This window comes from Mesorhizobium sp. M0768 (genome assembly GCF_040320195.1).
In the GTDB taxonomy this organism is placed as follows: domain Bacteria; phylum Pseudomonadota; class Alphaproteobacteria; order Rhizobiales; family Rhizobiaceae; genus Mesorhizobium.
Window position 1 is genome coordinate 113,871 of the sequence record NZ_JAMYPD010000002.1, and the last position, 230,686, is coordinate 344,556.

Below are 230,686 nucleotides of genomic sequence, written 5' to 3' on the forward strand. Positions count from 1 at the left end.
CTGACGGCAACACGCGAAAAATGCCTGCTCGGCCGCGGCCGGCATTTCGGGCCCGGCATGTATTCGGCGCTCGCCGGTTTCATCGAGCCGGGCGAGACGATCGAGGCGGCGGTGCGCCGCGAAACGCTGGAGGAAGCCGGCATCAGGCTCGGCCGCGTCGTCTACCACGCCAGCCAGCCCTGGCCGTTTCCCTATTCGCTGATGATCGGCTGCTTCGGCGAACCGCTCAACGACGATATCCAGCCCGACCTCAACGAGCTGGAAGATTGCCGCTGGTTCTTTCGCGACGAGGTGCTCTCGATGGTGGCCCGCGAGCATCCGGGCGGCCTGGTGACACCGCCGAAGGGGGCGATCGCCTATAACCTCATCCGCGCCTGGGCTGACAGCGCGTGACACGAAGACATCGCAGGAGCAAAAAATGATCCGTCACACCGTCGTGTTCACGCTGAAACACCCGCCGCATTCGCTCGAGGAAAAACGGTTCCTCGCCGACGCCAAGAGGATTCTCACGGCGATAAAGGGCGTCACGCATTTCGAGCAGTTGCGGCAGGTCAGTCCCAAGAACGACTACCGCTTCGGCTTCTCGATGGCGTTTGCCGATCAGCGGGCCTATTCCGGCTATAACGACCATCCCGACCACGTCGCCTTCGTCCGCGACCGCTGGATCCCCGAGGTCGAGGCGTTTATGGAGATCGACTACGTGCCGCTCGGCTGGGGCTGAGACTGGAAAGCGGCGCTCTAAAAAATTAATACCCGGCGTCGCGATCCACTACATTTTCCAGCGCTTCGCCGCGCTCGAAAGCATCCATCTGACGCAGCATGATCGGCGCCAGGTGGACCGGATCGGAGGTTGCCGCCGCGTGCGGCGTCACGAACACTTTGGGGTGGCTCCATAGCGGGCTGGTCTTCGGCAGCGGCTCGACCTCGAAAACGTCGAGGCTGGCTTCCTTCAGCGTGCCGTCGTCCAGCGCGCGCAAAATGTCGGCGTCCTTCTGCAGCCTGCCGCGCCCGGCATTGATCAGCACTGAGCCGCCGAGCCCGTTGCGCTTGCGCAGCTCCTTCAGCACGCTGTGGTTGATGATGCCGTGCGTCTGCGGCGTCAGCGGCAGCAGCACCACCAGGATATCGGTGGCGTTGAGGAACGGGATCAGGCCGGCCTCGCCCGCGTAAGTCGAGACACCTTGCATCGGCCGGTCGCTGCGCGACCAGCCATTGACGGGAAAGCCGAGCGACAACAGCACCGATGCCGCCGCGCGGCCAAGCGTGCCGAGCCCCATAATGCCGACCGAGATGTCGCTGGCCGGCCGCTGCTGCGGTTCATGCCAGATCTTCTTCTGCTGCTGGGCGCGGTAGAGCATGCCCTGGCGATGGTGGTCGAGCACCCGCCAGACGACGTATTCGGTCATGTACTGGGTCAGGTTGTCGGCCACCACCTTGACGACCGGTACGTCGGGCAAGGTGGGATCGGCGAAGATGTGGTCGACGCCGGCGCCGATCGAGAAGATGGCGCGCAGATTGGGCAGCGAAGACAACAGGTTCGGCCGCTGTTTCCACACCACCGCATAGGTGATCGAGGGATCGCCGGCGCCGTTCGGCTCGAGCACCACCTCGCGCTCCGCCGACAGCAGTTCGCGCCAGCGCAGCGGATGAATACCGGTGAGGGCAAGCAGGATGCGGCCTTTTTCCATTGCGGATTGTTTTTCCCTTTTTACCAACAGCGTTCGCGTCCCGACGCGCAAGGCGCGGCTGCGTTTTGATTTTGTGCATGATCTCTGGCGAAAATCTACTCGCTGACGATGCCGACCGGCGCCGTTTCGATCTTGAAGGCGGCCGAGATCAACGCCTTTGTATAGTCGGTCCGCGGTTTGCCAAAAATCTGTTCGGAAGGACCGGCCTCGACGATCCTGCCATTGCGCATGACGATGACTTCGTTGGCGAGCGCGCGGATGACCCTCAGATCGTGGCTGATGAAGAGGTAGGCGAGGTCGTGCTTGGCCTGCAGGCTGCGCAAGAGGTCGACGACCTGCGCCTGCACGCTCATGTCGAGCGCCGAGGTCGGCTCGTCCAGCATGACGAAACGCGGGTTGAGCACCATGGCGCGCGCGATGGCGACGCGCTGGCGCTGGCCGCCGGAGAATTCGTGCGGATAGCGGTTGCGCGTCGCCGGATCGAGGCCGACTTCCTTCAGCACGTCGACGACACGCTCGTCGCGCGCATCAGGCGACAGCTTCGGCTCATGGATCTTCAACCCTTCCTCGATGATCTCGGCGACCGACATGCGTGGACTGAGCGAACCGAACGGATCCTGGAAGACGATCTGCAACTCGCGCCGCAACGGCCGCATTTCGTTGAAGGACAGCTGATCGATGCCGCGTCCGTTGAACTGGATGTTCCCGGTCGACGAGATCATCCTGGCCAGCGCCAGGCCGAGCGTCGTCTTGCCTGAGCCGGATTCGCCGACGACGCCAAGCGTCTGACCGGCCCGTACGGTGACGTCGATGCCGTCGACCGCCTTCACATTGTCGACGGTGCGCCGGAAGAAGCCCTTCTTGATCGGGAACCAGACCTTGACGTCCTTGCCGACCATCACCGGCTTGGCGGCCTGGTTGGCCGCCGGCGGCTTGCCTTTCGGCTCGGCGGCAAGCAGATGCCGCGTGTAGGCGTGCTGCGGATTGGCGAATATCTCGTTGGTCGGGCCGGTCTCGACGATCTTGCCCTTGGTCATCACGCAGACCCGGTCGGCGATCTTCCTGACGATGCCGAGATCGTGGGTGATGAACAGCATCGACATGTTCTTGCGGCTTTTCAGGCCGGCCAGCAATTCGAGGATCTGCGCCTGGACGGTGACGTCGAGCGCCGTCGTCGGCTCGTCGGCGATCAAAAGTTCAGGCTCGTTGGCCAGCGACATGGCGATCATGACGCGCTGGCGCTGGCCGCCGGAAAGCTGGTGCGGATAGGCGTCAAGCCGCTTCTCCGGCTCGCGGATGCCGACCTCGTGCAGAAGTTCCAGCGTGCGCGCCTTGGCTTTGCGATCGCCCAGGCCCTGATGCAGCTTCAATACCTCGACGATCTGCTGCTCGATCGTATGCAGCGGGTTGAGCGAGGTCATCGGCTCCTGGAAGATCATGGTGATCTTGTTGCCGCGCACGCGGCGCAGGTCTCTCTCGTCGGCGGCAAGCAGGTCGGCGCCGAGGAACAGTATCCTTCCCGACGGGTGGCTGGCGGTCGGATAGGGCAGCAGCTTCAGCACCGACAGCGCGGTGACCGACTTGCCGGAGCCGGATTCGCCGACCAGCGCCACCGTCTCGCCCTTGGCAAGGTCGAAGGAAATATGGTCGACTGCGATCGACTGGTCGCCGGCTTGCGTGAAGGCGACGCTGAGATCCTGGACCGAAAGCAGCGGGGTGTCGCTCATCTGAACGTCTTGCGCGGATCGAAGGCGTCGCGCGTGGCCTCGCCGACGAAGACCAGCAGCGACAGCATCAGCGAGATGACGACGAAGCCGGAAATGCCGAGCCAGGGCGCGTTGAGGTTGCGCTGTGCCTGCTTCAACAGTTCACCGAGCGAGGCGGAGCCGGGCGGCAGGCCGAAGCCGAGATAGTCGAGCGAGGTCAGCGTCGAGATCGAGCCGCTGAGCAGGAACGGCAGGAAGGTCAGCGTCGCCACCATGGCGTTGGGCAGCAGATGCCGGAACATGATGGTGACGTTGGACACGCCGAGCGCGCGCGCCGCATTGACATATTCGAAGTTACGGGCGCGCAGGAACTCGGCCCGCACCACGCCGACCAGTGCCACCCAGGAGAACAGCAGCATCAATCCGAGCAGGATGAAGAAGCCGGGCGGCAGGATGGCGGCAACGATCAGGAGCAGATACAGCACCGGGATCGCCGACCAGATCTCGATGAAGCGCTGGAACAGAAGATCGGTCCAGCCGCCGAAATAGCCCTGCAGAGCGCCGGCCGCCACGCCGATCAGCGCCGAGCCGGCAGTCAGGATCAGGCCAAACAGCACCGAGATCCTGAAGCCGTAGATGACGCGCGCCAGCACGTCGCGGGCCTGGTCGTCGGTGCCCAGCCAGTTCCAGTTGCCGACGTTGCAATTGGGGTCTGCCTCGCCTTTCGGATACTGGTTGCAGCGCGTCTTCTTGTCGTAGAGCCAGGACGGCTTGGTCGGTGCTGCTTCGGGAATAGCGTTGTTGACGGTCTGGTAGGAGTAGCGCACCGGCGGCCAGACCATCCAGCCATTGGCGTTGATCTCGTCCTGGATGACCGGGTCGCGGTAGTCGGTGACCGCATAGAAGCCACCGAACTTCTCCTCGGGATAGGCGACCAGGACCGGAAACAGGATCTCGCCCTTGTAGGAGGCGATGATCGGCTTGTCGTTGGCGATCAGTTCGGAAACCAGCGACAGCACGAACAGGAACAGGAAAATCCACAACGACCAGTAGCCGCGCCGGTTGGACTTGAAGTTCTGCAGGCGCCGCTGGTTGAGCGGCGACAGAAAGGGCCGCGCGATCCGAGCCGGCGCCGTTTCGGCCATGGTCCGCGCCATCAGACGTCTCTCCGCTCGAAATCGATGCGCGGATCGACCCAGGTATAGATCAGATCGGACAGCAGCCCGACGAACAGGCCAAGCAGCGAGAAGATGTAGAGATTGGCGAAGACCACCGGATAGTCGCGCTGCACCACCGAGTTGAAACCAAGCAGGCCGAGGCCGTCGAGCGAAAAGATGTTCTCGATCAGCAGTGACCCGGTGAAGAATGCCGAGATGAAGGCACCGGGAAAACCGGCGATGACGATCAGCATGGCGTTGCGGAAGACGTGGCCATAAAGCACCTGCCGCTCCGACAGGCCCTTGGCGCGGGCGGTGACCACATATTGCTTGCGGATTTCCTCGAGGAAGGAATTCTTGGTCAAAAGCGTCGTCGTGGCGAAGGCCGACAGCACCAGCGCCGTCAGCGGCAGGGTCATATGCCAGAAATAGTCGACGATCCGCTGCGGCCAGGACAGCTGGTCCCAATTGTCGGAGGTGATGCCGCGCAGCGGAAACCAGTCCCAGAACGAGCCGCCGGCAAACAGAACCATCAGCAAGATGCCGAACAGGAAGCCCGGAATCGCGTAGCCGACGATGACGACGCCGCTGGTCCAGACGTCGAAAGTGGAGCCGTCCTTGACCGCCTTGCGGATGCCGAGCGGGATCGAGATCAGGTAGGACAAAAGCGTGATCCACAGCCCGATCGAGATCGACACCGGCATCTTTTCCAGGATCAGGTCGAGCACCGATATGTCGCGGAAATAGCTGTCGCCGAAATCGAAGCGGAGATAGTTCCACAGCATCATGCCGAAGCGCTCGAGCGGCGGCTTGTCGAAGCCGAACTGCTTCTCCAGCTTCTTGATGAATTCCGGATCGAGCCCTTGCGCGCCGCGGTATTTCGAGCCGACGTCGCCGGCGACATCGACATTGGCGCCGCCCGCATCGCCCCCACCGCCGCCAAGGCGATCGCTGCCGCCCTGGTTGGTCAGCCTGGCGATGACCTGCTCGACCGGCCCGCCTGGAGCAAACTGGATGACGGCAAATGACACCGCCATGATACCGAACAGGGTCGGGATCATCAAAAGGATGCGGCGCAATATGTAGGCGCCCATCAGGCTTTACCCTCCTTGAGGACGACCATTGTGTCTGAAGGTGCCCCTAAGGCAATCGCCCCAGGCCAATTGCCGAAGACGGTGCCGCCCTTCATTGTCCTGCCGGACATTTCTCCCCGTATAGTGACGGGGAGAAAGGGGCTGGCCGTAGTCTCGGCGCTTCTATTGCGACGCTTATGATCGGCGAAACCATCGATGAAAGCGCCCCTCTCCCCGTCGCTATACGGGGAGAGGATGCCGGCAGGCAGGTGAGGGGCGGCGCCAGCGCTCGCAAGAAATTCAGGCTTTGCCAATCTTTGCCGCCTTGTCTTTATCGAACCACCACAGCGTCTCGACCGGAAAGTCGTAATCCGGCTTTTGAGCGGGAAAGCCGAACATGTCCCAGAAGGCTGCCCGGTGATTCGCCAGATGATATGTTGGAATCCAGTCTAGCCGCGCGCGCAAGACCCGATCGAGCGCGTTGAGCGCGGTGACGAGTTCGATCCGGCTCTGCGCCTTGCCGGCTGCCTCGATCAGCGCGTCGATGGCTTTGCTTTCCGTACCCGGATAGTTGCGCATCCCCGGCGTTTTCGCCATCCGGGAAGCATAGAGGATCTCCAAACCATCGGCGGTTGGCGTCGCTCCGATCGACCATGCGAGCATGTTGAAGTCGAAGTCGAAATTGCTCTGCCGCGCTTCAAACTGCGCCGAATCGACCTGCCGGACCGAAGCGTCGATGCCGATCGCCTTCATATTCTCGGACCACGGAAGGAAGATGCGAACGAGGCCATCGTCCTCGGCCAGCATTTCCACCCGCAGCCGGTCGCCCTTGTCATTGACGACGAAATTGCCCGTTCGCTTCCAGCCGGCTTCGGCAAGCAGTCTCGAAGCCTCGCGCAGCAGCTTGCGGTCGTGGCCCGAACCGTCGGAGACGGGTTGCATCACCGGATCGCCGAAGGTCTCCGGCGGCAACTCGGCTCGAAACGGCTCCAGCAGTTTCAATTCCTGGGGTGAGGGCAGGCCCTTGGCCTTGTAGTCCGACCGCTCGAAGTTCGATTGCGAACGCTCGTAGGAGTCGAAAAACAGAACCCGCCTGGTCCATTCGAAGTCGAAGCAATAGGCGATTGCCTGTCTCACGCGAATGTCGCGGAACTGCGGACGGCGCTGATTGAGTGCGACAGCCTGCATGGATGGCGTTTTCTCGCCGGGAAATTCGCGTTTGACGACCCTGCCATCCTTCAGCGCTGGAAAGTCGTAGCCGGTCGCCCATACCCGCGCAGTGAACTCCTCGCGAAAATGCGTATCCCCTTTCTTGAACGCTTCAAACGCTGCCTGGCGATCAAGGTAGAAATCGATACGGATGCGGTCGAAATTATTAAGCCCGCGGTTCACGGCCAGATCGCGGCCCCAATAATCGGCGACGCGTTCATATTCGATGGTCTGCCCGGCCACCACCCGCCCCATTCGGTACGGCCCGGAACCGAGCGGTGGGGTCATCGTCGAGGCGTCGAAATCATTGGCCGTGTAGAAGGCTTTGGACACGATCGGCATTACGACGATCGCGAGGATATTCTGCGCCGACTGTTGGCCGTTGAAGGTAAGGCTGACTGTAAGCGGATCGATTGCGACCGCATCCGTCATGTGCCGCAGCGCTTGGGAAAGGTTCGGATGTCCCCGATCTTTGTAGAGGTTCAAGGCGAAGGCAACGTCCTCGGCGGTCAGCGGCGAGCCGTCATGGAAACGCGCTTGTGGCCGCAGGCTGAAGCGGAAGCCGTTGCGGTCCTGCGACAAGGTAACGGATTCGGCAAGCTGGCCGTAGACCGCATCCGGCTCATCGACTGCCCTTGCCATCAGCGAATCGAAACAGAGTTCGGTGCGCGGCGGCGAATCCCCTTTCAACACCAGCGAGTTCAGCGTGTTGAAAGTCAGGAAGCTCTGATTGAGGGTGGAGTTCGGCGGGGCGAAATTCATCCGGCCGCCCTTGGGAGCGTCCGGATTGACATAGTCGAAATGCGCGAAATCCGGAGGATATTTGAGATCGCCGAAGGCCGACAGGCCGTGCAGTTTCACGCCGGTCGGGATCGTGGCGAAAGCCCGGCCGGGCAGCAGCGCCGCGGCCGCGGCGGCACCGCCCAGGGCGAGGAAGTCGCGACGGGGCAGCACCGCCATCAATTGCCACTCTTGTATTTGGCCGCCAGCGCCTTTTCCTTGACCGGATCGATCCACCAGGAATTCTGGTCGACGCCGCTATAGGCGGGCTGCTTCTCCGGCATACCGAACTTGTTCCAGTAGGCGAGCCAGACCACGGCACGGTAATATTGCGGCACGACATAGTAGTTCCACAGCAGCACCCGGTCGAGCGCATGGGTGGCGGCAACCAGATCGTCGCGGTCGGTGGCAAAGATGATGCGGTCGACCAGCGCATCGACGACCGGATTCTTGATGCCGGCGTAATTGCGCGATCCCGGCGAATCGGCGGCCTTGGAACTCCAGAAATCGCGCTGTTCATTGCCAGGAGAGTCCGACTGCCCGAGTATCGAAGTGACCACGTCAAAGTCGAAGTGAGTGACTCGGTTGATATACTGGGTTTGGTCGATCAGGCGCAGCGTTGCGTCGACGCCGATCTTGCGCAGATTGGCGATGTAGGGGCTGGCGATGACCTGGTCGGTGTCGTTCCAGCCGAGGATTTCGAACTTGAATGGCTCGCCGGTCTTGGCGTTGACCATCTTGCCGCCCTTGATGATCCAGCCTGCCTTGGCGAACAGATCGACCGCGGTTTTCAGGTATTTGCGCTCAGCCTGCGGGTTGTCGTAGACCGGCAGCTTGAATTCCTGGGTAAAGACTTCAGGCGGCAGCTTGTCACGGTACTGCTCGAGGATTTCGAGTTCCTTGCCTTGCGGCAGGCCGCTCGACGCCAGTTCGGTGCCCTGGAAATAGCTGCTGGTGCGGGTGTTGGAACCGAAGAACAGGGTCCGGTTCATCGTCTCGAAATCGAACGGATACATCAGCGCGGCGCGCACCAGGCGATCCCTAAACAGCGGGCGCCTGGTGTTGAGCATGAAGGCCTGCATCGGTTCGGGCGACGCGGTCTTGAATTCCTTCTTGATGACGTCGCCGGCCTTGACCGCCGGGAAGTCATAGGCCGTGTTCCAGCGCCTCGAACTGTTCTCCGGCTTGATGTCGTCCAGCCCGCCCTTGGTGAAGGCCTGCCAGGCGGCATTGTCGTCGAGAAAATAGGTGAAACGCTGCCTGTCGAAATTCTCACGGCCAATTTTCACCGGCAGCTTGGCCGCCCAGTAGTCCGGCACGCGCTGCCAGATGATTTCGGACCCCGGCTTGAAGCTGGCGATCTTGTAGGCGGCCGAGCCGAGCGGCGGCTCCTGCGTCGGCTTTGTGACGTCGCGCTTCCTGCCGTTGGCGTCGGTACCTTCCCACCAGTGCTTCGGCAGCACGACGAGACCGCCGAGAATCTGAGGTAACTCCCGATTGCCCTTCTGGTTGAAATGGAACTCCACCTCGCGATCGGAGATCGCAACCGCGTCGGTGACGTTCTCGAAATAACGGCTGTACATCGGGCTGTTGGCCTTCAGCACCTGGAACGACCAGATCACATCGTCGGTCGTTATCGGCTGGCCGTCATGCCATTTCGCCCGCGGATCGAGCCTGTAGGTCGCCGAGGAATAGTCGGCCGGGTATTTGTAGGCATCGGCGATCAGCGGATGGTTGACGCTGCCCTCGTCGGTCGCCTGCTCCATCAGCGTGTCGTAGAGCAGGCCGCCGCCGAACTGCGCGAAGCCGGCGGCCGGCGAACCCTGCACGACATAGGGGTTGAAGCTGTCGAACGTGCCGAGCACCACTGAGTTCACTGTGCCGCCCTTCGGCGCATCCGGAGTGACGTAGTCGTAGTGCTGGAAATTGTCGCCATATTTGGATTCGCCGATCAGCGACGAGGTCGTGCGCCATTCGTCCGCAAAGGCCGCCTGCAGGCCGCCGGCAAAGGCAGCCAGCATCAGCACCGATTTCAGAAGCGTCCGCGCTCGGCCAACCGTCATGCGTTCTCCTCTTCGCGATATAGCGCCGTCACCATAGCGTCTGGGCCCAATCTAGATCATTTGGCGGCGCTGAAAACCGCAACCGAGCGGCTTTGTCGTCGCATATGCATTTTTCCTAACGAAAAAGCCGGGCTGAACCCGGCTTTTTCAAGGATAATGTCATTACAGTTTTGTTATTTTGCGGGTGCCGCCGGGGCGGCTGGCGCCGCGCCTTCTGCCGGCTTGGCAGGGGCTGCACCTTCGGCCGGCTTGGCGGGGGCGTTTTCGGCCGAGGCGCCGGGCGCCGGCAGCGGCTTCGGATTGTCCGACAGCGTGCGCAGATAGGCGATGACGTTGGCGCGGTCCTCATCCTTCGGCAGGCCGGCGAAGCCCATCGCGGTGCCCTTCACGAACTTCTTCGGCGAGGTGATGAAGTGGTTGAGATTGTCGTAGGTCCACTTCTCGCTGCCGCCCTTGGAGAACTCCTTCATGCCGGCCGAATAGGCAAAGCCCTCATGCTCGGCGACCGGACGGTCGACGATGTCCCAGAGATCGGGCCCAACCTTGTTGGGGCCACCCTTTTCGCCGGAGTGGCAAGCCTGGCATTTCTTGAAGATGGCGGCGCCCGCTTCGGCGTTGGCAGTGGTCAGCAGCTCGGCGATCGGCTTCACGGCCGCGGCGGGAGCGGCCGGGCCGCCTTCGGCGGGCTCGGTCGCCTCGATGGCGAAGCCGGGCTTTTCCGGCGCCGGCGAGGCAAACAGCGCGTCGGATACGATGCCAACGGAAAAGACGATGAACACCGTGCCGAGAAAGCCGGCGAGCAGCTTGTTGACTTCGTTGGAATCCATACGCCCCAGGCTCCCTTTTCCGGCGGACCGATCCGTCCACTCCGTCCGTCGGTATCGTGAACCACCCTGCGAGGCGGTCAAATCGCGCGGAAACTAGGTCTTTTGCTCCGGCGTTGCAACACCTATAAGGGCGCTGCCAGTGAGACCTTTTGCCACTTTTGTCCCCCTCTTTTTCGAGCCCCTGCCCGCCTCATGTCCACGCTCATCCTGATCCCGGCCCGCATGGCCTCGACGCGCCTGCCGGGCAAGCCGCTGGCCGACATTGCCGGCACTCCGATGATCGTCCACGTCGCCCGCCGTGCTGCCGAGGCCGGGCTCGGCCGGGTCGTCGTCGCCACCGACACGCAAGGCGTTGCGGAGGCGGTGCGCGCGCATGGTTTCGAGGCGGTGATGACGCGGGCGGACCACGAAACCGGTTCCGACCGCATCTTCGAAGCGCTGACCATTCTCGACCCTGGCAACAGCGTCGAGACCATCGTCAATGTGCAGGGCGATCTGCCGACCATCGACCCCCTTGTTATCGGCGCCGCGCTGAAGCCTTTCGAGAACGCAGCGGTGGATATCGCCACGCTCTGCGTCGAGATCGTACGCGACGAGGAAAAGACCAATCCGAACGTCGTCAAGCTGGTCGGCTCGCCACTCTCGACGACGCGACTCAGGGCGCTCTATTTCACCCGCGCCACCGCCCCTTGGGGCGAAGGCCCGCTCTACCATCATATCGGCCTCTATGCCTATCGGCGCGCCGCACTCGAGCGCTTCGTTGCGCTGAGGCCGTCGCCGCTGGAGCGCCGCGAGCGGCTGGAGCAGTTGCGGGCGCTGGAGGCCGGCATGCGCATCGATGCGGAGATCGTGCAGTCGGTGCCGCTTGGCGTCGATACGCCGGACGATCTCGAACGCGCCAGGGCGCACCTTTCCAGCTAAGAAATTCTTCCCCCAATTCCCGAGACCCCGCGCATGCCTGAAAAGACCAACAAAATATCCTTCCAGGGCGAGCCGGGCGCCAATTCCGACACCGCCTGCCGCAACATGTTCCCGTCAATGGAGCCGTTGCCGTGCCCGACCTTCGAGGACGCCTTCAACGCCGTCGAGACCGGCAAGGCCGATCTGGCGATGATCCCGATCGAGAACACCATTGCCGGCCGAGTCGCCGACATCCATCACCTCTTGCCGGAATCGAAGCTGCACATCATCGGCGAATACTTTCTGCCGATCCACTTCCAGCTGATGGTGCTGCCCGGCGTCAGGCGCGACGAGATCAGGACCGTGCACAGCCACATCCACGCGCTCGGCCAATGCCGCAAATACATCCGCAAGAACGGCTGGAAGGCGACGGTGGCCGGCGACACCGCGGGCGCCGCCAAGATGGTCGCCGCGATGAAGGACCGCACCATGGCGGCGCTGGCGCCGGCGCTGGCCTCAACGCTCTACGGGCTCGACATCATCGAGGAGAATGTCGAGGACACCGACAGCAACGTCACCCGCTTCGTCGTGCTGACCAAGAACAAGCAATGGGCTGAACGTCCCTCGGCCGACGCCAGGATGATGACGACCTTCATCTTCCGCGTCCGCAATGTGCCGGCGGCGCTCTACAAGGCGATGGGCGGCTTCGCCACCAACGGCATCAACATGACCAAGCTGGAAAGCTACCAGCTCGGCGCGTTTACGGCGACGCTGTTCTACGCCGACATAGAGGGCCATCCCGACGATCCGCTGGTGAAGCTGGCACTTGACGAGTTGCGCTTTTTCTCGCGCGAAATGCGCATCCTCGGCGTCTATCCCGCCAGCGCCTCGCGCGAGCAGTGGAAGGTGGCGGATTAAGATCCGGTCAGGTCAGGCCGAGCTTGTTCCGTTTGGCCGGCTTGCCGCATTCGCGCCGGCTGATCGACCGGTTCATGGCGTCGATCTTGCCGCTTGCCTGGTCGGCGTCGCGTTTGGCTTTTGAGCGCATATCCGGCGTGAACGGGCCAAAGCCCGTCGCCGGGTTGGAGAACGACGGCTTGGCGTCCACCGGCAGATGATATTGCTGCGCCAGGCCGTTTCGTTGCGCCAGCAATTGATCGCAAGGCACCTTGTCATATAGCAGCGAGGACTGGACGTTTTCGTCCTGCCGTTCGGACATCGAATTGCCGACGCAGCCGGCCATCGCCAGGCAAGATGCCAAGACCGTCATGTTCCAGCGCATGAACGTGCTCCTTGTCTTTCGCAGCTGCGGCTTCTCATGCGCAGCGGCAGAAGTCTTAGCCAGATTTTACGCTGCCGGAAAGCAAGCTTGCCACTACGGCCAGCCCTTCGACCGGTTCGCGGCGATCCTGCCGGATGATCGTTGCCTGCAGCGACAGGATCGAAAAGCCGTCGGCATCCAGAACCCGCTCTACATAGCCTTGCGAATGCGCGTAGCGGCGCGACGGCTGCAGGGCGAAGCCGGCGCTGTCAGACGATTCTCCGCCCGGGAGCGTCTCGACGGAGAACGCAAACAGACCGCCGCCGGCAAGCATTCCGGCAATCTTGTTCACCACCTTTTCGAGTGCGCCGACATAGATGAACACATCGGCCGCCGTCACCAGATCGGCTTTCGGGCCAGAATAGCAAAAATCCTGCAGGTCCGTCTTGACGAGCAGATCGTAGACGCCTTTGGCGCGCGCCTGCCTCAGCATGCCGGCCGAGATGTCGTAACCCTCCAGCCGGTCGGCGATCGGCCGCAGCTTTTGGCCCATGAGGCCGGTGCCGCAGCCGAGATCGAGCGCCAGCGAAAACTGGCCCGGCCGTGCTGCCCGGATGGCGCGGTCGAGGCATTCGGGCAGACGGTAGCCGAGCCTGTCGACCAGTTCACCCTCGAAACTCCCGGCATAGTGGTCGTACAGCGTCTCGACGAAGGCGCTGGGCGGCGCCTGGGCCGCCGCCACCCTGCCGATCAATTGCAGCTTGAGCACCGCGCCGAGCCTGTCCGCCGGGTCCAGCCGCAGCGCCGTCGTCCAGGCCTGCGCGGCACGATCGCGCGCGCCCGCCGCTTCCTGCATCTCGCCGAGGCGGAACCAGCCGGCTGGCCATTGCGGCGCCAGTTCGAGCGCGCCGAGCAGCAATTCCGCCGCTGCCGCATGATCGCCGGATGCATAAAGCATTTCGGCATAGTCGGCGCGGCGGTCGGCGGTCAAATCGCCGGACGAGGTCTGGAGCGGTTTCATGCGATCGGGTTCCGCCGGGTGTTTGCAGCCGGCTTGCGCTCTATGCTGGAGTCAGCAGTGACTTACAACAGGCTTCCCGCGCCGGAATTAGCGCCTATCTTGGGGCCATGCACGCCAGCGACCTGCTTCATCCCCGGCCGGAAGGGCTGTATTGCCCGCCCGGCGATTTCTTCATCGACCCGGTGCGGCCGGTCAACCGGGCGCTGATCACACATGGCCATTCCGACCATGCCCGCTCCGGCCACCGCTCGGTGATGGCGACGCAGCAGACGCTCGACATCATGGGGCTGCGCTACGGCGACAGTTTTGCCGGAACGACGCAAGCCGCCGTGCTCGGCGAGACGATTGCGCTCGACGGCGTCACCGTCAGCTTTCACCCGGCCGGCCATGTGCTGGGCTCGGCCCAGATCAAGGTCGCGCACCAGGGCACGTGCATCGTCGCGTCCGGCGACTATAAACGCCAGAAGGACGCGACCTGCGAGCCGTTCGAGCCGCTCAAATGCGATGTCTTCATCACCGAGGCGACGTTCGGCCTGCCGGTGTTTCGGCATCCGCCCGATTCCGAAGAGATCGCCCGGCTGCTGAAATCGACCGAACAGTTTCCCGAGAGAACGCATCTGGTCGGCGCTTATGCGCTGGGCAAGGCGCAGCGCGTCATGCGGCTGCTGCGCGATGCCGGCTACGAAAAGCCGATCTACATCCACGGCGCGCTGGCCAAGCTCAGCGAATATTACCAGAGCCAGGGCATCGATCTCGGCACATTGGAACCGGCGACCGTCGAGACCGGCCAAAAAAGCGACTTTGCCGGCGCCATCGTCGTCGGCCCGCCATCCGCCTTCGCCGATCGCTGGGCGCGGCGTTTTCCCGATCCGATGTCGTGCTTCGCCTCAGGCTGGATGCGCATCCGCCAGCGCGCCAAGCAGGGCGGCGTCGAGCTGCCGCTGATCATCTCCGATCACTCCGACTGGGACGAGCTGACGGCGACGATCAAGGAGACCGGCGCCGAAGAAATCTGGGTAACGCATGGCCGCGAGGAGGCTCTGGTGCGCTGGTGCGAACTCGAAGGCATTGCCGCCAGACCGCTGCATCTCGTCGGCTACGAGGACGAGGGCGATTGATGGTGTTTTTGGATCCAGCAATCGCCGGTACGGCGCTCTGCGGCAAGCCTTTCTCATTGGCGTCGCCCCTTCCATGAACCGCTTCGCCGAGCTTCTCGACCGGCTGGTGCTGACGCCGTCGCGCAACGGCAAGCTGACGCTGTTGACCGACTATTTCCGCAGCGTCGAGGATCCGGACCGCGGGCTGGCGCTGGCGGCCATTACCGGCGATCTGTCCATCGCCGCGGTCAAGCCGGCGATGCTGCGCACACTGGTGATCGAGCGCATGGATCCGGTGCTGTTCGGCTATTCCTACGACTATGTCGGCGACCTGGCCGAGACCGTGTCGCTGGTCTGGCCGCAAGCGCCGGTCGACGTTGCGAACCACGAGCCGACGCTGGCCGAGGTGGTGGCCAAGCTGCAGGCGGCGAGCCGTTCCGACGGGCCGCAGGTGCTGGCCCGGCTGCTCGACAGCGCCAGCACGTCGGCGCGCTTCGCCATCATAAAGCTGGTCACCGGCGGCCTGCGCATCGGCGTCTCGGCGCGGCTGGCCAAGCAGGCACTGGCCGATTTCGGCAAGGTCGATATCGCCGAGATCGAGGAACTCTGGCACGGGCTGACGCCGCCCTATATCGGGCTGTTCGCCTGGCTGGAGGGTAAAGCGGAAAAGCCCAGGAAAACGGCGCTGGCGCTGTTCAGGCCGGTGATGCTGTCGAATGCCGTCGGCGACGGCGACCTCGAAAGGCTCGACCCGGCCGACTACGCGGCCGAATGGAAATGGGACGGCATCCGCGTCCAGGCGGCTTGCGAAGGCGGCATTCGCCGGCTCTATTCGCGCACCGGTGACGACGTCTCCGGCGCCTTTCCGGATCTTGCCGAGGCGATGGATTTTTCAGGCGCCCTCGACGGCGAGCTTCTGGTCGGAGACCCCAGGCAGGCGACGGGCACGTTCTCGGACCTGCAGCAACGGCTGAACCGCAAGAGCGTGTCGCCCAAGATCCAGCAGCAATACCCCGCCTTCATGCGGTGCTACGATGCGCTGCAGATTGGTGACGAGGATTTGCGCGGACTTCCCTTCCGCGAACGGCGCGGCCGGCTCGAGGCCTTCGTCAGGACGCTCGATCCGAGCCGCTTCGATCTGTCGCCGCTGGTCGAATTCACCAACTGGCAGGCACTCGAGGAATTGCGCCGCAAGCCGCTGCATCCGGTCATCGAAGGCGTCATGCTGAAGCGCTGGGATTCGCCGTATGTGGCCGGTCGGCCGAAGGGCCCGTGGTTCAAATGGAAGCGCGATCCGCACACGGTCGACGCCGTGCTGATGTACGCCCAGCGCGGCCACGGCAAACGCTCGAGCTTCTATTCCGACTACACATTCGGCGTCTGGTCCGGGCCGGAAGGATCGGAGGAGCTAGTCCCGGTGGGAAAAGCCTATTTCGGCTTCACCGACGAGGAACTGAGGCAGATCGACAAATATGTCCGCGACAATACGATCGAGCGCTTTGGCCCGGTCCGCTCGGTGCGTGCCGACCGCAGGAACGGGCTGGTGCTTGAGGTAGCATTCGAAGGGCTCAACCGCTCGACGCGGCACAAATCCGGCGTCGCCATGCGCTTTCCGCGCATTTCGCGGCTGCGCTGGGACAAGCCGGCGGCCGAAGCCGACCGCATCGAGACGCTGCAGGCGCTGCTCGATAGTTAATGCATGTCGCGCAAAAAAGAGTGCAGCGGTTTTGCGGTAACGACATGCATCAAAACAAGAACCTGAAGCGCGTCGCATGAGGCCGGAACGCGACGTGCTTTAGGGAACGACAGAAACGCGGATCTCGTAGATGTCGACCGACTTGCCCTGCTTGTCGAAGTCGGAATTAATGGCGATGGTGCCGGCAGCGCCCGGACGCTTGTTGGGAAAGCGCACGTCGAACAGATATTCATTGCGCTCGCGACCGACGGCATAGCGCTTGCGGCCGCAGTCGCCGAGTTCGCCGAAATTGCAATCGACGGAAATCTGCGTCTCCTGGCCCTCCTCGGAGCGCGCGATGATGTCGAATGTGGCATGCTTGCCGGCCAGTTTTTCCAGCACGCCTTGTCCGACGTCGAAGCTGATGGCCGAGCCGGATGCCCCCGAGCGGATGCGCAGGAAGGAACCGCTTTCGTCCTGGATGACGTCGGCCTTGGTGTCCGACGGTGCATTGACCTGCGTCGGGTCACCCGGCGAAAAGACGTTGATCCAGTCGTGCGCCTGGTCCGCCTCGCCCTGCTTCGGCGGCGAAGCGGTGTCGTCCGGCGTGAAATCATCGCCGTCGACCGTTGGCGGCGCTTCCGGCGGCGCCGTGTCGAGCTCGGTCGCCGATTTGAAGACGCCGGTCTGGTTGGCGAAATAAAGGCCGATGCCGGCGGCTGCGAGCAGCGTCACACCGAAGAAGATCGCGGTCAAGGGCAGGCGCCGCCGCCTCGCCCGCCGGTCGTCGCGGTCGGGCGTCACTTCCGCGTCGTCGGTTTCGGCGTCGGCTTCGGTCGGAACCGAGGCCCCCATGTCGATCACCGGCGCCTCGGCAACAGGCGCATCGGGCATGATGTCGGGAACGACCGGCAGGACGCGCGACCGCGGCGCATCGGATTCGGGCGGCTGCGCCGGACCGTCAACGACGACATCGGGCGACGGCGCGGCTTCAGCTTCGGCCGGGGGCTCCACCTCCGGTGCTGCCTCCAAACTGTCGGTCGGCGCGGCGACGTCGGCAACCGCCGGCAGGAATTCCGATTCGATTTCGGTGATCTTCGCCTGGACCGCCTTGCGCCGCTTGATGGCGACTTCCACGGTGACGTTTGGATTGGCCTGCAGGGCACGGTCGAGTGCCGCGAAAGCCGATCGATAGACCCGCTCGCGAAACGCCCGGTCGTCGGCATTGCCTTTCTCGAAGGCATTGCGGATCGCTTTTTCGATCGCGTCCAAGCGAATTCCCTCTGCAATTTCACTCACATTGCCATGATCGTTAGCCGCAGGCGACCAATCAATCAACAAGCGAGCGGCCGCATTCTGCCTTGCCGAGGGGCACAAAGCTCATTTCGGCGGTTTTCGGTAAAGGAATCAACATTTTTCGCTGATTTTCCCGCCACCGCCAACGTGGCGGACGGGACGGCCTGCCGATACGGCATCACGCGGCCAATGGTAGATCCGCGCGGCGGCTGCCCTTGCGCCCGGCCGGAGGCGGCACGAATTGCCTCGTCCTGAAATCGCGACTGCCATCTTGAATTCGCGGCCGGTTGCGTCTATCACGCAGCCCATCTTGGAAGCTCGGCTTCCCGGGCCGCTTTAGCTCAGTTGGTAGAGCACATCATTCGTAATGATGGGGTCAGGTGTTCGAGTCACCTAAGCGGCACCAAACGGCCTATCCCGCGCGCCTGCTTCAACCAGCGCTCAGCCGAGTGGAAAAGCTGACGCCGCCGAGACGAGGGCGAGCATTGCCAGCACGATCCCCGCCGCCCGACAGATGACGCGATGATGCCGCACCGCGGCAGCGCGCACGAGCGGACGCGAAAGCGCGACGGCCAGGAATCCGTACCAGCCTATGTCGATGATGGCGACGATGGCCGCGACCATCAGCATCTCGTTCGAGGTCCGGATCGGCAGCATCAGCCCCATGAAGGCGACGGCGAAGAAAGTGGCGGTTTCAGGCGAGAGAATGCTGATGAGAAACCCTCCGGCAAACAATCCGGCCTGCCGAGGCGCTTCGCCGATGGCCGGCGGCGCCGTTCTGGCGATGCGCAGGGCCATCCAGCCAAGGACGGCCGCACCGGCGATCTTGACCGCCGGCACCGACAGCGACCCGGAAAGATGAACGGCGCCAAACGCCACCAGGACCGCCAGCACGGCGGTACCGGCGCCGATCCCGGCCACCAGCGGGATCGTCCTGCCAAAGCCGTGCAAGGAGGCAAGGCTGCCGGTCGCGAGGCCAATAGGGCCTGGCGTGATCATGATCACCGTATATGCCGCCAGGAATTGCAGCATCGCCGTCGACAGAATAAGCGAACTTGACATGCCAGTCTCCCGTTTGCTGCGCCGATTACAGATTAGAGAAGAATCACCGTCGCGCTCCCACTCCCTGTTTCTCACCATGCGACGCGAAAATGCTTAGATGTTTTCAGATTTACTTTCCAAATAGAAGAATATCCCCGCGTGCCCAAAGCAGGTAACAGACGAGAAGCGTCGCAGGGATTGCGATAGCCTGGATCTGATCGGTGCGAGCGTCAGCAATGACGCGGGCGACTTCGGTCGCGGTGACGATAATTGCCGGAAAGCGGCTGAGCAGTACCGAAAGGCGGAAGAGCTCCGGCATTTTGAGGCCGAAGAGCACCGCGCCATGCGCGCCGAGCCTGAAGGCACTGCCGAACTTGCCCACGGCATGGAGCAACCCCGATGTCACGACCAGGATTGGATTGCCGACGAGCAGCAGACTTGACCCGAGCACCAATGACCCGGTGCCGGACAGAAAATCTGCGCGCTGTATTACCGACGGGTCGAGATGTCCGTTGCTGAGGGCGCGATGATACTCCTCGCCGCTGCGCAAGAAGATGGCGCTCGCCACCAGCAGCGCCAGTGAGTTCCAGCCGCCGGCGAGGTCGTGGCCGAACATTAGAGGCGCGGCGAAAGTGCTGCTCGCCTCGGTTAGCGCCAACCGAATCTGCATGAACATGGCCATGCCGAGGCCCAGCACATTACCGGCAATATAACAGCCTCCGGGTCCTGAAAGCCGCACCGCGACCGCTTGTGCCAATCGTTGTCCTGGCCAGCGCCGCTGGGCATCCGCTTTTTCGCTTGCCGACATCTTCCCTGCTCCTGGTACGATCCGCCCCAGCGACGGACGCCGGCGGCGGCCCCCGTTCCGCCGCCGTTGCCCGCCTTCTCCCCCGGATCGTGAAGGCGTCGTGGTGTTGGGAGGTCCATCCACGCTGCGAGCAGAAGCCTACGCGGAGCGGCGGGCGTGCAAATCGGTACCGCCACCCATTTTTAGGCGGTCGATTTCCCAGTTTTCGCGGAAATTTTGCTGTGGGAACTACCCAGAGCCTGTTCCATCTCGACAGAATCGGCTGGGATCATGATCCAGTCTGGTGCGGTTCCAGCGGATGGGTGCCCGTCAACAGCCACGGCTCGCCTCGCAGGCGCAGGAGGATGTCCATGCGGTTTGCGGCATTGAGCTTGCCGAGCAGCGAGGAGACGTGATGCTCGATCGTGCGGGGCGAGCGCGACAGATGTCGCGCGACCTCCTTGTTGCTGATGCCCTGGGCGATCAGGGCGAGCACCTTCTGCTCGTGCCGTGTCAGGCCGAGTGGATGGCGGCGAGCTGCCGCATAGGGTCCGCGCTGCACCTTCGGCAGCAGGCCTGACAGGCCCTGACGCTGCGCAAGCTTGCGCGCGAGCGCCCCGGCCGCGGGCGCGTCGATCTGGTCGAGCATCGCCACGGCGCGAGCGAGCGCCGCCCCCGCATCCGCCCCACGAACCTGCATGAGGGAAAGCGCTGCCTCATAGGGCAGCGACAAACGCGTCCACTCCGCCGCGGCGGTCTGCGGATCGCCGAGAAGCTCGGCGGACCAGGGCGAGGGAATCGGCGCCGATTGCGCCGGCAGCGACCCGGGCATTCCGCATCGACGCCACCAGACCGACAATTCGCCAAGGTCCCGGGGGCGGAAATTGTCGAGGTTCATAGCCGCCAGCTCGGTAAGCTGCGCGTGGCTGGCGCCGACATCCTCGGCAAGCCAGGCCGCCTCCGCCAGCGCCAGGCGAACCGGGACGATACGCTGCGGCTCGCCGGTCGTCTGGCCCTCCACAAGCGCGCGCTGCAAAAGGTCGACGCCGTCGGTCTCGCCCAGCCTTACGCGGACCGTGCCAAGCACGGTGAGCGCCGGCAAGTGCATCACCATCGGCAGGCGTTCCACATTCATGACGCCCTGAGCGATGGTTGCGGCCTCGCGAAACCGGCCCTGTTCCATGCAAAGCTGCGCCTGCCGGCCGAGCAGGTATTGCGCCGCCGAATCGAGGTCGTGCCTGGTGCAGAATGCGATGCCTTCGGCCAGCAGCCGCTCCGCCAGCTCGAAGTCCTTGGCCACCACCGCGCATTCCGCAAAGTTCGTATAGGCCCGCGCCGCATGGTCGTGGAGCCCGTGCTCGAGCGCCAGGGCAAGGCTTTCCTCCAGCCGCTCAACGCCGCCGGGGCGGTTGGCAAACATGAGCGCGGTTCCGACATTGTTGAGGGCGTGAACACGCGTCTCGACCTCGCCCAGCCGATCAGCCAGACTGATCGCGCGCTCGCCCCATTCGATCGCCTCATCGAAACGATAGTGCAGCATGTGGAGCTGCGAGCGCGTGCTGTAGGCCATTGCCACCTCGGGACCGGGCGGCAGGCTTTCCACCTCACGCACGGCCTGGTCCGCATATTCCTCCGCCTGCGGGCCTTCGCCGCGCCGCCAGTGCAGCCGCGACAGCCAGCGTAGATTAAGGCCTACCTTGTCGATCCGGCCCAGCTGCCGCCAGATAGCGATGGCGCGATGCCGGGCCTCGATGATGGCGTCATAGACAAGCAGCGCCAACCCGGCCTCGTATGCCCAGTCCTCATGGAGCTGCGCGGCCAGCTCCGGCGGGGCCTGGTCGACATATCTGAGTGCGGTCGCCAGATGCGAGGCCGCCTCCCGATGCGCCCCCAGGCGCGCGGCTTGGCTGGCGGCGAGCGGCGCAAGTTCGAGCACGCGTTCGCCATTGTCGGCGCCGCCGGCGTGGTGCACGCGGCGCGAAAGCAGAGCGCTTGCCTGCGAGGCCGGAACTTCCGAGAGTGCCGCTTCGACCTTCGCATGGAGCGAGCGTTGCACAGAGGGGGAGAGCCGGTCGAGCGTCGCTTCCCTGGCAAGCTCGTGACGAAATGTCAGCGCGCCCTGGTCGTCCCGCCGCAGCAATCCGCGCACGACACATCGATCGACGAGCACTTCGGCCTCGGCCCCGAGAAGGGCCCGGATCAGCCACGGCTCAACGCTGCCCGGCATGATGCTCATGACCTCCAGGACGTCGCGCTCTCCCGGCGTCAGGCGCGACAGGCGCGACCACACCGCGTCGCGTATGGAATCGGGCACACGCGCCGATTCGGTCTCGCTGCTGGACAGGAGCTCGGTAACGAAGAAGGGATTGCCCTCGGTAATGCGATAAAGCCCATCGGCGGAGCGGCCGGCCTGTTCGGCCAGCATTGTCACCGCCTGGGGAGACAGCGGTCTAAGCGTCACGCGGCGTACCGAGGCGGCGGGAAGATCGCCGAGCACGTGGGTCAGCGGGTGATCGGCGTTCAAATCCTCTCTGCGCATGCTCAGCACCAGCATGGTGCGGAGCAGGGAGACGCGGCGCCCGAGATATCTTACGAGGTCGAGCGTCGCATTGTCCGCCCAATGCATGTCCTCGAAGATGAGCACGGTCGTGCCCTTGGCGCGCTGCAGCGCATTCAGCAATGCCGGGAAAGCCGCTCCGGCGCAGCGGTCTCCTCAAGCAGCGCCGCCACGCGCGGGTCGAGCAAGTGCGCCATGTCCTGGAGAGGGCCCAATGGGCGCGGCGTGAAGAGCGCCTCGCACCAGCCCCACAGCACCCGGCAGTCCCGGTCCGCGTTTTCCGCGAATTCGCGCAGCAGAGAGGTCTTGCCCAGGCCCGCCTCGCCGTGCACCAGCACGGTCCCGCCATGTCCGGCAGCAGCTCTCTCGGCCGCGGCCAACAAAGCTCCAAGTGGGTCCTCTCGCTCAAGCAGCATCAAGCCCGCGCCTCCAGAATATTGAAGGTACAACAGCAGGCAATGAGTGCAACACAGTCGTTTCACATGGCCGGGGATGTTTGGCAAATAGCCGCTCGGAACCGGGCGTCATTTGTCCTGGAGCAGATATGTTTGCTGCTGCCGTAGGCACGAAGGCCACAGAACAGGCAGACCGCCACGGCTGCAAGCCGTCGGCAGGCCTGGCGAAGCGGACAGGATAGCCTTCACTTCCTTGGTGACAGTGGCGAAAGAAACGCGTTCCATAGATCCAGCCCCAAGCCCATCTCATCGTCGGCTGTTCCGGCCTGACGTTCAACAGGGGGAGAAAATCATGGAAGAGGAAGACGACATCCTGAGCGACCTGAGCTATGTCGCCGAAAATTTCGACGATGTGGGAAAGGAAACGATCATTCTGGTGCTGGAAGCCGCGATCGCCGAGATCATCGGCCTCAGAATCACCGTGCAGACTGCCGCGTCGAAGGCGAAATGGGCGCCAGACTGAGTTGCAGCCGGGGTTGAACGAGCGCCTCAGCTCACCGGATTGTCGCCCAGCGACGCCACAGTCTTCAGCGCGCCGTCGAGCATGTCGCCCTTTTCGTCCTTCAGCGCCGCTTCGCGCAGGCGCCGGATCCAGTCTGCGGCGTCCGGGCGGCCCTTGAGCTGGTCGAGCGCCGACAGCACCCGGTCGAATTTCGACTGGGCGCGGGCGTGGGTGTCGCTGTAACCCTTGATCAGCCGGCGGCAGTTGAGGATCTCCGTACCAAGCGCGTAGTCCTGGCCGACTTGGCCCAGCGCCAGCGCATACCAGCGCTCGAGATGCGCGGTCTCGGCCTTGTGGCGCAGCAGGCGGCGGCGCCAGCGGCGCAGGCCGGCGATGAACCACAAAGCGGCAAAGCCGGCGAAACTGTCGGTGCGGATGCGGCGGCCGCGATTGATGCGGCGGTCGAGAAAGGCGGCGAGCTTCGGCCGGTCCTCGATGTAGCTGCCGAGCCCGGCCGGCAGCGTGCCGCAGAATTCCTCGATGCGCGGATGGAAATATTCGGTCACCTGCAGGACCGAGCCGTCCCTGACGCCGACCTCGCGGCGTACGCGTCGGTCGCGGCTAGAGCGCGTCTTCAGGTCGGCGACGCGGATCATGTCGTCGTAGCACATGGCGTTGGCCAGATGCTTGGCGGCGGCGATCGACAGCGCGTAGGCGTGTTCGACATCGTCCAGAGCGACGGCCTTGTCGAGCCTATCGAGATACTCGCCGCCATAAGCAACGTCCTGATAGTCAACCACTTTTTTCAGGCCGCGAAGCGCCATGTCGCGGACCGGAGCCGGCAAAGCATCGACCCGGGCGGCCAGCGATTGCCAGCCTTTTAACAGGCTTTCCGGACCGCTGACTTTTGTCGTCGCGGCTAAGCCGGTTTCGGCGGCCGCCGGCCCTGCAGTCTTGTCGCCCGAAGGCGCACTCGCGATGCCGCGCGCCCGATCGTAGGCGGCGCCGAAGGCGGCTAGGCTGGCCTTGACACCACGGCCGCCGGCACTGACCGCCTGCTCATAGCTTTCGCGACTGAACGGCAAGGCGTCGGAGCCGGCCAGCGCGCCGAGCAGGCTGGCCGAGATCATCGAGCCATTGTCGGCGGCGATCTTCTCCATGTCGAAGGCAATGAAGCGCTTGGCCGCGGCTTCCGCCGTGGCATGCACCTTGGAGGACGAGGCGCGGCCGTCGCCGGGCTCGATCTTCTCCGAGACCGCGGCGATGCGGTGCGACGAGGCGATCAGCGTGGTGCGCTCGGGCGTGACGAAGCCGCGGATGATGGCGCGGCCGGCCTCCATCAGTTCGGCGGCAATCAGGATGTCGACGTCGCCCTGCGACGGCGACAGCGCGAAGACCGGCAGGCGGCCGGTGTCGCGGCACATTTCGACATAATAGATGGTGGCGCCGGTGCGCTGGGCAACGCCGGCAACGGAGGTCGATTGCGCGACGTAGCCGTTGCGCTCGGCGACGTCGGTGATCCAGTCGGCCAGCACGCCACCGCCCTGGCCGCCGACCGCCAGCACGGCAAGCTTGATGACGCGCTCGTCTTCGGGGGCGCCGGCTTTCGAGCGCGATGAGGGCACGGCGTCAAGCATCGGCGAATGTCAGGCGCCGGTTTTCACGGCGCCGCTGCAAGAGACCGATCATGGCGCGACGCGCGGCTTCAAGGAAACGGTCCCAGCGGCTCGGATTGTGGACGACATCGGCGCGGTAGAAGGACGGGCAGAGTACCGCCGCATCGGCGACCTCGCCGCAATTGCCGCAACCGACGCAGCTTTGGTCGATATGCGCCACCGGATCGTCGCGCAACGGATCGTCGAGCGACTTCACCGAAAGCGACGGACAGCCGGACAGCCGCATGCAGGCATGGTCGCCGGTGCAGATATCTTCGTCGACACCGAATTTCGGCTTGACTATGCGCGTCCCGCCCTTGATCGCCTTGTCGACCAGCGGCTTTTCGCGGCGCTGCCGGTTGAGCATGCATTCGGACGATGCGACAATGACTTTCGGGCCCTTCTCGTCCGTCGTCAGCGCCTCGCGCAGCGTGTCTTGCATTCTGGTTACGTCGTAGGTGCGGTCGATGTGGCGCAGCCATTTGACGCCCATGCCCTTCACCGCCTCGGTGATCGGGTGCTTGGTCGACTTGGTCTTGTTGCCGGCGCGGGACGACAGGATGTCCTGCCCTCCGGTCGCGGCCGAATAGAAATTGTCGACGATGACGATGACGCCGTCATTCTTGTTGAACACGGCATTGCCGACCGAGGAGGTCAGGCCGTTGTGCCAGAAGCCGCCGTCGCCGACGAAGGAGATCGAGCGGCGCTTGGCATCGGGCGAATTGAACGCCGAAGCCGAGGCCGGCCCCAGCCCGTAGCCCATGGTAGTGGCACCTAGCTCGAAAGGCGGCATGATCGAGAACAGATGGCAGCCAATGTCGGAGGCGATGTGGTGCTTGCCCAGCTCCTGCTCGACCAGCTTGGTGGCGGCGAAGATCGGCCGCTCCGGGCAGCCGACGCAGAAGCCGGGCGGCCGGCCCGGGACGACGTTGATCAGGTCGGCGGTGTCGAGCCCGTCGCCGATCTTGTTCGGCGCGCGGACCTCGCTTGGCAGCAGATGCGGGATGGTGGCACGCAGGAACGATCCGATGCCGTCGAGCATCACCTGGCCGGTATATTCGCCGGCCGTAGGCAGATGTTCCTTGCCGACGAGCCTGGTGCCGCGGCCGGCCTTGTGCAGCATCGCGGCAAAGGCCTGTTCGATGTAGTTGGGCTGGCCTTCCTCGACGACGAGAACGGCGTCCTTGCCTTCGCAGAAGGACAGGAACTCGTCATCGACCAGCGGGTATACGGCGTTCAGCACATAGAGCGGCACGTCGGTGTCGCCATAAGTGTCGGCGAGGCCGAGCCGCTGCAGCGCCCGGATGACCGAATTGTACATGCCGCCCTGCATGACGATGCCGACCGAGCCATGCTCCGGGCCGAAAAACTCGTTGATCTTGTTGGCGCGGATGAAATCCACCGCCGCCGGCCAGCGTTTCTGCACCTTTTCCTTCTCGTGCAGGAAGGACGCGGGCGGCAGCACGATGCGGCCGGTGTCGCGGCGCGGCGCCTCGAGCGCATCGGCCACAGTCATTGCCGGGCGCTTATTGTCCTTGGCGATGAAATGGCCGTGGACATGGCAGCAGCGAATACGGACCTGCAGCATGACCGGCGTGTTGGAAACCTCGGACAGCTCGAAGCCGTCCTCCACCGCCTTGACGATCGACGGCAGGTTCGGTCGCGGGTCGAGCAGCCAGACCTGGCTCTTCATGGCAAAGGCGTGGCTGCGCTCCTGCATGATCGAGGAGCCTTCGCCGTAATCCTCGCCGACGATGATCAATGCACCGCCGGTGACGCCGCCGGAAGCGAGATTGGCGAGCGCGTCGGAGGCGACATTGGTGCCGACCGTCGACTTGAAGGTCGCCGCGCCGCGGATAGGATAATGCACGGATGCCGCAAGCATAGCGGTGGCGGTCGCCTCCGAGGCGCTCGCCTCGAAATGCACGCCGAGCTCGCCCAGGATATCCTGCGCGTCGGCCAGCACGTCCATCAAATGGCTGATCGGCGCGCCCTGATAGCCGCCGACATAGCCTACGCCGCATTGCAGCAGCGCCTTGGTGATGGCGAGAATACCTTCGCCGGAAAACTCCTCGCCGGCGCCGAGCCTGAGCTTTTCGACTTCCTTGGCAAAAGACCGTTCGGCCATTTTGGGCTCCTTCCGTTACCGCCCCGATGGCGGCGCGTAAGATCAGATGTCGTGCTTGCGAATGTTCTTCAGCATCTTCTGCAATGTCGCGATCAGCGCCGCGTATTCGGCATCGTCGACATCGTCGAACATTGCCTCGAAAGCGTTGTGCATGGCCGGCCAGGCGCGCGCGAACTCGGCGCGGCCATCGTCGGTCAGGAACACATGGCGGATACGGCTGTCGGTGACCCCCTGCTCGCGCCGCACAAACCCTTGCCCCTCCAGCGTGTCGAGCGTGCGGCTCAAGGTCGACTGCTCGATGACGGTATAGACCGAGAGATCGTTGACGGTGACGCCATCGGTGACCGACAACACAGCCAGCGTGCGCACCTGCGGAATGGTCAGACCCTGCTTGCGGAAATTGTCACGCAAGGTGGCGTTGTAGCGGCCCATGATACGGTTCATCAGATAGGGCGCGAATTGCTGCAGGCCGATCTGGCCCAAAGTCGAGATGCGCTGGCGCTTTTCAACCTTCTGTTCCATCACAGCCTCCCCGCCAGGAGAAAGCCGGAGCCGCCGCCCAAGCCAGCACCCGGATGGGTCGAGGCACCGATGTGGTAGAGACCCCTGACCCCGGTGGCGTGATTGCGGCTCGTCTTGAACGGCCGCCACAGAAACGACTGGTCGATAGCCGAGTAACCGCCATAGGGGTCGCCGCCGACCAGATTGATGTTCATCGCTTCCAGGTCGGCCGGCGAACAGGCGCGGCGTGCGATGACGCTGTCCTTGAACCCATCGATATGGCTGGCAAGGATCGCTTCGGCACGGTCGGCATAGGCTTCGCGCAGCGCCTCGGTCCAGCGACCGTCTGCCGGTGTTTGCAGTTTGCCGGCGGCATCGCCCTTGATATGCCGTGGCGCCTCGGGCAGTTGCAGCCACAGGACCGCCTTGCCGTCCGGGCAGCGCGATGGGTCGAGCGCGTGCGGCTGGCCGATGCACATGGTCGGCACCTCCGGCAGCATGCCGCGCACGGCTTCGTTGCAGGCCTTCGAGACGCCGTCGAGCCCCGGCGTCAGATGCAGCAGCGCGACCTTGTCCAGGCCCTCGCCGCGCCATGCCGGCGGCTTGTCCAAGGCATAGTGGATCTGGAAATTGCCCTTGCCGTAGCGGTATTTTTGCGCTGCCTCGACGTCTGCTTTCGGCGCCGCGTCGCCGAGCAGCCGCTCGTAGAGCTGGGTCGGCGTGACCGAGCAGATGACGCTCTTGTTCACGTTGATCGTTTCGCCCGAAGCCAGCCGCACGCCGGCGGCGCGGCCTCCGCTTTGGACAATAGCCGCGACGTCGGCGCCGGTGCGGATTTCGCCGCCACGTTCCCTGATCAGGGCCTCGAAGGCGGCCAGCAGATTCCTGGCACCGCCCTTGACGATCGGCGCGCCGGCCGCCTCAAGCGCGAAGGCGATGACCTTGGCGATCTGGCCGGAGAACGCGTCCTCAGGCCCGAGGCCGGCATGCAGCACCCAGGGCGCCCACAGCGCGCGCATCGTTTCCGACTGGTAGGTGCTTTCCAGCCAACCGCGCGCCGGCACCAGCGCGCTGCCGAGAAAGGCGGCAAGGCCACGCGGGCCGCGCCGCCAGGCTTCACCCGCCAGCAGCCTGGCCGTCGGGTAGGACCACAGGCTGCCACCGAGCAGTCCGAACAGCAGACCGGCGTTGCGCTCGATCTCGCCGACATCGTTTGCGTGCCGGTCGCCGTCGCCCGCGGCAAGCGCATTGATCGCCGCTACATTGGCGATACGATCGGTGCGCAGGACGGCATGGCTGCCGTCCGGGCGCAGCACACCGGTCGGCGTGGAGCTGTTGCAAAACTCCAGGCCGTGCCGCGCCAGATCCTTGCCCAGCGCCGCATAGGCCGGCGAGGTGATGAACAGGACAAAGGTCGTCGCCATCACGTCGTGGATGAAGCCGGGCGCGGTGATTTCTTCGGTGCGCATGCAGCCGCCGATGCGGTCGTTGCGCTCGAGCACCAGCACCTTCGCCCCCTTGCCGCCAAGCATCGCCGAGCAGACCAGCGCGTTGATGCCGCTGCCGACGACGATGTGATCGGGAGCGCTCATCGATGCGTGCTCCTAGCAGAGATTGGCGCTCTACGGCGCCGTAGAGCCGCAGCTTTGCAAGGCTGCCGCTCCCACTCCGTCACCACAGTGCCACTTCCGCACATGATCTTCTCCCGAAGACCGCAGCTACGAAGACCGCAGCTACCCTATTGCCTTGGCACCAACGCCAACGCGCGGATCGGGCTGCCGGTGCCGTGCTCGATCTTGAGCGGCGCCGCGATCAGGATCGCGCCTTTCGGCGGCAGCCGGTCGAGGTTGCAAAGGCTGGCGAGACCGTAGCGGTTAGCCTTGTGCATCAGGCTATGCGCCGGGAACGGCGGCTCCATTCCCCCTGCTTTTCCAGCATCCGTGCCGATCGTCTCGCTGCCCCAGCCCTTGATGTCCTTGCTAATCAGATACTGGATGGCTTCGGCGGTCGGGCCAGGCGTGTGCGGTCCGGTCTCATTGGCGTTGAGGAACTCGGCTTCCGAGCCGTTGCGCTTATACCAGTCGGTGCGCATCACCACCCACTCGCCGGGGTTGATAGCGCCATGTTCGGCTTCCCATGCCTTGATGTGATCGACGGTGAGCAGGAAATCGTGATCGGCTGCCGCTTGCCTGGAACAGTCGATGACGTTGACGGGTCCGACGAAGTTCTGCGCCGGAATGGTGTCGGTGGCGCCGTCCGGATAATCCTTGCCGGTGATCCAGTGGTTGGGCGCGTCGAAATGCGTGCCCGAATGCTCCCCGAGCTTGAGCCAGTTCCACGCCCACCACGGACCGTTCTTGTCATAGGCGGAGATGGCGTGGATCTCGATCTTCGGCGTGTCGACCGCCAGTTCCGGCGGCAGCTTGATCAGCGGTGTGTCGGGCCCGAGCGGCGCCGTCAGGTCGACCACCTGAATGGCGCCTGAAAGCAGCTGGCCGGCGACTTCGCCTAAAAGTTGTTGTGTGTCCATGCTCTCTGTTCCCTCTTTCTCGATGGTGCTGAAGGCTCTCGCGGCCCTTAATATCCTACTAGACGAAAACATATGCATCTGCAATTATCTTTAAGCATAAAGGAAATGGGACGGGGCGTGAGCGAGTTCGACGCCATATTTGTCGGGGCAGGCCACAACAGTCTGGCATGCGCCGCGCATCTGGCGCTCAAAGGCTGGAAAACCGCAGTTTTCGAGCGTAATGCAACGATCGGCGGCGCCGTTCAGACGCGCGAATTGACGCTTCCGGGCTTCCGGCACGATTTCGGCGCGATGAATCTCAGCCTGTTCGCCGGCTCGGCCTTTCACAAGAAATATGCAAATGAATTGAAAACCCACGGGCTGGAATTCGTGCCGGTGGCCGACTGTTTTGCCAGCGCCTTCCCCGACGGTCGCTGGTTCGGCGTCAGCAGCGACCTGGAAGTGACCGCCTCGCGCATGGCCGCTTTTTCCGACGCCGACGCACAGACATGGCGCCGTCTGGTTGCGGCATTCCCGGCGGAGGCCGAGCATCTGTTCCGGCTGCTGGGCTCGCCGATGAGCGGCCGTGCGCTCGCCGGCACCGCCTGGAACCTCTGGCGCAAGAAGGGTTTTGCCGGCGCGCTCGATACAGGTCGGTTGCTGCTTTCGTCACCCCGCGCCTGGCTCGAGGATACTTTCGAGTCACCGCATGTCAGGGCGACGCTGGCCACCTGGGGCATGCATCTCGATTTCGCGCCTGACATCGCCGGCGGCGCGGTGTTCCCTTACCTCGAATCCATGGCCAACCAGTGCTTCGGCATGGTGCTCGGCAGAGGCGGCGCCGACACGATTATCCGCGCTTTGTCGGGCATGCTCACGGCCGCCGGCGGCAAGATCGTCACTGGGGCTGATGTCGCCGAGATCACGGTTTCGGCCGGCAAAGCGACCGGCGTGCGGCTCACTTCCGGCGAGACCCACACCGCCACCAAGGCCGTCATCGCCGGTGTCGCGCCCAAGGCGCTGACCGGGAAACTGTTGCCTAACGGATCCGGCGACACCGGCTTCGACACGGCCGTGAAAAAATTCCGCCACGCGCCGGGGACGTTGATGATCCATCTGGCGCTCGACGACCTGCCGGACTGGCGCGCCGGTGCCGAGCTTCGGCAGTTCGCCTATGTGCATCTGTCGCCGTCGCTCGATGCCATGTCCTGGACCTATCAGCAGGCGATGTCAGGGGTGCTGCCGGACGAACCGGTGCTGGTCGTCGGCCAGCCGACGGCCGTCGATCCCTCGCGCGCGCCGGACGGCAAGCACGTACTTTGGGTGCAGGTGCGCATGCTGCCAGCCGAGATTGCAGGCGATGCGGCGGGCACGATCGCGGTGGCTCACTGGGACGAGGCTAGGGAGCACTACGCCGAGCGCGTCCTCGACATTATCGAGCGCTATGCGCCCGGCCTTCGTCGGAAGATCCTCGGCCGCGCCGTGTTCTCGCCCATCGACCTCGAACGCGAGAACCCGAACCTTGTCGGCGGCGACCAGATCTGCGGCAGCCATCATCTGGCGCAGAATTTCCTGTTCCGGCCGGCGCGCGGTTACGCTGGCTGGAACACGCCGGTCGGCAATCTGCACCTGACCGGGGCGGCAACATGGCCCGGCGCCGGCACCGGGGCGGCGTCGGGCTTCATGCTCGCGCAACAACTTGGCGGGAGGTAGGCTCCATTTTTCATCTAGGGTGAAGGAGGACAAGGCGCGGTTGCCCAAGGAGCCTGAACCCACCGATTGACAACGACACCGCGCATAAAAGCAACAGGGGAACGACCATGACAATCAACAGACGAGAATTGCTCGGATATGGCGCGGCCGCACTTGGCGCCACGGCGCTCGGCCTGCCGCAAATCGCCAGGGCTGCCGGCGAACTGACCATCGCCTACAATGTCAATTTGCCGTCCTGGGACCCGACCACCGGGCCTTCAGCGGTCAACCCGACCATCCAGGGTCTGTACCAGTCGGTGTTCGACCAGTTCATCCCGCAGAAGCCGGATCTTTCTTTCGCGCCCGGCCTGCTCACCGAATGGGGCTGGAACGAGGGTCGCAGCAAGATCATGATGACGGTGCGCGAGGGCGTCACCTGGCATGACGGCTCGCCATTCACGGCCGAAGACGTGGTCTGGTCGCTGCAGCGGGCGGGCGATGAAAAAACCGGCAACCCGATCCAGTTCGTCTGGAAGAACGTCAACAACTTCAAGATCGACGGCAACAAGATCACCGGCGACGTCGTGCAATTCGACCCGGTGTATTTCAAGTGGATGTCGTTCCTGACCGGCTACATCATGCCGAAGGCCTATTACGAAAAGGTCGGCGCCGAGGGTTTTGAGAAAGCCCCGATCGGCACCGGGCCCTACATGGTCGACAAATTCGAGCGCAACGCCTTCCTGCGGCTCAAGGCCAACCCGAACTACTGGGGCGGCAAGCCGGCCTTCGAGAACGTAACCATCAAGTTCGTCACCGATGCGGCGAGCCGCGTCGCCGAGATCGAGTCCGGTTCCTCGCAGGTGACGCTGGAAATCCCCTATGAGGAATATGACCGCCTGATCGCCAAGGATGGACTTGCCGGCTCATGCAAGAACGTTTCCGACATCGGCATGATCTTCTTCAACGACATCGACGTGATGCTGGACAACAACGTGCGCCAGGCAGCGGTGATGGCCGTCGACAAAAAGCTTTTGGTCGACCGGCTGCTGCGCGGTTACGGCCAGCCCATCGATACGCTGGAGACGCCGGAATACGCGGCCTACGATGCGTCGATCAAGATGGAGCACAATCCGGACAAGGCCAAGGAACTGCTGGCCGCCTCCGGCTATTCGCCGGAAAAGCCGGTCAAGTTCACGATACAGACGACCAAGGGCTTCAAGCCCAAGGACTACGAGATGATCCAGGCGATCGTCGGCATGTGGCGCAAGGTCGGCATCGAGGCGACCATCGAGGTCTACGAGATCGCCAAGCACTACGAGCTGCGCGCCGCCGACAAGCTGGCGCCGGCGGCCTTCTACAATTGGGGCAACGCCATCGGCGACCCGACCACCTCGACCGGTTTTGCCATGTATGGCCCGAGCCCGCATTCGGTGTGGGACAGTCAGGATCTGATCGACATGATCAACCCGCTGTGGGGCGAGAAGGACGAGGCCAAGCGCATTGCCGGCTGGAAGGCCGTCGACAAATACATCGCCGAACAGGCGTATGTGCTGCCGCTGATCCAGTATGCGCAGCCGATCGTGCATGCCAAGGGCGTCAATGTCGTGCAGCATGTGTCGGGCGCACTTCTGCCGGCGCTGATGAGCCCGGCCTGAGACAGTCTTCGGCTTGTCGCGCGCCGTCCGGAATGACGGCGCGCATTTTCCGCCACGGGCGACCATGCTGCTGCAAAGATTCCTGATCCGTCTTCTGACGATGGCGATCACGCTGTTCGGCGTGGCCGTCGTCGTCTTCGTCGTCATCCGTGTCGCGCCAGGCGATCCGATCGCGATGATGCTGCCGCCCGGTGCAACCGATGCCGACATCGCGCGTCTGCGCGCGCTTTACGGGCTGGACAAGACCATCGTCCAGCAATTTTTCATCTGGCTGGCAGGTGTCGTCAGGGGCGATTTCGGCACTTCGATTTCGCTCCGGCAGGATGTTCTGGGCCTGGTCTTCAACCGCCTGCCGGCGACGCTGGAACTCGCGATCGTCGCGCTTGTGATGGCGCTGGCGATCGGCGGCACGACGGCGATCCTCGGCGCGCGCGAACGCGGCACCGCGGTCGAAGCCGGCATCGACATTGCCAGCGGTGCGGCACTCTCGATTCCCGATTTCCTGTGGGGCCTGGTGCTGATCCTTCTGTTTGGCGTGCTGGTGCCCATCTTCGACATTTCTGGCCGGGTGTCGCCGCAGCTCGACCTGCCCTTCGCCACGCAATTCTATCTGTTCGAAAGCATCGTCCGGCTGCGCTTCGACCTGACCAGGGACCTGCTGGCACACATGCTGATGCCGGCGATTGCGCTGGCGCTGCCGCTGGCCGCGATCATCTCGCAGCTGCTGAAACAGTCGCTGAAGGAAGTGCTCGACCTCGACTACGTCGTGCTGGCGCGGGTAAAGGGCTTTTCGGAAACGCAGGTCATCCTGCGCGAGGCGCTGAAGAACGCGGCCCTGCCGACGCTGACGCTGGTCGGCGTGCAGTTCACCTTTCTCATCGGCGGCACGGTCATCGTCGAACGACTGTTTTCCTATGAAGGTCTCGGCAACATGGCGATCGATGCCGTCATCAACCGCGACCTGCCGCTGATCCAGGGCATCGTGCTGGTCTTCGCGCTGCTGTTCGTGCTGATCAACCTTGCCGTCGACATGATGTACGCCCTGCTCAATCCGAGGCTGCGCCATGGATGAGGCCCGCATTTCGAGACATGGCTCGCGGGCACGCCTGTGGCTGGCCGGCGGCTGGCTGCTGATTGCGCTGCTGGCCGCGATTTTTGCGCCGTTGGTCGCACCGCAGGACCCGCTGGCGCAGGATTTGATGCTGGAGCGGCTGCCGCCTTTCTGGATTGATGGCGCCGAGCCCGGCTACTGGCTCGGCACCGACAGCCTCGGCCGCGATCTTCTGTCACGGCTGATCTTCGGTGCCCGTATCGCCTTCATCGTCGCCTTCGCGGCAGCCTTTGCCGCCTGCCTGGTCGGCTCGACGCTCGGCCTGATCGCCGGCTATTTCGGCGGCTGGGCCGACCGCATCATCTCACGTATCGTCGATGTCTGGATGGCGTTTCCGCCGGTGCTGTTTGCCATCCTTCTGGTCGCCGTGCTCGGCACCGGCTTGAGCTCGGTTATCATTGCCATTGCCGTCATCGACTGGACGCGCTTCTGCCGGGTGATCCGCGCCGAGACGATGGGCCAGTCGCGCATGGACTATGTCGAGAACGCCCGCATCGCAGGCTACGGCCGCATCGGCATCATGCTGCGCGAAGTGCTGCCCAATGTGGTGCCGTCGATCGTCGCGCTGCTGTCGCTGGAGATGGGCATTGCCGTCATCGTCGAGGCGATCCTGTCCTTCGTCAATCTGTCGATCTCGACCGACGACCCGACCTGGGGCGGCATCATCGCCGAGGGTCGCCTGTCGATCCATCAGGCCTGGTGGGTGCTGGTGTTCCCGCTGGTCACCCTGATCCTGACGGTGCTGTCGTTCAGCCAGTTTGGCGAGGGCCTCAGGGCACGTTTCGATCCGGTGCTGCGATGAACGCGCAGGCGAAACCCTGCCTCGACATACGCAGCCTTAGCGCGGTGCTGCCTAATGGCTTGCGCGTGCTGCGCTCGGTGTCGCTCGCCGTCGAGCCCGGCGAGGTGCGCGCGCTGGTCGGCGAGAGCGGCGCCGGCAAGACGATGATCGGCAAGGCGGTGCTTGGCGTCCTGCCTTCGAGCGTGCGCATCGTCGAAGGCGATATGCTGCTCGAGGGCGAGGACCTCGGCAAGCTTCAGCCAAAGGCAAGGCGCACGCTGATCGGCGCGCGCACGGCGTTGATCCCGCAGGATCCGCTTACCGCGCTCAACCCGTCACGCCGCATCGGCCCGCAGATGACCGACCGGCTGGTGCGCATCCTCGGCTGGAGCGGCGAGAAGGCCGATGCACGCATCCGCCGATTGCTGGACGAGGTGCAGATCCGCGACCCCGAGCGTGTCCTCAAATGCTATCCGCACGAGCTGTCCGGCGGCATGCGCCAGCGCGTGCTGATCGCCGCGGCGTTTGCGGCCGAACCAAGGCTGATCGTCGCCGACGAGCCGACCACGGCGCTCGACGTGACGGTGCAGAAGCAGATCCTGCGGCTGATCGCGCAGCTGCAGCGCGAGCACGGCACGGCGATCCTGTTCGTTACCCATGATCTCGGCGTCGTCGCCAAGATCAGCCAGAAGGTCTCGGTGCTCTATGCCGGCAAGGTGGTGGAGGAGGCCGAAACGGCCGCTCTCTTCGCTGCCCCGCAGCACCCCTACACGCGAGCGCTGATGGCCGCGACTCCGCGCTACACCGATCCCTTCGCTTCGCTGAAACCCGTGGACGAGGCGGTACTGGCCGGGCTAGCCGCGGAGATCGCCGCCGCCGATCAGGCCTGGAGGCGCCCGCATGGCTGAGCCGCTGTTTTCCGTGCGTGGGCTGAAGGTCGCGCTGCCCGACATGACGCGCAAGCCGCTGATCGGCCGCGCGCCCTTGGCCGAGATCCTGAAAGGGCTGGATTTCGACCTGCCAAAGGGATCGGTGACCGGCATCGTCGGCGAATCCGGCTCCGGCAAATCGACGCTTGGCCGCGCCTTAGTGCGGCTTCTGGAGCCGAGCGCCGGCAAGGTCATCTTCGACGGCCGCGACATCACACACCTGCCTGAGGCCGAGCTCCGGCCGCTGCGCCGCAATCTGCAGATGATCTTCCAGGATCCGATGTCGTCGCTCAACCCGCGCCGCACCATCTTCAGCATCATCGCAGCACCGCTCAAGCAGAACGGGCTTGGCGACAATCTCAGGGATCGTGCCGCGGAGGCGTTGCAGCGCGTCGGCCTGCCGCAAGGCTTCGCCAGCCGCTATCGTCATGAATTGTCGGGCGGCCAGCGCCAGCGCGTCGGCATTGCCCGCGCGCTGGCGCTGTCGCCGAAATTCGTGCTGGCCGACGAAATCGTCTCAGGCCTCGACGTGTCGACGCAGGCACAGATCCTGACGCTGCTGGAAAAACTCGCCGCCGAAATGGGCCTGACCGTTGCCTTCATCAGCCATGACCTGTCGGTGATCCGGCGGCTCTGCCGGCAAGTGATCGTCATGCGCGAAGGCGCGATCGTCGAAGCCAGTGCGACGGATACTTTGTTCGAGCAGCCGCAGCAGGCTTACACGCGCGACCTCCTCGCCGCCATTCCGCTGCCTGAGATCGATGACGCCTGGCTGCTTCCCGCCCCAAAGGCGCTGGCATGAACACATTCCTATTCGCACGCTAAAGAGCGGGCCTCAGGCGTGCACCCGGCAAAATGTCCCGCGATGGAGGATGACTGACATGAAGAATGCAATCCGCTACGCAGTGCTCACCGCCACCGTGCTGGGAGGCATCGGCACGGCTTACGCCAGTTCCATTCCCGGCATGCGTGGCCACGACCACACCGGCGTCACCGTCCCCGACATGGAGCAGGCGGTCGATTTCTTCACCGAGGTGGTTGGCTGCAAGAAGGCGATGTCGTTCGGCCCGTTCGCCGACGACAAGGGCACATTCATGCAAGATCTGCTGGGCGTCGATCCCAAGGCGGTGATTGAGGAGATCATCCTGGTCCGCTGCGGACACGGGTCGAACATCGAGCTGTTCAAATACACCGCGCCGGACCAGAAGGACCTGACGCCTCGCAACAGCGACATAGGCGGCTTCCATATCGCCTTCTATGTCGACGACATCGCCGCCGCAAAAGCCTATCTTGACGGCAAGGGCGTCAAGACGCGGATGGGGCCGCTGCCGGTTACCGAAGGCCCGGCCGCCGGCCAGACCATCCTCTACTTCCAGGCGCCCTGGGGCTTGCAGTTGGAAGCGATCAGCTATCCCAATGGCATGGCTTATGAAAAAGATGCGGAGACGGTGCTGTGGAGCCCGAAGAACCCGGAAAAATAGCCCGGGGCGTCCCTGGCCTGCGCAAGCCGACTGCCGGCAAGCTGGGTTTCTGGGGCGGATTGTTTCAATCCTGAAACTTCAAGCTTGAATTAATCCGTCTCAGGCGTAAACTCGACAAACAGAAGCGAAGAGGAGATCGCACGATGAAAGTTGCGGTTCTCGGCGGCGGACCAGCCGGGCTCTACTTTGCAATCTCGCTGAAGCTCAGGGATGCCGCGCATGAGGTCACGGTGTTCGAGCGCAACCGTGCCGATGACACGTTTGGCTGGGGCGTCGTGCTGTCGGCCGAAACGCTGGAGAACCTGACCAAAAACGACCCGGTCAGCGCCGTCTGGATCCGCAAGCATTTCGCCTATTGGGACGATATCGCCGTCATCCATGACGGCGTGCGCACGGTCTCGACCGGTCACGGCTTTTGCGGCATTGGCCGCAAGCGGCTGCTCACATTGCTGCAGCGGCGCGCGCGCGAACTCGGCGTCAAGCTGGTCTTCGAAACCGACATCGCCGATCCCAAGCCATATATGGAGACGCACGACCTGGTTGTCGCCGCCGACGGGTTGAACTCGAAAGCGCGGAGCACCTTCGTCGACGTGTTCAAGCCCGATATCGACATTCGTAGATGCAAGTTCGTCTGGCTCGGCACCCACCAGAAATTCGACGACGCCTTCACCTTCATCTTCGAAAAGACCGAGCATGGCTGGGTGTGGGCGCATGCCTACCAGTTCGACAGCGATACCGCGACCTTCATCGTCGAATGCAGCGAGCAGACCTGGCAGCGCTTCGGCTTCGGCGCGATGTCGCAGCAGGAATCGATTGCCGTCTGCGAGCGCATCTTTGCCCGTCATCTCGGCGGCCACGCGCTGATGACCAACGCCAATCATATCCGCGGCTCGGCGTGGATCAATTTCCCGCGCGTCTTGTGCGAACGCTGGTCCTACAAGAACCTGGCGCTGATGGGCGACGCGGCGGCGAGCGCGCATTTCTCGATCGGTTCCGGCACCAAGCTGGCGCTGGAAAGCGCGGTGGCGCTGGCCGACTATGTCGAGTCCGAGCCAGACCTCGAGGCCGCCTTTAGCAAATATGAGGACGCCCGCCGCACCGAAGTGCTGAAGCTGCAGTCGGCGGCGCGCAATTCGCTCGAATGGTTCGAGGAGGTCGAGCGCTATCTCGGCCTCGATCCGGTGCAGTTCAACTATTCGCTGCTGACGCGTTCGCAACGCATCAGTCACGAAAATTTGCGGCTGCGCGATGCCGAATGGCTGGCCGGCGCCGAGGAGTGGTTCCAGCGCCGGGCCGGCGCCGGGGGCAACAATCTGCGTCGCGCGCCGATGTTCGCGCCGTTCCGGCTGCGCGGCATGGCGCTGCAGAACCGCGTCGTCGTCTCGCCGATGGCGCAGTACAAGGCGGTCGACGGCTGTCCGACCGATTGGCATTTCGCCCATTACGCCGAACGGGCCAAGGGCGGCGCCGGTCTCCTCTACATCGAGATGACGTGCGTCAGCGCGGAGGGCCGCATCACGCCTGGCTGCCCCGGTTTCTATGCGCCCGAGCATGAGGTCGCCTGGAAGCGGCTGGTCGAGTTCGTCCATGCCGAAACCGAGGCCAAGATCTGCGCCCAGATCGGCCATTCCGGTGCAAAGGGGTCGACCAGGCTCGGCTGGCAGGGAACCGACGTGCCGCTGCCCTCAGGCAATTGGCCCGTCATGGCAGCGTCTTCCGTGCCGTGGTCGCGGGAAAACCAGGTGCCGAAGGCAATGGACCGCGCCGACATGGATATGGTGCGCGGCCAGTTTGTCGCTTCGGCCGAGATGGCGGCGCGCTGCGGCTTCGACATGCTCGAAATCCACGCCGCGCACGGCTATCTCCTGTCCTCCTTCATCACGCCCTTGACCAACCGGCGCACCGACTCCTATGGCGGCTCGCTGGAAAACCGCATGCGCTACCCCTTGGAAATCTTTCATGCGGTGCGCGCCGCGTGGCCGGCCGAGAAGCCGATCTCGATGCGCATCTCCGCCAATGACTGGCTGGGCATCGAAGGCGTGACGCCGGCCGATGCCGTAGAGATCGCGCGGCTGCTGCATGAGGCCGGCGTAGACATCTGCGACGTATCGGCCGGCCAGACGTCGGCCGTGGCAAGACCGGTCTATGGCCGCATGTTCCAGACGCCGTTTTCCGATCGCATCCGCAACGAGGTCGGCATGGCGACGATGGCGGTCGGCAATATCTATGAGCCGGACCACGTCAACTCGATCCTGATGGCGGGCCGCGCCGATCTCGTGGCACTGGCTAGGCCGCATCTTGCCGATCCGTATTGGACGCTGCACGCGGCCGTCACGCTTGGCGATCGCGGCGTCAAATGGCCGGATCCCTATCTGCCCGGCCGCGACCAGCTCTACCGGGTGGCCGAACGCGAAGCGGCAGCGGGCTTGAAAATATGAGTGCCGCGGCGACGATTTCGGGGCGTCATGCGCTGGTCACCGGCGGCGGCTCTGGCGTCGGCCGCGCGATCGCGCTGGCGCTGGCCGGCGCGGGCGTTGACGTGACCATCTGCGGCCGGCGCGTGGAGCCGCTTGCCGAGGTCGCCGCGGAGAACAAGTCCATCTTCGCCATTGCCGCCGACGTCACCGACGAGACGTCGATGGCGTCGCTCTACGAGGCCGCGGAAGCGGCACGCGGAGCGTTCGACATCGTCGTTGCCAATGCCGGCATGTCCGGCAGTGCCCCGGCGCAGCGGACCTCGCTGGCAGACTGGCAGCGCACGCTCGACGTCAACTTGACCGGTGCGTTCCTGACGGTGAAGCCGGCGTTGGCCGGCATGGCAGTGCGCAAGACTGGCCGTATCATCTTCGTCGCTTCCACCGCCGGACTGAAAGGCTATCCCTATGTCGCAGCTTACGTTGCCGCCAAGCATGGCGTCGTCGGCCTGATGCGGGCACTCGCCGTCGAGACCGCCAAGTCCGGCATAACAGTGAATGCCGTGTGCCCAGGGTTTGTCGAAACCGAGATGCTGGAGAGCACCGTCCAACGCATTGTCCAAACGACCGGCCGCTCGTCCGAGCAGGCACGGACGAGCCTAGCCGCGACCAACCCGCAAGGCCGCTTCATCCAGCCGGAAGAAATTGCGGCCGCGGTACTTTATCTGTGTGGCGACGCCGCCCGGTCGATTACCGGACAGACGATTTCGATCTCCGGAGGTGAGACATGGTAGCCGGTCCCCTGCCCGCCCCGTCCGGACCCGGCAAGGACCGCCTGCGGCTGTGGATACGCCTGCTGCGCGCCTCGCGCACCATCGAGGCCGAGCTGCGCGAACGACTGCGGCAAGAGTTCAACACAACGCTGCCACGCTTCGACGTGATGGCCGCGCTCTACCGCGCGCCGGAGGGCATGCTGATGAGCGATCTTTCGCGCTTCCTGCTGGTGTCCAACGGCAATGTCACCGGCATCATCGACCGGCTGGTCTCGGAAGGGTTGGTGATGCGGGCCCGACGCAATGGCGACCGCCGCACCTCGATGGTGCGGCTGACAGAAGAGGGATCGAAGATTTTCGCCGTGATCGCCGCCGCGCATGAGAAATGGGTCGGCGAGTTGCTGGGCAATGTGAGCGAGGATGAGGCGCGCCGGCTGACCGGCATGCTGACCTCCTTCCGCAGCAATTGGGAGGGACGGGAATGACGAAGCTGGCCGGCCGCAAGCCGAAGCATTTCCTCTGGCAGGTCGAAGGCAAGATCGCAAAGATCCGGCTCGATCGACCGGAGCGCAAGAACCCGCTGACCTTCGACAGCTATGCCGAATTGCGCGACATATTTCGCGACCTTGTCTACGCCGATGATGTCGATGCTGTGGTGGTCCTGCCCAATGGCGGCAATTTCTGCTCGGGCGGCGATGTCCACGAAATCATCGGCCCACTGGTCAAGATGGACATGAAGGCGCTGCTCGCCTTCACCCGCATGACGGGCGATTTCGTCAAGGCGATGCTGAATTGCGGCAAGCCGATTATTGCGGCGGTCGATGGCGTGGCGGTCGGCGCCGGCGCGATTATCGCCATGGCCTCCGATATCCGCATCGCCACGCCCCAGGCCAAGACAGCATTCCTGTTCACCCGCGTAGGCCTTGCCGGCTGCGACATGGGCGCCTGCGCGATCCTGCCGCGCATCATTGGCCAGGGCCGCGCCGCCGAGCTGCTCTATACCGGCCGCACGATGAGTGCCGAGGAAGGCGAGCGCTGGGGCTTCTACAACCGGCTGGTCGATACCGCAACGCTTGAGGCCGACGCGCTCGACATGGCCGCGCGCATCGTTTCCGGCCCGACCTTCGCCCATGGCATGACCAAGACGCAGCTGAACCAGGAATGGTCGATGGGTCTCGACCAGGCGATCGAAGCGGAAGCGCAGGCGCAGGCGATCTGCATGCAGACCCGCGATTTCGAGCGGGCGTACACGGCTTTCGTGGCTAAGGAGAAGCCGGTGTTCGAGGGAAATTGAGATGATCGCTTCCACGCTGGCGGGACAGCACCCCCCTCTGGCCTGCCGGCCATCTCCCCCTCAAGAGGGGAGATTGGATATCAGGCCCGCTTTCGCCAATCTCCAACATCGCAGGGAGAGCCGTGGCAGCGAAGCCGCCAATCGCCCCCCTAGAGGGGGAGATGTCCAGCAGGACAGAGGGGGGCGCCGTGGAGCGCCAGGGCCGGAGAATTGTGGAGGCAGCAATGCCTGACCGTTCCTTCCTCTCCTGGCCGTTCTTCGAGGATCGCCACCGCGATCTGGCGGAGCGGCTGGAGGCATGGTGCGCCAAGAACCTGCCGGTCGCGCATGACGATGTCGACGCGGCCTGCCGCGAGCTGGTGGCCAAGCTCGGCCGGGACGGCTGGCTGAAGCCGACGGCGCTCGACACCGAAAACCCCTCGCCGCTCGACGTGCGCACGCTCTGCCTCACGCGCGAGACGCTGGCCCGGCATGATGGGCTGGCCGATTTCGCCTTCGCCATGCAAGGGCTCGGCACTGGCGCGCTCAGCCTGTTCGGCTCGCCCGACCAGCAGCACTGGCTGGCGAAGACACGGGCCGGCAAGGCGATTTCGGCTTTCGCGCTGTCGGAGCCGCGCTCGGGCTCGGACGTTGCCAATATGGAAATGACCGCCGCGCGTGACGGCGACAGCTATCTCCTATCCGGCGAAAAGACCTGGATCTCCAACGGCGGTATCGCTGACTTTTATGTTGTCTTTGCCCGTACCGGCGAGGCGCCCGGCGCCAAGGGGCTTTCCGCCTTTGTCGTGCCTTCCGAAACCGAGAGGCTGATCGTTGCCGAGCGGCTGGAGGTGATTGCGCCGCACCCGCTCGCCCGGCTGTCCTTCGACAATGCACGCATTCCAGCCTCGGCGCTGATCGGCAGACCCGGGGACGGTTTTCGCATCGCCATGTCCGTGCTCGACGTGTTCCGTTCGACCGTCGGCGCAGCGGCGCTCGGCTTTGCCCGGCGCGCGCTGGACGAAAGCATCACAAGAGTGGCCGAGCGCAGGCTGTTCGGTGCGCCGATGGCCGAGCTGCAGATGGTGCAGGGCCACATCGCCGACATGGCGCTGGATGTCGATGCCGCCGCGTTGCTGGTCTATCGTGCCGCCTGGACCAAGGACATGGGCGCGGCTCGGGTTACCCGCGAAGCCGCCATGGCCAAGCTGTTCGCTACCGACAAAGCGCAGGAGGTGATCGACAGGGCTGTGCAGCTGCATGGCGGCGACGGCGTCCGCAAGGGCCATATCGTCGAAAGCCTGTATCGCGAGATCCGGGCGCTGCGCATCTACGAGGGAGCGTCCGATGTGCAGAAGGTGGTGATTGCACGGCAAGTGATGGGAGCGGCCTGAGACGGGAGTTTGCGTGAAATTATTGTCTTCGAGTTTTGAGCGACCGGATTTGAGCATTGGGAGGTTTTGACATGCACACCATCCTGCAGCCGGAAGGCTGGGCGAAACCCGTCGGCTACGCCAATGGCGTCGCCGCGCGTGGGCAGCTTGTCTTCGTCGGCGGGCAGGTCGGCTGGAACGGACAGGGCCGCTTCGAGACCGATGATCTTGTCGGCCAGGTGCGGCAGACGCTGGCCAATATTGTTGCTGTGCTCGCCGAGGCCGACGCCAAGCCGCAACATATCACCTCGATGACCTGGTACTTTACCGACAAGGCGGAATATTTGGCCAATCTCAAGGGGATCGGCGAGGTCTATCGCGAGGTGATCGGCCGGCATTTTCCGGCGATGGCCGCCATGCAGGTGATGGCGCTGGTCGAGGATCGCGCCAAGGTTGAGATCCAGGCCACAGCGGTTATTCCGGAGTGACGGCAACACGCGGCAATTTTTTAAGCTTAAAACTTTCGCCTTGAAAAGCGCGGTACTTTGGATAGCATTCGATGTCTTGCGACTGCCGTGCCGGGAGGGCTTTCCGGCAGTCCCGTCACTTGACGCATCAAAACCGTGCGGGGCCAAACCCGTCCGATCACAACCAGAGGGAACGAAAATGAACTTCACCCGTCGCAACCTGCTGCTTCTTGCTGCTGCCATCGGCATCGCCGGCGGCCCGGCCTACGCCGAAGGCACGCTGAATGTCGGCGCCTATCCGACCAATCCGCCTTTTGAATACAAGAACGAGAGCGGCACGTTCGAGGGTTTCGAAGTCGACATCATCAATGAGGCGGCAAAGCGTATCGGCATGACCACTGATATCGCCGATCTCGGTTTCCAGGCGCTGTTCGCCGCCACCACCTCGAAGCGCATCGACGTCGCCATCTCGTCGATCACCATCACGCCGGAGCGGCTGAAGTCTCAGTCGTTCACGCAGCCCTACTATGATTCCGACATGGGCATCGCCGCGAAGGCCGACAGCCCGATCAAGGCCGAGGCCGACCTCAAGGGCAAGATCGTCGGCGTGCTGTCCGGCTCGACCGGCGAAGCCTGGGTCAAGGCCCACCAGGAAGCGGACGGGTTCAGTGACGTCAAGGGCTACGACACGCAGCAGAACTTGCTGCTCGATCTCAGCTCCGGCCGCGTCGATGCGGCGGTCAGCGATATTCCGGGCCTGGAATATTCTTTCACCAGGATGAAGGATCTCGCCGTAAAAGAGCGCATCAAGACCGGCGAGCAGTACGGTCTGATGATGACCAAGGACCACCCGCTGCTCGGCAAGCTGAACGACGCGCTGACCGCGATGAAGAAGGACGGCACGCTGGCCGCGATCCACAAGAAGTGGTTCGGCAGCGACGCACCTGCCGATTCCTCGACCGTCAAGGAAACTCCTATGCCGAAGGCCTGAGCGGCAGTTCACGCTTAAATGTCGTGCCGGCTTTCGATGCCGGCACGATTTCGGATTTCGGGCTCGGGCTCGAGCGTCGCGGGACGCCAAACGTTTCGGAAATGCTGCGATGTCGCTGCTGGACACCTTCTTCAACGCCGACGTCATGGTCTCCAGCCTGCCGGCGCTGTTGCGCGGCTTCCTGAACACCCTGCTGCTCGGAATCATGAGCATCGGCATCGGTATTCCCGTCGGCCTCGCGATCAGCCTGGTGCGGCTCTATGCGCCAAAGCCGCTTCGGCTGCTGGCTGTCGGCTACATTGACATTTTCCGGGCGATGCCGGTGCTGGTCGTGCTGATCCTGATCTACTATGCGCTGCCGTTCCTCGGCATTCGCCTGTCATCGTGGACGTCCGCGGTGATGGCCTTCGCCATCATCATGGCGGCCTATTCGGCCGAGGTGTTCCGCTCCGGTATAGAGAGCATTCCGCGCGGCCAGTTCGAGGCGGCGCAGGCGCTCGGCCTGCCGTTCTTGCTGACCTTGCGCAAGGTAGTGCTGCCGCAGGCGATCCGCATCGTCATTCCGCCAATGACCAGCAATTGCGTTTCGATGTTCAAGGATACTTCGCTCGCTTCCACCGTGGCGCTGCCCGAACTGCTGAAAGAAGCGACCAACGCGCAATCGCTCTATGCCAATCCTTCACCGCTGATCGGCGCGGCGCTGGTCTACCTCATCTTTCTCTGGCCGATGGTCCGTTTCGTCAGCCTCCTTGAACGCCGCTTTCAAACCGAAAAGACCCGCTAATCTGTCAGCGCACTTCGCAGGAGACGACCTTGAACCAGCATCAGATTTCGAAAACCGGCGATGCCGCAGCTTTCCCAGTCGAGACGATCCGCGCCATGTTTCCCGCCTTGCAGCAAGCCGGGGACTTCGTCTTCATGGACAATGCAGCCGGCGCGCAGATCCCGCAAAGCGTGCTCGATGCGGTCACCAACCATTTGGTCGCGCATAATGTGCAGCGCGGCGGCCGCTATGGCCGCAGCGTCACCGTCGACCAAGCCGTCGCCGGCGCTCGCGAAAGCGTGGCCTTGCTGATCAACGCCACCAACCCGGCGGAGATCTGTTTCGGCATGAACGCCACTTCGTTCATCCGCCTGGTCAGCCTCGGCATCGGCCAGATGCTTTCCGAGCGCCCAAACGGGGAGCGTGACGAGATCGTCATCACCGACATGGATCACGACGCCAATATCGCGACGTGGCTGGCGCTGGCGCCCGCCGGGGCCAAGTTCAAATGGTGGCGGATGCGCGACGACGGCAATCTGCATGTCGACGATTTGCGCCCGCTGGTCTCAGAGCGCACCCGGCTCGTCGCCTGCACGGTCACGGCCCATTCGATCGGCTCGATTGTCGACGTTGCCTCCGTGGCTGCGATTGCGCATGCGGCAGGCGCCGAAGTGTTCCTCGACTGCGTGCATTACGGGCCGCACGGGCTGATCGATGTGCAGGCCTGGGATTGCGACTATCTCGTCTGCTCCGGCTACAAGAATTTCTCGCCGCATATGGGCTTCCTGTGGGGCCGCTTCGAAACACTGAAGCGCCTGCCGACCTTCCGCGAGGATTTCATCCCCGACGAGCCGCCCCACAAAATCGAAGCCGGCACGTTCATCTACGAGAACGTCTCCGGCATGGATGCCGCGGTGCGCTACCTCGAATCGGTCGGCCGCAATTTCTTGTCCGAGAATAACCGGTCGCGCCGCGACAACATCGTCGCCGGCATGAATGCCATCCGCGACTACGAACAGGTGCTGGCGCGCGAAATGCTGGCGGTGCTCAAAGATTGCGGCGCGACGATCTACGGCGTGGCCGACGAGGCACGCCTCAGCGAGCGCGTGCCGACCTTCTGCTTCAATGTCGGCACGCTATCGCCGCAGAGGATCGTCGAGGAAATGGCCGAGATGCAGATCGGCATTCGCGACGGCCACATGTATGCGCCGCGTCTGATGAAGCGGCTCAACCTCGGCATGGACAGCGGCGCCGTGCGCGCCTCGCTGGTGCATTACAATACGATCGAGGAAGTCCGGCGCTTCGGCGAGGCGCTGCGCACCATCATCGCCCGGCTGTCCTGATCGGAGTGGGCGGCGGCGCCGGCGCGATCCTCGTGAAGCGCAAAGGCGGTCGCACCCGGGTTCTCCAAGCCGGGGCGCAATTGCATGCTTGGGATCAAGTAATCGCCGCCATTCTGCTGCCGATAACGAATGGGCCGGATTGTCTCGAGCGTTCGCATCCTTTCGCGCAGTCGCTCCGCGACAGGCTCGAAATCCGCCTCCCCGAAACGGTCCACCCTGTAAACCACGAACGGCGGAAGCACGTCGTAGCCCGGATAGTATAGAATCCCGTGATTGATCGGGAACAGCAGGTCGTCGATCGGGCCGTTGACGCCGCGGGCGGAGTAATGCTCTTCCCAGCCGCCTGCGGTCACGATCAGCATTGCGCGTTTGCCGGCGAGCGTTCCCTCACCAAAGCGGTCACCCCACCGCTTGTCGCTGTGCTCGCCAACGCCATAGGCGAAGCCGTAGGCGTACACGCGATCGACCCAGCCCTTGAGGATCGCCGGCATGGCGTACCACCACAGCGGGAACTGGAGGATCAGGGTGTCGGCCCATAGCAGTTTGTCGATCTCGGCTTTGACGTCATCGGTCAGAGTGTTGGTCGCAAAAGCCTTTTTGGAGGCGCCGGCCGGCAGGAAGCGTGCTTCGGGCGGCCACGACGGAAAGTCGGCACGGTCCACCTCGGCTTTCCAGCCGTCGGCATAGAGGTCCGACACCCGCACCTCGTGGCCTTGGGCCTCGAGTTCCCTGATGGCGACGTCACGCAGCGCGCCGTTGAGCGAACGCGGTTCAGGATGAGCAAAAACAAGCAGGACTTTCATGGGTCTACTCCGAAGAAGGACGATAGACACCAAAGGTAGCGAGCCGCGGGATGATCCACTATATGTAGGAAATGTATAAGATAATGCCGAATAATGGATAGATCGGACGTCACTCTCGAGCGCATGCGCACCTTCGTTCGCGTCGCCGAGCGCGGCAGCCTCTCGGCGGTGGCGCGCGAGCTCGGAGTTGGGCAGTCGACGGTCACACGGCATTTGCGAGAACTCGAGGAGGCCGTCGGAGTGCCCTTGCTCAGCAGGACCACCCGGCGTGTGACGATGACCGATGAAGGCAGCCGTTACTATGGCGACAGCGTCCAGGTCCTGCGCCTCGTTGAGCAGGCCGGCGATGAGGCGCGGGGCACGCGCGGCGCGTCGGCCGGCACGATCCGGATATCCTGCACGGCGGCGCTCGGGGTCTTGCACGTCAGCCGGCTGATCTTCGCCTTTCAGGATCGCTATCGCGATATCGGCATCGATCTTAGCCTCACCGACGAGCGCATCGACCTTGTGCGGGAGGGCGTCGACATCGCGCTTCGCCTGGGTCCGCTCACCGACAGCTCAATGAAACTGCGGGCGCTCGGGCAATCCCGGCGTCTGCTGGTGGCGGCGCCGGCCTATCTGGCGGCGCGGGGCAGACCGGCTGTCCCGCAGGATCTGCCTGGCCATGAAGGCATCCGGATGTCGAACATCGCGGGAAGCGACACACTCGCCCTGCAGGGGCCGGTCGGCAAACGCTTTGCGGTGCCCTTTGGCGGTCGATTTCGCGTCGACCATGGGCTTGCCGCGCGCGAAGCCATTGTCGCCGGACGCGGTATCGCACCCGCCCACCATTGGCTTGTCGACGATCTCCTGGCGGCCGGCCGCCTGGAAGTGGTCCTGCCGGGCTATTTTCCGCCTCCCGTCCCGCTGAGCATGCTGATCGTTCCGGAGCGTGCGGGCATTGCCCGGGTGCGGCTGCTGGTCGACTTTCTCGCCGAGCAGATCTCCGACATTCCGGGGATCGAGAAGCGGTAGCCGGCCGGCAAACCTCGCCGGATCAGGCGGCCTTCTTCTTCGCCAAACGTGCCTTGATGCTGGCAACGTCGGCACGTGGCGTCGCCGCGAACAGCGTCCTGGTGTAGCTGTGTTTGGGGTCGGCGAAGACCTCGTCGCGCGAGCCGTATTCGACCGCTTCGCCGAAATACATTACCATCACGTCGTCGGCGATGTACCGCACCACCGACAGGTCGTGGCTGATGAAAACATAGGTTAGCTGAAACTCGTCCTGCAGGTCGGCGAGCAGGTTCAGCACCTGCGCCTGCACCGAAAGATCAAGTGCCGAGACCGGCTCGTCCAGCACCAGAAGGCTGGGGTTGAGCATCAGCGCGCGGGCGATGGCGATCCGCTGGCGCTGGCCGCCCGAAAACATATGCGGGTAGCGATTAAAGTGCTCGGGGCCGAGACCGACCTTCTTTAGCATCTTCATGGCAAGATCGCGCCGCTCGTCGGCCGTGCTGTCGGTGTTGATGAGCAGCGGCTCGGCAAGCACGTCGCCGATCTTCTGGCGTGGATTGAGCGAACCATAAGGGTTTTGGAAGACGATCTGGACCTTGCGGCGCATTTCCTTCGACAGGCCGTTCCTGCCGATGTCTACCTTCTTGCCGTCGATGAAAAGCTCGCCGGAGGTCGCCGGGTCGATCAGGGTGATGATGCGGGCGAGTGTTGACTTGCCGCAGCCGCTCTCGCCGACGATGGCCAGCGTCTTGCCCTTGTCGACGCTGAACGAAACACCCTTGACCGCATGAACCGTACGGGAGGGGCGGAAAAGCCCGCCACCGACATGATAGTCGCGCACGATGTTCTTGCCTTCGACTACCGTCACGCTCATGAGGCGGTTCCTCCTGCGGACCGGGCTGCGACTACAGATGGGGCCGGCTCAAACAGCATGTCGGAAACAGTAGGCAATCGGTCGCCGACGGCGTTTTCCGGCAGCGCCGACAGGAGCGCGCGCGTGTAGTTGCTCTTGGGGGACTCGAACAGCGACAGCACGTCGGCCTCTTCCATCTTGCGGCCCTTGTACTGGACGATGACACGGTCGGCGGTCTCGGCAACCACCCCCATATTGTGGGTGATCATGATCAGGCCCATGCCATATTTGGCCTGCAGGCCGACCAGCAGATCGAGGATCTGCTTCTGGATGGTGACGTCGAGCGCCGTGGTTGGCTCGTCGGCGATCAAAAGCTTGGGATTGCAGGCGATGGCGATGGCGATCATGACGCGCTGACACTGACCACCCGACATTTGGTGCGGGAAGGAGCCCAGCCGTTCCTCGGGGTCGGCGATGCCGACCAACTTCATCAATTCGATGGCACGCGCCCGGCGCTGGGCGCGGTCCATGCCCATATGGAAGCGCAGCACCTCCTCGATCTGGAAGCCGACGGTGAAGCACGGGTTGAGGCTGGCGACCGGCTCCTGGAAGATCATCGAAATGTCCTTGCCGACGATCTTGCGCCGCTCGGATGGGCCGAGCTTGAGCAGGTCGATGCCGTCGAAGGCCATGCGGTCGGCCCTCACCGTCGCGGTGTTGGGCAAAAGCCCCATCACCGCCAGCATCGCCACCGACTTGCCCGAACCGGATTCGCCGACGATCGCCAGCACCTCGCGCGGTTCGACCGACAGGTCGATGCCTTGTACCGCCATGAATGGTCCAGCGGCGGTGTCGAAGGAAACGGTCAGGTTCTTGATCTCGAGAAGAGGCATTGGATTATGACCTCTTCAGCTTGGGATCGAAGGCATCGCGCAAGCCATCGCCGATCAGATTGATGGCCAGCACAGTGATCAGGATAGCAAGGCCGGGGAAGGTCACCACCCAAGGCGCGCGCAGGATGAACTCGCGCGCCGAGGCGAGCATCGTGCCCCATTCCGGCGTCGGCGGCTGCGCACCGACACCGAGGAAGCCGAGCGCCGCAGCCTCGAGAATAGCATTGGAGAAGGACAACGTCGCCTGCACGATCAGCGGTGCCAGGCAGTTCGGCAGGATCGTCCTCACCATCAAGCGAAGATGACCGGCACCAGCCACCTTGGCGGAGATGACATATTCGCGGTTCTTTTCGGCCATCACGGCGGCGCGGGTGAGGCGCGCGAAATGCGGCTGCAGCACCAGCGCGATCGCCAGCATGGCATTGAACAGGCCGGGGCCAAGGATCGCCACCAGCACGAGCGCCAGAAGCAGCGACGGGAAGGCCAGGATGATATCCATGATGCGCATGATCAGCGTGTCGACCCAGCCGCGGAAATAGCCGGCGAGCACGCCAAGCACGATGCCGCTGGTGAGCGAGAAGACAACGACCACAAGACCGATGAACAGCGAGAAACGCGCCCCGAAGATCAACCGTGAAAGCATGTCGCGGCCGACCGCGTCGGTGCCGAGCAGGAACATCGATTTGCCGCCTTCCTGCCAGGCAGGGGGTGCCAGCAGCGCATCGCGAAACTGCTCGTCGGGCGAATGTGGGGCGACGAACGGCGCAAAGATCGCCACCAGCACCAGCGCCGAAAACACGACAAGGCCGATGACCGCGCCGGTGTTCATCGAGAAGTAGTGCCAGAACTCGGCGAAAGCCCGTTGCCTGCCGCCTGTCGGGATGGAGGCGGCGGTAGCTTCGGCGGCGGATTCGTCGGTCATCTCACTGCACCCGGATGCGCGGATTGATGACGGCGTAGAGCACGTCGACGATCAGGTTCACCGCCATGACGATCAGCGCGATGATCAGCAATCCGCTCTGGACGACGACATAGTCGCGCTTGCCGATGGCATCGATCATCCATTTGCCGATGCCCGGCCAGGAAAAAATGGTCTCGGTCAGAATGGCGCCCGCCATCAAGGTGCCGACCTGCAGTCCAATGGTGGTGACTACCGGGATCAGCGCGTTGCGAAAAGCGTGCAGACCGATGACGCGGCGAGGCGCCAGGCCCTTGGCGCGCGCGGTGCGGACATAGTCCTCGCCCAGCACCTCGAGCATCGCCGAGCGCGTCTGGCGCGCTATGACGGCAAGCGGGATCGTCGCCAGCACGATCGACGGCAGGATCAAATGGCTGACGGCAGATTTGAAAGCGCCGCTCCTGCCGGAGATCAGGCTGTCGATGAGCATGAACCCGGTCGTCGGCCTGAAGAAATACTGCAGGCCGATGCGGCCGGAAACCGGCGTCCAGCCGAGATAGCCGGAGAAGAAGATAATGAGCAGCAACCCCCACCAGAAGATCGGCATCGAATAGCCGGTCAGCGCGACACCCATCGTCGCCTGGTCGAACCACGAGCCGCGCTTGACCGCGGCGAAGATACCGGCAGGAATGCCGAGCAGGACGGCGATGATCAACGCCACTGTCGCCAGTTCCAGCGTGGCTGGAAACAGCGCCTGGAATTCACCGAGCACTGGCCGCTTGGTGGCAATAGATATGCCGAAATCGCCGGTCAGGACCCTGCCGATATATTCCAGGTATTGGATGACATAGGGCCGGTTGTAGCCAAACTGCTCGATGAGCTGGGCGTAGCGCTCGGGGCTGACGCCGCGCTCGCCCGCCAGGGCCAGGATAGGATCGCCGGGCAGAAGCCGGACGAAAGCAAACGCCGCCAGCGATATGCCCAACACGGTCGGGATGATCAAAGCGAGCTTGTGGAGGAGATAACGGAGCATCTTGCTTCATAGAACGGCGGCGCGGGAAGTCCAGCGCCGCCGTTCAATTTCTCAGGACTTATTCGGTGACGTCGACGCCGTCAAACCGATGAATGCCGAGCGGGTCCATAACGAAGCCCGACACCTTCTTGTTCATCGGCATGAAGACCTTGGAGTGGGCGATGGTCAGCCACGGAGCCTCACGCTTGAACACCACCTGAGCTTCCTCGTAGATCTTGGTGCGCTCGGCGACGTCCGTCGTCGCCTTGCCTTTTTTCAGCAGGGCTTCGAATTCCTGGTTGCACCAGATCGCATAATTGGACTGGCCGATGGCATCGCAACCGAGCAGGAAAAAGAAGTTGTCCGGATCGCCATTGTCACCGGTCCAGCCCAGTTGGAAGGCGCCGTCGCGATCCTTAGCCTTGCCGCGCTGGCGATACTCGGTCCATTCGTAACTGACGATCTCCGCCTTGACGCCGACGGCGGCATAGTCGGCCTGGATCAACTCGGCGACGCGCTGGGCGTTCGGGTTGTAGGGGCGGCTGACCGGCATAGCCCAGATCTTCATCGACAGATCCTTGACGCCTGCATCGGCCAGCATCTTCTTGGCCGCCTCCGGATCATAGGGATCGTCCTTGATGTCCTTGTTATAGGACCACATGGTCGGCGGGATCGGGTTGATGGCCGGCGCGCCGGCGCCCTGATAGACCGCGTCGATGATCGCCTTCTTGTTTACCGCCATGTTGAGGGCCTTGCGGACCTCGACCTTGTCGAAGGGCGGCTGCGTCGTGTTGTAAGCCATGTAGCCGATGTTCAGGCCTTCCTGCTCGTCGACCTTGAGGTTCGCGTCAGCCTGCAGTCCGGCAATGTCGGCCGGCGCCGGGTATGACATGATATCGCACTCGCCCGCCTTCAGCTTCTGCGCGCGTACGGCCGGATCGGGCGTGATGGCGAAGATCAGATCGTCGATCTTCTGTCGCCCGCCATAGTAGCCGTCCCATGCTGCATAGCGCACGACCGCATCGACCTGATAGTCGACGAACTGGAACGGACCAGTGCCGACCGGCTTCTGGGTGAACTGCTGCCTGGTGCCGGCCTTGTCGAGTTGGTCGGCATATTCCTTGGAGACGATCGAGGCGAAATCCATGCCGAGGTCCGGCAGGAACGCGACTTCAGGCTTGTTCAGCACGAATTTCACCGTCAGGTCGTCGACCTTGACGATTTCCTTCAGGAGATCGGGAAAGCCCATGCCGGTGAAATATTCCCAGCCGGTGCCTTCCAGATAGCTGTACCACGGGCTTTCTTTCTTCCACTGGCGTTCGAAGGAAAAGATCACGTCGTCGGCGTTGAGGTCGCGCGTCGGCGTGAAATAATCGGTCGTCTGGAATTTCACACCCGGGCGAAGCTTGAAGGTGTATTCGAGACCGTCGTCGGAAACCGTCCAGCTCTCGGCCAGGCCGGGCGAGATGGTGGTCTTGCCATGCTCGAACTCGACCAGGCGCGAATAGATGGTGCGCGATGAGGCGTCGAAGTCGTTGCCGCCGCTCCATGGCGACGGGTCGAAGCCGGCCGGCGAAGCCTCCGAGCAATAGACCAGTTGTTTTGCATTGGCCATGCCGCCGAGGACGCTTGCAGCCAGCAACGCGGCTGCAAAAGTCAGTTTCTTTTTCATTGAGCACTCCCTGATGTTCTTCCAAGCCCCTCTATCAGGCTCGCGAAGGCCGCATATAAGCACCGTTTTTCTAGCTTTGGAACTGCTTGTTTGCCTAACCCACGGGAAGCAGAAAAAAATTCCGGCACGCGGCAAATTGTGGAAAAAACGAGCCGAATCCGCAGATCACGACATTATTAGCGACTTCAATTTTTTGTTGATCGGCGATGCCGCCAATTGTGGGAATCGAGCCGTTCGGTTCAAGAGATGCGCATCCGAAAACCGGTCGCGGCCGAGAGGTTTGACGGCAAGTCTTACCGCACTCCAGGTGGCGAGGCTTGCACGGCCGTCGCTTGTGGCAATACATAGATAGGTGGGCAGCGTGCCGGAATTTCCCACGTTCCGGACATTGCGGCAAGCGTGGGATATCGTTGTGATCAGGGCGGTGGTGGCGCGCAAGCATGCCGAAACAATAAGAACGATTGAGGGAGCGACAGGTGGCAAAACCGGCAAAGACAACCAACGCGGCGAAAGCAAAGGCCGAGGCAACATCGAAAGCAGTCAAGTCAAAAGCGGCCGGCGCCAAGCCGACGGCTACCGCAAAGGCAAGCGCGAAGCCGGCGGCGAAGACCACGGCTGGAGCGGCTGCTAAACCGGCAACCGGCAAGACGGCGCCTGCTGCAAAGTCTGCCGCCAAGCCGGCGGCGAAGGCAGTGCCGACAGCGCCACGACTGCCGGCAGGTCCGGCCAAGAGATTACCAAAGGCGATCACGTCGCTGGCCGCCGGCCTGCCGGAAAAACCGTGGCTCCAGAGTTACCCAAAAATCGTGCCGGCCGAGATTGGCGACCTGCCCTCCAGCTCGATCGGCGACTTTCTCGTCGCCGTGTGCAAGGAGTTTGCGAATCGGCCGGCCTTCGTCTGCATGGGCAAATCGATCACCTATGCCGACCTCGAGCGACAGTCGGCCGCCTTCGGCGCCTATCTGCAATCAACGGGGCTGCAGAAGGGCGCGCGCGTCGCCCTGATGATGCCGAATGTGCTGCAATATCCGGTGGCGATTATGGCAGTGCTTCGCGCCGGCTATGTCGTGGTCAACATCAATCCGCTCTACACGCCGCGCGAGCTGGAGCACCAGCTCAAGGATTCCGGCGCTCAAGCCATTGTCATCCTCGAAAATTTTGCCTGCACCCTGCAGGCGGTGATCGCCAGGACCGCAGTCAAGCATGTCGTGGTCGCCTCGATGGGCGACATGCTCGGCGGGCTCAAGGGAACGATCGTCAACTTCGTTGTACGCCGCGTCAAGAAGATGGTGCCGGCATGGTCGCTACCCGGCCATGTCAAGTTCAACGCCGCGCTGAAGGCCGGCACCGGCAAGGCCTTCAGGCCCGCAAAGGTCGCGGCCGACGACATCGCTTTCCTGCAATACACAGGCGGCACGACCGGCATCTCCAAGGGCGCGATGCTTTTGCACAGCAACATTTTGGCGAACGTCGCGCAGAATGCGCTGTGGGCCGAAGACGCTTTTACCGTCAAGCCGAAGCCGGCGCATCTGAACTTCCTCTGCGCGCTGCCGCTCTATCACATATTTGCGCTGACGGCGAACGTGCTGGTAGGCATGCAGCAAGGCGCGCAGAATGTCCTCATCCCCAATCCGCGCGACATTCCCGGCTTCGTCAAGGAGCTGCAGAAATACCCGATCCACATCTTTCCGGGCCTCAACACGCTGTTCAATGCGCTGCTCAATAATGAGGATTTTCGCAAGCTCGATTTCAAGCCGCTGATCCTGACGCTGGGTGGCGGCATGCCGGTGCAGAGGGCCATCGCCGAACGCTGGAAGGCGCTGACTGGCTGCCCGATCAGCGAGGCCTATGGGCTCACCGAAACCTCGCCGGGAGCAACGATCAACAAATTCAGCGACGGCGTTTACACCGGCACGATCGGCCTGCCGCTGCCCTCGACCGAGATCGCGATCCGCGACGACGACGGCAACAATTTGCCGCTCGGCGAAGTCGGCGAAATCTGCATCCGCGGACCGCAGGTGATGGCCGGCTACTGGAACCGGCCGGACGAGACCGCCAAGGTGATGACCGAGGACGGCTTCTTCAAATCGGGCGACATGGGCTTCATGGACGACCTTGGCTACACCAAGATCGTCGACCGCAAGAAGGACATGATCCTGGTTTCCGGCTTCAACGTCTATCCGAACGAACTCGAGGAAGTGGTGGCGCAGCATCCAGGCGTACTCGAAGTTGCCGCGATCGGCGTGCCGGACGAGCATTCGGGTGAAGTGCCGAAGCTGTTCGTCGTCAAGAAGGACCCGGCACTGACCGCCGACATGCTGACGGCTTATTGCCGCGAGAACCTGACCGGCTACAAGCGTCCCAGGTATATTGAGTTCCGCACCGAGCTGCCGAAGACACCGGTCGGCAAGATCCTGCGACGGGCGTTGCGGGGCTAGGCGCAGCTTGAGCGATTGCATCGCCGGCGCCAACGCCGTGAGCATAGGTTCGCGCCCGGACCCGGCACAGTTCATCCGGGCGAACATGCGGATCGCCCCCGTGCCCGCGCTTCCCGAAATTCGGCTTTACACCGCCCATCCGGGAAGCGGGCTCAGGCGGCTTCTCGAATGGAACCAACATGCGACCGAAGAAGACGGACCTGAACCGGAGCCACCGTACTGGGCCTATGTCTGGGCCGGCGGCGCGGTGCTCGCCCGCTACATATTCGACCGGCCGGAGACCGTGGCCGGCCGTTGCGTGCTCGACCTCGGCGCCGGTTCGGGTCTCGTCGGCATTGCAGCGGCAAAAGCCGGGGCAAGCGCGGTCGTGGCGGCCGAGATCGATCGCAACGGTGTGGTTGCGCTCGGCCTCAACGCGACTGCGAACGGCGTCGCTATCATGATCATTGGCGAAGACATCACCAGCGGTCCGCCGCCACCGGTGGATGTCGTGGTGGTCGGCGACCTGTTCTACGCCCATGATCTCGCCGGCCGGGTCGTCCCCTTCCTCGACCGCTGCCTTGCAGCCGGCATCGCCGTGCTGATCGGCGATCCGGGCCGCGCCTATCTGCCCCGCTCGCGGCTTCGCCTGCTGGCCGAATACGAGGTGCCGGATGTCGGCGAAGGCAGGAATGCGGCGATGAAACCGAGCGGCGTGTTCTCGTTCGGACCAGTTAGCTGCGAGTCTAGACTGTCTCGCTGACCCGCGCCGAAAGAAAATCAGGCAGGTCGGCCACCGAATCCAGAATGACGTCGGCTGTCTGGGACAGCGATTCACGTGTGCCGGTGCCGGACAGCACGCCGACCGCCAGACCGCAGCCGCCCGCCCGCGCCATTTCAAGATCGTGACGGTTGTCGCCGACCATGGCGATTGCCGAGGGCCTGAGCCCCGTCAGATCAGAGAAGGCAAGGATCGTATCCGGCGCCGGTTTTGGATTGGCCACCGCGTCGTAACCATAGGCGGCGTCGAAAAGCTGCGCGACGCCCAGCGTGACCAGGGTCTTTTCCGCGCCGCTGGTCGAGTCGTTGGTGGCGACACCAAGCCGGTAGGATTTTCTGTGAAGCAGGCCAAGCGTCTCGACCACGCCCGGCAGCGCCACCGCCATTGCCGATCCTTGCGCCGAGGTGATGGCGTTGAAGCGGGCGACGGCAAGCATCTGGTCCTCGTCGGACAGCCGTGGAAACCACAGCTCGACGACGTCCATGTTGGTACCGGAGGCAAAAATCGAATCCGGCTTGAAGCGCTTGGTGGCGAAATCGAAACCCGCCGCCGCAAGCAGCCTGTCTGCTTTCCAGCGATCGCCTTCGGCCGCATCCATCGCCATGAAGTCGGCGATGCCCAGCCATGTCGCGTTGAAATCCACGAGCGTGCCGTCCTTGTCGAACAATATTCCCTTGATGTCCGCCAAGCTTTTCACTCCGGGCCGCGCAAGCGGTGGATGTATTCCACCAGTCCGGCAGTCGAGGCATCCCGCTTTGCGGCGTTCTCCTTGCCTTCAACGACGGGCAGCAGCCCGGTCGCCAGTTCCTTGCCGAGCTCGACGCCCCACTGGTCGAAGGAGTTGATGTTGAACAGCGTGCCTTCGACGAAGACGCGGTGTTCGTAAAGCGCAATCAGCCGTCCGAACGTGTGGGGGTCGAGTTTCCTGTAGAGGATCGTCACTGAGGGGCGGTCGCCGGAGAAGACGCGGTGCGGAGCAATCCTGTCGACATCGGCCGGCTTCATGCCTTTCGCCAGCATCTGCGCGCGCGCTTCGTCCAGTGTGCGGCCCTTCATGAAGGCTTCCGACTGCGCCAGGCAATTGGCAAGCAGAAGGTCGTGGTGATGCTTCAGTTCCGGCTCGTGGCCGACGGCAGCGGCGAGGAATTCGACCGGAATGAAATCGGTGCCCTGATGCAGAAGTTGGAAGAAGGCATGCTGGCCATTGGTGCCGGGCTCGCCCCAGACCAGCGGGCCGGTCGGCGTCGTTACAGCGCCGCCGTCCAGGGTGACGCTCTTGCCGTTCGATTCCATGTCGAGCTGCTGCAGATAGGCCGGCAGCCTGGACAGACGCTGATCGTAGGGGATGACGGCGCGAGCGGGGTATTTGCAGATCACGCGGTGCCACCAGCCAATCAGCCCCATCAGCGCCGGCAGGTTCTTCGCCAGCGGGGCGGTGCGGAAATGCTCGTCCATCTCATGGGCGCCGTCGAGAAAGGCGCGAAAATCCTTCGGGCCGATGGCGATCATCACCGGCAGACCGATCGCACCCCAGACGGAATAGCGCCCGCCGACCCAGTCCCAGAAGCCGAAGACGCGATCGGGCGCGATGCCGAATTTGGCGACCAGGTCGAGCGCCGTCGAGACGGCGGCGAAATGCTTGCCGACCGCTTCCTTGCCGAGCGCCTTCTCGACCCATCTGCGCGCGGTTTCGGCATTGGTCATCGTCTCGACCGTGGTGAAGGTCTTGGAGGCGATGATGAACAGGGTGGTTTCGGCGGAAAGACCCTTCAGCGTGTCGTGGATATGGGCACCGTCGATATTGGATACGTAATGCGCGCGCGGCCCGTCATGATAGGGCGCCAGCGCCAGCGTCGCCATGGCCGGGCCGAGATCGGAGCCGCCGATGCCGATGTTGACGATGTCGGTGATCTTCTTGCCGGTCGCGCCGGCCGCCTTGCCGGAACGCACCGCGTCGGCGAACGCACCCATCGCGTCGAGTACGGCAAGGACTTCCGCCTTCACGTCCTGGCCGTCGAGCACGATGCCCTTGCCGGTCAGGTTGCGCAGCGCCGTGTGCAGCACGGCGCGGCCTTCAGTGACGTTGATCTTCTTGCCGGCAAACATCGCGTCGCGCCGGCCTTCGAGGTCAGCGGCCTCAGCCAGTTTCTCCAGCAACTCCATAGTCCGCGCATCGACCGCGCATTTCGACCAGTCGAGCAGCAGGTCGCCGTCACTGGCGGAGAATTTCTCGAAGCGCTGCGGATCGGCAGCGAAAGCTTCGCGCATCGAGCCCGATTTGGCCGCACGGTGATCGCGCAATGCGTCGAGCTGCTTTTGAAAGGACGATTGATCCACTGCTTCGCTCCGGTCTCTTGAGATGCATCTTATCAGGCCGGATGTTTCCGGCGCGTGTCGTCGCGGCAAACTATCGGGTCGAATTCCATCTGTTTCAATGCGCAGCGATGCCGCAGCGCAGCGTGGGCCGGCTCAAAGGATCACTGGCATAAATCCCAGCGATCAGAAAAATTGATTGGCGCAACACCTTGTGCCACCGGTACATTCGACTGGTCCAGCCACGTGAAAAAAGCTGGCCATCGAGGAACATCTCCCATGCCACAGCGAAACGACACGGCCATATGGTCCGGCCTGTTCCGGATTTCGGCGGAATCCGGTCAGACCCTGCAGGCGCAGATCCGCCAGGCGATCGTCGCCGCCATCCTCGACCGGCAGATCGCGGCTTCCATGCCGCTTCCGTCCTGCCGGATTCTTGCCGAAAAACTCGGCGTGGCGCGCGGCACCGTGGTGCTGGCCTTCCAGCAGCTGGTCGACCAGGGCTTCCTGGTGGCGCGCGAGCGCCGCGGCCATTTCGTCAATCCCGAAGTGCTGGCGACGCCGGCCAAGCCGCACCAGAAGGCGCCCGACCAGGCCAGCGAGATCGACTGGAAGGCGCGTCGGCAGATCGCGGCGAGCGACATGCCGCCGCCGGCCAAGCACGACAACTGGATCAAGTCGTCATACCCCTTCGTCTATGGCCAATTCGACCCGGCGCTGTTCCCGACCGCCGAATGGCGCGAGTGCAACCGCATGGCGTTGGCGGTGCTCGAAATCCGCAACTGGGCATCCGACATGGTCGACCGCGACGATCCGCTCCTGATCGAGCAGATCCAGGCACGGCTGCTGCCGCGACGCGGCATCTTCGCCAATCCGGACGAGATCATCGTGACGTTGGGCGCGCAGAACGCGCTTTACATGCTGGCGACGCTGTTGATGACCAAGGGCTCCAAGGTGGCGATGGAGGACCCGGGCTATCCCGATGCACGTTCGATCTTCCGGCTGGCCGGCGCCGAGATCCAGCCGGTTCCGGTCGACCACTCCGGCATCGTAACCTCGGCCATTCCCAATGATTCCGGCTTCGTCTTCGTCACGCCCAGCCACCATTGCCCGACCATGGTGCCGCTGTCGGCGGAGCGGCGGCAGGAGCTTTTGGCGCGCGCCAACCGGCACAACCAGATCATCATCGAGGACGGATATGACAGCCAGCTCCTGGACGAGGCGCCGCAGCAGGCGCTGAAGAGCCTCGATCGCTCCGGCCGCGTCGTCTATGTCGGCTCGATGTCGAAGACGCTGGCTCCCGGCCTCAGGCTTGGCTACATCGTCGCCTCGGCCGGGCTGATCTCCGAGCTTCGGGCGCTACGCCGCTTCATGCTGCGCCATCCGCCGGCGAACAACCAGCGCGCCGTGGCGCTCTTTCTGTCGCTCGGCCATCACGAGGCGCTGGTGCGGCGGCTGTCGAGCGCCTTCGACGAGAGGCGCAAGCGTCTGGTCCATGCGATTTCCGCCTTCCTACCGGAGTGGCGCTCGACCGATTCGGCCGGCGGCACGTCGCTCTGGCTCGAGGGGCCGCGCGGCACCGATTCGCGCGGGCTGGCGGAGGCCGCGGCCTCGCGCAGCGTCATCATCGAGCCTGGCGACCGCTTCTTCGACCGCACCGAAAAGCCATCGCGTTTCATGCGCTTGGGCATTTCCTCGATCGCGTTGCAGCACATCGAACCCGGCATCCGCGAACTGGCGACGGCAGCTGGACGCAGGCCGGCAGCGGCCTGATCTCCCTTCCCCGACCGGAGCCTGGCGCATGTGGTGCGGCTCCGGTTCTTTAGCTCCTTGGCATATTCGACGGGACCGGCTGGCACATAGGCTGTGCCAATGCCGGCGGCATAGTCGCTGTGTAGAGGGACGAAGCAGGCCGATGGTGGACCAACCGCCGCGCGTTCCTGCCGATGAAGGTGGAGTGCTTCCATGCCAGTGGCTGTCGAACAGCAGGACACGCCGGCGAACCGTCGTCCACAGCGCTCCGGTCTTCGCGAAACAGGACATGCCATGCGATCAGCTCCTCTGATGGAGGACACCGGACCACGACACCAGGCCATCGAGGGCGGCAGCTACGGGCCGCTGCGCCGGGATGACTGCGAGCGCATCCACGAGGGCGTGCTGACGCTCCTGGAGACGGTGGGTTTCGCCAATGCCATCCCTTCCTGCATAAAGGTGCTGACCAAGGCGGGGGCGGTCCATGGCGACGACGACCGTGTGCGCTTTCCACGCGCGCTAGTGCTCGACTCCATCCAGCGGGCGGCACGACATTTCACACTTCATGGCCAGGACGCCAGGCACGACATGGTGGTCCAGGGCAAGCGCGTGCACTACGGCACGGCAGGTATCGCCGTGCACCTGGTGGATCTGGAGAAGCGCGAGTACCGCGAATCCAAGCTGCAGGACATTTATGATGCTGCCCGCATCGTCGATGGGCTGGACAACATCCATTTCTTCCAGCGGCCGATGGTGGCGCGCGACATCGCCGATCCGCTCGAGATGGATTTCAACACGCTCTATGCCTGTGTGATGGGGACATCGAAGCACGTCGGAACATCCTTCACCGTGCGTGAGAACGTGAAGCCGGCGCTTGAGATGCTGTACGCCATCGCCGGCGGCGAGGAGAATTTCCGCGCCCGGCCATTCGTTTCTAACTCTAACTCATTCGTCGTGCCGCCGATGAAGTTCGCCGAGGATGCCTGCGGCGTGCTCGAGGCTTGCGTTGAAGGCGGCATCCCGATCCTGCTGCTCTCGACCGGCCAGTCCGGCACCACAGCACCCGCGGCGATGGCCGGCGCCGTCGTGCAAGCGGTGGCCGAAGTACTGGCCGGCCTGGTCTATGTCAATGCGCTCAAGCTGGGCCATCCGGCGATCTTCGGCGCCTGGCCGTTCATGTCGGACCTGCGTACCGGCGCCATGGCCGGCGGGTCGGCCGAGCAGTCGGTGGCAACGGCGGCCTGCGCCCAGATGGCGCAATTCTACGATCTGCCCGGCGGCTCGGCCGCTGGCATGACGGATTCGAAACTGCCCGACATTCAATCCGGCTACGAAAAGGGCATCACCAATGTGATGGCCGGCCTCTCCGGCCTCAACCTCGTCTACGAGGCGGCCGGCATGCATGCCTCGCTGCTCGGCTTCTGCCTGGAGAGCCTGGTCATCGACAACGACATGCTCGGTCATTGCCTGGGCTGCGCACGTGGCATCGACGTGACTGACGAGGCCCTGTCGATCGACAGCATCACCGAGGTCTGCCTCAAAGGCCCAGGCCACTATCTCGACAGCGAACAAACGCTCAAGCTGATGCAGACCGATCATCTCTATCCCGCCTTCGCCGATCGTTCCTCACCGAAGGAATGGAACGAAAAAGGCCGACCTGATATATTGCTGCGTGCGATCACCGAGAAGAAACGCATTCTTGCCGAACGATTTCCGCGCCACGTGCCAAAACAGGTCGACGACAGATTGCGTGCCCGCTTCGGCAGCCTGATCCACCTGCCGCGTACGCATATGGGCGGCTGACCGGAGACGCGTTCGTGCAGCCATACAGCCACCACCCAGAGCCAATTCCGGACGAAAACCGCTTCACAGCTTTCCTGGAATTGCCCCAGGACCAACCATCGGGCAGAACGACAAATGAGTGCGCATCCTATCCTGCAAGCCCACACCGACGGCGACGCGATCGATCGGCTGGTGGCGTCTCACCGGCCCGGCCACGGCCTGGTGCGTGCCTTCTATCATGACCCGGCGATCTTCGAGCGTGACATGGAACGTGTCTTTCGCCGCCACTGGCATTGCCTGGCCCATGCCAGCGTTATCCCGAACCCCGGCGATTTCGAGCTGTTCAAATTGGGCGACGAGGCGGTCATCCTGACGCGCGGCATGGATGGCACCGTGCATGCTATGCTCAATGTCTGCCGCCACCGCGGCGCCGAGGTCTGCACCAAGGAGAAGGGCAACGCGAAGATGTTCGTGTGTCCCTACCACGCCTGGACCTATTCCAATGACGGGTCGTTGCGCGCTGCCCGCCTGATGCCGAAGGATTTCGACCGCACGGCGCACGGGCTGAAGAAGCTTCATGTCCGCGTTGCCTCCGGGCTGGTTTTCATTTCCTTCGCGGAGACGCCGCTCGATTTCGATCCAATCGAACAGTCGCTGCGCACAAGCTGCGGCCAGTATGGCTGGGGCGACGCCAAGGTGGCGTATCGCCAGTCCTATCCGCTCGACGCCAACTGGAAGCTCGCCGTCGAGAACTATGTCGAATGCTACCATTGCGGGCCGGCGCATCCGGAATATTCGCAGACGCATGCGCTGGAAAAGCCGGCCGAGATGATCGAGCAGCTCAACGCGGCGATGGAGCAGCGCACCTGCGCGCTCGGCATCGAGATCGGCAGCGCCAACCGCTGGCAGAACTCGGCGGCCGGTCAGGAAGCAATCCATACCTTCCGCTATGCGCTCTATGATGGCGTTTCGAGCGGCAGCCAGGATGGCTCGCCGGTGGCCCCGCTGATGGGCCGATTCACCGACTATGACGGTGGCGTCACCTCCATCCATCTCGGCGGCACGACCTTTCTCGTCTGCTATCCCGATCACGGCATGATCTACCGCTTCATCCCGAAAACGGCGGGCACCTGCGAGATGGAGCTGATCTGGCTGGTGCGCGGCGACGCGGTCGAGGGCCAGGACTACGATCTGGAGAAGCTGACCTGGCTGTGGAAGGTCACCACCCAAGAGGACAAGAAGATCATCGAGCACACAGCGCGTGGCGTGCGCTCGCACTATTTCGTGCCGGGGCCGATCGCGCCGATGGAATACAACGAACTGCGCTACATCGGCTGGTATCTTGAGGAGATCAGCCGGGCTTGATCGACTCGGCTGCCGCGGGGGGATCCGGCAGATCTTGCCTGTCGCGTCATTCCGCGCTGAGCCCGTATCGGTCGACGACTTCGGCGTTGATCAGCTTGGCATGCAGCGTCATCAGCACGATCTGTGCGTCGAAGCTGTCGCCGGCCTCAAGTGCCGCCTCGATGCGGCGCTCGGCTTCCAGCGTCCGTTGATGGCCATTGGCTTGCTCGAAGGTTTCGGGACCCGCGATGCAATAGCTGCACAATTGTGCCACCGACGCATAGATGCCCGGCGGCGGCTCGTCGGGCCAGTGATCCTTCATCAGATTGACGATCGTGAGTTTTACCCCCTCCGGCACAAGGGCGGGATGCAGATCGGCGCCGCGCAATGCATCGTCGAGCTGCCTCAAGTCGCCCGAGCGACCGAACATTCCAAGGAAGCCGAGGGAAGAACGCCGTTGCGCCATAATGGTCCAACCGTTCCCAACCAGTTAGGTGGTTCACAAGCGGAATACAAAAGCAGCGGCATCCAAAGCGTCGCGTTTAAGTAGATTCAGGCGATGCGCTTCAAGTCCTTGCAGGCATCAGCTACTTACCGCCAGCAACAAGACACCGGCCAGCGCCGATCCGGCAAGCGTCGGCAGCATACCGATCTTCAGCTTCAGAATGGCGATCATCGAGGCACAGGAAAGCAGCGCCGCGCGCCAGTCTATCGATGAAAGCACCGGCACGTCCATTCCAAGCCCGACATTGCGCACTTCGCCGAAGATGACGTGCAAGCCGAACCATAGAGCGAGATTCATGATGACGCCGACGACGGCGGCGGTGATCGCACCGAGCGCCGCCGACAGCGCCTTGTTGCCGCGCAGCGCTTCGATGTAAGGCGCGCCAAGGAATATCCATAGGAAACATGGGGTAAACGTCGCCCACAGCGTGAACAGCCCGCCAAACAGTCCGGCAACCAGCGGCGCCAGCAAGCCCGGCTGGCGGAACGCGGCAACGAAGCCGACGAACTGCAAGACCAGGATGAGCGGACCCGGCGTGGTTTCGGCAAGTCCAAGGCCGTCGACCATTTCACCGGGTGCCAGCCAGCCGAAGTACTCGACCGCTGCCTGCGCGACATAGGCAAGGGCTGCGTAGGCGCCGCCGAAGGTGACGACCGCCATGACACTGAAGAAGCCACCGATTTGCGTCCAGACGCTGGCAGGGCCGGTGAAAGCCCAGACCAGCAGAACAGGCCCCAGCCAGATCGGCAGCCAGATCGCCAAAGTGCGCGGCGCGTGCCATCGTGTCGGCCTGACGTGGGTCAGTTCACCGCGCTCGAACATCAGATCGACCACGCCCTTTATGTCGGGAACATCGCCCTTGCCATGCGAGGCGCCGGAAAAAACTGCCGGCGCACTACGGTTGCCGATCCAGCCTGCCAGCCCGGCAAGCAGCACGATCAGCGGAAACGGCACGTTCAACGCGTAGATGGCGATGAAGGCGGCGAGTGCGATCGACACCATGACCGGGTTTTTCAGCGCGCGTCTGCCGATCCGGATCACCGCCTCGATGACAATGGCGAGCACGGTCGCCTTGACCCCGAAAAACAGCGCTGCGACGAGTGGTACATCGCCATAGAGCGCATAGAGGCTGCTCAGGACGAGCATGACAAGCGCGCCCGGCACGACGAAGAGGAGGCCAGCAACAAGGCCGCCGACCGTTTTGTGCAGCAACCAGCCGATATAGATGGCGAGTTGCTGGGCCTCAGGGCCAGGCAGCAGCATGCAGTAGTTCAACGCATGCAGAAAGCGCTGTTCGCCGATCCAGCGCCGTTCCTCGACCAGTTCCTTGTGCATGAGCGCGATCTGCCCGGCCGGGCCGCCAAAGCTGAGCACGCCGATTTTCGCCCAGACCTTCACGGCCTGCCGGAAGCTCGGCACAGCGGGTTCCTGGATCTCCGCCGGCTTTTTCGAAAGGACGGCGCTCACGATGGTTTGCCTGCGCCGAGACTGACTGCGCCGGCGACCGGCCAGTTATGCGTCTCCTCGGTGGCATCGCGGCACCAGCGGAAAAACGCATCGTAAAGGAGCATGCCGGCCTCGAGCTGCTCCAGATCGTCGCGAAACATCCGTGACAGGCCAAGCGAGGCGGCCAGGAACCCGGCCGCCTGTGGAACAAGATCGAGGCTCGCAGTATCGGCAGCGCGTATGATCGTGGCCAGGCGATCGAGCGCTTCGGATTTGAGCCCGAACTCCTCGATCATGGTGTCGAAGGTGCAGCGTTCGCCGCGGTGGCTCCAGAACACGTTCTCGATGTCGAAAGGCACGGCCTGGAAGCGATCGGCGACGGCCGCCACTTCGGCCGGCTCGACGAAGAGAAAGACCGCGTGAGGATCGATGAAGCGCCGGATCAGCCAGGGGCAGGCGATGCGGTCGACCTTCGGGCGCGTACGCGTCACCCAAACGGTGCGACCCTTGGCATCGGTGGGCGGTATCTTGTCGGCGTGAACGAGAAGGCCCTTGGCATCGCGCCACGCTTCAAACCCGCCATCGAGCGATTCGGCGGCAACGCCCTCCTGCCGTAGCCATGCGGCCACGCCTTGCGAGAGCTTTTTTCCCTGCTGGCAGACAACTGTCACTTGCCTGCCGGCGAAGTCAGCAGCCCAGTTCGAGACACTCCTGAAATCACGACGATCCGACCCCGGCAGCAGGCGCGGATCGGCGTTGTAGTCATCGTCGATGCGGACGTCGATGATTGCGGGTGCACCCGGCAGCCCAATCAGACGGGACAGTTGCGGTACGGTGATGGTTGTTGTCGACGGCATGGCGTCCACCTCCTGGAAAGAGAAGCTTGGACGCGAACATTGGGCTGACGCCTCACGGGGTCGTCGCGATTAACCCCTTGCGATGATCGTGGATTTGTCGCGCTCGCTTGTCAAGCATTGCCGTTCTCGCGGGAGCAATCGCTGTTGACAAATGACCGCGTCCAACCCTGTGCCGGGCATTTCTGCCCATTAGCGGCAGGCTATCGCAGGTGGAAAGCCGAGGCTTTCGCTCTGCGATGTGACCCCACCCCTACCCCTCCTGGCGCTGACCTCGGCAAATTGCCTGCACCGGCGGCTGGCTCATGCGACGGACCCTGGTCAGTGATTGTCCCTCGGCACCCCGCTTGTATGAGCCACATCCTGGTATTTCACCGCCGGCTTCAGCACCATGCCTTCGGAAAACTGGTCGACCATGCCGCGCTGGATCTCCTGCCACGGCGTCTGGTGCTTGGGATAGTGATAGCCGCCATTGTTCTGCAGCTCGGTGCGCCGCCGCGTGATCTCGTCGTCGCTGACGAGGATATCGGCGGTGCCCTTGCGCAGATCGACGCGGACGCGGTCACCGGTCTTCAGCAGCGCCAGCCCGCCGCCGATGGCGGCTTCCGGCGAGGCGTTGAGGATCGAGGGCGAACCCGACGTGCCCGACTGGCGGCCGTCGCCGATACAGGCCAGCGCGTGGATGCCCTTTTTGATCAGATAGGCCGGCGGCTGCATGTTGACGACTTCGGCGCCGCCCGGATAGCCGATCGGGCCGGCGCCGCGCATGAACAGGATGGTGTGCTCGTCGATGCCTTGTGCCGGATCGTCGATGCGGGCGTGGTAATCCTCGGGCCCGTCGAACACCATGGCGTTGCCCTCGAAGGCTTCGGGGTCCTTCGGGTTCGACAGATAGCGCTCGCGGAACTCGGGCGAGATGCCGCTAGTCTTCATGATCGCCGAATCGAACAGATTGCCCTTGAGATTGATGAAGCCGGCATTGGCTTTCAGCGGCTCGGCAACCGTGCGGATGACGTCGAGGTTCTCGTTGACGGCGCCCCTGCAATTGTCACCGATGGTCTTGCCATTAGCTGTCATGGCTTCCGGATAGGGCAGCAGGCCGCCCTTCATCAGTTCGGCGACCACGGCCGGCACGCCGCCGGCATGGTGATAGTCCTCGCCGAGATATTCGCCCGTCGGCTGCAGATTGACGATGAGCGGTATGTTGAGGCCGACCTTCTGCCAATCGTCATTGTCGAGCGGCACGCCGAGATGACGGGCGATGGCGTTGAGGTGGATCGGCGCGTTGGTCGAGCCGCCGATCGCCGAGTTGACGACGATGGCGTTCTCGAAGGCCTTACGGGTCATGATGTCGGACGGCTTCAGATCCTCATGCACCATGTCGACGATGCGCTTTCCGGTCTCGTAGGCGATCTGGCCGCGCTCGCGATAGGGGGCGGGGATAGCGGCCGAGCCCGGCAATTGCATGCCGAGCGCCTCGGCCAGCGAATTCATCGTGGTGGCGGTACCCATCGTGTTGCAATAGCCGGTCGACGGCGCCGAGGAGGCAACGATATCCATGAACTCGTCATAGCCAATCTCGCCGGCCGACAGGCGCTGGCGCGATTCCCAGACGATGGTGCCGGAGCCGGTGCGCTTGCCCTTGTGCCAGCCGTTGAGCATCGGGCCGACCGAAAGCGCGATAGCCGGAATGTTGACGGTGGCCGCGGCCATCAGCATGGCCGGCGTCGTCTTGTCGCAGCCGATGGTGAGCACTACGCCGTCGAGCGGATAGCCGTAGAGCACCTCTACCAGGCTGAGATAGGCAAGGTTGCGGTCAAGTGCAGCAGTCGGCCGCTTGCCGGTCTCCTGGATCGGGTGGCAAGGGAACTCGAAAGGGATGCCACCCATCGAGACGATGCCTTCGCGCACGCGCTTGGCCAGTTCGATGTGATGGCGGTTGCAGGGCGACAGGTCCGAGCCGGTCTGGGCGATGCCGATCAGCGGCTTGCCGGACATCAGTTCGGCCCGCGTCAGCCCGTAATTCAGGTAGCGCTCCAGATAGAGTGCCGTCATGCCCGGATTGTCGGGATTGTCGAACCACTCCTGCGAGCGAAATTTCTTCTTGTGGGTGGGGGCGCCTGCCATCGTGGTCTCCGTATTTGTATGACAAATCGATATGACAACGCGCGGGAGCAGGCAAGGGGCACGCGCCATCCGAATCCGCTCTTTGGTACGAAAGACATACATCTGCCTCCGCGCCAGACGGGATCGTGGTTTGTCAGCCCGCTATCCCGGAGAGTTGGAGCGCGTCGCCGCGGACCCTACCTGACCCTTCCGGCCACCCTCCCCCTCAAGGGGCCCACTTGGGGAGGGACATCCGCATCACTCGAACACGATGCTCGGCACTGCAGCCTCGGCCGCGCCGCGCTCTTCATTGACGCGGTCCCAGACCTTGGCGGCGATGTCGCGATAGATTTTCGCCTCAGCGCCATCCGGCTTGGAGACCACCACCGGCGTGCCGGCATCGGAGCTTTCGCGGATGCCCATCTCGAGCGGCACTTCGCCAAGGAAGGTGACGCCGAGACGCTCGGCCTCGCGGCGGGCGCCGCCATGGCCGAAGATGTCGTAGCGTTTTCCCGTATCGGGGGCGAGAAAATAGCTCATGTTTTCGACGATACCCAATAGCGGCACGTCGACCTTTCTGAACATGTTGAGGCCTTTGCGCGCATCGATCAGGGCCAGGTCCTGTGGCGTCGAGACGATGACGGCGCCGGCCAGCGGCACCTGTTGGGCCATGGTCAGCTGGGCGTCACCGGTGCCGGGCGGCATGTCGACGACGAGCACATCAAGCGGTCCCCATTCGACCTCGCGCAGCATCTGCGTCAATGCCGACATCACCATCGGCCCGCGCCAGATCATCGGCGTCTCCTCATCGACGAGGAAGCCCATCGACATGACCTTGAGGCCATAATTCTGCATCGGCTTCAGGATCTTGCCGTCGACGGTCTGCGGCCTGCCACGAATGTTGAGCAGACGCGGCATGGAAGGGCCATAAATGTCGGCATCGAGCACCCCGACCCGCAGCCCGTTGGCGGCAAGCCCAAGGGCGATATTGACGGCGGTGGTCGACTTGCCGACGCCGCCCTTGCCGGAAGCGACGGCGATGATCGCTTCGATGCCGGGTACGCCGCGCTTGCCCTGGCTGTGCGAGGCGGGCGCCTGCGGCGTGGGACGCGCAGGTGCGGCCGGCGGAGCGGGCCTCTGAGCCGGTCTTTGCGGAACCGGCGCCTCCATGCCGCCGCCCTTCTTTTCCGCCGTCAGCGCGACCACGGCGCCGGCAACACCGGGGATCGCCTTGACGACACGTTCGGCCGCCGCACGCAGCGGTTCCATCTCCTGGGCACGGGCAGCGGGAACGGTTATCGAAAAGAACACCTTGGCATCGGCAATGAAAATCTCGGAAACCAGGCCGAGGTCGACGATATTGCCGGTGAAATCCGGCCCATTGACCGTCTTCAGGCGCTCGATAACGATTTCCTTGGTCACGTTTTCATTGGCGGCGGGCATGAGTTTTTCCTCTACTTTTCCGCTCCAGATAATGCAGTTCCGGAACAGAACCAAGCGATGGACCACCAATTGCAGCGGCGTATCGGGGAGGCAGCGAGCATATGACGGCATTTCCAGTGGGAGCAGCCGTCGCCAAATCGTCAGCGCAGCCTATTTCATGAGCATGGAATGACAGCCAGGGAAGGAGACGAATCATGCTCGCAAACAGCAACGCGACGGCCAATCTCGCCGTGAAGGACCTGGCCAAGGCCAGGGCATTCTACGAAGGGGTCCTTGGCCTGAAAGAGGTGCACAATGAAGGTGGCGAACTGATCGTCTATAAAAGCGGCGACACCAGCATCAACGTCTACCGTTCGAACTTCGCTGGGACCAACAAGGCGACGGCTGTGACATGGACGGTCGGCGACGAACTCGGCAAGATCGTTGAGGCATTGAAATCGAAGGGCGTGACCTTCGAGCATTACGACATGCCCGGGCTGACGCTTGAGGGTGACATCCATGTCGGTCACGACATGAAGGTCGCATGGTTCAGGGATCCGGACGGCAACATCCTGAATCTTGTGGACCGGTAGTCGCCGCGCCAGAGGCGGCTCCAGGCGCCATGATGCTCACATCACCTTGCCAGACCGACCGCGAAGTAGGTGAGAGCCGCGATCGCCGCGGTTGCCGGCAAGGTGACGATCCATGCGACCACGATGTTGCCGGCAATGCCCCAGCGAACGGCGGAGACGCGGCGGGCGGCGCCGACGCCGATGATAGCGCCGGTGATCGTGTGCGTGGTCGATACCGGAATACCGAGCCAGGTGGCGGCGAACAGGGTGATCGCTCCGCCGGTCTCGGCGCAGAAACCCTGCATCGGGTTCAGCCGGGTGATCTTCGAGCCCATGGTGTGGACGATGCGCCAGCCGCCGAGCAACGTGCCCAGCGCCAGCGCCGACTGACAGGTGATGACGACCCACAGCGGCACGTAAAAATTCGCGCCGAGCATGCCTTGCGAATAGAGCAGCACGGCGATGATGCCCATGGTCTTCTGCGCGTCGTTGCCGCCATGGCCGAGCGAATAGAGCGAGGCGGAAAAGAACTGCATAACGCGGAAGGTGCTGTCGACGGCGAACGGCGTCTGCCGCACGAACAGCCACGAGACCGCGAGGATCAAGACAAGCGCCAGCAGAAAGCCTGCCGCCGGCGATAGCACGATGGCCGCCGTCGTCTTGCCCAACCCGGCCCAGACGATGGCACCGGTGCCTGCCTTGGCAACCCCGGCGCCGACCAAACCGCCGATCAGAGCGTGCGAGCTGCTGGACGGGATTCCGACGAGCCAGGTGACGACATTCCAGACGATGGCGCCGACAAGTGCTGCGAAGATCACTGCCGGCGTGACGATGCTGGCGTCGATGATGCCGGTTCCGAGCGTCTCCGCTACGTGGAGACCGAAGAACATGAAGGCGATGAAATTGAAGAAGGCCGCCCAGAACACCGCATAGTGCGGCCGCAGCACCCGGGTGGAGACGATGGTGGCGATGGAGTTGGCGGCATCGTGCAGGCCGTTGAGGAAATCGAAGAACAGCGCGACGACGACAAGGCCGACCAGCACGGGAAAGGCTATTGCGGCTTCTGACACTATACGTTCTCGATGACGATGCCGCTGATTTCGTTGGCGACGTCCTCGAAGCGATCGACCACCTTTTCCAGCTGGCCGTAAATCTCGCTGCCGATCAGATAGGCCATCGGATCGCTGCGGCCGTGCCGCTTGAACAGGTCCTTCAGGCCCTGCTCGTGCAGGTCGTCGGCCCGGCCTTCGGCGCGCATGACCTCCTCGGCGATGGCGTTGAGGCGCACCGTATGCGCCCCGACCTTGCCGAGCAGCGGGATCGCCTCGGCCACCAACTTGGCGGCCTCGACGATGACACCTCCCATTTCCTGCATCAGCGGGTCGAATTCCTTCTTCTCGAACAGCCTTACCGTCTTGACGGTTTTGTGCATCATATCGATGGCATCATCCATCGACTGGATCAGGTCCTTGATGTCGCCGCGGTCGAAGGGCGTGATGAAGGAGCGGCGCACGGCCAGCAGCACTTCCGCGGTGATCTGATCGGCTTCGTTCTCGAGATCGATGATCGTCTGGCACCAGCGCTCGATGTCGTTGCCCTGCAAAAGCTGCTGCAGTGCCTCGGCGCCACCGACCACGGTGCGGGAATGCCGCTCGAACAGGTCGAAGAAGCGATCTTCGCGCGGCAGCAGCTTGCGGAACCAGCCCAGCATGTTCGGTACTCCCGTCGTGTCCAGTCCACGACCCCGTCTCATCCACATAGCGCCGCATTCCATCGCGGGAAACAGTAAGCCGGCTGAAAGATGTGGATGCGGACGATTTACACAGGCGGCTTGCGGCCGAAGGCGATTTCCCCGACCTTGCGCGCTAAGATCGGACACAGCGTCCATGACAGGCTCCGACGGCATGATCGACAAGCTGGAATTCTTCATAGCACTTGCCAGGGAAGAACATTTCGGCCGGGCGGCGGAGGTGTGCGGCGTCACCCAACCGACGCTTTCGGCCGGCATCAAGCAGCTGGAGGGTCAGCTCGGCGTGATGCTGGTGCTGCGCGGCTCGCGCTTCCAGGGGCTGACGCCGGAAGGCAAGCAGGTGTTGGTGTGGGCGCGCCGCATCGTCGGCGATAGCAGGACCATGCGCGAGGAGATGCGGGCGGCGCGCCACGGCCTGTCGGGGCGCATCCGCATCGCCGCGATCCCGACGGCGCTGGCCATGGTGGCGCGACTGACGACGCCGTTTCGGGCAAAGCATCCCGGCGTCACCTTCTCGGTGCTGTCGCGCACCTCGATCGAGGTGCTATCGCTGCTCGGCAATTTCGACATCGACGCCGGCGTCACCTATCTCGACAACGAGCCGCTCGGACGCGTCACCAGCGTGCCGCTCTACGACGAGCGCTACCAGCTGATCACCGCCGTCGGGAACCCCTATTTCGACCGCGACAAAGTGACATGGGCGGAACTCAGCCAGCTGCCGCTCTGCCTGCTGACGCCCGACATGCAGAACCGCCGCATCATCGACCAGCATCTGGCCGAAGCCGGCGTGCAGGTGCGGCCGACATTGGAATCCAACTCGATGATCGTGCTGTTTTCGCATATCCGCACCGGCAAATGGTCGTCGATCATGCCGCTTAACCTTGCGGAAACCTTCGGTTTTTCCGAGCCGATCCGGGCGATCCCGATCGTCGAGCCGGATGCCAGCCACACGGTCGGGCTGGTGGCGGCGCGGCGCGAACCGCACACGCCGCTGGTCTCGGCGCTGTTGGACGAGGCAATGGCGCTGGCGGACGATTTCCACGGCCGCCGCTAGGCTAGACAATGCTGGTGACCGCGAACGATAGAAGATTTCTATCGAGCAACGGATCGGCTTTATTGATTTAGCGGGTTTCCTCTGATTTCCTAAGCACTTAGCGGAAGACCGCCACGACCAGGGAGGGCGCTGCATGACGATGCAGCCTGCAAGTACCGAGATCGCATCGCGCACCGCAGCGATCATCCACGAGCTGAAAGGCCTCGAAGGCCCGCTGCTGCCGATCCTGCACGGCATCCAGGAAGAGTTCGGTTATGTGCCGCAGGACGCGCTGCCGGTCATCGCCGAGGCGCTGAACATCTCCAGGGCCGAGGTGCATGGCGTCGTCACCTTCTATCACGATTATCGCAGCCAGCCGGCCGGCCGGCATGTGCTGAAGCTCTGCCAGGCGGAAGCCTGCCAGTCGATGGGCTCGGATGAGATCGCCGCCAAGCTCAAATCATTGCTGGGCATAGGCTTCCACGAGACAACCCGTGACGGTTCGGTGACGCTGGAGCCGGTCTATTGCCTCGGCCTTTGCGCCTGCTCGCCGTCGGCGATGCTGGACGGGGAGGTGATCGGTCGGCTCGACGACGAAAAGCTCAACGAGATCGTTGCCGAGGTGCGCTCATGATCCCGCGTATCTATATTCCCGGCGATTCCGGCGCGCTGGCGCTCGGCGCGGAAAAGGTCGCCAAGGCGATTCGGGCGGAACTGGCCGAGCGTGGCATCGAGGCCAAGATCGTGCGCAACGGCTCGCGCGGCGCCTATTTCCTCGAGCCGATGGTCGAAGTGGCAACAGCTAGTGGCCGCGTCGCCTATGGGCCGGTGAAGCCCTCCGACGTCAAAAGCCTGTTCGACTGCGGCTTTCTCACCGGCGGCCACCACAAGCGCTGGCTGGGCGCACCGGACAAGATCCCGTTCTTGGCCAGACAGACGCGGCTGACCTTTGCGCGCTGCGGCGTCACCGATCCGCTGTCGCTCGATCACTACAAGGCGCATGGCGGGCTGAAGGGCCTGCAGAATGCAGTGGCGATGACGCCGGCCGAGGTCGTCAAGCAGGTGACCGAGTCCGGGCTGCGTGGTCGTGGCGGCGCCGGCTTCCCGACCGGCATCAAATGGAAAACTGTGCTCGATACGTCGGCCGACCGCAAATACATCGTCTGCAATGCCGATGAAGGCGATTCCGGCACGTTCGCCGACCGCATGATCATGGAAGGCGACCCCTTCGTGCTGATCGAAGGCATGGCGATCGCCGGCATCGCCACCGGCGCGACCAAGGGCTTCATCTATATCCGCTCCGAATATCCGCATGCGGTGGCGGTGATGCAGAAGGCCGTCGAGATCGCCCGCAAGGCCGGCGTGCTCGGCGTCAATGTGCTCGGCTCGGCCAATTCATTCGACATGGAAGTGCGGGTCGGCGCCGGCGCCTATGTCTGCGGCGAGGAGACCGCGCTGCTCGACAGCCTCGAAGGCAAGCGCGGGCAGGTGCGGGCCAAGCCGCCGCTGCCGGCGCACAAGGGCCTGTTCGGCAAGCCGACAGTGATCAACAACGTCATCTCGCTGGCCTCGGTGCCGGTGATCATGGACAAGGGCGCTGCCTTCTACAAGGATTTCGGCATGGGCCGTTCACGCGGCACCATCCCGATCCAGATTGCCGGCAACGTCAAGTATCCCGGTCTCTACGAGGCGGCGTTCGGCATGACGCTGGGCGAGATCGTCGACGATATCGGCGGCGGCACGGCGACGGGACGCCCGGTCAAAGCGGTGCAGGTGGGTGGCCCGCTCGGCGCCTATTTCCCGCGCGCGCTGTTCGACACGCCGTTCGACTACGAAGCGTTTGCCGCCAAGGACGGGCTGATCGGCCATGCCGGCATCGTCGTTTTCGACGACAGCGCCGACATGCTGAAGCAGGCACGCTTTGCCATGGAATTCTGCGCCATCGAGAGCTGCGGCAAGTGCACGCCGTGCCGCATCGGCTCGACGCGCGGTGTCGAGGTGCTGGACAGGCTCGCCCAGAACGTCGAACCGGAAAAGCAGATCGCGCTGGTCACCGACCTTTGCAACACAATGAAGTTCGGCTCGCTTTGCGCTCTCGGCGGCTTCACCCCATATCCAGTGATGAGTGCACTCAACCATTTCCCGGACGACTTTCGGCCGACGCCGGTCGCCGAAGCAGCGGAATAGGAGCGGACAGCCATGAACGCGGCATTCGACATCAAATCGCTGGTCCAGGAAATCGACTACGGCACACCTGCCTCTGAAGCCGAGCAGCAAGTGACGCTGACGGTCGACGGCAAGTCGATAACGGTACCGGCGGGGACCTCGATCATGCGCGCTTCGATGGAAGCGGGCGTCGAAATCCCGAAACTGTGCGCCACCGACATGCTGGACTCGTTCGGCTCCTGCCGGGTCTGCCTCGTCGAGATCGACGGGCGCGGCGGCACGCCGGCTTCATGCACGACGCCGGTTGGCGAAGGCATGGTCGTGCATACGCAGACCGATCGGCTGAACGCGATTCGCCGCGGCGTGATGGAACTCTACGTCTCCGACCATCCTGCGGCGTGGGGCGAGAAGGCCGGCACTGGCGCCAGCGAGTTCGACAAGGTCGTCACGACGGTCGGCCTGACCGAGAACCGCTATGGCGTGGACGGCCGCAACCACGTGAAGCAGGAAAACGGCGTGGCGCCCGGCCATGGCTCGCTGACCATCGATTACATCGCCCGCGATGAATCGAACCCGTATTTCACCTACGATCCGACGCAGTGCATCGTCTGCTCGCGCTGCGTGCGCGCTTGTGAGGAGGTGCAGGGCACGTTCGCGCTGACCATCGAGGGCCGCGGCTTCGAATCCAGGGTCTCGGCCGGCATGCACGAGGCGTTCGTCGATTCCGAGTGCGTCTCTTGCGGGGCCTGCGTGCAGGCCTGCCCGACCGATGCGCTGAGGGAGAAGACCGTGCTGGCGAAAGGCCTGCCCGAGCGCTCGACCGTCACCACCTGCGCCTATTGCGGCGTCGGCTGCTCGTTCAAGGCCGAGGTCAAGGGCGACGAGGTCATTCGTATGATGCCCTACAAGGCAGGCAAGGCCAACCACGGCCACTCCTGCGTCAAGGGCCGCTTCGCCTATGGCTATGCGACGCACGAGGACCGGATCCTGAAACCGATGATCCGCGAAAAGGTCAGCGATCCGTGGCGCGAAGTGTCGTGGGAAGAGGCGCTCACCCATACGGCGAATGAGTTCCGCCGCATCCAGTACCAGTACGGCCGCACCTCGATCGGCGGCATCACCTCGTCGCGCTGCACCAACGAGGAGACCTACCTCGTCCAGAAGCTGGTCCGGCAGGGCTTCCGCAACAACAATGTCGATACCTGCGCCCGTGTCTGCCATTCGCCGACCGGCTATGGTCTCGGCCAGACCTTCGGCACCTCCGCCGGTACGCAGGATTTCGATTCGATCGAGCAGACGGACGTGATCCTGCTGATCGGCGCCAATCCGACCGACGCGCATCCGGTGTTCGCCTCGCGCATGAAGAAGCGCATGCGCGAGGGCGCCAAGCTGATCGTGCTCGATCCGCGCCGCACCGACATCGTGCGCTCGGCCCACGTCGAGGCGCAGTTCCATCTGCCGCTGAAGCCGGGCACCAACGTCGCCATGCTGACCGCACTTGCCCATGTCATCGTCACCGAGGGCCTGTTCGACGAGGCCTTCATCCGCGAGCGCTGCGACTGGGACGAGTTCCAGGACTGGGCATCGTTCGTGGCGCTGCCGGAAAATAGCCCGGAAGTGGTCGGCCAGCTTGCAAATGTCGATCCCGACGACATACGCGGCGCGGCGCGGCTCTATGCTCGCGGCGGCAACGGCGCGATCTATTACGGCCTCGGCGTGACCGAGCACAGCCAGGGCTCGACCACCGTCATCGCCATTGCCAACCTCGCCATGGCGACCGGCAATATCGGCCGGCCGGGCGTCGGCGTGAACCCGCTGCGCGGCCAGAACAATGTGCAGGGCTCCTGCGACATGGGCTCGTTCCCGCACGAGCTTCCCGGCTATCGCCACATTTCAGGCGACGCGGTGCGCGCCATCTATGAGAGCCTGTGGGGCGTCAAGCTCGACGACGAGCCCGGCCTGCGCATCCCCAATATGCTGGATGCGGCCGTCGACGGCTCGTTCAAGGGACTGTATGTGCAGGGCGAGGACATCCTGCAGTCGGACCCCGACACCAAGCATGTCGCCGCCGGTCTCGCCGCGATGGAATGCGTCGTCGTGCACGACCTCTTCCTCAACGAGACGGCCAACTACGCGCATGTGTTCCTGCCCGGCTCGACGTTCCTCGAGAAGGACGGCACCTTCACCAATGCCGAGCGCCGCATCAACATGGTGCGCAAGGTAATGGAGCCGAAATGCGGCTATGCCGACTGGGAAGCGACGCAGGAGCTCGCCAAGGCGCTCGGCCTCGGCTGGAACTACACGCATCCGTCCCAGATCATGGACGAGATCGCCAAGACAACACCAAGTTTCGCCGGCGTTTCCTTCGACCTTCTCGACCGGGTGGGCTCCGTGCAGTGGCCCTGCAACGAGAAGTCGCCGGAAGGCACGCCGATCATGCACATTGGCGGCTTCGTGCGCGGCAAGGGCAAGTTCATCCGCACCGAATATGTCGCGACCGACGAAAGGACCGGACCGCGCTTCCCGCTGCTGCTGACCACCGGCCGCATCCTGTCGCAATACAATGTCGGCGCGCAGACCCGGCGCACCGACAACGTGGTCTGGCATAGCGAGGACCGGCTGGAGATCCATCCGCACGATGCCGAAAATCGCGGCCTGCGCGATGGCGACTGGGTGCGGCTGACCAGCCGCTCGGGCGAGACGACGCTGCGCGCGCTGATCACCGAGCGGGTGTCGCCGGGCGTCGTCTATACGACCTTCCACCATCCCGACACCCAGGCTAACGTCATCACCACCGACTTCTCCGACTGGGCGACCAACTGCCCGGAATACAAGGTGACCGCGGTGCAGGTGGGTGCATCCAACGGCCCGTCGGAATGGCAGCGCGACTATGACGAGCAGGCAAAGCAAAGCCGCCGCATCGCGAAGTTGGAAGCGGCGGAGTAGTCCTTGACCGCGCGCCGCAAAGCCATTGCGCAGATCTCGCGTCTCGCGCGCCGCGCCGGCGGCACTGCGGCCGCCAACCGCATGGTGCCGGAAGAGACGCCGGTGGCGTTCTCCTTTGCCGGCACCACGCATGCGGTGATGATGGCAAGCCCGGCTGATTTCGAGGATTTCGCGCTCGGCTTCTCGCTGACCGAAGGCATCATTGCCTCGCCGGACGAAATCGAAGCGATCGAAGTCGAGGATCACGGCGCCGGCATCGATATCCAGATCCGGCTGAAGGACCAGGCCAACACCCGCTTCGAAGCGCGTCGCAGACGCCTGGCCGGCCCGGTCGGCTGCGGGTTGTGCGGCATCGAATCGATCGAGGAGGCGATGCGCTCGGTAAACCCGGTCGGTGCGTCGCAACTTACACTTCAGGCCAATGACATCGTCCGCTCGGTCAAGCTTTTGTCGAAGCTGCAGCCGCTGCACGCCGAGACCGGTGCCGTCCACGCCGCCGGTTTTTACCTTCCCGGCAAGGGCATCGTCATGGCGCGCGAGGATGTCGGCCGCCATAACGCACTGGACAAGCTGGCTGGCGCGCTGGCCAAAGCCGGTATCGACGGCAGGTCGGGGGCCGTCGTCGTCACGTCGCGCGTTTCGGTCGAGATGGTGCAGAAGACCGCGGCGATCGGCTCGGCCGTCATCATTGCCGTCTCGGCGCCGACGGCACTTGCCATCCGCACCGCGAACGATTCCGGCATGACGCTGGTGGCGCTGGTGCGCGGCGACGATTTCGATATTTTCACCCATCCTGACCGCGTGGTTTCCGGAGTTGCCAAGCATGTCGCATGACGAGGGCCACCTCATGAGCACCAGCGAAAAGCTGGTTCGCATGGCCAACCAGATTGCCGCCTTTTTCCACTCAAAGCCGCGCGAGCAAGGCATTGCCGGCGTCGCCGAGCACATCAACAAATTCTGGGAGCCGAGGATGCGCCGGCAATTGTTCGAGATGCTGGACAGCGGTGGCGAGGGGTTCAACGAGCTTGTCGTCGCGGCCGCGCCACACATCAAGCGGCCGGGCGCGCCGGAGGGCGCAGGTTTTAGCGTCGGCGGAGCGAACACCGAGACTGCCGCCGCGTCACAGAAGTAGGCGCCGCTGGCCCACATTCACACTCTCTGAAGTTTCATCTGCCGCAGGCCGCGCGCCTCTGCTATGATCCGGCGATAAGAAATCGTCGGGTCGGGCGGACAACTCGTGAGGCCGATCGAAACTCGATACGCGCTCAGTGGCGACGTGCGGATCGCCTATCAGGTGGTCGGCCAGGGATCGCTCGATCTCGTCTTCGTGCCGGGTTTCATTTCCAATCTCGACCTGCACTGGGAAGACGAGGGCTACACCCGGCTGTTGAAGCGGCTTTCCGCGTTCTCACGGCTGATCCTGTTCGACAAGCGCGGCACCGGTCTGTCCGACCGCGTCGATGTCCACCACCTGCCCAGCCTCGAAACCCGCATGGACGATGTACGCGCGGTGATGGATGCGACCGGCAGCGGCCGCGCCGCCTTGCTCGGCGCTTCGGAAGGCGCGCCGATGGCAATGCTGTTCGCCGCCACCTACCCGGAGCGGACGCGGGCGCTGGCGCTTTATGGCGGCTATGCGCATTTCCACAAATGGGTGATGCCGCCGGAACGCCTGGAGGCGTTCATCGCGACGGCGGAGACCGCATGGGGCACCGGCGCCACCCTGCCGCATTTCGCGCCCGGCCGGGTCGACGATCCGCGTTTCGCCACATGGTGGGCGCGCTTCGAGCGGCTGTCGGCGAGCCCGACCGCGGCAATCGCCCTGGCCCGCATGAATGCGGCTATCGACGTGCGCGGCGTGCTGGCGGCGATCAGCGCACCGACGCTGCTCATCCATCGCCGCAACGATGCGCGCGTCGACCCGGAGGCCAGCCGCTTCCTGGCAAGGAAGATCCCGAATTCGCGGCTGGTCGAGGTGGCCGGGCGCGACCACCCGATCTGGACCGGCGATATCGACCGGGTGGCCGATCTGATCGAGGAATTCCTGACCGGAGCGCGCGCCGTTGCCGAGGCCGAGCGCGTGCTGGCTGCACTGCTGGTCACCCGGATCTACGACACGGCGCGGCTTGGCGATCGCATGTGGAGCGAGCGCAGCCAGCGTTTTCAGGAAACATGGCGGCTTACGGTCGGGCGCCACAGCGGCCGCCCGGCCGGCACGCATGGCGAGCTGATGATGGCGCGCTTCGACGGCCCGGCGCGGGCCGTACGCTGCGCGGCGGCGCTGCGCGATGCGGCGCAGGAGATCGGCATCGCCAGCGCGCAGGGCGTGCATGTCGGCGAGGTCGAGTTGCGTGGGCCGCCGACGGGGTTGACGGCGCGCGTGACAATGCAGCTTGCCGCGCATGCCGGGCGCGGCGACATCCTCGCTTCGCGGCTGGTCGCCGACCTCGCCGCCGGTTCAGGCCTTCATTTCAATGACGCCGGGCGCATCGCGCTTGACGAGCTGGATGAGCCGCTGGCGCTGGTGCAGGCGACCTCGGAACAGCATCTGGAGCCGGCCTGCCGGCCGAAGGCCAAGGCTGCCGAGCCGGCCGCACTGACGGCGCGCGAAAGCGAGGTGGTGAACCTCATCGCCGATGGCAAGAGCAATGCCGCGATCGCCGCCGAACTCGGGCTGAGCGAACACACCGTCAAGCGCCACGTCGCCAATATTCTGCTCAAGCTGGACCTGCCGTCGCGGGCGGCGGCGGCGGCGTTCTCGGCCCGGCACGCTGGCCCGCACGGGCCATAGCAGCCATGGCGCTTTCGGGCGAAGCGGCCAGGCATGCGTAAGCGCTATCACTTCGTCCCATGCAGGCCAGGCGGATGTCGCCGGGAAAGGCGCTGCGAAGGGAGGAATAAAATGCTGAAGTCGACACTCAAATCACTGGTGCTTGCGGCAGGCGTTGGCGCGCTGTTGGCGATCGTTCCTGCCAAGGCCGAAGACACCTCGGCGACGGCTGCCTACAAGGACATCCAGGCAACGCTCGGCTCGGTGCCGGACATGTTCAAGACGCTGCCGGATGTCGCCGTTGCCGGCGCCTGGGCCGAGATCAAGGGCGTGCAGCTCAACCCGAACACCGCGCTCGACGGCAAGACCAAGGAATTGATGGGCCTCGCCGTCGCCTCGCAGATCCCCTGCCAGTACTGCATCTATTTCCACACGCAGGCGGCCAAGCTCAATGGCGCCAGCGACGAGGAGATCAAGGAGGCGGTGGCGATGGCGGCGATCGTGCGCCACTGGTCGACGATGCTCAACGGCAGCCAGGTCGATCTCGCCACTTTCAAGAAACAGTCCGACGAGGTGTTCGCGGCCGTCAAGGCGAAGTCGCAGTGAAGAAGCCACTGCCCGGCGGCGAGCGCCGGGCAGTGCATGATCAAGCAACCACCCGATCCGAGAAGACGGGCCCATGGAGGAATAAAATGCTGACCAAGACACAGACGATAGACGGCGCTGCGATCAAGAAGGCGATTGAGGGCCGTGATGGAAAATTGCTGGCGAGCTTCTATGCCGACGACGCATTGGTGCGGGTGATCGACCGCAACAACCCGCCGAGCAAGCCGCGCGAAATCCGCGGGCGCGCTGCGATCACCACATTCTGGGACGACATTTGCAGTCGGGCGATGACCCACAAGGTCGACACCACCATTGCCGACGGCAACAACCTCGCCTTCACCCAGGCCTGCTCCTATCCGGACGGGACCAAGGTATTCTGCGCGGCGATGCTGGAGCTGAAGAACGGCCAGATCGCACGGCAGACGGTCGTGCAGGCCTGGGACGAATAAGGAGGCGGCGATGTTCAGTGCCAGATGGCAGATCGACGCCAAGTTCGGCCACAAGCAGACCGCGCTCTGTTGAAGAAATGGGAACGCGAGATCGGCTCGCAGGCCGGTCTCGACGACCTCAAGTTCCAGATCATGACCGGATCGATCGACGCGGGAAGCGACGGTCGGGTCACATCACCAGGTCGAAAGCCCCGCCAGTTGGAGGCGTTCTTCGCCAGGATCGGCAAGATCGCCGCGCACGCCAAATGGGGCAAGGAGATGGAGCCCTATGTCGTGTCGGGCACCAGCCTGTGGAACATCTACCGCATCGTGGAATAGCAGTCCGGCTTACTCCCTTCTCCCCGTCACTTACGGGGAGAAGGTGGCGGCAGCCGGATGAGGGGCAGCGCGACGTCTATAAGTACGGAGAGCGCAAACCTCTATTCGCTCTCGCCGTCCAGCGCGGGCACCGACACGCCGGCAAGCTCCGCCGCCAGCAGCCGCGACGCACCGGCGCGTGCGATCCTCAGCATCAGCGCCTTGCGCGTCGCCGCCGCCATGCGGTGCTCGGGCGCATCGCGCAGAATCTCGGCACCATAGCCGTCGGAGAGAATGAAGCCGCATTCCTCCGGAAAGATTTCGGAAGGCACGCCGGGATGCGTGGCGAAGAAGAAGCGGTCGGAATGCAGCCGGTAGTCCGGCCATTTGCGGTCGACCCTGAAATCCTCGACCGAGGACTTGATCTCGATGATCCAGATGTCGCCGTGGCGGGTCAGCGCGACGAGGTCGGCGCGGCGGCCGGTGGCCAGCGACAGTTCGGGCAAGACATGCGCGCCCATCTGCCTGAGCAGCCGCTGCACGCCGCGCCGGACCAGCATGGCGCGCTCCGACTGGCGGCCGTCGATGAGCGGGTTGAGAGGTAGAGGTGAAATGATCGGCATGGCGACCACCATGCCAGATTTTGTTCACGGTTTGAACCGGTTTTTGCGGGCGATTACGCACTTTACAAACACGGCGATGTGCCTGATACCTTGAATCCACAGTAGGAATCCGGGTTATGGGTGTCCTTTTCGAGCCACACTTCCACAACGAAGAAGCTGCTTTCGAACGGCTGGAGACGGGCAAGAAGGCCCGTTAGGCAATGGCTAAGTCACAATGAGCGTCGTGAGCGGTGTGGTGCTTTGTACGTCTTCTGCTGAAGATCGATCGAGCCCGAACGGCCTGCCCATTCTCTTCGAGAGCATACAGGAATGGCTGGCAGAGCGCGCCCCCTTCCAACAACTTAACAGCGTCGAGGATAGCTTTGGCGGCAGCAAGCACCCGCAAATGTTTGTAGCCGGTGGTGGCAATGCAATTCCTACGGGTGAGGGGAGCTATGTTTTCGCGAGGCGTCGCCGTTGATCTAATATTCACCGCTGCAGGCCCGATAGTGGTCGCAGCGTAATCAAAAAAGGTGGCGAAGCATGGTTACTGAGAATGCAAGTTTGACGGTCGAGCAGACTAGGCTCAATAGGATGCTCATGCGGGGCATCGTATTTTCCGTCGTTTGGCTTGCCGGTTTCGGGTCTTCTTATGCGCTTTACCAGGGGCTTCTGGCGCGACGGATGATAAAAATGAATCCCATGCTTCGGGGAAATGGCCGCGCCTGGTGGTGCATCATTGTGGGAGGGCTTGGGGCCGCAGCCTTATGTGCGATAGTTGGCGCCGGCATTTTCAACGCCATGACACAACCCTAGGTCAAACATCGCCTGCCGATCCGGTGTTGGGTCCATATTGATATGGAGGTCCCGTTCAATGAGCGCATAGATGCGTTTGGTCTCACCCCGCGCGCCCTGCCTATGAGGGCGGTACTGCGGACGAAGATCGTGCGGACTTTTCCGGCGATTATCTGTTCGACGAACCCAAAGACGAACAGGAATATGGTCCTCGACCGGCCGGCATCAACATTTTAGGATGCGTCTATAATTGATTACAGCGGAACAAATCAGCGCCGGGTGTTGCGCGGCTGGAGGTCTGAGTGGGAATTGAACCCACTACGTCGGTTTTGCAGACCGATGCGTCACCGTCCCGCCCTCAGACCTCGGTGCCTCTATGCCCAATCCATCAGCGCAGTCAACCCGTCGATGCCAGGATACCCAGCCGTCGCCGAAGCACGCTTGTCGCAAGCCGTCCGCCGCCCGGCATATCCTCCAAAATCGGGCAGTCGGGCCTGTCCTCGCCGTGACATGCGTAGATATTCGACTTTTAACTAACCGGCATCATGCCCTCCAGGGCAATGATCCTGGTCTTTGCGCAGCGTTCGCGGATGGCTTTGAGACGGCCGTATTCTGGAGAGTCGTACCATGCCAGGAGGGAGGCCATGTCCGGGAATTCGACAATGACGAGGCGATGAGGTTCCCAATCGCCCTCCAGAACTTTGGTGGCTCCGCCGCGAGCGATGTACCTTCCCCCGTAGCGGGCTTCGGTTGCCGGCACGTCCCGGCGGTATTCCTCGAAAACGGCGGCGTCGGTTACGTCTACATCAGCAATGAGATATGCGGCCATTGACCTTACTCCCCTTGGGAAAAGGCAATTGAAACAGGTCTATTAGCGGCCCCGCAACTAAGCCAGCGGTACTACGCCTCGGAAACGACTCGCGTTCTCCCGGATTGGGGCGCTTAACTGTCTTGGTGGGGGCAGCTCTGGGAGGAGACGAACCATGCCGATGTATCTCACGCGATTCAGCTACAGGCCCGAAACCTGGGCGCGCTTGATGGATAATCCCGAGGACAGACGCGAGGCTGCCCGTTCCTACATCGAGTCGGTCGGCGGAAAGCTGCACGGGTTCTGGTATGCCTTCGGGGAGTACGATGGCTGGAACCTATGGGAGGCGCCGGACAACGTGTCCATGGCCTCTGTCATGCTGGCCATCGGTGCGGGAGGCGCGCTCAGCTCGTACCAGACCACCGTCCTGTTAAGTGTCGAAGAGACGATGGACGCGCTTGGCAAAGCCAAGTCGATCCGGTACCGCCCACCGGGATCGTGACCGCCGCCCCTGCGGAGTGTCGAAGGCTGGGGAACGCTTGCTCTCGAACGGCGCACGTTGCAGCTTGCGTTTTCAATGTCTGCCACGGATTTTAGGAGGAGCATTAGATGACGGAAGATGACGACCGGAAATCGGCGACGCCGGAGGAAATCCGCTCGGCCATCAGAGGCTGGGCGGTGCTTGGGGCAATTATCGTTGCCGTGTTTGGTGCGGCCTACGTCATGATCGATAGTTGAATGGCCGACGATCCTGGTCGCCCCGATGGATTGCCTGAAAAGATCGGCACGGTCCTTGGTGCATTGGTGGTGATCGGCACGTTCGGGCTTCTGGCTTGGGCCGTGCTTCGCGGCGTCCTTTATTAAACCCGGCCTGTCTGGACTTTCCCCTGCGGCGGCCGCGTCTCAGGCCGATCTCCTCGTAGCAACGGATGGTCTTGGCCGCAGGCCAGAGCGCCGGGCAGCGTCACCGACATTCATGGGTGATTTCTTCGTCTCCTGGTCCTTGTTCCTGGCCCATTGATTTTGCAACATAATCCTGCGGGGGCTGTTGCCGAAATGCCATAGTCGCAGGTTTACCAGCACGCAAGCGCAAGGATATAGGCATCGCCCGCTTGGCAAGCAAAGCAAATGCCAGCATGAATGAAGATGAAAAAAGCGGCCGACTCGAGCCGCTGTTGTTTGGGCAGGCATCGGACCTTTTCATGCGCATGAAGTCACTTGCAATCGTCGCGGCCCTGGCGCTGTCGACGGCTGTCGCCGGTTGCAGCACCATCGGCTCGCAGATCTTCACCAACAACTACGGCGCGGTGACCGACGCCGGCTATCACCTGCCGCGCGTTCCGATCGAAAAGGTGCCGTTCAAATACCGCCGGCAGATCGTCGACTACGACACCAGGGAAAAGCCGGGCACCATTATCGTCGATACGCAGAACAAGTTCCTCTATTTCGTCATGGGCGACGGCGAAGCGATGCGCTACGGCATCGGCGTCGGCCGTGAGGGTTTCGAATGGCACGGCACCGCCCATATCGCGCTGAAGCGCGAATGGCCGACCTGGACACCGCCTTCGCAGATGATCAAGCGCCAGCCGGAGTTGGCCAAGTTTGCCGGTGGCATGGAGCCGGGGTTGAAGAACCCGCTCGGCGCCCGCGCCATGTACCTGTTCAACAAGGGCGGCGACATGGGTTATCGCCTGCATGGCAGCCCGGAATGGAATTCGATCGGCAAGGCGATGTCGTCGGGCTGCATCCGGCTGATGAACCAGGACATTATCGACCTCTACGACCGCACCTCGGTCGGCGCCAAGGTCATTGTGATATAAAACCCTTATACGCGGACCGTCTAGGCAACAACACAGACGTCGCAAACAGAAAACCGGGCACTTTGGCCCGGTTTTTTGTTGTCTATCGACGTTGACGATGGAACGGTGCGTCAGGAGACCTGTTCGACGTGCTGCACTTCCGGCACAAAGTGCCGGAGCAGGTTCTGGATGCCGTGCTTCAGCGTCGCCGTCGACGACGGGCAGCCGGCGCAGGCGCCCTTCATGTGCAGGAACACGGTGCCGTTCTCGAAGCCGCGGAAGGTGATGTCGCCGCCGTCCTGGGCCACCGCCGGGCGCACCCGCGTGTCGAGCAGCTCCTTGATGGTGACGACCAGCTCCTCGTCGGCCTTGTCGTAGAATTCGCCGGTCTGGCTGGTCTCGGCGGCGGGGCCGGCCTTGGCCATCACCGGGGCGCCGGACATGAAATGCTCCATGATGGCGCCGAGGATAGCCGGCTTCAGATGCTGCCAGTCGGGGCCGTCCTTGGTCACGGTGATGAAATCATAGCCGAAGAAGACGCCGGTGACGCCGGGGATCTCGAACAGCCGGCCGGCCAACGGCGAAGCCGTCGCGGCGCTGTCGGCATCACGGAAATCGGCGGTGCCTTCTTGCAGCACTTCCTTGCCGGGCAGGAATTTCAGCGTCGCCGGGTTTGGCGTCGACTCGGTCTGGATGAACATGGCCGTCTCCGTGCCCATTTCGGGCAGCTAGTTTGGAACAATTCTAATTAGGCTTTATCCGCCCGACATTCAAGCGAAAGGCATCGGGGAGAACGGCTGGCTGGCGGAATGTTTTGCTAGTTCGCTGAAACGATTGGAGATGTGTTGAGATTCAGGTCAGGCCGAGCCGAAAATGGTGGTTTCCGAGAACCGGAGCGGAGCGTACTTTGGTACGTGAGCACCGGAAGCGCAGGAAGCCGCCATTTGCAGGCCGGCCTCACCTGAATATCAGCACATCTCAGGCGAGGCTGTCGATCTCCTCGTCCGACAGGTTCTGCGGCACCACCGTGACGGGAATCGGAAAGGCGGCGCCCTTGCCGGCGACCGCGCCGACCAGCGGCCCTGGGCCTTCCTTGCCGGCGCCTGCCGCCAGCACCAGGATGGCGATGTCCTGGTCTTCCTCGATCAGCTTGTGGATCTCTTCGGTCGGCTTACCTTCGCGCACCACCAGTTCCGGCTCGATGCCGAGCTTCTGGCGCACCTTGTTGGCGTAGCTGTCCAGTGCGGCACGCGCCGTGGCGGTCGCCTCCTCGCGCATGATCTTCTCGACGCCCAGCCAGTGCTGGAAATCATCCGGCTCGATGACATAGAGCAGCACCAGCACGCCGCCCGTGCTTTGCGCCCGCTTCGAGGCGTAGGCGACGGCGCGCTCGCATTCGGGCGTATCGTCGATGATCGCCAGGAACCTGCGGCGATGACCGACTTCGCGGCTGAGGCGTTTGGAGACCATATTCACCCTGTTCGATGGTTTCGGCCGCAATCTGCCACCGCCACAGCCCGCCCGCAAGCGACCGGCGGCTGTGGCAATGCTGGTGCAGCTTAAAGCGCGTCGCGTTCGACCAGCGACGCGCTTCAGGTTCTTGTTTTATGCATGTCGTTATCGCAAAACCGCTGCACACTTTTGCGCGCCATGCATTAGCCTTGCAGCAGGCCGATAATCTCGCGCACGGTCTTCATGGTCGCTTCGGCCAATGTGCCGGCACGCTCGCCGCCATCGCGCAGCACCGCGTCGACATAGGCGCGGTCGCTGGAGATGCGGCGCATCTCGCCGGCGATCGGCGCCAGTTTTTCCACCGCAAGGTCGGCCAGCGCCGGCTTGAACACCGAAAACTGCTGGCCGCCATATTCCTTCAGCACCGCCTCTTTCGAGATTTCGGCGAGGCCGGCATAGATGCCGACGAGGTTTTCCGCTTCCGGCCGGCCGGCAAGCCCGTCCAGTTCGCCGGGCAAAGCCTCCGGGTCGGTCTTGGCCTTGCGGATTTTCTTCGAGATGGCGTCGGCATCGTCGGTCAGGTTGATGCGCGACAGGTCCGACGGATCGGATTTCGACATCTTCTTCGAACCGTCGCGCAGCGACATGATGCGCGCTGCCGGGCCGCCGATGACCGGCTCGGTCAGCGGGAAATAGCCGTTCACCGTCTCTTCGCCGACCTCCATTTCGACGCCGACGCCAAGCGCTGCGATGCGGTCCGAAAAGTCGTTGTTGAATTTCTGCGCGATGTCGCGGGTCAGCTCCAGATGCTGCTTCTGGTCGTCGCCGACCGGCACGTGGGTGGCGCGGTAGACGAGGATGTCGGCGGCCATCAGGGAGGGATAGGCGAGCAGGCCGAGCGAGGCGTTCTCGCGGTCCTTGCCGGCCTTGTCCTTGAACTGCGTCATGCGGTTCATCCAACCGATGCGCGCCACGCAGTTGAAGATCCAGGCAAGCTCGGCGTGCTGCATCACCCGCGACTGGTTGAAGACGATGTGTTTTTTCGGGTCGATGCCCGAGGCGAGAAACGCCGCGGTGATCGAACGCGTCTGGTCCTGAAGATCCTCATAGACGAGCTGTGCGGTCAGCGAATGCAGATCGACGACGCAATAGATACAGTCGGAGGTGTCCTGCAGGGCGACGAATTTCTTGATGGCGCCGAGATAATTGCCGAGATGCAGATTGCCGGTTGGCTGGACGCCGGAAAAAACGAGCGGTTTGAAGGGGGGCTGATCGGTCATGGTGTTTCCCTGGCTTGTGGAGGGCCGTTTCGCGCGCGGCGAAAGTCTTGCGACGGCGCGCTTATGGACGAGAGCGAGGAGACGATCAAGAGGGGCGTTGGCCAGGGCGCGCAGGCTTTGACGTCGGCCGAACAGAAGGCTGTTTGAGGGATGGCGCCGACCAGAAACAAAAACCCGCCTCGGTGGGCGGGTCGTTGGAGCCAATTAGCACCATACCGAAATTAATAGCATAGCTGCCGGCACAAAGCAAGAACAAAATTGGCGCTGATGAATTTTCCCCCTCACGGATCCGGAGATTGCTCCTTGACCGGCTGGGAGCCCTTGCGCCCGATATTGCGGCGGATCATGCCGAAATCGGCACCGCCGGTGGCGAAGGCGGTGACGAAGTAAAGCAGCGCCCCGCCGGCGACGAGCGCTAGCAGCGTTACCGCCTTGATCACCAGCGGCGAGCCGGAGGCGAGCCTTGCGGCGAACCAGTGTTCGGCAAAATAGAGCGCCGCGGCCATCACCGCCGCCGACAGCACCAGCCGCGGGATCCGTTTCATGAGCGGCACGTCGCGGCCCCAATGGCCGCGTCGGATCAGCACGGCGAGCAGCATCGCCGCATTGACCCAGCCGGCGACAGCGGAGGCAACGGCAATGCCGGGCGCGCCCATCGTCGGAAACAGCGTCAGTGCCGTCGTAATGTTAACCGCCACCGAGATGGCGGCGAAAATCATCGGCGTGCGCGTGTCCTCGCGAGCGAAATAGCCTGGGGTGAACGCCTTGATCAGCACGAAGGCCGGCAGGCCGAGCCCGAAGATCGCCAGGATTGCCGCGACCGTCGGCGTCGAATTGTTGGCGGCAAAGGCGCCGCGCTCATAGACCAGCCGCACGATCGGCTCGGACATGACCAGCAGCGCGGCCGCCGCAGGCAAGGTCATGAAAAGGGTAAACTCGACCGAGCGGTTCTGCAGATTGGCGGCCTCGACCAGATTGCCCGATTTCAGCGCCCGCGACAGTTCCGGCAACAGCACGATGGCGACAGCGACGCCGACGACGCCCAGCGGCAGCTGGTAGACGCGGTCGGCATAGGCCAGCGACGACACCGCACTGTCCTGCGCCGATGCGATCGCCGTGCCGATCAGCTGGTTGATCTGGGTGATGCCGCCGGTGATCGCCGCCGGCAGCGCCAGGATCAGCAGCCGCTTGACGTTCGGCGTCATCTTCGGGCGCCGGAAGCCGATCGAAATGCCGGCATGGCGCACCGCCGCCCAGACGATCGCCAGCTGCACCAGGCCGGCCGCCAGCACGCCCCAAGCCAGGCCGAAACCAACGGTGCGGGCGTCCGAACCCTTGTACCAGGCATAGGCAAGCACGGCGATAAGGATGACGTTGAGGAACACCGGCGCCACCGCAGCGGCGAAATAGCGGCGCAGCGAATTCAGCATGCCGGCCATCATGGCGCCGAGCGACATGCAGATCAGGTAGGGGAACATGACGGTCGCCAGCGCCACCGTCGTCTCGAATTTTCCCGGCGTGTCGGCAAAGCCCGGCGCCACCAGATAGCGCACGATCAGCGGCATCGCCAGTTCCATGGCGATGGTCAGCGCCAGAAGCGCCGTGAACAAGACGCCGAACACCTCTTCGGAAAAGCGCTTGGCGCCGTCGGTGCCGTGTGTCTCGATCTCCTTGGCGAACAGCGGCACGAAGGCGGCATTGAAGGCGCCTTCGGCGAACAGCCGGCGAAAGGTGTTGGGAAACTGGAAGGCGGCGTTGAAGGCGTCGGCGATCGGCCCGGTGCCGAGTGCGGCAGCCATCAGCATCTCGCGGCCGAAACCGAGGGCGCGGCTCATCAGCGTGCCGGAAGCGACCGTGGCGAATTTCTTGACAAGGCTCATGCGCTTGAAGACTGCCTGTGCGATTGGGGCAAATGGAAGGTAACCGTCACTCGGCGGCCGTTTTGGTCTTGCCGCGCTCGGACGCCGTGCCCTCGAGCACCGCGATCAGCCTGTTGCGGATGGTCGCCGTACGCGACGGGCTGTCGATCTTCTGGCCGGTGAGATCGGTGACGTAGAACGTGTCGATGACTTTTTCGCCGAAGGTGGTGATGTGGGCCGAGGCGATGTCGAGCGACAGGTCCGACAACATGCCGGTGATCTCCGACAGAAGGCCCGGCCTGTCCAGCCCCTCGACCTCGATCACCGAGAAACGGTTCGACAGCGTGTTGCGGATCTCGGCGCGTGGCGGAATACGGAAAACCTTGGCGCCGCGCCGCGGCTTGGTGCGCTTCTCGATCATTTCGGGCAGCCAGCTCTTGCCCGACAGCACGTCCTCGATCAGCCGGCCGACGCGCTCGGCACGGCGGCGCTCGTCCTCGTCGCGGTCGAACTCCCTCGAGATCAGGATGGTGTCGAGCGCGCGGCCGTCCGAGGTGGTGAAGATCTGCGCGTCGACGATGTTGCCGCCGGCCGCGGCACAGGCGCCGGCAATCACCGAGAGCAGGCGCGGATGGTCCTGCGCCAGCACGGTGATCTCGGTCACCGCCTCGAACTGGTGGGTTTTGACCATGGTGGCGAGCTTCTTGCCGGCGTGATCGGCCTCGCGGATGAATTCGGCATGGCGGAGCTGGTCGGGAAGATCGACCGCCAGCAGATAGTTCTCGTAGTGCTGGCCGACATAACGCTTGCGGGCCTTTTCCGGCCAGTCGGCAAGCGCCTCGGCCAGTTGTTCGCGCGCCGCCGCCGTCCGTTTGGCGCGCGACACCTCCGAAAACCCGCCGGTCAACAAAAGCTCGGTCTCGTAGTAGAGCGTACGCAGCAACTGGCCCTTCCAGCCGTTCCAGACCCCAGGCCCGACGCCGCGGATATCGCAGACGGTAAGCACAAGCAGCATCTTCAGCCGTTCGACCGACTGCACGATGGCGGCAAAATCTTCGATCGTCTTGCGGTCGTTGAGATCGCGGGTCTGCGCCGTCATCGACATGACGAGGTGGTTCTCGACCAGCCAGGCGACCGTTTCGGTATCGGCCGGCGACAGCCCCATATGCGGGCAGATGCGCCGGGCGATCCTGGCGCCGGCTTGCGAATGGTCCTCCGGCCTGCCCTTGGCGATGTCGTGCAGCAGCACGGCGACATAGAGCGCCTCGCGGCTCTTCTTCAGCCCCGGCATCAGCGAGTGGGCGAGTGGATGGATCTTTTCCCCGTCGCCGCGCTCGATCTCGGCCAGCACGCCGATGCAGCGGATGAGGTGCTCGTCCACCGTGTAGTGGTGGTACATCGAGAACTGCATCATGGCGACGATCTTGCCGAAGTCCGGGATCAGCTTGGCAAGCAGTCCGGCCTCGTTCATGCGCCGCAGATTGAGCTCGGCGTTGCGGTCCGAGGTCAACACATCGAGGAACAGCCGGTTGGCCTCCTCGTCGCGCCTGAGCGCCTTGCCGACGAGGCCGAGAGAGCGGGTCAAAAGCTTCAGCGCATCGGGGTGGAATTCCAGGCCATGCTTGTCGGCAAACCAGAACAGCCTGAGCAGGTTAACCGGATCGCGCTCGAACACCTCGTCGTCGGCAATGTTGATGCGGTGGTTGTCGACGATGAAATCGGCCGTGCCGGCGAGCTTGCGCTTGCGGCGCGAAAAGGTGAGGAAGATGCGGTTGAAGCCCGGCACATGCTTGGCCTGCTCTTCTTCCAGCGCGGCGCAGAAAATGCGGGTCAGGTCGCCGACATCCTTGGCGACGAGGAAGTAGTGCTTCATGAATCGCTCGACCGCCGACAGGCCGGGATGGGTGGTGTAGCCCAGCCGCTCGGCAATATCGCGCTGGATATCGAAATGCAGCCGCTCCTCGGCCTTGCCGGTGAGGAAATGCATGTGGCAGCGCACCGCCCATAGAAAATCCTCGGCCTTCTGGAATTCCCTGTATTCGGCGTCGGTGAAGACGCCCTTGTCGACCAGTTCCTCGCCGGTGCGCACGCGGTAGAAATATTTGGCGATCCAGAACAGCGTCTGCAGGTCGCGCAGGCCGCCCTTGCCGTCCTTGACGTTGGGTTCGACCAGGTAACGGCTCTCGCCGGCCTTGGCGTGGCGCTCGTCGCGTTCGGCGAGCTTGGCCTGGACATATTCGGGGCCGGTGGTGCGCACCACCTCGTGGTCGAAGCGCTGCAAAAGCTCGTCATAGAGCTTTTGCTCGCCCCACAGGAAGCGCGCCTCCAGGATCGAGGTGCGGATGGTGATGTCGGTGCGCGACAGCCTGAGGCACTCGTCGATGTTGCGGGTGGCGTGGCCGACCTTCAGCCCGAGGTCCCACAGCATATAGAGCATGTATTCGACGATCTGCTCGCCCCAGGGCGTCTGCTTGTAGGGCAGCAGGAACAGCAGATCGATGTCGGACCCGGGCGCCAGCGTGCCGCGGCCATAGCCGCCGACGGCCACGACCGCCATGCGCTCGGCCGAAGACGGGTTTTTGACGCGATAGACATGGGTGGCGGCGAAATCGTAGAGCGCGCGGATGATCTCATCCATCAGATGCGACAGCCGGGCGGCGCAGGCGGTGCCGCTGCCATCGTCCATCAGCATGCGTTCGGCGACCGTGCGGCCGTCGGCGAGCCGGCTTTTGAGAAGCTTGAGGACGCCGCTGCGCGCGGCCTTGCCGGAGCCGTCGCCTGCCGTGGCCGCGGTCAGTTCGGTCATCTCGCGGCGCAAGGCTTCGCCGTCGATCAGTTCCTCGAGCTTCAGGGATATTCTTGCCATAAATGCCGTTCGGCCTCGCCGTTTCGGCGGCGTCTATAGCGCGTTTTCGCGGCGCTGGGTATGGGGCGGGCGGACGCGTTCTCCACGGCCGCCGACAGGACGATCGTCTCGCGCCCGCGGCCGGTTCGGTTAGGGCCTGGCCACGAAAAATCGAAATCGGCCCTTGACCTTCCAGTTACTGGAAGCACTACCTCCGCCGCAACATCGAATACAGGGGCTTTCGGCATGACGCATTCCGATCACCATCATCACGCCCATGGCAGCTGCTGCTCGGCAAAAGGCGCACCCTCTGCTGCGGACGCCGTCGTCCGCGATCCGGTCTGCGGCATGACCGTCGATCCGGCTGCCGGCAAGCCGACGGCCGAGCATGACGGCCATCGCTATCATTTCTGCAGCGAGAGCTGCCGCGCGAAATTCGTCGCCGAGCCGGAAAAATACCTGACCGCTAGCGATCCCGTCTGCGGCATGAGCGTCGATCGCGCCACGGCCAAGCACTTTTTGCGGCACGAGGGCCGGGGCTTCTATTTCTGCTCCGCCGCTTGCCAGGCGAAGTTCGAAGCCGAGCCGGCAAAGTATCTCGGCGACAGGCCGGCGCCGCGGGCGATGCCGAAAGGCACGCAATACACCTGCCCGATGCATCCGGAAATCATCCGCGACAAGCCCGGCTCCTGCCCGATCTGCGGCATGGCGCTGGAACCGATGGGCGTGCCGACCGGCGACGAGGGGCCTAACCCGGAATTGGTCGACTTCACCAGGCGCTTTTGGGTGAGCGCGGTGCTGTCCGTGCCGTTGCTGGTCATCGCGATGACGCCGATGCTCGGCCTGACGTTTCAGGCCTTCATCGACGACCGCGCGAAGGTCTGGCTGGAGCTGGCGCTGGCCAGCCCGGTGGTGCTGTGGGCGGCATTCCCGTTCTTCCACCGCGGCTGGGATTCGATCCTCAACCGCAGCCCCAATATGTGGACGCTGATTTCGCTCGGCGTCGGTGCCGCCTATCTCTACAGCGTCGTCGCCACGCTGTTTCCGGGCCTCTTTCCGCACCAGTTCCGCGGCCATGACGGCACCGTGCCGGTCTATTTCGAGGCGGCGGCGGTGATCGTCGCGCTGGTGTTCCTTGGCCAGGTGCTGGAATTGCGCGCCCGCGAGAAAACCGGCTCGGCGATCCGTGCGCTGCTCGACCTGGCGCCGAAGACGGCGCGGCTGATCGGCGCGGACGGTTCCGAAAACGACGTGCCGCTCGAAACCGTCAAGGCCGGCGACCGCTTGCGCATCCGCCCAGGCGATGCCGTGCCGGTCGACGGCATTGTGCTCGAAGGGCGCTCTTCCATCGACGAATCGATGATCACAGGCGAGCCGCTGCCGGTCGAAAAGACCGAAGGCGACAACCTCACCGGCGGCACGCTCAACAAGAACGGCTCGCTGATCATGCGCGCCGACAAAGTCGGCGCCGAGACGACGCTGGCGCGCATCGTCGAGCTTGTCGCCAAGGCGCAGCGGTCGCGCGCGCCGATCCAGGGGTTGGCCGACCGCGTCTCGTTCTACTTCGTCCCGGCCGTCGTGCTGGTCGCGATCATAGCGTTCGTCGCCTGGGCGATCGTCGGACCGGAACCCAGCCCGGTCTTTGCCATCGTCTCGGCGGTCTCGGTGCTGATCATCGCCTGTCCGTGTGCGCTCGGCCTTGCCACGCCAATGTCGATCATGACCGCCACCGGGCGCGGCGCGCATGCCGGCGTGCTGATCAAGGAAGCGGCGGCGCTCGAGCGCTTTGCCTCGGTCGATACGCTGATCGTCGACAAGACGGGAACGCTGACCGAAGGCCGGCCGCGACTGACCGATGTCGTTGCCGTCGAAGGCATGGCGCAAGACGAGCTGCTGGCGCTCGCCGCCGGGCTGGAAAAGGGCTCGGAGCATCCGCTGGCCGAGGCGATCGTCGAAGGCGCCCGCGAACGCGGCGTGAATATTCCCGATGCCGGCGGTTTCGAGGCCGTCACTGGCAAAGGCGTTTCCGGCACGGTTTCGGGACAGAAGGTGGCGCTCGGAAATGCTGCGATGATGGCCGATCTCGGCATCGACAGCACATCGGTCCAGGCCAGCGCCGAGGCGCTGCAGGCCGACGGCAAGACCGCGATGTTCGTTGCTGTCGGCAACCGGCTCGCCGGCCTCGTCGCCGTTGCCGACCCGATCAAGGCGACCACCGCCGAGGCGATCAAGGCGCTGCATGACAGCGGGCTGAAGATCGTCATGGCGACCGGCGACAACGAGCGCACCGCCAAGGCCATCGCAGCCAAGCTCGGCATCGACGCGGTGCGTGCCGGACTTTTGCCCGAACAGAAGAACGCGCTGGTCGAGGAATTGCGCGCCGGCGGTGCCGGCGTTGCCATGGCCGGCGACGGGGTCAACGATGCGCCAGCACTGGCCGCTGCCGATGTCGGCATCGCTATGGGCACCGGCGCCGATGTTGCGGTCGAAAGTGCGGGAATTACGCTGGTCAAGGGCGATCTCAACGGCATCGTCAGGGCGAGGACGCTGGCCCGCGCGACGATCCGCAACATCCGCCAGAACCTGTTTTTTGCTTTCCTCTACAATGTGCTCGGCGTGCCGGTTGCTGCCGGCGTGCTTTATCCGCTCACCGGCACGCTGCTGTCGCCGATGATTGCGGCGGCGGCGATGAGCCTGTCTTCGGTTTCGGTGACCGCCAACGCATTGCGGCTCAGGACGTTGAAACTCTGAGTAAAACTTCCAGATAGACCCTGTTCAAAAAAGGAGACGACGAATGACCTTGGCCAAGAAGATCGTGCTGTTGATGATGGCGGCGGGAATGCTGCTTGCCGTTTTCCTCGAAAGCGTTCCGGCACAAGCCGAGGAGATGAAGCACGACATGGTCGCAATGGGCGCGCAGAGCCCCTCGACCGAGGGCTACAAGGCGGCGATGGACAAGATGCATACCGACATGATGGCAATCGAATATTCCGGCAATGCCGACGTCGATTTCGCCCGCGGCATGATCCCGCATCACCAGGCGGCGATCGACATGGCCAAGGTCGAGCTCGCCAACGGCAAGGATCCGGAAATCCGCAAGCTGGCGGAAGCAGTGATCGCCGCGCAGCAAGCCGAGATCAAGCAGATGCAGGACTGGCTCGCTGCCCATCCGGTGAAGTAGGCGTCACGCTGTCGGGGAATCCGGGCGAGAGGCTTCACCTGGATTTCTGCTTCGCCTGGATTTCCCTTGGCGGCTATGGTGCTATCCGGGCCTCGGACTGGAGCATGCCATGCCTTCGACGATAAGAACGACCACCCTGCCCTGCGGCGAAGCCGTGCCGGTGCTCGGCCAGGGCACCTGGAAGATGGGCGAGGACGGCCGCCGCCGTGGCGACGAGGCCAATGCCCTGAAGCTCGGGCTGGATCGCGGCATGACGCTGATCGACACCGCCGAAATGTATGCCGGCGGCGGTGCCGAGGAGGTGGTGGCGGAGGCCATCGCCGGTCGCCGCGACGAGGTTTTCCTGGTCTCCAAGGTGCTGCCGTCCAATGCCTCACGCGCCGGCGTGAAACGGGCGTGCGAGAACAGCCTGAGGCATCTCGCCACCGACCGCATCGATCTCTATCTCTTGCATTGGCCGGGCAGCGTTCCTTTGATGGAAACGGTAGAGGCGTTCGAAGCGTTGAAGGCGGCCGGCAAGATCCGCCATTGGGGCGTCAGCAATTTCGATACCGATGAGATGGAAGAGCTGGTTCGGTTGCCGGCCGGCGGCAACGTCCAGACCAACCAGGTGCTCTACAATCTGTCGCAGCGCGGCGTCGAGTTCGACCTCGCCCCGTGGAGCCGGCAACGCGGCATGCCGCTGATGGCCTATTCGCCGGTCGATCAGGGGGTATTGGCGCGCAACGCCAGGTTAGATGCCATCGCCGCCCGCCACGGTGCGACGCCGGCGCAGATCGCTCTTGCCTGGGTGATGGCGCAGGACGGCGTGATTGCCATTCCGAAGGCCAGCCGCCCGGAGCATATCCGGCAGAATGTCGCGGCGTTGGACATCGAGCTCACGAGCGAAGATTTCGCCGAAATTGACCGCGCCTTCCCACCACCGAGGCGGAAGTCCGGCTTGGCGATGATTTGAGGGGTGGGGCGGAAGGCAAGCCAAAGCAGCGTTCCGTCACACCCCCCTCTGTCCTGCCGGACAGTCCGGCAGGACAGAGGGGGGGTGCCGTAGAGCGCTATCGGACGAGCACTACTTCTCAGCCATCCCCTTCAGCCGGTACAGCGCCTCCAGCGCTTCCCTTGGCGTCATCTCGTCGGGATTGATCTCCGCTAGCGCCAAACCCAGCCCATCACTCTTCGCCGGCTTCGACGCTTCCCGCTGCGCCGCCACGGAAAACAGCGGCAGGTCGTCGACCAGACGGTTGGCCTTGCCCGAGACCTCGCCGGCTTCGAGCTGGTGCAGCACTTCCTTGGCCCGGCCGACGACCGCTTCCGGCAGGCCGGCCAGCCGCGCTACCTGGACGCCGTAGGAACGGTCGGCCGCACCCTTGCCGACCTCGTGCAGGAAGACCACGTCGCCCTCCCATTCCTTGACCCGCATGGTGACGTTGGAGAGCCGCGGCAGTTTTCCGGCCAGCGCCGTCATCTCGTGGAAATGCGTGGCGAAGATCGCCCGGCAGCGGTTTTTCTCGTGCAGATATTCGACCGCCGCCCATGCGATCGACAGGCCGTCGAAAGTGGCGGTGCCGCGGCCGATCTCGTCGAGGATGACCAGTGCGCGTTCGCCTGCCTGGTTGAGGATCGCCGCCGTCTCGACCATCTCGACCATGAAGGTGGAGCGGCCGCGCGCCAGATCGTCGGAGGCGCCGACCCGCGAAAACAGCCGGTCGACGACGCCGATATGGGCTGATGCCGCAGGCACGAAGGAGCCGGTCTGGGCGAGGATGGCGATCAGCGCGTTTTGCCTGAGGAAGGTCGATTTGCCGCCCATATTGGGGCCGGTCAGCAGCCAGATCGCGCCGGCCTTGGCATCGCCTTGCGGCGACAGGTCGCAATCATTGGCGACGAACGGACCTTCGCCGGAACGCCGCAGCGCCTGTTCGACCACCGGGTGGCGTCCGCCCGCAATCTCGAAGGCAAGGCTCGCATCGACCAGCGGCCGGCACCAGGCCTCGCTCTCGGAAAGCAAGGCAAGTGCGGCCGAAACGTCGAGCACGGCGAGCGCTTCGGCGCCGGCGCGGATCCTGTCGGCCTGGCCGACGACTTCCGCCGTCAGCGCCTCGAAAGCGGCAAGCTCGATCGCCAGCGCCCGGTCGGCGGCATTTGCGATCTTCGATTCCAGCTCGGCGAGCTCGGTGGTGGTGAAGCGCATGGCGTTGGCCATGGTCTGGCGATGGATGAAGCGCGCCCTGGCGCCGTCGCTGCCGGTCATCAGCGCATGATGATTGGCGGTGACCTCGATATAGTAGCCGAGCACATTGTTGTGCCTGATCTTCAGCGAGCGGATGCCGGTCTCGTCGATCAGCGAACGCTCCAGCCCGGCGATCACCTTTCGCGACTCGTCGCGCAGTGCCCGCATCTCGTCGAGTTCGGCGTGGTAGCCGCCGCGGACGAAGCCGCCGTCGCGCCTGAGCAACGGCAGCTCGTCGCTGAGCGCCTGTGCCAGATGCGTCGCCAGATCACTGGGCAGTGCCTTGATAGCTCCCAACGCCGCGGTCAGTTCGGCCGGCAATGCGGTTTGGCCGAACAGTTCGGCGATGGCGCCGGCCGCTTCGAAACCGGCGCGCAGCGCGCCGAGGTCGCGCGGGCCGCCGCGGTTGAGCGCCAGCCTGGACAGCGCGCGCGGCATGTCGGCGACGCTCTTCAGGCTTGCCCGCACCGCCTGGCAGAGGCGCGTTTCGGAGCGGAATAACGACACCGAGTCCAGCCTTGCGGCGATTGCCGCCGGGTCCGTCAGCGGCGCCGTCAGCCGGTCGGCGAGCAGCCTTGCGCCGCCGCCGGTCACCGTGCGGTCGATCGCCTTGAACAGCGACCCGTCGCGGCTGCCGGACAGCGTGCGCAGCAGCTCCAGATTGGCGCGCGTCGCCGGGTCGATGAACAGCGTCGAACCCTGCTCCTCGCGCTGCGGCCGCGACAGCGGTGGCCGCTCGGCCTTCTGCGTCTTTTCGACATAGGCGATGACGCCCGAGATCGCCGACAGTTCGGCGCGCGAAAACGTGCCGAAACTATCCGGCGTTGCCACCTCGAAGAAGCGGGCGATGCGGCCGGCGGCCGAAGCCGAATCGAACAGCGACGGCGGCTGCGGGCTGGCGACGCGGCCGAGCACGTCGAAGACCGGTTTCAGCTCCGGGTCGTAAAACACCGGCTCGGCGACGATCAGCTCGCGCGGATCGACGCGGAAGACATCGGCGAGCAGCCGGTCGGCGGTGGTCTCGGCGACGCGGAAGACACCGGTCGAGATCTCGATCCAGGCCAAGGCGAAAGCGTGCTCTGCCCCGCCCTTGACTCGTCCCAGCGCCATCAGGAAACTCGATTCCGACGGCGCCAGCAGTCTGTCTTCGGTGATGGTGCCGGGTGTCACCAGCCGCACCACATCACGGCGCACCACCGATTTGCCGCCGCGCTTCTTGGCCTCGGCCGGATCCTCGATCTGCTCGCAGACGGCGACGCGGAACCCCTGACCGATCAGCTTCTGCAGATAATCGTCGGCGGCATGCACCGGCACGCCGCACATCGGGATGTCGAGCCCCTGGTGCTTGCCGCGCTTGGTCAGCACGATGCCGAGCGCCCGGCTTGCCTTTTCGGCGTCGTCGAAGAACAGCTCGTAGAAATCGCCCATGCGGTAGAACAGCAGCGAATCCGGGTTCGCCGCCTTGATCTCGATATACTGCTCCATCATCGGCGTCGCCGGCGCGAAGGCCGGCGTGGCGTTGTCGCTTCGAATGGGCGTCTCGTCGTTCAAGAAGCTGCTTCCAAATTTTTGCAAGCCATGCTTGGCGGTTTACAGCGGCGAAGTGTAGCCTTAATCCCGAACCTTCCACAAAAGAAAGCATGCGCACCCATCTCAAGCGGTGCCGTACGGGCGAGGAAACCGAAAGTACCATGGCCAAGAAAACCGAAAGCAACGGGCCCTCCGTCAGCGCCCAGGAGGCATTGGAATTCCATGCCATGGGCCGCCCCGGCAAGCTGGAGATCGTAGCCACAAAACCAATGGCGACGCAGCGCGATCTCAGCCTTGCCTATTCGCCGGGCGTCGCTGTGCCGGTTCTCGCCATCGCCGAGGACCCGAGCCGCGCCTTCGACTACACGGTTCGCGGCAACATGGTCGCCGTCATCTCCAACGGCACCGCCATCCTCGGCCTCGGCAATCTCGGCGCGCTGGCCTCGAAGCCGGTAATGGAAGGCAAGGCGGTGCTGTTCAAGCGCTTCGCCGATGTCGATTCCATCGACCTCGAGGTCGATACCGAGGATGCCGACGAATTCATCAACTGCGTGCGCTTTCTCGGCCCCTCCTTCGGCGGCATCAACCTCGAGGACATCAAGGCACCGGAGTGCTTCATCATCGAGCAGCGGCTGCGCGAGCTGATGGACATCCCGGTCTTCCATGACGACCAGCACGGCACCGCCATCATTTCGGCCGCCGGCCTGATCAACGCGCTGGAAATCACCGGCCGCGACATGAAGACCACGAAAATGGTCTGCAACGGCGCCGGCGCTGCCGGCATCGCCTGCATCGAACTGATGAAGGCGATGGGCTTTGCGCCAGAAAATATCATCCTGTGCGACACTAAGGGCGTCGTCTTCCAGGGTCGCACCGAAGGCATGAACCAGTGGAAGTCGGCGCACGCCGTGAAAACCGGCGCGCGCTCGCTGGCCGAGGCGCTGGACGGCGCCGACGTGTTCCTCGGCCTCTCGGCCAAGGGCACGCTGACCACCAGGATGGTGCAGTCGATGGCCAAAAACCCGATCATCTTCGCCATGGCCAATCCCGACCCCGAGATCACGCCGGAAGAAGTCGCCGAGATCCGCACCGACGCCATCATGGCGACGGGACGGTCCGACTATCCCAACCAGGTCAACAATGTGCTCGGCTTCCCCTACATCTTCCGCGGCGCGCTGGATGTGCGGGCGACCACCATCAACGACGACATGAAGATCGCCGCGGCCAAAGCGCTCGCCGAACTGGCGCGCCAGGACGTGCCCGACGACGTCGCCGCCGCCTACCAGGGCAACCGGCCGAAATTCGGCCCCAACTACATCATCCCGGTGCCGTTCGATCCGCGCCTGATATCGGCGATCCCGATCGCCGTCGCCAAGGCGGCGATGGACTCCGGCGTCGCGCGCAAGCCGATCCTCGATCTCGACCGTTACGCGCAGGAGCTTTCCGCCCGCCGCGACCCGATCGCCTCGACGCTGCAGCGCATCTACGACCGCGTCCGCCGCCAGCCCAAGCGCATCGTCTTTGCCGAGGGCGAGGAGGAGCAGGTGATGCGCGCCGCCGTCTCCTATGTGAACCAGCGGCTCGGCACCGCCATCCTGCTCGGACGCGACGACATCATCAAGGAAAACGCCAGGAACGCCGGCATCGACCTCGGCAAGCAAGGCATCGAGATCATCAATGCGCGGCTGTCGCGCCGCAACTCGATCTACACCGACTATCTCTACGAGCGCATGCAGCGCAAAGGCTTTCTGTTCCGCGACTGCCAGCGGTTGATCAATAACGACCGCAACCATTTCGCCGCCTGCATGGTGGCGCTGGGCGATGCCGACGGCATCGTCACCGGCGTTACCCGCAACTATTCGACGGCGCTCGACGACATCCGCCGCGTCATCGACGCAAGGCCCGGCCACTGCGTCATCGGCGTGTCGATCGTGCTGGCGCGGGGTCGCACCGTCCTCGTTGCCGATACCGCGGTGCACGACATGCCTGATGCCGTCGAGATCGCCGACATCGCCGAGGAGGCTGCCGGTTTTGCCCGCCGCATGGGCTACGAGCCGAGGCTCGCCATGCTCGCCTATTCAACCTTCGGCCATCCGCAGGGCGAGCGCTCCGAGCGCGTCCAGGAAGCGGTGCGCATCCTCGACAAGCGCCGCGTCGATTTCGAGTATGACGGCGAGATGGCCGCCGACGTGGCGCTCAACGCCCGCGCCATGGCGCAGTACCCGTTCATCAGGCTGACCGGCCCGGCCAACGTGCTGGTCATGCCGGCCTTCCACTCGGCCTCGATCTCGACCAAGATGCTGCAGGAGCTCGGCGGCTCGACCGTCATCGGCCCGCTGCTGGTCGGCCTGAACAAGCCGGTTCAGATCGTCTCGCTCAATGCCAAGGATTCGGACATCGTCAACATGGCAGCGATTGCGGCGTATAGCGCGGGGGCTTGAGGAGCGGGGGCAGCAGCAGCGCCTCTCCCTTCTCCCCCTGTGGGAGAAGGTGGCCGAGCGAAGCTCGGTCGGATGAGGGGTGTTCCAGCTTGGCACCGGCAGCACTCCATCCAGCACCCCTCAACCGTCTCGGCGCTGCGCGCCGATCCACCTTCTCCCACAGGGGGAGAAGGAAGAGATGCCGCTACAGAAGCCCCGCCTGCTCGGCCTCTCGGCGCAGATTCTGCCGTGGCCTTGGGCCGATCTGCTGGATGACCAGCCCGGCTGCCAGCGAGCCGAGATCGCCGCAATCCTTGAGGCTGCGGCCTTGCGTGTAGCCGTAGAGGAAGCCGGCGGCATAGAGGTCGCCGGCGCCGGTGGTGTCGACCAGCTCGCGGATCCTGGTCGCATTGATGGTCACGGTCTCGTCGCCGCGCACGATCACCGAGCCCTTTTCCGAGCGGGTAACGGCGGCGATCTTGCAATCCTTGCGGATCTGGGCCAGCGCCTCGTCGAAAGACGCGGTCTGGTAGAGCGACTTGATCTCGTGACTGTTGGCAAAGACGATATCGACGGTGCCGGAGCGCATCAGATCGAGGAATTCGTCGCGGTAGCGATCGACGCAGAACGAGTCCGACAATGTCATCGACACTTCGCGCCCGGCGGCGTGGGCGAGCTTAGCCGTCTGCCTGATCGCCTCCTTGGCGCGCGGCGGGTCCCACAGATAGCCCTCGAAATAGGTGACGGCGGCGCCCGACGCCTTGTCGGCCTCGACGTCCTCCGGGCCGAGCTCGACGCAGGCGCCGAGATAGGTGTTCATCGAGCGCTCGCCGTCCGGCGTGACGAAGATCATCGAGCGCGCTGTCGGCGGTTCGCCGTTAAGCGGCCTGGTGTCGAAGGCGACACCCTGGGCATGGATGTCATGCGCGTAGATTTCGCCGAGCGCGTCGTTGGAGACCTTGCCGAAGAAGGCGGCGCGACCGCCGAAGGAGGCCACGCCCGCCGCCGTGTTGCCGGCGCTGCCGCCCGAGGCTTCAATGGCCGGGCCCATGCGGCTGTAGAGCAGTTCGGCGCGCCTCGTGTCGATCAAATTCATTGCGCCCTTGATGATGCCGTTGGTCTCCAGGAACGCCTCGTCGCACTGGGCGATGATGTCGACGATGGCATTTCCGATACAAAGCACGTCATAGTCCGGCATCAATTCATGTCTCCGCCAAAAACCCACCGGCTTTCTGCCACGCCGGGCGCGGGCGGGTCTAGCGGTTTGATGCGGCTTTGCCTAGGCCGCGAGTTATAAATCCGGGCAGAACGCATGCTTCGTATCGCGCGGTTTGCGCTTGTCTCGCGACCTGTCTCCGCCTATCCCGAAATATCGCCCATGGGCCTCGTTTGACATGGAATTAGAAACGCCGTGATCCTCGACGCCGCCCGTGCCGCCTTGAGCCGGCTGTTCTCGCCCGAATTCCGTTCCGTGTTCCTGAAGACACTGGGGCTGACCTTGCTGGCGCTGGCGGCGCTGTGGTTCGGGATCAAGAGCCTGTTCGAATGGCTGGCCTGGCCGTGGATCGATGCATGGCTGCCCGCCCTACCCTCCTGGGCCGGATGGCTGGGCGCCGTCGTCGCCGGCATCGGCCTTGCGCTGGGCTTGGCGCTGCTCATCGCGCCGGTGACGGCGATCATCGCCGGCCTGTTCCTCGACGACGTCGCCGAAGTGGTCGAGCGCACCGATTATCCAAACGACCCGCCCGGCCGCGCCGTGCCGGCGTTGCGCTCGCTGGTGCTGGCGATCCGGTTTTTCGGCGTCGTCATCCTCGGCAACATCGTCGCCCTGCTGCTTCTGCTGGTGCCGGGCATCAACATCGCCGCCTTTTTCGTCGTCAACGGCTATCTGCTCGGGCGCGAGTTCTTCGAATTCGCCGCCATGCGCTTTCGCCCGGAGGCCGAGGCACGGGCGTTGCGCAGGAAATATGCGGGCACGGTGTTTCTCGCCGGGCTGCTCATTGCTGCTTTTCTTGCCGTGCCGCTGCTCAACCTTCTGACGCCGCTCTTCGCCGCCGCCATGATGGTGCACCTGCACAAGGCGATCTCGGCGCGGGAAGGGAGCTAGCGCAGCAGAAAGCCGCGCCCCAGTTCATCATCGTCCTCGACGATGAATTCGGCCCGCCCTGAATAATAGGCGCGGCCGCCGACGCGGGCGATGATGGCATCATGCGGCCCGGCCGTGGCCGTGCGTACGACCGCGCCGGAAAAGCGCGAGCCGGCAATGCTCTCGAACAGCCGCGTCCGGCCAATTTCGATCTGGCCCTTGGCGTGCATGGCCGCCAGCCGCGCGGTGACGCCGGAGCCGGTCGGCGAACGGTCGACCTCGGCTTCAGCGAAAACGCAGATGTTTTTGGTCGGCGTATCGGAGAACGCATCCTGTCCGTCGGTCAGGATTGTGCCGTAGAGAAAGGCGAGATCGGCATGGTCGGGATGCGACAGCGGCAATTCGGCCTTCAGCTTATCAGTCAGCGCGGTCGCTGCATCGACGAAATCGCGCACCCGGTTCCTGCCAAATTCCAGCCCGAACTGGCGGCAGTCGGCCAGTGCATAGAAGGCGCCGCCATAGGCGATGTCGAAGCCGACCGGACCATAGCCCGGCAGCTCGATCCGCTGGTCGCCGACGAACAGAAACGCCGGCACGCTTTCGAAGGACACCGCGCCGGCCTTGCCATCCCTTACCTCGACTGCAGTCGAAATCAGCCCGCATGGCGCCTCGATATTGACGGTCGACAGCGGCTCGCGTGGCGCCACCAGCCGCTCGTCGACGGCGTAGCGGCCGAGCGCGACGATGGCGTGGCCGCACATCGTCGAATAGCCCTCATTGTGCATGAACAGCACCGCGAGGTCGGCGCCCGGCAGGTCGGGCTCCACCAGCAGCGCGCCATACATGTCGTAATGGCCGCGCGGCTCGAACATCAGGATCTTTCTGAGATGATCGAGATGGTCGCGCACATACGCACGCTTTTCGAGGATCGTGCCCTTGGGAATATCGGGGTAGCCGCCGGTGACGATCCGCAGCGGCTCGCCGCCGGTGTGCATGTCCACGACCGTGAGCGTCATTTGCCGGACCCGACCTAGGCGGAAGGTTTGGCAAACAGCGCCTGCAGCTTGCCGAACGGCATGGCGGCGCGGGTGAAGCCGAAGGTGCCATCCTGCTGGATCTCGCGCGCCGCGGTCTCCAGCATCCCGAAGGCGAAATTGATCAGCCATGGGCCGAGCGAGACGCGCTTTACCCCCGCCATGGCCAGGTCGGCGATGGTGAAGCCGGGCCCGGCCATGACGTTGACCGGCTTGGTCAGCGCCGAGCAGACGGTTCGCACCATCTCGATGTCGCCCAGCCCCGGTGCATAGAGCACGTCGGCGCCGGCCTTCTCGAAGGCCTGCAGCCGCTTGATCGTATCGTCGAGGTCGGGCTTGCCCCACAGGAAATTCTCGGCCCGCGCGGTGAAGACGAAATCGCGTTTCAGTGCCCGTGCCGCTTCCGCCGCCGCCGCGACGCGCTCGACGGCATGCGCAAAATCATAGATCGGCTTGTCGGGCTCGCCGGTATGGTCCTCGATCGAGCAGCCGGCGAGGCCAGCCGCCTCGGCGGCGAAGATGGTCTCGCCGGCACTTGTCGCGCTGTCGCCCTTGCCCTTTTCGAGGTCCGCCGAAACCGGCAGCCCGGTCGCCGCTGACACTTCACGGCAATGATGGATCATCGCCTCGAACGTCACCGCGCCGTCCGGCAGGCCGCGCGAAAAGGCAAAGCCGGCGCTGGTCGTGGCCAGCGCCTTGAAGCCGAATGAGGCCAAGAGCTTGGTCGTGCCGACGTCCCAGGAATTGGCCATGACGAAGATCGAGGCATGCAGGTCGCGAAAAATCTTGCCCTTGTCCATGGATGCTCCCCTCCAGTGCAGAATGTGAGGCAAATTCTAGCCCGGCGGAAGGCGCCGGGCAAACAAATGCGGTTGGCTCAGAAGCGTTTGGCGTTGTCATCTGCCAATCGATCCAGCGCGTCGGAATCCTTGACGTAGCGCGAAGCATTTTTGTCCCAATGATAGGTGACGGAGATGTCGCGCGAAGACGCCTCTGGCGGCGGCTGGCCGTCGCAGCTTTCTTCTCCCGGCAGCGTCGCGTCGGTCACCGTGACCTTGATGGCTGCATAGGGCTGGCCGTCGGCGATCACCTGGAACGCCGCATTCTGTGTCCTCCTATGAGTGCAGAGGTTTTCGTCGAACGTATAGATCATGTCGATCAGCTCGAACCTGTCGTTGCGGACCATGATCAGCGGCGTGATCCCATAGCCCTGGCTCGAATTGAAATGCATGCTCATGCTGATGATGGCGTCATCGCCGGGCCCGATCGACAGCTTGCCCGGATCGCGAAAGTAGGTGCTGCGGTCGACGGCGACATTGACCGCGTCGAGCAAGGCCGGCTTGCCGGTGATGTCGTAGAGTGCCAGCGCGGCATAGCCCTCGGCGCTGTCAGGCGAGTCGCCGAGGTCGAGCAGCATCGCCAGCCGGTCCTTGCCGCCGGCCTTGATGCCGAGCACGTCGCCGCTGGAAAGACCCGACGTCGCCGGCGGCGAGCCGTCGTAGTCCGGTCCAGCGACGTGGCGCATCTCGATCGGCATCGAACCTCGGAAAAAACCGTCCTTGTCCGCGGTCAGATCGGGAATGACCATCCTGGCGAGATCGAGATAGGTGACATCGCCGTGGCCGGGGACGGCGCTGCCGAGCTCCGGGAAACTGACGGCCTCCGCGCTGGCCGTCGTCCAAAGACAGGGCAGCAGCAGGCAGGCAAAGATGAAACGAAGCAGGGAGAAGGTCATGCGCGCGCGCTCGTTATCTCGGGCGCGCGCAAGCTAGAGCATTTTGCGACCAAGAGGAAACACCTGGCGTTGCCTCACTATGTTGGCTTGGCTTGGCTCGCCAGGGTCTGCTGGAAAACCGGCACCAGCTGATCCATGGCGGCTGCGAGCCACGCGCCGAGTTCGTCGGGCAGAGTGTCGTGAATCCAGACCAGGCGGCTCCGGCCCTCGCCCTCGGCAAAGACCTGCATGGAGGTATTATCGTGGGTGACCTCGTCGCCGAGCCATCCCCACACGATCCGCCGGCTCTGCTCGTCGCGGGCGATGAGCCGCTCTCGCACAATCTTGCCGTCGGCGAAAGTAAGGGCCCGTACCGCGCCCTCATCCACCCGGCAGTCGACGAAAACGCCTGGGGCTATCCGTTGGGCGCCGCCCGCGAAGTCGCCCACCGTCGCCCAAACGCTGTCCGGTGAAGCATCTACGATGATTTCCCTGATTATCGAAGCCATGTTTCGCCTTCCCTTCGTTAACAGGTAGACCTGTCTGTCTACATATGGATGTATACAGACCTGTCTGCTATACAGTCAAGACATGTCCGCAGCCCGAATCAACGATCGTCCCGAAAGCCTTGCGCGTCGTCGCATCCTCGATACGGCGACCGCACTGTTTTCTCTGGAGGGGGTCCGTGCAGTCGGGATCGACCGCATCATCGCCGAGGCCGGCGTTGCCAAGGCGACGTTCTATCATCACTTCGCGGCCAAGGACGACCTCGTCCGCGCCTATATCGAGGAGCTCAGCAAGGGAGGACGGGCGGCAATCGCGAGCCTTGGCCGGCGGCCACCTCGCCAGATGATCCTTGCCATATTCGATCTCATCGCCGACGCGGCGGATCAGCCGGGCTACCGCGGCTGCCCGTTTCAGAACGCCGCTGCTGAATATCCGGACCCCAGCAGCCCGGTTCGCCAGGCGATCGATCAGCATCGTCACTGGAAGTGGGGCACCCTCAGGGACTTGCTGATCGCCGACGCAGATCCCGATCCGGACCGCACCGCGGACGCGCTAACGGTGGCGGCCGACGGCCTCCTTGTCGTCAGTCATCTCGACAGGCCGGCCAATCTGCGCAGTCTCATACGCGACACGGTCGACCGAGTACTTGGGGCGCCGCGCCCGGTCTGAGATCGGGCGCGCATGCAGGCTGCGCAAAGGCGATCAGTGGATCGGCACCAGCCCGGCCAGTTCACGCATGTCGTCGAACAGGATGCCGCCGGCTTCGATCAGCCCGTCGCGGTCGGAAAGCGGGTCGCCGTGGTAGGAATAGACGCGCATGCCGGCGGCGATGCCGGCTGCCGTGCCGGCGACGCTGTCCTCGATGACGATGCAGTCGGCGGGTGCGAAGCCCATCGTCGCTGCCGCATGCAGGAAGAGGTCGGGGAACGGCTTACCGCGCGAGACCATGGTCGAGCTGAACAGCGCATGCTCGAACAGCGGCAGCAGCCCGGTCTGACCGAGCGTGATGTGCATTTTCGATACCCGTGCCGACGAGGCGACGCAGGTGGCGATGCCGGCGGCGTGCACGGTTTCGATGAACTCGCGAACGTAGGGGATGGCCTCGACGCCATGCGCGAACAGGTCCGGCAGGCCGGCGTTCCAGCGCTCGACGAAATCGGCGCCGAGGCTGACGCCGGTCGCCTCGACTTCCTTCTGCACCGAGACCATGCTGCGGCCGGAGAAATTCTTCCGGCAATATTCGAAGCTGGCCGGAAAGCCGGCCGCGGTCAGCCATTCGGCGAGGCGCCGATTGGCCAGGTTCTCGGTGTCGACCAGAACCCCGTCGCAATCGAAGATGACGAGCTTGGGTATTTTCATCAGGCCGTGCCGGTCGATCCGAAGCCGCCCGAGCCGCGCGTTGTGCCGCCAGCCAATGTGCGCTCCTCGACGGTCGCCTGCGTCACCGGGGCGAAGACGATCTGGGCGATCCGCATGCCCCGCGTCACCGCGAAATCCTCGTCGCCGAGATTGATCAGCAGCACCTTGACCTCGCCGCGATAGTCACTGTCGATGGTGCCCGGCGTGTTGAGGCAGGTGAGCCCGTGCTTGAAGGCGAGGCCCGAACGCGGCCGGACCTGGCCTTCGACGCCCTCCGGAATTTCCAGGACCAGCCCGGTCGGCACCAGCGCGCGCTTTCCCGGCAGGATCAAGAGCGGCCTGTCGTCCGGGACGGCGGCGCGCAGGTCCATGCCGGCGGCGCCCGAGCTTTCATAGGCCGGAAGCGGCAAGCCCTCGCCATGCGGCAGCCTGACGAAGCCGACAGCCGGACCGATGACGGAGGTGGGATAAAGTGCTGCGCGCATGAGGCTGATCCTATCGTCGCGAACGCCGGCTCAGTCAACTCGGCGGCAATGCTATCAACGGCTTTCTTTCAGTGCGGTTCCGCCTCAGCGCAGTTCCATCGGAACGACCGTGGTCTCCTTGATCTCCTCCATGACGAAGGAGGCCGAAACGTCGGATAGTGCCACCTTGGCGATCAGCCGTTGATAGAGCCGGTCATACGCCTTCACATCGGCGACGCGGGCGCGCAGGACATAGTCGAGATCGCCGGACATGCGGTAAGCGCCGGTGATCTCGGCAAAGCCGGTCACCGCCGCCCGGAATCTTTGCAGCCAGTCGGGATCGTGGTTGGAGGTGCGGATCAGGATGAACACCGAAAGGCCGAGCCCAAGCTTGTCGGCATCGACCAGCGCCACCCGGCCGGTGATGACGCCGTCCTCCTCCAGCCGCTTCACCCGGCGCCAGCAGGCATTGCGCGACAGCGATATTCTTGCCGAGAGCTGGTCGACGGACAGCGTGCCGTCGCGTTGCAGCTCGGCCAGCAATCTCCGGTCTATTTCGTCGATTTCCGGCGCCATGTGGGATGTTTGTCCCAAAATTCAGCCTTTCACAAGGACAATTTGAGACCGATGAACCGAACACCCATGCCAGTATAATCATCGCCGGCTCTTCATGCCGGCAGGAGGGATCGACATGACCGCACGGCTCGCAAGACTTTTCACCTCTCACCCGGCCGCGGTCGGCGAGAGTTATTTCGGCCATATGGCTTTCGCCGCATGGTTCTCGTCGCGATTGTTCATGGCGGCCTTTGCCGCGCTCGTTCATGCTTTCTTGCCGTTTCTGTTCGAGACCACGGCAAGCGGCATCATCCGTGAGCTCTATGAGCGGACGCACAACAGAGGACGGTAAGCCGCAGAGGTACCGAGCGCAGCGAGGCCGCTGGACAGCGCCGACCCTCAACAGGCCCCGCAGCGCAATCCCGATCAAGCGCCGCCATCGTCGAATGCCGAGCCAGGCTTGTATCCACGCGCCAATCCGCCATTTTGAGGATCGCGGCGCGATAGCCCGGAGCATTCACCATGGATATCGTCTTTTCCTCGACCACCAAACTGGCCGCGGCCATCCGCGACCGTACGGTTTCCGCAATAGAGGTGCTGGACGAGCATCTGGCGCAGATCGACAGGCACAATAAGGCGGTCAATGCCGTCGTAACCCTCGATCGGGACGGTGCGCGGCAACGCGCCGTCAAAGCCGACGACGCGCAGGCGCGCGGCGAGGCCCTTGGGCCGCTGCATGGCGTGCCGTTCACACTGAAAGACACGCATGAAACCGCCGGCATGAGAACCACCGTCGGCTTCCCGGCCTTCGCCGACTATGCTCCGAGGGCAGACAGTCCGGTCGTTGCCCGGCTGAAGGCGGCAGGCGGCGTGCTGGTGGGCAAGACGAACGTGGCGACGATGCTCGGTGACTGGCAGTCTGACAATCCACTGTTCGGCCGCACCGGCAACCCCTGGAACCTCCAGCGCACCGCCGGCGGCTCCAGCGGCGGTGCGGCGGCGGCGCTCGGCACTGGTATGACGCCGTTCGAGGTCGGCACCGACATGCAGGATTCGATCCGGCTGCCGGCCGCCTTTTGTGGCGTCTACGGCCTCAAGCCGACCGAGCACCGCGTCTCGCTCGCCGGCGCCTTCCCCGACCCGGGCGGGGCGCCGCGCAGCGTGCGGCTGATGTCCTGCCTCGGACCGCTGGCGCGCAGCGTCGAGGACCTGGCACTGATCTACGGCCTCATTGCCGGGCCGGATGGAAGCGATACCGACCTTGCGCCGGTACCGGTCGAAACCATGCCGGAGCTGGATCTCAGAAATTTGCGCATTGCCGTCGCGCCGTCCTTTCCGGGCTTTCCGGTGGCCGGCGAGATCAGCGCGGCGGTCGAAAGTCTGGCAAAGGAGCTTCAGTCGGCAGGCGCCATCGTCGAGGATGCCAAATTGCCGAAGCTCGACCTGCACGACGACCTGGAGCAAGGCGGTGCGCTGATCGGCATGATGCTGGAGGCGGCCCAGCCCGAACCGCGGGAGAAGCCGACGCCGGTCTCGCGCTGGTTCGAGGCGCTCGCCCGCCGCGACCGCTCCATCCTGGCGTGGGAACGGTTCTTCGACGGCTGCGACGCCTTGCTGTGCCCGGTCGCCATGGCCACCGCCTTCCCGCATTGCGAGCCGGGAACGCCGATCGGGGTCGACGGCAAGACGCAAAGCTACTGGATGCTGCCGGCCTATGGCGCGGTGTTCAACTACAGCGGCCATCCGGCACTGTCGCTGCCCTGCGGACAAGATCGCGACGGCCTGCCCATCGGACTACAGCTTGTCGGCAAACGCTGGTCGGAGCGGCGCCTGCTCGGGATCGCCAGGGCAATCGAGCCGCTGGCCGGCGGCTTTCGCCGCCCGCCCGGTTATTGAGTAAACCGCGCCAGTCCGTAGGGATCAAGCAGCGGATCGCGCTCGCCGTCGAGGATTTCGCGGGCGGCGAACAGGGCGACGGCCGGCGCCAGCGTGATGCCGGAATGCATGACCGCAACATAGACGCCGCTCGTGCCTTCGGCGCGGCCTATGATCGGAAAGCCATCGACCGGGGTCGGCCGGTAGCCAATGGTGTGGAAATCGAGTTCCAGCCCATCCGCGCCGCGCAGCATCGCCTTCATCGCCGCAAACAGGTCGCGGGCGGTGGCCGGGGCATCCATGCCGGGATCGGCGCCGCCGAAATCCGAGCCGGCGATGACGCGGCCTTCCGCCGTCTGGCGCATATGCAGGCGGTCGCCGATCACCAAGCCGTTGAGCAGCTTTTCGTAGGGGCGCGAATGCACGATCAGGCCGGGCGGCGTTTCGATCGGCAGTTCTATCCCGGCTGTGGCAGCGATTGCCGGAGAGCCGGCTCCGGCCGCGATCACCACCTCGTCGGCAGCAATCCGCCCGCCGGATGTATCGACGCCGGCAAGCCTGCCGTTGGCTTGCACCAGAGCGGTCGCGGTCGTCCCGGCTACAATTCGCGCGCCGCGCCGTTCGGCGTCGGCCAGCAGTGCTTGCGTGGCGGCGACCGGCTCGGCAACGCCTTCCTCGGCGACATAAAGGGCGAAATCGGGAAGCTCGGTCAGATTGGGCTCGATGCGGGCCGCTCCGGCAAGGTCGACACGCTCGATGCCGTAGCCCCATGCGGAGTGCTCGGCCGCATAGGCTTCGAGTTCGGGACGTGGCAGGTCCCAGCACAGGCCGCCGCACCATTGCAACGGGATGCCGGGCACCTCGTTCGCCAGTCGCGTCCATTCGGCCATCGATCGAGTCCGTAGTCGGAAGTAAGGCTGCGGATTACCCCAGCTGGCATTGATCCAGGCAAAGGAATTCGGTGTCGCGACGCCGCCGGCGCCGCTGCCGGCAACGACCGTCACCTTTGCTCCAGCCCTGGTCAGGTGCCAGGCGATGGAGGCGCCGATGATACCGGCGCCGATGACGATCACTTCTTTCGCAGCTGTCATGCTTCACTCCTCGTTCCAACGCCACCACTGCGATGCCATTGCCCGTGGGTTCTGCCAAGAGCGAGCCATATCAAATGTGCCTCTTGACTTTAATACGTACGTACGTATTTTACCTGGCATGGCTAGACATTCACTTCGCGAAAAACTTCTCGACGCCGGTTTCAAAACCATCTGGAGCTCCGGCTATTCGGCCGCCGGCGTACGCGACATCGTCGCCGCGGCCGATGCCCGTCCGGGGTCCTTCACCAATCATTTTGCCTCCAAGGAGGCGTTCACCGGCGAGGTGCTGGACCGCTATTTCGCCTATGTGAGCGGTTTGGCGGAGCAGGCCCTTGCCCGGGACGGCACGCCCCCGGTCGGGCGCTTGCGCCGCTATCTCGAAATCATCACGTCGAAGCTGGAGGCGCATGATTGGGCACGGGGCTGCATGATCGGCAATCTCAGCCTCGAGACGGCGGCTCACAGTGAGGCGCTGAGGCTGCAACTCGTCGCCATCTTCGAACGCTGGCGCAAGCCCTTTGCCGAATGCATCGCCGAGGGCCAGGCGGCTGGCGACATCACCGACGCGTTCGATGCCGAGGACCTCGCCGATTTCCTGTTGAGTTCCTGGCAAGGCGCGATGCTGCGCATGAAGGTGGAGCGCAGTCCCGAACCGCTCGAGCGTTTCAAGAATATCGTCTTCAAAACAGTCTTCGTAAAAAAGGAGCTGATCCGATGAACCCGAAACTCGAAAAGCAGCAATCCCGCACAACGGTGCCGCGCTCGGAAGTCGCGGTACTCGATTCCACCATCTCCTATGTCGAGGCAGGTACTGCCGGTCCGACGGTGCTATTCCTGCACGGCAACCCGACGTCGTCCTACATCTGGCGCGACATCATCCCGCATGTGGCGCCGTTCGGCCGCTGCATTGCGCCCGACCTGATCGGCTATGGCCAATCCGGCAAGCCGGACATCGACTATCGCTTCTTCGACCACGTCCGCTATCTCGACGCCTTCATCGAGACGCTTGGCATCAGTGACGTGGTGGTCGTCGCGCAGGACTGGGGCACCGCGCTCGCCTTCCATCTCGCGGCCCAGCGGCCGCAGCGGATCCTCGGCCTCGCCTTCATGGAATTCATCCGCCCCTTCGAGAGTTGGGACGATTTTCACCAGCGTCCGCAGGCGCGCGAATTGTTCAAGGCAATGCGCACGCCTGGCGTCGGTGAGAAGCTTGTCCTGGAAGACAACGTCTTCGTCGAAAAGGTGCTTCCGGCTGCGGTGCTGCGCACGATGAGCGATGAGGAAATGGCCTCCTACCGGGCACCGTTCCCGACGCCGCAATCGCGCAAGCCGATCCTGCGGCTGCCGCGCGACCTGCCGATTGAAGGCCAGCCCGCCGATGTCGCTGCCATCAGCGAGCACGACCATCGGGCGCTCCGGCTCTCCTCCTACCCGAAGCTGCTTTTCTCAGGCGATCCGGGGGCCCTCGTCTCGCCGCATGCGGCACGGGAATTCGCGGCCGGCATGAAGAACTGCCGGTTGATCGATCTCGGACCCGGCGCGCATTATCTACAGGAGGACCATGCCGACAGGATCGGCGCCACAATTGCCGAGTGGATTCCGGAGGTGGCCTTCGAGAGCCGAGCGACCGAATCGGCCTGACGTCGGGACGTGAACCGGCGGCAGCCGGAGAGGTCGACAGCTTAGCTCTGCCGGTGCCAAGCGATGGAGGCGCCAATGATGCCGGATCCAATGACGATGATGTTCTTGCTCACGGCCGTGTACCTTCAAACGCCCAGGACTTCTCGCCCTCATTGCCACCATGCTACAGACTTACCAAGGGCGTTGCCGGGACCGCTCTCGAAGCGGGTCGATGACGATCGCCTCACTGGAAACGTTCAGCTCAATCACATGAGGGTCATTTGCGCCGCTGGATAAAAGGGTTGGTTTTTGCTGCAGCCGGAGCCGCCATTGTCTATGCCGTCTTCTTTGGCCCGCTGCCGTTCGTTCGATCTTGGTGGCAGGACGACAACTGGCTGGATCCTTTGCATAAACGCCATCGCATCGCTGACAGCCTGGTGCTGACTGGGTGGTTGGTTGGGAAATCGCGGGCAGAAGTCCTTGCGGCGCTCGGCGCGCCGCCTGAGACCGACAAGTTCTCCGATTGGAGCCTGGTCTATGTCCTTGGCCCGGAAAGGGGATTGCTTTCGATCGACTATGAATGGCTCGCCATCCGCACGGATGATGCCGGTTCGGTCACTGAAGCGGCTGTGATCCGTGACTGAACTCGCGGCCCGCAGTGATATTCGCATCATCTGGCATTGAGTGCGAAGGGTGTTTCCGTTCGACAGGCCGGAAAAGCGCTGCTAGAAGCCCGCGCCACAGACAGGATTCCATGAAATTGGCTGAAGACATCGAACAAGCGGTATCGCGCCGCCGCACTTTCGCGATCATTGCCCACCCCGACGCCGGCAAGACGACGCTCACCGAAAAACTGCTTTTGTTCGGCGGCGCCATCCAGCTTGCCGGCGAGGTCAAGGCCAAGAAGGACCGCATCCAGACCCGCTCGGACTGGATGAAGATCGAACGCGAGCGCGGCATTTCGGTGGTCACCTCGGTGATGACCTTCGAATACGAGGACACCGTCTTCAACCTGCTCGACACGCCCGGCCACGAGGATTTCGCCGACGACACCTATCGCACGCTGTCGGCGGTCGACAGCGCGGTCATGGTGATCGACGCCGCCAAGGGCATCGAGCCGCGCACGCTGAAACTGTTCGAGGTCTGCCGGCTGCGCGATATCCCGATCATCACCTTCGTCAACAAAATGGACCGCGAAAGCCGAGACCCATTCGACATCCTCGACGAGATCGAGCAGAAGCTGGCACTGGATACAGCGCCGATCACCTGGCCGATCGGCCGCGGCAAGACCTTTTCCGGGACCTACCATCTGGCGCTGAACGCGGTGCGCAAGGGCGACGCCGAAAAGGAGCGCACGCCGGTCAATGGACCCGATTCCAACCGCGTCGCCGGCCTGTTGCCGGAGAACGAGCGCGAGGCCTTCATCGAGGAGCTGGAGCTGGCGCGCGCGGCCTGTCGCCCGCTCGACCTCGATGCCTTCCGCGAGGGCCATCTGACCCCGGTCTATTTCGGCTCGGCGCTGCGCAATTACGGCGTGCGCGACCTGATCGAGGCACTCGGCGCCTATGGGCCGCCGCCGCGCGCGCAGGAGGCCGACAGCCGCAAGGTCGAGGCGACAGAGGACAAGATGACCTCCTTCGTCTTCAAGATCCAGGCCAATATGGACCCCAATCACCGCGACCGCATCGCTTTCGTCCGCGTCTGCTCCGGCAAGCTCGAGCGCGGCATGAAGGCCAAGCTGGTGCGCACGGGAAAACCGATGAGCCTGTCGGCACCGCAATTCTTCTTCGCCCGCACCCGCGTCACGGCCGACGAGGCGTTCGCCGGCGATGTCGTCGGCATCCCCAACCACGGCACGCTGCGCATCGGCGACACGCTGACCGAAGGCGAGGAGATCCTGTTTCGCGGCGTGCCGAATTTTGCGCCTGAAATCCTGCGCCGCGTTCGCCTCGGCGATGCCATGAAAGCCAAGAAGCTCAAGGAAGCACTGCACCAGATGGCCGAGGAAGGCGTCGTGCAATTGTTCTCGCCGGAGGACGGCTCGCCGGCCATCGTCGGTGTCGTCGGCGCCCTGCAGCTCGATGTCCTGAAAGAGCGGCTGAACTTCGAATACACCCTGCCGGTTGATTTCGAGATGTCGCGCTTTTCCGTCTGCCGCTGGATATCGGCCGACGACAGGGCCGAGCTCCAGCGCTTCATCGAGGCGCATCGCGGCGACATCGCCCGCGATCTCGACAACGATCCGGTGTTCCTCGCCCAGCACGCCTTCTCGCTCAACTACGAGGCCGAGCGCTGGAAGGCGATCCGCTTCACCGCGGTCAAGGATTATCAGGTCCGCGACAGGGCGGCTTGAGCTGTTGGTTTTCCCTTCTCCCCTTGTGGGAGAAGGTGTCGCCGAAGGCGACGGATGAGGGGTGTTCCAGAAAACACCAACGTCTCATTCCGTCCCACACCCCTCAACCGTCTCGGCGCTTCGCGCCGATCCACCTTCTCCCACAGGGGGAGAAGGCAAGATCGCGTTCCATTCACCCCTTGGCTGCCTCTTCGATCTTGGCGATGTCGATCTTGCTCATCTGCATCATCGCCTGCATCACGCGGCCAGCCTTTTCCGTGTCGGGGTCCAGCAGCAGCCTGGGCAGCTGTTCGGGAACGACCTGCCAGGAGAGGCCGAATCTGTCCTTCAGCCAGCTGCACTGGCTGGGCTGGCCACCGCCCGCGATGAGCCTGTCCCAGAAATAGTCGACCTCTTCCTGCGTCTTGCAGTCGATGGAGAGCGAGACTGCCTGGGTGAACTTGAATTGCGGGCCGCCGTTGAGCGCCTGGAACTGAACGCCGTCGAGCTCGAATGAGACCATCAGCACCTTGCCCTCATTATCGCCGCTGCCCTTGGGCCAGCGCATCACGCTCAGCACCTTCGAATTCTTGAAGATGGAGATGTAATGGTTCATGGCCTCCTCGGCCTGGTCGTCGAACCACAGGCAGGGGGTGATCTTTTGCATTCGCTTGCTCCTCGGGCTGGTTTTGGCTTGTTTCGCTCGCAAACGGCCGGCTGGCAATTGATGCCCGGTCCGCCGTCTGCTCAAGGACGCTCGAGCAAACCACGATCCGACAGCGCTTCTGACTTTTTTACGGCCTGGACCGGCTGCGTCTTTGGCTGGCCGCTCGTTCCGCACCCTGGCGCAGCGCAAAATTGTGGCCAGACCAGAGTGTGCCGTCTATAAGGCCTGCGGCTCAATTCCGGTTTTCCGCACCTTTGGGCGCGACGCAGACAGCAAGGACAGTTCAATGCCCGCCTACCGTTCCCGCACCACCACCCATGGCCGCAACATGGCCGGCGCCCGCGGCCTGTGGCGCGCTACCGGCATGAAGGATTCGGATTTCGGCAAGCCGATCATTGCCGTGGTCAATTCCTTCACCCAATTCGTGCCGGGCCATGTCCATTTGAAGGATCTCGGCCAGCTGGTTGCCCGCGAGATCGAAAAAGCCGGCGGCGTTGCCAAGGAGTTCAACACCATTGCCGTCGATGACGGCATCGCCATGGGCCATGACGGCATGCTCTATTCGCTGCCGTCGCGCGAATTGATCGCCGACTCGGTCGAATACATGGTCAACGCGCACTGCGCCGACGCGATGGTCTGCATCTCGAATTGCGACAAGATCACGCCCGGCATGCTGATGGCGTCGCTGCGCCTCAACATCCCGACCGTCTTCGTCTCCGGCGGGCCGATGGAGGCCGGCAAGGTGGTGCTCGCCGGCAAGACCCAGGCGCTTGACCTGGTCGACGCTATGGTCGCAGCCGCCGACGACAAGGTGTCCGACGAGGACGTCAGGATCATCGAGCGCTCGGCCTGTCCGACCTGTGGCTCCTGCTCCGGCATGTTCACCGCCAATTCGATGAACTGCCTGACCGAGGCGCTCGGCCTCTCGCTGCCCGGCAACGGCTCGACGTTGGCCACGCATGCCGACCGCAAGCGGCTGTTTGTCGAGGCCGGTCATCTGATCGTCGATCTCGCCCAGCGCTATTACGAGCAGGACGATGACACCGCGCTGCCGCGCAGCATCGCCTCGAAGGGCGCCTTCGAGAACGCCATGACGCTCGACATCGCCATGGGCGGCTCGACTAACACGGTCCTGCACATCCTCGCCGCAGCACATGAGGGCGAGGTCGACTTCACCATGGAGGACATCGACCGGCTGTCGCGGCGGGTGCCGGTGCTGTGCAAGGTGGCTCCGGCCAAGGCTGACGTCCACATGGAGGATGTCCATCGCGCCGGCGGCATCATGGCCATCCTCGGCCAGTTGGATAGCGCCGGGCTGATCAACCGCGACCTGCCGACGGTGCACGCCGCAAGCCTCGGCGAAGCGCTCGATCATTGGGATATTTCGCGCACCACCAGCCAGAATGTCCGCGATTTCTTCCTGGCGGCACCCGGCGGCGTGCCGACGCAAGTCGCGTTCAGCCAGGACCGCCGCTGGGACGATCTCGATCTCGACCGCGAGAAGGGCGTCATCCGCTCGGCCGAACATCCTTTCTCCAGGGATGGCGGCCTTGCCGTGCTGAAAGGCAATCTGGCACTCGATGGCTGCATCGTGAAGACGGCGGGCGTCGATGAATCGATCCTGAAATTCACCGGTCCGGCAAGAGTGTTCGAAAGTCAGGACGCCAGCGTCAAGGCGATCCTGTCGAACGAGATCAAGGCCGGCGATGTCGTCGTCATTCGCTATGAAGGGCCACGCGGCGGACCCGGCATGCAGGAAATGCTCTACCCGACCAGCTATTTGAAGTCGAAAGGCCTCGGCAAAGCCTGCGCACTGATCACCGACGGTCGTTTTTCCGGCGGCACCTCCGGCCTGTCGATCGGCCATGTCTCGCCGGAAGCCGCGGAAGGCGGTCTGATCGGGCTGGTCAGGGAAGGCGACACGATCGAGATCGATATCCCCAACCGCACCATCAGGCTTGCTGTCGACGACGCCGAACTCATCGCCCGTCGCGCCGCGATGGAGGCCAGGGGAACGGCTGCCTGGAAGCCCGAAGAAAAGCGCAAGCGCAAGGTGACGACGGCCTTGCGCGCCTATGCGGCGATGGCGACAAGTGCCGCCAAGGGGGCGGTGCGGTACGTGCCGGAATAGAGGCTTTTCCTTCTCCCTTTGTGGGAGAAGGTGGATTGGCGCGCAGCGCCAAGACGGTTGAGGGGTGCTGGACGGAGTGCCGCCGGCGCCAAGCTGGAACACCCCTCGTCTGGCCGCTTCGCGGCCACCTTCTTCCACAAGGGAAGAAGGGAAGGGCCGCGCCTGAAGGTTCCGCCTTGCGGCAGCACGCTGCATGGAAAGAAACGGCTTTTTTGAACGAGGTGGCGCTAGATGGATTTTGACCTTGTGGTGCGCGGCGGGACGCTGCCCGACGGCAGGATCGCGGATATCGGCATCGTCGGCGAAACGATCGCAGCGATAGAGCCCGAGCTGAACGTCAGCGCCGGCACGGCGATCGATGCCCATGGCAATCTGGTCTCGCCGCCCTTCGTCGATCCGCATTTCCATATGGACGCCACGCTTTCGCTCGGCATTCCGCGCATCAATGTCTCGGGCACGCTGCTCGAAGGCATCTCGCTTTGGGGCGAGTTGAAGCCGCTTCTGACCCACGAAGCGGTGCGCGACCGTGCGCTCGCCTATTGCGACTGGGCGGTGTCGATGGGCCTGCTCGCCATCCGCACCCATGTCGATGTTTGCGACGACCGCCTGCTGGCGGTCGAGGCGCTGCTCGACGTGAAGAAGACGGTTGGCCCCTATATCGACCTGCAGCTGGTCGCCTTCCCGCAGGACGGGTTTTACCGCTCGCCGACGGCGCGCGACAACACCATCCGGGCGCTCGACATAGGCGTCGATGTCGTCGGCGGCATTCCGCATTTCGAGCGCACAATGGCCGACGGCACGCGCTCCGTCACCGAGCTCTGCGAAATCGCGGCGAAGCGCGGCCTGATGGTCGACTTGCATTGCGACGAGACCGACGATCCGCTGTCGCGCCACATCGAGCAGCTTGCCTATGAGACGCAGCGGCTCGGGTTGCAGGGCAGAGTGGCCGGCTCGCACCTGACATCGATGCATTCGATGGATAATTACTACGTTTCGAAGCTATTGCCGCTGATTGCCGAGGCCGGCGTTTCGGCGATCCCCAATCCGCTGATCAACATCATGCTGCAGGGCCGCCACGACACCTTTCCCAAGCGCCGCGGACTGACGCGGGTCAAGGAGATGCTGGCGCAAGGCATCCGCGTCGGCTGGGGCCAGGATTGCGTGCTCGACCCCTGGTATTCGCTGGGCACCGCAGACATGCTCGACGTCGCCTTCATGGGCCTGCATGTCGCGCAGATGTCGAGCCCGGCCGAGATGGCGCGCTGCTTCGACATGGTCACCAACGTCAATGCCGCCATCATGGGCCTCGACCACCTTGGCTTGGCGGTCGGCAAGCGCGCCAGCCTGGTCGTTCTCGATGCCGGCAACCCAGTCGAGGCGCTGCGCCTGCGCCCAGAGCGTCTCTGCGTCATCGCCAGGGGCAAGGTGGTGGCCGAGCGCAGCCGGCAGGACACGCGGCTTTCGATCGCCGGAAGGCCGGGCACGGTGAACCGGCGCCACGCTTAAAGCGCGTCGCGTTTGAACGGACCCACGCGACGCGCTTTAAGGTCTTGTTTTTAAGCGTGTCGTTATCGCAAAACCGCTGCACACTTTTGCGCGACATGCATTAGTCCAGCCGATTTCCGGCGCTGGTCTTACCGAATTCTCGATTTTCGCCTCGTCATGGCCGCAGCTTGCGACTACGACGCGGGTCACCGTACCCCACGGCGAGGAACCGGTAACGGCATGGCGCGGCCCGCAGCCCAGTACTCAACGATCATGAACGTGCTGCTGGCGGGCATCCTGCTGATGCTCGCCGGCGATTTCCTGTTTGCGTTGAACGATGCGATGGGCAAGTGGCTGGTCGCCAGTTTTTCCGTCGGCCAGGTCGTGCTGATCCGCTCGATCGGCGCCTTTTTCATACTCGGGCCGATGATTGCACATCAGGGCCCGGCCAAGCTGTTTCGCATGGAGCGGCCGGAGCTGCAGCTGCTGCGCGTGGTGATGACGACGCTCGACACGGCGCTGTTCTACGCGGCGGTCGTCTATCTGCCGCTCGCCGATGTGATGAGCTTTTACATGGCCGGGCCGATCTATGTCGCGGCGCTGTCGCACTTCCTGCTCGGCGAAAGGGTCGGCTGGCGCCGCTGGGCGGCTATCCTGGTCGGTTTCTGCGGCGTGCTGATCATGCTGAAGCCGTCCTCGGCCGCGTTCTCGCTGTCGTCGATGTTCGCGCTCGCCGGCAGCATTTCCTTTGCCTTCGCCATCATCCTCAATCGGCGGCTGCGCGGCACCAGCGACACCTCGCTGGTCACCTGGCAAACCATCGGCACGCTGCTGGTCGGCGCTGCGTTGACCCTCGGTAGCTGGAAGACGCCGTCCTCGCTCGATTTCGGCGCCATGCTGCTTCTCGGCATCGTCTCCTGCGGCGCGCATCTGATGATCACCCGGGCGTTGAAGCTGGCGCCGGCCTCGACCTTGGCGCCGCTGCATTACAGCCTGCTGTTGTGGGCAGTGGTCTTCGGCCTCGCCTTCTTCGGCGATGTGCCTGGGCCGCGCATCCTGATCGGCTCGGCCATCGTCGTGCTGGCCGGCCTGTTCATCTTCCACCGCCAGAAGGTGGTCGACACGGTACCGCCCGAAAACGTGCCAAAGGGCGTGAATTAACCCCGGCGCGCTGCCGCGAGATGCCGCGAAAATTCCGGCATCTCCATCAGTGCCTTGCAGCGCGCAAACCGGCCGTCGGCATAGGCGCGAAAGTCGTCGGCCGGATTTTTGTTGGCAAGCTGGATCAAGCCCCAGAGCGTCCACAACAGGTCGCACGTCGCCTTGTAGATGACGATGCGGCCGCGCTCCGCCGGTCTCGGCTCGCCGCCGAAATAGGCGCGCATCATTTCTTCGTCCTGGGCCTCGTCGAATTGCCCTTCGACCGAGAGGTCGCCGAGATCCCAGAGCGGATCGTTCATGCCGGAATATTCCCAGTCGACGATCCACATCCTGTCGCCCGTATCGAGAAAGTTTTCGCAGAGCGGGTCGCAGTGGCAGGCGACGATCGGCAGAGGTTGAGCCGCAAGTGCTGAGCGCACTGCCTCCGCCTCGCGGACCACATCGTGGTAGCCGCCAGGCAGGGCGACGTCCTTGGTTGACAGCACTTTCAAATAGTCGTCGATCATCGCAAACAGCTCGAAGCGGGAGGGGAACACCGCGCCGGATGTGTGCAGTTTGCGAAAGGCCTTGCCGGCGCGTGCCGGGCTGCCCGGCCGAGTCTTGAACTTTCCCGGTGACATCGTCTCGGCACCGGCAACGAAGCGGGTCACCAACACGCCGGTCTCGGCATCGACATGCAGCACATGGGGACTGACGCCGGCCTTCGCCGCTTCCCGCGCCGCCACTGCCTCGTTGGCGCGGTTGATGTATTCCTCGGTACCCTTGCCGGGGATACGCAGGCAGAAATCCTTACCGCTGAAGACGAGGTTGGTGAGACCGCCGAGCCGTTCCAGAGGGCCGTCATAGCCGGCCAGCATCGGAATGGCCGCAAGTGCGGCGCGCGCCCGGTCGTCCGCCATGGATTTCGCTCCTTTCCCCGTATTATTGGGACGACGACGGTTCCACAGTTTTCGCCGTTTGGCTATGATCGCGTTGCGGATCGATACCAGGCGACGGAAAGCGATGACGGACAGCAAACATCAGAGCGCGCTCGCCGCAGCCTATGCGGCGAAGCGGCCGGAAGACGTCGCGGCTCTTTACGACAGGTGGGCAGGCACCTATGACGCCGACATGTCGGCGGCTGGCTATCGCCATCCCACCATCTGCCTTGCCTTGCTGGCCCGCCATCTGGCGCGCGGCGCCGCTCCTCTGCTCGATGCCGGCGCCGGCACCGGGCTCATCGGCGAATGGCTTGCCATTACCGGTTATCCGCAGGTCGAGGCGCTCGACATCTCGGAAGGCATGCTGGCGCAAGCCGCGCGCAAGGGCGTCTATTCAGCGCTGCACTGCCTGGCGCTTGGCGGACCGCTGCCCTTCGTGGACGACGCCTATGCCGGGATCATCTCAGCCGGCGTCTTCACGTCCGGCCATGTCGGGGCCGAGGGTCTGGACGAGTTGATCCGCATCTGCCGGCCGGGCGGGGTGATCGTGCTGACAGTGAAGAACACGCTGTGGGATGCCGGGTTTGCCGCGCGGATCGCCGAGCTCGAGGCGCAAGGCACCGTCACGCGCGCCGAAGAGACGCCGCCCTATGTTTCGATGCCAGGCGAGGCCGATACCGTGCCGAGCCGGGGGCTGGTGCTCATCGTGAACTGAGGCTGAAACCGGAAGGCTCTACGCCTTCACCTTTGCTCCTGCCGGATCGTAAAGCGGCTCGAGGTGTATCTTAGCCGGCGTCCGTTCCATTGCCACCACCAGCTCGTAGTTGCCGGAAGTGAGGAAATCATCGTTGACGCCATCGGCATTGCGCACATAGCCGTAGCCGATGTTCTTGCCGATGGTGTAGCCATAGCCGCCGCTGGTGAGATAACCGACCGCCTCGCCGTTGCGCAGGATGGTCTCGCGCCCGAGCAGCACGACGTCCGGATCATCGACAGTGAAGCCGGCAAAGCGTTTCCCGAGCGTCGAGCCATCGAGCTTTTCAAGCGCCCGCCGGCCGAGGAAATCGGTATTCTTCCTGAGCTTCACCGCCCAGCCGAGGCCGGCCTCCTGCGGCGTGTCGTTGGGTGTAATGTCGGCGCCCCAGGCGCGGTAGCCCTTTTCCAGCCGCAGCGATTCCAGCGCCCGATAGCCGACCGGGCGAATGTCGTGGACAGCGCCCGCCGTCATCAGCACGTCGAAAACCTCGCCCGTCGCCGCGATCGGCGCATGCAGTTCCCAGCCGAGTTCGCCGACATAGGTGACGCGCAGTGCCCGGACGGCGTGACCGGCAATGGCGATCTCGCGAACATGGCCGAATGGAAAGGCGGCATTCGAGACGTCGGCATCGGTCACCGCTGACAGCACGTCACGGGCGCGCGGCCCCATCAGCGACAATGTGCCGAAATCCTCCGTGACGTCGGTCAGCGTCACGTCGAACTCCCTGCCGATATGATCGGCAATCCAGGAGAAATCATGCGTGCGGAAACCGGTGCCGGTGACGATGTAGAATTTTTCCTCACCGAGCCTCGCCACGGTCAAATCGGCCTCGATGCCGCCGCGCGTGTTGAGAAGCTGCGTGTAGGTCAGCCGGCCGACCGGCTTGGCGACGTCGTTGGCGCAGATCCAGTCCAGCGCCTTCAGCGCGTCGGCTCCGGTCATTTCGTATTTGGCGAAAGACGACTGGTCGAAAATACCGATCTTTTCGCGCACGTGGCGGTGCTCGTCGCCAACCGCCGGGAACCAGTTCTGCCGGCCCATCGAATAGACGTCCTTCGGCTTGATGCCTTCCGGCGCGAACCAGTTCGGCCGCTCCCAGCCAAGTTTCGAGCCGAACACGGCGCGATGTTTTTGCAGCCGCTCGTACAAAGGCGAGACGATGCGCGGCCGGCCGCTGACATATTCCTCATGCGGGAAGCCGATCGTGTAGTGCTTGCCATAGGCTTCCAGCGTGCGGTCGCGGACCCATTGCCGGTCGCGGTGGAGATCGGAGAAGCGGCGGATGTCGACCACCCACAGATCGAGCGGCGCCTCGCCGTCGACGACCCATTGCGCCAGCACCCAGCCGGCGCCGCCGCCGGACGCGATGCCAAAGGCATTGAAGCCGGCGCCGACGAACATATTGGCGCATTCCGGCGCCACACCGAGGATGAAATTGCCATCCGGCGTAAAGCTCTCCGGCCCGTTGATCATCTGCCTGACGCCGGCATTGGCGAGCGCCGGGACACGCTCGATCGCCTGGCTCATATGCTGCTCGAAATGATCGTAATCATCGTCGAACAGCCGGAACTCCCAACCGTCCGGCACATCGCCGCCCGGTAGACCGGTCGTCCACGCCTGCGGGTTCGGCTCGTAGCCGCCCATCACCAACCCGCCGACCTCCTCCTTGAAATAGGTGCGGCGATCGGGGTCGCGAATTGTCGGCGCGTCGGTCGGCAGGCCATCGATCTTTTCGGTGATGATGTACTGGTGCTTCACCGGCTGCAGCGGCACGTTTATCCCGGCGAGCGCACCCACCTGCCGCGCCCATTGCCCGGCGCAGTTCACCACCTTGTCGCAGGCGATATCGCCCTTGCTGGTCTTTACCGCGGTGATGCGGCCGTCTCTCATTTCGAAGCCGGTGACCCGCACCTCCTCGAACAATTTTGCGCCATGCATGCGCGCACCCTTGGCCAGCGACTGGGTGATGTCGGAAGGGCTTGCCTGACCGTCGGTCGGCAGCCAGGACGCGCCGACGAGGTCGCCGGTTTCCAGCAGCGGCCACATTTCCTTGACCTCGGCCGGCGACAGCAGATGCATGTCCATGCCGAAGCTCTTAGCCGTCGTTGCCAGCCGCTTATACTCGATCCAGCGGTCGCCATTGGTGGCGAGGCGCAGGCAGCCAGTCATCTTCCAACCGGTGGCGAGGCCGGTTTCGGCTTCCAGCCCCTTGTAGAGATCGACCGAATATTTGAGCACGCGCGTGATCGACGCCGACGAGCGCAGCTGGCCGACCAGCCCGGCAGCATGCCAGGTCGAACCCGAGGTCAGTTTGCCCTGTTCGAGCAGTACGATTTCGGCCTTGTGGTCGCGCGCCAGATGATAGGCCGTCGAACAGCCGATGATGCCACCGCCGATGACGACGATCCCGGCCTGGGCGGGCAAGGTCATGTCCGCGTCCCGTATTTTGTCCTGTAGTTTTCCAGGGCGGCTTCGAGCCGCGCCAGGTTTTCGTCGGCGTAGGCGGCGTAGTCGACACCGGGCGCGTCGAGGTAAAGCTCGGAAACCATGCCCCACATCGCCTCACGCAGCAGCGACGCGCATTGCATGGCGGCGTGCGAGCGCCGTATCGCCGGGTCCGGCTCCTTCATGAAATAGGCGGTCAGGAAGGCGAAGGACTCCTCGTCGCTCATGCCTGCATTCGACGCCGCGCCGGCAAGGTCGAACATCGCGGTGTTGAAGCCTGCATATTCGAAATCGATGAGCCACAGCCTGTGACCGTCGTCGATTATGTTAGCCGGCAAGAGGTCATTATGGCCGAAGACGATCGGCAGCAGCTTTTGCGCGCGCTCGAGCTCGTCCGCCAGCGTCAGCAGGCGCGGCAGTTCGCCCAGCTTGCGGCTGCGGCCTTCCTCCAGCGTGCGCGCATAGTCGCGAATGACATGGAATACCCAGAACATGAAGCCGGCGCCGGAGACATGACCGGGCATCTCCCGGTGGAAACCGCGCAGCAACGCGGCAACGCGGCCGAGATCGGCGCGCACGTCCTGCGCGACATAGGCCTTGGCGCCGAGATACTCCGTCACCATGACGCCGGGTCCAGTGTAGTGGACGGCCGGAGCGAAGCCTGCCGCGTGCGCTGCCCGCGCCGTCATCATCTCGCGCTCGCGAAAGACATGGTGGAACGGATAGTCCTGGCCGAGCCGCACGACGTGCCGCCCGGCCGCGTCCTTGACCAGATAATTGGCATTGCTCAGCCCGCCCGGAAGCGGCGCGATGTCGATGCTGCCGGTCCAGCAAGGCAGCGCACGGATGCGGTCTTCGACAGTCACGATGTCGTCCAACATTGGGTCAATTTTCCACGCATGTCACGGCTGGCCAGCGATGACAATCGGACGGAGGAATGGAGGCAACGCGAAGATCTCGTCGGTGCAGATCCCGGGATCGGTATCCCGCACCGCACCGACGAGCCCCTTTGTGCCGGGTTCTTCGACGCCGGCATCCGCCCCCGCGGATCCTGAATTTCGGTACCCTTGCACCCGACGATCTCCCGGGCGTTCGGGCAGCGATTTTTCGTGCGGCTCAGCCGTCGTCCTCCGTTCCGAGCCTGTCACAGCGATAATGTCGCGCCACGCTGGAGGCGTTGTCAACGCGAAATTGTGGTATTTTCTGGTTTTTTGCCCGAATTTTGCTAAATTCCTTGGAGTTAGTGGCATTTATGCCGTAGAAGCGGTCAGCGGTGCAACAATCCGACCGGATGGAACCGATGGTCCACTCGAAGCGGCATGGCGAAATCCTGCGCCTCCTCAAGGAGGAAGGCACCGTGACCATTGCGAGCCTGGCCGACCGGCTGGGCGTCTCGCTGGAGACAGTACGCCGCGACGTCAAGCCACTGACCAGCGACGGTTCCATCCTCAAGATGCACGGCGCCGTCGGCCTGCCGTCGATTGCCGGCGAAGCGCCGTTCGAGCGGCGCATGCGCGAGAACGCCGATGCCAAGCGGGCAATAGCGCGCATGGTCGCCGCCACCATCCGCGACGGCGAATCGATCATGCTCGACACCGGCACCACTACCTCTTTCCTGGCCCGGGAACTGCTCGGCCACCGGCGGCTGACGGTCGTCACCAACTCCTCCGACATCGCCCGCACACTGGCCACCGTCAACGGCAATAAGGTCTACATGGCCGGCGGCGAGCTGCGCAGCGATTCCGGTGCTGCCTTCGGCGTCTCGGCCATCGAATTCGTCAGCCGCTTTTCCGTCAGCCATGCAGTGATATCGACCGGTGCGGTCGATGCCATAACCGGCGTCATGGACTATGATCTGGAAGAGGCCGAATTCGCCCGCATGGTTCTGTCGCGCGGCCAGCGTTCGCTTGTCGTCACCGACCATAGCAAATTCGGCCGCCAGGGCCTTGTTCAGGTCTGCGGCTTCGGCGGCTTTTCCGAACTCGCGACCGACCGTCCGCCGCCGCACGACATCGGCGCCGCCCTCGCCCAGGCCGGCGCACGGCTCAGCATTGCCGATGGCGGAAGCGAGGGCTGAGCTCTATCGTGAGCTCTGTCGGGAGATCTGCTCCAGCACCCACTTCCCAGCGCCGCGTCTGCCGTGTTTAGTCCGGCCATGGCTTTCACCATCCGCCAATTGCAGTTCTTCATCGCCGTCGCCGAGCAGGGCACGGTGTCGGGCGCCGCCCAGAACCTGTCGATCTCGCAATCGTCGGTCACCGAGGCGATCAAGGAGCTGGAGCACGATCTCGGCGTCGAGCTGTTCGAGCGCCACCCGCGCGGCTTGAACATCACCCACAAAGGCCACCAGTTCCTGCGCCATGCGAGAAAGATCCTGGCCGACGTTTCCGATGCGCGCCGCGCCTTCTTCGGCGAACAGGCCGCGGCAAGCGGGCGGCTGCAACTTGGCGTCACCTCGCTGGTCGCCGGCTATGTGCTTTCCGATCTTCTTGCCCGCTACCGCCGCGCCTATCCGGGTGTCGAGGTCTCGGCGATCGAGGACAATGGCGACTATCTCGAGCACCTGTTAATTGGCGGCAAGCTCGACATTGCCGTCATGGTCACCTCGAACCTGCGCGACCGCACGGCACTGCAGTCCGAAATCCTCGAAGTCTCGGCCTACCGGCTGTGGCTGCCGCTCGGCCACCCCTTGGCCGGTGCCGACATCATCGGCATCGGCGACATCGCCTCGGAACCGCTGATCATGCTGACCGTCGACGAGATCGAGGAGAATACCGGAAAGCTGCTGACGGCAATCGGCGCCAAGCCGCATGTCGCCTTCCGCACCCGCTCGGTCGAAGCGGTGCGCAGCCTCGTCGCTACCGGCGCCGGCGTGGCGCTGCTGCCCGACCTCGTCTACCGGCCATGGTCGCTGGAAGGCGACCGCATCGAATCGCGCGATATTTCGGGGTCGTTGCCGGTCGTCCAGGTCGGCATGGTCTGGCGGCGCGGCTCCGGTCTGCCGCAGGCGGCGCGCGACTTCATCGGACTTGCCCAGTCGCAGCGCATGGTGCGCCAACGGCCCGAGAAGATTGGCCGCTGACGTATCGGAAAAATCGATATCGGCTTTCTGATAAATGAATTTGCGAAACCGGAAATTTCGCAGCACTTTTCGGTCAGGGAACAAAGCTGCCGTTAGAGCGACGTGCGTCCAATTGGACGCACATAGTACGCTCTAAGACTTTTAGTTTTCGCATCGGGCTTTCCGAAAATCGATTCCGATTTTCGGGTCGATGCGAGGAGCACGGCCCTTCAGAGCCGCGCATCCAACGTTTTTGAACGGGCGCATGACCTTCTTCCGAAACCCGAAACCGGTTTCGAGGTCATGCAAAAATGGGAGATCGACGATGAATTCATTGCTGAAATCATGCACTGCCTTGACGGTCGCGCTGAGCTTCTCCGGCCAGGCCATCGCCCAGGTGAAGGAGCTCGGCAAAGGCGAAGGCGAGGTCAATATCGTCGCCTGGCCGGGCTATATCGAGCGCGGCGAAACCGACAAGGCCTATGATTGGGTCACTTCGTTCGAGAAGGAAACCGGCTGCAAGGTCAACGTCAAGACCGCCAACACCTCCGATGAGATGGTCTCGCTGATGAACGAGGGCGGCTTCGATCTCGTCACCGCCTCGGGCGACGCTTCGCTGCGCCTTGTCGCCGGCAAGCGCGTCCAGCCGATCAACACCGACCTCATACCGAGCTGGAAGACGGTCGACGACCGGCTGAAGGATGCGCCCTGGTTCACCGTCGGCGGAGTCCATTACGGCGTCCCCTATCAGTGGGGGCCTAACGTGCTGATGTACAACACCGAAGTGTTCAAGGAGGCGCCGAAGAGCTGGAACGTGGTCTTCGAGGAAATGAAGCTTCCCGACGGCAAGTCGAACAAGGGCCGCGTCCAGGCCTATGACGGGCCGATCCACATCGCCGACGCTGCCAATTACCTGATGGCTCACAAGCCGGAGCTCGGCATCAAGGATCCGTACGAACTGACCGAGGATCAGTACAAGGCGGCGCTCGACCTGCTGCGGGTCCAGCGTACGCTGGTCGGACGCTATTGGCACGACGCCGCCATCCAGGTCGACGATTTCCAGAACGAAGGCGTCGTCGCCTCCGGTTCCTGGCCCTACCAGGTAAACACGCTGATCGCGGCCAAGAAGCCGGTCGCCTCGACTATCCCCGAGGAGGGCGTCACCGGCTGGGCCGATACCACGATGATGGAGGCCGATGCTGCCCACCCAAACTGCGCCTACATGTGGATGGAGCATTCGCTGTCGCCAAAAGTGCAGGGCGACGTCTCCGCCTGGTTCGGCTCGCTGCCGGTGGTGCCCGCCGCCTGCGAGGGCAACGAACTGCTCGGCGAGGAAGGCTGCAAGACCAACGGTTACGACAATTTCGACAAGATCAAGTTCTGGAAGACGCCGGTCTCGAAATGCGCCACCCAGAACGACCAGTGCGTGCCCTATTACCGCTGGGTGTCGGACTATATCGGCGTCATCGGCGGGCGGTGAGTTCGCCTCACCTACGAAGCTCGGCGCTGCCCCTCACCCTTACCCTCTCCCGGTGAAGAACCGGGGGGTCGCCAGCGTTGCAGCGCCTCCCTTCTCCCCGTCCACTATACGAGGAGAAGGTGCCGGCAGGCGGATAAGAGGCAGCGCTACCGCCTGAAATTTGATGAGCCTGACAGATCAGGACAGCCCCATGACCTCCGCCGTTTCCTTCCAAAACGTCTCTCGCCATTTCGGCAGCGTGCGTGCCGTTGACGCGGTCGATCTCGACATCGTGCCGGGCGAGTTCTTTGCCATGCTCGGGCCTTCCGGCTCGGGCAAGACGACGTGCCTGCGCCTCATCGCCGGTTTCGAGCAGCCGACGGCGGGCTCGATCTCGATCTTCGGCGAACGCGCCGAGGGCGTGCCGCCCTATCGCCGCAACGTCAACACCGTGTTCCAGGATTATGCGCTGTTCCCGCATTTCAACGTGCTCGACAACGTCGCCTATGGGCTGATGGTCAAGGGCGTCGGCAGACCGGAGCGGCAACAGGCGGCGGAAGAAGCGCTGGCGCTGGTGCGGCTTCCCGGCTACGGCGCCCGTCGCCCTGGCCAGCTTTCCGGCGGCCAGCGCCAGCGCGTCGCGCTCGCCCGTGCGCTGGTCAACCAGCCCAAGGTGCTGTTGCTCGACGAGCCGCTCGGCGCCCTCGACCTCAAGCTTCGCGAAAACATGCAGGAGGAGTTGAAATCGCTGCAGAAGGCGCTCGGCATCACCTTCGTGTTCGTCACCCACGACCAGGGCGAAGCGCTGTCGATGGCCGACCGCGTGGCCGTCTTCAATGACGGCAAGATCATGCAGATCGGCACGCCGGAAGACATCTACCAGCGCCCCAAGACCCGCTTCGTCGCCGATTTCGTCGGCTCGTCCAACGTGCTGCCGCCGGATTTCGTCCAGCGCTATGCCGGCCAGTATCGCTGGGGCAGCCTGCGGCCCGAATCCATCCGTATTGGCCGGGCCAACGGCGAAGGGGTTGCCGCCCGCCTGGTCTCGACCAACTATCTCGGCGCCACGACAAGACTGGCGCTCGATGCAGAGGGCTTGCGGCTGCATGCCATCGTGCCGGCGGGTGCTGTGCTGCCGGGGGACGGCGAGGCGGTGGTGCTCACCTTCAAGCGCGAGCATTTGCATTTGATGGACGAGCTCGGATGAGCCTCGACACCGTCATGCCGCGCGCCACGCCGCCCGCCATCCTGCCGCGAAGCGGCGGCCTGCGTGGCGCGGTGTCGGATATTTTTTGGCGACAGCCGAAGCTGCTGTTGCTCCTCATGCTGCTGCCGCCGGTTTTGTGGCTCGGCATCGTCTATATCGGCTCGCTCTTCGCATTGCTTTTGCAGAGCTTCTTTTCGATCGACGAGTTCTCCGGCCTGATCAACCGGCAATTCACGCTGAAGACCTATGGCGACCTGCTGCAGGCCGCCAATCTCGACATTATCCTGCGCACGGTGACAATGGCGGCGCTGGTGACGCTGGCTGCGGCGGTCATCGCCTTTCCCATCGCCTATTACGCGGCGCGCTATGCGCGCGGCCGTTGGAAGGCGCTGTTTTATCTCGGCGTCATGCTGCCGCTGTGGTCGAGCTACCTGGTCAAGATCTATGCCTGGAAGCTGATCCTGGCCAAGGAAGGCATCCTGACATGGCTGCTGGCCAAATTGCATCTTCTCTGGCTGCTTGATGCCTGGCTATCGCTGCCGGTCGTCGGCGGCAACTCATTGTCGGTCTCCTCAACCGGCACCTTCATCGTCTTCGTCTATGTCTGGCTGCCATTCATGATCCTGCCGGTGCAGGCCGCACTCGAGCGCGTGCCGGGCAATTTGGTCGAGGCTTCGTCCGATCTCGGCGCCTCGCCCGGCCAGACCTTCGGCAACGTGCTGTTCCCGCTGGCGCTGCCCGGCATCGTTGCCGGCTCGATCTTCACCTTCTCGCTGACGCTCGGCGACTACATCATTCCTCAGATCATCGGCACCTCGCGGCTGTTCATCGGCCAGGCCGTCTATTCGCAGCAAGGCACCGCCGGCAACATCCCGCTCGCCGCCGCCTTTACCGTGGTGCCCATCGTCATCATGGGGTTCTATCTCTGGGGCGCCAAGCGCATGGGGGCTTTCGATGCGCTCTGACCGTGGCCCATCCGCGCCGATCGGCCTGAAGCTCGCTGCCACCGGCGGCCTGCTGTTTCTGCACCTGCCGATCCTGCTGATCTTCGTCTATGCCTTCACCACCGAGGAGAAGAGCTTCGTCTGGCCGCCGCCGGGCCTGACCACGCAATGGTTCGCCGTCACCTGGAACCGCCCCGACGTCTGGCAGGCACTGTCGTTGTCTGTGCGGGTCGCGGCGATCTCGACTGCCATCGCTCTGATCCTCGGCACGCTGTGCGCAGCCGCCGTGTCCCGCACAAAATTCTTCGGCCGCGAAACCATCTCGCTGCTGGTCATCCTGCCGATCGCGCTGCCCGGCATCATCACCGGCATCGCGCTGCGCTCGGCCTTCGCGCTGGCCGAAATCCCGTTCTCGTTCTGGACGATCGTGCTCGGCCACGCCACTTTCTGCGTGGTCGTCGTCTACAACAATGCGGTCGCCCGTTTCCGCCGCACGTCCGGCTCGATGATCGAGGCGTCGATGGATCTCGGCGCCGATGGTTTCCAGACCTTTCGGCATGTCGTGCTGCCCAACATCGCAACCGCGCTGCTGGCCGGCGGCATGCTTGCCTTTGCGCTGTCCTTCGACGAGGTCATCGTCACCACCTTCACCGCCGGCCAGCAGCAGACGGTGCCGATCTGGATGCTCGAAGAATTGATCCGTCCGCGCCAGCGTCCGGTCACCAATGTCGTGGCGATGGTGGTAGTGCTGGTGACGCTGCTCCCAATCCTCGCTGCCTATTACCTGACCCGCGACGGCGACCAGATCGCCGGTTCGGGCAAATGATCTCGTTCATAAGGGAGAGACTTCCATGGACACGCAGATGCTGATCGGCTCGAAATTCGAAAAAGGCACCGAGACCGAGGAGCCGATCCTCAACCCGAGAACCGGGGCGACCATCCTCAATCTGCCTGAGGCCAGCCCAGCGCAGATCGAGGCGGCCGTGCTTGCTGCCGAAAACGCCTTCGTCACCTGGTCCCGCACAACACCGGCGCAGCGCGCCGGCTATCTCCTGAAGATCGCCGATCGCATCGAGGCTGCTGCACAGGATTTCGCGGCGCTCGAGGCGCTGAACTGCGGCAAGCCGATCAATGCCGTGCTCAATGACGAGATCCCGGCGATCGTCGACTGCTACCGCTTCTTTGCCGGCGCGGTCCGCTCGATGCCCGGCCAGGTCGCCGGCGAATACATTCCCGGCCACACCTCGATGGTCCGCCGCGACGCCATCGGCGTTGTCGCGTCGATCGCGCCGTGGAACTATCCGCTGATGATGATGGCCTGGAAGCTGGCGCCGGCGATTGCCGGCGGCAACACCGTCGTCTTCAAGCCGTCGGAACAGACGCCGCTGACCGCGCTGAAGCTGGCGAAAATCCTTGCCGAGATCCTGCCGGAAGGCGTCGTCAACGTCGTGCTCGGTCGCGGCGACAGCGTCGGCAACACGCTGATCAACCACCCGAAGGTCAACATGATCTCGATCACCGGCGACGTCGCCACCGGCAAGAAGGTGCTGCAGGCTGCCGCCAAATCGGTCAAGCGCACGCATCTCGAGCTCGGCGGCAAGGCGCCGGTCATCGTTTTCGACGACGCCGATCTCGGCGCGGTGGTCAACGGCCTGCGCGCCTTCGGCTATTACAATGCCGGCCAGGACTGCACCGCCGCCTGCCGCATCTACGCCGGCAAGAAGATCTACGACAAGCTCGTCGCCGACCTCTCCGCCGCCGTCTCGACCATTAAGTATGATCATCCTGACGATACCGAAAACGAGATCGGCCCGCTGATCTCGCGTCGCCAGCGCGACCGCGTCTCGAGCTTCGTCGAGCGCGCCTCTGAGCTCAAGCACATCGAGATCACCACGGGCGGCAAGCCGGGCGAGGGCTCCGGCTTCTTCTACCAGCCGACCGTCGTCGCCGGCGCGCTGCAGGAGGACGAGATCGTGCGCCGCGAAGTGTTCGGTCCGGTGGTCTCGGTCACCCGCTTTTCCGAAGTCGACGAAGCGGTGAACTGGGCCAATGATTCTGACTACGGCCTGGCGTCGTCGGTGTGGACCAAGGATGTTTCGCGGGCCATGGCGACGGCCGCCCGGCTGCAATATGGCTGCACCTGGATCAACACCCATTTCATGCTGACCAACGAGATGCCGCATGGCGGGTTGAAACAATCCGGCTACGGCAAGGACATGTCGCTCTACGCGCTGGAGGACTATACCGCCGTCCGGCACGTCATGGTTGCGCACGGGTAGCGCGAAACGGTGGCCTGAAGGCCGAAAGAGACTGCGCGACTATTCTTCCGCCTCCTGCGCCCCGTCCGCGGCCGGCGCCACCAGCAGCACGGCGGCGCCGAGGAGCGCGGCGATGAAGGAGCCGGCGAGGATGCCGACCTTGACCGCGTCCTGCAGGGCGACGTCGCCGGCGAAGGCGAGCAGGCCGATGAACAGGCTCATGGTGAAACCGATGCCGCAGAGCAGCGAAATGCCGACCATGTGCAGCCAGTCGGCATTGACCGGCAGATCGGCGAAGCCAAGCCGGATGGCAAGCGCGGAAGACCCGAACACGCCGACCAGCTTGCCGGCGACGAGCCCGGCGGCGACGCCGAGCGTCAGCGGCTCGGCCAGGGCGGCAGCGCTGAGACCGGCGAGCGAGACGCCGGCGTTGGCAAAGCCGAAAATCGGGATGACAAAAAAGGCGACGACTTTGTGCAGGCCGTGTTCGAGCCGGTGCAGCGGCGAATGGTCGAGATCATGGCCGCTGCCCGGCGATATCTTCAGCGGTATGGTGAGGGCCAGCGCGACGCCGGCGAGCGTCGCATGGACGCCCGATTTGAGCACCAAAACCCACAGAACGATGCCGAGCAAGATGTACGGCAGCAGCGTCAGCACCCGCATGCGGTTGAGCACCACCAGCAGCGCGATCACGGCGAAGGCGGCGCCGAGATAGGCGAGCGAGAGGCCGCTGGTATAGAACACCGCGATGATGAGCACCGCGCCGAGATCGTCGATGATGGCAAGCGCCGTGAGGAATATCTTCAGCGAACCCGGGACGCGGCTGCCGAGCAGCGACAGCACGCCGAGCGCAAAGGCGATATCGGTGGCGGTTGGGATCGCCCAGCCGGACAGAGCGGCTGGATTGTTGCGGTTGATGGCGACGTAGACCAGTGCCGGCGCTGCCATGCCGCCGGCGGCGGCGATGCCGGGCAGCACGCGGCGCGGCCAGGTCGACAGCTGGCCGTCAAGCATTTCGCGCTTGATCTCGAGGCCGACCAGCAGGAAGAACACCGCCATCAGGCCGTCATTGATCCAGTGCGAGACGCTGAGCGGTCCGAGATAGGCATGGAGGGCGGAGAAATAAGCCTCGCCCAGCGGCGAATTGGCGACGATCAGGGCCAAGGCCGCCGCAGCCATCAGGATGAGGCCGCCGGCCGCCTCGCTGTCGAGGAATTCGCGCAGCATGGAGACCAGCCGCTTTTCGTCCTGCATGTCGCCTCCGTCGTATCAGCGGCAAGGTCCGACACCGCCAAGCGATGATGCGCAAACAGCGCTGGCCGGGCAAGCCTGTAATGAGAGCCCTTTAGCGCGGCGCGCGCTTGGCGAGGATGCGTTGCAGCGTGCGGCGATGCATGTTCAGGCGGCGTGCGGTTTCCGAGACGTTGCGGTCGCACATTTCGTAGACGCGCTGGATGTGTTCCCAGCGCACGCGATCGGCCGACATTGGATTTTCTGGCGGCGCTGCGCGTTCGCCCGCGGTGCGGGTCAGGGCGGCAAAAATATCGTCGGCATCGGCCGGCTTCGACAGATAGTCGATGGCGCCGAGCTTTACCGCCGTCACCGCAGTGGCGATGTTGCCGTAGCCGGTGAGGATGATGGCGCGGGCGTCGTCGCGCTTCTCGCGAATCGCGGCGACGACGTCGAGGCCGTTGCCGTCGGCCAGCCGCATGTCGACCACCGCATAGGCCGGCGGATTGGCGCGCGCCTTGGCAACCGCCTCCTCGACGCTCTCCGCCGTCTCGACCACGAAACCCCTGGTTTCCATGGCGCGGGCAAGCCGCGTCAGGAACGGCTTGTCGTCGTCCACGATCAGCAGCGAGGTGTCCTCGCCTTCGACCATTGCGCCAATCGTTTCGTCAGTACTCATCGTGCTGAAAATCCTGCTGCCTGATTTTTACGCAAATATAGTTTCGCAACGCTATTGTCCAATTTAGGCCGTGTCGAACATGGTGGCCGAAGCCTGCTCGGGATTGAGGAAGACGCTGCGCGGCCACGATATCTGCACGATAGCGCCGTCGCCGGGCTCGCTTGAGTTGCGGAAATCGAGCGTCGCGCCGGAGCGTTCGAGCAAGGTCTTGGCGATGAATAGGCCGAGGCCGAGGCCGCCGCCGGCTTCGGTGCCTTGTCGCGTCGACATATAGGGTTCTCCGATACGGTCGATGATCTCCGGTGGAAAGCCCGGCCCGTCGTCGATGATCGAGAAGCTGACGGCGGCTTCATTCCAGTTCCAGCGCACTGTCACGCTGTTGCGGGCGAAGTCGACCGCGTTCTCGACCAGATTGCCGAGGCCGTAAATGACGCCGGGATTGCGCCGGCCCACCGGCTCCGGGCCGATGCGCTCGCCCGGCCGAAGCTTGATCGAAATGCCGAAATCGCGGTGTGGCGCCGTCACCTCCTCGACCAGCGAGGTCAGCGGCAGGCGCGAGAGGTGCACCTCGCTCTCGGAGGACAGGCTGGTCAGGCGCTTCAGGATTTCGCGGCAGCGCTCGCTCTGCGAACGCAGCAGCTTCACGTCCTCGCCGTATTTCGGATCTTCGCCAAGCGCCTTCTCCATCTCCTTGGCAACAAGCGTGATGGTGGCGAGCGGCGTGCCGAGTTCGTGCGCGGCGGCCGCGGCGAGGCCGTCGAGGGCCGAGAGATGCTGTTCTCGCTGCAGCACCAATTCCGTGGCGGCAAGCGCGTTGGCAAGCAGCCGCGCCTCCTCGGCCACCCGGAAGGCATAGATCGCGGTAAAGGCGATGGAGCAGAACACCGCCATCCACATGCCGGCGACATAGATGAACGGCATCGCCAATGGCGCCCCCTCATGCCAGGGCAGCGGCAGGTGGTAAAAGACCAGCAGCGTCGCCGCCACGATCACCAGCGCGCCGAGCATGGCGGTCAGCCGCAGCGGCAGCGACGTCGCCGAGACGACGACGGGCACGGTCATCAGCAGCGAAAACGGATTCGTAAGGCCGCCGGTCATGTAGAGCAGGCCGGCAAGCTGCAGGCTGTCGAAGGTCAGGATGGCGAAGGCCGAGAACGGGGTAAGCCGATGCGCCGCCGGATAGCGGAAAGTCAGCAAAAGGTTCATCCAGGCCGAACAGGCGATCAGCGCAAAACACATGCTGACCGGTAGCGGAAATTTCAGCCCGTAAGCGACCACAAGCACGGTCAGGCTCTGGCCGACGATGGCAAGCCAGCGCAACCTGATCAGCGTGTTGAGGCGCAGCCGCTGGCTTTGCTGGAAGTCGGGTGCGTGCAGGATGTTTATCATGGCCAGTGATTATAGAGGGGAAACAGCCGGAGGTCTTTTCCGAAAACCGTCGAAGCTGGGCCTCGGTTCGGGATGACAGTCTGGAAGCATCAGGTACCGCGCGGCTTGGCGCGGCTAGTGGCGGCGGCGAGAAGCGGGTTCTCCGGCCAGACATGCCTGGGATAGCGGCCGCGCATCTCTGCCCGCACATCGGCCCAGGAGCCGCGCCAGAAGCCGGGCAGGTCGCGCGTCGTCTGGATCGGCCGGTGCGCCGGCGACAGCAATTCGAGCGTCAGCGGCACAGTGCCGTTGGCGATCGCCGGATGCCGGTCGAGGCCGAACAGTTCCTGCACGCGGATCGCCAGCACCGGCCATTCGCCGTCATAGCGGATCGGCAGCCGGCTGCCCGACGGCGCGTCGAAATGGGTCGGCGCCAATGTGTCGATCTTGCGCTGCAATTCGTGCGGCACCAGCGTCATCAGGCCTTGCGAAAGCGCGCTGGGATCGATTGCCGCAAAGGATGCCGCGCCGGAAAGGAACGGCAGCAGCCAGTCGTCGAGGCGCTCGAGGAGCGCGGCATCGGAGACATCGGGCCATGGCACGCCGAGGCCGCGATGCAGCCAGCCGAGCCGCTGCCGCAACGTCTCCGCCTCCCTGTTCCACGGCAACAGGGACAGGCCGTGTTCGCGCAAGGCGTCGAGGATGGCGCGATCCGCGTCGGCACCGGTCGGCGCCGGCAGCATGCGTTCGGACAGCGTGATGGCGCCGAGGCGAACCGTTTCGCGCACCCGCACCGCGCGCCTGTCGCGGTCGAAGCTCACCTCGAGGCGGGCCTCGATCTTTTCCGCCAGCGCAGTGCGGATGTCGGCCTCATCGATGGCTGCCGCTGCGGTGATGCGGGCGTTCTGCGCCTTGCCCTGCAGGTCGGCGACGACGAGCCAGGTCTCGCCGGCCAGCGGATCGGAGGCGTCGAGCATGGCGCCCGAGCCGTTGGCAAGCACGAAGCGGCCACGCTCGCCGCGCGCTTTGGCGACCCGATCCGGCCAGGCATGGATGAGGAGAGCGCCGGCTGTGCTGCCCTCCCCCTTGAGGGGGTCGGAAGGACGGGCGAGACCCGTGGCTCGCCCCGGCGCGTCGATCCGCGTAGCGGATAGGGGTGGGGCCGCTTCGGGCACGCCATCGACGACCCCGCCCCGTCTCGCTCGTCTCGCTGCGCTCGGCTCGCTCGCCGACCCTCCCCTAGAGGGGAAGGGTGAAGCCTGCTTTGCCAGCCTCTCAGCCAGCTGCCGGGCGGCGGTGGCGCGCGGCGATCTTTCGGCGCGAAAGCGCAGCAGCCGCCGTTCGAGATCGGCACCATCGCCGCCAAGGCCACGCTCGGTCAATAATACGGCGAGCATCGCCGCCTCGAGCGCCTCTCCGGTCCTTGCCGCCTCGGCGACCATATGGGCAAGCCGCACCGGTAGCGCCAGCCTACGCATCGCGGCACCGGCATCCGTCAGGCGTCCTGCCGCATCGACAGCATCGAGCGCATGTAGCAGTACCCTCGCCTCGGTGAGCGCCGGAGCCGGCGGGGGGTCGAGGAAGGATAGACTGGTCGGATCGGCGACGCCGAACGCTGCGCTATCGAGCAACAGGCCGGAAAGATCGGCCTTGAGGATTTCCGGCGGCGTGAAGGCCGGCAGGGCCGCCGTCTGCTCGGCCCGCCACAACCGGATGGCGACGCCCGGCTGCGTGCGCCCGGCACGGCCGGCGCGCTGGTCGGCGGAAGCGCGGGAAGCACGTACCGTCTCCAGCCGCGTCAGGCCGCTCGCCGGTTCATAGCGCGGCAGCCGCGACAGGCCGGAATCGATGACGACGCGCACGCCGTCGATGGTGATGGAGGTTTCGGCGATCGACGTCGCCAGCACGACCTTGCGGCGGCCGAGCGGCGCCGGCTTGATCGCCGCGTCCTGCGCCTTGTTGTCGAGCATACCATAGAGCGGCACGATGTCGGTATCGGCGCCGACCTTGCCCGCCAGCCGCTCGGCGGTGCGCTCGATCTCGCGCTGGCCGGGCAGGAAAGCGAGCACGCTGCCCTCCTCCCCGGCAAGCGCCGAGCGGATCGCCTTGGCCATGGCGTCCTCGATGGTGACGCCGGCCGGCCGCTCGTCATAGCGGATGTCGACCGGGAAGGCGCGGCCTGCGCTCTCGATCACCGGCGCGCCGGACAGCAATTTTGCGACACGCGCGCCGTCGAGCGTTGCCGACATCACCAGCAATCTGAGTTCGGGCCTCAGCGCACCCTGCACGTCGAGCGCCAGCGCCAGCCCGAAATCGCCGTCGAGCGAGCGTTCGTGGAACTCGTCGAATAGCACCGCCGCGACACCAGGCAGTTCCGGGTCGTCGAGGATCATGCGGGACAGCACGCCTTCGGTGACGACGAGAACCCTGGTCTCTGCGGAACTGCGGTTTTCCATGCGCATGGCATAGCCGACGGTTTCGCCGGGGTCTTGGCCGAGCAATTCGGCCATGCGGCGGGCGGCAGCGCGGGCGGCGAGGCGGCGCGGCTCGAGCAGGATGATCTTTCCGGCGCCGAGCCATTCAGCGTCGAGCAGCGCCAGTGGAACCAGCGTCGTCTTGCCGGCACCGGGCGGCGCCACCAGCACGGCGCTGTTACCATGGCTCAGCGTTTCATTGAGCGCCGGCAAGACAACGGAGACCGGCAGGTCCGGCAAGGGTTTTGTCGTCATTGTGCTATGCTGTGCAGCCAGTTGGCAGCAACCGCATATCAGCGGTGGCGGTCGCGGCGCAACCTCGGCGCCGACTCAAAGCCTGGTCCGCGAAAACGGGTTCCAGCGCACCGTGCCGAGCCGCACCTCCTCGCGCACCATGGTCAGCAGGCCGGAACCGCCGACCACGGCCAAACCGACCAGCGACAGAAAATCCGGATATTCCCTGAAAAATAGCGCACCCAGAACCACCGCCCAGACGATCTGCGAGTAATGCGTCGGCGCGATGCGGTTGGCCGGTGCGTATTTGACCGCCAGCAGATGCAACAGCTGGCCGCCGGCGGTAAAGGCGCCGGCCAACACCAGCCAAGCCCATTGCCTGCCATCCGGCAGCGAGAACGAGGTAGCCGCCGCACCGGCGCCGTTGAAGAGCAGGCCGTAGCCGATCAGCACGCCGAGCATCGTCGTGCGCTTTTCCTGCGCGGCGAGCGAACGCATCAGGATCACATTGGTGGCGGCCAGGAAGGCGATGATGAACGCCGCCAGATGACCAAGGTGCAATTCGCGAAACCCCGGCCTGACGACCAGCATGACCCCGGCAAAGCCGGCGACCACCGCCAGCCACCGCCACGGGCCGACCTTCTCCTTGAGGACCAGCGTGGCTAGGATGGTGACGAACAGCGGCGCCAGAAAGATGAGCGCATAGACTTCCGCCAGCGGGATGGTGGTGAAGGCATAGACGCTGAGCACGCCCGAGGCGATGCCGGCCCAGGCCCGGGCCTGTACCGCCCAGGGCCGGTTGGTGCGCCAGAAATCGAGCCAGCGCTCGCCTGCCGGCCTGGCAAAGAGCAGAAAGCAGCCGGCAAACAATGTCGAGAAGAAGCCGATCTCGAAGACGTTGAACTGCCCGCCCAGGCTTTTGACAACGGCGTCGCTGCACGAATAGCTTGCATAGGCGATGAGTGCGAGCAGAATTCCGTTGGGCACGTTTTTCCATTTCCGGGAGAGATGAGAGTGAAGATATTGGCGCTTGGCGCGCATTCGGACGACATCGAGATCTTCATGTTCGGTACGATGGCGGCCTATGCCGCGCAAGGCGCAGAACTCTTTTTTGCCATAGCCACGGATGGCACCAGGGGCGGCTACGGCGATCCGTCAGCGCTGGCCCGCACGCGCCGCAAGGAGGCGATGGCGGCGGCCGGCCTGCTTGGCGTGACGCCGCGCTTCCTTGACTTTCCCGATGGCGGGCTGGTCGCGGATGCCGCGCTGATCGGGGCGCTCAAAGCACTGATCGGCGAGATAGGGCCGGATCTGGTGATAACGCATGCGCCGAACGACTATCATGGCGACCACCGCGCGCTGTCGGATGGCGTGCGCATCGCAGCGTCATTCTCGGTGCCGGTGCTACATGCCGACACGTTCGGCGGCACCGGGTTTTCGCCAACGCACTACGTCGACACCTCCAGGCATTTCGATCTCAAGGCGGAGGCGATCCGGGCGCACCAGTCGCAGGATCCCGAGCGTTTCGTCGACGCGGCGCGCACGCAGAACGCCTTTCGCGCCGGCCAGTGCAACGGCCCGGCCGGATCGTTTGCCGAGGCCTTCCGCTTCGAGCCAGTCTTCCCCTTCGCCGATATCCGCGCGCTGCTGCCGCCGGCCCCAGTGATCCGTCCGGTGGCTGTCAGCAACAAGACAGTGACCTAGACCGGTCGCCGCAACTTCTCACGTTGCTTTCCTGTCCAGCATGCTGCGGTGCAGCAACGAATTCGCTTGCCTTGTTTAGTAAAAATTGCATCACTAAACAAATTACTAAACATCCGGTGCGCCGCCGCGTCGTTGTGTTTGGGCCCCGGAGGAGGGGTTTAGCGGGCTCTTGAAGCCGTCATCCGGACGTGTTTCGCAAATGGGAGGAAGGCATGAAATCGACCTTGAAATTGGCGTTGGGACTGGCATCGACACTCTTTGCGTCGACAGCCGTTTCGAATGTCGCGCAGGCAGAAGATCTGACGCTTTGCTGGGCAGCCTGGGACCCGGCCAACGCGCTTGTGGAATTGTCCAAGGACTTCACCAAGGAAACCGGCATCGGCATGAAATTCGAATTCGTGCCGTGGACCAACTATGCCGATCGCTTTCTCAACGAGCTGAATTCGCACGGCAAGCTGTGCGACCTCATCATCGGCGACAGCCAGTGGATCGGCGGTGCCGCCGAGAACGGCCATTACGTCAAGCTGAACGACTTCTTCGACAAGGAGAAGATCAGCATGGATGATTTCGTGCCGGCGACCGTCGTCGGCTATTCGGAATGGCCGAAGAACTCGCCGAATTACTGGGCGCTGCCGGCCATGGGTGACGTCGTCGGTTGGACTTACCGCAAGGACTGGTTCTCCAAGCCGGAGCTGCGGAAGGAATTCAAGGAAAAGTACGGCTGGGATCTCGGCCCGCCGACGACCTTCGACCAATTGAAGCAGATCGCCGAATTCTTCCAGAAGCGCGACATCGACGGCAAGACCGTCTATGGCGCGTCGATCTACACCGAGCGCGGCTCGGAAGGCATCACCATGGGCGCCATGGACGTGCTCTACAGCTTCGGCTTCCAGTACGAAAACCCGAAAAAGCCCTACGAGATGGAAGGCTTCGTCAACTCCGATAAATCGGTGAAGGGCCTGGAGTTCTACAAAGCCCTCTACGATTGCTGCACCCCTCCCGGCGCCTCGAACAGCTACATGGGCGAAGGCGTCGATGCCTTCAAATCCGGCCAGGTGGCGATGCACATGAACTTCGCCTTCACCTGGCCAGGCCTGCAGAAGGACGAGAATGTCGGCGGCGACAAGATCGGCTATTTCGTCAATCCCAAAGGTCCGGACGGGGACCAGTTCGCCCAGCTCGGCGGCCAGGGCATCTCGGTGGTCTCCTATTCCGACAAGCAGGAAGCCGCGCTCAAATACATCAAATGGTTCGCCAATAAGGACGTGCAGTCCAAATGGTGGTCGCTCGGCGGCTATTCCTGCCTCAACGCGGTCGTCAAGGACCCGGCCTTCCCGGCCAGCCAGCCCTATGCGCAGACCTTCCTCGACTCGATGGCCATCGTGAAGGACTTCTGGGCCGAGCCGAGCTATGCCCCGCTGTTGCAGGCATCGCAGAAGCGCTTCCACGACTATGTCGTTGCCGGGCAAGGCTCGGCCAAGGATGCGCTCGACGGCCTCGTCAAGGACTGGACCGAGGTCTTCCAGGACGATGGCAAGATGTAGCCGGGGCAAGATGTAACCGGCTCCTCCCGAGCCCATGACCGAACCGTCCCGTGCCACTTGGCACGGGACACAGTTCAGATAAATTCCATTGTCAAAGACGAGCCAAGTGACCGAAGCAGGACTGACCATGCTCAATCGGACGGCGGACAGCGTTGCCCGGGCTACGCCCGAGCCGTTGGCCCGCAAGGTCCGGGGCATCAGCGACAAGGGCCTCGCCTGGCTGTTCATCTCGCCGACGATCCTGTTGCTGTTAGCTATCAACATCTTTCCGCTGTTCTGGGCAATCTATCTGTCCTTCACCAATTTTCGCGCCAATCGGGCCAACGAGGTTGTGAAGAACCTCGGGCTGGCCAACTACAAGCGCATCCTCGCCGACCAGGACATCTGGATCGCCATGCAGACGACGGCGCATTTCGTGTTCTGGACCATCCTGCTGCAGACGCTGATCGGCTTCACTCTGGCCTGGCTGATCGACCGCAAGTTCCGCGGCCACGCCTTCTGGACGACCATCATCCTGGTGCCGATGATGCTATCGCCGGCGGTGGTCGGCAATTTCTGGCGCTTTCTCTACGAGCCGCAGATCGGGCTGTTCGCCTACGCCGTTTCGTTCGTCACCGGCATTCCGGCAACCGAGATCAGCATGCTCTCCAACGTGTCACTGGCGCCATGGTCGATCATCATCGTCGACACCTGGATGTGGACGCCTTACGTAATGCTGATCTGCCTCGCCGGCCTGCGCTCGATCCCCGAATACATCTACGAAGCGGCCGAGGTCGACCGCGCCTCCAACTGGCGGCAGTTCTGGTCGATCACGCTGCCGATGGCGCTGCCCTTCATCATGCTGGCGGTGCTGTTTCGCGGCATCGAGAACTTCAAGATGTTCGACATGGTCAATTTGCTCACCGGCGGCGGGCCGGGATCGACCACCGAAGTGGCCTCGATCACGCTGAAGCGGCAGGCCTTCGAAAGCTGGCGGACGGGCTATTCCTCGGCTTTCGCCATCATCCTGTTCGTCGCAGTGTTTGGCCTCGCAAACATCTACGTCAAGGCGCTCAACAAGGTGAAGCAGAGATGAGCCTAACGTCAGCCCATTCCGTTGTCGCGCCGTCGGCCACGTCGAAGCGCGTCGCCGGCGCCATCATCGTCGCCTACGCGCTGATCTCGATCGTGCCGCTGCTGTGGATCTTCGCCACCAGCTTCAAGACGCCGCCGGATTCGATCGCCTATCCGCCGAAGATCCTGTTCCAGCCCAGCCTCGAGGGCTACTGCAATTTGTTCTCGACCCGGACTCGGCAAACACCGGAATACATCAACTCGCTGGGACCGGCGACGGGCCTGTGCGACGAGACGGTGCGCAAGCGCAATATGGTGATCGCCGGCCCGTCCAACTTCATGCCGCGCTTCGTCAATTCGCTGATTATCGCGTTCGGCTCGACGTTTTGCGCGGTTTTCCTCGGCACGCTGTCGGCCTATGGTTTTTCGCGCTTCAAGGTGCCGCTCGCCGACGACCTTCTGTTCTTCATCCTGTCGACGCGGATGATGCCGCCGATCGCGGTCGCCATCCCGATCTACCTGATGTACCGGGAGCTTGGCCTGTCGGACACGGCTCTCGGCATGATCCTGCTTTATACGGCGGTCAACGTGTCCTTGGCGGTGTGGCTGCTGAAAGGCTTCATCGACGAGATCCCGCGCGAATATGAAGAAGCGGCGATGATCGACGGCTACACCAGACTGCAGGCGTTCTGGCGCACGGTGCTGCCGCAGGCGACCACCGGTATTGCCGCAACCGCCATCTTCTGCCTGATCTTTGCCTGGAACGAATATGCCTTCGCTGCGCTGCTGACCTCGGGCACGGCGCAGACCGCGCCGCCCTTCATTCCGACCATCATCGGCGAAGGCGGTCAGGACTGGCCGGCGGTCGCGGCCGGCACGACGATCTTCCTGGTGCCGATCCTGGTCTTCACCATCCTGCTTCGCAAGCAATTGCTGCGCGGCATCACCTTTGGCGCGGTGCGTAAATGAGCATGACCGCAAAACGCAAATCGCGCTGGCCCGTCTGGGCCAGGCGCGGGCTGATGGAAAACGTCGCCACCGCGATCATCGCCATCGGCTTCCTGATGCTGTTCCAGCCCTTCGCACTGGTGCTCTACACCTATTCCTTCATCACCATGCTTGCGGGCACGGCGATGTTCATCATCGTCTCGAAATTTCCGGAGTAGACGATGGCCGAGATCAGGGTCGAACATCTGAGGAAGGCATTCGGCGATTTCGTCGCCGTGCAGGATTCCAACTTCGTCGTCGAGGACGGCGAATTCTTCGTCATGCTGGGGCCGTCCGGCTGCGGCAAGACGACGACGTTGCGCATGATCGCTGGGCTCGAACTGCCGACCGGCGGCAAGATCCTGCTTGGCGGCGAGGACGTCACCATGCGACGTGCCCGCGAGCGCGACATCGCCTTCGTCTTCCAGCTGTTCGCGCTCTATCCGCACATGAATGTGCGGAAGAACATCGGCTTTCCACTGCTGGCGCAAGGCGTGCCAGGCGCTGAAATCCGGAGCCGAGTGGAGGAGACGGCGAAGCTTTTGCGGATCGACCATCTGCTCAACAAATCGGTCTCCGGGCTTGCCGGCGGCGATCGCCAGCGCGTGGCGCTCGGCCGCGCCATCGTACGGCGGCCAAAATGCTTCCTGATGGATGAGCCGCTCGGCACGCTCGACACCGAATTCCGCGACCTGATGGTCCATGAATTGCGAGAACTGCACAACCGCATTCACGCCACCACCGTCTATGTCACGCATGACCAGATGGAAGCGATGTCGATGGCCGACAAGATCGCGGTGATGAACCACGGCGTCATCGAGCAGTTCGGCACGCCGCGCGAGATCTACGACCGGCCGGCGACGATGTTCGTCGCCGACTTCATCGGCTCGCCGCCGATGAATTTCCTCGGCTTCGGCGGCGGGCTTTCAAAGGGCGCCAGGGAAATTGTTGTGCAAGGCGCGAAGGTGGCCGTGCCGGAGATCCGCGAGGACGTCGCGCCGGCCGAGATGGCGCTTGGCATCCGACCGGAGCACATCCGCTTCGATGACGCTTCGAAGCTGCGCGGTGCTATTTACGGCACGGAATATCTCGGCACCACTCAGATCGTCGCGGTGGAGACAGCGGACGGCATCATCAAGGCCAGGGTGCCGGCCGAAATCCGGCTCAATCCGGGCGATCATGTGGGCCTGGCGCTGAGCAGCGCGCGGCTGTCGCTGTTCGCAAAAGGATCCGGGCGTGCGGTGCGCACCGAAATCCATGACTCGGCCTCCCAGGGGAGAGCACATCATGGCTGACGTTCACATCAAAAGCGTGACCAAGGCTTTTGGCGAGCATGTCGCCGTCGACAATCTCGACCTGCATATCGCCGACGGGGAATTCGTCGTGCTGCTCGGGCCGACCGGCGCCGGCAAGACGACGACGCTCAGGCTGATCGCCGGGTTGGAGCGTCCGGAAGCGGGCTCGATCCATATTGCCGGCCACGACACGACGACGCTGTCGCCGGCCGAGCGCGACACCGCTTTCGTATTCCAGCAATATTCGCTCTATCCGCATCTGTCGGTTTACGACAACCTCGCCTTTCCGCTGCGCTCGCCAGCACGGAAAATGCCGGAGGATCAGATCCGCCGCCGCGTCGAGGACGTGGCCAAGATGGTGCGCATCCACCACAAGCTGAATAATCGCTCGACCAAACTCTCTGGCGGCGAGATGCAGCGCGTCGCCATCGGCCGCGCCTTGGTGCGCAAGCCGTCGATCTACCTGATGGACGAGCCGCTGTCGTCGCTCGACGCCAAGCTGCGCGCCGATCTCAGGCTAGAGCTGAAGCGCATCCAGGCGGAACTCGGCGCCACAATGCTCTACGTCACGCACGACCAGATCGAAGCGATGACCATGGCCGACCGCATCGGCATTCTCGCCGACGGCGTGCTGGTGCAGATCGGTTCCCCGCGCATGATCTATTCTGAGCCGGCAAACCTTCACGTCGCCGCAAGGCTCGGCCAACCGGCAATCAATTTGTTGCCGGTCGGACTGCTGCCGGATGGCGGCGCGCCGGCGGGAACAAAGACGATCGGTGCTCGTACCGAACATCTTTCGATCGAGAAGGTGGCGAACGGCCATGCCGACGGCGTCGTCGATTGGGTCGAGCATCTCGGCGACCAGAACCATCTGCATGTGACGGTGGGGGCCAGGAAGCTGGTGACGCTAACCGACACCGACCTGGCGCAGGGCGACAGGATCATGATCCGCTATCGCTCGCCGCTGTATTTCGGCGCCGATGGGCGACGGCTGATGTGAGCGCTGCGCGAGTGTTTTCCTGGCACCTTTCAACCGGCAATTTCGGGCACCGGACTGGACCAATTCGATGAAGCATTTTTTCAATCGCAGGGATACGATCGTAACTGAGGCCCTGGACGGCTTCCTCGGTACGACCGGCGCCGGCGATCTCGCTCGCCTCGACGGCTATCCCGAGATCAAGGTCATTCTCCGCGCGGACTGGGATAAGACGAAGGTCGCGGTCATTTCCGGCGGCGGGGCCGGGCACGAACCTGCCCATGCCGGCTTTGTCGGCATTGGCATGCTGACGGCGGCGGTTTCGGGCGAGATCTTTGCTTCGCCGAGCGTGGAAGCGGTATTGGCCGCCATCCGCGCGGTGACCGGTCCCGCCGGGTGCCTGCTGATCGTCAAGAACTATACCGGCGATCGCCTCAACTTCGGCCTGGCAGCCGAGAAGGCGCGCGCCGAAGGTTTTCGAGTCGAGATGGTGATTGTCGCCGACGATATCGCCCTGCCGGACATTGCCCAGCCGCGTGGCGTGGCCGGCACCTTGTTCGTGCACAAGATCGCCGGCCACCTGTCGGAAGCCGGCATTGACCTGGCGACGGTTGCCGCTGCGGCGCGGGCCGCGGCGGCGGATATCGTTTCGCTCGGCATATCGCTGTCATCCTGCTCGATCCCCGGTCAGAGCCATGACGAAAGATTTGGCGCCGACGACGCTGAACTCGGCCTCGGCATCCATGGCGAACCGGGCGTTGAGCGGATTGCGGTGCAAAGTGCCGAAAGGCTGGTTGCGATCATGTCGGAGCGCCTTGCCGCGCGGCTCGATCCGGTCAGCGACTACGCCTTGCTGATCAATAATCTCGGTTCGGTGCCACCGCTGGAAATGTTGCTTGTCGCCAATGCGGTATTGGCTTCACCGCTGGCACAAAAGGTGACGCTGACAATCGGGCCCGGGCAGCTTGTGACCGCGCTCAACATGAACGGCTTTTCCCTGTCGCTGATCCGGCTCGATGCGTCGCGCGAAGCGGCGTTGCGGGCGCCGGTAGGCCCTCACGCCTGGCTGCCGGCAAGAGCCGTTCGCCAAGCCAGCGTCGTGCCGATGGCCAAAGCCGCCGGCCCGAACAACGCGTCGAAAGCCAGCCAGGACGCACGCACCGACCGGTTGGTTGTCGCGGTCTGCGAACGGCTGATCTCGCTTGAAGGCGCGTTGAACGGACTGGATGCCAAGGCGGGAGACGGTGACACCGGATCGACTGTGGCGGCCGGTGCGCGCAGCGTGCTTGGCCGCATTGCGACACTGCCGCTCGCTGAGCCTGCCGCAACGCTCGCCGTCGTCGGCGACATCCTGAGCGCCAGCATGGGCGGCTCTAGCGGCGTGCTGTTGTCGATCTTCTTCACCGCCGCCGCGCAGGCGCTGGAGTCTGGCGAAACGCTTCCCAAGGCGCTTCTCGCCGGCCTCGATCGGATGTCCTTCTATGGTGGAGCGAGGGTCGGCGATCGCACGATGATCGATGCCCTGGAACCCGCCTTGAGGGCGCTGGATAGGGGGAGTCTGGAAGATGCGGCGGTCGGGGCGCAACGCGGAGCCGAGGCCACCGCTGCCATGCGCAAGGCCAAGGCCGGGCGGTCCGCTTATATTGGCAGCCAGCTCGACGGCGTGGTCGACCCCGGCGCCTTTGCCGTCGCCGAGGTCTTCACTGCCCTCGCTGCGTTGCTCGAACCCGCTTGACTGGGGAAAAGAATGCTTCAATTGCCGGATATGCAATTTTCTCGTACTGCCGGCAGCGCAGGGGCCAGGAGCATGGGTGACATGGCGGCAGCGGATATTTCCAGGCTGATCGAGGCGGCGGCAAACACGATCGCCGCACATGCCGACGAGCTGACCAGTCTCGACCAGGCCATCGGCGACGGCGACCATGGGCTCAACATGAAACGCGGCTTCGAGGCAGTGCGGGCCGAGGCCGGCGCGTTTGCGACAAAGCCGTTGCCCGAGGCGCTGAAGGCGATCGGCACCAAACTGGTGATGACCGTCGGCGGAGCCTCCGGTCCCTTGTTCGGCACGCTGTTCATGGCGCTCGGCAAGGAGATTTCCGCCGCGCCGGGTCGCGCCGACCTGGCGGCGGCCTTCGGCAAGGCGATCGAAGCGGTTGCAGCCAGAGGCAAGTCGCAGGCCGGGCAAAAAACCATGCTCGACGTGCTGCAGCCGGTGCATGAGGCCCTGCTGCAGGGAAAGACGGCAGCGGACATCGTCGAGATCGCCGACAACGCGGCCGACGCGACCGTGCCGATGAAGGCGCTGCGTGGGCGCGCCTCGTTCCTTGGCGACCGTTCGATCGGTCATATGGATGCCGGCGCACGCTCGACTGCGCTTCTGGTGCGGGCCGTAGCGGAGGCAATCGAGAGGCGCGCATGAGCAATGTCGGCATCGTCATCGTATCGCATTCGCCGCTGGTCGCCGAAGGCACCGCCGACATGGTGCGGCAGATGGTCGGCAACGAAGTGCCGCTTGCATGGTGCGGGGGAAACGGCCATGGCGGGCTGGGAACCAATGTCGAGGCGATCATGGACGCCATCGACAAGGCCTGGTCGGAGGCGGGGGTCGCGATCCTCGTCGATCTCGGCGGTGCCGAGACCAATAGCGAGATGGCGGTCGAGATGATCGGCGAACCACGCGCCCAGAAGATCATCGTCTGCAATGCGCCGATCGTCGAAGGCGCGGTGATGGCGGCGACCGAGGCTTCCGGCGGCGCCTCGCTCAGGGAAGTGGTGGCGACGGCGCACGAATTGTCGCCGTCGTGAACGAACGGGAATTTTGACAAGCATGTCCGCAGCAGCCGAAGCCAGCGTCCTGATCACCCATGAGGTGGGACTGCATGCGCGTCCTTCGGTGAAGTTCACCAAGCTTGCCAAGACGTTTTCGGCCGACGTCGAGATTGCGCTCGCCGCCAACGGGCCATGGTTCGACGCCAAGAGCATCGTCAAGGTGATGGCGGCGAAAGCGCCGAAAGGCACTGTCCTGCATATCAGAGCCAAAGGGGACGGCGCCGGCGAGGCGGTCGGCGCACTGGTCGAGCTGGTGCGGCGCGATTTCGACGAAGGCAAGGACCATGCCCGAACCGCTTAGGCTGCAGGGCATTTCGGCATCGGCCGGCTATGCCGAGGGGCCGCTGTTCAATCTGGACCAGGCTGCTGTGCGTTATGTCCGCAAGGCGACTGCCGCGGACGAGAAGGCGGCGCTTGAGGCCGCCATCTCCATTGCCGCAGGCCGGCTCGCGACATTGATGGAAACCAGCGACAGCGAGGCGGCCGGTATCCTCGAATTCCAGCTCGCCATGCTGGAGGACGACGCGCTGACCGGCCCGGCCTTTGAGCGAATTGCCGAGGGCATGGCTGCTGATGTGGCTTGGCGAAAAGCGCTCGACGCCGAGATAGCCGGCTATGAAACATCCGAGCAGGACTATTTCCGGGCGCGCGCGGCCGACATGCGCGACATACGCGACCAGGTGCTACGCGCGCTTGCCGGGGGCGGCGACATTGCCGCGCCGGCAGGTGCGATCTTCTACGGCGAGGATATCGCACCGACGCGCTTCCTCGAAACCGACTGGAGTGCCGGCGGCGGCATAGCACTTACGGCCGGAAGTGCCGCAAGTCATGTCGCAATGCTGGCACGCTCACGCGGCGTGCCAATGGTGGTGGGGTTGGGGCTCGTAGCGCGTGGGGTAGCCGGGCCCGGTGCTTCGCCGGCTCACCTTGCCGGAATCGCACTGCTCGATGCCGAACATGGCGGCATCGTGTTGGCGCCTTCGAAAGTGGAGATCGACGCATTCCGGCGATCGTCGTCGTCTTTCGCGGCGCATCGCGACAAAGCGGCAGCCTATTTGACAAGGCCGGCAGCAACGAAGACCGGCATAGCGGTCCACGTGCAGGTGAATATTGCCGATCCGTCCGATGTCGACCGCATCGATGCTGCGGCGTGCGACGGTGTCGGGCTGATGCGGACCGAATTCCTGTTCGGCAAGACGCTGCCGGACGAGGAGACGCAGTATCGCGCCTACCGTAGAGTGCTGGAATGGGCAGGCGACAGGCCGGTGACGATCCGTACTGTCGATGCGGGCGGCGATAAACCTGTGCCGGGCCTGACCGTCGAGGAAGGTAATCCATTCCTTGGCCTGCGCGGGATCAGGCTGTCGCTGATGCGTCCGGAGGTCTTTGGTGTGCAGATCCGCGCCTTGCTACGTGCCGCCATGCACGGCAATCTGAAGGTGATGTTCCCGATGATCGCTGTTCCGGAAGAGTATGAACACGCCACCGCGCTGTTCGCTGAGGAGCAGGCTGACCTTTTGGCGCGCGGCATCGCGCACAAAATGCCGCCGCTTGGCATCATGGTCGAGGTGCCGTCGGTGGCCATCGCACCGGAGGCATTCGCCAAGGCCGCTTTCTTCTCGATCGGTTCGAATGATTTGACCCAATACGTGATGGCCGCCGCGCGCGACAATGCGTCGGTCGCACATTTGAATTCCGTCAGGCATCCGGCCGTGCTCCGGCTGATCGCCTCGGTTGCCGCCTTCGGCCGCGAGCATAATATCCCGGTCAGCCTGTGTGGCGATGCCGGCGGCGACCCCGCCTCGATCCCGGCGCTGCTCGAAACCGGCCTGCGTGACCTCTCCGTCGCTCCCGCCCAACTCGCGATGGCCAAGGCGGCCATCGCGGACGTTTCGATCTAGGCCCCGGTATGGCAGACAAGGCGTCGCAATCCGGCCCCGAAGAGGCGATCCGCGCCTACAAGACGATCCTGTCGCAGGTGATCGACCAGCGCCCGTCCGGCATGCGCCAGCGCCTCGCTGATGCGCTGGGCAAGCATCGCAGCTTCGTCACGCAGATTTCCAGCCCGGCCTATTCGACGCCGATCCCGTCGAAGCATTTGCCGGCTATCTTCTCCGTCTGCCATTTCAGCCCGGCCGAACGCGATCATTTCCTTGAGGCCTACCATCGGGCGCATCCGGGAAAGATGTCGCTGGCCGCAGGCTTGCGCAAGACACGCCATGTCTCGCTGATCGTTCCCGATTTCGGCGACGACAAGCAGAACGCGGCGCTCGACCGGGCGGTCAACGATTTCATCCAGAAGATCACCAGCATCGCCGGCAAGGGCAGCTGACGCTGGGCTATTTCGGGAGGACGGCCATGAAGAAATTTTTGAATTCGGTCGATACGGTGCTGACCGAGAGCCTCGACGGCTTCGTTGCCGCGCATGCCGATATCCTGGCGCTTGGCGAGGAACACAAATTTGTCCGCCGCAAGCTGCTCACACCGGGCAAGGTGGCGCTGATCTCCGGCGGTGGCTCGGGTCACGAGCCGCTACATGGCGGGTTCGTCGGGCACGGCATGCTGGATGCGGCCTGCCCCGGCCAGGTATTCACCTCGCCAACGCCTGACCAGATGATGGCGGCGGCCGAAGTCGTCAATACGGGCGCCGGCTGCCTGTTCATCGTCAAGAACTACGAGGGCGACGTGATGAATTTCGACATGGCCGCTGAAATGTCGGAAGGCGTGATGCAAATCGTGACCAATGACGACGTTGCGGTCGAAAACTCGTCCTACACCACCGGCCGGCGCGGCGTCGCCGGCACGCTGGTGGTCGAGAAAATCGTCGGCGCGGCGGCCGAACAAGGCATGGCACTGGAGCCGTTGAAGGCGCTCGGCGAGCGCGTCAACGGCGCGACGCGCTCGATGGGCGTGGCGCTGACCAGTTGCACCGTGCCGGCGGCGGGCAAGCCGACCTTCGATATCGGCGACGGCGAGATGGAGTTCGGGGTCGGCATCCACGGCGAGCCTGGGAGGCGGCGCGACACATTGAAAAGCGCCGATGCTATCGCCGAGGAGATCTGTACCGCAATCCTGGGTGACCTGGGCGACGGTGCCAGAGGCCAGGCGCTACTCTTCGTCAACGGCTTTGGCGGCACACCGTTGATGGAGCTTTATCTGATGTACAACAGCGCCCGCAAAATCTTCGAGAAGCACGGCGTGACGGTGATCCGGTCGCTGGTCGGGTCCTATGTGACCTCGCTCGATATGGCCGGCTGTTCGATCACGCTGAGCATGCTCGACGACGAGGCGGCTGTTTGGTGGGATGCACCGGTACATACGGCCGCGCTGCGCTGGGGCATGTAGCGGCGGAGAATGCCCCAGAAATAGTCGGTGACAAGACCGGTATCGGCAACGCCGCGCATCGCCAGACAGTTGCCCTCCTCACCCTGCGTAAGATAAAGGATCTGCGGGTTTGGGGAGTTCGAGCATGCGTTACAATTGGGATCGGGCGCCGACGGGTTTCGAGCGCCATGGAAAGGTGCTGGCAGCCGCCTTGCTGATCGTCGGCGGGGTCGGACTTATGCTCGCTGCCCTCCCGCTTTAGGGACAACAAACTCGGGTAGCGGACTACGTCTCAGCGCGTTGCCTCAGTGCGCCTGGCCAGTCACGGCGATGAAACGGCGGTCGCGCCCTTCAAATCCCTGGCTGAAGCGCTGCACGAGCACCGCAAGCACGCCCGGTTTTCCATCTGGGGTGAATGCGTAAGATTCCGACAGGCTGTAGGAAGTCGGGCAATTCCTCGAACCGGGCACCGCCTTGTCCTCATGCAGCAGCTTGATCGGCTTGCCGTCCTGACCCTGCAGCGTCAGGCGAAAGCCGAGCGCCTTGCCGGTCGTTTCGCCTTGCTGCGTCGCGTCGAAACTCGCTGAACAATCCGCCGTGCTGTCGGCACGGATCTGCTCGAGCTGGATGGTGCCAAGCTCGTCATAGGCCAGCGAAAGCCATTTTTGCGAAACCTGCTCGAGGCGCGCAATGTCATTGTAGGCGACCATGTCGTCGGGAAAGGTGAACCTGTCCAAGGCAGTCCGCTCGCCGCGCGGCGCGATGGCATATTTGGCCAGCAAGGGCGCCGCCAGTTCGGCGGCCTGTGCCCTCGCCTGCGCAAGCGTCAATGTCGAATCCTCCGTCTCGTCGGCGATGACGATCGGCTTGCCGCCGACGAACTCATCGGTCCGCGTGTCGATGATGTCGATCTCCGACCAGCCCGAATCCGAAGCACCGGCATCGAGCGTGCCGTACTGTTCGAAGGCGAAGTAGTTGCCGTCTGGCGAAAAGCCGATGACGCGCCGAGCCGCCGCGTCGCCTGCCTGAGCAGCTGAAGCGAGCACCACCGCCAGCGTCGCAACCGCGGCAAACCCAAGCTCATATCGCAATTTCATCGCGCCCTGCCCCCTAATGCCGAAAATTCGAACGATACCGGCCCCCAGACCACCATGACCCGCACTTGCGGCCAAGTTAGAACGACGGCAAACGAAACGCACAAATACATGGTTACACAAACCAGCATACGCTATTTCAAGGACAGCAAACATTCCTGGGGAGGAAGCTGGATGGCGTCACGCTACCACGAGGTCTATGACGACTGGAAACGCGACTCGGAAAAATTCTGGGCCGATGCCGCGGGCGAAATCGACTGGTTCTCGCCCTTTGAGACGGTGTTCGACGCCAATGCCGGCGTCTATGGCAGGTGGTTCATTGGCGCCTCGTGCAACACCTGCTTCAATGCCGTCGATCGTCATGTGGCGGGCGGCCGTGCCGACCAGATCGCGTTGATCCATGACAGCGCGATTTCCGGCACAATCAGGAAGTTCACCTATACCGAGTTGAAGCGCGAGGTGATCGCGCTGACCTCGGTGCTCAAGAATCGTGGCATCCAAAAAGGCGATCGCGTCATCATCTACATGCCGATGGTGCCGGAAGCAGCCTTCGCCATGCTTGCCTGTGCGCGGATCGGCGCCGTGCATTCGGTGGTCTTCGGCGGCTTTGCCTCGCATGAGCTCGCCACCCGCATCGACGACGCCAAGCCGAAGCTGATCATCTCCGCTTCCTGCGGCCTGGAGCCAGGGCGCGTGGTTGCCTATAAGCCGCTGCTCGACAAGGCGATCGAGATGTCGCGGCACAAGCCGGAAAGCTGCCTTATCCTGCAGCGCGACCAACTGCGCTGCGAACTCAGGGAAAACCACGATATCGACTATGCCGACGCCGTGGCGCGGGAGCGGGCCGCGGGTGCCAATGTCGACTGTGTTCCGGTGCTTGCCACCGATCCGCTCTACATCATCTACACGTCGGGCACGACCGGCCAGCCGAAGGGAATCGTGCGTGACAATGGCGGCCATATGGTCGCGCTGAAATGGTCGATGGAAAACGAGTTCGGCGTCAAACCGGGCGAAGTGTTCTGGGCGGCTTCCGATGTCGGCTGGGTGGTCGGCCATTCCTATATCGTCTACGGCCCGCTGCTGCATGGCTGCACAACGATCCTGTTCGAGGGCAAGCCGGTCGGCACGCCCGATGCCGGCACCTATTGGCGTGTGATCGCCGAGCATGGCGTCGTCGCGCTGTTCACCGCGCCAACCGCCTTTCGCGCCATCAAAGGACAGGACCCGAAGGGCGAATTCGTCCCGAAATACGACCTGTCCAAATTCCGGACGCTGTTCCTCGCCGGCGAGCGCGCCGATCCCGAAACCATCAAATGGGCGGAGCAGAAATTGACCTTGCCGGTGATCGACCATTGGTGGCAGACCGAGACCGGCTCGCCGATGACCATCAACCCCGCCGGACTGGGCCTGTTGCCGGTCAAATACGGCTCGCCCGGCGTGCCGATGCCCGGTTATGACATCCGCGTGCTCGACGATGCCGGGCATGAGGTCAAGCGTGGTACGCTTGGCAATGTCGTGGTGAGATTGCCGTTGCCCCCCGGCTGCCTGCCGACGCTGTGGAATGCCGACGAGCGGTTTCGCCAAGCCTATCTCGACGAGTTCCCCGGCTTCTACAAAACCGCGGATGCCGGCATGATGGACGAGGACGGCTATCTCTATGTCATGGCTCGCACCGACGACATCATCAATGTCGCCGGCCACCGGCTATCGACCGGCGCCATGGAGGAGATTCTGGCCGCGCATCCCGACGTCGCCGAATGCGCCGTCGTCGGTATTGCCGATGCTATGAAAGGCCAGGTTCCACTCGGCTTCGTCGTGCTGAATGCCGGCGTCGACCGCGACGCCGGCATCATCGAAAACGAGGTTGTCACTCTAGTGCGCGAACGGATCGGCCCGGTCGCTGCCTTCAAGACGGTGGTGACGATCAAGCGCCTGCCGAAGACGCGCTCCGGCAAGATCCTGCGCGGCACCATGCAGAAGATCGCCGACAAGGAGGAATGGGCCATGCCGGCAACGATCGACGACCCGGCCATCCTCGACGAGATCACCGCCGCGCTGAACCGCCGCGGCATCGGCCTGTAATGGGCGCCGAAGCCGAGTTGCGTCCGAAGCTCCGGTATGGAACGAACGGCGCCGGACGTGGTATCCACGCGCGGTGTCGTCATGTTGTTTCGGAATCGAGACGCACCCACAGCCATGCGAGACGCCATACGTGACCCTGTTCCAGCGATCGAGAAAGCCCCAGGCCGCGGCACGCCAGCGGCTGGAGATCGATATGCGGGGCGCAGTCGTCTATGCGATCGGCGACGTGCATGGCTGCTACAAGGAACTCCGCGCCCTGGAGCAGAAGATCGTGCTCGATTCGGCGCCCTTCGAAGGGCGCAAGCTCATAATCATGCTTGGCGACTACGTCGATCGTGGACCCCAGTCGGCGCGTGTGCTCGATCATCTGCTGGCGCCACCGCTCCGTGATTTCCAGCGCATCTGCCTTGCCGGCAACCACGAAGTCGTGATGCTGAACTACGTCGACGGGATCATTTCGAGAGAGTCGTGGCTGGCGATAGGCGGCCTGCAAACGCTGTTTTCCTACGGCGTCGACCCGTCGCGCATGGCCGATCTCTATGGGTCAAGCGAGGAGGTCGACAAGCGCATTCGGGAAGTCATTCCAGCCGACCACATTAGCTTCATGCGCGCGCTGCCGGTCATGGTCTGTTCGGCGAAATTCGTGTTCGTCCATGCCGGCATCAGGCCCGGCATCGACCTCGCCGCGCAGGACGAGGACGACCTGCTGAATATCCGTTCGGACTTCTTCGACGCTGCGCATCTTCTCGACCGCTATGTCGTGCACGGACATACGCCGGTCGACACTCCGAAGCTCGAGGGACGCCGGCTTGGCATAGACACCGGCGCCTTCCAAACCGGCCAGCTGACCGCCCTCAGGATCGTCGACAACCGCGCCAGGTTGATATTTTCCTGAGCGCGATGTCGTCGCTCAGGCGGCTGCCTTGGTGCGCGCTTCCGATTTTTCCAGATAGTAGCTCGAATATTTGTCGAAGAATTTTTCCGAGCCGCCGATCGCGCCATATTTGGCCAGCTTCTTCAGTTCGACCTTGTTCAGCACCGCGCCAATGATCTTCTTGGCGATGTAGGGCTCCGAGCTGAGCATGGATTGCACCATCGCACGCGGCGTGCGTCCCCATTCGGTGACCAGCACGAAGCCGTCGACAAGCGGAGCGAAGGCCTTGGCGTCGACGACAGGCCCGAGCGGCGGCAGATCGACGATGATGTATTCGAAGGTTTCCTTGGCGTTATCGATGAAACGCCGCATGCCGGCTGAAGACAGAAGCTCGCTGGTATGCGAAAACTGGCCACGCAGGACGGCCGGGATGATAGCCAGCTTGGTCTGCCGGTCGATCTTGCCGACCGACTGCCATGTCTGCCCGCTCACCACAGCTTCCATCAGGCCCTGCTCGGCCTCCATACCGAGGCTGCGGCTGAGGCCGGGATTGCGCAGGTCGCCGTCGATCAGCAGCGTTTTCGATCCGTTGACGGCAAGCAGCCCGGCAAGATTGGCCGCCACCGTCGACTTGCCCTCGCCGGGAAGCACCGAGACCACGCCGATGACCCGGCTGCCCTGGCCTTCCATGACGACATCGAAGGCGATCTTGGCGTTGCGCAGCGTCTCGGAGAACATCGATGCCGGGGCATCGACGGTTACCCGCATCCGCGCACGTTTTTCGGCTGCCGACAATGTTTTGGAGGGCTGGGACTTGGAGGACTTGGCGGTCTTGGATTCAACGACTTTGACGTCAGGCTGACCGCCATTGCGCTGGTCATCCTTGCCAGCCTTGCCGATGACCGGCAGGTAGCCGAGGAATTTGAGGCCGACCCGGTCGCGCACATCCTCGCCGGTCCTGAAGAAGCGTTCCCTGAATTCATTCAGGCCACCAACCCCTGCCCCCAGCATCATGCCAAGCGCCAGCGAAAGCCCCAGCACGATGGCTGTGCGGGGGGTTGCGGCCGACTGCGGCATCGTCGCGTCCGAGATGACCCGGATCTTGCCGACCGGGAAGGATTGCTGCTGGGCGGCCTCCTCATAGCGGTTCAGGAACGTCTGGTAGAGCGTCGACAGCGCCGTCGCCTTTTGGTCCAGCTCACGCAGCTTGACCTGCGACTGGTTGTCGATGGAGCTCTTGCCAGCCGCCAAGGCGACATTTGCGCGGAGCGCGGTTTCGCGCGCCAGAGCGACCTCGTATTCGTTGCGGTAGCTTTCGGTCAGTTGCTTCAGCTCGCCGAAAATCTGCGCCGATATGTCGGCCTTCTCCTTGGCGAGCGCGACGGCCTGCGGATGTTGCGGGCCGAAATTGGCTTCGACATCCTGCTGTCGCTTGGATACGGTGAGATAGCGGTTCTTCAGCGTCGTGATGACCGAGCTGCTCGGCTGGTCGTTCGATATCGCAGCGTCCTTGAACGCGTTGTCCGAGCCGCTTTCGACGATCGACTTGTACTGCTGATAGCGGGCGCCGGCACGTGCAGTATCGGCCTGCGCGACGATCAACTGGGTGTTGAGATCGGACAATTGCTTGTCGCTGATCAGCTGGCCGTCATTGACGGCCAATCCGTGTTCGGCCCTGAACTTTTCGACCGCCAGTGCAGCCGCCTGGGAGCTCTCACGAAGCTCGGTCAGCCTGCCTTGCAGCCAGACCGCCGCCCGCTCGGTCGCGTCGAAGCTGGCATCGAGTTGATCGGCTAGATAGGCATCGGCATAGGCCTTGGTGATGGCGGTCGCAAGCGCCGGATCCGTCGCCTGGAAGGAGATGCTGATGACAAAGCTCCGGCCGATCCGCTCGGCATCGAGTTGGGTCTGCAGTTTGAAGATTGCGTAGTCACGGGGCGATGAGGATGCGGTGATCGCGTCACGCGTCGCAGCATCAAGCTGAGTGACATCGGTTGTGCTAGCGGCGCGCTTGGGGCGGACAGACTGGACGATACCGCGCACAAAGCCAGCAACCTTCGACAGGGCCGACGTCGGAGGGTTCATGAAAGCGTCGTTCTGATCGAGCTTCAGCTTGTCGACGACCACCCCAGCCAGCCTGGCCGACTGTAGTATTTCGATCTGGCTCAGAACGGCGGAGTCGGTCTGCATGCTGACCGACGCCGCCGAAATGTCGTCGACGACCTTGTTCAATCCTTCGTCGATCAGCACGCTGCTCGTCGCCACATAGGTAGGAGGCGTCGTCTGCAAATAGAGCACGCCGAGAAAGAGACCGATGACGGCGCAGGCGGCAACCACTTTCGCCTGCCGCGCGGCCATGCCAAGCAGGCGCTCGATGTCGATGAAGTCTTCGGCGTTTGCCGCATTAGAAGCCGGCAATGGCGTCCTCTTGTCGACAGGAAAATTGGCATAGTTCATCTTCGGTCCAATTCTAGTTTGCAGGCGCTACCGCCTCGAAGGTCGGGACATAAGGTGCAAACCTTGCGCCGGACACAGTGCGCGTTACGCGCGGCGCAACGGCCTGTCCTGCGTCATCAGCCGCACCCACAATGCCTCGAAAAAATGGACATTATGCGGCTTCTTCCCGACGCTGATGCGACCGGACGAATTCCTGCAGCATCTCGAAGATCGGGCCCTTCATGTCCTCCCGCGCCAGCGCGAAAGCGATATTGGCCTGGATGAAACCCTCCTTCGAACCGCAGTCGAACATGCGGCCGTCGAAAGGCTGGGCGAAGAAGGCCTGGGTCTGTGCGAGACGCACCATTGCGTCGGTCAGCTGGATCTCGTTTCCGGCGCCGCGTTGCTGGCTGGCAAGCAACGAGAATATCTCGGGCTGCAGGATGTAGCGGCCGTTGATGTAGAAGTTCGACGGCGCGTTGGCAGGAGCCGGCTTTTCGACCATGGCCGTCACCTCGAAGCCCGTGCCGACATCCGCGCCGCGCCCGACAATGCCGTATTTGCTGGTCTCGGTCGGGTCGCAACGCTCGACGGCAATAACGTTTGCGCCAGTCTGCGCATAAAGATCGGCGACTTCGGCGAGACAGCCGCGCCCGCCAAAGGATACCATGTCCGGCAACAGCAACGCGAAGGGCTCGTCACCGATGACTTCGCGCGCGCACCAGACGGCATGGCCGAGGCCTTGCGGCGACTGCTGGCGGATGAAGCTCGTCGCGCCGGCGACGGGAAGCAGGCTTTCAAGCGATTCGAGTTGCGCCTTCTTGCCGCTCTGCTCCAGGGTTCCGATCAGTTCAGGATGCAGGTCGAAATAGTCCTCGATCACCGCCTTGTTGCGGCCGGTGACGAAGACGATGTGCTCGATGCCGGCCTCGAACGCCTCGTCAACCGCATATTGCACGACAGGCCTGTCGACCACCGGCAGCATTTCCTTCGGCATGGACTTGGTCGCCGGCAGGAACCGCGTTCCGAGCCCCGCCACCGGTATGACTGCCTTCCTGACTTTTTTCATTGCATGTTCCTTCTGAGGAGATCGATTTCAACCCTGTCGCAGGCGGCGAAACTGTCTTCATTCACCTGCAGCCCTTCACCTCCCCGCCACCACGGCAAACTGTGCCGCTACCCTTCGCAGCCGGACGGCGATCGGCATGCTCATATGCCGAACCGCCGCCGGATCGCTGAGCGCCGTCCATATCGCCTTGAGCGGGGACCGCGCCTTGATGTGCTGGACCAGCGACAGGAATGATGCCGCCCGGCGCAGGCTGCGAGCGCGCCTGGCGAACGCCGCCTCGGCCGCAGCATCCATGGAATGGGTCGCGGCGAAGGTGGCATCGGCCCTGCGCATCGCCTCGACGTGATGAAGTTCGAGCACCCGGGAGATGGAACCGGTGCGAATGTGGTAGATATAGCCCGTCGTCGGCTCGACGACGCATTTGCCGCCTTTAGCCAGAGCACTGGCCAGGAGGATATAGTCTTCGCCAATGATCAGGCTTTCATCGTAACGAAGCCCGTTCTCGTTCAGGAACCGGCGCTGGAAGATCGGCTTGAGGTAGCCGAGATTGAACCTCGATTCGAAGAGGACGTTACCGCCGATGAAATCCGCCAGCGAGATTGAACCGAGGCCTTCCAGATAGTCGGCCGGGAACATCGTCTCTTCGGCAACGCCATCCTCGCGAACGACCTGCAGATTATCGACCGCGATCTCGGCGCCCGCTTTCTCCGCGCGCTCGATCATGGTGCAGATTCGCCCGGGATAGACCGCGTCGTCCGAATCTAGGACCGCGACCCACCTGCCGCGGGCAAGCTCAAGGCCGGCATTCCTGGCGCCGCCGGGGCCACGGTTTTGCTCAAGCGCGACAACGTGTACGATGTCTTCGGGGTAGGATCTCGCCAGGTCGAGCGTCCGGTCGCGCGACTTGTCGTCGACGACGATGACCTCGACGCTGATATTGCGCTGGGCGACGGCGCTGGCAATCGCCCGATCGATGGTCGCCTCGGCATTGTAGGCGGCAATCACGAAGCTCACGTCAGGCTGCACGCTTGCCCCCTTGCTGCGGCGAAGACAGGCCGTATTGGCGGATTTCACGAACCCCGACGAGGCCGCTGACGACGCCGACATGCATAATGCCGCGAAGCACGCTGCGGTTCCGACGTACGGGGTCGATGGCGACCGGAATTGCCGACAGGAAACTGTAGGCGGCCTTTGCCGCGGCAATGCCGACCTGCTTGAGCCGGGCAAGGCCGTGTGCGTTGCGCCCCAGAAGATGACCATGCGTCTGCCCAACGCGGAACCGGCGGCGGCCGAGCCAGTCGAATGCCGCCCTGGCAGGTGGCACCGCTTCGTCGACCCAAGCCTCCGGCGAAAAGGCGATGCGGCCGCCGGCCTTGACCATCTGGTCGAAGAATTCCGTATCTTCGCCGCCGGTCTGGCCACGTGCCAGGCTGAAGCGCCGGCCGCGCAGGCTCTCAGCGCCAATCCTGAGCAGGACGTTGCAGGTGTAGCCGGTGCGGATTTCGCCGCTCACCCAGACCGGCAAGGTCGAGTGGAAATCGCCTTTGCGCATCCAGGCGGGCGCATCCGGCAGGTAACGGGCTTGCACCGGCCCAAGCACCGTCGCAGCACCTGTTGCTTCCGCCGTCGCCACCAGTTCGGCAAGCCAGCCAGCGGTGGCCGTCTCGTCATCGTCGATAAAGGCGACGAAATCCGCCGCACTGGCATCGAGGCAAGCGTTGCGCGCTATCGAGATGTTGCGGGCCGGGGCGTGCCGGTAGGTCATTGGCAGCTTCAACTCCGCAGCCAGCGTCGTCACCATCTGTTCGGCCGTCGGCGTATCGTCGTTGTCCGCGATGATAACACCGACGTCGAATCCCGCGGGCATATCCATGGCCGCTATGGAGCGAAGCGTGTCGGCAAGCTCCGGCCGGCGAAATGTGCAGACGCAGATATCGATGCTTCGATTTTTCCTGACCGGGTCCATCACGCTACCCCGCGCTGCGGTCGCGGTGCGAGCAGTTGCAGCCAGAAACCGACCGACCAGCCGAAATGCATGACCATTGCCGAGACGCCGGCAAGGGCAATGTCGGCTTTGCGCTGGCTGAGAGCGGTCCAAAAGCCGTAGCCGAGGCAGACTGACGCCCATAGCAAAAGCGGCACGGCCGCCAGCCAGTGGACGAAGGAAAAGGCGGCGAGAAGAACCACGGGGAACACTAGAAGCGGCACCATCTGCCGGATCTTCGGGATCATGCGGTGCTTGAGAACGTTCTTCGCCCGGCCACGGCCATAGCCGAGATACTGAAAATAGAGGCCCTTCAGCGAGGAACGCGGGTAGTAGACCATTTGCGTCTTGCCGGTCATCCAGATGCGGTAACCGGCCTGGCGGAGCCGATAGTCGAGTTCGGCATCCTCATTGTGGCTGAACGTTTCGTCATAGCCGCCGACCGCGGTGAAGGCCGATATCCGTATCAGTGCGTGGTGGCCATGATCGACCCATTCTCCCGCCGAAAGATGCCGGTGCTTGGAGCCGCCGGTGCCGAGCCTGGAGTTCTGCGCCGCTGCCGCTGCTTTCTGAACCATGCCGCTGCCACTGGTCAGCATCGAGACGACGACCGAATCCGCACCGGTGGCCTGCGCTTCTTCGACCAGCCGGTCGCAATAATCCGCAGGATAGCCGCCATGCGCGTCGATGCGAAGGAGATAGTCGACGCCTTCCCCGAACCTGGCGACGGCGAGATTGATTGCCGCGCTCTGCAAGCGCTTTTCATTGTGCAGCAGGGTCACCCGCTGATCTTTTGCGGCGATGTCCGCGACGATCGTCCTGGTGCCGTCCGTGCTGCCGCCATCGGCAACGATGATCACGGCGCCCAGCCTCTCGGCCGCAGGGCGGAGCTCTCGAAGCAACGCGCCGATATGGGCCGCTTCGTTCAGGCACGGAACCACGATCGTGCAGGATGGAATTTCGGTTTGCGTCATCGGCAGTCCTTCTATGCCAATGCTTCGGCAGCATATGGACCGGGAGCCGCAGTCAGCCCGCGGAGCTTTTCGACGAGCGCCCGACAATCGGCGCGGTCGTAGCTCCAGGTGCGCGGATTGCGGGCGAGAACACGCGCCCTCAATGTCCCGAACCGATGCTGCTCCATCGTGCCGACGGCGGCTTCGAGCGCCTCGGGCGTCGCTTCTGGCAAAAGAACCCCTATGCCTTGCCGGTCGAGGAACCGGCCGGTTTCGGTGGCTCCCATCGAAATCGGCACGGCTCCGAAGCGGCAGCCCTCATAGAGCCGGTTGGGCAGCAGCCATTCGGAGTTCAGGCCCTGCTCAAAAAAGTCGATGGCCCAGGAAAAGTGAACCTCGCGGTAGATCGCCGCCATATCCTCGGGATTGCGGTAGGGCCCGCCAAACGAGAGCCAGGGTTCCGATTCGACGAAACCGTGGAAATCGGGAAATTCGGACAGCGCCGGGCGGCCCCTGAGGACGATTTCAAAGCGGCCGTCGAGGCGGCGCGAAAATTCGGCCAGAAGCTCCAGGGAGCGACGGCAGCGAAGCGCCCCGAACCAGCCGATCCGCCAAGGCGGCGCAACGGGGTTCTCCGGTGCCGCGCGGTCATCCAGCGAGGCCGCGGCTGGCTCGAAATACTTGTTTTCGAGCAGTTCGACCGGGGCGGCAATCTGCCCGAACGGCTTGAAATAGTTGGCGATGAAGGCCGGAGAGCTGGTCACCAGAAGCTTCACATCCCTAGCCAGGAAGCGTTCTGCGCCGCGCATCGCCCATCCCAGCGGATCGTCGCGAAGCAGCAGGCGATGGATATCCAGGCACTCGTAGACGATCGGCACCGTTGCCTGGAAAGCCGACCTGGCGCGGCGGGCAAGCGCCAGCATTTCCAGATTGCGCGCGACAATGAGGTCGGGCCGTGGCATTGAGCTCAGCTTCGAGCCGGTCGAGACAACTGCCTTCATGATCGCGGCCAGACGTTGGGCGAATCGGCCATCACGAGTCGGCCCGAGATCGATCGGCTGCAAGCCCTCGACATCAGCAACTGCGCTTGCCGTACGACGAAAGCCCGCCAGCGTAACCTGGGCGCCGCCTGCCTTGAGCATTATGATCCGCCGGCGCACTGCCGGGTCGGAGACGTCGTGTACCAAGTACAAGACATGCAGCATGAAAACTCGACCGCTGTTGGCCCGCCCGCGACAATGCTAGTACAGCTCTTGCTGCATCGCAACATTTTTGGTTGCAGCGTAGCAAAGATCCCCGTTTTTTGTTGCACTGCAAAATCGATGGGTTAATCTCGCTCTGCTTGGGCCACATGGACCGCGCGTTGGCCTGCCATCGGGCTGCGCGCCAATAATCACGACGCGAGGACCATCCTTGGCGTGCAGCATTTTCGGCCAACCCGCCTGCAATCCGCCCTTCGCACCCGTCGATGGAAGCACGGGACTACTCACGAAATGAGGTCATTCCATGAAGATCGCGGTTGAAAACACCGTCTGCCTGAATACCGGGGATGCAGCGATTCTCCTGGCGATCCGCCATGTTTTCAAGACGATCGTGCAAGACGATATCCAATTCTACGTTTTCGACAGCCAGCCGGAGGTGGCGGCGAGGCTCTACACGAAGAAAGAGTATCCTGATCTCGAATTTCACAAGCTGCTGTCGGAATCTCTGTTCCGCTACAAATACGGCAGCGGGCTGAAGAACCTGTTCAAGCCGATCTACAATCGGCTCGTCCTCAATGCCCTGCGGCGGTTCGGCACCCGCGGCGTTCTCGGGCGTTTGTTCAGCTCAAGCAATCGCCGTGGTCTCGATATCTACAAAGACGCCGACCTCGTGGTCACGACAGGCGGAACCTATCTTGTCGAGACTTACAATCTGGAACGGCGACTTAATCAATTCCGGATCGACGCGATTCTGGGCAAGGACCCCGTCTTCTTCACGCAATCGCTCGGCCCGTTCAACAAAAGTTACAATCGCCAGGAGTTGAGCCCGATCTTCGACCGGAGCCCGCTCATCCTGCTGCGCGACGAACGTTCGCGAGGCCACATTGTGGACATGGTGAAAGACCCCGGCAAATGCCACGTCGTGGCCGACGCCGTCTTTGCCCTGGCCGATACTGACAGGATCGGAAAAATTCTGGCCTCCTGCCAGTCGGCGACCGTCACCGGCCGCGTCGCCATTTCCGTCCGTCACTGGAACTATGTCAGCGACGGCGAGGGCGGCATGCGCCGCTACATCGACTCGATCCGCGCGATCGCGACCATCCTGGTCAGGGACCACGCCAAGGAGGTCACCTTCGTCTCCACCTGCCAGGGCGTGCCGGAATACGCCCATGATGATTCCAAGACGGCGCGGGCTATCGTTGCCGAACTCGATCCGGAGATCGCCAAGCATGTCCGCGTGGACGCTTCGTTCCACACGCCGGAGCAACTGATGGCACTGGTGAAAGGCTTCGACTTCGTCGTCGCAACGCGCATGCACATGATGATCATGTCGCTCTGCGTCGGCACGCCGGTGCTGCCGATTGCCTATGAATTCAAGACCAAGGAACTTGCCAAGCGGATCGGCGTCGCCGACCTGCTGCTCGACATCGACACGGTGACGCCCGAGGAAGCGAGCGCGAAGCTCGGCAGACTTACCGCCAATCTCGACCTCTATCGCAGGACGAGCCTTCAGGCAGTGCTTGAGGAGCATGCGTCGGCGATGTCGGCAGGTGAGCTTTTGAGGCCGGTGATTGCCGGCCTAGCGGGCGTTGCGCATGGCGCTGGAAAGCGTGGTGAACAGGGCGCTGCGCGACTGGCGAAGGGCGAGCATGAGGACCAGGCCGATCGAATAATTGAGGGCACCCGCCAGGACCACCGCGAGCAGGTCTGACTGGCTGGTCAGCGATGCCGGCAACTCGCGGTACACGGACCAGGCAAGCAGCGACGACGCGATGAATAGTCCCTGCATGACCAGGAAGTCGGCTGCCGTCACCGGGCCGACCCGGTGGACAAGAACGGCAAGTACCGGGACGCGCAGCACATAACCGCTGATCGCGTAGGCCGCCGCGACACCGACGGCGCCCCAGTGCAGGCCGATGATGAAGGCGGCGACCGTCGTCAGCGACGAGTAGATGCCCCAGTGGAACATGGTCTTGGTCTTGCCCTGGCAGATGAAGATCCAGCCGGTGGTGCTCGAGACGGACTGGATCAGGCTGGCGATGCCCAGCCAGGCGAAGATCGGCGCCACCGCCGTCCAGCGCTCGCCGAAGAGAAGCCCGACGACCTGGTCCGACGTCAGCGTCAGCGCCGCGATGCCGGGCATAGTGATGGCCGCCAGCATCCAATTGGTTCGCACATAGATGTCGCGAAACCGCGCCTTGTCCTCATGGATGCGACTCAGCAGCGGCACCATCACGCGTGTCAGCGGCTGGTTGATATTCTGCAGCGGAAACAGCAGGAGCTTGTAGGCGCGGTCATAATAGCCGAGCTCGATCGCGCCCGAATATTTTCCGATCAGGATGTTGTCGAGATTGCGCGAGAAGAAGTTGGCCAGATTGAAGCCGGTCAGATTGGCGCCGAACGACAATATGTCGGTATCGACCTTCAGGTCCGGCCGCGACGGCGTCCAGCGCGCCACCTGCCATGCCGCGGCCAGCGCGACAACAGCCGAAACCGCCGGGCCAATGACCAGCGACCAGTAGCCCAGCCCCGCATAGGCGGCGATTGCGGTAGTCGCAAGTCCGGCAGCGGCGGTTATCACGTCGTTCAGCGCGAGTTGGCCAAAGCGCAAGTGACGGTTCATCAGCGCCAGCGGCACCGCGGCGAGGCTGCCAAGCAGCAGCGGCAAGGCAGAGCCGATGGTGATCCCGACCATGCGTTGATCGCCATAGAAGGCAGCGATGGCGGGCGCCAGGCATGCAACCACCACGGCACTGCCCATCCCCACCAGCGCACTGATCCAGAATACCTGGTTGAGCTGCTCGGTGCTGATATCCTTGCGCTGGACCACAGCCTGTTGCAGGCCAAGATTTTGAAGCAGCCCGACAAAGGCCACGATCGGCCCGACGGAAGCCACTAGGCCGAAATCCTCGGGCACGAGCAGACGGGCAAGCACGATGACCGAGAGAAACTGGATCGCCATCTTGAAGCCTTGCGCGCCGATCGTCACCATGCCGCCGCGCAGGGCGACGCGACCGAACTGGGGGGGCGGGTTGGCGTTCATGCCGGCTGCCTGGCTTCGGCCAGTTGAGCAACGATCTGCGCAAAACGTTCGTTGAGTACGTCCGCGTTGAAATCCTGCTCGATCTTGCGGCGCGCCGCATATGCGATGCGCTCGCATTTGTCCGGGTTCTCTGCCACCCAGACAAGCTTGCGGGCCAACGCCGCAACGTCTCGCTCCGGTGCGAGGAAGCCTGTCTCCTGATCCTCGATCAGTTCGGGGATGCCCGAGTGATAGGTGCTGACGACGATCAGCCCGGCGGCCATAGCTTCCATCAGCGCCACCGGAATACCCTCGAGATCGCCGTCTCGCGCGGCTACGCTAGGCAGCAGGAATACGTGGGCATTGCGCAGGCGCTGCTTGACCTCGGCATGCGGACGCGGCCCGAGGAAAGTCACCCGGTCGGCAATGCCGAGATTTGCGGCGAGCTTCTTCAACTCTTCCAGCAATTCGCCGCCGCCAATCACCGAATAGACCCAGTCGCGCCGCGGCAGGCTGGCGAGCGCCCGAAGGGCGAATTCGATGCCCTTCTTTTCGGTCAGCCGGCAGACCGAGATGAAGGACAGCGTGTCCCGGTCCCAGGAACGCCAATGGTAGCCGATCTCACCGGGCCGCACGCCCATATGGTGAACCATGACTTGCGCCGGGGGTGCGCCGACGCCGATCAGGGCGTCGCGGAAAAACGCGTTCACCGGGAGCTGGAGAACGCCCTTGTCGAAGACAACCTTGTAGCGCGTGAGCGTGTTGTCATGCAGCGGTTCGCCGACATCGCGGCCGTGGAATATGGTCACCAGCGGAGCGGAAATCCGGCCTCGTTTCATGGCGCGGGCGACGCGCATGCCGTTATTGCCGAAATGCGCGACGATCACATCGGCGTTCTGCAACTTGCGCGCAAAAGCGATGTCGACAGCGGTCGAGAGCTTATCCCAGAACCTGCCCGACCATCTCCTGAGCGTCGGCCGAAAGCGCCCCAGCCCGCCCCACCAGCAGACGACCTTGCCAGGGAGAGCCTGCCAGCGGCGATCGTCGATGTTGCTGTCCTTGCCGAAGGAAGTCTCGTTGCAGACGACGCCGACTTGCATGCCGCGCTCGAGGCACCCTTCTATCTGGTCGAGGACGAAGGTCTCCGACAAAGAGGGGAACTTATCAACTACGAAGCAAATCTTCATCGAATGGACGATCTTTCGAGGCCGGTCGGCGATCTGCTCGCGCGGATGAGGGATGACGCCCGTCGCCGCCGTGCGAGGCGCCTCAAGCGTCCGGTGTTGTGCGTGTCGTTGTCCCAAAGCAGCTCCCACCCTGGTCAGGCGCGAGAGCCGGCTTTTAGGCGACATGCATGGCGTTGGACGAAATACATCAGGCGGCACGCTCCAGCGCGCCTTGCCTGGCGCGGTCGAGAACGCCGAGAAAAGTCGCGAACTGGCCGTCGGGGTTCATTTGCGGCCGCCCCGAAAACAGCTGCGCCGCCGCCGACAGCCGATCGTACTCGGCCTTGTCGCTCCATAGTCGCCTGACCGCGGCGACCCAGTCGTCGAGCGGTGCGTCATAGTCGAGCACCACGCCGCCGGCGCCAATCGCCTCCGGCAGGCCGCCGCGACGGGACCCGACGACTGGAATGCCGCTGCAATGGGCCTCGGATGCCACCCGCCCCCAGGCTTCTTCCCATTTGCTGGGCGCCAGCAGGATCTTGGTGCGGCCATAGACGGTCTTCATGTCGCTGGTGCGGCTTTCCAGCCTGACGTTGCGCAGCGGGGCGATGATCTGTTCGATCTGCGCCCGATGGTCGTCGTCGAGCTTCCAGCTTTCGACGAACAGGAACGGAATTTCGGGGCATTGGCCGGCGATGCGCACGGCGAGTTCGAACCCTTTTTCGTTGTAAGGATTGATCAGCGTGACGAATTCACCGGTGGTCGGCGTGCTGTAGAGCCCGGGATTGATGGTCGGCGGGATCACGGTCGAGTCGATGCCGAACCTTTCCTTATAGGTGCGGGCAGTGAATTCGGAATTGGCGATATAAAGCGCCGAATGCAATTCGCGCAGGTCGCCGGCCAGTTCGTGGAATTCGACGTTCCGCAGATAGACCACCAGCGGTATTCCGAGCGCCTGCAGCGCCTTTCCGATCGGCACCGATTTGTGGCACTGCACGACGGCGACATCGGGATCGAGCCGTTCGACCGCGAAGCGCGCCGCCTCCCAGGGAAACCATGCCCGCACGACCGGATAGCCGGGATAGCTGTCGATGACCGCTCGCTGGCGAAGCAGCTTCATCTTGGCGCGCGCCTTGAAGCCGAACATGCCGTCACCGAACAGCGCCGCCAGAACCGAGGCGTCATGACCGTGCTCGCGCAGCTGCTCGACCAGATGATGCGTGCTCGACTGAACGCCACCGCTGAACTGCGGCGTGTAGCCGTTGCCGCCCGCAAACAGAACTTTCATGGACCTGGCTCCTTGCTGGACCGCCCTAGCGTCACGCCGCCATTCTGCCGATGCTGTGGTATTCGATGCCGTGGCGGGCGATGACCTTGGGGTCGTAGAGATTGCGTCCGTCGAAGATAACGGGCGTGGTCAGCGCGTTCTTCAGCGCATCGAAAGACGGCGCGCTGAAGCTTTTCCACTCGGTCACGATCAAGAGCGCATCGGCGCCTCGCAGCGCGGCCTCCTTGGTGCCGCACAGTTGCAGGTCATCGCGGAGCCCGTAGATCGCCTGGCATTCCTGCATCGCCTCGGGATCGTAGGCCTGGACATTGGCACCGGCGGCCCAGAGCGCTTCCATCAGCGTGCGGGCCGGGGCCTCGCGCATGTCGTCGGTATTGGGTTTGAAGGCCAAGCCCCACAGCGCAAATGTCTTGCCTTTGAGATTGCCCTTGAAATAGCGGTCCACCTTCTCGAACAGGACCGACTTCTGCTGGTTGTTGCGCTCCTCGACGGCACGCAGCAGCTTGGCGTCGAACTTGACGGCCTCGGCGGTCTTGATCAGGGCACGCACATCCTTCGGGAAACACGAGCCGCCATAGCCGAGGCCCGGATAGATGAAGTGGTAGCCGATCCGCGGGTCGCTGCCGATGCCCTTGCGGACTTCCTCGATGTCGGCGCCCAGTTGTTCGGCCAGGTTGGCCATTTCATTCATGAAGCTGATCTTGGTCGCCAGCATGCAATTGGCCGCGTATTTGGTGAACTCGGCACTGCGCACATCCATGACGATCATCTTTTCGTGGTTGCGGTTGAACGGCGCGTAGAGCTCGCGCATCACCGCCTCGGTGTCCTCGTTGCTGGTGCCGACGATGATGCGGTCGGGCTTCATACAGTCGCTCACAGCGGACCCTTCCTTGAGGAATTCCGGATTGGAGGCGACGTCGAAAGCCAGATCCTCGCGCCCGCGCGCCTTCAGCGTTGCGGCGATCCTGGCCTTTATCCTTTCGCAGGTGCCGACGGGCACGGTCGACTTGCCGACGACGATCTTGGGCTCGTCCATCTCACGACCGATGGCCTCGGCGACGGCCAGCACATATTTGAGGTCGGCCGAACCATCCTCGCCCGGCGGCGTGCCGACGGCGATCATCTGGATCTGGCCATGCTTGATCGCCGCGGCGGCGTCGGTGGTGAACTTGATGCGGCCGGCGGCATGGTTCTCCTTGACGATGTTTTCGAGCCCAGGCTCGAAGATCGGGACATGACCCTGGTTGAGCCGCTCGACCTTTTTTGCATCGATGTCGACGCAGACCACCTGATGGCCGACTTCGGCAAGCACCGCCGCCTGTACAAGACCGACATAGCCGATTCCAAAGACAGTCAAATTCATTCGGTTTCATCCCTGTTCAAGGCTTCGGGCCTGTTCGAGCTTCGGTTTTCCGACCACCTTCGGCCCGGCCGGTTCAGATGCGCTTCTAGTTTGTGTTGCATGCCAGCGATTCGGGGAATTGGCAGGGCTGGCCAAGTGCGGTGAATGCAACACGATCCACCTGCATGGTGAGCTTGCGGCCCGGATCCGAGAACGGCCCCATCCACCCCTTCATCGTATCGCTGCCCCACAGGCTGAAATAGATCCTTTGCGAATGGGTGGGCAGCTTCGCCGGATCGGTGATCTCGTGGACAAGCTTGCCGTTGACGTACCAGCGCAGCCGGTCCTTTTCCCAGACGAAGGCGTAGTCGTTGAAGGCCTTGTCGGTGCCGCCGGCGACGTCGACCAGTTTCTCGTTCTTGCCTTTGCCGGCTATATAGGCATTGACCTGGACCTTGGACGTGTCCTTGGTCAGCACCTCGAAGTCGATTTCATCATGCGGCTGCTTGTCGGCATCGCCGACGAAGCTGAAGAATGCCGCGTTGACGCCAGAGCCCGTGTCGGTCTTCATCCGCGCCTCGTAGGTGCCGTAGCCGAAGCGCTGCTTGGTCTGGATCTCGGCGCAGGCGAATTCGCGATCCTTCAGCTTGCGCTTCTCGAAACCGAGCGTCAGCATGCCGTCGGAAAGCCCGATCAGGCTTTTGGACCAGGTGCAGTTCTGATGCTTGCCGTTCGTCCAGCCGTCGGAAATGTACCAGCGCGCGCGACTGAGGCTGGTGAAATCATCGACAAAGGACGGCGCGGTTGGGAGATCCTGCGCGCCGGCGGGCACCAGGCCCGCAACCAGACTGCCGAGAACGACCAGCAGAAACGCGCCGTCTGAACGGAGCCGCCGCAGCTTGCCTGGGATCGGGCGCGTGAACGGGGTGCCTCGGGTTGCCGGGGCGGGCGTGCTTTTAAGATCTGCGTTCATATCAAACTCACCTTGTGCTGTGCGCCCCCAAAGCGATCGTTCGAACCGTGACGAAACAACCTGATCTTGACCTCTGTCGCTCCCAAGCTCCGTGTTGTGCCTAAAACCATTGCGCCGACCCGGGTGTTCGCTCAGCCTGTGCCGGAATCGGCGGGCTTCACAAAATCGGTCCTTATGTCGGGACCGTTCTGCCGCTTCTCTTCGAAGATTTCATCCAGCGAATGACGGAGATCCTTCATCTTCTGCATCTGGCGCGACAGCGCTGCGATGCGCCGCTCGCAATTCAGGATCGACCTGGTCAGTTCGCCGACTTCGGAAGACCTGCGAGAGGAGACCGTTCCGTTCTCCATCGCCTCAACCAGAAAGGCGGCATTGGTAGCGGTTGTCCTGTAGCGGTTCTCAAGGCCGCTCTTCTCCGCCTCGACTTCGGCCGAGATCTGGTCCAGCAGCTTTGCCAACCGATCAAGGCGCGAGGTGTCGGTCTGCGTGTCGCGCGCCGGATCTCTCGACCGGAAGCGAAAGATCGAGGCCATGCAGTCAGCGCCCCATCATCGTCGAGCTGGTGAACGGCCTTAGTGCCCGTCCACATTCAAAAGACATTTCTTGCATCGTCCAGCTCCTCCGACAGGGTATGTCTCGGGCCAGTTCGGTTGGCCGTCCAAAATTGCTGCACCGCAACATAGATTGCCATTCCCTGCGCGCATAGGCAACCACTAGATCGTAAACTCATGAATCTCGTTGAAATGGTGCGAGCCGACCGAAGGGTAAGGGAGTGGCTACCGCCATCGCACGTTGACGTGCCTAGCTTTCGTTGGCCGTGCTGGTTCCGGCCATGAGGAAGCGCAGCGGCGGCACATGCTGACGCTTCGCAGCGAGACCAGCGCGGCGAAACAGCGCATCCAGCTTGTCGGAGGCAACGCCGCGGACGACGGCTGTGAGGTTGGACGAGCCGGCCAAGGCGTAGGCCGCGGCCGGTGCCAACCCGCGCTCAGCCTTCACGTCTAAAAACTTCCGCAACCGGTATTTGTCGCGGATGTGCCGCTCGTGCCTTCTCAGCGCAGCCTTCGATGCCTCCGGCAAACTGTCGATCGCAAGCAGTGCCAGGTCGGCATCGGCCAGATGCTTCAGGTCCTGGGTCTTGTGCCGTCCGCTCAGCGAATCGGCGCGCACGATCGCGCCGTAGCCACAGGATTTGATGACCTTGAAGCGCGCGCCAAGGGCAACCGCGCGCGCATAGAGTTCATAGTCTTCACCCAGGCGCAGCTTCTCGTCGTAGCGCAGCCCATGCCGATCGAGGAAGGCGCGGCTGATCACGGGTTTGAGGAACCCCAGTTCCCCTCGTTGCACACGGCGCCTGGAGATGTTGGCGTCGATGAAACCCTCGAAATCGAGGAATTCCGGCTCGGGCGAGAACGGTGGAGCCACGATTTTCGAAACGTCGGTTGCCGCGTCATCCCTGACAAGCATGATGTTGTCTGCGGCGAAATCCCAATCGGTGCTGGCGAACAGTCTGTGAAACCTGCCTTCGAAAAAGAAATCATCAGCGTCCAGAATGCTGATGAACGGCGACCTGGAACCGGCAATCGCGGCGTTGCGTGCAAAGGATGGGCCGCGATTGGCGTCGAAGCGGATGACGGAAAGACGGCCCGTGCCGTCGCCGGCCGCGTGGGCGACTTTCGCGGTATCGTCGGTGGACGCGTCGTCGACGACGACAACCTCCGCAACCTCAGGCTCGCGTAATGCCGATGCAATGGCAGCCGGGATTGTCCGCGCCGCATTGCGGGCGGCGATGATCACGCAGACCTGGAATGATGTCATAGACATGCCTCTCGGTTGCAGAAGCCGTTGCGGATTTCCTCGCCCCGTCCGCTCAATGCCCCACCGCCCATCCTGAAATGCATCGGCCCAAACGCCTATGCTGCAAGTGCGAAGCAAGCATCGCCAAAATCATCGGCGCCGTCCAGTTTTTCATTTTGCTGGGTGTCATGGCCCGGTTGGGTAGGCGGCGAGCCTCAATCGGGATGGCTCCAGAAATGCGCCGCTTGGCAGAGCCGTTCCTACACGCTCCATCAGAGCGCTCAACTGGCAGAAACCAGTTGCTGATCCTCGCCGACCGGACGGCGGCGGGGCGGAGCGAGCGCGTCGAGGCCCGCAGTGTCAAGGAATTGAAAGAACAGGAATGCCGACTGCCGGTGTCGTTGAGGTGAGCAATTCGTCAGGGGACCGGCGAGCTTAACCACAGGTCACATGGACATCGCAGACCGCGGCCAGGCCCGAAATCAGTGAAGGCCTCTCCTGGCGCTGAGTTTCTCGGCTTCGGCCGCTTCGTTCGAACTCAGCTTTCGTTCAGCGTCGCGGATTTTGTCGGCCGGGGTCGGGGCATTTCTGGCAACCATGGCAAAGACCAGCAGAAAATAACCCAGTTGGATGACTATAGCGCAGCCGATGACACGAAACAGCGTCGTACCGAGCGAGGCGCCGCCTAAATAGGACCAGACGATCACGATCGCCAGCGCAAAACACATTCCGATAATGAACTTTGGCAGTGACATACCCGATAGCCCATCAACCGGCTCGGGAAAAAATGTCGACAAGCCCACCCCGAGCACCTCCCTTAAACTCTGCGAGCTTATTTAGGTTGCCCGCTTCTGGCCGGTTGCTTCCGGCCTAGCCCAATCTGTCCATAGTCCGACAGAAACAATTTGCAACTCTATTGAGCCGCGCAATAGGCGGCAAGGGCAGCTGCGCAATAAATTTTAAACGAATCCTCGGGATCGACTCTGCCATGGTGCAACGCACACGTCGGCATCACCACTGATTGCCGGATATCGACTCGCTCCAGTAAGATTTATAATATTGAATAGTATTTTAGCATAACATCAGTCATTATCTTGAAATTCTAAATGACGGCAAAGCTCCACAGGAGGGTATAAAGAGCGATTCGCCTAAAATCAGCCCCAAAATTGGACTAGTTTTTCCAAAATTGCCCATAATCTGCCTCTTTTGCGACATAACGGCGAAATTTTGTGCAGGACGAGTTTATTATTTAGTCAGTTCATGACGCGACTATTACAGCCGTCTGGGAAATTGTGTGTTGCGCTGCAACATTTTTTTGGTATCGTGCGGTAAACCATCCGTTCAACGTATGGAGTTTACGCATGAGGGACGTAGCCAAGCCGGCCGATGCGGATTTTTCGCAGGCCGGCGTCGATTTTCCGCCACCGATTGGCGGCCTGCTCAAACGCAGCTTCGATATTGTCGGTTCGTTGATCGGCCTGGTCGCTCTCAGCCCGCTGTTCGTGATGATAGCGCTGCTTGTCAGGTTTTCCGATGGCGGGCCGATTTTCTATGGTCACAGCCGGATCGGCCGCGGAGGACGGATTTTTCCGTGCCTCAAGTTCCGCACCATGGTTCCAGACGGCGAGCGGGTGCTTGCTGCCTATCTCGCCGCGAATCCGGAGGCCAACGCCGAATGGATAGCGACCCGCAAGTTGAAGAACGACCCGCGGATCACGCGCGTCGGAGCGGTGCTGAGGAAGCTCAGCCTCGATGAGTTGCCGCAGATCATCAACATCCTGCAGGGGGATATGAGCCTGGTCGGGCCTCGTCCCGTGGTGCGCGATGAGCTGGAGATTTATGGCAATTCGGCCGTCTATTATCTTAAATCGCGCCCCGGCCTGACAGGGCTGTGGCAGGTCAGCGGACGCAACGATGTTTCGTATGACAGCCGCGTCGCATTCGACAGGCACTATGTCGAGAACTGGTCGATGTTCGAAGACATCCGCATCATCATCAAGACCGTACCCGCGGTCTGGATGTCGCGAGGCTGCTACTGACGGCCGCTTGCTGGCCGTGCATCGAGGAGCGACTGTCCAGAATTCGGGCCTGGAACTCAGGCCCCTAACTCAGGCATCGGCAGCTCATCGGGCGGGGCAAACCAGATCGGAAACGCTCAGTTGAAAGCAGATATAATCGATATTTTTTGCACCGGTATTCTCTCCAGACGCATGCGGCGAGTACGGCTTTTGACGACTTGCCTTACAATGGCGACCGGCCTGACGCTGTCGCTCGCCTTGCCACAGTTTGCCTTCGCCGACGACTATCGCCTAGGAGCACAGGACAAGCTGACCATTCGCGTGGCGGAATGGCAGACCGTCGAAGGCACGTTCCGTGACTGGTCGGCCATCAATGGAGAATACACGGTCGGGCCCGCTGGAACCTTGTCGGTTCCCTTCGTCGGCGAGATGCCCGCATCCGGCAAGACGACTTCGGAGATCGCCGCATCGCTCGGCGAGGCGCTGCAGCGCAAGCTCGCTCTGGCCGACAAGCCGGAGGCTTCCGTCGAAATGGCACAGTACCGGCCATTCTACATCTCCGGCGAGGTGCAATCGCCCGGCCAGTATCCTTGTGTGCCTGGGTTGTCCGTGCTGAAAGCGATGAGCATTGCCGGCGGAGCCCGGCGGAACCCGGAGAGCGGGCAGCGCTACGACCGCGACCTGATCAATGCGAAGGGCAATTTCGACGTATTACAAGACCAATTGGTCAGGCTGACCGTCAAGCGCGCCCGCATCGAAGCGGAACTGGCGGACAAGCCGGCATTCGCGGTGCCGAAAGAGGTGGCCGACGATCCGAAGCTGCCCAGCATCGTTGCCGATGAGACGGCGATCCTGGCGGCCGACCAGAAGAAACTCAAGCTGCGCTTGCAGGCGCTCGACGATTTGAAGGCGCTGCTGCAGAGCGAGATCGATTCGCTGCAGAAAAAGATCGTCAACCAGCAGAAGCAGGTTGATCTGGCGAAGGAGCAGCTCAACGGCATCGGCTCGCTGGCGCAAAAGGGCCTGGTCGTCAACACGCGGGTTTTGAACTCGCAGCAAACCATCGCCGATCTCGAGGGCCAGATCCTGGATTACGAAACGGCGATTCTCACGGCCAAGCAGTCGATCAGCAAGGCCACCCAGGACGCCATCGATCTCGAGAATACCCAGAACTCCAGCCTCGCGACCGACCGGCAACAGACGGAAGCCGATCTCAACGAGGTGACGCTGAAGCTGAATATGGAAAAGGCCTTGATGTCCGAAGCCTTGTCGGGCAGCCCCATGCCGCAATTCTACGGCAACAACGAACCAGCGGCCTTATCATTTTCCCTGGTGCGGGTGGTCGACGGCAAGACCAGCGAAATCACCGCCGATGAAGACACACCGGTGCTGCCAGGGGACGTGATCAAGGTCAAACCGGCGCCCCTGGCCATCCAGTAGCTTCTTTCCACCGGAGCAAAACACCAACCCCGCAGGCAGCGGTCTGCGGGGTTTTTGCGTTTGGGATCTTATGGATCAGAAAACAAGCCGGCCTTCGGGCAACGAACCGCCTGGATCCGCCCGCTCTAGCCTCGCACGGCGTCCGGTTCCTCTAGATGGTTCACGGCGCTCCACCGGGAAGGAGCGACGGCCGGCACCCTCACCAGTTTGAAGTAGCTGTAGTACAGCAGGAACGATCCCATGATGTAGGGATTGAGGGTCTCGACCTCGACGAAGGATCGGATGAACAGAAGCACCATGACGCCGGCAAGAATCACGGACTCGGCTTGCCATGTCCTGAATATCAGCGCCGAGACGTGACCCCAGAGCGTGCGCAGGATGATCAGCGAAAGCAGTGTCGCGCCGACGAAGCCGAGTTCCACCAAGGTCTCGATGTAGGTGTTGTGGAAGTGGAAGCCGCTTCGCGCGGCGATATAGAATTCGTTCCACAGCCGCTCGGCCTCGGAGAAGCCCTGAACCCAATAAGCCGCGTAGCCGACGCCGAGGATGGGCGATTGCTGCGCGGCATTCCAGCCCTGTTGCCAGAGGTAGGTTCGTCCGGTGAGCGTCGAATCCTTGCCGAAAAGGCCAAGGACAAAGTCCATCAGCCCGAGATTCAGCGCAATCACGGTGCAGGCGACCAGCCCGCCCGCACCGATCATGAAAATCACCCGGCGATGGCGGAGCGAAAGCAGCTTGCCGATGGAAAGCAGGGCGACCAGAGCGAGAACCGCGGGGGTAGATGCCATTGAAGTGGCGGAATGCGACACCACCAGCAGATAGCCCGATAGAAGGACAATCGGTACGATCAACAAACAGCTTATCCGGCCGCGCCTGAGAAAGGCGAGGTAGACAACGCAGAAATAGATGCCAAGCGATGCGACAAAGCCGATCTGGTTCTTGGAGCTGAACGCGCCGACGAAATTATACGTCCCATCGAGAACATCGTAGGAATAGCCCGCGACCTTGAGCGAGTAGAGCAGGACGACGAAAATCCCGATCAGGGCACCTATGGTCAAGGTCCGGACGCTGACGGTGCGCGCGGCAATGTAGGCGCAGGCGATATGGGAGCAATATTGGACGGCCGTCCTTGCCGTGGTGCCGGGAGCTGCCGACCAGAACACCGAGAAGCAGACATAGGTTGCGAAGGCCAGCGGAAGCCAGGCGCTGGAAGCGTGCCTTAATATCTTGCGGTAGTCGACCAGGATGAGCGGTAGCCAGACCGCATAGTAGGCCAGGATCATGGCCTGGCCGAAAATGGTCGAGTAGGAAAACGCCCAGATCGAGACGGCAACGGCAAAGCTGCCGTAGACCGTGTTCTTGTCCGGATCGATCAACAGAGATTTTGGAATCTTCATCTCGATAGCGGTTTTCCGTCCTTGCAGCTCAATGCCGATTTCATGGGCCGCTCGTGGGCCGATTCGTCGGACCGATGGGAGCCTCGCCTGCAGGCGCTCGCATTGTGCAGTGCAATATAACCCATCCGGCGCCGCCTGTCACCCGGATGCCAACCGGGCGCGTCGTTCCAGCCGTTCTCTCCGTATCGGGCTCTCCATACCGGGCGAGACGATTTGGCCAGAAGGCAGTGCCGTACAATTGACCGGTGCTGGCCCATCATAAGCTGTTCTGAGTTGCAAGTCCGCGCTTGAACTTGTCCGCCGTTGACTTCACATTCGCCGCCCATTGGGAGGAAGACCACATGCCGATGAGTTTCGCGGGACGATTTGCCGGACGATCTGCTGTTATCACCGGCGGCGCCTCAGGCATCGGCCTGGCCGTCGCGCAAAGGATCACTGACGAAGGCGGGCGTGTTTCGGTATGGGATCGCGATGCCGCCCAGATCGAGCAGGCCAAGGCCATTGTTCCAGGCCTGCACAGCGTGACCCTCGATGTTGCCGACCCCCTAGCCGTCGAAGCCGCCGCCGGAGAGACGATCGAAGCGCTTGGCGCAGTCGACGTCCTTGTCACCAGTGCTGCCATCACCGGACCGAACATGACGACCTGGGAGTATTCCGTAGAGGATTGGCGCCGGGTCATCGACATCAACATCAATGGCGTCTTCTTCTGCAACAAGGCGCTGGTCTCGCATATGCTCGAACGCAATTATGGCAGGATCGTCAACATCGCCTCGATTGCCGGCAAGGAAGGTAACCCGAACGCCTCGGCCTACAGCACCTCCAAGGCGGCGGTGATCGGCATGACCAAGTCGCTCGGCAAGGAACTGGCCAAGACCAAGGTGACGGTGAACTGCGTCACGCCGGCGGCCGTGCGCACCGCGATCTTCCAGCAGATGAGCCAGCAGCACATCGACTTCATGCTGTCCAAAATACCGATGGCGCGGTTCGGCGAGGTCGAGGAGGTGGCGGCGCTGATTTGCTGGATCGCGTCCGAGGAATGCTCGTTCACGACGGCTGCCGTCTTCGACGTCTCCGGCGGCCGGGCGACCTACTGAGGCAGGCCGGACGCAAACCGCCCGACCGGATCGCGGCGCCTTAGTCGTGAAGCTCTCGCGAGATCGGCGGGCCGATCGAAAAATCGCTGAATGTCACCTCGAAGCCCTCGCGCTGCGGCGAACAGCACATCATGCCGACATCGACCGTTTTCGACGGGGGGAAATAGGCAAGCCGCACCGGTTTCCAGTGCTTGTCGGATGCGTCGCGATACTGGACGCGGATCGTCTCGGCATGGCGAGTCAGGCGGATCCTGACCCCGTCCGGATCGGCCGGAATGCTGGCCAGCGACCAGTCGGAGGCATCGTTGGTGACGACGACGGAAAAATACATCAGCCCGTCGGTGTATTCGATGCCGGCCTTGATCCAGTGCGTCTCGCTCAGGCGGACCATAAGCCCGGCCTGATCGTAAAGCACCTCATAGTGCCCCTTGACCGTGACTTCGGCGCTGAAATCGCCCTCGACCTCACGATAGAGGAAATGGCCATTGTCGCGCCAGAAGCCGTAGAACGTCTCGCGCCAGAAGTCGGTCTCCTCGCCGGTCCGAACATGCACCGTATTGTTGCCGAAGGCGTGGTGCGGCGGCGGATTGAGCCAGGTCAGGTCCGTATTCTCAGATGCCATTGACTTGCTCGCTGCCTGGCTGGTCTGCCGCCTTTTCCTAGCCGGCAAACGTGTAAGCGGTCTTCACCGTGGTGTAGAACTCTGCGGCATAGCGGCCCTGCTCGCGCGGGCCGTAGCTCGATCCCTTGCGCCCGCCGAAAGGCACGTGGAAGTCGACGCCCGCCGTCGGCAGATTGACCATGACCATGCCGGCTTCCGAATTGCGCTTGAAGTGCGTGGCATGCTTGAGGCTCGAGGTGCAGATTCCGGAGGTCAGGCCAAACGGCGTGTCGTTGGCCACCGCCAGCGCCTCGTCATAATCCTTGGCGCGGATGACGTTGGCGACCGGTCCGAAAATCTCCTCGCGCGAGATGCGCATGGCGTTGGTGGTTTCGGTGAACAGCGCCGGCTGCAAATAGAAGCCGCGGGTTTCACGATCGAGCCGCTCGCCGCCGAAGGCGAGATCGGCACCTTCCTGACGTCCGATGGCGATATAGTCCTCGTCCTGTTTCAACTGGCTCTGGTCGACAACCGGCCCGATCTGGGTCTTGGCATCGAGAGCGTCGCCGACGACCAACTTGGCCATGCGGTCCTTGAGCGCCTCGACGAAGCGGTCGTGAATGCCGTCCGTCACCACCAGCCGGGACGACGCCGTGCAGCGCTGGCCGGTCGAGAAGTAGGCACCGTTGATGGCGCAGTCGACAGCGACGGCAAGGTCGGCATCGTCGAGCACGACAAGCGGGTTCTTGCCGCCCATTTCGAGCTGAAACTTGCGCATGTGCTCGACGCTGGCGGCGGCGACGCGCTTGCCGGTGCCGACCGATCCGGTGAAGGTGATCGCGTTGAGGTCAGGACTGTCGAGCATGGCCTGGCCGACCACCGAACCTTTGCCCATCACCAGGTTAAGCACACCCTTGGGCAGCCCGGCGCGGTGCAGGATGTCGACAATAGTCCAGGCGCTCTCCGGAACGAGTTCCGCCGGCTTGAAGACGATGGTGTTGCCGTAGGCCAGCGCCGGAGCGATTTTCCAAGCCGGAATGGCGATCGGAAAATTCCACGGCGTGATGATGCCGACGACGCCGACCGCTTCACGGGTGATCTCGACGCCGACGCCGGGCCGCACGCTCGGCACCAGCTCGCCCGACAGGCGCAGCGTCTCGCCGGCGAAGAAGTCGAATATCTGGGCGGCGCGAACAGTCTCGCCGATGCCCTCGACCAGCGTCTTGCCTTCCTCGCGCGCCAACGCCCGGCCGATTTCATCTTTCCGCGCGGTGATCTCGTCCGACGCCTTCCTCAGCACCGCATGGCGGGCCAGCAGGCCCGATCGGGACCACGCCGGAAATGCCGCGTTCGCCGCCGCGATGGCCTGCCGGGCGTGCTCGGCGCCTCCCGATGCATATTCGCCGACCACGTCGTCGAGATTGGACGGGTTGATGTTACGGGAGCCGGCATCGCCTACCCACTCTCCATCGATGAGGTTCTTTCGAAACGGGATCATGTCGCTGTCTTCCTTGTCGTCCTTCGATCGCCGTCTATCTGGACCACCGACCGCCGCACCGCAAGGCCGAAGGCAGGCAAACTTCTCCTCCTCGACAGGCATGTGATAGGTGTCAGGGCGGGGAAGACGATTCTAGTGTGGTGCGACGCGGATCGCACGGGAGGAAATCATCATGTCCGACAGCGCCTTACCGCTGGTGATCAGCGCACCCGAACCGCGCACGCTCGACCTGATCTTCACGCCGGCTGCGCTGGCGAAATTTCGATCGAAATACCGCATCGTCGAAATATCGCCCGAAGCGGTGGCGGCGCTGCCGGCCGATATCCTTGCCGAGGCGCGCTACATCGTCGGCCAGCCACCTATCGTGCCGGAGACGCTGGAAAGAATGAAGGCGCTGCGCTGCATCTTCAATGTCGAGAGCAACCTCATCAACAACATGCCCTACGAGACGCTGTTTTCGCGCGGCATCCATGTCGTCACCACCGGGCTGGTGTTTGCCGAACCGGTGGCCGAGCTCGGCCTTGCCATGGCGCTCAACCTCGCCCGCGGCATCGTCGACGCCGACCTCGCCTTTCGACAGGGCAAGGAGCTGTGGGGCGGCGACGGCAACCGGGCGGCGCGGCTTCTTTCCGGCGCGGATGTCGGCATTATCGGCTTCGGCGATCTTGGCCGTGCGCTCAACCGGTTGCTGTCAGGCTTTCGCACGCGGACAAAAGTCTTCGACCCGTGGCTGCCGCCGTCGATCCTGATCGAAAACGGCGTCGAGCCCGCCTCTCTCGACGACGTTCTGTCGAACAGCGATTTCGTCTTCGTTGTCGCTTCGGTGACTAGCGAAAACCAGGGCTTCCTCGGCGCCGAGGCGTTTGCCAGGATGCGCAAGGGAGCCGCTTTCATCCTGCTCAGCCGAGCCGGCGTGGTCGATTTCCCGGCACTGATTGACGTCGTCCGCAGCGGCCATATCGTCGCCGCCAGCGATGTTTTTCCTGAGGAGCCGCTTGCCCAGGATCACCCGGTCCGCACATTGCCGGGGTTCCTGCGCTCCGCCCACCGGGCCGGTGCGCTCGACATCGCTTTCAAGCGGATGGGCGACATGGTGCTGGAAGACATGGACCTGGTCGACCGCGGCCTGCCGCCGATGCGTTCGAAGCGGGCCGAGCGTGAGACCGTTTCGCGAATGCGTTCGAAGCCGGTCGACAAGAATTAGGCCGTCTGCCCGACGGGTCGCACATGCTCAGATGGTGAAGGACCAAAACAGGCAGGCCAGTGTCGCTGCGGCGAAGACGACGAAGAACAGGCTTCGCAACAGGATGTTCCGGCGCAGCTCGTTGATGAAGAGATGGCATCCGACGACGGCTGCGACAAACAGGAACCGCCAGTTCAGCAGTGCCGGGAGCACATCGCGCTGACCGAAAGCAAATCTCGCGGCGAGACATCCAACGATGACCGCAAACAACAAGATGACCGTCCAGAAGATCGCATCGGCGGCATGTGTCAGGACGATGCCAGCGAGCCTGATCGGCAGAACCATCATCAGCAGTGCGCTGAAAAAATACATCGCCGCGAGCGGAATGAACGTCCCCGCATCGGCGATGTCGCTCAAGCGCTTGGCACCGATCGCGCCATAGGGATAGCCATGCCTGGCCACCATCAGGCTGAGCGCCATCAGCAAGGCCGTCAGCGCGGCGGCAAGCGCGAATGAGGTCAGGGCTTTGCTCATGAGGCTCCCGTTCCGAGCGAATCGAAGTCAGAACGTTGGTAGCCCATGGTTTGTAAATTGCTAGTAAGCATCATGCGGCGGCACGGCAGAGTTCTCGGCGCATTCACTCCGCAGCTTGCAGACGCCGCCCGTCGATAATGGTCTTGATCTCGGCGCGGCAAGAGCCGCAATTGGTGCCGGCGTGAAGGACGGCGCCGATTGCCGCGACGCTGGTACAGCCGCCGCGTACCGCTTCCGCGATCTGGTTGGCACCAACCCCGAAACAGGCGCAGACGATGGCACCGCGGTCGACGCTGTTGCCGCCCGGCCGCCCGGCGACAATCGCCAGCCGCGCCTGCCGATTGGCATGGTCAGCGCCAAGTTGTTCGACTGCCCAGCCGCGCGACACCGCCACCGGGGTTGGCGCAAGATAGAGCGCGCCGACCAGCCTATTGCCTGCGAAACGGGCGAAGCGATGGTGCCCGCCGGCGATGTCGTGATAGGCGAGCGTCTCGCCTTCCATGCCTAATAGCGCGGCGGCAAACCCGGTCCAGTCGCGGCTGTCCTGCAGCGCAATTTCAAGCCGCCAGCCGGCGGGGCCGCGGGCGAGGCTCCAGTAATCGGCGTCGATCGATGCGGGCCGTTCGGCAAGCACGGCGAAGCCGAAGGCTGTGGCGGCGAACCGCTCGATGCGGGCGGCAACATTCTTCGAGGCCGGTTGGCCTGAAATCGCATCGGTCGTCGGCGCGACCAGTGCATCGACGCGCGCGCGGCCGGAGAACTGATCGGTCCAGTGCATCGGAACGAATACAGAGCCTTGGCGTTGGCGCACCGTCACCAGGGCGCGGACCAGCACCTCGCCATGGGCAGTCGAGACGCGGACGATCTCGGCATCGCCGATGCCGAAGTGCTGCGCATCCGACGGGTGGATTTCGACGAACGGTTCGGCCATGTGCTGCGACAAGCGCGGGCTCTTGCCGGTCCGCGTCATGGTGTGCCAATGGTCGCGCACGCGCCCGGTGTTGAGCACCAGCGGGAAGTCCGGGCTGGTGCGGGTTTGTGCGGCTGGGCGGATGGCAATGAAGCGTGCCTTGCCGTCGGGTGTGTAGAAATTGCCGTTGGCGAAGAAGCGGGTGCTTTTGTCCTCCAGCTGGCGCCGCGCGCGCCCCTCTGGCCTGCCGGCCACCTCCCCCTCAAGGGGGGAGATTGACAGTTTTGCCGGCACCGCCTTTTCAGCAATGGCAACGATTGGCGAAACCGGTGGCGACATCCAATCTCCCCCCTTGAGAGGGAGATGGCCGCCAGGCCAGAGGGGGGTTCCCTGGCTCGGCGCTGGCCATTGGAATGGCGCCAACTCCTCATACGTCCCTGCATCGATCCCGGCGTAGGCGCCGATGTCGAAATCGCGTGCCCCGTCATTCTCGAATGTCGACAACGCGGCATGCTCGGCGAAGATGTCGGCCGGCGACACATGCGAAAAAGCCTCGCCGAAGCCCATCCGCTTGGCGACTTCAGCGATGATCCACCAATCTGGCCTTGCCTCACCAGGCGTGGCCAAAAAGGCTCGCTGGCGCGAGATGCGGCGCTCCGAATTGGTGACGGTGCCATCCTTTTCGCCCCATGCGGTGGCCGGCAGCCGGACATGGCCGTGGCGGACCGTGTCGGTCTTGGCCAGCACGTCCGACACCACGACAAACGGGCAGGCCTTGATCGCCGCCTCGACGGCATCGGCGTCCGGCATCGAATCGACGGGGTTGGTGGCCATGATCCACAGCGCCTTGATGCGTCCGTCGGCCACCGCTTGGAACATCTCGACCGCTTTCAGGCCGGGTTTTTCGGCGGCGGTTGGGGCATTCCAGAAGCGCTGCACGCGTTCGCGGTGCTCGGGGTTTTCGATCTCCATGTGGGCGGCCAGCATGTTGGCCATGCCGCCGACCTCACGGCCGCCCATGGCGTTGGGCTGGCCGGTCACCGAGAACGGCCCGGCGCCGGGCTGGCCTATGCGGCCGGTGGCCAGATGGCAGTTGATGATGGCGTTGACCTTGTCGGTGCCCGAAGACGACTGGTTCACGCCTTGGCTGTAGACGGTCACGGTCTTCGCCGTCGCGGCGAACAGGCTGTAGAAGCGGGCCAGTTCGTCCTCACTGAGACCCGTGGCAGCCGCGATGCCGGCAAGATCGAGCGCCGAGGCGGCGAAAAGCGCTTGCCCGAAGCCGGTCGTGTGCGCCGTGATATAGGTGCGGTCCAGCGCGTTGTGCTGGCCGAGATAGGCGAGCAGGCCGGTGAACAAAGCGACGTCACCATCGGGCGCGATCGCCAGATGCATGTCGGCGATGTCTGAGGTCATGGTGCGGCGAGGATCGATCAGCACCACCTTCATCTCGGGCCGCTTTTCCCGGGCGGCGGCAATGCGCTGGTAGAGTACAGGATGGCACCAGGCGAGATTGGAGCCGACCAGCACGATCAGGTCGGCAAGTTCCAGATCCTCGTAATTTCCCGGAACGGTGTCCGAGCCAAAGGCGCGGCGGTGGCCGGCGACCGACGAGGCCATGCACAGGCGCGAATTGGTGTCGATATTGGCCGAGCCGATAAAGCCTTTCATCAGCTTGTTGGCGACGTAATAGTCCTCGGTCAGCAACTGGCCGGAAACATAAAAGGCGACCGAACCAGGGCCGTGTTCGGCAATGGTTTGCGAGAAGGTCGAAGCGACAAGGTCGAGCGCTTCGTCCCAGTCGGTGCGGCGACCGTGGATCTCCGGGTATAGCAACCTGCCGTCGAGATCGATGGTCTCAGCCAGCGCCGAGCCTTTGGAGCAGAGCCGGCCGAAATTCGCCGGGTGGTCCGGGTCGCCGCGAACGGTTATTTCACCGTCCGCGGCGACCTTCGCCAGCACGCCGCAACCCACCCCGCAATAGGGGCAGGTGGTCCTCACCTCGCGCGCTTCATCAATCTGCATGGTTCACGCCGCGCGGCTGGCCAGCGCTTCCAGCGCAATGAACAGCCGCTCGCCGTCGATCCGCACCGCAATGGTGCGCACCGCGCCCTCGTCCGCGCCGAGCGCCTTGCCTGTCTCCAGCGAGATCACCCAATTGTGCAAGGGACAGGTCACCGCCGTGCCATGGACGATGCCCTGGCTGAGCGGCCCACCTTTGTGCGGGCAATGGTCGTCGATGGCAAAGACCTGATCGTCGGCCGTGCGAAAGACGGCGATCTTTCCTTCCGGCGTGGCGACGCAGCGCGCGCCGCGACGCGGAATGTCCGAGAGCGTGCCGATCGATACCCAATTCATGTGGCCATTCCTCTTTTGCGCGTGTTCTTGTCCGAAAACCGCATTCCACTTTTCGGGAACACGCGCCTACTCCGCCGCCTGGGCAAAGCCGACCGAAGCCATCGGCCGGAATTCATGCTTGTCCTTGCCGGAAGCACGTTCCGACCATGGGTCGACCTGGGCGAATTTCTGCGAAAAGACGAAGCGGTCGAAATAGGCTTTGCGCTTCTCGCCATCGTCCATGATCTGACGCTTGATCTCAGCTATGCCGACGCGCTTGGCCCATTTGTAGATACGCTCAAGATAGCGACCCTGCTCGCGATACATCTGCGTCAACGCCACGATATGCTCCAGCGCCTCGTCCTCGGTCTTGACCAGGCCGAGCACTTCGGTGCCCTTGATGTCGAGACCGGCGGCGCCGGCGAAATGGATCTCGTAGCCGCTATCGACGCAGATCACGCCGACATCCTTGCAGGTCGCCTCGGCACAGTTTCGCGGACAGCCCGACACCGCCATCTTGACCTTGGCCGGGGTCCACGAGCCCCACATGAATTTTTCGATACGGATGCCCAAGCCGGTCGAATCCTGCGTGCCGAAGCGGCACCAGTCCGAGCCGACACAGGTCTTCACCGTGCGCAGTCCTTTGGCATAGGCGTGGCCCGAGACGAAGCCGGCCTGACCGAGATCGGCCCATACCGCCGGCAGGTCTTCCTTGCGGATGCCGAGCATGTCAATGCGCTGGCCGCCGGTGACCTTGACCATCGGGATCTCGAACTTGTCGACGACGTCGGCGATGGCGCGCAATTCGGCGGCGTTGGTGACGCCGCCCCACATGCGCGGCACTACCGAATAGGTGCCGTCCTTTTGGATGTTGGCGTGGACGCGCTCGTTGATGAAGCGCGACTGGTAATCGTCGGCGTATTCGTCGGGCCAGTCGCAGACGAGATAATAGTTGAGCGCCGGCCGGCATTTGGCGCAGCCGCAGGAGGTCTTCCACTCCAGTTCCTGCATGACGGCGGGAATGGTCTTCAGGCCCTTGGCCTTGATCAGCCGGCGGACCTCGTCATGGCCAAGCGCGGTGCAGCTGCACATCGGCTGGACCGCCGCGGGGTTGTATTTGTCGCCGATGGTCAGCACCATCAGCTTTTCGACCAGCCCGGTGCAGGAGCCGCAGGAGGCCGACGCCTTGGTGTGGGCGCGCACATCGTCGAGCGAGGTCAAGCCCCTGGCCGTGATCGCGCCGGTGATCTTTCCCTTGCATACGCCGTTGCAACCGCAGATTTCCGCATCATCCGGCAAGGCTGCAACGGCCGCCATAGGGTCCAGGGGGGCGCCTCCCTGGTAGGACTGGCCGAAGATGAGCGTATCGCGCATCTCGGATATGTCGGTCTGCTTCTTCTTGAGGTCGTTGAACCAGGCGCCGTCCGCCGTCTCGCCATAGAGCACAGTGCCGATGATGCGGTCGTCCTTGAGTACGAGGCGCTTGTAGACGCCGGCCGCGGCATCGCGCAGCACGATCTCCTGACGGTCATCGCCCTCGGCGAAGTCGCCGAGAGAGAACAGCTCGATGCCGGTGACCTTGAGCTTAGTCGGCGTGTCCATGTGGACGAAAGCCGCCGCCTCATTGCCGGCCAGATGGCTGGCGGCGACGCGCGCCATCTCGTAGAGCGGCGCGACCAGCCCGTAGACCTGGCCGTTGACCTCGGCGCATTCGCCGATTGCGTAGATATCGGGATCGTTGCTGCGCATGCCGGCGTCGACGACGATGCCGCGATTGACCGCAATGCCGGCTTCCTTCGCCAGCGCCGCATTCGGCCTGATGCCCACCGCCATGACGACGAGCGTTGCGGGAATGACTGTGCCGTCGGCAAGCTCCACCCGCTCGACCTTGCCGTTGCCGGTGATCGCCTGGGTGTTGGCTTTGGTGATGACCTTGATGCCGCGCTGCTCGACGGCGCGCTGCAGGAGATATCCGGCGGCCGGATCGAGCTGACGCTCCATCAGCGTCGGCATGACGTGCAGCACGGTGACGTCCATGCCCTGCGCGTTCAGACCCGCAGCCGCTTCCAGACCGAGCAGGCCGCCGCCGATGACGACAGCCTTGGCCCGCGACTGGGCGGCAAGCATCATCGCCCGGACGTCGTCGAGATCGCGATAGGTGAGCACGCCCGGCAGGTCATGGCCTGGCACCGGAATGATAAACGGCACCGAGCCGGTGGCGATGACGAGCTTGTCGTAGGGCTCGGTCACGCCATGATCGGAGGTGACGGTCTTTGCCTGCCGGTCGATGGCGACGATCTTGTGGCCCTTGTAGAGGGTGATGCCGTGCTTGATGTACCAGCCGTCGCCATGGATGATGATCTCCTCATAGGCCTTTTCGCCCGACAGAACCGGCGACAGCATGATGCGGTCGTAGTTCACGCGCGGCTCGGCGTTGAAGATGGTGACCTGGTAGCGCCCAGGCGCCTTTTCCAGGAGATGCTCCAGCATGCGCCCGGGGGCCATGCCGTTGCCGATGATGACGAGTTTCTCGGTCATGTCCTGATCCACTCCGCTCTCACTCAGCCGCGTAGGAAAGGCCTGAAGCTTCGTCAGACGCCGTGCGCTCCATCCGCCGGATGGAAAAATGCATCCAGGCAAAGCAGGTGGCGACAATGACGAAGAGCAGCATGAAGCAGCTCGACCAGACGCCGGTGAGGTCGTTGAGCACGCCGAAGGCGATTGGCAGGATAAAGCCGCCGAGCCCGCCAATCATGCCGACAACGCCGCCGACCGCGCCGACACTCTGCGGATAGTAAGCCGGGATGTGCTTGTAGACGGCGGCCTTGCCAAGGCTCATGAAGAAGCCGAGCACACAGGCAACGGCTATGAAGGCAAGCGGGCCGATCTCGAAATGGAAGGCGATCGGCCCGCTGATACCGCGCACGACGTAGTCTGCCGAGGGGAGAGACAGAACGAGAGTCGCGACGGCACTGACAGCGAAGGTGCAGTAGAGCACGGTGCGGGCGCCGATCCGGTCGGAAAGCACGCCGCCATAGGCGCGGAAAATACTTGCCGGAATTGAATAGGCCGCGCCAATCATGCCGGCGGTCGCAAGCCCGAAGCCGTAGACGCCGATCAGGTAGCGGGGCAGCCACAGCGAGAGCGCCACGAATGCACCGAAGGCGAAGAAATAATAGAAGGCGAAGCGCCAGACCTGCAGGTTCTTGAGCGGCGCGAATTCCTGCAAGAAGCTTCTCTTGGGCGCTGCCTTGCCGGCGCGGCGCTCGCGGATGACCGGATCGTCGCCAGTCGTGAACCAGAAGACGGCGGCCATGACGACTAGTGCTGCCGCCCAGATCAGCGCGACCGACTGCCAGCCCCAGGAAAGAAGCACGAACGGTGCCAGGAACTTGGTGACCGCGGCGCCGACATTGCCGACACCGAAAATGCCAAGCGCCGTACCCTGCTTGCCGGCCGGGAAGAAGCGCGAGACATAGGCGACACCGACGGCGAAGGAACCGCCGGCGAGCCCAACGCCTAGTGCGGCGACCAGCATCTGCCCGTAGGTGTGCGCAAAAGCGAGCAGAAAGGTCGCGACCGCCGCCGCAAGCATGGTCGCGGTGTATACCAGCCGTCCGCCAAAACGGTCGGTCCAGACACCAAGCACCATACGCACGAGCGAGCCGGTGAGGATCGGCGTGCCGACGAGCAGGCCGAACTCCGTCTCGTTCAGCCCCAGCTCCTGCGTTATGCGCACGCCGATGATTGAAAAGATCGTCCACACCGCGAAGCAGACGGTGAAGGCGATGGTGGACATGGCAAGCGCCTGCCGGGGAGCGCTGTCCTGGCTGGGCGCGGCTGGGAGATTTACGGTCATTTTCTGGCTCCGGTTTGCGGCGTGGGAGGCACCGCCCTTGTCTGTTCGTTCGCGACTGTCAGCGGCGCAGCATCGGCGAACTGGTTGAAACCGACCTTTGCGCGGTCACTTCAAGACCCTTGCCGTCAGTCTTGGCGCCGGCGGGAAAGAGGAGGAGCGCGGCGGTGAACAGCGCCGCCGTCAGCGCGCTGGCGGCCAGAAAATCGCGGCGCGTGAAGTCCGCGAGGGACGCGCCAGTTCCGATCCGTTTCGTCATCGTCGTCTCCGGTTGGCGCCGCTTGGGACCAGCGTGTCGATTGCGTCAAAACAAAAAAGCCGCCGGCCAGGTCTTCGCGTCCGGGATTTCGGGAGCGCGTGTGGACCTGAGCGGCAGCTTTGCCTGTGGCGCCCGCCATTGGACGCCGTGTCACTTGGCCCTTGCGGACCCTACATTTTGGAAAGCAGGAAGCGTGCCAATTCGACAGCGCTCTTAATTATAGAATGAAATCAATATGAACCGCAGCCGCGCGACTTTTGACCAAGCTCGGCAGCGGATCAAAGATTAGTCAAAATGCCTTGCACAGCAGCATAATATTTGTGCAATGCGGTAGATTGCCCATTGCCGATGCAGATTTGCCAATGATGATGACGAGTTTCCAATTATGGCCTTACTCCGCGGCTTCGACGAAGCGGTGGCGTTCGTAGAGGAATTTCAGCACCGCCTCGCGGCAGCGCAGGAAGGTGCGGTCGGAGGAAAGCTCAATGCGCCGACGCGGCCGGGCCAGCGGCACGGGAAGAACCTCGCCGATGGTGGCCGCCGGCCCGTTGGTCATCATGACGATGCGGTCGGACAGCAGCACCGCCTCGTCGACATCGTGAGTGATCATGATCGTCGTCGAGCCGAGCCTCGAATGGATATCCATCACCGCGTCCTGAAGATGCGCGCGGGTCAGCGCGTCGAGCGCGCCGAAGGGCTCGTCGAGCAGCAGGATCTTCGGCTCCATGGCCAGCGCCCGGGCGATGCCGACGCGCTGCTTCATGCCGCCCGAAATCTCGGCCGGACGTTTGTCCTTGGCATGCGCCATCTGCACGAGATCGAGATTGCGCATGATCCATTCATGCCGCTCGGCCCGGCTCTTTTTGCCGCCGAAGACCTTGGATACCGCGAGGCTGATGTTTTCGTAGACGGTGAGCCATGGCAGCAGGCTGTGGTTCTGGAACACCACGGCGCGTTCCGGGCCGGGGCTGTCGACCTCCTTGTCTTCGAGCAGGACGGCGCCGGCCGAGACCTTGGTCAGGCCGGCGATCAGGTTGAGCAAGGTCGACTTGCCGCAGCCGGAATGGCCGATGATCGAGACGAATTCGCCCTTGTCGATGGTCAGCCGGATGTCCTTCAGCACGTCGCTGACCTGGCTGCCGCGGGCGAAGGATTTGTCGATGTGGTCGAGTTTCAGATAGGCCGTCATCGTCCCTCTCCTCACTTTGCCGTTGTGCCGCGGGTGACGAAGACGCCGACCGCCGCGACCAGGCGGTCGAGGCAAAAGCCGGTGACGCCGATATAGGCGAGCGCGACAATGATGTCGGGCAGGCGCGACGAGTTCCACGCGTCCCAGATGAAGAAGCCGATGCCGACGCCGCCGGTCAGCATTTCGGCGGCGACGATGGCGAGCCAGGACAGGCCGATGCCGATCCGCAAGCCGGTGAAGATATAGGGCGCGGCCGCCGGCACCATGATCTTCACAAAGAACTCGAACTGGTTGAGCCGGAGGATGCGGGCGACGTTGCGGTAGTCCTCGGGGATGTTGCGGACACCGACCGCGGTGTTGATGATGATGGGCCAGATCGAGGTGATGAAGATGACGAAGATCGCCGACGGGCTGGAATCGCGGAACGCCGCCAGCGACAGCGGCAGCCACGCGAGCGGCGGCACCGTGCGCAGGATCTGGAAGACCGGATCGAGACCGCGCATCGCCCAGATCGACTGGCCGACGAGCGCGCCGAGCGCGACGCCGACGATTGCTGCCAGGCCGAAGCCCATGGCGACGCGCTGCAGCGACATCAGCACCCGCCAGGCGAGTCCGATGTCCTGCGGGCCATTGTCGAAGAACGGGTGGGCGATCAGGTCATAGGCCTCGTTCCACACCCGGCTCGGCGGTGGCAGGCTGGCCGTGGGCGACGAACAGGCGACCTGCCAGACGACGAGCATAATGGTGATGACGATGACCGGCGGCACCAGCGTGCTGGCCAGCTTGGCGGCGACCGCGGCCGGGTCGAAGCGGCGCCGCGCCCTGGCGGTCAAGGCGATGACCTCGGCGGGCTTGGCCGGTGCGGGGAACGGCTTCACCTTGCGGTCCTCGATGGCTTGGATAGACATTTCTCGAAAAACTCCTTGGCGGCAGGTGCAAGGCAGGCGGCGCTGCCACCGCCTGCCGCGCATCCCTGTCAGGCTCAGGCCGACACCTTGATTTTCAGGCTGTCGAGATAGGCCGACGGGTTCTCCGGATCGAATATCTTGCCGTCGAAGAAGGTTTCAGTGCCTCGCGACGTAGACGCCGGAATATCGGCCGCGGCGACACCAAGATCCTTGGCCGCCTCGCGCCACAGATCCTCACGGTTTACTTGGCCGACCAGTGCTTTGATGTCGGTGGTCGGCGCGAACTTGCCCCAGCGGATATTTTCGGCGAGGAACCAGCTGTCGTGGCTCTTGAAGGGATAGGACACGCCGCCCTTCCAGAACTTCATATAGAGGTCGGTGCCGTTGGCGACGCGGCCATTGCCGTAGTTGATGTCGCCCTTGAGGCGGCCGATGATGTCGGCAGTCGGCACGTTCATCCACTGCCGCTTGCCGATGATGGCGGCCATCTCGTCCTTGTTTTCTTTTGCCTCGCACCATTGCTGGGCTTCCATGACGGCCATCAGGATCGCCTTGGTGGCGTTCGGGTACTTGTCGATAAAGGCGGCGCGCAGGCCGAGCGCCTTTTCCGGATGGCCCTTCCACAGTTCGCCGGTGGTGGCGGCGGTGAAGCCGACGCTCTGGTGGACGAGTTGCTCGTTCCACGGCTCGCCGACACAGAACACGTCCATGTTGCCGACCTTCATGTTGGCGACCATCTGCGGCGGCGGCACGACGATGGTCGAGACGTCCTTGTCGGGATCGATGCCGCCGGCAGCCAGCCAGTAGCGCAGCCAAAGATCGTGCGTGCCGCCCGGGAAGGTCATGGCGGCCTTCACCTCCTTGCCTGCGGCCTTTTTCGCAGCGAAGGCGTCCTTCAGCTTGGAGGCGTCGAGGCCGACGCCGGTGCTGGCATATTCCTGGGCGACGGAAATGCCCTGGCAGTCGTAGTTGAGCCGCGCCACGATCGCCATCGGCAGTGGCTGCTTGTTTTGCGTCACCTTGCCGGTGTGCATCAGATAAGGCATCGGCGTCAGGATATGGGCGCCGTCAATGCCGTTGGCTTCGCCGCCGAGCACCAGATTATCGCGCGTCGCCCCCCAGGAGGCCTGCTTGAGCACCTCGACATCGGGGATGCCGAATTTCTCGAACAGGCCTTTCTCCTTGGCGATCATCAACGGTGCTGCATCAGTCAATGCGATGAAGCCGAGCTTGGCGCCGGTGACTTCCGGCGCGGCGGGCGCCGCATAGGCGCCGGAGGGCAGCAGCGCACGCGCCGCGGCCAGCGTTGCCGCGGTGGCCGCGCTGATCCTCAGGAAATCCCGGCGGCTGATCGCCGTTTGGGCGGAATGGCTATTGGTGCTTTTCGTCATCGTCATCTCCGGTTGGGCGCGGCTTGGGATCGGCGCCGTCGATTGCGTGTTCGACCAAAACAAAAAAAGCCGCCGGCCAGGCCGCGCGCGTCCGTCCATCCGGGATCGCGTGTTGACCTGAGCGGCAGCTTTGCCTGTAGCGCCCGCCATTGGACGCCTATTCCGTGACCCGAGAAGAGTCTGCCTATTACAAAGCAGGAACCGTGCCAGTTTCGGAATGGGTGACAAACATCAATGAGATCAACGGCATGCCACAATCTTCGGCGCGCCGGCCCGCTGGGCGAGCAAGCCAAGGATTGTTCATTAGCGCAGTTGCACGCACATTTTTTGTGCAGCGCACAAGAATGCCGGAGAAATGATCAGGCCTCAGCGCGCGCCAATTTCTGGCCGGCAATGTAGGCGTCGATCTCGTCGGGATCGAATATCTGGCCATCGAAGAAGCCATCGGGACCGAGCACCAGGCTTGCCCCCGCCGAACCGACCGGAGTCGCGGCCTTCAGCGCGCCCTCGACCTTGGCATTGGCACCGGGAAGCGCCACGCCAAGCGGCTTCAACGCCGAGCGGTAGAGATCGGGGCGGTAGCAGTCGCGGGCAATAGCGAGGTTTTCCGGCGTGTGCGCGACATGCCCCCAGCGCACCATCTGCGTGTAGAACCACAGCGCATGGCTCTTCCACGGGAAGTTCGCCGCCTTGTTGAAGGGCAGAAAGAAGTCGCCGACGGTGAGTTCGGCGCCGCCGCCGAGCGCCAGATGCCCGCTGAGAATCGGCATCTGCAGCGCCGGCGCAAGCCCGAGGAAGGCCGGCTGCGCCATCAGGGCCGCGAGTTCGTCACGGTTTGCCGGATCCTGGCACCAGCGCGCCGCGTGATGAAGCGCACGCAGCAGGGCTGAAAGCGCGTCCGGCTCTCTTTCCGCCCATGCCTTGCGCACGCCAACGACTTTCTCCGGGCTGGTCTTCCAGATGGCCGCCTTGACCGTGGCGATGCGGCCGGTGCCGGCGACGACCGCGGCACTGTTCCAGGGTTCGCCGACGCAGTAGCCGTCGATCCTGCCGGCGGCGAGCGCGTCGGCCATGAAGGGGGGCGGCACGATGACGATCTCGATTTCACGCGACGGGTCGATGCCACAGGCGGCGAGCCAGTAGCGCAATTCGTAATTGTGCCCGGAATGCGGATGGACGACGGCGAAGCGCAGCGGATCGCCGCCGCCATTCGCCCGTTCGCGAATCAGCGCTCGCAATACCTTGCCGGCCCGCGCCGGATCGAGATCGGGTTGGGCGCCGTGCGCGGCCATGCCGGCCCAGACCGCGTTCGAAACCGTCACGCAATTGCCGCCGAGGCCGAGCGAGAACGGCACGACGGTATCGGAGGCGAGCGGCGTCAGCCCCAGATTGCAGGCGATCGGCATCGGCCCCAGCATGTGCGCCAGATCGAAGTGGCCGATGGCGATGCGGTCGCGGATGTTGGCCCAGGACGTTTCCCGGTTGAGGGTGAGGTCGATGCCTTCGCGCAAAGCAAAGCCGATTTCCTTCGCCGCGACAAGGATGGCGCTGTCGAAGAGCGGCATGAAGCCAGCATTGATCCGGTGCTCGGCCGCCATTCTCAACTCTCCTCGGGATCCAGAAGCCCTGCCGCCGTCACCAGGCTCTGCGCGATTTCGGCGATCTTGCGGTTCTGGTTCATGGCTGTCTTGCGCAGCAGCGTGTAGGCCGCGTCCTCCGACAGGCCGCGCGATTTCATCAGGATGCCCTTGGCGCGATCGATCACCTTGCGGCTCTCCAACTCGCTGCGGGCTTCTTCCAGTTCGCGCGCCATGCGCGAGAAGGCGTTGAAGCGGCTGATCGCCATGTCGAGGATCGGCTTGACCCGCTCCTGGCGCAGGCCGTCGACGACATAGGCCGATACCCCCGCTTCCACCGCAGCTTCGATCGAAGCCTGATCCGAGCGGTCGACGAACATGGCGATCGGCCGCTTCACCACGCGCGAAAGCTGGAACATGTTTTCGAGCATGTCGCGGTTGGGATTTTCGAGATCGATGACGATCACGTCGGGTTCGATCTCGGCGATCCGCCGCGCGATGCCGGCGACGTCGTGGATGACCGTGACCTGCTGATGCCCGGCCTCCCGCAATCCCGCTTCGATTATCGAAGCGCGGATGTGGTTTTCATCGATCACCAGAACAGTGAGGGATTTGCGGATCATGCCGCATTTTGCGCAGGCGAGACGATTGTGCAATGCGGCATGGCGAGATTCACGGAAACAAAGCCGGCGTCCAGGCGCCGCCTGAGGAATTGGACGACGGCCGGCGCCACGAAGTTGACGCCGCGGGCGCCGCACCCGCCTGATCGGCTGCCTGCAGGTCTGTCGGCGCACGGTGATCGCGTCGGGCGGAAGCAGACATCGCAAGCGAGGACTCCGGAGGTCGCGGTTGCGCCCTCAAGCCCCGCCTGGTCGACCAGATAGAAGATCGCATTTGGCCTCTCCGCCCGGCATCGTCTCGCTGAACTGGATGCGGCTGTCAGGCTGGATCAGACCGAGCAGGGTCTCCGCGGCACCTCGACGCCGAGGTTGCGCAGATCGTAGCCGTTGCCGCGCCGCGCCGATTTTCTGGAGTGATAACCGCGCTCGCGCGGCGAATTCGTAACCCTACTCGGCGGCCGTCTCCGATGGCGCCTCTGCCGGCCCCGAAGGTTCGGCCTCGGCACGGGGCTTGCGCCGTGAAAACAGCGACCTGAGCGTGACGTAGAACACCGGCGTCAGGAACAGGCCGACGAAGGTGACGCCGAGCATGCCGGAGAACACCGCGGTGCCGAGCGACTGGCGCATTTCTGCGCCCGGTCCCGTTGCGATCATCAGCGGCACGACGCCGAGGATGAACGAGAAGGCGGTCATCAGGATCGGCCGCAGCCTGAGCCGGCAGGCTTCGACGGCAGCCTCGGCGGCCGACAGCCCGCGTTCCTGCGCCTGCCGCGCGAATTCGACGATCAGGATCGCGTTCTTCGCGGCAAGCCCGATCAGCACGATGAGGCCGATCTGCACGAGGATGTTGTTGTCCAGCCCTCGGAAAGACACGCCGAGCAACGCCGCGAGCACGCCGAGCGGCACCACCAGCACAATGGCGAACGGCAGCACCCAGCTTTCATATTGCGCCGCCAGCGCCAGGAACACGAACAGCACCGACAGTCCGAAGATATAGACAGCGGCATTGCCGGTGTTGCGCTCCTGATAGGCGAGCTCGGTCCATTCATAGGAGGTACCGGCCGGCAGCGTCTTTGCCGTGATCTCTTCCATCAATGCCAGCGCGTCGCCCGTGGAAACGCCGGGCGCGGCGTTGCCCTGCAGCGGCACTGAGACGTACATGTTGTAGCGCTGGACCAGCGCCGGGCCGGTGACGTCGCGGATCTCGATCAACGTGCCGAGCGGAACCAGCGCGCCGGTCGCCGAGCGCACCTTCAGTTTCAAGATGTCGGCGCGATCGAGGCGGAACGCCTGGTCGGCCTGCGCCCGCACCTGGTAGACGCGCCCGAACGCGTTGAAGTCGTTGACGTAGGCGGTGCCCAAATTGATCGACAGCGTCTCGAAGATGTTGGGGATCGGCACGTTCAGGATGCGCGCCTTGTCGCGATCGATCTCCAGGAAGAATTGCGGGCTCGACGCGGAGAAGGTGGTGAACACGCCCGTCAGCCCCGGCGTCTTGTTGGCCTTGCCGGCGATTTCGTAGGCAAGCGCCAGGATCTGCCGCATGTCGGCGCTGTTGCGCTCCTGGATCTGCAGCTTGAAGCCGCCGGCATTGCCGACGCCGCGGATCGGCGGCGGTGGCAGTGCGATAATGAAGGCTTCCTTGATGCTTTGCAGGCTGCCGAACAGATTGCCGATGACCTGGGTCGCCGACTGGCCGGCTTTCAGTCGCTCGTCAAACGGCTTGAACCTGGCGAAGATCACGCCCGCGTTGCTGGCGTTGGTGAAGGTCGCGCCGGAGAAGCCGGCGAAGGCGACAGCGTAATCGACGCCTGGCGTTTTCTGGATGATCTGCGACGCCTGCTGGATGACCGAATCGGTCCTCGACAGCGAAGCGCCGTCCGGCAACTGGACGACGACGATCGCATAGCCCTGGTCAAGCGACGGAATGAAACCGCGCGGCACCGCCTGCACCATGTAGACCGTGGCGTAGATGAGGGCCGCGAAAACGGCCAGCATGGCGGCCATCGTTATCCACGAGCCGACCAGCACGCGGATAATGCTCGAATACCAATGGGCGACCCTGTCGAAGCCGCGATTGAAGCCGTCGGCGAGCGCCCGTCCGAACCGCGCCAGGAAAAAGCGCGGCGGCGCCGCCGCGGCGTGATGCGGCTTGAACAGCAGTGCGGCCAGCGCCGGCGAAAGCGTCAGCGAATTGAATGCCGAGATCGCCGTCGACACCGCGATGGTGATAGCAAACTGCAGATAGAACTGCCCAGAAATGCCGGGGATGAAGGCTGTCGGCACGAACACGGCTATCAGCACCAGCGAGATCGCGATGACGGCCGTTCCGACTTCGTCCATGGTCAGGTGCGACGCCGGACTGGGCGCCAGCCCTCTGGCGATATTGCGCTCGACGTTTTCGACCACGACGATCGCATCGTCGACGACGATGCCGATCGCCAGAACGAGGCCGAACAGCGTCAGCATGTTGAGCGAGAAGCCGGCGGCGTAAAGTACCGCCAGCGTGCCGATCAGCGACACGGGAATCGCCACGATCGGCACGATCGCCATGCGCCACGATTGCAGGAAGACGATGATGACGATGATGACCAGCAGCATCGCCTCGAGGATCGTCTTGTAGACCTCCTGGATCGACTCGGCGACGAACTCGGTCGGATTGTAGACGATGTCGTAGCTCAACCCCTTCGGGAAGTCGCGGGAAAGCTCCTTCATCTTGTCCTGGATCTCCGCGGCTGCGGCGAGCGCATTGGTGCCCGGCCGCTGGAAGATGGCGAGCGCCACCGCCGGTTTGCCGTTGAGATAGGAGTTGGTGACGTAATCCTTGGCGCCGAGCTCGATGCGCGCCACGTCCTGGAGCGAGATCAGGCGGCCGTCGTCGGTCGATTTGACGATCACGTATCGGAAGTCGCGTGCGTCGTTGAAGCGGCCTTGCGTTGTGACCGTGTACTGGAACGCCGTGCCGGTGCTGGTCGGCGGCGCGCCGATCGAGCCGCCCGACACCTGGACATTCTGGTCGCGCAGCGCCTGCACCACATCGCCCGAGGTCATCCCCAGGGCGGACAGTTTTTCCGGATCGAGCCAGATGCGCAGCGAATATTCGCGTTCGCCGAAGATGATGAGGTCGCCGACGCCGTCTAGTCTGAGCAGTATGTCGCGCACCCGCGAGCGGGCGTAGTTCGAGACGTAGAGTTGGTCGTAGGTATTGTCGGGCGACAGCATGTGCACGACCATCATCAGGTCGGGCGAGGTCTTGGTGGTGGTGATGCCGAGGCGGCGGACTTCTTCGGGCAGGCGCGGCTCGGCGACCGACACGCGGTTCTGCACCAGCACCTGCGCCTGGTCGAGATCGGTGCCCAGCTTGAAGGTGATGGTCAGCGCCATCGCCCCGTCGCCCGACGAATAGGACGACATGTAGAGCATGCCCTCGACGCCGTTGATCTCCTGCTCGATCGGCGTTGCCACCGTCGCTGCGACCGTCTCGGCGTCTGCGCCCGGATACTGGGCGCGAACGACGATGGTCGGCGGCGCGATCTCGGGATATTGCGCGACCGGCAGCTGGGTATAAGCAATCCCGCCGAGGATCAGCAGGACGATCGAAACGACCGATGCGAAGATCGGACGGTCGACGAAGAAATGTGCGAACCTCATTGCTGCAACTCGGCGGTCTCGGCCCTGGGCGGCAACGTCACCATCTCGACCTTGACCTTGGTGCCGGGCCTGGCGTGCATCAGCCCGTTGACGATGATCGTCTCATCGCCGGTCAGGCCCTGGCGGATCACCCGGTAGCCGTCGAGAAGCGGGCCGGTGCGCACGGGCTTCGCCGACACCATCCCGGCCTCATCCACCAGGAACACGATGCGGCGATCCTGATCGGCGCCGATCGCCTCGTCGGGCACCAGCACGCCGCTATGCGGCAGCGACCCCGGCACGTTGATGCGTCCGAACATGCCTGGCTGGAGAATGCCGTCGGCGTTGGGAAACCTTGCACGCACCCGCATGGTGCCGGTCGCGTTGTCGATCCGGTTCTCGGCAAAATCGAGCTTGCCTTTGAATACTGCCTCCGCGCGGTCGGCGACGCGAACCACCACCTCGAGCCCGCCGGCGCCTTCCTGCATGCTGCCGCCGCGCTCCTTCGCGTCGCGGGCGTAGCTGAAATACAGGCGCTCATCGACGTCGAAATAGAAGTCGATCGGATCGCGCGTAACGATGGTCGTCAGCAAGGTGGAATCCGGCTGCACGAGGTTGCCGACCGACACCAGCCGGCGGTCGATGCGGCCGGACAAGGGTGCCTTGATCTCGGTGAATTCCATGTTCAGTCTGGCCGTCGTCAGCGCAGCCGTCGCGCCCTGCATCTGCGCCTGCGCCGAAAGGTATTCCCGCCGGCGGTCGTCGACCGTCGCGGTTGAGATATTGCCGGTCTTGGCGAGTTCGTCGGCGCGATCCAGCTGCATCTTGGAGAATTCGAGCAGACTCTTGGCGACGTCCACTTGCGACTTGGCGGCATCATAAGCCGCCTGGTACGGACGCTGATCGATGGTGAAGAGCAGGTCGCCCTTGTTGACCAGTGCGCCGTCCTGGAAGCTGACCTTGTCCAGATAGCCGCTGACGCGCGAACGGATGGCGACCTGGTCGAGGGCTTCGAAGCGCCCGACGAACTCGTCGTCTTCGACGATTTCACGGACCACCGGCTTGGCCGCCGTCACCACGGGTAACTGTTGGTCCTGCGCAAACGCAGTGCTGCTGAAAGCCATGCCGAGCAGGAATGCCGCCAACACGGCGGCGCGGGTAAGCCAGCCGGCCGATCGACAGGGTCGCCCGCCCGCGTCGCGATGCAATTGCCCATTCTCTTGGGTGTCCATTTGCGTCCTCGCTCGCTGGACCCGGAGGTCGGTTGATCCGCTTCTACGCTCAGGCTTTTCGTCGAAATCAGAGCACTACAGTGTGTGCATGGCAACATGATCATTTTCGATGTGGGCTGAAATGTCCACCCTGTGGCTGCCCCGCCACCCGCCACTTGCGATGCAGATCCACCGGGCGGTCCGGGGATGCCATTGAGAGGGGGCGGCTAGACCTGGGAACAGACCTTGGTCCCGTCGGGCTGAACGTCCGCAACCCTTCTTCAAACGTTAAAGCCGCCATTTCGCTATCGGAACCGCATCAGCCCTTACACCGCCAAACTCCCCTGCTCCGCGTCCTCTGCATTGGGATCGCCCGGCGCGGTCGCCCAGGCGAGCTCCACCAGCGTCACCGTCCGCCTTCCAACCCCGTCGAGCTGGCAGACGATCAGCCCCTGCTCCTCGATATATATCAGCAGGCGCCGGGCGCGGCGTAGCGAGTGCGAGCCGTAGGCGCGGGCGATCGCCGCGTCGCTCGGGCAGGGCCAGCCTTCCTTGGCGGCGCGGGCGATCATCATGAACACGCCTTGCATGTCCTCGGGGAGCAGCGAGGCGCGCGCCGAGACGTCCTGCCAAGCGTCATCGCCTGCCATGTCGGAGCCGAGGCCGGCGCGGGCGCGGGTCAGCATGCGGCGGAACTCCGGCAGGTCCGGCACGACCGAGGCGAGGCCCTCGATGCGGCAGCGGACCACGAACTCCTGATAAAGCACGCCGATGACCCGGAAGCCGGCATCGGGTTGCGCCAGCACGGCGCGCAGCACCCGGTCGACGCGCTCGCGGCGCTCCGCCAAATCCTCGGCGCTGATCGGCGGCTCCACCGCTTCGGGGCGGATTTCCAGCGCCGCCGATTTCGCCGCCATCAGCTGGTCGAGCAGGTCCGGCGACGACCGGCGCTGCGGCCGGACGGTTTCGGGCGGCGGGGCCGCCAGGATGATCGCGCGCGCGTCCTCCAACGCCGATTCCGGCAGCGGCATCAGGCGCGGGGTCGCGTTGCGCGGACTTGTATCGGTCGGGCCGATCCGCAAGCCCAGCGGACGGCGCGACAGCGCCGGGCCGAGCGCCATGAATTGCCCGCGCTCGAGGTCGCGAAAAGCCTCCGCCTGGCGCCGCTCCATGCCGAGCAGGTCGGCGGCGCGCGCCATGTCGATATCGAGAAAGGTCCGGCCCATGAGGAAATTGGAAGCCTCGGCCGCGACGTTCTTGGCAAGCTTGGCCAGCCGCTGGGTGGCGATGATGCCGGCCAGCCCGCGTTTGCGGCCGCGGCACATCAAATTGGTCATGGCGCCGAGCGAGAGCTTGCGCGCCTCGTCGGAAACCTCGCCGGCGACAGCCGGCGCGAACAGCTGCGCTTCGTCAACCACCACCAGCATCGGGTACCAGTGGTCGCGGGCGACCTCGAAAAGCCCGCCGAGAAAGGCGGCGGCGCGCCGCATCTGGTTCTCGGCGTCGAGCCCCTCGAGATTGAGCACCGTGGAGACGCGGTGGATGCGCGCCCGCTCGCCGGCGCTCTGCAGGCCGCGCTCGGTATGCTCCTCGGCGTCGATCACCAGGTGGCCGAAACGGTCGCCCAGCGTCACGAAGTCGCCTTCGGGGTCGATGATGGTCTGCTGCACCCAGGGCGCGCTCTGCTCCAAGAGCCGGCGCAGCAGGTGGGACTTGCCGGAGCCCGAATTGCCCTGCACCAAAAGGCGGGTCGCCAGCAGCTCCTCGAGATCCAGCGCCGCCGGGGCGCCTGCGCTCGTCTGGCCCATCTCGATCGCAACGGTCATGTCTCGACTCTCCTTGCGGAGAGGGCTTATCAATCGCATCACAGCCCGTCGAGCGCGGCATGGCCGGCGCTCCGTGTTGCGCACAGGCTGGATGTCGCGGACGATCGAGGATACGGAACGTACCGTTTCGATTCGATGAGGCTTGTCTCCTCAGGTCGAAAACCGGTACCCGCCTTTCACCGGCTGGGCCTGCCTGGCTTTCTGCGAGCCGGCGCGCGCGGCCGCTGCAAGAATGCTCTCCACCAGATCCTTATCGCGCAGCGGTTTGCCGAGCAGCGGCACGTCGGGGGGCCGGCCGGCGATCGCGTCGGCATCGGCATATCCGGTTATCATCACCGCCGGCCAATCGGCCCGCAGATTGCGGGCGAACCGAATGACCTCCAGGCCCGAGACGAGCGGCATGGCAAAATCGGTGACGATGACATCGAAATCGTACGGCGCGCGCTCGATCATCGCCAGCGCTTCGGCACCGCCCGCGGCACAGGTAACCGCAAAGCCGTGTTGGCGAAGCGATTGCACCGTCAGTTCCCGCAGTACGTTGCTGTCGTCGATCAGCAGGACCGATGGATAGTCCTCGCCGGCATTCACGACGCTGTCGTCGGCATCGGATTTCTCGGGGATTTCGACCGGACGCTCGATTGAACGCGGCAGCCAGAGCTGGACGGATGTTCCACTGCCGACGGTGCTTTCAATGCGAAGCGTGCCGCCCGATTGCTTGACGAAACCATGCACCGTGCTCAGACCGAGGCCAGTGCCCTTGCCGACCGGTTTTGTGGTGAAGAACGGTTCGACGACCTTGGCGAGAATGTCAGCCGGTATGCCCGACCCGGTGTCCTTGACGGTGACCACGACATAGTCGCCCGCCGAAATATCCTCGGCTGCACGGCCTAGCGTTCGATTTTGCGCCTCCACGATTATCGTGCCGCCGGACGGCATGGCATCGCGCGCGTTGAAGACCAGGTTCATCAGCGCGAGCTCCAGCTGGCTGGCATCGACATGCGCCGGCCACACAGTGTCGTCGACAAGCCAATCGAAACGGATCAGGCCGCCCAGGACCGGGGCCACCAACCCGTTCATTGTATCGCCGAGCGCGGCGAGGCGCACGGCCTGCGGCCTCAGCGTCTGGCGGCGCGAGAACGCAAGCATGCGGTTGACGAGCTCGGCGCCTTGTTTTGCCGACCGGCGTGTCAGTTCCAGAACCTGCCTGGTCTGTCCATCGAACTCGGCGTGGCGCTCGAGCAATCCCAATCCGCTGAGAATTGCGGCAAGCAGATTGTTGAAATCATGCGCCAGCCCGCCGGTAAGCTTGCCGATCGCGTCGAGGCGCTGCGATTGCAGCAGCTGGTTCTCAAGCTCGCGCCGCTCGGTAACGTCCAGCAACGTGCCGAGGATCTCAGGCTCTTTGCCGTCGGAGCCATTCGACAGGACGCCCTGGTCGAGAAAAATCCGGTAATTGCCGTCGGCGCATTGCCAGCGGAATTCGCAGGTGTAGGAGCCGGCGGCCTTGGCTGCGAGCAGGACCTCCCTCACTCTCGGCAGATCGTCGGGATGAACCCGGCTCAGGCCGAAGCCTGGATCGGATGTCAGGCGTTCGGGAGGAAAGCCGGTCAGGCGTTCGACCCCTTCGGTGACAAAGCTGGCGCCGAACGGCGGCTCCGCCGCCCTTGCGTGGAAGCAGACCGGAAGAGAGCTCAAAATGGCATGCTGCCGCTCCTGGGCGCTGCGCAGGGCTCGCTCGGCCTCGAGCTTTTCCTTCTGCGCCTGCAGTGCCTGGGCCAGCAGCCGTTGCTCGGCAGCCGCCTTTTGCTGGATTTCCAGCGTCTTCTCATGAAGTTCGACGAACACGGCGACCTTGGAACGCAGCATGGCCGGGTCGAAAGGCTTGAACACGTAATCGACCGCGCCGGCGTCGTAGCCGCGCAACATGTGCGCGTCTTCCTTGTTGATGGCGGTGAGAAAAATTATCGGCGTTCGCCTGGATTGCTCGCGCTGGCGGATCAATCCCGCGGTCTCGTAGCCATCCAGCCGGGGCATCAGCACATCCAGCAGGATGACTGCGAAATCCTCCTTCAGCAGTGCGCGCAACGCCTCTTCGCCCGACTGCACGCAGACGACTTCACCGATAGGGGCCAGAACCTCGCCGATCGCCAGCAGATTGCGCTCGTCGTCATCCACGGCCAGGATGCGCGCCTTTGCCGGCCCTGCTGCCGGCGCCATAACCTCCAGCTTCCTTGCTCCGTTTCTCGACAGTTTCTGCATCGAGCGGCCGTCAGTTCACTGCCATGAGCGTCTTTTCCGGACCATGAACACGGGATCGCGAACGGCCGATCCAGACACGCAGCAGTGCCAGCAGCAGATCAAGGTCGACAGGCTTGGCGATGTAGTCGGAGGCGCCGGCGTCGAGGCACTTCTGCCGGTCGCCCTTCATTGCCTTGGCTGTGACCGAGATCAACGGGATATGGGCGATCGCCGGCATGCTGCGGATCTGCCGCATCGTCTCGTAGCCATCCATTTCCGGCATCATGATATCGATCAGTGCCGCATCGATGTCCGGGCTCTGCTCCAGAAGCGCGATACCTTCCCGGCCACGCTCCGCATGCAGCACCTGGATGTCATAGGTCTCGAGAACGCTGGTGAGTGAATAGATGTTGCGGATGTCGTCGTCGACGATGAGGACCTTTGCGCCGGCGAGGTCGAACTTGTCCGGCTGTTCGGCTGCCGCACTATTGTTGTCGTGGCCCCGCCCCGGGAGCGTCGCGGATATCAGGAGAGCCAGCTGCGCGAAATTCTCCGCCCGGGGAACGTCTGCCAATGCCGGATGCAAGGCAAGCGACTGTTGCAGCGCTTCCGGATGAGGCGCAAAGAACAGCAGCCGCGACACCGACTGTCCGAACAGGACGGCAATCTCATCCAGCATCTGGGCGTTGTCCTTGGCCGAGCGGCCAAAGCCGAGCACAACGGCATCATAGCCGGCGATGCCGATATCGTCCGCATTCGCGGCGACGCGGCCGATCGCCATGACCGAGGTGACGCCGTCGCGAATCGCGTCGATCAGCGAAAGGCGGCGCTCGGGATCGGGATCGGCAATCAGGACGCGGCGCTGGACGCGGAGCTTTCTGGAATGAATGTCGTGGAAGACCTTCATCAGTTCGTCCGACGATACGGGCTTGGTTGAAATGCTGGATGCACCCTTGCGGGCAAGCACCTCGATGTCTTCGGCGCCCGAGATGACATGAACGGGAATGTCCTTGGTTTTCGGGTCATGGCGAAGCAGATCGAACAACACCCAGCCGTCGATATCCGATAGTCCGAGATCGAGCGTAATCGCGTCGGGAACCAGCTTGCGTGCCAAAGCCAGCGTGCCGGAGCCCGCGGTCGACAGGACGCCTTTCAGCCCGGCCGAACGTGCAAGGCCGAGCAGCAAACCGCCGAAGGTCGGATCGTCCTCGACGATCAGCACGATCCGATCTTCCGACGAGATCGTGTCGCGGTCATCGAGCAATTCGGAGGACGGCGGGCTCGGCTGCGCCGTCGTCGCGGCCACCTCCATCGCCGGCAGCAACGCCGCTTGCGGGGCCAAGGCCATCCGGGGTCCGTCGAATGGAATGACCAGAGTGAACGTCGAACCCTTGCCCGGCGTGCTCTCGACCCTCAATTCGCCGCCAAGCAGCCGGGCAATCTCCCGGCTGATCGAAAGCCCAAGCCCAGTGCCGCCATATTTGCGGCTTGTGGTGCCGTCGGCCTGCTGGAAGGCTTCGAAGATCAGCTTCTGCTTGTCCTGCGGAATACCGATGCCGGTATCGCTGACGACGATCGCGAGCGCCTCCATGGGTTGCGCCGAACCGTTGTGACGGCCCGCCTTTTCGGCCCGGAAATTCAAGCGGACCTCGCCTTGCGAGGTGAACTTGAACGCGTTCGACAAAAGGTTGAGCACGATTTGCTGCAATCGCTTCTCGTCGGTGCGGACGGTCTCCGGAAGCTCGGGATCGACGTTGATGGTGAAGCCAAGTCCCTTGTCGGTCGCCAGTTGCCGGAAGGTTCGCTCCATGTGCTGGCGAAGATGCACCACCGGCATGTCGTTGATGTCGATCGAGACGGTGCCCGATTCGATCTTCGACAGGTCGAGGATGTCGTTGATCAGGCTCAAAAGGTCGGTGCCGGCCGAATTGATGGTGCGCGCGAACTCGACCTGCTTGTCGTTGAGATTGCCCTGCTGGTTGGTTGCGAGCAGGTTTGAAAGGATGAGCAGCGAGTTCAGCGGCGTGCGCAGTTCGTGGCTCATATTGGCGAGGAATTCCGACTTGTATTTCGAGGTAAGCGCCAGCTGCTCGGCCTTCTCCTCCAGCGCCCGCCGCGCCATCTCGATTTCCAGGTTCTTGTTCTCCACCTGCTTCTTTTCGTTCTCGAGCAGCTGCGCCTTTTCCTGCAGCTCCTCGTTGGTGGCGTGCAGCTCCTCCTGCTTCTTGGTCAGTTCGGTCTGACGCGCCTGCAATTCCGAGGTCAGCAGCTGCGACTGCTTGAGCAGGCCTTCGGTGCGCATGGTGGCGGCGATGGTGTTGAGAACGATGCCGACGGATTCCATCAGCTGGTTGAGGAAGGACTGGTGCGTGTCGCGGAATTCGCTGAACGAGGCGAGTTCGATGACGGCCTTCACCTCGTCCTCGAACAGAGCCGGAAGAATGATCACGTTCGCCGGCGCGGCATTGCCAAGGCCGGAGGTAACGCGCAGGAAATTCGGCGGCACATTGTCCAGCATGATGGCGCGCTTGTCGGCGGCACTCTGCCCGACAAGCCCTTCACGCAGATCGAGGCGTTGCTTGATTTCCGCCTTGCTTTCGGCGCCATAGGAGGCGGCGAGCTCCAGATAGAATTCATCCTCGTCGCGGTTGGTCACATAGAACACGCCATATTGCGCATTCACCAGCGGGGCGAGTTCGGACATGATGAGGCGCGAGACCGTGGCCAGGTCACGCTCGCCCTGCAGCATGCGCGAGAAGCGGGCGAGATTGGTCTTCAGCCAGTCCTGCTCGGCATTCTTCAGCGTCTGGTCCTTCAGATTGCGGATCATCTCGTTGATGTTGTCTTTCAGCGCCGCCACCTCGCCGGAGGCCTGGACGCTGATCGAGCGGGTCAGATCGCCCTTGGTCACCGCCGTCGACACCTCGGCGATGGCGCGCACCTGGGTGGTCAGGTTGGCCGCGAGCTGATTGACGTTGTCGGTCAGGTCGCGCCAAAGGCCGGCAGCGCCGGGCACCCGGGCCTGGCCGCCGAGCTTGCCTTCGATGCCCACTTCGCGGGCGACGTTGGTCACCTGGTCGGCGAAGGTCGCCAGCGTCTCGATCATGCCGTTGATGGTGTCGGCGAGCGAGGCGATCTCGCCCTTGGCATCGACCGTCAGCTTGCGCTTGAGATTGCCTTGCGCGACCGCGGTCACGACATCGGCGATGCCGCGCACCTGGTTGGTCAGGTTCGTCGCCATCAGATTGACGTTGTCGGTCAGGTCCTTCCAGGTGCCGGCGACGCCCTCGACCCGCGCCTGGCCGCCGAGCTTGCCCTCGGTGCCGACCTCGCGGGCGACACGCGTCACTTCGCCGGCAAAGGAGTTCAGCTGGTCGACCATGGTGTTGATCGTCGATTTCAGCTCCAGGATCTCGCCCTTGACGTCGACGGTGATCTTCTTCGACAGGTCGCCGCGCGCCACAGCGGTGGTCACCTCGGCGATGTTGCGGACCTGGCCGGTCAGGTTCTCGGCCATCGAATTCACATTGTCGGTCAGATCCTTCCAGGTGCCGGCAACGCCGCGCACCTGCGCCTGGCCGCCGAGCTTGCCTTCGGTGCCGACCTCGCGCGCCACGCGCGTCACCTCCGAGGCAAAGGAATTCAGCTGGTCGACCATCGTATTGATGGTGTCCTTCAGCTCGAGGATCTCGCCGCGCACATCGACGGTGATCTTCTTCGACAGGTCGCCCAGCGCCACTGCCGTCGTCACCTCGGCGATGTTGCGCACCTGGCCGGTCAGATTGGCGGCCATCGCATTGACGTTGTCGGTCAGGTCTTTCCAGGTACCGGCAACGCCGCGCACCTGCGCCTGGCCGCCGAGCTTGCCGTCCGAACCGACTTCGCGCGCCACGCGCGTCACCTCGGAGGCGAAGGAATTCAGCTGGTCGACCATCGTATTGATGACGTCCTTGATCTGCAGGATCTCGCCCAATGCATCGACGGTGATCTTCTGGGTCAGGTCGCCGGTCGCAATCGCGGTTGCTACCTTGGAGACGTCGCGTAATTGCACGGTCAGATTGCCGGCCATGGCATTGACGTTGTCGGTCAAATCTTTCCAGGTGCCGCCGACGCCCTCGACATGCGCCTGACCGCCGAGCTTGCCCTCCGACCCCACTTCGCGCGCCACACGCGTCACTTCCGAGGCGAAGGAATTGAGCTGATCGACCATCGTGTTGACGGTGTCCTTGAGCTCGAGGATTTCGCCCTTGACGTCGACGGTGATCTTCTTCGACAGGTCGCCGCGGGCAACGGCGGTCGTCACCTCGGCGATGTTGCGGACCTGGCCGGTCAGGTTGGCGGCCATCAGGTTGACGTTATCGGTCAGGTCCTTCCAGGTGCCGCCGACGCCCTTCACCTCGGCCTGGCCGCCGAGCTTGCCTTCGGTTCCGACCTCGCGCGCCACACGCGTCACTTCCGAGGCGAAGGAATTGAGCTGGTCGACCATCGTGTTGATGGTGTCCTTGAGCTCGAGGATTTCGCCCTGCACGGCGACGGTGATCTTCTTCGACAAGTCGCCCGAAGCGACCGCAGTCGTCACCTCGGCGATGTTGCGGACCTGGCCGGTCAGGTTCTCGGCCATCGAATTGACGTTGTCGGTCAAGTCCTTCCAGGTGCCGGCGACGCCGCGCACCTGAGCCTGGCCGCCGAGCTTGCCCTCGGTGCCGACCTCGCGGGCGACACGCGTCACTTCGCCGGCAAATGAGTTCAGCTGGTCGACCATGGTGTTGATGGTCGATTTCAGTTCGAGGATCTCGCCCTTGACGTCGACCGTGATTTTCTTCGACAGGTCGCCAAGCGCCACGGCCGTGGTCACCTCGGCGATATTGCGCACCTGGCCTGTCAGATTTTCGGCCATCAGGTTCACGTTGTCGGTCAGGTCCTTCCAGGTGCCGCCGACACCTTCGACGCGCGCCTGACCGCCGAGCTTGCCTTCTGTACCGACTTCGCGCGCGACGCGCGTCACTTCCGAGGCGAAGGAATTGAGCTGGTCGACCATCGTGTTGATGGTGTTCTTGAGTTCGAGGATTTCGCCTTTCACGTCGACGGTAATCTTCTTCGACAGGTCGCCGGAAGCGACGGCGGTCGTCACCTCGGCGATGTTGCGCACCTGCCCGGTCAGGTTCGTCGCCATGGCGTTGACGTTGTCGGTCAGGTCCTTCCAGGTTCCGGCCACACCTTTCACGCGAGCCTGGCCGCCCAGCTTGCCTTCGGTGCCGACCTCGCGCGCCACGCGCGTCACTTCCGAGGCGAAGGAGGCCAGTTGCCCGACCATGGTGTTGACGATCTTGCCGATGCGCAGAAACTCGCCGCGCAGCTGCCGGCCGTCGATTTCGACCATCATCGTCTGCGACAGGTCACCCTTGGCCACCGCGCCGATGACGCGCGCCACTTCGGCCGTCGGCTGAACCATGTCCTCGATCAGATCGTTGACGGAACGGACGCTCGATTCCCAACTGCCGGTGGCGTTGCGGACACGGCCGCGTTCGCCGATCCGGCCATCCTTGCCGACGACCTTGCTGAGGCGTTCGAACTCGCGCGTGACCTGATCGTTGAGTTCTACGATTTCGTTGAAGGTGTCGGCGATCTCGGAATCAAGGCCGGCGTAGACATTGTCGATACGAACGGAGAAATCACCGCTCCGAAAAGCCTTCAGCGCGTTCAGTATTTGACGACGGTCCAATTGCCTTGTGGATGCAAGCACGCTCACAGCGCCCCTCCCAGCTCACGGATTTCTTGAATGTCCTGGTGAAACTGTCCCCTGCGGCCGACACAACTCCCCGCAAGCGCAAGAACGCGGCATGCTCGATTTGGTTCCAGACGAAATTGCCGCTATGCGGCAGGAATTTCGCAGCCGCATTCACGAAACGACGAGCAACAAAGATCCATAATGATTGTATCGATCAATATTTCTGCCCAACGGAACATCTCGAAAAAACTCTCGTTGGTATAGATCGCGATCCAGCGATGCAACTCGATGGAGACACTAAGATGATGAAAATTCTCTCTGCATCCCTACTTGCTATCGGCCTGGCCACATCTGCCATGGCACAATCCATGGGCTCCGGGACCGGTAGCGCCGATGGCAATACCGGCGTCAACACAGGCACTTCCGGCGGCAACACCGGGACCGGCAGCGCAACTACCCCGAACACGATCGATCCGAACGCAACGAACGCCACCACGCCGCAGACAAACGGTATGGAGGACCGCTGTAAGGATACGGCGAGCAGCGATACCGACAACAATACCCCCAGCGGCGCCATGACGTCGGATATGCAGAACTGCAACAAGTAACGGCGTTTTGCTCAGCCGTCATTTCAGCCCGCTGCCTGGTCCAGACCGGTGCTCGCGGTTCAAACCACAGCCAGAAACATGCACAGACCGGGCAGGGGCTCATTACTTCTGAATGGATCGGCGAGCCCAAGTAGGGCGGCCGATTACACTAATCTCAGCTGGGTTCTGCGATAGGCGGCGGCCAGCCCGGACGGGCGGGCGTTCTGCTGATTTTCGCGGAGAGAACTGGTGGAGCCAATCGGAATCGAACCGACGACCTCTTGAATGCCATTCAAGCGCTCTCCCAACTGAGCTATGGCCCCACTCCGGCAGTTCACCGGCGCCGTTTCCGGCGAAGAGATCCGGCGCGGGTTCTAGACCGCGCCGTTAGTGAAGGCGGCTTCTAACCCCGCCTTCAGTCAATATCAAGCCTTCAACAACCGCTTTTTCTAGGCAGCGCCGCGAAAGCCGGCGAATGCGGTTCGCTCAGACTTCGTCGTCGTCTTCGCCGACGCCGATCATGTCGGCAACGTCGTCGTCTTCTTCCTCCTCGTCGGCGAGGAACGTGTCATCCTCGTCATCGCCAAGGTCAACGTCGTCTTCGTCATCGCCGAGATCGGGAAGCTCGTCGGCCTTCGCGTCCTCGTCCGCCTCTTCGAGCGAGACGACCTCGACGCCCTCTTCCTCCTCGGCGTCCACTTCCTTCTCGGCAACTTCCTCTTCCTCCTCGAGGGCGGCGATCTTGCCTTCCTCGAAATAGGAGCGCGGATAGCTCTTGCCCGTGTAAGGCGAGACGATCGGGTCCTTGTTCAAGTCATAGAATTTTCGACCTGTCTCCGGGTCGATGCGTTTGGTGCCAAGTTCGGGTTTTGCCACAGCAAGCCTCGTCGATGAAAGTTTGGTCCCCTTAACCAGAGTTTACGGCGCTGTCAAAGCGAAAAGCCGGCGTCCCAAAAAGCTTGAATTCGAAGGCCTTCATACCAAGGGGATGACCATTTCGGTACGCCATGATAGGAGACCCCGCAAACCAGCAGAAAATGGCCGGCCGCCGGCGTTTCCAGGAAAGAACCATGTCGCACACTGCCGCCCCGAAGCAGGCCACCGCCCGCAAATCATCTGGCCTTTCAGGCGCGGCACGGGTGCCGGGCGACAAGTCGATCTCGCACCGCTCGTTCATGTTCGGTGGCCTGGCCTCCGGCGAAACCCGTATCACCGGGCTGCTGGAAGGCGAGGACGTGATGCGTACGGGCGCTGCCATGAAGGCCATGGGCGCCCATATCGAGAAGCATGGCGCTGAGTGGGTGATCCGCGGTACCGGCAACGGCGCGCTGCTGCAGCCGGAAGGCCCGCTCGATTTCGGCAATGCCGGCACCGGCTCACGCCTCACCATGGGCCTGGTCGGCACCTATGACATGGGAACCACCTTCATCGGCGACCCCTCGCTGTCCGGCCGGCCGATGGGCCGCGTGCTCGAACCTTTGCGCCAGATGGGCGTGCAGGTGCTGAAGGCGACGCCCGGCGACCGCATGCCGATCACGCTTCATGGGCCCAAGCACGCCGCGCCGATCACCTACCGCGTGCCGATGGCATCGGCACAAGTCAAGTCGGCGGTGCTGCTGGCCGGGCTGAACACGCCGGGCATCACCACCGTCATCGAGCCGGTTATGACGCGCGACCATACCGAAAAAATGCTCAAGGGGTTCGGCGCCAATCTGTCGGTCGAGACCGACGAGCGCGGCGTGCGCCACATTTTCATCGAAGGCCAGGGCAAGCTCGTGGGGCAGACGATCGCGGTGCCTGGCGACCCCTCCTCGGCCGGCTTTCCGCTGGTGGCGGCGCTGATCGTGCCGGGTTCGGACATTACAATCGAAAACGTGCTGATGAACCCGACCCGCACTGGACTTCTGTTGACGCTGCAGGAAATGGGCGGCCGGATCGATATAATCGATCCGCGCAACGAAGGCGGCGAGGATGTTGCCGATCTGCGCGTGCGTTACTCCGAACTGAAAGGCGTCACCGTACCGCCGGAACGGGCCCCGACGATGATCGACGAGTATCCGGTGCTTGCCGTGGCGGCCAGCTTCGCCGAGGGCGAGACGCTGATGCTCGGGCTGGAAGAGCTGCGGGTGAAGGAATCCGACCGGCTGTCGGCGGTCGCCAACGGGCTGAAGCTCAACGGCGTCGATTGCAGCGAAGGCGAGGCTTCGCTTGTCGTGCGCGGAAAGCCCGGCGGCAAGGGCCTCGGCCAGCATCCGAACGGACGGGGCACCATCGTCCAGACCCATCTCGACCACCGCATCGCCATGAGCTTCCTGGTGATGGGGCTGGCGACGGAAAAGCCCGTGACCATCGACGACCAGGCGATGATCGCGACGAGTTTTCCGGAGTTCATGGGCCTGATGAAGGGGCTCGGTGCGGAGATCGGATGATTAGGATGGGCTGCGTGACTTGATATGAGCGATGAGCAGCAACAACTTGACGAATGGCAGCTCGCTGCGATGGCAAGCGTCCAGGAATACGCTCGCCGCGTCAATCCAATCGTGAGTTGCGTTCTTCATCCATCGCGCACTACATCAATTGATCGCTTCTTGAAAATGATGAATGAACCTCCGACTTCAGAAGCTTTTGTAAAATGGGGACTTAAAAATGGTAAGAGAAAGCAAATTCTTTCGGATGGGATAAATTCCAATACAAGAAACAGCCTATCTATTGCTGCATATCACTATAAAAGAATACACGACCTTGACCACTCTATCGTAATCGCACTGCATGGTTTGAATTTGCGCGCCAATGAAACTGTCGCAGGCGGAGATATAACAATATTAAACGCGGAATATCAGGCGTTCATACTTTCATGCCGACGTTGCCTGGATCAACTTACTTACGCTCTGTCCAGTCTTTATAAAAATGAGTGTACAAGCTTTCGCAAATTCGGCAAATCGATATCAAATCGATCCGATGAGATTGGTCTTTCTGAAGATCTGCTTGCCACTTATTATAGACACCGTCCAAATTTTGACGGATGGTTGATGAAGGATGGAGACGATTCACGTTCAATTCGGGATGATTTAGCGCACTACAAATCGATCTCTGTCGGAACTCTCAACGTAAATCTAAACGGAATTTCTTTCGTTGGGACGGACGCCCCGCGGGGAAAACCAATAAATAGACATCTGCCCGATCTAATACGGGAATTGTTTTTACATTTAAGTGAGTGTGTTGAGGGCATGGTCGGGGTAACCACTGATCATTTTTCAAGTTATTTAATCAAGAATTATTCAACGTAAGATGACCACTCCCTTCACCATCGCCATCGACGGACCTGCCGGTGCCGGCAAAGGCACCCTTGCCCGGCGGCTGGCCGATCACTACCGGCTGAACCTGCTCGACACCGGTCTTACCTATCGCGCGGTGGCGCATTCGCTGCTCCGGCTCGGCCTGCCGCTCGACAATGTCTCGGCCGCTGAAACCGCGGCTCGCCAGGTCGATCTGGCAAAGCTCGACCGCGCCGTGCTTTCGGCACACGCCGTTGGCGAGGCGGCTTCGAAAGTGGCAGTGATCCCGTCGGTGCGGCGCATCCTGGTCGACAAACAGCGTGACTTTGCAAAAACCCCTCCCGGTGCGGTGCTCGACGGCCGCGACATCGGCACCGTCGTCTGTCCCGACGCCGACGTAAAACTCTATGTCACGGCCAGCGCCGAGGTGCGGGCAAAGCGGCGGCTGGATGAAATCGAGAGCATCGGCGGCACCGCTAATTTCGATGAAATCCTTGCCGATATCGTGCGCCGCGACGAACGCGACATGGGCCGCATGGACTCGCCCTTGAAGCCGGCCGCCGATGCGCACTTGCTCGACACGTCGGAAATGGCTATAGAGGCCGCGTTTCTGGCAGCTCAGGCGATCATCGACGATGTCCTGGCCAAGAGAAACGAAACCTGAGCCGGGTTTTCCTGCCGCCGCCGATTGCCGGCGACAAACAGAATTCCCATATCAGGCATGAACCAGCCTGCCAGCATTCTTCATGCGCCGGAATTGCCGCTCAAGGGCGGCCAAGGGCTTTTTGCCCGGAACGCCGGCAGGCCAACGCAACGCTAACCCACGGCGCCCGCCCCGCGACAGATGCGGGGCATTCCAGGAGAAACTATGTCAGTTGCAAACCCCACTCGCGATGATTTCGCGAGCCTGCTCGAAGAATCATTTTCCGCCGGCCATTCCGGCGAAGGCCAGGTCGTCAAGGGCATCATCACTGCCATTGAAAAGGACATGGCCATCATCGACGTTGGCCTCAAGGTCGAAGGCCGCGTGCCGCTGAAGGAATTCGGCGTCAAGGGCAAGGACACGACCCTCAAGGTCGGCGACACGGTCGAGGTCTATGTCGAGCGTATCGAGAACGCGCTTGGCGAAGCCATGCTGTCGCGCGAAAAGGCCCGCCGCGAAGAGAGCTGGGTCCGTCTCGAAGAGAAGTTCACCAAGGGCGAACGCGTCGAAGGCGTCATCTTCAACCAGGTCAAGGGCGGCTTCACCGTCGACCTCGACGGTGCCGTGGCCTTCCTGCCGCGCAGCCAGGTCGATATCCGCCCGATCCGCGACGTCTCGCCGCTGATGCACAACCCGCAGCCCTTCGAGATCCTCAAGATGGATCGCCGCCGCGGCAACATCGTGGTGTCGCGCCGCACCGTGCTCGAGGAGAGCCGCGCCGAACAGCGTTCGGAAATCGTGCAGAATCTCGAAGAAGGCCAGGTGGTCGAAGGCGTCGTCAAGAACATCACCGACTATGGTGCGTTCGTCGACCTCGGCGGCATCGACGGCCTGCTGCACGTCACCGACATGGCATGGCGCCGCGTCAATCATCCGACCGAAATCCTCAATATCGGCCAGACGGTCAAGGTGCAGATCATCCGCATCAACCAGGAAACCCACCGCATCTCGCTCGGCATGAAGCAGCTCGAGAGCGATCCGTGGTCCGAGATCGGCACCAAGTTCCCGATCGGCAAGAAGATCAAGGGTACCGTCACCAACATCACCGACTACGGCGCATTCGTCGAGCTGGAGCCGGGCATCGAAGGCCTCATCCACGTTTCGGAAATGTCGTGGACCAAGAAGAACGTGCATCCCGGCAAGATCCTGTCGACAACGCAGGAAGTCGACGTGGTGGTGCTCGAAGTCGATCCGGCCAAGCGCCGTATCTCGCTCGGCCTCAAGCAGACGCTGGAGAACCCGTGGGAAGCCTTCGCGCGCAGCCATCCGGTCGGAAGCCAGGTTGAGGGCGAGGTCAAGAACAAGACCGAGTTCGGCCTGTTCATCGGCCTCGAAGGCGACGTCGACGGCATGGTCCACCTTTCCGACCTCGACTGGACCCGTCCGGGCGAGCAGGTGATCGAAGAGTACAATCGCGGTGACATGGTCAAGGCGCAGGTGCTCGACGTCGATATAGACAAGGAGCGCATCTCGCTCGGCATCAAGCAGCTGGCCAAGGACACGGTCGGCGAAGCAGCGACGTCAGGCGAACTGCGCAAGAACGCAGTCGTCACCTGCGAGGTTATCGGCGTGAAGGATGGCGGTCTGGAAGTGCGGCTGGTCGACAGCGGCATCGAGACCTTCATCAAGCGCTCCGACCTCAGCCGTGACCGCGACGAGCAGCGCCCCGAGCGCTTCACCGTCGGCCAGAAAGTCGACGCCCGCGTCATCGCCTTCGACAAGAAGACCCGCAAGCTGCAGGTCTCGATCAAGGCGCTGGAAATCGCCGAAGAGAAGGAAGCGGTCGCTCAGTACGGCTCAACCGATTCCGGCGCTTCGCTGGGCGATATTTTGGGTGCCGCGCTGAAGAAGCAGGGCAGCTAAGCCAACACCGCGCCTCGCGCGGGTTATAAAACGAAACAAAAAGCCCCGCCGGAACGATCCGGCGGGGCTTTTGCTTGTGACCCTTTGCTTGCGAACGGACCGCAGGCTCAGGCCCGGCCGTAGAGTGGCACCAGCGTGCCGCTGATCGCCATGTTGGCCGGCGAGGCAAGGTAGGCAATGGCCTCGGCCGCCGCTTCAAGGCTGACCCATCTGCTGAAATCTGCGTTCGGCATGTCAGCCCGGTTGGCCGGCGTGTCGAGCGTCGAGGGCGCCACGGCATTGACCAGAATGCCGTTGCCCTTCAGCTCTTCGGCCATCGCCACGGTCATCGCGGCGACTGCCGCCTTGGCGGCGGCGTAGGCCACCTTGCCGGAGCCGCGCCGCGGATCGAGCCCGGCTCGCGCGGTGACATTGACGATGCGGCCCGGCACGGAAGATTCCAGCATCGAGCGTATCGCCGCGCGGCAGCACAGGAAGGTGGTGCGGGCGTTGGTGTCCATCATCTCGGCGAAGGAGGCGGGCTCGATTTTCTCGACCGGCGCCGCGGTGAAGCCGCCGGCCAGATGCACCGATGCCCATAAATTCGGAACGCTGGCATAGAAGGCGTCGACCTTGGCAGGGTCGGCAAGGTCGACATTATGCGCCAGCCTGACACGGTCATGCGCCGGAAAGGGAAAATTCGCAGGCGCGGCAGCGTGAGCGTTGGGCACATGGCAGATCGCGCCCTGCTCCAGCAGTTTCCCTACGACCGCGCCGCCAAGGGCACCGGTGCCGCCGGTCACCACGATATGTCTGCCGTCCAGTGTTTCCGTCATATTCGACCGCTCCGTCATTGCGCGCCGCCGATGCGGAAGGTCGCGCCTTTCGCGCGATCACTCAACCGAAATCTCGATGACGTAAGGTCGTCCAGTCGCCCGCGCGCGCCCAAGCGCGTCCGCCAAGCCGCCAGTGCCGGAAATCCGCTCGGCGGCAATGCCGTAGGCTTCGGCCAATTTGCAGAAATCCGGCGGTGCCGGGGAGACGCCGACCGGCTCGACGCCGACGTCGAGCATCGAGGTTTCGATCTCGCGGTAGCCACGATTGTTCCAGACGGCGAAGATCACCGGCGCCGCCGCGTCGAGCGCGGCGCCCAGTTCCGGCAGGGTGAACTGGAAGCCGCCGTCGCCGGTGAGGCAAACGACCGGCGCCTCAGGCCTGGCAAGGACGGCACCGATCGCCGCCGGCGGGCCATAGCCAAGCGCGCCGAAGCCGGTGGCGGCGTTGAACCAGCCGCCCGGCCGGTCATGATCGTAATAGAGGTTGGCGGCGTAGACCGGCTGGGTCGAATCGCCGACGATGATCGCGCCAGGCAGCGCATCGCGGATCGTCTCGACGGCGCGCAGTTGCGCCTGCATAGCCGGGCCGATCTCGGCAAAGGCCGCCTGCCGCGTCGCGGCGGCGCGAGCGGCGCCGTCGACCGATTGCGCCTGGCCCGTGCCGAGTTCGGCACGCAGCGCCTCGAGCGCTGCACCGCAATCGGCCTGGATCGAAATCCGGGCCGGCCGGCGGGCAAGCTGGTCGGCGCCGATGTCGATGCGGATCAGATTGGCAGGCAGGACAAAACCGCCGTCGCCATAGCCGTCATAGTCGGTCGGACCGAATTCGGTGCCGGCGGCAATGACCAGGTCGGCGCCGGCCATCAGCGCACGCACCGCCTTCAGGCTGGGGCTGGCCGGCACGCCAAGCGGATGGCGATAGAGCAGGCCGCGCGCATTGGCGGTCTGGACGACCGGCGCTCCCAACCTCTCGGCCAGGCGCTGCAACGGCGCTTCGGCAGCTTTGGCGCCGCCGCCGGCCAGGATAAGCGGCCGGCGGGCAGACGCGCATAGCCTTGCCGCCTCGGCAATCGCCGCTACATCCGGCTCGGGCGGCGCTGAATTCCGCAGCAGCGGCACGATGCCGTTGGCCGGCACGGTCATTACATCGGTCGGGATCTCAATATGCACCGGACCCGGACGCGAGGATGAGAACAGTGCAAAGGCGCGGGCGAGCACGCCGGGCAGTTCGCCGGGCTCGGTGACACGGTGCGAAAACAGCGCCACCTTCTCCATCATGCCGCGCTGGTCCGGCAGTTCATGCAGATGGCCAAGGCCTTTGCCCAGCGTCGGTGTGGCGTTGACGCCCGAGATTACCAGCATCGGCACCGAATCGGCGCGCGCCTGGCCCATGGCGGTGATGGTGTTGGTCAGCCCCGGCCCGGTGATGACGAAGACGATACCCGGCCTGCCGCTGGCGCGCGCATAGCCGTCAGCCATGAAGCCGGCGCCCTGCTCGTGGCGCGGCGTGACGTGACGGATCTTCGATCGCGCAAGCCCGCGATAGAGCTCGACCGTGTGTACGCCGGGAATGCCGAAGACGGTGTCGACGCCGTGCGCTTCGAGCAAGGTGATGAGCGCTTCGCCGATGGTCGTCATTGTCTTAGCACCGGGCGCGTGAGGCAGGTAGGGCCGCCCTCGCAGGCAATGCACAGGGCATCGGCCTCGAATGTCGAGACCGTACAGCCGGCGGCTTGCATGGCAGCCGCCGTCTTCGGAAAACCGGCAACGGCGATAACCTGGCGCGGCGCGGTCGGCAGCACGTTGAGGCTGAGCCCATTCGAGGCGAAGAATTCGTCGGCGTCGCCCTCGACCAGCCGAATGCCGCGTTCGCGCAGCATCTGGTGGAAGGCGACCGGCAGGAGGGGCGCATAGACCAGCGCCAGATCGTCTGCGAGCGGGCTGATCACCGACATCAGATGCAGGCAGGCCTCCTCGCCCTGCCAGAGCGGCAGGTCGAAGCCATAGACCTGGATGCCTTTGGGTGAAAGCAGGTTGGAGAGCTGCTGGATGCCGTGCTGATTGGTGCGCACGCCGCGGCCGATGGCCAGCGTGTTTGCATCCACCCACACGCAGTCGCCGCCCTCGACCTGGCCGGGAGCCTCGATTCGGCCGAGGACGGGGATGCCCATGCGCCCATAGGCTGCCTCGTGGAGGCTGGGCTCGGGCCGGCGCAGCGCCTTGCCCATGGCAAGGATGACCGCGCCATGATCGGTCATCAGCGAGGGATCGTGGGTAAAAACCGAATCGGCAAGCCGGTCGTCGGCGTCACTCAGCCATTCGATTTCGGCGCCTGAGGCCGAAATCAGCCTGGCCAGCGCATCATGCTGGACCGCCGCTTTTTGCGGATTGAAGCCGGGGCCATAGTGCCACTCCAGCGCTTCGGCCCGACGCATGGCGCCGGCAGCGGAGCGCATCAGCACGCGCTGCAGCGTCCCGGCCATCGACTGCGACCCGTATGCTTTGCCCACTAAATTCTCCTGAAACGCGCCTCTCCTGCCAATAGCCACTCGGCAGGCGGTGATCAATGGTCCAAAAAACTGCGGTTGACGGAGACAAGCGGAACGGTCCATCTTGAGAATCGGAACGCTGTCCAGTGACGGGTAATGGGTAAAAAATTCCAGCAAGGACTGCCTCGGCTGCTCCGCGGGGCACCGCGACGATGACAGCGCCGGCCACTGCCCTGAAGCATACGGCGCAGAACGGCGCTGCCGAAGCCATCCACGTCGAGAACCTGCACAAGAATTTCGGCAAGCTGCATGTATTGAAGGGCGTTTCGCTGTCGGCGCGCGATGGCGAGGTGATCGCCATCATTGGCGGCAGCGGCTCGGGCAAATCGACGCTGCTGCGCTGCATCAACTGCCTGGAGAACCCGACCAGCGGCATTATCCGGGTCAATGGCGAAGAGATAAAGCTGAAGGCCGACAGCTACGGCCACACCGTGCCCGCAGACCGCAAGCAGATCGAACGCATCCGCTCCAAGCTTGGCATGGTCTTCCAGAACTTCAATCTGTGGAGCCACATGACGTTGATCGAGAACGTCATCGAGGTTCCCGTGCATGTGCTCGGCGTCAAGCGCGATGTGGCGATCGGCGAGGCGGAAAAATTGCTCGCCCGCGTTGGCTTGGCCGAAAAACGCGACGTCTATCCTGCCTATCTGTCGGGCGGCCAACAGCAGCGCGCCGCGATCGCCAGGGCGCTGGCCATCAATCCGCGCGTCATGCTGTTCGATGAGCCGACTTCGGCGCTCGACCCGGAACTCGTCGGCGAGGTGCTGAAGGTGATCGGCGACCTGGCGCGCGAAGGCCGCACCATGGTGCTGGTCACCCATGAAATGAAGTTTGCCCGCGAGGTCGCGACGCACGTCGTTTACCTCCATAACGGGCTGGTCGAGGAAGAAGGGCCGCCGGAACAGATCTTCGGCGCACCTAAATCCGAAAGGCTGAAGCAGTTCATCCGCAACATCAGTTAAACTGTGGGCGGACGAAAACCGGGAACAACAACAAAACTGGGAGTCATGACGATGAAGATTATTCTCAAGACCTTTGCCGCAGCGCTGCTGGTTGGCGTTGCCGCCATGGGCGTGGCCAAGGCCGATCCGGTCAAGATCGGTGTCGCTGCCGAGCCCTATCCGCCGTTCACCTCGCCGGATGCTTCCGGCAAATGGGTCGGTTGGGAAATCGAATTCATCGACGCTGTCTGCGCCGAAGAGAAGCTCGACTGCGTCATCACGCCGGTCGCCTGGGACGGCATCATCCCGGCGTTGACGACCAAGAAGATCGACGTCATCGCCAGCTCGATGTCGATCACCGACGAACGCAAGAAGACGATCGACTTCTCCGACAAATATTACAACACCCCGACTGCGATCATCGGGCCGAAGGACCAGAAGTTCGGCTCGACACCGGAGGACCTCAAGGGCAAGATCATCGGCGTCCAGGTCTCGACCGTACACGCCGACTACGCCAAGAAGCACTTCGCCGACGCGGCGGAAATCAAGGAATACCAGACCCAGGACGAGGCCAACCAGGATCTTGCCGCCGGCCGGGTCGACGCGGTGCAGGCCGATTCCATCGCCCTCGACGCCTTCCTGAAATCGGACCAGGGCAAGCAATGCTGCGATCTGAAAGGCATGGTCGCGCCGGATCTGGCCATTCTCGGGCCCGGCGTCGGCGCCGGCGTCCGCAAGGAAGACACCGAGTTGAAGGAAAAGATCAACGCCGGTATCAAGGCCATCCGCGCCAACGGCAAATATGACGAGATTTCGAAGAAGTACTTCGACTTTGATATTTACGGCTCCGACACGCAGTCGAACTGACGGCCTCATCCATGAGCGATTAACCACGCGGCCCCGATAGAGCCGCGTGGTTGGTCGAAATCCATCGACGCGAGCTTCCGCGGGCGGAAATCGCCGGCGGTTTTAGCGCCAGCAATTCGAGGGCGACGCTGATCGACGCATTTGTTCCGGCTTGGGCCGCCTCTGCCATCGCGCTTCTCTCGCCCGTGCCGCCGGGCTGGGGTGGAACGCTCATCGTCGGGCTGCTCCATACGATCGAGATTGCGGTCGGCGCCACCTGTCTCGGCCTTTTGATCGGCATCGGCGGCGCCTCCGGCAAGCTGTATGGTGGTCCGGTGGTGCGCGATCTCCTGGCAGTCTATACGACCGTCGTGCGCGCCGTGCCGGAGCTGGTGCTGATCCTTCTGCTCTATTACGCCGGCACCGACCTGATCAATCAGATGCTGACGGCAACGGGCTATCAGCGTATGGACATTAGCGGGCTGGCCGCCGGCATTGCCGTGCTCGGCTTCGTCCAGGGCGCCTATTCGACCGAGGTGATCCGCGGCGCGATCCTCGCCATTCCGCAGGGCCAGATCGAAGCCGCGCGCGCCTATGGCATGTCTCCCGGCCTGCTGCTGCGGCGCATCACGCTGCCGGCGATGCTGCCCTTCGCCATACCCGGCCTTGCCAATCTCTGGCTGATCGCCACCAAGGACACAGCCCTGCTGGCGGTCGTCGGCTTTTTCGAGCTGACATTGGCGACACGGCAGGCGGCCGGCGTGACCAAAGCCTATCTGACATTCTTTATCGCCGCCGGCGCGATCTACCTTCTGTTGACGCTGGTTTCGAACCTGATCATCGGCCGCATCGAGACATGGGCCCGCCGCGGCATGCCGTCGCTCAAGGAGGCCCGGTGATGGCTGGCCCGGCGATGACTGGCGAAGCGGCCGTCGAGATAGCCGCACGCGCTTCGCTGTGGCTGAAGCCGCATCGTATCGCGCTGATCCTGATCGCGCTGGGGCTGGTTTTGGCGGCGACCGTCTTCATGCGCTGGGACTGGCTGCCGAAATATTACGGGATGGGATTGCTCGGCATCTGGCGCGCGCTGTGGATTCTTGCCGTCACCTGCACGCTGGGCTTCCTGCTCGCCATGCCGCTCGGACTGGCACAAGCCGCAGGCTCTTTCTGGTTCGCGGCGCCCGCCAAGGCCTTCTGCACGGTCATCAGGGGAACGCCGCTGCTGCTGCAGCTCTGGTTGCTCTATTACGGGCTGGGCTCGCTGTTTCCACAATATCCATGGATTCGCGAGTCCTGGATGTGGCCCTATCTGAGGCAGGCATGGCCCTATGGCGTGCTCGGGCTGACGCTGTCCTTCGCCGGCTATGAGGGCGAGGTGATGCGAGGCGCTTTTGCCGGCGTACCGAAAGGCCAATTGGAAGCCGCCCGCGCCTTCGGCATGAGCCGCTGGAGGATTTTCCGGCGAATCTGGCTGCCGCAGGCCTTCTACCGCGCGCTGCCGACACTGACGGGCGAAATCGTGCTGCAGCTGAAATCGACGCCGCTGGTGGCGACCATCAGCGTGATCGACATATTCGCCGTCTCTTCAAAGGTGCGTCAGGATACCTACCTCACCTATGAACCCTTGCTGCTCCTGGCGTTGATCTATATGGCGATCACCGGCATCCTCGTCTTCACCCTGGGCAAGATCGAGGCGCGGATTCCGAACAAGATCGGTTAGCGAATAGGGAGTAGTGAATAGCGAATAGTTTTGCTGATTTCCCTACTCGCTACTCCCTATTCGCTACTCGCTGAAATTTCAGGGCAGCTACGATGCAACTCAGTCTCGACCAGGCGACAGGGCTGTGCCGGATGGCCGCACTTGGCGCTGGCGCCAACGAAGAGGCGGCGCAGTCGCTGGCTGCCTCGATCGTCGCGGCCGAGGCGGAAGGACTGTCGACCGTTGGGCTGTCGCACTTCATCGATTATCTCGAAGCGCTGGAAGCCGGCCGCATCGACGGCAACGCCGATCCGGTGATCACCAGGCCGGCGCTCGCAGTCTATCTCTCCGATGCGCGCGGCGGACTGGCGCATACCGGTTTCGACCGCACGATCGATGAACTCGCCAAGGCGGCGCGGCTGTTCGGCGTCGCGATTTTTTCGCAGAAGAATGCCTATACGTGCGGCGCGCTCGGCTATTTCACCGGAAGGCTGGCCGCGCAGGGATTGGTGTCGTTCGCCGCCACCAACGGCCCGGCCGTGCTTGCCGGCTCGGGCTCGGTCAAGCCGGTCTACTGCACCAACCCGATGTCCTTTGCGGCACCCGCCGCGGACGGGGCGGCGCTGGTCATCGACCAATCGTCGAGCGCCACCGCCTTCGTCAACATCCGCAAGGCGGCCGAGGACGGCAAGAAGATACCCGAAGGCTGGGCACTGGATGCGAGCGGCAATCCGACCACGGACCCGGCAGCTGCAATGAAGGGCGCCATGCTTGCCTTCGGCGGCCAGCGCGGCGCCAACATCGCGCTGATGGTCGAGGTGCTGGCTGCGGGCCTGTCGGGCGCCAACTGGTCGCTCGATGCGCCATGGTTCAGCGGCGGGCCGGACAGTCCGGGGACCGGCCTGTTCGTGCTTGCCGTCGAGCCCAAGCTGCTCGATCCGGACTTCGAAAAGCGGATGAAGGATCAACTCGACCGGCTGCGGCGGCGCTATGGCGTGCATGTGCCGGGGCGTGCCCGGGCCGAGGCCGCGGAGAAGGCGGCGGCGCGCGGCATAAGCGCGCCGAAAGCCGTGGTGCAGCGCATTTCCGAATTCGCCGCCCGCTATTCGTCCTGAAGAAATTCGTTTGTCCGATGAGCGGCTGAGAACGCCGGCCGATCCGGCAGCGCGAGCCTACTTCCCGCAATAATGATCGTTGATGACGTTCGCCGCATTCGCGTCCGGCCCTACCCTGTTGTAGGAGCAGGGTTCGGCGGCCGTCGTGAACAGGTGGTTGTCATAGTAGCGCGGGCCACCGAACAGAATGTCGATGATGTTGCCGTTGGCCGGAACGTAGCGTTCGGGTTGAGCTTGGTGGTGATGCCGGTTTGCCGCGAATGCCGAGGCACCAATGCTGCAGCCTGTTGCGAAAGCCAGAGCGAAGATCGCAACGCGTTTTGTCGTCATCGGCAATATCCTCCATTCGGAATCAAACCATACATCCTAAAATCGCCGGCCGGAACAAAGGTTCCTGTCCCGAATGGAGTTACCCTAAAGCCCGGCGTCGGCGGGTTTTCTGCCGTTTCCAACGGATACTGGAAATCATGCTTCAACAATGCCGGGCGACCGATGGTCACCCTTTGCCTTTGGCGCGAAACCGACTATGAAACGGCTTCAACCAAGCCATCTGGATAGCCGCCGGAGCCAGCCATGACCGAAATCCTGCAGACCCCAAAGCTCGTGGTCGTGTTCGGCGGCTCCGGCTTT

At 63.5% G+C, this 230,686-nt stretch carries 198 protein-coding genes, 3 tRNA genes and 1 pseudogene (2 of these 202 only partly in view); 101 read left to right on the forward strand and 101 right to left on the reverse strand.

The features are described from left to right. Together nudC and NKI08_RS02910 are read left to right on the forward strand one after the other, a co-directional pair. On the forward strand, positions 1 to 393 hold the end of the coding sequence (gene nudC, locus NKI08_RS02905) for an NAD(+) diphosphatase (RefSeq protein ID WP_352767086.1). The gene continues 549 nt to the left of window position 1, outside the view; the window shows 393 of its 942 coding nt (coding positions 550–942); the start codon falls outside the window, past its left edge; it ends in the stop codon at positions 391 to 393. Positions 394 to 418: 25 nt separating this feature from the next. Continuing rightward, complete coding sequence (locus NKI08_RS02910) at positions 419 to 721, forward strand: Dabb family protein (RefSeq protein WP_352767088.1); 303 nt, start codon at positions 419 to 421, stop codon at positions 719 to 721. A 25-nt stretch (positions 722 to 746) separates the two neighbouring features. On the opposite strand, the gene NKI08_RS02915 is transcribed toward NKI08_RS02910, so the two are convergent. From NKI08_RS02915 to NKI08_RS02945, 7 genes are all read right to left on the reverse strand, one after another. Next, the gene (locus NKI08_RS02915; protein ID WP_352613864.1) at positions 747 to 1,688 is read right to left on the reverse strand and encodes a 2-hydroxyacid dehydrogenase; all 942 of its coding nucleotides are present in this window, start codon (positions 1,686 to 1,688) and stop codon (positions 747 to 749) included. Between the two features lie 95 nt (positions 1,689 to 1,783). Then, positions 1,784 to 3,415 carry an ABC transporter ATP-binding protein gene (locus NKI08_RS02920; protein WP_352767090.1) on the reverse strand — a complete coding sequence of 544 codons (1,632 nt, stop codon included), beginning with the start codon at positions 3,413 to 3,415 and terminating at the stop codon, positions 1,784 to 1,786. Next, positions 3,412 to 4,551 carry an ABC transporter permease gene (locus NKI08_RS02925; protein ID WP_352767092.1) on the reverse strand — a complete coding sequence of 380 codons (1,140 nt, stop codon included), beginning with the start codon at positions 4,549 to 4,551 and terminating at the stop codon, positions 3,412 to 3,414. Before NKI08_RS02925 ends, NKI08_RS02920 begins: the two co-directional genes overlap by 4 nt. Beyond that, on the reverse strand, positions 4,551 to 5,645 hold the full coding sequence (locus NKI08_RS02930) for a microcin C ABC transporter permease YejB (protein WP_352448571.1): 1,095 nt from the start codon (positions 5,643 to 5,645) through the stop codon (positions 4,551 to 4,553). The genes NKI08_RS02925 and NKI08_RS02930 overlap by 1 nt, the downstream gene beginning before the upstream one ends. Positions 5,646 to 5,924: 279 nt before the next feature. Continuing rightward, positions 5,925 to 7,793 carry an extracellular solute-binding protein gene (locus NKI08_RS02935; RefSeq protein ID WP_352767094.1) on the reverse strand — a complete coding sequence of 623 codons (1,869 nt, stop codon included), beginning with the start codon at positions 7,791 to 7,793 and terminating at the stop codon, positions 5,925 to 5,927. After that, positions 7,793 to 9,676 carry an extracellular solute-binding protein gene (locus NKI08_RS02940; RefSeq protein ID WP_352767096.1) on the reverse strand — a complete coding sequence of 628 codons (1,884 nt, stop codon included), beginning with the start codon at positions 9,674 to 9,676 and terminating at the stop codon, positions 7,793 to 7,795. The genes NKI08_RS02935 and NKI08_RS02940 overlap by 1 nt, the downstream gene beginning before the upstream one ends. Positions 9,677 to 9,849: 173 nt before the next feature. Beyond that, positions 9,850 to 10,503: a c-type cytochrome gene (locus NKI08_RS02945; RefSeq protein WP_352540486.1), complete on the reverse strand. Its 654-nt coding sequence runs from the start codon at positions 10,501 to 10,503 to the stop codon at positions 9,850 to 9,852. Between the two features lie 192 nt (positions 10,504 to 10,695). Between NKI08_RS02945 and NKI08_RS02950 the strand changes: the two genes are divergently transcribed. Both NKI08_RS02950 and NKI08_RS02955 read left to right on the forward strand, forming a co-directional pair. Continuing rightward, the gene (locus tag NKI08_RS02950) at positions 10,696 to 11,424 is read left to right on the forward strand and encodes a 3-deoxy-manno-octulosonate cytidylyltransferase (RefSeq protein WP_352767098.1); all 729 of its coding nucleotides are present in this window, start codon (positions 10,696 to 10,698) and stop codon (positions 11,422 to 11,424) included. Between the two features lie 33 nt (positions 11,425 to 11,457). After that, positions 11,458 to 12,321 (forward strand): prephenate dehydratase, encoded by an 864-nt coding sequence (locus NKI08_RS02955; RefSeq protein WP_023717847.1) that lies wholly within the window; start codon positions 11,458 to 11,460, stop codon positions 12,319 to 12,321. Positions 12,322 to 12,328: 7 nt separating this feature from the next. Here the strand turns inward: NKI08_RS02955 and NKI08_RS02960 are convergent, their stop codons facing one another. Beyond that, positions 12,329 to 12,685 (reverse strand): hypothetical protein, encoded by a 357-nt coding sequence (locus NKI08_RS02960; RefSeq protein ID WP_352767100.1) that lies wholly within the window; start codon positions 12,683 to 12,685, stop codon positions 12,329 to 12,331. Between the two features lie 55 nt (positions 12,686 to 12,740). Beyond that, entirely contained in the window at positions 12,741 to 13,685 is a 945-nt protein-coding gene (locus tag NKI08_RS02965; RefSeq protein ID WP_352767102.1) for a methyltransferase domain-containing protein, read from the reverse strand. 107 nt (positions 13,686 to 13,792) lie between these two features. Between NKI08_RS02965 and NKI08_RS02970 the strand changes: the two genes are divergently transcribed. Together NKI08_RS02970 and NKI08_RS02975 are read left to right on the forward strand one after the other, a co-directional pair. Then, the gene (locus tag NKI08_RS02970; protein WP_352767104.1) at positions 13,793 to 14,803 is read left to right on the forward strand and encodes a ligase-associated DNA damage response exonuclease; all 1,011 of its coding nucleotides are present in this window, start codon (positions 13,793 to 13,795) and stop codon (positions 14,801 to 14,803) included. A 73-nt stretch (positions 14,804 to 14,876) separates the two neighbouring features. Continuing rightward, positions 14,877 to 16,478: a cisplatin damage response ATP-dependent DNA ligase gene (locus tag NKI08_RS02975; RefSeq protein ID WP_352540485.1), complete on the forward strand. Its 1,602-nt coding sequence runs from the start codon at positions 14,877 to 14,879 to the stop codon at positions 16,476 to 16,478. 99 nt (positions 16,479 to 16,577) lie between these two features. Here the strand turns inward: NKI08_RS02975 and NKI08_RS02980 are convergent, their stop codons facing one another. Continuing rightward, a complete protein-coding gene (locus NKI08_RS02980; protein WP_352767107.1) occupies positions 16,578 to 17,729 on the reverse strand; it encodes a hypothetical protein in 1,152 nt (383 codons plus the stop codon). 354 nt (positions 17,730 to 18,083) lie between these two features. On the opposite strand from NKI08_RS02980, the gene NKI08_RS02985 reads away from it, so the two are divergent. Next, a tRNA-Thr gene (locus NKI08_RS02985) sits at positions 18,084 to 18,159 on the forward strand. A gap of 35 nt (positions 18,160 to 18,194) precedes the next feature. Here NKI08_RS02985 and NKI08_RS02990 read toward each other — a convergent pair. The 4 genes from NKI08_RS02990 to NKI08_RS03005 all read right to left on the reverse strand — a co-directional run bounded on the left by NKI08_RS02990 (position 18,195) and on the right by NKI08_RS03005 (position 22,518). Continuing rightward, positions 18,195 to 18,815, reverse strand: coding sequence for a LysE family translocator (locus NKI08_RS02990; protein ID WP_352767109.1), 621 nt, complete (start codon positions 18,813 to 18,815; stop codon positions 18,195 to 18,197). A gap of 109 nt (positions 18,816 to 18,924) precedes the next feature. Beyond that, complete coding sequence (locus NKI08_RS02995; RefSeq protein ID WP_352470024.1) at positions 18,925 to 19,551, reverse strand: hypothetical protein; 627 nt, start codon at positions 19,549 to 19,551, stop codon at positions 18,925 to 18,927. Between the two features lie 319 nt (positions 19,552 to 19,870). Continuing rightward, positions 19,871 to 22,261 carry an ATP-binding protein gene (locus NKI08_RS03000; RefSeq protein ID WP_352767111.1) on the reverse strand — a complete coding sequence of 797 codons (2,391 nt, stop codon included), beginning with the start codon at positions 22,259 to 22,261 and terminating at the stop codon, positions 19,871 to 19,873. Beyond that, positions 22,255 to 22,518 (reverse strand): ATP-binding protein, encoded by a 264-nt coding sequence (locus tag NKI08_RS03005; RefSeq protein ID WP_352767113.1) that lies wholly within the window; start codon positions 22,516 to 22,518, stop codon positions 22,255 to 22,257. Before NKI08_RS03005 ends, NKI08_RS03000 begins: the two co-directional genes overlap by 7 nt. A 367-nt stretch (positions 22,519 to 22,885) precedes the next feature. On the opposite strand from NKI08_RS03005, the gene NKI08_RS03010 reads away from it, so the two are divergent. Further along, a complete protein-coding gene (locus tag NKI08_RS03010; protein WP_352681299.1) occupies positions 22,886 to 23,056 on the forward strand; it encodes a hypothetical protein in 171 nt (56 codons plus the stop codon). A 26-nt stretch (positions 23,057 to 23,082) separates the two neighbouring features. Here NKI08_RS03010 and NKI08_RS03015 read toward each other — a convergent pair whose 3' ends face one another. From NKI08_RS03015 to NKI08_RS03035, 5 genes are all read right to left on the reverse strand, one after another. Then, positions 23,083 to 24,672 carry an indolepyruvate oxidoreductase subunit beta family protein gene (locus NKI08_RS03015; RefSeq protein WP_352767116.1) on the reverse strand — a complete coding sequence of 530 codons (1,590 nt, stop codon included), beginning with the start codon at positions 24,670 to 24,672 and terminating at the stop codon, positions 23,083 to 23,085. Next, the gene (locus NKI08_RS03020; protein ID WP_352767118.1) at positions 24,665 to 26,818 is read right to left on the reverse strand and encodes a thiamine pyrophosphate-dependent enzyme; all 2,154 of its coding nucleotides are present in this window, start codon (positions 26,816 to 26,818) and stop codon (positions 24,665 to 24,667) included. The genes NKI08_RS03015 and NKI08_RS03020 overlap by 8 nt, the downstream gene beginning before the upstream one ends. 42 nt (positions 26,819 to 26,860) lie before the next feature. Next, positions 26,861 to 27,340, reverse strand: a complete 480-nt coding sequence (locus tag NKI08_RS03025; RefSeq protein WP_352767120.1) for a MarR family winged helix-turn-helix transcriptional regulator — start codon at positions 27,338 to 27,340, stop codon at positions 26,861 to 26,863. Continuing rightward, complete coding sequence (locus NKI08_RS03030; RefSeq protein WP_352767122.1) at positions 27,340 to 28,911, reverse strand: phytoene desaturase family protein; 1,572 nt, start codon at positions 28,909 to 28,911, stop codon at positions 27,340 to 27,342. Before NKI08_RS03030 ends, NKI08_RS03025 begins: the two co-directional genes overlap by 1 nt. Positions 28,912 to 29,057: 146 nt before the next feature. Further along, complete coding sequence (locus NKI08_RS03035; protein WP_352767124.1) at positions 29,058 to 29,849, reverse strand: cyclase family protein; 792 nt, start codon at positions 29,847 to 29,849, stop codon at positions 29,058 to 29,060. A 117-nt stretch (positions 29,850 to 29,966) separates the two neighbouring features. Between NKI08_RS03035 and NKI08_RS03040 the strand changes: the two genes are divergently transcribed. From NKI08_RS03040 to NKI08_RS03115, 16 genes are all read left to right on the forward strand, one after another. Beyond that, entirely contained in the window at positions 29,967 to 31,541 is a 1,575-nt protein-coding gene (locus NKI08_RS03040; protein ID WP_352540479.1) for a phytoene desaturase family protein, read from the forward strand. Positions 31,542 to 31,648: 107 nt separating this feature from the next. Continuing rightward, the gene (locus tag NKI08_RS03045) at positions 31,649 to 33,175 is read left to right on the forward strand and encodes an ABC transporter substrate-binding protein (RefSeq protein ID WP_352767126.1); all 1,527 of its coding nucleotides are present in this window, start codon (positions 31,649 to 31,651) and stop codon (positions 33,173 to 33,175) included. A 64-nt stretch (positions 33,176 to 33,239) separates the two neighbouring features. Next, positions 33,240 to 34,247, forward strand: a complete 1,008-nt coding sequence (locus NKI08_RS03050; RefSeq protein ID WP_352540477.1) for an ABC transporter permease — start codon at positions 33,240 to 33,242, stop codon at positions 34,245 to 34,247. Further along, positions 34,240 to 35,088 (forward strand): ABC transporter permease, encoded by an 849-nt coding sequence (locus tag NKI08_RS03055; protein ID WP_352540476.1) that lies wholly within the window; start codon positions 34,240 to 34,242, stop codon positions 35,086 to 35,088. The genes NKI08_RS03050 and NKI08_RS03055 overlap by 8 nt, the downstream gene beginning before the upstream one ends. Then, positions 35,085 to 35,975: an ABC transporter ATP-binding protein gene (locus NKI08_RS03060; protein WP_352767129.1), complete on the forward strand. Its 891-nt coding sequence runs from the start codon at positions 35,085 to 35,087 to the stop codon at positions 35,973 to 35,975. Before NKI08_RS03055 ends, NKI08_RS03060 begins: the two co-directional genes overlap by 4 nt. Then, positions 35,968 to 36,798, forward strand: a complete 831-nt coding sequence (locus NKI08_RS03065) for an ATP-binding cassette domain-containing protein (protein ID WP_352767131.1) — start codon at positions 35,968 to 35,970, stop codon at positions 36,796 to 36,798. Before NKI08_RS03060 ends, NKI08_RS03065 begins: the two co-directional genes overlap by 8 nt. A 79-nt stretch (positions 36,799 to 36,877) precedes the next feature. Continuing rightward, the gene (locus tag NKI08_RS03070) at positions 36,878 to 37,477 is read left to right on the forward strand and encodes a VOC family protein (RefSeq protein ID WP_352470010.1); all 600 of its coding nucleotides are present in this window, start codon (positions 36,878 to 36,880) and stop codon (positions 37,475 to 37,477) included. 143 nt (positions 37,478 to 37,620) lie between these two features. After that, positions 37,621 to 39,915 carry a bifunctional salicylyl-CoA 5-hydroxylase/oxidoreductase gene (locus NKI08_RS03075; protein ID WP_352767133.1) on the forward strand — a complete coding sequence of 765 codons (2,295 nt, stop codon included), beginning with the start codon at positions 37,621 to 37,623 and terminating at the stop codon, positions 39,913 to 39,915. Then, positions 39,912 to 40,685 (forward strand): SDR family NAD(P)-dependent oxidoreductase, encoded by a 774-nt coding sequence (locus NKI08_RS03080; protein ID WP_352767135.1) that lies wholly within the window; start codon positions 39,912 to 39,914, stop codon positions 40,683 to 40,685. Before NKI08_RS03075 ends, NKI08_RS03080 begins: the two co-directional genes overlap by 4 nt. Then, positions 40,679 to 41,149 carry a MarR family winged helix-turn-helix transcriptional regulator gene (locus NKI08_RS03085; protein ID WP_023676834.1) on the forward strand — a complete coding sequence of 157 codons (471 nt, stop codon included), beginning with the start codon at positions 40,679 to 40,681 and terminating at the stop codon, positions 41,147 to 41,149. The genes NKI08_RS03080 and NKI08_RS03085 overlap by 7 nt, the downstream gene beginning before the upstream one ends. Next, on the forward strand, positions 41,146 to 41,958 hold the full coding sequence (locus NKI08_RS03090; RefSeq protein WP_023676833.1) for an enoyl-CoA hydratase family protein: 813 nt from the start codon (positions 41,146 to 41,148) through the stop codon (positions 41,956 to 41,958). Before NKI08_RS03085 ends, NKI08_RS03090 begins: the two co-directional genes overlap by 4 nt. Positions 41,959 to 42,182: 224 nt before the next feature. Further along, positions 42,183 to 43,331, forward strand: coding sequence for an acyl-CoA dehydrogenase family protein (locus NKI08_RS03095; RefSeq protein ID WP_352767137.1), 1,149 nt, complete (start codon positions 42,183 to 42,185; stop codon positions 43,329 to 43,331). 71 nt (positions 43,332 to 43,402) lie between these two features. After that, positions 43,403 to 43,798, forward strand: coding sequence for a RidA family protein (locus tag NKI08_RS03100; RefSeq protein WP_352540471.1), 396 nt, complete (start codon positions 43,403 to 43,405; stop codon positions 43,796 to 43,798). 178 nt (positions 43,799 to 43,976) lie between these two features. Continuing rightward, positions 43,977 to 44,768, forward strand: coding sequence for an ABC transporter substrate-binding protein (locus tag NKI08_RS03105; protein ID WP_352613846.1), 792 nt, complete (start codon positions 43,977 to 43,979; stop codon positions 44,766 to 44,768). Positions 44,769 to 44,877: 109 nt separating this feature from the next. Continuing rightward, complete coding sequence (locus NKI08_RS03110) at positions 44,878 to 45,552, forward strand: amino acid ABC transporter permease (protein WP_352767140.1); 675 nt, start codon at positions 44,878 to 44,880, stop codon at positions 45,550 to 45,552. A 29-nt stretch (positions 45,553 to 45,581) separates the two neighbouring features. Then, positions 45,582 to 46,874: a cysteine desulfurase-like protein gene (locus NKI08_RS03115; RefSeq protein WP_352767142.1), complete on the forward strand. Its 1,293-nt coding sequence runs from the start codon at positions 45,582 to 45,584 to the stop codon at positions 46,872 to 46,874. Here the strand turns inward: NKI08_RS03115 and NKI08_RS03120 are convergent. Then, positions 46,805 to 47,677, reverse strand: a complete 873-nt coding sequence (locus NKI08_RS03120; protein WP_352540503.1) for an NAD(P)H-dependent oxidoreductase — start codon at positions 47,675 to 47,677, stop codon at positions 46,805 to 46,807. The two genes, NKI08_RS03115 and NKI08_RS03120, sit on opposite strands and share 70 nt — an antisense overlap. A 93-nt stretch (positions 47,678 to 47,770) precedes the next feature. Here NKI08_RS03120 and NKI08_RS03125 point away from each other — a divergent pair, with 93 nt between their 5' ends. Further along, positions 47,771 to 48,691, forward strand: coding sequence for a LysR family transcriptional regulator (locus tag NKI08_RS03125; protein WP_352767145.1), 921 nt, complete (start codon positions 47,771 to 47,773; stop codon positions 48,689 to 48,691). A 22-nt stretch (positions 48,692 to 48,713) separates the two neighbouring features. Here the strand turns inward: NKI08_RS03125 and NKI08_RS03130 are convergent, their stop codons facing one another. From NKI08_RS03130 to NKI08_RS03150, 5 genes are read right to left on the reverse strand one after another with little or no spacing between them, the layout of a single operon-like run. Beyond that, positions 48,714 to 49,544: a dipeptide ABC transporter ATP-binding protein gene (locus tag NKI08_RS03130; RefSeq protein WP_352448539.1), complete on the reverse strand. Its 831-nt coding sequence runs from the start codon at positions 49,542 to 49,544 to the stop codon at positions 48,714 to 48,716. Continuing rightward, complete coding sequence (locus tag NKI08_RS03135) at positions 49,541 to 50,416, reverse strand: ABC transporter ATP-binding protein (protein ID WP_023676824.1); 876 nt, start codon at positions 50,414 to 50,416, stop codon at positions 49,541 to 49,543. Before NKI08_RS03135 ends, NKI08_RS03130 begins: the two co-directional genes overlap by 4 nt. 4 nt (positions 50,417 to 50,420) lie before the next feature. Continuing rightward, the gene (locus NKI08_RS03140; protein ID WP_023676823.1) at positions 50,421 to 51,338 is read right to left on the reverse strand and encodes an ABC transporter permease subunit; all 918 of its coding nucleotides are present in this window, start codon (positions 51,336 to 51,338) and stop codon (positions 50,421 to 50,423) included. Between the two features lies 1 nt (position 51,339). Continuing rightward, positions 51,340 to 52,347, reverse strand: a complete 1,008-nt coding sequence (locus tag NKI08_RS03145; protein WP_352767147.1) for an ABC transporter permease subunit — start codon at positions 52,345 to 52,347, stop codon at positions 51,340 to 51,342. Positions 52,348 to 52,405: 58 nt separating this feature from the next. Next, on the reverse strand, positions 52,406 to 53,998 hold the full coding sequence (locus NKI08_RS03150; RefSeq protein WP_352448537.1) for an ABC transporter substrate-binding protein: 1,593 nt from the start codon (positions 53,996 to 53,998) through the stop codon (positions 52,406 to 52,408). 476 nt (positions 53,999 to 54,474) lie between these two features. On the opposite strand from NKI08_RS03150, the gene NKI08_RS03155 reads away from it, so the two are divergent. Together NKI08_RS03155 and NKI08_RS03160 are read left to right on the forward strand one after the other, a co-directional pair. Beyond that, on the forward strand, positions 54,475 to 56,436 hold the full coding sequence (locus NKI08_RS03155; protein WP_352767150.1) for a long-chain fatty acid--CoA ligase: 1,962 nt from the start codon (positions 54,475 to 54,477) through the stop codon (positions 56,434 to 56,436). A 7-nt stretch (positions 56,437 to 56,443) separates the two neighbouring features. Then, positions 56,444 to 57,178, forward strand: coding sequence for a class I SAM-dependent methyltransferase (locus tag NKI08_RS03160; RefSeq protein WP_352767152.1), 735 nt, complete (start codon positions 56,444 to 56,446; stop codon positions 57,176 to 57,178). On the opposite strand, the gene NKI08_RS03165 is transcribed toward NKI08_RS03160, so the two are convergent. Then, positions 57,162 to 57,884, reverse strand: a complete 723-nt coding sequence (locus tag NKI08_RS03165; protein ID WP_352767154.1) for an HAD family hydrolase — start codon at positions 57,882 to 57,884, stop codon at positions 57,162 to 57,164. The two genes, NKI08_RS03160 and NKI08_RS03165, sit on opposite strands and share 17 nt — an antisense overlap. 5 nt (positions 57,885 to 57,889) lie before the next feature. Beyond that, positions 57,890 to 59,533 (reverse strand): glucose-6-phosphate isomerase, encoded by a 1,644-nt coding sequence (pgi, locus tag NKI08_RS03170; RefSeq protein WP_352767155.1) that lies wholly within the window; start codon positions 59,531 to 59,533, stop codon positions 57,890 to 57,892. A 255-nt stretch (positions 59,534 to 59,788) separates the two neighbouring features. Here pgi and pdxR point away from each other — a divergent pair, with 255 nt between their 5' ends. The 3 genes from pdxR to NKI08_RS03185 all read left to right on the forward strand — a co-directional run bounded on the left by pdxR (position 59,789) and on the right by NKI08_RS03185 (position 64,408). Beyond that, positions 59,789 to 61,282, forward strand: coding sequence for a MocR-like pyridoxine biosynthesis transcription factor PdxR (pdxR, locus tag NKI08_RS03175; protein ID WP_352767157.1), 1,494 nt, complete (start codon positions 59,789 to 59,791; stop codon positions 61,280 to 61,282). A 192-nt stretch (positions 61,283 to 61,474) separates the two neighbouring features. Next, a complete protein-coding gene (locus NKI08_RS03180) occupies positions 61,475 to 63,064 on the forward strand; it encodes a trimethylamine methyltransferase family protein (RefSeq protein ID WP_352767158.1) in 1,590 nt (529 codons plus the stop codon). A gap of 114 nt (positions 63,065 to 63,178) precedes the next feature. After that, entirely contained in the window at positions 63,179 to 64,408 is a 1,230-nt protein-coding gene (locus NKI08_RS03185) for an aromatic ring-hydroxylating oxygenase subunit alpha (protein WP_352540459.1), read from the forward strand. A gap of 46 nt (positions 64,409 to 64,454) precedes the next feature. Here NKI08_RS03185 and NKI08_RS03190 read toward each other — a convergent pair whose 3' ends face one another. From NKI08_RS03190 to NKI08_RS03210, 5 genes are all read right to left on the reverse strand, one after another. Continuing rightward, positions 64,455 to 64,853 carry a hypothetical protein gene (locus NKI08_RS03190; protein ID WP_352469996.1) on the reverse strand — a complete coding sequence of 133 codons (399 nt, stop codon included), beginning with the start codon at positions 64,851 to 64,853 and terminating at the stop codon, positions 64,455 to 64,457. A 117-nt stretch (positions 64,854 to 64,970) separates the two neighbouring features. Next, the gene (gene chrA / locus NKI08_RS03195; RefSeq protein WP_352767161.1) at positions 64,971 to 66,359 is read right to left on the reverse strand and encodes a chromate efflux transporter; all 1,389 of its coding nucleotides are present in this window, start codon (positions 66,357 to 66,359) and stop codon (positions 64,971 to 64,973) included. After that, positions 66,356 to 67,195: a chromate resistance protein ChrB domain-containing protein gene (locus NKI08_RS03200; protein WP_352767163.1), complete on the reverse strand. Its 840-nt coding sequence runs from the start codon at positions 67,193 to 67,195 to the stop codon at positions 66,356 to 66,358. The genes chrA and NKI08_RS03200 overlap by 4 nt, the downstream gene beginning before the upstream one ends. A gap of 318 nt (positions 67,196 to 67,513) precedes the next feature. Continuing rightward, positions 67,514 to 69,319 carry an IlvD/Edd family dehydratase gene (locus NKI08_RS03205; RefSeq protein WP_352613838.1) on the reverse strand — a complete coding sequence of 602 codons (1,806 nt, stop codon included), beginning with the start codon at positions 69,317 to 69,319 and terminating at the stop codon, positions 67,514 to 67,516. A gap of 237 nt (positions 69,320 to 69,556) precedes the next feature. Next, positions 69,557 to 70,741, reverse strand: coding sequence for an Mrp/NBP35 family ATP-binding protein (locus NKI08_RS03210; RefSeq protein ID WP_352469992.1), 1,185 nt, complete (start codon positions 70,739 to 70,741; stop codon positions 69,557 to 69,559). A 194-nt stretch (positions 70,742 to 70,935) separates the two neighbouring features. Between NKI08_RS03210 and NKI08_RS03215 the strand changes: the two genes are divergently transcribed. Further along, positions 70,936 to 71,313: a VOC family protein gene (locus NKI08_RS03215; RefSeq protein WP_352767166.1), complete on the forward strand. Its 378-nt coding sequence runs from the start codon at positions 70,936 to 70,938 to the stop codon at positions 71,311 to 71,313. A 41-nt stretch (positions 71,314 to 71,354) separates the two neighbouring features. Here the strand turns inward: NKI08_RS03215 and NKI08_RS03220 are convergent, their stop codons facing one another. Both NKI08_RS03220 and NKI08_RS03225 read right to left on the reverse strand, forming a co-directional pair. Next, a complete protein-coding gene (locus NKI08_RS03220) occupies positions 71,355 to 72,362 on the reverse strand; it encodes an inorganic phosphate transporter (protein WP_352469990.1) in 1,008 nt (335 codons plus the stop codon). After that, complete coding sequence (locus NKI08_RS03225; protein WP_352469989.1) at positions 72,362 to 73,003, reverse strand: DUF47 family protein; 642 nt, start codon at positions 73,001 to 73,003, stop codon at positions 72,362 to 72,364. Before NKI08_RS03225 ends, NKI08_RS03220 begins: the two co-directional genes overlap by 1 nt. A 193-nt stretch (positions 73,004 to 73,196) precedes the next feature. Between NKI08_RS03225 and NKI08_RS03230 the strand changes: the two genes are divergently transcribed. From NKI08_RS03230 to NKI08_RS03275, 10 genes are all read left to right on the forward strand, one after another. Continuing rightward, complete coding sequence (locus NKI08_RS03230) at positions 73,197 to 74,096, forward strand: LysR family transcriptional regulator (protein WP_352767420.1); 900 nt, start codon at positions 73,197 to 73,199, stop codon at positions 74,094 to 74,096. 133 nt (positions 74,097 to 74,229) lie between these two features. Beyond that, positions 74,230 to 74,709 carry a formate dehydrogenase subunit gamma gene (locus NKI08_RS03235; RefSeq protein ID WP_352767168.1) on the forward strand — a complete coding sequence of 160 codons (480 nt, stop codon included), beginning with the start codon at positions 74,230 to 74,232 and terminating at the stop codon, positions 74,707 to 74,709. Then, positions 74,706 to 76,262 carry a formate dehydrogenase beta subunit gene (locus NKI08_RS03240; RefSeq protein ID WP_352448522.1) on the forward strand — a complete coding sequence of 519 codons (1,557 nt, stop codon included), beginning with the start codon at positions 74,706 to 74,708 and terminating at the stop codon, positions 76,260 to 76,262. Before NKI08_RS03235 ends, NKI08_RS03240 begins: the two co-directional genes overlap by 4 nt. A gap of 12 nt (positions 76,263 to 76,274) precedes the next feature. After that, the gene (gene fdhF / locus NKI08_RS03245) at positions 76,275 to 79,187 is read left to right on the forward strand and encodes a formate dehydrogenase subunit alpha (RefSeq protein WP_352767170.1); all 2,913 of its coding nucleotides are present in this window, start codon (positions 76,275 to 76,277) and stop codon (positions 79,185 to 79,187) included. A gap of 3 nt (positions 79,188 to 79,190) precedes the next feature. Beyond that, on the forward strand, positions 79,191 to 80,021 hold the full coding sequence (fdhD, locus tag NKI08_RS03250; protein WP_352702418.1) for a formate dehydrogenase accessory sulfurtransferase FdhD: 831 nt from the start codon (positions 79,191 to 79,193) through the stop codon (positions 80,019 to 80,021). Beyond that, complete coding sequence (locus NKI08_RS03255; RefSeq protein ID WP_352469984.1) at positions 80,011 to 80,319, forward strand: formate dehydrogenase subunit delta; 309 nt, start codon at positions 80,011 to 80,013, stop codon at positions 80,317 to 80,319. Before fdhD ends, NKI08_RS03255 begins: the two co-directional genes overlap by 11 nt. A 105-nt stretch (positions 80,320 to 80,424) precedes the next feature. Further along, positions 80,425 to 81,978, forward strand: coding sequence for an alpha/beta fold hydrolase (locus NKI08_RS03260; RefSeq protein ID WP_352767172.1), 1,554 nt, complete (start codon positions 80,425 to 80,427; stop codon positions 81,976 to 81,978). Positions 81,979 to 82,089: 111 nt separating this feature from the next. Continuing rightward, a complete protein-coding gene (locus NKI08_RS03265) occupies positions 82,090 to 82,563 on the forward strand; it encodes a carboxymuconolactone decarboxylase family protein (protein WP_352767174.1) in 474 nt (157 codons plus the stop codon). A gap of 86 nt (positions 82,564 to 82,649) precedes the next feature. Further along, entirely contained in the window at positions 82,650 to 83,012 is a 363-nt protein-coding gene (locus NKI08_RS03270; RefSeq protein WP_352448516.1) for a nuclear transport factor 2 family protein, read from the forward strand. Between the two features lie 69 nt (positions 83,013 to 83,081). Continuing rightward, on the forward strand, positions 83,082 to 83,330 hold the full coding sequence (locus tag NKI08_RS03275) for a hypothetical protein (RefSeq protein WP_352767175.1): 249 nt from the start codon (positions 83,082 to 83,084) through the stop codon (positions 83,328 to 83,330). Between the two features lie 101 nt (positions 83,331 to 83,431). Here NKI08_RS03275 and NKI08_RS03280 read toward each other — a convergent pair whose 3' ends face one another. Then, positions 83,432 to 83,932 carry an MmcB family DNA repair protein gene (locus NKI08_RS03280; RefSeq protein ID WP_352743099.1) on the reverse strand — a complete coding sequence of 167 codons (501 nt, stop codon included), beginning with the start codon at positions 83,930 to 83,932 and terminating at the stop codon, positions 83,432 to 83,434. Between the two features lie 214 nt (positions 83,933 to 84,146). On the opposite strand from NKI08_RS03280, the gene NKI08_RS03285 reads away from it, so the two are divergent. Further along, the gene (locus tag NKI08_RS03285) at positions 84,147 to 84,392 is read left to right on the forward strand and encodes a hypothetical protein (RefSeq protein ID WP_352681357.1); all 246 of its coding nucleotides are present in this window, start codon (positions 84,147 to 84,149) and stop codon (positions 84,390 to 84,392) included. 605 nt (positions 84,393 to 84,997) lie between these two features. Here NKI08_RS03285 and NKI08_RS03290 read toward each other — a convergent pair. Both NKI08_RS03290 and NKI08_RS03295 read right to left on the reverse strand, forming a co-directional pair. After that, positions 84,998 to 85,071: transfer RNA gene (locus tag NKI08_RS03290), tRNA-Cys, on the reverse strand. A gap of 164 nt (positions 85,072 to 85,235) precedes the next feature. Beyond that, positions 85,236 to 85,535: a DUF1330 domain-containing protein gene (locus NKI08_RS03295; RefSeq protein ID WP_352613829.1), complete on the reverse strand. Its 300-nt coding sequence runs from the start codon at positions 85,533 to 85,535 to the stop codon at positions 85,236 to 85,238. A gap of 154 nt (positions 85,536 to 85,689) precedes the next feature. On the opposite strand from NKI08_RS03295, the gene NKI08_RS03300 reads away from it, so the two are divergent. From NKI08_RS03300 to NKI08_RS03315, 4 genes are all read left to right on the forward strand, one after another. Then, positions 85,690 to 86,016, forward strand: a complete 327-nt coding sequence (locus tag NKI08_RS03300; RefSeq protein WP_023676390.1) for a GYD domain-containing protein — start codon at positions 85,690 to 85,692, stop codon at positions 86,014 to 86,016. Positions 86,017 to 86,123: 107 nt separating this feature from the next. Next, positions 86,124 to 86,252: a hypothetical protein gene (locus tag NKI08_RS03305; RefSeq protein WP_302893588.1), complete on the forward strand. Its 129-nt coding sequence runs from the start codon at positions 86,124 to 86,126 to the stop codon at positions 86,250 to 86,252. Continuing rightward, positions 86,253 to 86,378: a hypothetical protein gene (locus tag NKI08_RS03310; protein ID WP_352540448.1), complete on the forward strand. Its 126-nt coding sequence runs from the start codon at positions 86,253 to 86,255 to the stop codon at positions 86,376 to 86,378. Positions 86,379 to 86,716: 338 nt separating this feature from the next. Continuing rightward, complete coding sequence (locus NKI08_RS03315) at positions 86,717 to 87,334, forward strand: L,D-transpeptidase (protein ID WP_352448678.1); 618 nt, start codon at positions 86,717 to 86,719, stop codon at positions 87,332 to 87,334. 110 nt (positions 87,335 to 87,444) lie between these two features. Here NKI08_RS03315 and NKI08_RS03320 read toward each other — a convergent pair whose 3' ends face one another. The 5 genes from NKI08_RS03320 to NKI08_RS03340 form a co-directional block, all read right to left on the reverse strand. Continuing rightward, positions 87,445 to 88,014, reverse strand: a complete 570-nt coding sequence (locus NKI08_RS03320) for a NifU family protein (protein WP_023676386.1) — start codon at positions 88,012 to 88,014, stop codon at positions 87,445 to 87,447. 277 nt (positions 88,015 to 88,291) lie between these two features. Beyond that, on the reverse strand, positions 88,292 to 88,783 hold the full coding sequence (locus NKI08_RS03325) for a universal stress protein (protein ID WP_352767179.1): 492 nt from the start codon (positions 88,781 to 88,783) through the stop codon (positions 88,292 to 88,294). A 185-nt stretch (positions 88,784 to 88,968) separates the two neighbouring features. Beyond that, positions 88,969 to 90,045, reverse strand: a complete 1,077-nt coding sequence (trpS, locus tag NKI08_RS03330) for a tryptophan--tRNA ligase (RefSeq protein ID WP_352767181.1) — start codon at positions 90,043 to 90,045, stop codon at positions 88,969 to 88,971. A 281-nt stretch (positions 90,046 to 90,326) separates the two neighbouring features. Beyond that, positions 90,327 to 91,925 carry a murein biosynthesis integral membrane protein MurJ gene (gene murJ, locus NKI08_RS03335; RefSeq protein WP_352767183.1) on the reverse strand — a complete coding sequence of 533 codons (1,599 nt, stop codon included), beginning with the start codon at positions 91,923 to 91,925 and terminating at the stop codon, positions 90,327 to 90,329. 46 nt (positions 91,926 to 91,971) lie between these two features. Continuing rightward, complete coding sequence (locus tag NKI08_RS03340; RefSeq protein ID WP_352540446.1) at positions 91,972 to 94,770, reverse strand: [protein-PII] uridylyltransferase; 2,799 nt, start codon at positions 94,768 to 94,770, stop codon at positions 91,972 to 91,974. A gap of 225 nt (positions 94,771 to 94,995) precedes the next feature. On the opposite strand from NKI08_RS03340, the gene NKI08_RS03345 reads away from it, so the two are divergent. The 3 genes from NKI08_RS03345 (at position 94,996) to NKI08_RS03355 (ending at position 98,885) form a co-directional block, all read left to right on the forward strand. After that, positions 94,996 to 97,500 (forward strand): heavy metal translocating P-type ATPase, encoded by a 2,505-nt coding sequence (locus NKI08_RS03345; RefSeq protein WP_352767185.1) that lies wholly within the window; start codon positions 94,996 to 94,998, stop codon positions 97,498 to 97,500. A gap of 43 nt (positions 97,501 to 97,543) precedes the next feature. Further along, positions 97,544 to 97,930, forward strand: a complete 387-nt coding sequence (gene copM / locus NKI08_RS03350) for a CopM family metallochaperone (protein WP_352767187.1) — start codon at positions 97,544 to 97,546, stop codon at positions 97,928 to 97,930. A gap of 109 nt (positions 97,931 to 98,039) precedes the next feature. After that, entirely contained in the window at positions 98,040 to 98,885 is an 846-nt protein-coding gene (locus tag NKI08_RS03355) for an aldo/keto reductase (protein WP_352767189.1), read from the forward strand. A 111-nt stretch (positions 98,886 to 98,996) separates the two neighbouring features. Here NKI08_RS03355 and mutS read toward each other — a convergent pair whose 3' ends face one another. Continuing rightward, positions 98,997 to 101,645, reverse strand: a complete 2,649-nt coding sequence (gene mutS, locus NKI08_RS03360) for a DNA mismatch repair protein MutS (RefSeq protein WP_352767422.1) — start codon at positions 101,643 to 101,645, stop codon at positions 98,997 to 98,999. 203 nt (positions 101,646 to 101,848) lie between these two features. Between mutS and NKI08_RS03365 the strand changes: the two genes are divergently transcribed. After that, positions 101,849 to 104,128 (forward strand): NADP-dependent malic enzyme, encoded by a 2,280-nt coding sequence (locus tag NKI08_RS03365; protein WP_352767191.1) that lies wholly within the window; start codon positions 101,849 to 101,851, stop codon positions 104,126 to 104,128. Positions 104,129 to 104,312: 184 nt separating this feature from the next. On the opposite strand, the gene NKI08_RS03370 is transcribed toward NKI08_RS03365, so the two are convergent. Beyond that, positions 104,313 to 105,305, reverse strand: a complete 993-nt coding sequence (locus NKI08_RS03370) for an adenosine kinase (protein ID WP_352458263.1) — start codon at positions 105,303 to 105,305, stop codon at positions 104,313 to 104,315. Between the two features lie 213 nt (positions 105,306 to 105,518). Between NKI08_RS03370 and NKI08_RS03375 the strand changes: the two genes are divergently transcribed. Continuing rightward, on the forward strand, positions 105,519 to 106,214 hold the full coding sequence (locus tag NKI08_RS03375; RefSeq protein WP_352767193.1) for a sulfate transporter family protein: 696 nt from the start codon (positions 105,519 to 105,521) through the stop codon (positions 106,212 to 106,214). Here NKI08_RS03375 and NKI08_RS03380 read toward each other — a convergent pair. The 4 genes from NKI08_RS03380 to NKI08_RS03395 all read right to left on the reverse strand — a co-directional run bounded on the left by NKI08_RS03380 (position 106,211) and on the right by NKI08_RS03395 (position 109,450). Beyond that, entirely contained in the window at positions 106,211 to 107,209 is a 999-nt protein-coding gene (locus NKI08_RS03380) for a proline racemase family protein (RefSeq protein WP_352767195.1), read from the reverse strand. The genes NKI08_RS03375 and NKI08_RS03380 overlap by 4 nt on opposite strands. A gap of 14 nt (positions 107,210 to 107,223) precedes the next feature. After that, positions 107,224 to 108,027 carry an isocitrate lyase/PEP mutase family protein gene (locus NKI08_RS03385; RefSeq protein ID WP_352767197.1) on the reverse strand — a complete coding sequence of 268 codons (804 nt, stop codon included), beginning with the start codon at positions 108,025 to 108,027 and terminating at the stop codon, positions 107,224 to 107,226. Between the two features lie 77 nt (positions 108,028 to 108,104). Beyond that, positions 108,105 to 108,962, reverse strand: coding sequence for a hypothetical protein (locus NKI08_RS03390; RefSeq protein WP_352767198.1), 858 nt, complete (start codon positions 108,960 to 108,962; stop codon positions 108,105 to 108,107). Between the two features lie 77 nt (positions 108,963 to 109,039). Further along, positions 109,040 to 109,450 (reverse strand): SRPBCC family protein, encoded by a 411-nt coding sequence (locus tag NKI08_RS03395; RefSeq protein ID WP_352767200.1) that lies wholly within the window; start codon positions 109,448 to 109,450, stop codon positions 109,040 to 109,042. A gap of 82 nt (positions 109,451 to 109,532) precedes the next feature. On the opposite strand from NKI08_RS03395, the gene NKI08_RS03400 reads away from it, so the two are divergent. After that, on the forward strand, positions 109,533 to 110,117 hold the full coding sequence (locus NKI08_RS03400; RefSeq protein WP_352767202.1) for a TetR/AcrR family transcriptional regulator: 585 nt from the start codon (positions 109,533 to 109,535) through the stop codon (positions 110,115 to 110,117). A gap of 33 nt (positions 110,118 to 110,150) precedes the next feature. Here the strand turns inward: NKI08_RS03400 and NKI08_RS03405 are convergent, their stop codons facing one another. From NKI08_RS03405 to NKI08_RS03415, 3 genes are all read right to left on the reverse strand, one after another. Then, entirely contained in the window at positions 110,151 to 110,807 is a 657-nt protein-coding gene (locus NKI08_RS03405) for an HAD family hydrolase (RefSeq protein WP_352458656.1), read from the reverse strand. Continuing rightward, a complete protein-coding gene (dut, locus tag NKI08_RS03410) occupies positions 110,807 to 111,292 on the reverse strand; it encodes a dUTP diphosphatase (RefSeq protein WP_023717930.1) in 486 nt (161 codons plus the stop codon). Before dut ends, NKI08_RS03405 begins: the two co-directional genes overlap by 1 nt. An 84-nt stretch (positions 111,293 to 111,376) precedes the next feature. Next, positions 111,377 to 111,847, reverse strand: a complete 471-nt coding sequence (locus NKI08_RS03415) for an Lrp/AsnC family transcriptional regulator (RefSeq protein WP_023676368.1) — start codon at positions 111,845 to 111,847, stop codon at positions 111,377 to 111,379. A 115-nt stretch (positions 111,848 to 111,962) separates the two neighbouring features. On the opposite strand from NKI08_RS03415, the gene NKI08_RS03420 reads away from it, so the two are divergent. Together NKI08_RS03420 and NKI08_RS03425 are read left to right on the forward strand one after the other, a co-directional pair. Then, on the forward strand, positions 111,963 to 112,178 hold the full coding sequence (locus NKI08_RS03420) for a DUF6356 family protein (RefSeq protein ID WP_352469961.1): 216 nt from the start codon (positions 111,963 to 111,965) through the stop codon (positions 112,176 to 112,178). A 170-nt stretch (positions 112,179 to 112,348) separates the two neighbouring features. Beyond that, a complete protein-coding gene (locus NKI08_RS03425; RefSeq protein WP_352681385.1) occupies positions 112,349 to 113,722 on the forward strand; it encodes an amidase in 1,374 nt (457 codons plus the stop codon). Here NKI08_RS03425 and NKI08_RS03430 read toward each other — a convergent pair. After that, entirely contained in the window at positions 113,716 to 114,792 is a 1,077-nt protein-coding gene (locus tag NKI08_RS03430) for an NAD(P)/FAD-dependent oxidoreductase (RefSeq protein WP_352767205.1), read from the reverse strand. The two genes, NKI08_RS03425 and NKI08_RS03430, sit on opposite strands and share 7 nt — an antisense overlap. A gap of 118 nt (positions 114,793 to 114,910) precedes the next feature. Between NKI08_RS03430 and NKI08_RS03435 the strand changes: the two genes are divergently transcribed. The 4 genes from NKI08_RS03435 (at position 114,911) to NKI08_RS03450 (ending at position 118,765) form a co-directional block, all read left to right on the forward strand. Beyond that, positions 114,911 to 115,510, forward strand: a complete 600-nt coding sequence (locus NKI08_RS03435; RefSeq protein WP_352614617.1) for a TetR/AcrR family transcriptional regulator — start codon at positions 114,911 to 114,913, stop codon at positions 115,508 to 115,510. Continuing rightward, the gene (locus NKI08_RS03440; protein WP_352767207.1) at positions 115,507 to 116,433 is read left to right on the forward strand and encodes a haloalkane dehalogenase; all 927 of its coding nucleotides are present in this window, start codon (positions 115,507 to 115,509) and stop codon (positions 116,431 to 116,433) included. Before NKI08_RS03435 ends, NKI08_RS03440 begins: the two co-directional genes overlap by 4 nt. Positions 116,434 to 116,693: 260 nt before the next feature. Further along, complete coding sequence (locus tag NKI08_RS03445) at positions 116,694 to 117,056, forward strand: hypothetical protein (protein ID WP_352767209.1); 363 nt, start codon at positions 116,694 to 116,696, stop codon at positions 117,054 to 117,056. Positions 117,057 to 117,166: 110 nt separating this feature from the next. Beyond that, a complete protein-coding gene (locus NKI08_RS03450; protein ID WP_502893745.1) occupies positions 117,167 to 118,765 on the forward strand; it encodes a peptide chain release factor 3 in 1,599 nt (532 codons plus the stop codon). Between the two features lie 172 nt (positions 118,766 to 118,937). Here the strand turns inward: NKI08_RS03450 and NKI08_RS03455 are convergent, their stop codons facing one another. Continuing rightward, positions 118,938 to 119,411: a VOC family protein gene (locus NKI08_RS03455; protein ID WP_352743080.1), complete on the reverse strand. Its 474-nt coding sequence runs from the start codon at positions 119,409 to 119,411 to the stop codon at positions 118,938 to 118,940. A 286-nt stretch (positions 119,412 to 119,697) separates the two neighbouring features. Here NKI08_RS03455 and ilvD point away from each other — a divergent pair, with 286 nt between their 5' ends. From ilvD to NKI08_RS03470, 3 genes are all read left to right on the forward strand, one after another. Beyond that, entirely contained in the window at positions 119,698 to 121,542 is a 1,845-nt protein-coding gene (gene ilvD, locus NKI08_RS03460) for a dihydroxy-acid dehydratase (RefSeq protein WP_352767211.1), read from the forward strand. Between the two features lie 231 nt (positions 121,543 to 121,773). Further along, positions 121,774 to 123,048 carry an amidohydrolase family protein gene (locus NKI08_RS03465; RefSeq protein WP_352469954.1) on the forward strand — a complete coding sequence of 425 codons (1,275 nt, stop codon included), beginning with the start codon at positions 121,774 to 121,776 and terminating at the stop codon, positions 123,046 to 123,048. A gap of 219 nt (positions 123,049 to 123,267) precedes the next feature. Further along, positions 123,268 to 124,188 carry a DMT family transporter gene (locus NKI08_RS03470; protein ID WP_352614566.1) on the forward strand — a complete coding sequence of 307 codons (921 nt, stop codon included), beginning with the start codon at positions 123,268 to 123,270 and terminating at the stop codon, positions 124,186 to 124,188. Here the strand turns inward: NKI08_RS03470 and NKI08_RS03475 are convergent. After that, entirely contained in the window at positions 124,185 to 125,087 is a 903-nt protein-coding gene (locus NKI08_RS03475) for a phosphotransferase (RefSeq protein ID WP_352767213.1), read from the reverse strand. The genes NKI08_RS03470 and NKI08_RS03475 overlap by 4 nt on opposite strands. A 103-nt stretch (positions 125,088 to 125,190) precedes the next feature. On the opposite strand from NKI08_RS03475, the gene NKI08_RS03480 reads away from it, so the two are divergent. Beyond that, positions 125,191 to 125,823 (forward strand): class I SAM-dependent DNA methyltransferase, encoded by a 633-nt coding sequence (locus NKI08_RS03480; RefSeq protein WP_352540424.1) that lies wholly within the window; start codon positions 125,191 to 125,193, stop codon positions 125,821 to 125,823. Between the two features lie 18 nt (positions 125,824 to 125,841). On the opposite strand, the gene NKI08_RS03485 is transcribed toward NKI08_RS03480, so the two are convergent. Both NKI08_RS03485 and NKI08_RS03490 read right to left on the reverse strand, forming a co-directional pair. Beyond that, complete coding sequence (locus NKI08_RS03485) at positions 125,842 to 128,295, reverse strand: GcvT family protein (protein WP_352767215.1); 2,454 nt, start codon at positions 128,293 to 128,295, stop codon at positions 125,842 to 125,844. After that, positions 128,292 to 129,176, reverse strand: coding sequence for a phosphotransferase family protein (locus NKI08_RS03490; protein WP_023676353.1), 885 nt, complete (start codon positions 129,174 to 129,176; stop codon positions 128,292 to 128,294). The genes NKI08_RS03485 and NKI08_RS03490 overlap by 4 nt, the downstream gene beginning before the upstream one ends. 434 nt (positions 129,177 to 129,610) lie before the next feature. Here NKI08_RS03490 and NKI08_RS03495 point away from each other — a divergent pair, with 434 nt between their 5' ends. The 7 genes from NKI08_RS03495 (at position 129,611) to NKI08_RS03525 (ending at position 137,260) form a co-directional block, all read left to right on the forward strand. Then, entirely contained in the window at positions 129,611 to 130,387 is a 777-nt protein-coding gene (locus NKI08_RS03495) for a DeoR/GlpR family DNA-binding transcription regulator (RefSeq protein ID WP_352767217.1), read from the forward strand. Positions 130,388 to 130,465: 78 nt separating this feature from the next. Then, positions 130,466 to 131,392: a LysR family transcriptional regulator gene (locus NKI08_RS03500; RefSeq protein WP_023676350.1), complete on the forward strand. Its 927-nt coding sequence runs from the start codon at positions 130,466 to 130,468 to the stop codon at positions 131,390 to 131,392. A gap of 304 nt (positions 131,393 to 131,696) precedes the next feature. Then, positions 131,697 to 132,851 carry an ABC transporter substrate-binding protein gene (locus NKI08_RS03505; RefSeq protein ID WP_352767219.1) on the forward strand — a complete coding sequence of 385 codons (1,155 nt, stop codon included), beginning with the start codon at positions 131,697 to 131,699 and terminating at the stop codon, positions 132,849 to 132,851. Between the two features lie 190 nt (positions 132,852 to 133,041). Further along, positions 133,042 to 134,037, forward strand: coding sequence for an ABC transporter ATP-binding protein (locus tag NKI08_RS03510; protein ID WP_352767221.1), 996 nt, complete (start codon positions 133,042 to 133,044; stop codon positions 134,035 to 134,037). 14 nt (positions 134,038 to 134,051) lie between these two features. Next, complete coding sequence (locus NKI08_RS03515; protein WP_352540499.1) at positions 134,052 to 135,002, forward strand: ABC transporter permease; 951 nt, start codon at positions 134,052 to 134,054, stop codon at positions 135,000 to 135,002. After that, positions 134,992 to 135,807, forward strand: a complete 816-nt coding sequence (locus tag NKI08_RS03520; protein WP_023676345.1) for an ABC transporter permease — start codon at positions 134,992 to 134,994, stop codon at positions 135,805 to 135,807. The genes NKI08_RS03515 and NKI08_RS03520 overlap by 11 nt, the downstream gene beginning before the upstream one ends. Before the next feature lie 25 nt (positions 135,808 to 135,832). Next, the gene (locus NKI08_RS03525; RefSeq protein ID WP_352767223.1) at positions 135,833 to 137,260 is read left to right on the forward strand and encodes a gamma-aminobutyraldehyde dehydrogenase; all 1,428 of its coding nucleotides are present in this window, start codon (positions 135,833 to 135,835) and stop codon (positions 137,258 to 137,260) included. Between the two features lie 39 nt (positions 137,261 to 137,299). Here NKI08_RS03525 and nhaA read toward each other — a convergent pair whose 3' ends face one another. The 5 genes from nhaA to NKI08_RS03550 all read right to left on the reverse strand — a co-directional run bounded on the left by nhaA (position 137,300) and on the right by NKI08_RS03550 (position 144,211). After that, on the reverse strand, positions 137,300 to 138,493 hold the full coding sequence (gene nhaA / locus NKI08_RS03530; RefSeq protein WP_352767225.1) for a Na+/H+ antiporter NhaA: 1,194 nt from the start codon (positions 138,491 to 138,493) through the stop codon (positions 137,300 to 137,302). A 91-nt stretch (positions 138,494 to 138,584) separates the two neighbouring features. Further along, positions 138,585 to 139,148, reverse strand: coding sequence for an ActR/PrrA/RegA family redox response regulator transcription factor (locus NKI08_RS03535; RefSeq protein WP_023676342.1), 564 nt, complete (start codon positions 139,146 to 139,148; stop codon positions 138,585 to 138,587). 63 nt (positions 139,149 to 139,211) lie between these two features. After that, the gene (locus tag NKI08_RS03540) at positions 139,212 to 140,537 is read right to left on the reverse strand and encodes an ActS/PrrB/RegB family redox-sensitive histidine kinase (RefSeq protein ID WP_352767227.1); all 1,326 of its coding nucleotides are present in this window, start codon (positions 140,535 to 140,537) and stop codon (positions 139,212 to 139,214) included. An 89-nt stretch (positions 140,538 to 140,626) separates the two neighbouring features. Beyond that, positions 140,627 to 143,245, reverse strand: a complete 2,619-nt coding sequence (gene hrpB / locus NKI08_RS03545) for an ATP-dependent helicase HrpB (protein WP_352767229.1) — start codon at positions 143,243 to 143,245, stop codon at positions 140,627 to 140,629. Positions 143,246 to 143,320: 75 nt separating this feature from the next. Continuing rightward, the gene (locus NKI08_RS03550) at positions 143,321 to 144,211 is read right to left on the reverse strand and encodes a DMT family transporter (protein ID WP_352448474.1); all 891 of its coding nucleotides are present in this window, start codon (positions 144,209 to 144,211) and stop codon (positions 143,321 to 143,323) included. Positions 144,212 to 144,238: 27 nt separating this feature from the next. Here NKI08_RS03550 and NKI08_RS03555 point away from each other — a divergent pair, with 27 nt between their 5' ends. The 14 genes from NKI08_RS03555 (at position 144,239) to dhaK (ending at position 156,957) form a co-directional block, all read left to right on the forward strand. Then, positions 144,239 to 144,928 carry a PIG-L deacetylase family protein gene (locus tag NKI08_RS03555; protein ID WP_352448473.1) on the forward strand — a complete coding sequence of 230 codons (690 nt, stop codon included), beginning with the start codon at positions 144,239 to 144,241 and terminating at the stop codon, positions 144,926 to 144,928. Between the two features lie 212 nt (positions 144,929 to 145,140). Beyond that, the gene (locus NKI08_RS03560; RefSeq protein WP_352448472.1) at positions 145,141 to 146,472 is read left to right on the forward strand and encodes an ABC transporter substrate-binding protein; all 1,332 of its coding nucleotides are present in this window, start codon (positions 145,141 to 145,143) and stop codon (positions 146,470 to 146,472) included. A 127-nt stretch (positions 146,473 to 146,599) separates the two neighbouring features. Next, the gene (locus NKI08_RS03565) at positions 146,600 to 147,547 is read left to right on the forward strand and encodes a carbohydrate ABC transporter permease (RefSeq protein WP_352767425.1); all 948 of its coding nucleotides are present in this window, start codon (positions 146,600 to 146,602) and stop codon (positions 147,545 to 147,547) included. Continuing rightward, positions 147,544 to 148,494, forward strand: a complete 951-nt coding sequence (locus tag NKI08_RS03570; RefSeq protein WP_352448471.1) for a carbohydrate ABC transporter permease — start codon at positions 147,544 to 147,546, stop codon at positions 148,492 to 148,494. The genes NKI08_RS03565 and NKI08_RS03570 overlap by 4 nt, the downstream gene beginning before the upstream one ends. Next, the gene (locus tag NKI08_RS03575; protein WP_023676334.1) at positions 148,491 to 148,691 is read left to right on the forward strand and encodes a hypothetical protein; all 201 of its coding nucleotides are present in this window, start codon (positions 148,491 to 148,493) and stop codon (positions 148,689 to 148,691) included. Before NKI08_RS03570 ends, NKI08_RS03575 begins: the two co-directional genes overlap by 4 nt. Positions 148,692 to 148,694: 3 nt before the next feature. Next, complete coding sequence (locus tag NKI08_RS03580; RefSeq protein WP_352448470.1) at positions 148,695 to 149,807, forward strand: ABC transporter ATP-binding protein; 1,113 nt, start codon at positions 148,695 to 148,697, stop codon at positions 149,805 to 149,807. Further along, positions 149,800 to 150,807 carry an ABC transporter ATP-binding protein gene (locus NKI08_RS03585; protein ID WP_352767232.1) on the forward strand — a complete coding sequence of 336 codons (1,008 nt, stop codon included), beginning with the start codon at positions 149,800 to 149,802 and terminating at the stop codon, positions 150,805 to 150,807. Before NKI08_RS03580 ends, NKI08_RS03585 begins: the two co-directional genes overlap by 8 nt. 67 nt (positions 150,808 to 150,874) lie before the next feature. After that, the gene (locus tag NKI08_RS03590) at positions 150,875 to 152,518 is read left to right on the forward strand and encodes a dihydroxyacetone kinase subunit DhaK (RefSeq protein WP_352767234.1); all 1,644 of its coding nucleotides are present in this window, start codon (positions 150,875 to 150,877) and stop codon (positions 152,516 to 152,518) included. Positions 152,519 to 152,599: 81 nt separating this feature from the next. Beyond that, a complete protein-coding gene (gene dhaL, locus NKI08_RS03595; protein WP_352767236.1) occupies positions 152,600 to 153,202 on the forward strand; it encodes a dihydroxyacetone kinase subunit DhaL in 603 nt (200 codons plus the stop codon). Next, on the forward strand, positions 153,199 to 153,588 hold the full coding sequence (gene dhaM / locus NKI08_RS03600; protein ID WP_352469937.1) for a dihydroxyacetone kinase phosphoryl donor subunit DhaM: 390 nt from the start codon (positions 153,199 to 153,201) through the stop codon (positions 153,586 to 153,588). The genes dhaL and dhaM overlap by 4 nt, the downstream gene beginning before the upstream one ends. Positions 153,589 to 153,610: 22 nt before the next feature. Then, entirely contained in the window at positions 153,611 to 153,913 is a 303-nt protein-coding gene (locus tag NKI08_RS03605) for an HPr family phosphocarrier protein (RefSeq protein ID WP_023676329.1), read from the forward strand. After that, complete coding sequence (gene ptsP, locus NKI08_RS03610; protein ID WP_352469936.1) at positions 153,897 to 155,513, forward strand: phosphoenolpyruvate--protein phosphotransferase; 1,617 nt, start codon at positions 153,897 to 153,899, stop codon at positions 155,511 to 155,513. Before NKI08_RS03605 ends, ptsP begins: the two co-directional genes overlap by 17 nt. An 8-nt stretch (positions 155,514 to 155,521) precedes the next feature. After that, positions 155,522 to 155,944, forward strand: a complete 423-nt coding sequence (locus tag NKI08_RS03615; protein WP_023676327.1) for a hypothetical protein — start codon at positions 155,522 to 155,524, stop codon at positions 155,942 to 155,944. A 26-nt stretch (positions 155,945 to 155,970) separates the two neighbouring features. After that, on the forward strand, positions 155,971 to 156,957 hold the full coding sequence (dhaK, locus tag NKI08_RS03620) for a dihydroxyacetone kinase subunit DhaK (protein WP_352454687.1): 987 nt from the start codon (positions 155,971 to 155,973) through the stop codon (positions 156,955 to 156,957). 284 nt (positions 156,958 to 157,241) lie between these two features. On the opposite strand, the gene NKI08_RS03625 is transcribed toward dhaK, so the two are convergent. Further along, positions 157,242 to 158,033 carry a DUF2259 domain-containing protein gene (locus tag NKI08_RS03625; protein ID WP_352767238.1) on the reverse strand — a complete coding sequence of 264 codons (792 nt, stop codon included), beginning with the start codon at positions 158,031 to 158,033 and terminating at the stop codon, positions 157,242 to 157,244. A 171-nt stretch (positions 158,034 to 158,204) separates the two neighbouring features. On the opposite strand from NKI08_RS03625, the gene NKI08_RS03630 reads away from it, so the two are divergent. After that, a complete protein-coding gene (locus NKI08_RS03630) occupies positions 158,205 to 160,112 on the forward strand; it encodes a propionyl-CoA synthetase (protein WP_352681427.1) in 1,908 nt (635 codons plus the stop codon). Positions 160,113 to 160,305: 193 nt separating this feature from the next. After that, positions 160,306 to 161,007, forward strand: coding sequence for a metallophosphoesterase family protein (locus NKI08_RS03635; RefSeq protein WP_352469933.1), 702 nt, complete (start codon positions 160,306 to 160,308; stop codon positions 161,005 to 161,007). Between the two features lie 15 nt (positions 161,008 to 161,022). Here the strand turns inward: NKI08_RS03635 and NKI08_RS03640 are convergent, their stop codons facing one another. The 6 genes from NKI08_RS03640 to NKI08_RS03665 form a co-directional block, all read right to left on the reverse strand. After that, positions 161,023 to 163,443 (reverse strand): polysaccharide biosynthesis tyrosine autokinase, encoded by a 2,421-nt coding sequence (locus NKI08_RS03640; RefSeq protein WP_352469932.1) that lies wholly within the window; start codon positions 163,441 to 163,443, stop codon positions 161,023 to 161,025. A gap of 151 nt (positions 163,444 to 163,594) precedes the next feature. After that, positions 163,595 to 164,491 carry a UTP--glucose-1-phosphate uridylyltransferase gene (locus tag NKI08_RS03645; RefSeq protein WP_352681429.1) on the reverse strand — a complete coding sequence of 299 codons (897 nt, stop codon included), beginning with the start codon at positions 164,489 to 164,491 and terminating at the stop codon, positions 163,595 to 163,597. Positions 164,492 to 164,566: 75 nt separating this feature from the next. After that, positions 164,567 to 165,517, reverse strand: a complete 951-nt coding sequence (locus NKI08_RS03650; protein WP_352767242.1) for a glycosyltransferase family 2 protein — start codon at positions 165,515 to 165,517, stop codon at positions 164,567 to 164,569. Further along, entirely contained in the window at positions 165,507 to 166,457 is a 951-nt protein-coding gene (locus tag NKI08_RS03655) for a glycosyltransferase family 2 protein (protein WP_352681433.1), read from the reverse strand. The genes NKI08_RS03650 and NKI08_RS03655 overlap by 11 nt, the downstream gene beginning before the upstream one ends. Then, entirely contained in the window at positions 166,457 to 167,449 is a 993-nt protein-coding gene (locus NKI08_RS03660) for a glycosyltransferase family 2 protein (protein ID WP_352767244.1), read from the reverse strand. The genes NKI08_RS03655 and NKI08_RS03660 overlap by 1 nt, the downstream gene beginning before the upstream one ends. Before the next feature lie 11 nt (positions 167,450 to 167,460). After that, positions 167,461 to 168,633 (reverse strand): glycosyltransferase family protein, encoded by a 1,173-nt coding sequence (locus NKI08_RS03665; protein ID WP_352469927.1) that lies wholly within the window; start codon positions 168,631 to 168,633, stop codon positions 167,461 to 167,463. Between the two features lie 301 nt (positions 168,634 to 168,934). Between NKI08_RS03665 and NKI08_RS03670 the strand changes: the two are divergent. Beyond that, positions 168,935 to 169,987 (forward strand): annotated as a pseudogene (locus NKI08_RS03670) (polysaccharide pyruvyl transferase family protein); the annotation flags it as partial. A gap of 222 nt (positions 169,988 to 170,209) precedes the next feature. Here NKI08_RS03670 and NKI08_RS03675 read toward each other — a convergent pair. The 8 genes from NKI08_RS03675 to NKI08_RS03710 all read right to left on the reverse strand — a co-directional run bounded on the left by NKI08_RS03675 (position 170,210) and on the right by NKI08_RS03710 (position 179,021). After that, entirely contained in the window at positions 170,210 to 171,673 is a 1,464-nt protein-coding gene (locus NKI08_RS03675; protein ID WP_352469926.1) for a lipopolysaccharide biosynthesis protein, read from the reverse strand. Beyond that, positions 171,670 to 172,956 (reverse strand): glycosyltransferase, encoded by a 1,287-nt coding sequence (locus tag NKI08_RS03680; protein WP_352469925.1) that lies wholly within the window; start codon positions 172,954 to 172,956, stop codon positions 171,670 to 171,672. The genes NKI08_RS03675 and NKI08_RS03680 overlap by 4 nt, the downstream gene beginning before the upstream one ends. Positions 172,957 to 173,026: 70 nt before the next feature. Next, positions 173,027 to 174,106 (reverse strand): glycosyltransferase, encoded by a 1,080-nt coding sequence (locus tag NKI08_RS03685; protein ID WP_352767247.1) that lies wholly within the window; start codon positions 174,104 to 174,106, stop codon positions 173,027 to 173,029. A 31-nt stretch (positions 174,107 to 174,137) separates the two neighbouring features. Continuing rightward, the gene (locus NKI08_RS03690) at positions 174,138 to 175,469 is read right to left on the reverse strand and encodes a UDP-glucose dehydrogenase family protein (RefSeq protein WP_352469923.1); all 1,332 of its coding nucleotides are present in this window, start codon (positions 175,467 to 175,469) and stop codon (positions 174,138 to 174,140) included. 85 nt (positions 175,470 to 175,554) lie between these two features. Then, on the reverse strand, positions 175,555 to 176,421 hold the full coding sequence (exoK, locus tag NKI08_RS03695) for an endo-1,3-1,4-beta-glycanase ExoK (RefSeq protein ID WP_352767249.1): 867 nt from the start codon (positions 176,419 to 176,421) through the stop codon (positions 175,555 to 175,557). Between the two features lie 131 nt (positions 176,422 to 176,552). Beyond that, positions 176,553 to 176,954, reverse strand: coding sequence for a hypothetical protein (locus tag NKI08_RS03700; RefSeq protein ID WP_352469921.1), 402 nt, complete (start codon positions 176,952 to 176,954; stop codon positions 176,553 to 176,555). Between the two features lie 268 nt (positions 176,955 to 177,222). After that, positions 177,223 to 178,245 carry a glycosyltransferase family 2 protein gene (locus NKI08_RS03705; protein WP_352469920.1) on the reverse strand — a complete coding sequence of 341 codons (1,023 nt, stop codon included), beginning with the start codon at positions 178,243 to 178,245 and terminating at the stop codon, positions 177,223 to 177,225. A gap of 455 nt (positions 178,246 to 178,700) precedes the next feature. Continuing rightward, positions 178,701 to 179,021 carry an exopolysaccharide production repressor protein gene (locus tag NKI08_RS03710; protein WP_352469919.1) on the reverse strand — a complete coding sequence of 107 codons (321 nt, stop codon included), beginning with the start codon at positions 179,019 to 179,021 and terminating at the stop codon, positions 178,701 to 178,703. A 558-nt stretch (positions 179,022 to 179,579) separates the two neighbouring features. On the opposite strand from NKI08_RS03710, the gene NKI08_RS03715 reads away from it, so the two are divergent. Then, positions 179,580 to 180,257, forward strand: a complete 678-nt coding sequence (locus tag NKI08_RS03715) for a sugar transferase (RefSeq protein ID WP_023676307.1) — start codon at positions 179,580 to 179,582, stop codon at positions 180,255 to 180,257. Positions 180,258 to 180,464: 207 nt separating this feature from the next. Beyond that, positions 180,465 to 181,676, forward strand: a complete 1,212-nt coding sequence (locus NKI08_RS03720; protein WP_352540403.1) for a polysaccharide biosynthesis/export family protein — start codon at positions 180,465 to 180,467, stop codon at positions 181,674 to 181,676. Between the two features lie 125 nt (positions 181,677 to 181,801). Here NKI08_RS03720 and NKI08_RS03725 read toward each other — a convergent pair whose 3' ends face one another. Further along, complete coding sequence (locus NKI08_RS03725; RefSeq protein ID WP_352767252.1) at positions 181,802 to 183,073, reverse strand: O-antigen ligase family protein; 1,272 nt, start codon at positions 183,071 to 183,073, stop codon at positions 181,802 to 181,804. A 341-nt stretch (positions 183,074 to 183,414) separates the two neighbouring features. On the opposite strand from NKI08_RS03725, the gene NKI08_RS03730 reads away from it, so the two are divergent. Next, positions 183,415 to 184,167 (forward strand): SDR family NAD(P)-dependent oxidoreductase, encoded by a 753-nt coding sequence (locus NKI08_RS03730; RefSeq protein WP_352767254.1) that lies wholly within the window; start codon positions 183,415 to 183,417, stop codon positions 184,165 to 184,167. 40 nt (positions 184,168 to 184,207) lie between these two features. Here NKI08_RS03730 and NKI08_RS03735 read toward each other — a convergent pair whose 3' ends face one another. Both NKI08_RS03735 and NKI08_RS03740 read right to left on the reverse strand, forming a co-directional pair. Next, the gene (locus NKI08_RS03735) at positions 184,208 to 184,789 is read right to left on the reverse strand and encodes a DUF1349 domain-containing protein (protein ID WP_352767256.1); all 582 of its coding nucleotides are present in this window, start codon (positions 184,787 to 184,789) and stop codon (positions 184,208 to 184,210) included. A gap of 37 nt (positions 184,790 to 184,826) precedes the next feature. Further along, positions 184,827 to 186,263, reverse strand: a complete 1,437-nt coding sequence (locus NKI08_RS03740; protein ID WP_352767427.1) for an aldehyde dehydrogenase family protein — start codon at positions 186,261 to 186,263, stop codon at positions 184,827 to 184,829. A gap of 175 nt (positions 186,264 to 186,438) precedes the next feature. Here NKI08_RS03740 and NKI08_RS03745 point away from each other — a divergent pair, with 175 nt between their 5' ends. After that, the gene (locus tag NKI08_RS03745) at positions 186,439 to 187,470 is read left to right on the forward strand and encodes a hydroxyacid dehydrogenase (RefSeq protein ID WP_352767258.1); all 1,032 of its coding nucleotides are present in this window, start codon (positions 186,439 to 186,441) and stop codon (positions 187,468 to 187,470) included. 27 nt (positions 187,471 to 187,497) lie between these two features. Here the strand turns inward: NKI08_RS03745 and NKI08_RS03750 are convergent, their stop codons facing one another. The 16 genes from NKI08_RS03750 to NKI08_RS03825 form a co-directional block, all read right to left on the reverse strand. Further along, positions 187,498 to 187,983: a hypothetical protein gene (locus NKI08_RS03750; RefSeq protein ID WP_352767260.1), complete on the reverse strand. Its 486-nt coding sequence runs from the start codon at positions 187,981 to 187,983 to the stop codon at positions 187,498 to 187,500. Positions 187,984 to 188,086: 103 nt separating this feature from the next. Continuing rightward, the gene (locus NKI08_RS03755; RefSeq protein WP_352767261.1) at positions 188,087 to 190,918 is read right to left on the reverse strand and encodes a nitrate reductase; all 2,832 of its coding nucleotides are present in this window, start codon (positions 190,916 to 190,918) and stop codon (positions 188,087 to 188,089) included. 3 nt (positions 190,919 to 190,921) lie between these two features. Further along, positions 190,922 to 191,251: a nitrite reductase small subunit NirD gene (gene nirD, locus NKI08_RS03760; RefSeq protein ID WP_023676297.1), complete on the reverse strand. Its 330-nt coding sequence runs from the start codon at positions 191,249 to 191,251 to the stop codon at positions 190,922 to 190,924. Positions 191,252 to 191,317: 66 nt separating this feature from the next. Next, complete coding sequence (gene nirB / locus NKI08_RS03765; RefSeq protein ID WP_023676296.1) at positions 191,318 to 193,768, reverse strand: nitrite reductase large subunit NirB; 2,451 nt, start codon at positions 193,766 to 193,768, stop codon at positions 191,318 to 191,320. A 19-nt stretch (positions 193,769 to 193,787) separates the two neighbouring features. Then, positions 193,788 to 195,089 (reverse strand): MFS transporter, encoded by a 1,302-nt coding sequence (locus NKI08_RS03770; RefSeq protein WP_352767264.1) that lies wholly within the window; start codon positions 195,087 to 195,089, stop codon positions 193,788 to 193,790. A gap of 58 nt (positions 195,090 to 195,147) precedes the next feature. After that, on the reverse strand, positions 195,148 to 195,345 hold the full coding sequence (locus tag NKI08_RS03775) for a twin-arginine translocation signal domain-containing protein (protein ID WP_352469909.1): 198 nt from the start codon (positions 195,343 to 195,345) through the stop codon (positions 195,148 to 195,150). Positions 195,346 to 195,736: 391 nt separating this feature from the next. Continuing rightward, the gene (locus tag NKI08_RS03780) at positions 195,737 to 196,534 is read right to left on the reverse strand and encodes an ABC transporter ATP-binding protein (RefSeq protein WP_352469908.1); all 798 of its coding nucleotides are present in this window, start codon (positions 196,532 to 196,534) and stop codon (positions 195,737 to 195,739) included. Between the two features lie 11 nt (positions 196,535 to 196,545). Further along, positions 196,546 to 197,442, reverse strand: coding sequence for a nitrate ABC transporter permease (gene ntrB, locus NKI08_RS03785; protein WP_352767267.1), 897 nt, complete (start codon positions 197,440 to 197,442; stop codon positions 196,546 to 196,548). A gap of 74 nt (positions 197,443 to 197,516) precedes the next feature. Next, positions 197,517 to 198,833 carry a CmpA/NrtA family ABC transporter substrate-binding protein gene (locus NKI08_RS03790; protein ID WP_352767269.1) on the reverse strand — a complete coding sequence of 439 codons (1,317 nt, stop codon included), beginning with the start codon at positions 198,831 to 198,833 and terminating at the stop codon, positions 197,517 to 197,519. A gap of 359 nt (positions 198,834 to 199,192) precedes the next feature. Continuing rightward, a complete protein-coding gene (locus NKI08_RS03795) occupies positions 199,193 to 200,431 on the reverse strand; it encodes a CmpA/NrtA family ABC transporter substrate-binding protein (protein ID WP_352540393.1) in 1,239 nt (412 codons plus the stop codon). 2 nt (positions 200,432 to 200,433) lie between these two features. After that, entirely contained in the window at positions 200,434 to 201,033 is a 600-nt protein-coding gene (locus tag NKI08_RS03800) for an ANTAR domain-containing response regulator (protein ID WP_023676288.1), read from the reverse strand. Between the two features lie 444 nt (positions 201,034 to 201,477). Next, positions 201,478 to 204,681 (reverse strand): efflux RND transporter permease subunit, encoded by a 3,204-nt coding sequence (locus NKI08_RS03805; protein ID WP_352767271.1) that lies wholly within the window; start codon positions 204,679 to 204,681, stop codon positions 201,478 to 201,480. Next, positions 204,678 to 205,784 carry an efflux RND transporter periplasmic adaptor subunit gene (locus NKI08_RS03810; protein WP_352470181.1) on the reverse strand — a complete coding sequence of 369 codons (1,107 nt, stop codon included), beginning with the start codon at positions 205,782 to 205,784 and terminating at the stop codon, positions 204,678 to 204,680. The genes NKI08_RS03805 and NKI08_RS03810 overlap by 4 nt, the downstream gene beginning before the upstream one ends. 413 nt (positions 205,785 to 206,197) lie before the next feature. Continuing rightward, the gene (locus tag NKI08_RS03815) at positions 206,198 to 207,697 is read right to left on the reverse strand and encodes a helicase HerA domain-containing protein (RefSeq protein WP_352767273.1); all 1,500 of its coding nucleotides are present in this window, start codon (positions 207,695 to 207,697) and stop codon (positions 206,198 to 206,200) included. Between the two features lie 150 nt (positions 207,698 to 207,847). Beyond that, entirely contained in the window at positions 207,848 to 209,914 is a 2,067-nt protein-coding gene (locus NKI08_RS03820; protein WP_352767275.1) for a PAS domain-containing hybrid sensor histidine kinase/response regulator, read from the reverse strand. Between the two features lie 52 nt (positions 209,915 to 209,966). Then, positions 209,967 to 215,678, reverse strand: coding sequence for a HAMP domain-containing protein (locus NKI08_RS03825; RefSeq protein ID WP_352767429.1), 5,712 nt, complete (start codon positions 215,676 to 215,678; stop codon positions 209,967 to 209,969). 44 nt (positions 215,679 to 215,722) lie between these two features. Between NKI08_RS03825 and NKI08_RS03830 the strand changes: the two genes are divergently transcribed. Continuing rightward, a complete protein-coding gene (locus NKI08_RS03830) occupies positions 215,723 to 216,271 on the forward strand; it encodes a hypothetical protein (protein WP_352767277.1) in 549 nt (182 codons plus the stop codon). A 226-nt stretch (positions 216,272 to 216,497) separates the two neighbouring features. On the opposite strand, the gene NKI08_RS03835 is transcribed toward NKI08_RS03830, so the two are convergent. Both NKI08_RS03835 and NKI08_RS03840 read right to left on the reverse strand, forming a co-directional pair. Beyond that, positions 216,498 to 216,573 (reverse strand) — tRNA-Ala (locus NKI08_RS03835). A 163-nt stretch (positions 216,574 to 216,736) separates the two neighbouring features. Then, on the reverse strand, positions 216,737 to 217,126 hold the full coding sequence (locus tag NKI08_RS03840) for a TIGR02300 family protein (RefSeq protein ID WP_023676282.1): 390 nt from the start codon (positions 217,124 to 217,126) through the stop codon (positions 216,737 to 216,739). A gap of 194 nt (positions 217,127 to 217,320) precedes the next feature. Between NKI08_RS03840 and aroA the strand changes: the two genes are divergently transcribed. The 4 genes from aroA (at position 217,321) to rpsA (ending at position 222,091) form a co-directional block, all read left to right on the forward strand. Then, the gene (gene aroA / locus NKI08_RS03845) at positions 217,321 to 218,679 is read left to right on the forward strand and encodes a 3-phosphoshikimate 1-carboxyvinyltransferase (RefSeq protein ID WP_352767279.1); all 1,359 of its coding nucleotides are present in this window, start codon (positions 217,321 to 217,323) and stop codon (positions 218,677 to 218,679) included. Between the two features lie 24 nt (positions 218,680 to 218,703). After that, complete coding sequence (locus NKI08_RS03850; RefSeq protein WP_352767281.1) at positions 218,704 to 219,537, forward strand: hypothetical protein; 834 nt, start codon at positions 218,704 to 218,706, stop codon at positions 219,535 to 219,537. A gap of 1 nt (position 219,538) precedes the next feature. Continuing rightward, entirely contained in the window at positions 219,539 to 220,189 is a 651-nt protein-coding gene (gene cmk / locus NKI08_RS03855) for a (d)CMP kinase (RefSeq protein WP_352767283.1), read from the forward strand. A 204-nt stretch (positions 220,190 to 220,393) separates the two neighbouring features. After that, positions 220,394 to 222,091 carry a 30S ribosomal protein S1 gene (gene rpsA, locus NKI08_RS03860; protein WP_023676278.1) on the forward strand — a complete coding sequence of 566 codons (1,698 nt, stop codon included), beginning with the start codon at positions 220,394 to 220,396 and terminating at the stop codon, positions 222,089 to 222,091. A 107-nt stretch (positions 222,092 to 222,198) separates the two neighbouring features. Here the strand turns inward: rpsA and NKI08_RS03865 are convergent, their stop codons facing one another. Genes NKI08_RS03865 through NKI08_RS03875 form a run of 3 tightly spaced genes read right to left on the reverse strand, consistent with a single transcriptional unit; the run spans position 222,199 to position 225,389 of the window. After that, positions 222,199 to 222,906 (reverse strand): SDR family NAD(P)-dependent oxidoreductase, encoded by a 708-nt coding sequence (locus tag NKI08_RS03865; protein ID WP_352767285.1) that lies wholly within the window; start codon positions 222,904 to 222,906, stop codon positions 222,199 to 222,201. Positions 222,907 to 222,963: 57 nt separating this feature from the next. Then, the gene (locus tag NKI08_RS03870; RefSeq protein ID WP_352767287.1) at positions 222,964 to 224,544 is read right to left on the reverse strand and encodes a 5-guanidino-2-oxopentanoate decarboxylase; all 1,581 of its coding nucleotides are present in this window, start codon (positions 224,542 to 224,544) and stop codon (positions 222,964 to 222,966) included. Further along, positions 224,541 to 225,389 (reverse strand): dimethylarginine dimethylaminohydrolase family protein, encoded by an 849-nt coding sequence (locus NKI08_RS03875; RefSeq protein ID WP_352767431.1) that lies wholly within the window; start codon positions 225,387 to 225,389, stop codon positions 224,541 to 224,543. Before NKI08_RS03875 ends, NKI08_RS03870 begins: the two co-directional genes overlap by 4 nt. Positions 225,390 to 225,607: 218 nt before the next feature. Between NKI08_RS03875 and NKI08_RS03880 the strand changes: the two genes are divergently transcribed. From NKI08_RS03880 to NKI08_RS03900, 5 genes are all read left to right on the forward strand, one after another. Next, complete coding sequence (locus NKI08_RS03880) at positions 225,608 to 226,417, forward strand: ABC transporter ATP-binding protein (protein ID WP_023676274.1); 810 nt, start codon at positions 225,608 to 225,610, stop codon at positions 226,415 to 226,417. 51 nt (positions 226,418 to 226,468) lie between these two features. Continuing rightward, positions 226,469 to 227,263, forward strand: coding sequence for a transporter substrate-binding domain-containing protein (locus NKI08_RS03885; RefSeq protein ID WP_352469896.1), 795 nt, complete (start codon positions 226,469 to 226,471; stop codon positions 227,261 to 227,263). A gap of 212 nt (positions 227,264 to 227,475) precedes the next feature. Then, positions 227,476 to 228,141, forward strand: coding sequence for an ABC transporter permease (locus NKI08_RS03890; protein ID WP_352470177.1), 666 nt, complete (start codon positions 227,476 to 227,478; stop codon positions 228,139 to 228,141). A 14-nt stretch (positions 228,142 to 228,155) separates the two neighbouring features. Next, positions 228,156 to 228,962 (forward strand): ABC transporter permease, encoded by an 807-nt coding sequence (locus NKI08_RS03895; RefSeq protein ID WP_352767434.1) that lies wholly within the window; start codon positions 228,156 to 228,158, stop codon positions 228,960 to 228,962. A 92-nt stretch (positions 228,963 to 229,054) separates the two neighbouring features. Next, a complete protein-coding gene (locus tag NKI08_RS03900) occupies positions 229,055 to 230,056 on the forward strand; it encodes an Ldh family oxidoreductase (protein WP_352540382.1) in 1,002 nt (333 codons plus the stop codon). 57 nt (positions 230,057 to 230,113) lie between these two features. Here NKI08_RS03900 and NKI08_RS03905 read toward each other — a convergent pair whose 3' ends face one another. Further along, the gene (locus NKI08_RS03905; RefSeq protein ID WP_352454720.1) at positions 230,114 to 230,386 is read right to left on the reverse strand and encodes a hypothetical protein; all 273 of its coding nucleotides are present in this window, start codon (positions 230,384 to 230,386) and stop codon (positions 230,114 to 230,116) included. Positions 230,387 to 230,629: 243 nt separating this feature from the next. Here NKI08_RS03905 and NKI08_RS03910 point away from each other — a divergent pair, with 243 nt between their 5' ends. Next, positions 230,630 to 230,686: the 5' portion of a complex I NDUFA9 subunit family protein gene (locus NKI08_RS03910; RefSeq protein ID WP_352767290.1), read on the forward strand. The gene runs 918 nt beyond the window's last position; 57 of the gene's 975 nt are visible here — the first part of the coding sequence; its start codon is at positions 230,630 to 230,632; the stop codon falls past the right edge of the window.

Bases quoted from the DNA above. Each gene is read 5' to 3' on its own strand.
- NKI08_RS03475 (WP_352767213.1), bottom strand. From the start codon at position 125,087: ATGGCGGACGACCGGGCGCGCGCCGCACTTGCGGCCATTCCGATGCTG.
- aroA (WP_352767279.1), top strand. From the start codon at position 217,321: ATGTCGCACACTGCCGCCCCGAAGCAGGCCACCGCCCGCAAATCATCT.
- NKI08_RS03900 (WP_352540382.1), top strand. From the start codon at position 229,055: ATGCAACTCAGTCTCGACCAGGCGACAGGGCTGTGCCGGATGGCCGCA.
- NKI08_RS03425 (WP_352681385.1), top strand. From the start codon at position 112,349: ATGGATATCGTCTTTTCCTCGACCACCAAACTGGCCGCGGCCATCCGC.
- NKI08_RS02945 (WP_352540486.1), bottom strand. From the start codon at position 10,503: ATGGATTCCAACGAAGTCAACAAGCTGCTCGCCGGCTTTCTCGGCACG.
- NKI08_RS03640 (WP_352469932.1), bottom strand. From the start codon at position 163,443: ATGAACTATGCCAATTTTCCTGTCGACAAGAGGACGCCATTGCCGGCT.
- NKI08_RS03300 (WP_023676390.1), top strand. From the start codon at position 85,690: ATGCCGATGTATCTCACGCGATTCAGCTACAGGCCCGAAACCTGGGCG.
- NKI08_RS03340 (WP_352540446.1), bottom strand. From the start codon at position 94,770: ATGGCAAGAATATCCCTGAAGCTCGAGGAACTGATCGACGGCGAAGCC.
- copM (WP_352767187.1), top strand. From the start codon at position 97,544: ATGACCTTGGCCAAGAAGATCGTGCTGTTGATGATGGCGGCGGGAATG.
- NKI08_RS02960 (WP_352767100.1), bottom strand. From the start codon at position 12,685: ATGCGCTGGAACATGACGGTCTTGGCATCTTGCCTGGCGATGGCCGGC.
- NKI08_RS03185 (WP_352540459.1), top strand. From the start codon at position 63,179: ATGAGTGCGCATCCTATCCTGCAAGCCCACACCGACGGCGACGCGATC.
- NKI08_RS03780 (WP_352469908.1), bottom strand. From the start codon at position 196,534: ATGACGGCCTATCTGAAACTCGACCACATCGACAAATCCTTCGCCCGC.
- fdhF (WP_352767170.1), top strand. From the start codon at position 76,275: ATGAACGCGGCATTCGACATCAAATCGCTGGTCCAGGAAATCGACTAC.
- NKI08_RS03495 (WP_352767217.1), top strand. From the start codon at position 129,611: ATGGTCCACTCGAAGCGGCATGGCGAAATCCTGCGCCTCCTCAAGGAG.
- NKI08_RS03385 (WP_352767197.1), bottom strand. From the start codon at position 108,027: ATGGACAAGGGCAAGATTTTTCGCGACCTGCATGCCTCGATCTTCGTC.
- dhaL (WP_352767236.1), top strand. From the start codon at position 152,600: ATGGCGGCAGCGGATATTTCCAGGCTGATCGAGGCGGCGGCAAACACG.
- NKI08_RS03540 (WP_352767227.1), bottom strand. From the start codon at position 140,537: ATGATAAACATCCTGCACGCACCCGACTTCCAGCAAAGCCAGCGGCTG.
- NKI08_RS03370 (WP_352458263.1), bottom strand. From the start codon at position 105,305: ATGCCGGACTATGACGTGCTTTGTATCGGAAATGCCATCGTCGACATC.
- NKI08_RS03525 (WP_352767223.1), top strand. From the start codon at position 135,833: ATGGACACGCAGATGCTGATCGGCTCGAAATTCGAAAAAGGCACCGAG.
- NKI08_RS03400 (WP_352767202.1), top strand. From the start codon at position 109,533: ATGTCCGCAGCCCGAATCAACGATCGTCCCGAAAGCCTTGCGCGTCGT.
- NKI08_RS03820 (WP_352767275.1), bottom strand. From the start codon at position 209,914: ATGGCGCCGGCAGCAGGGCCGGCAAAGGCGCGCATCCTGGCCGTGGAT.
- trpS (WP_352767181.1), bottom strand. From the start codon at position 90,045: ATGACCGATCAGCCCCCCTTCAAACCGCTCGTTTTTTCCGGCGTCCAG.
- NKI08_RS03565 (WP_352767425.1), top strand. From the start codon at position 146,600: ATGCTCAATCGGACGGCGGACAGCGTTGCCCGGGCTACGCCCGAGCCG.
- hrpB (WP_352767229.1), bottom strand. From the start codon at position 143,245: ATGACGACAAAACCCTTGCCGGACCTGCCGGTCTCCGTTGTCTTGCCG.
- NKI08_RS03580 (WP_352448470.1), top strand. From the start codon at position 148,695: ATGGCCGAGATCAGGGTCGAACATCTGAGGAAGGCATTCGGCGATTTC.
- NKI08_RS03575 (WP_023676334.1), top strand. From the start codon at position 148,491: ATGAGCATGACCGCAAAACGCAAATCGCGCTGGCCCGTCTGGGCCAGG.
- NKI08_RS03230 (WP_352767420.1), top strand. From the start codon at position 73,197: ATGATCGACAAGCTGGAATTCTTCATAGCACTTGCCAGGGAAGAACAT.
- NKI08_RS02955 (WP_023717847.1), top strand. From the start codon at position 11,458: ATGCCTGAAAAGACCAACAAAATATCCTTCCAGGGCGAGCCGGGCGCC.
- NKI08_RS03605 (WP_023676329.1), top strand. From the start codon at position 153,611: ATGTCCGCAGCAGCCGAAGCCAGCGTCCTGATCACCCATGAGGTGGGA.
- NKI08_RS03420 (WP_352469961.1), top strand. From the start codon at position 111,963: ATGACCGCACGGCTCGCAAGACTTTTCACCTCTCACCCGGCCGCGGTC.
- NKI08_RS03815 (WP_352767273.1), bottom strand. From the start codon at position 207,697: ATGACCGTTGCGATCGAGATGGGCCAGACGAGCGCAGGCGCCCCGGCG.
- NKI08_RS03795 (WP_352540393.1), bottom strand. From the start codon at position 200,431: ATGGCGGCCGAGCACCGGATCAATGCTGGCTTCATGCCGCTCTTCGAC.
- NKI08_RS03850 (WP_352767281.1), top strand. From the start codon at position 218,704: ATGAGCGATGAGCAGCAACAACTTGACGAATGGCAGCTCGCTGCGATG.
- NKI08_RS03100 (WP_352540471.1), top strand. From the start codon at position 43,403: ATGCACACCATCCTGCAGCCGGAAGGCTGGGCGAAACCCGTCGGCTAC.
- NKI08_RS03045 (WP_352767126.1), top strand. From the start codon at position 31,649: ATGACAATCAACAGACGAGAATTGCTCGGATATGGCGCGGCCGCACTT.
- NKI08_RS02935 (WP_352767094.1), bottom strand. From the start codon at position 7,793: ATGGCGGTGCTGCCCCGTCGCGACTTCCTCGCCCTGGGCGGTGCCGCC.
- NKI08_RS03210 (WP_352469992.1), bottom strand. From the start codon at position 70,741: ATGCCCGCCGCCAATGAAAACGTGACCAAGGAAATCGTTATCGAGCGC.
- NKI08_RS02990 (WP_352767109.1), bottom strand. From the start codon at position 18,815: ATGTCAAGTTCGCTTATTCTGTCGACGGCGATGCTGCAATTCCTGGCG.
- NKI08_RS03535 (WP_023676342.1), bottom strand. From the start codon at position 139,148: ATGAGTACTGACGAAACGATTGGCGCAATGGTCGAAGGCGAGGACACC.
- NKI08_RS03560 (WP_352448472.1), top strand. From the start codon at position 145,141: ATGAAATCGACCTTGAAATTGGCGTTGGGACTGGCATCGACACTCTTT.
- NKI08_RS03885 (WP_352469896.1), top strand. From the start codon at position 226,469: ATGAAGATTATTCTCAAGACCTTTGCCGCAGCGCTGCTGGTTGGCGTT.
- pdxR (WP_352767157.1), top strand. From the start codon at position 59,789: ATGCCACAGCGAAACGACACGGCCATATGGTCCGGCCTGTTCCGGATT.
- NKI08_RS03010 (WP_352681299.1), top strand. From the start codon at position 22,886: ATGGAAGAGGAAGACGACATCCTGAGCGACCTGAGCTATGTCGCCGAA.
- mutS (WP_352767422.1), bottom strand. From the start codon at position 101,645: ATGATGGAGCAGTATATCGAGATCAAGGCGGCGAACCCGGATTCGCTG.
- NKI08_RS02970 (WP_352767104.1), top strand. From the start codon at position 13,793: ATGCACGCCAGCGACCTGCTTCATCCCCGGCCGGAAGGGCTGTATTGC.
- NKI08_RS03305 (WP_302893588.1), top strand. From the start codon at position 86,124: ATGACGGAAGATGACGACCGGAAATCGGCGACGCCGGAGGAAATCCGC.
- NKI08_RS03775 (WP_352469909.1), bottom strand. From the start codon at position 195,345: ATGACGAAACGGATCGGAACTGGCGCGTCCCTCGCGGACTTCACGCGC.
- NKI08_RS03240 (WP_352448522.1), top strand. From the start codon at position 74,706: ATGATCCCGCGTATCTATATTCCCGGCGATTCCGGCGCGCTGGCGCTC.
- NKI08_RS03320 (WP_023676386.1), bottom strand. From the start codon at position 88,014: ATGTTCATCCAGACCGAGTCGACGCCAAACCCGGCGACGCTGAAATTC.
- NKI08_RS03630 (WP_352681427.1), top strand. From the start codon at position 158,205: ATGGCGTCACGCTACCACGAGGTCTATGACGACTGGAAACGCGACTCG.
- NKI08_RS03485 (WP_352767215.1), bottom strand. From the start codon at position 128,295: ATGACCTTGCCCGCCCAGGCCGGGATCGTCGTCATCGGCGGTGGCATC.
- cmk (WP_352767283.1), top strand. From the start codon at position 219,539: ATGACCACTCCCTTCACCATCGCCATCGACGGACCTGCCGGTGCCGGC.
- NKI08_RS03690 (WP_352469923.1), bottom strand. From the start codon at position 175,469: ATGAATTTGACTGTCTTTGGAATCGGCTATGTCGGTCTTGTACAGGCG.
- NKI08_RS03325 (WP_352767179.1), bottom strand. From the start codon at position 88,783: ATGGTCTCCAAACGCCTCAGCCGCGAAGTCGGTCATCGCCGCAGGTTC.
- NKI08_RS03735 (WP_352767256.1), bottom strand. From the start codon at position 184,789: ATGGCATCTGAGAATACGGACCTGACCTGGCTCAATCCGCCGCCGCAC.
- NKI08_RS03050 (WP_352540477.1), top strand. From the start codon at position 33,240: ATGCTGCTGCAAAGATTCCTGATCCGTCTTCTGACGATGGCGATCACG.
- rpsA (WP_023676278.1), top strand. From the start codon at position 220,394: ATGTCAGTTGCAAACCCCACTCGCGATGATTTCGCGAGCCTGCTCGAA.
- NKI08_RS03585 (WP_352767232.1), top strand. From the start codon at position 149,800: ATGGCTGACGTTCACATCAAAAGCGTGACCAAGGCTTTTGGCGAGCAT.
- NKI08_RS03405 (WP_352458656.1), bottom strand. From the start codon at position 110,807: ATGAAAATACCCAAGCTCGTCATCTTCGATTGCGACGGGGTTCTGGTC.
- dut (WP_023717930.1), bottom strand. From the start codon at position 111,292: ATGCGCGCAGCACTTTATCCCACCTCCGTCATCGGTCCGGCTGTCGGC.
- NKI08_RS03905 (WP_352454720.1), bottom strand. From the start codon at position 230,386: ATGACGACAAAACGCGTTGCGATCTTCGCTCTGGCTTTCGCAACAGGC.
- NKI08_RS02965 (WP_352767102.1), bottom strand. From the start codon at position 13,685: ATGAAACCGCTCCAGACCTCGTCCGGCGATTTGACCGCCGACCGCCGC.
- NKI08_RS03395 (WP_352767200.1), bottom strand. From the start codon at position 109,450: ATGGCTTCGATAATCAGGGAAATCATCGTAGATGCTTCACCGGACAGC.
- NKI08_RS03790 (WP_352767269.1), bottom strand. From the start codon at position 198,833: ATGACGAAAAGCACCAATAGCCATTCCGCCCAAACGGCGATCAGCCGC.
- NKI08_RS03270 (WP_352448516.1), top strand. From the start codon at position 82,650: ATGCTGACCAAGACACAGACGATAGACGGCGCTGCGATCAAGAAGGCG.
- dhaM (WP_352469937.1), top strand. From the start codon at position 153,199: ATGAGCAATGTCGGCATCGTCATCGTATCGCATTCGCCGCTGGTCGCC.
- NKI08_RS03800 (WP_023676288.1), bottom strand. From the start codon at position 201,033: ATGATCCGCAAATCCCTCACTGTTCTGGTGATCGATGAAAACCACATC.
- NKI08_RS03365 (WP_352767191.1), top strand. From the start codon at position 101,849: ATGGCCAAGAAAACCGAAAGCAACGGGCCCTCCGTCAGCGCCCAGGAG.
- NKI08_RS03500 (WP_023676350.1), top strand. From the start codon at position 130,466: ATGGCTTTCACCATCCGCCAATTGCAGTTCTTCATCGCCGTCGCCGAG.
- NKI08_RS03110 (WP_352767140.1), top strand. From the start codon at position 44,878: ATGTCGCTGCTGGACACCTTCTTCAACGCCGACGTCATGGTCTCCAGC.
- NKI08_RS03590 (WP_352767234.1), top strand. From the start codon at position 150,875: ATGAAGCATTTTTTCAATCGCAGGGATACGATCGTAACTGAGGCCCTG.
- NKI08_RS03510 (WP_352767221.1), top strand. From the start codon at position 133,042: ATGACCTCCGCCGTTTCCTTCCAAAACGTCTCTCGCCATTTCGGCAGC.
- NKI08_RS03285 (WP_352681357.1), top strand. From the start codon at position 84,147: ATGAGCGTCGTGAGCGGTGTGGTGCTTTGTACGTCTTCTGCTGAAGAT.
- NKI08_RS03055 (WP_352540476.1), top strand. From the start codon at position 34,240: ATGGATGAGGCCCGCATTTCGAGACATGGCTCGCGGGCACGCCTGTGG.
- NKI08_RS03880 (WP_023676274.1), top strand. From the start codon at position 225,608: ATGACAGCGCCGGCCACTGCCCTGAAGCATACGGCGCAGAACGGCGCT.
- NKI08_RS03895 (WP_352767434.1), top strand. From the start codon at position 228,156: ATGACTGGCGAAGCGGCCGTCGAGATAGCCGCACGCGCTTCGCTGTGG.
- exoK (WP_352767249.1), bottom strand. From the start codon at position 176,421: ATGAACGCAGATCTTAAAAGCACGCCCGCCCCGGCAACCCGAGGCACC.
- NKI08_RS03145 (WP_352767147.1), bottom strand. From the start codon at position 52,347: ATGCTCCGTTATCTCCTCCACAAGCTCGCTTTGATCATCCCGACCGTG.
- NKI08_RS03520 (WP_023676345.1), top strand. From the start codon at position 134,992: ATGCGCTCTGACCGTGGCCCATCCGCGCCGATCGGCCTGAAGCTCGCT.
- NKI08_RS03060 (WP_352767129.1), top strand. From the start codon at position 35,085: ATGAACGCGCAGGCGAAACCCTGCCTCGACATACGCAGCCTTAGCGCG.
- NKI08_RS02910 (WP_352767088.1), top strand. From the start codon at position 419: ATGATCCGTCACACCGTCGTGTTCACGCTGAAACACCCGCCGCATTCG.
- NKI08_RS03655 (WP_352681433.1), bottom strand. From the start codon at position 166,457: ATGGACCCGGTCAGGAAAAATCGAAGCATCGATATCTGCGTCTGCACA.
- NKI08_RS03020 (WP_352767118.1), bottom strand. From the start codon at position 26,818: ATGGCCGAACGGTCTTTTGCCAAGGAAGTCGAAAAGCTCAGGCTCGGC.
- NKI08_RS03380 (WP_352767195.1), bottom strand. From the start codon at position 107,209: ATGACGCTCACGGTCGTGGACATGCACACCGGCGGCGAGCCGCTGCGG.
- NKI08_RS03075 (WP_352767133.1), top strand. From the start codon at position 37,621: ATGAAAGTTGCGGTTCTCGGCGGCGGACCAGCCGGGCTCTACTTTGCA.
- NKI08_RS03125 (WP_352767145.1), top strand. From the start codon at position 47,771: ATGGATAGATCGGACGTCACTCTCGAGCGCATGCGCACCTTCGTTCGC.
- NKI08_RS02940 (WP_352767096.1), bottom strand. From the start codon at position 9,676: ATGACGGTTGGCCGAGCGCGGACGCTTCTGAAATCGGTGCTGATGCTG.
- NKI08_RS02915 (WP_352613864.1), bottom strand. From the start codon at position 1,688: ATGGAAAAAGGCCGCATCCTGCTTGCCCTCACCGGTATTCATCCGCTG.
- NKI08_RS03070 (WP_352470010.1), top strand. From the start codon at position 36,878: ATGAAGAATGCAATCCGCTACGCAGTGCTCACCGCCACCGTGCTGGGA.
- NKI08_RS03190 (WP_352469996.1), bottom strand. From the start codon at position 64,853: ATGGCGCAACGGCGTTCTTCCCTCGGCTTCCTTGGAATGTTCGGTCGC.
- NKI08_RS03280 (WP_352743099.1), bottom strand. From the start codon at position 83,932: ATGCCGATCATTTCACCTCTACCTCTCAACCCGCTCATCGACGGCCGC.
- NKI08_RS03150 (WP_352448537.1), bottom strand. From the start codon at position 53,998: ATGAAAAAGAAACTGACTTTTGCAGCCGCGTTGCTGGCTGCAAGCGTC.
- NKI08_RS03700 (WP_352469921.1), bottom strand. From the start codon at position 176,954: ATGGCCTCGATCTTTCGCTTCCGGTCGAGAGATCCGGCGCGCGACACG.
- NKI08_RS03255 (WP_352469984.1), top strand. From the start codon at position 80,011: ATGTCGCATGACGAGGGCCACCTCATGAGCACCAGCGAAAAGCTGGTT.
- murJ (WP_352767183.1), bottom strand. From the start codon at position 91,925: ATGAGCCTTGTCAAGAAATTCGCCACGGTCGCTTCCGGCACGCTGATG.
- NKI08_RS02930 (WP_352448571.1), bottom strand. From the start codon at position 5,645: ATGGGCGCCTACATATTGCGCCGCATCCTTTTGATGATCCCGACCCTG.
- NKI08_RS03455 (WP_352743080.1), bottom strand. From the start codon at position 119,411: ATGCAAAAGATCACCCCCTGCCTGTGGTTCGACGACCAGGCCGAGGAG.
- NKI08_RS03080 (WP_352767135.1), top strand. From the start codon at position 39,912: ATGAGTGCCGCGGCGACGATTTCGGGGCGTCATGCGCTGGTCACCGGC.
- NKI08_RS03135 (WP_023676824.1), bottom strand. From the start codon at position 50,416: ATGCCTCTTCTCGAGATCAAGAACCTGACCGTTTCCTTCGACACCGCC.
- NKI08_RS03450 (WP_502893745.1), top strand. From the start codon at position 117,167: ATGAAATTGGCTGAAGACATCGAACAAGCGGTATCGCGCCGCCGCACT.
- NKI08_RS03440 (WP_352767207.1), top strand. From the start codon at position 115,507: ATGAACCCGAAACTCGAAAAGCAGCAATCCCGCACAACGGTGCCGCGC.
- NKI08_RS03480 (WP_352540424.1), top strand. From the start codon at position 125,191: ATGACGGACAGCAAACATCAGAGCGCGCTCGCCGCAGCCTATGCGGCG.
- NKI08_RS03430 (WP_352767205.1), bottom strand. From the start codon at position 114,792: ATGACAGCTGCGAAAGAAGTGATCGTCATCGGCGCCGGTATCATCGGC.
- NKI08_RS03725 (WP_352767252.1), bottom strand. From the start codon at position 183,073: ATGAAGATTCCAAAATCTCTGTTGATCGATCCGGACAAGAACACGGTC.
- NKI08_RS03870 (WP_352767287.1), bottom strand. From the start codon at position 224,544: ATGACGACCATCGGCGAAGCGCTCATCACCTTGCTCGAAGCGCACGGC.
- NKI08_RS03810 (WP_352470181.1), bottom strand. From the start codon at position 205,784: ATGGCTTTCAGCAGCACTGCGTTTGCGCAGGACCAACAGTTACCCGTG.
- NKI08_RS03770 (WP_352767264.1), bottom strand. From the start codon at position 195,089: ATGACCGTAAATCTCCCAGCCGCGCCCAGCCAGGACAGCGCTCCCCGG.
- NKI08_RS03645 (WP_352681429.1), bottom strand. From the start codon at position 164,491: ATGAAAAAAGTCAGGAAGGCAGTCATACCGGTGGCGGGGCTCGGAACG.
- NKI08_RS02975 (WP_352540485.1), top strand. From the start codon at position 14,877: ATGAACCGCTTCGCCGAGCTTCTCGACCGGCTGGTGCTGACGCCGTCG.
- NKI08_RS03130 (WP_352448539.1), bottom strand. From the start codon at position 49,544: ATGAGCGTGACGGTAGTCGAAGGCAAGAACATCGTGCGCGACTATCAT.
- NKI08_RS03705 (WP_352469920.1), bottom strand. From the start codon at position 178,245: ATGTCTATGACATCATTCCAGGTCTGCGTGATCATCGCCGCCCGCAAT.
- NKI08_RS03660 (WP_352767244.1), bottom strand. From the start codon at position 167,449: ATGACGCAAACCGAAATTCCATCCTGCACGATCGTGGTTCCGTGCCTG.
- NKI08_RS03720 (WP_352540403.1), top strand. From the start codon at position 180,465: ATGGCGACCGGCCTGACGCTGTCGCTCGCCTTGCCACAGTTTGCCTTC.
- NKI08_RS03390 (WP_352767198.1), bottom strand. From the start codon at position 108,962: ATGACCTTCTCCCTGCTTCGTTTCATCTTTGCCTGCCTGCTGCTGCCC.
- NKI08_RS03265 (WP_352767174.1), top strand. From the start codon at position 82,090: ATGCTGAAGTCGACACTCAAATCACTGGTGCTTGCGGCAGGCGTTGGC.
- NKI08_RS03715 (WP_023676307.1), top strand. From the start codon at position 179,580: ATGAGGGACGTAGCCAAGCCGGCCGATGCGGATTTTTCGCAGGCCGGC.
- NKI08_RS03095 (WP_352767137.1), top strand. From the start codon at position 42,183: ATGCCTGACCGTTCCTTCCTCTCCTGGCCGTTCTTCGAGGATCGCCAC.
- NKI08_RS03875 (WP_352767431.1), bottom strand. From the start codon at position 225,389: ATGGCCGGGACGCTGCAGCGCGTGCTGATGCGCTCCGCTGCCGGCGCC.
- NKI08_RS03205 (WP_352613838.1), bottom strand. From the start codon at position 69,319: ATGGCAGGCGCCCCCACCCACAAGAAGAAATTTCGCTCGCAGGAGTGG.
- NKI08_RS02950 (WP_352767098.1), top strand. From the start codon at position 10,696: ATGTCCACGCTCATCCTGATCCCGGCCCGCATGGCCTCGACGCGCCTG.
- NKI08_RS03030 (WP_352767122.1), bottom strand. From the start codon at position 28,911: ATGAGCGCTCCCGATCACATCGTCGTCGGCAGCGGCATCAACGCGCTG.
- NKI08_RS03755 (WP_352767261.1), bottom strand. From the start codon at position 190,918: ATGCAGATTGATGAAGCGCGCGAGGTGAGGACCACCTGCCCCTATTGC.
- nhaA (WP_352767225.1), bottom strand. From the start codon at position 138,493: ATGCAGGACGAAAAGCGGCTGGTCTCCATGCTGCGCGAATTCCTCGAC.
- NKI08_RS03355 (WP_352767189.1), top strand. From the start codon at position 98,040: ATGCCTTCGACGATAAGAACGACCACCCTGCCCTGCGGCGAAGCCGTG.
- NKI08_RS03865 (WP_352767285.1), bottom strand. From the start codon at position 222,906: ATGACGGAAACACTGGACGGCAGACATATCGTGGTGACCGGCGGCACC.
- NKI08_RS03745 (WP_352767258.1), top strand. From the start codon at position 186,439: ATGTCCGACAGCGCCTTACCGCTGGTGATCAGCGCACCCGAACCGCGC.
- NKI08_RS03435 (WP_352614617.1), top strand. From the start codon at position 114,911: ATGGCTAGACATTCACTTCGCGAAAAACTTCTCGACGCCGGTTTCAAA.
- NKI08_RS03675 (WP_352469926.1), bottom strand. From the start codon at position 171,673: ATGAACGCCAACCCGCCCCCCCAGTTCGGTCGCGTCGCCCTGCGCGGC.
- NKI08_RS03065 (WP_352767131.1), top strand. From the start codon at position 35,968: ATGGCTGAGCCGCTGTTTTCCGTGCGTGGGCTGAAGGTCGCGCTGCCC.
- NKI08_RS03225 (WP_352469989.1), bottom strand. From the start codon at position 73,003: ATGCTGGGCTGGTTCCGCAAGCTGCTGCCGCGCGAAGATCGCTTCTTC.
- NKI08_RS03465 (WP_352469954.1), top strand. From the start codon at position 121,774: ATGGATTTTGACCTTGTGGTGCGCGGCGGGACGCTGCCCGACGGCAGG.
- NKI08_RS03730 (WP_352767254.1), top strand. From the start codon at position 183,415: ATGCCGATGAGTTTCGCGGGACGATTTGCCGGACGATCTGCTGTTATC.
- NKI08_RS03635 (WP_352469933.1), top strand. From the start codon at position 160,306: ATGCGGGGCGCAGTCGTCTATGCGATCGGCGACGTGCATGGCTGCTAC.
- NKI08_RS03215 (WP_352767166.1), top strand. From the start codon at position 70,936: ATGCTCGCAAACAGCAACGCGACGGCCAATCTCGCCGTGAAGGACCTG.
- NKI08_RS03570 (WP_352448471.1), top strand. From the start codon at position 147,544: ATGAGCCTAACGTCAGCCCATTCCGTTGTCGCGCCGTCGGCCACGTCG.
- NKI08_RS03140 (WP_023676823.1), bottom strand. From the start codon at position 51,338: ATGACCGACGAATCCGCCGCCGAAGCTACCGCCGCCTCCATCCCGACA.
- NKI08_RS03615 (WP_023676327.1), top strand. From the start codon at position 155,522: ATGGCAGACAAGGCGTCGCAATCCGGCCCCGAAGAGGCGATCCGCGCC.
- NKI08_RS03200 (WP_352767163.1), bottom strand. From the start codon at position 67,195: ATGCCGTCGACAACAACCATCACCGTACCGCAACTGTCCCGTCTGATT.
- NKI08_RS03090 (WP_023676833.1), top strand. From the start codon at position 41,146: ATGACGAAGCTGGCCGGCCGCAAGCCGAAGCATTTCCTCTGGCAGGTC.
- NKI08_RS03685 (WP_352767247.1), bottom strand. From the start codon at position 174,106: ATGAAAGTTCTGTTTGCGGGCGGCAACGGCTACACGCCGCAGTTCAGC.
- NKI08_RS03105 (WP_352613846.1), top strand. From the start codon at position 43,977: ATGAACTTCACCCGTCGCAACCTGCTGCTTCTTGCTGCTGCCATCGGC.
- NKI08_RS03515 (WP_352540499.1), top strand. From the start codon at position 134,052: ATGCCGCGCGCCACGCCGCCCGCCATCCTGCCGCGAAGCGGCGGCCTG.
- ntrB (WP_352767267.1), bottom strand. From the start codon at position 197,442: ATGTCTATCCAAGCCATCGAGGACCGCAAGGTGAAGCCGTTCCCCGCA.
- ptsP (WP_352469936.1), top strand. From the start codon at position 153,897: ATGCCCGAACCGCTTAGGCTGCAGGGCATTTCGGCATCGGCCGGCTAT.
- dhaK (WP_352454687.1), top strand. From the start codon at position 155,971: ATGAAGAAATTTTTGAATTCGGTCGATACGGTGCTGACCGAGAGCCTC.
- NKI08_RS03470 (WP_352614566.1), top strand. From the start codon at position 123,268: ATGGCGCGGCCCGCAGCCCAGTACTCAACGATCATGAACGTGCTGCTG.
- NKI08_RS03085 (WP_023676834.1), top strand. From the start codon at position 40,679: ATGGTAGCCGGTCCCCTGCCCGCCCCGTCCGGACCCGGCAAGGACCGC.
- NKI08_RS03750 (WP_352767260.1), bottom strand. From the start codon at position 187,983: ATGAGCAAAGCCCTGACCTCATTCGCGCTTGCCGCCGCGCTGACGGCC.
- NKI08_RS03345 (WP_352767185.1), top strand. From the start codon at position 94,996: ATGACGCATTCCGATCACCATCATCACGCCCATGGCAGCTGCTGCTCG.
- NKI08_RS03665 (WP_352469927.1), bottom strand. From the start codon at position 168,633: ATGCTGCATGTCTTGTACTTGGTACACGACGTCTCCGACCCGGCAGTG.
- NKI08_RS03310 (WP_352540448.1), top strand. From the start codon at position 86,253: ATGGCCGACGATCCTGGTCGCCCCGATGGATTGCCTGAAAAGATCGGC.
- nirB (WP_023676296.1), bottom strand. From the start codon at position 193,768: ATGACCGAGAAACTCGTCATCATCGGCAACGGCATGGCCCCCGGGCGC.
- NKI08_RS03120 (WP_352540503.1), bottom strand. From the start codon at position 47,677: ATGAAAGTCCTGCTTGTTTTTGCTCATCCTGAACCGCGTTCGCTCAAC.
- NKI08_RS03015 (WP_352767116.1), bottom strand. From the start codon at position 24,672: ATGCTTGACGCCGTGCCCTCATCGCGCTCGAAAGCCGGCGCCCCCGAA.
- NKI08_RS03295 (WP_352613829.1), bottom strand. From the start codon at position 85,535: ATGGCCGCATATCTCATTGCTGATGTAGACGTAACCGACGCCGCCGTT.
- NKI08_RS02925 (WP_352767092.1), bottom strand. From the start codon at position 4,551: ATGGCGCGGACCATGGCCGAAACGGCGCCGGCTCGGATCGCGCGGCCC.
- NKI08_RS03035 (WP_352767124.1), bottom strand. From the start codon at position 29,849: ATGGACACACAACAACTTTTAGGCGAAGTCGCCGGCCAGCTGCTTTCA.
- NKI08_RS03805 (WP_352767271.1), bottom strand. From the start codon at position 204,681: ATGAGGTTCGCACATTTCTTCGTCGACCGTCCGATCTTCGCATCGGTC.
- NKI08_RS03235 (WP_352767168.1), top strand. From the start codon at position 74,230: ATGACGATGCAGCCTGCAAGTACCGAGATCGCATCGCGCACCGCAGCG.
- NKI08_RS03625 (WP_352767238.1), bottom strand. From the start codon at position 158,033: ATGAAATTGCGATATGAGCTTGGGTTTGCCGCGGTTGCGACGCTGGCG.
- NKI08_RS03315 (WP_352448678.1), top strand. From the start codon at position 86,717: ATGCGCATGAAGTCACTTGCAATCGTCGCGGCCCTGGCGCTGTCGACG.
- NKI08_RS02920 (WP_352767090.1), bottom strand. From the start codon at position 3,415: ATGAGCGACACCCCGCTGCTTTCGGTCCAGGATCTCAGCGTCGCCTTC.
- NKI08_RS03415 (WP_023676368.1), bottom strand. From the start codon at position 111,847: ATGGCGCCGGAAATCGACGAAATAGACCGGAGATTGCTGGCCGAGCTG.
- NKI08_RS03180 (WP_352767158.1), top strand. From the start codon at position 61,475: ATGCCAGTGGCTGTCGAACAGCAGGACACGCCGGCGAACCGTCGTCCA.
- nirD (WP_023676297.1), bottom strand. From the start codon at position 191,251: ATGAATTGGGTATCGATCGGCACGCTCTCGGACATTCCGCGTCGCGGC.
- NKI08_RS03505 (WP_352767219.1), top strand. From the start codon at position 131,697: ATGAATTCATTGCTGAAATCATGCACTGCCTTGACGGTCGCGCTGAGC.
- NKI08_RS03025 (WP_352767120.1), bottom strand. From the start codon at position 27,340: ATGGAACAGAAGGTTGAAAAGCGCCAGCGCATCTCGACTTTGGGCCAG.
- ilvD (WP_352767211.1), top strand. From the start codon at position 119,698: ATGCCCGCCTACCGTTCCCGCACCACCACCCATGGCCGCAACATGGCC.